The 230,686-nt window shown below is 58.8% G+C and carries 175 protein-coding genes and 13 pseudogenes (2 of these 188 cut by a window edge); 117 read left to right on the forward strand and 71 right to left on the reverse strand.

The genetic code is table 11. The annotated features are described in order from the left end of the window. Positions 1-167: pseudogene (locus P6U28_RS38225) on the reverse strand (hypothetical protein) (it extends 203 nt beyond the left edge of the window). A gap of 218 nt (positions 168-385) precedes the next feature. Here P6U28_RS38225 and P6U28_RS38230 point away from each other — a divergent pair. The 6 genes from P6U28_RS38230 (at position 386) to P6U28_RS38255 (ending at position 4,959) form a co-directional block, all read left to right on the forward strand. Next, on the forward strand, positions 386-688 hold the full coding sequence (locus tag P6U28_RS38230) for a hypothetical protein (RefSeq protein WP_407120953.1): 303 nt from the start codon (positions 386-388) through the stop codon (positions 686-688). 179 nt (positions 689-867) lie between these two features. Then, positions 868-1,374 carry a hypothetical protein gene (locus P6U28_RS38235; RefSeq protein ID WP_407120954.1) on the forward strand — a complete coding sequence of 169 codons (507 nt, stop codon included), beginning with the start codon at positions 868-870 and terminating at the stop codon, positions 1,372-1,374. Between the two features lie 167 nt (positions 1,375-1,541). Next, positions 1,542-2,036: a hypothetical protein gene (locus P6U28_RS38240; RefSeq protein ID WP_407120955.1), complete on the forward strand. Its 495-nt coding sequence runs from the start codon at positions 1,542-1,544 to the stop codon at positions 2,034-2,036. Between the two features lie 528 nt (positions 2,037-2,564). Then, positions 2,565-2,957 carry a hypothetical protein gene (locus tag P6U28_RS38245; RefSeq protein ID WP_407120957.1) on the forward strand — a complete coding sequence of 131 codons (393 nt, stop codon included), beginning with the start codon at positions 2,565-2,567 and terminating at the stop codon, positions 2,955-2,957. Between the two features lie 13 nt (positions 2,958-2,970). Further along, positions 2,971-4,206: a hypothetical protein gene (locus tag P6U28_RS38250; RefSeq protein WP_407120959.1), complete on the forward strand. Its 1,236-nt coding sequence runs from the start codon at positions 2,971-2,973 to the stop codon at positions 4,204-4,206. A gap of 363 nt (positions 4,207-4,569) precedes the next feature. Continuing rightward, positions 4,570-4,959 (forward strand): hypothetical protein, encoded by a 390-nt coding sequence (locus tag P6U28_RS38255; RefSeq protein WP_407120961.1) that lies wholly within the window; start codon positions 4,570-4,572, stop codon positions 4,957-4,959. Here the strand turns inward: P6U28_RS38255 and tnpC (P6U28_RS38260) are convergent, their stop codons facing one another. From tnpC (P6U28_RS38260) to tnpA (P6U28_RS38270), 3 genes are read right to left on the reverse strand one after another with little or no spacing between them, the layout of a single operon-like run. Further along, positions 4,960-6,588, reverse strand: a complete 1,629-nt coding sequence (gene tnpC / locus P6U28_RS38260) for an IS66 family transposase (protein WP_164937306.1) — start codon at positions 6,586-6,588, stop codon at positions 4,960-4,962. A 54-nt stretch (positions 6,589-6,642) separates the two neighbouring features. Then, positions 6,643-6,993, reverse strand: a complete 351-nt coding sequence (gene tnpB / locus P6U28_RS38265; RefSeq protein WP_407120963.1) for an IS66 family insertion sequence element accessory protein TnpB — start codon at positions 6,991-6,993, stop codon at positions 6,643-6,645. Continuing rightward, positions 6,990-7,451: an IS66-like element accessory protein TnpA gene (gene tnpA, locus P6U28_RS38270; RefSeq protein ID WP_407120965.1), complete on the reverse strand. Its 462-nt coding sequence runs from the start codon at positions 7,449-7,451 to the stop codon at positions 6,990-6,992. Before tnpA (P6U28_RS38270) ends, tnpB (P6U28_RS38265) begins: the two co-directional genes overlap by 4 nt. On the opposite strand from tnpA (P6U28_RS38270), the gene P6U28_RS38275 reads away from it, so the two are divergent. Both P6U28_RS38275 and P6U28_RS38280 read left to right on the forward strand, forming a co-directional pair. Next, positions 7,444-7,716: a hypothetical protein gene (locus P6U28_RS38275; protein WP_407120967.1), complete on the forward strand. Its 273-nt coding sequence runs from the start codon at positions 7,444-7,446 to the stop codon at positions 7,714-7,716. The two genes, tnpA (P6U28_RS38270) and P6U28_RS38275, sit on opposite strands and share 8 nt — an antisense overlap. A 274-nt stretch (positions 7,717-7,990) precedes the next feature. Then, a complete protein-coding gene (locus tag P6U28_RS38280) occupies positions 7,991-8,302 on the forward strand; it encodes a helix-turn-helix domain-containing protein (RefSeq protein WP_407120969.1) in 312 nt (103 codons plus the stop codon). Between the two features lie 206 nt (positions 8,303-8,508). Here P6U28_RS38280 and P6U28_RS38285 read toward each other — a convergent pair whose 3' ends face one another. Next, complete coding sequence (locus P6U28_RS38285) at positions 8,509-8,919, reverse strand: hypothetical protein (protein WP_407120971.1); 411 nt, start codon at positions 8,917-8,919, stop codon at positions 8,509-8,511. Between the two features lie 88 nt (positions 8,920-9,007). On the opposite strand from P6U28_RS38285, the gene P6U28_RS38290 reads away from it, so the two are divergent. Beyond that, positions 9,008-9,307: a tyrosine-type recombinase/integrase gene (locus tag P6U28_RS38290; protein ID WP_407123158.1), complete on the forward strand. Its 300-nt coding sequence runs from the start codon at positions 9,008-9,010 to the stop codon at positions 9,305-9,307. A gap of 117 nt (positions 9,308-9,424) precedes the next feature. Here P6U28_RS38290 and P6U28_RS38295 read toward each other — a convergent pair whose 3' ends face one another. Both P6U28_RS38295 and P6U28_RS38300 read right to left on the reverse strand, forming a co-directional pair. Beyond that, complete coding sequence (locus P6U28_RS38295) at positions 9,425-9,976, reverse strand: MarR family transcriptional regulator (RefSeq protein ID WP_407120973.1); 552 nt, start codon at positions 9,974-9,976, stop codon at positions 9,425-9,427. Positions 9,977-11,272: 1,296 nt separating this feature from the next. Next, positions 11,273-12,391: a hypothetical protein gene (locus P6U28_RS38300; RefSeq protein ID WP_407120975.1), complete on the reverse strand. Its 1,119-nt coding sequence runs from the start codon at positions 12,389-12,391 to the stop codon at positions 11,273-11,275. Between the two features lie 559 nt (positions 12,392-12,950). Between P6U28_RS38300 and P6U28_RS38305 the strand changes: the two genes are divergently transcribed. The 4 genes from P6U28_RS38305 to P6U28_RS38320 all read left to right on the forward strand — a co-directional run bounded on the left by P6U28_RS38305 (position 12,951) and on the right by P6U28_RS38320 (position 16,380). Next, positions 12,951-13,475 carry a type IV secretory system conjugative DNA transfer family protein gene (locus tag P6U28_RS38305; RefSeq protein WP_407120977.1) on the forward strand — a complete coding sequence of 175 codons (525 nt, stop codon included), beginning with the start codon at positions 12,951-12,953 and terminating at the stop codon, positions 13,473-13,475. A gap of 519 nt (positions 13,476-13,994) precedes the next feature. Next, complete coding sequence (locus P6U28_RS38310; protein ID WP_407120979.1) at positions 13,995-14,714, forward strand: hypothetical protein; 720 nt, start codon at positions 13,995-13,997, stop codon at positions 14,712-14,714. A gap of 375 nt (positions 14,715-15,089) precedes the next feature. Next, positions 15,090-15,281, forward strand: a complete 192-nt coding sequence (locus P6U28_RS38315) for a hypothetical protein (RefSeq protein ID WP_129143691.1) — start codon at positions 15,090-15,092, stop codon at positions 15,279-15,281. Between the two features lie 397 nt (positions 15,282-15,678). Continuing rightward, the gene (locus P6U28_RS38320; protein WP_407120981.1) at positions 15,679-16,380 is read left to right on the forward strand and encodes a hypothetical protein; all 702 of its coding nucleotides are present in this window, start codon (positions 15,679-15,681) and stop codon (positions 16,378-16,380) included. Positions 16,381-16,583: 203 nt separating this feature from the next. On the opposite strand, the gene P6U28_RS38325 is transcribed toward P6U28_RS38320, so the two are convergent. Next, positions 16,584-16,829, reverse strand: coding sequence for a hypothetical protein (locus tag P6U28_RS38325; protein WP_407120983.1), 246 nt, complete (start codon positions 16,827-16,829; stop codon positions 16,584-16,586). 243 nt (positions 16,830-17,072) lie between these two features. Between P6U28_RS38325 and ald the strand changes: the two genes are divergently transcribed. Beyond that, positions 17,073-18,185, forward strand: coding sequence for an alanine dehydrogenase (gene ald / locus P6U28_RS38330; RefSeq protein WP_407120985.1), 1,113 nt, complete (start codon positions 17,073-17,075; stop codon positions 18,183-18,185). A gap of 643 nt (positions 18,186-18,828) precedes the next feature. Here ald and P6U28_RS38335 read toward each other — a convergent pair. The 5 genes from P6U28_RS38335 to P6U28_RS38355 are packed head-to-tail and all read right to left on the reverse strand — an operon-like array spanning position 18,829 to position 24,326. Then, positions 18,829-19,803, reverse strand: coding sequence for an ABC transporter ATP-binding protein (locus P6U28_RS38335; RefSeq protein WP_407120987.1), 975 nt, complete (start codon positions 19,801-19,803; stop codon positions 18,829-18,831). Further along, on the reverse strand, positions 19,790-20,764 hold the full coding sequence (locus tag P6U28_RS38340) for an ABC transporter ATP-binding protein (RefSeq protein WP_129146041.1): 975 nt from the start codon (positions 20,762-20,764) through the stop codon (positions 19,790-19,792). Before P6U28_RS38340 ends, P6U28_RS38335 begins: the two co-directional genes overlap by 14 nt. After that, positions 20,761-21,648: an ABC transporter permease gene (locus P6U28_RS38345; RefSeq protein ID WP_407120989.1), complete on the reverse strand. Its 888-nt coding sequence runs from the start codon at positions 21,646-21,648 to the stop codon at positions 20,761-20,763. The genes P6U28_RS38340 and P6U28_RS38345 overlap by 4 nt, the downstream gene beginning before the upstream one ends. Then, the gene (locus tag P6U28_RS38350; protein WP_407120991.1) at positions 21,648-22,664 is read right to left on the reverse strand and encodes an ABC transporter permease; all 1,017 of its coding nucleotides are present in this window, start codon (positions 22,662-22,664) and stop codon (positions 21,648-21,650) included. Before P6U28_RS38350 ends, P6U28_RS38345 begins: the two co-directional genes overlap by 1 nt. 36 nt (positions 22,665-22,700) lie before the next feature. Next, positions 22,701-24,326: an ABC transporter substrate-binding protein gene (locus P6U28_RS38355; RefSeq protein ID WP_407120993.1), complete on the reverse strand. Its 1,626-nt coding sequence runs from the start codon at positions 24,324-24,326 to the stop codon at positions 22,701-22,703. A 123-nt stretch (positions 24,327-24,449) separates the two neighbouring features. On the opposite strand from P6U28_RS38355, the gene P6U28_RS38360 reads away from it, so the two are divergent. From P6U28_RS38360 to P6U28_RS38470, 23 genes are all read left to right on the forward strand, one after another. After that, positions 24,450-25,250 carry an IclR family transcriptional regulator gene (locus tag P6U28_RS38360; RefSeq protein WP_407120995.1) on the forward strand — a complete coding sequence of 267 codons (801 nt, stop codon included), beginning with the start codon at positions 24,450-24,452 and terminating at the stop codon, positions 25,248-25,250. Positions 25,251-25,293: 43 nt separating this feature from the next. Next, positions 25,294-26,370 carry a DUF917 domain-containing protein gene (locus tag P6U28_RS38365; protein ID WP_407120997.1) on the forward strand — a complete coding sequence of 359 codons (1,077 nt, stop codon included), beginning with the start codon at positions 25,294-25,296 and terminating at the stop codon, positions 26,368-26,370. Beyond that, positions 26,367-27,950, forward strand: a complete 1,584-nt coding sequence (locus P6U28_RS38370) for a hydantoinase/oxoprolinase N-terminal domain-containing protein (protein WP_407120999.1) — start codon at positions 26,367-26,369, stop codon at positions 27,948-27,950. The genes P6U28_RS38365 and P6U28_RS38370 overlap by 4 nt, the downstream gene beginning before the upstream one ends. Next, entirely contained in the window at positions 27,932-28,252 is a 321-nt protein-coding gene (locus P6U28_RS38375) for a hypothetical protein (protein ID WP_407121001.1), read from the forward strand. Before P6U28_RS38370 ends, P6U28_RS38375 begins: the two co-directional genes overlap by 19 nt. 62 nt (positions 28,253-28,314) lie before the next feature. After that, complete coding sequence (locus P6U28_RS38380) at positions 28,315-29,349, forward strand: LLM class flavin-dependent oxidoreductase (protein ID WP_407121003.1); 1,035 nt, start codon at positions 28,315-28,317, stop codon at positions 29,347-29,349. Positions 29,350-29,355: 6 nt separating this feature from the next. After that, positions 29,356-30,231 carry a xanthine dehydrogenase family protein subunit M gene (locus tag P6U28_RS38385; protein WP_129146050.1) on the forward strand — a complete coding sequence of 292 codons (876 nt, stop codon included), beginning with the start codon at positions 29,356-29,358 and terminating at the stop codon, positions 30,229-30,231. Then, positions 30,228-30,722, forward strand: a complete 495-nt coding sequence (locus P6U28_RS38390) for a (2Fe-2S)-binding protein (RefSeq protein WP_407121005.1) — start codon at positions 30,228-30,230, stop codon at positions 30,720-30,722. The genes P6U28_RS38385 and P6U28_RS38390 overlap by 4 nt, the downstream gene beginning before the upstream one ends. Further along, positions 30,719-32,992 (forward strand): xanthine dehydrogenase family protein molybdopterin-binding subunit, encoded by a 2,274-nt coding sequence (locus P6U28_RS38395; protein WP_407123159.1) that lies wholly within the window; start codon positions 30,719-30,721, stop codon positions 32,990-32,992. The genes P6U28_RS38390 and P6U28_RS38395 overlap by 4 nt, the downstream gene beginning before the upstream one ends. Beyond that, positions 32,989-33,222: a MoaD/ThiS family protein gene (locus P6U28_RS38400; RefSeq protein ID WP_129146053.1), complete on the forward strand. Its 234-nt coding sequence runs from the start codon at positions 32,989-32,991 to the stop codon at positions 33,220-33,222. Before P6U28_RS38395 ends, P6U28_RS38400 begins: the two co-directional genes overlap by 4 nt. 203 nt (positions 33,223-33,425) lie before the next feature. After that, a complete protein-coding gene (gene npdG / locus P6U28_RS38405) occupies positions 33,426-34,088 on the forward strand; it encodes an NADPH-dependent F420 reductase (RefSeq protein WP_407123160.1) in 663 nt (220 codons plus the stop codon). 28 nt (positions 34,089-34,116) lie between these two features. After that, positions 34,117-34,593, forward strand: a complete 477-nt coding sequence (locus P6U28_RS38410; protein ID WP_129146054.1) for an Lrp/AsnC family transcriptional regulator — start codon at positions 34,117-34,119, stop codon at positions 34,591-34,593. A gap of 233 nt (positions 34,594-34,826) precedes the next feature. Further along, a complete protein-coding gene (gene cofE / locus P6U28_RS38415) occupies positions 34,827-35,591 on the forward strand; it encodes a coenzyme F420-0:L-glutamate ligase (RefSeq protein WP_129146055.1) in 765 nt (254 codons plus the stop codon). Further along, positions 35,588-36,607, forward strand: coding sequence for a 2-phospho-L-lactate transferase (gene cofD / locus P6U28_RS38420; RefSeq protein ID WP_407121008.1), 1,020 nt, complete (start codon positions 35,588-35,590; stop codon positions 36,605-36,607). Before cofE ends, cofD begins: the two co-directional genes overlap by 4 nt. Then, on the forward strand, positions 36,591-37,361 hold the full coding sequence (cofC, locus tag P6U28_RS38425; protein WP_407121010.1) for a 2-phospho-L-lactate guanylyltransferase: 771 nt from the start codon (positions 36,591-36,593) through the stop codon (positions 37,359-37,361). The genes cofD and cofC overlap by 17 nt, the downstream gene beginning before the upstream one ends. Positions 37,362-37,373: 12 nt before the next feature. Beyond that, positions 37,374-39,830: a 5-amino-6-(D-ribitylamino)uracil--L-tyrosine 4-hydroxyphenyl transferase CofH gene (cofH, locus tag P6U28_RS38430; protein ID WP_407121012.1), complete on the forward strand. Its 2,457-nt coding sequence runs from the start codon at positions 37,374-37,376 to the stop codon at positions 39,828-39,830. 463 nt (positions 39,831-40,293) lie between these two features. Next, positions 40,294-40,803 carry a nuclear transport factor 2 family protein gene (locus P6U28_RS38435; RefSeq protein ID WP_129146059.1) on the forward strand — a complete coding sequence of 170 codons (510 nt, stop codon included), beginning with the start codon at positions 40,294-40,296 and terminating at the stop codon, positions 40,801-40,803. 221 nt (positions 40,804-41,024) lie between these two features. Then, positions 41,025-41,816, forward strand: coding sequence for an alpha/beta fold hydrolase (locus P6U28_RS38440; protein WP_407121014.1), 792 nt, complete (start codon positions 41,025-41,027; stop codon positions 41,814-41,816). Continuing rightward, positions 41,813-42,724 (forward strand): DUF1028 domain-containing protein, encoded by a 912-nt coding sequence (locus P6U28_RS38445; protein WP_407121016.1) that lies wholly within the window; start codon positions 41,813-41,815, stop codon positions 42,722-42,724. The genes P6U28_RS38440 and P6U28_RS38445 overlap by 4 nt, the downstream gene beginning before the upstream one ends. Before the next feature lie 158 nt (positions 42,725-42,882). Continuing rightward, a complete protein-coding gene (locus P6U28_RS38450) occupies positions 42,883-43,614 on the forward strand; it encodes a GntR family transcriptional regulator (RefSeq protein WP_407121018.1) in 732 nt (243 codons plus the stop codon). Further along, on the forward strand, positions 43,611-44,399 hold the full coding sequence (locus P6U28_RS38455) for an SDR family oxidoreductase (RefSeq protein WP_407121021.1): 789 nt from the start codon (positions 43,611-43,613) through the stop codon (positions 44,397-44,399). The genes P6U28_RS38450 and P6U28_RS38455 overlap by 4 nt, the downstream gene beginning before the upstream one ends. Positions 44,400-44,421: 22 nt before the next feature. After that, positions 44,422-45,300 (forward strand): SMP-30/gluconolactonase/LRE family protein, encoded by an 879-nt coding sequence (locus P6U28_RS38460; protein WP_407121023.1) that lies wholly within the window; start codon positions 44,422-44,424, stop codon positions 45,298-45,300. Positions 45,301-45,450: 150 nt separating this feature from the next. Next, positions 45,451-46,383, forward strand: coding sequence for a 3-keto-5-aminohexanoate cleavage protein (locus P6U28_RS38465; protein ID WP_407121025.1), 933 nt, complete (start codon positions 45,451-45,453; stop codon positions 46,381-46,383). 423 nt (positions 46,384-46,806) lie between these two features. Beyond that, the gene (locus P6U28_RS38470; RefSeq protein WP_407121027.1) at positions 46,807-48,015 is read left to right on the forward strand and encodes a dienelactone hydrolase family protein; all 1,209 of its coding nucleotides are present in this window, start codon (positions 46,807-46,809) and stop codon (positions 48,013-48,015) included. A 98-nt stretch (positions 48,016-48,113) separates the two neighbouring features. On the opposite strand, the gene P6U28_RS38475 is transcribed toward P6U28_RS38470, so the two are convergent. After that, complete coding sequence (locus P6U28_RS38475; protein ID WP_407121029.1) at positions 48,114-48,665, reverse strand: MarR family winged helix-turn-helix transcriptional regulator; 552 nt, start codon at positions 48,663-48,665, stop codon at positions 48,114-48,116. 330 nt (positions 48,666-48,995) lie between these two features. On the opposite strand from P6U28_RS38475, the gene P6U28_RS38480 reads away from it, so the two are divergent. The 4 genes from P6U28_RS38480 to P6U28_RS38495 all read left to right on the forward strand — a co-directional run bounded on the left by P6U28_RS38480 (position 48,996) and on the right by P6U28_RS38495 (position 54,801). Then, positions 48,996-50,516, forward strand: a complete 1,521-nt coding sequence (locus tag P6U28_RS38480; RefSeq protein WP_407121031.1) for a porin — start codon at positions 48,996-48,998, stop codon at positions 50,514-50,516. Positions 50,517-50,820: 304 nt separating this feature from the next. Beyond that, the gene (locus P6U28_RS38485; RefSeq protein WP_407121033.1) at positions 50,821-51,555 is read left to right on the forward strand and encodes a GntR family transcriptional regulator; all 735 of its coding nucleotides are present in this window, start codon (positions 50,821-50,823) and stop codon (positions 51,553-51,555) included. A gap of 274 nt (positions 51,556-51,829) precedes the next feature. Continuing rightward, positions 51,830-53,398 carry an ABC transporter substrate-binding protein gene (locus P6U28_RS38490; protein ID WP_407121035.1) on the forward strand — a complete coding sequence of 523 codons (1,569 nt, stop codon included), beginning with the start codon at positions 51,830-51,832 and terminating at the stop codon, positions 53,396-53,398. 347 nt (positions 53,399-53,745) lie between these two features. Further along, positions 53,746-54,801 (forward strand): LLM class flavin-dependent oxidoreductase, encoded by a 1,056-nt coding sequence (locus P6U28_RS38495; protein WP_407121036.1) that lies wholly within the window; start codon positions 53,746-53,748, stop codon positions 54,799-54,801. A gap of 8 nt (positions 54,802-54,809) precedes the next feature. Here P6U28_RS38495 and P6U28_RS38500 read toward each other — a convergent pair whose 3' ends face one another. Further along, on the reverse strand, positions 54,810-55,037 hold the full coding sequence (locus tag P6U28_RS38500; protein ID WP_407121037.1) for a hypothetical protein: 228 nt from the start codon (positions 55,035-55,037) through the stop codon (positions 54,810-54,812). A gap of 43 nt (positions 55,038-55,080) precedes the next feature. Between P6U28_RS38500 and P6U28_RS38505 the strand changes: the two genes are divergently transcribed. The 8 genes from P6U28_RS38505 (at position 55,081) to P6U28_RS38540 (ending at position 64,535) form a co-directional block, all read left to right on the forward strand. Beyond that, complete coding sequence (locus P6U28_RS38505) at positions 55,081-55,401, forward strand: hypothetical protein (RefSeq protein WP_407121038.1); 321 nt, start codon at positions 55,081-55,083, stop codon at positions 55,399-55,401. Beyond that, positions 55,398-56,180: an SDR family NAD(P)-dependent oxidoreductase gene (locus tag P6U28_RS38510; protein WP_407121040.1), complete on the forward strand. Its 783-nt coding sequence runs from the start codon at positions 55,398-55,400 to the stop codon at positions 56,178-56,180. The genes P6U28_RS38505 and P6U28_RS38510 overlap by 4 nt, the downstream gene beginning before the upstream one ends. Before the next feature lie 644 nt (positions 56,181-56,824). Next, entirely contained in the window at positions 56,825-57,952 is a 1,128-nt protein-coding gene (locus P6U28_RS38515) for a Re/Si-specific NAD(P)(+) transhydrogenase subunit alpha (protein WP_407121042.1), read from the forward strand. Positions 57,953-57,963: 11 nt separating this feature from the next. Beyond that, complete coding sequence (locus tag P6U28_RS38520) at positions 57,964-58,281, forward strand: proton-translocating transhydrogenase family protein (protein ID WP_091888212.1); 318 nt, start codon at positions 57,964-57,966, stop codon at positions 58,279-58,281. 39 nt (positions 58,282-58,320) lie between these two features. Then, the gene (locus P6U28_RS38525; protein ID WP_164937303.1) at positions 58,321-59,718 is read left to right on the forward strand and encodes an NAD(P)(+) transhydrogenase (Re/Si-specific) subunit beta; all 1,398 of its coding nucleotides are present in this window, start codon (positions 58,321-58,323) and stop codon (positions 59,716-59,718) included. 416 nt (positions 59,719-60,134) lie between these two features. Continuing rightward, complete coding sequence (locus tag P6U28_RS38530; RefSeq protein ID WP_407121044.1) at positions 60,135-61,394, forward strand: Glu/Leu/Phe/Val family dehydrogenase; 1,260 nt, start codon at positions 60,135-60,137, stop codon at positions 61,392-61,394. Positions 61,395-61,692: 298 nt separating this feature from the next. Beyond that, positions 61,693-63,726 (forward strand): methyl-accepting chemotaxis protein, encoded by a 2,034-nt coding sequence (locus P6U28_RS38535; protein ID WP_407121047.1) that lies wholly within the window; start codon positions 61,693-61,695, stop codon positions 63,724-63,726. A 146-nt stretch (positions 63,727-63,872) separates the two neighbouring features. Next, positions 63,873-64,535: an aquaporin gene (locus tag P6U28_RS38540; protein ID WP_407123161.1), complete on the forward strand. Its 663-nt coding sequence runs from the start codon at positions 63,873-63,875 to the stop codon at positions 64,533-64,535. Positions 64,536-64,863: 328 nt separating this feature from the next. On the opposite strand, the pseudogene P6U28_RS38545 reads toward P6U28_RS38540, so the two are convergent. Further along, positions 64,864-65,239, reverse strand: a pseudogene (locus tag P6U28_RS38545) (fumarate reductase/succinate dehydrogenase flavoprotein subunit); the annotation flags it as partial. Between the two features lie 8 nt (positions 65,240-65,247). Here P6U28_RS38545 and P6U28_RS38550 point away from each other — a divergent pair. The 3 genes and pseudogenes from P6U28_RS38550 to P6U28_RS38560 form a co-directional block, all read left to right on the forward strand. Continuing rightward, positions 65,248-65,445: a hypothetical protein gene (locus P6U28_RS38550; RefSeq protein ID WP_407121049.1), complete on the forward strand. Its 198-nt coding sequence runs from the start codon at positions 65,248-65,250 to the stop codon at positions 65,443-65,445. A gap of 128 nt (positions 65,446-65,573) precedes the next feature. After that, positions 65,574-66,773 (forward strand): IS256 family transposase, encoded by a 1,200-nt coding sequence (locus P6U28_RS38555; protein WP_407121051.1) that lies wholly within the window; start codon positions 65,574-65,576, stop codon positions 66,771-66,773. 73 nt (positions 66,774-66,846) lie between these two features. Beyond that, a pseudogene (locus tag P6U28_RS38560) lies at positions 66,847-66,960 on the forward strand (DUF4147 domain-containing protein); the annotation flags it as partial. Positions 66,961-67,066: 106 nt separating this feature from the next. Here P6U28_RS38560 and P6U28_RS38565 read toward each other — a convergent pair. From P6U28_RS38565 to P6U28_RS38575, 3 genes are all read right to left on the reverse strand, one after another. Then, on the reverse strand, positions 67,067-67,468 hold the full coding sequence (locus P6U28_RS38565) for an LLM class flavin-dependent oxidoreductase (RefSeq protein WP_407121053.1): 402 nt from the start codon (positions 67,466-67,468) through the stop codon (positions 67,067-67,069). 134 nt (positions 67,469-67,602) lie between these two features. Further along, complete coding sequence (gene glmS, locus P6U28_RS38570; RefSeq protein ID WP_407123162.1) at positions 67,603-69,429, reverse strand: glutamine--fructose-6-phosphate transaminase (isomerizing); 1,827 nt, start codon at positions 69,427-69,429, stop codon at positions 67,603-67,605. 334 nt (positions 69,430-69,763) lie between these two features. After that, positions 69,764-70,000 carry a hypothetical protein gene (locus P6U28_RS38575; protein ID WP_407121056.1) on the reverse strand — a complete coding sequence of 79 codons (237 nt, stop codon included), beginning with the start codon at positions 69,998-70,000 and terminating at the stop codon, positions 69,764-69,766. Positions 70,001-70,944: 944 nt separating this feature from the next. Here P6U28_RS38575 and P6U28_RS38580 point away from each other — a divergent pair. From P6U28_RS38580 to P6U28_RS38590, 3 genes are all read left to right on the forward strand, one after another. Beyond that, on the forward strand, positions 70,945-71,268 hold the full coding sequence (locus tag P6U28_RS38580; RefSeq protein ID WP_407121058.1) for a hypothetical protein: 324 nt from the start codon (positions 70,945-70,947) through the stop codon (positions 71,266-71,268). A gap of 119 nt (positions 71,269-71,387) precedes the next feature. Continuing rightward, positions 71,388-72,161, forward strand: a complete 774-nt coding sequence (locus P6U28_RS38585; RefSeq protein WP_407121059.1) for a class I SAM-dependent methyltransferase — start codon at positions 71,388-71,390, stop codon at positions 72,159-72,161. Positions 72,162-72,184: 23 nt separating this feature from the next. Continuing rightward, positions 72,185-73,333: a hypothetical protein gene (locus P6U28_RS38590; RefSeq protein WP_407121061.1), complete on the forward strand. Its 1,149-nt coding sequence runs from the start codon at positions 72,185-72,187 to the stop codon at positions 73,331-73,333. A 662-nt stretch (positions 73,334-73,995) separates the two neighbouring features. Here the strand turns inward: P6U28_RS38590 and P6U28_RS38595 are convergent. From P6U28_RS38595 to P6U28_RS38645, 11 genes and pseudogenes are all read right to left on the reverse strand, one after another. Further along, on the reverse strand, positions 73,996-74,256 hold the full coding sequence (locus P6U28_RS38595) for a tetratricopeptide repeat protein (protein ID WP_407121063.1): 261 nt from the start codon (positions 74,254-74,256) through the stop codon (positions 73,996-73,998). A gap of 201 nt (positions 74,257-74,457) precedes the next feature. After that, positions 74,458-74,757 carry a hypothetical protein gene (locus P6U28_RS38600; protein WP_407123211.1) on the reverse strand — a complete coding sequence of 100 codons (300 nt, stop codon included), beginning with the start codon at positions 74,755-74,757 and terminating at the stop codon, positions 74,458-74,460. Beyond that, a complete protein-coding gene (locus P6U28_RS38605; protein ID WP_407121065.1) occupies positions 74,696-74,869 on the reverse strand; it encodes a hypothetical protein in 174 nt (57 codons plus the stop codon). Before P6U28_RS38605 ends, P6U28_RS38600 begins: the two co-directional genes overlap by 62 nt. A 277-nt stretch (positions 74,870-75,146) precedes the next feature. Next, positions 75,147-75,410, reverse strand: a complete 264-nt coding sequence (locus P6U28_RS38610; RefSeq protein WP_407121067.1) for a hypothetical protein — start codon at positions 75,408-75,410, stop codon at positions 75,147-75,149. 89 nt (positions 75,411-75,499) lie between these two features. Then, positions 75,500-76,096, reverse strand: coding sequence for a hypothetical protein (locus P6U28_RS38615; protein WP_407121069.1), 597 nt, complete (start codon positions 76,094-76,096; stop codon positions 75,500-75,502). Positions 76,097-76,198: 102 nt separating this feature from the next. Further along, positions 76,199-76,471: pseudogene (locus tag P6U28_RS38620) on the reverse strand (transposase domain-containing protein); the annotation flags it as partial. 169 nt (positions 76,472-76,640) lie between these two features. Beyond that, entirely contained in the window at positions 76,641-77,066 is a 426-nt protein-coding gene (locus P6U28_RS38625) for an SET domain-containing protein (RefSeq protein WP_407123163.1), read from the reverse strand. 2,013 nt (positions 77,067-79,079) lie between these two features. Next, positions 79,080-79,733, reverse strand: coding sequence for a hypothetical protein (locus P6U28_RS38630; RefSeq protein ID WP_407121071.1), 654 nt, complete (start codon positions 79,731-79,733; stop codon positions 79,080-79,082). Positions 79,734-79,756: 23 nt separating this feature from the next. Next, positions 79,757-81,448 carry a hypothetical protein gene (locus P6U28_RS38635; protein ID WP_407121072.1) on the reverse strand — a complete coding sequence of 564 codons (1,692 nt, stop codon included), beginning with the start codon at positions 81,446-81,448 and terminating at the stop codon, positions 79,757-79,759. Between the two features lie 233 nt (positions 81,449-81,681). After that, on the reverse strand, positions 81,682-88,344 hold the full coding sequence (locus tag P6U28_RS38640; protein ID WP_407121074.1) for a hypothetical protein: 6,663 nt from the start codon (positions 88,342-88,344) through the stop codon (positions 81,682-81,684). Positions 88,345-88,373: 29 nt separating this feature from the next. Further along, positions 88,374-95,486 carry a hypothetical protein gene (locus P6U28_RS38645; protein WP_407121076.1) on the reverse strand — a complete coding sequence of 2,371 codons (7,113 nt, stop codon included), beginning with the start codon at positions 95,484-95,486 and terminating at the stop codon, positions 88,374-88,376. A gap of 157 nt (positions 95,487-95,643) precedes the next feature. On the opposite strand from P6U28_RS38645, the gene P6U28_RS38650 reads away from it, so the two are divergent. Next, positions 95,644-97,449 carry a S8 family serine peptidase gene (locus tag P6U28_RS38650; protein ID WP_407121078.1) on the forward strand — a complete coding sequence of 602 codons (1,806 nt, stop codon included), beginning with the start codon at positions 95,644-95,646 and terminating at the stop codon, positions 97,447-97,449. A 490-nt stretch (positions 97,450-97,939) separates the two neighbouring features. On the opposite strand, the gene P6U28_RS38655 is transcribed toward P6U28_RS38650, so the two are convergent. The 7 genes from P6U28_RS38655 to P6U28_RS38685 all read right to left on the reverse strand — a co-directional run bounded on the left by P6U28_RS38655 (position 97,940) and on the right by P6U28_RS38685 (position 108,775). Further along, the gene (locus P6U28_RS38655; protein ID WP_407121080.1) at positions 97,940-100,072 is read right to left on the reverse strand and encodes a hypothetical protein; all 2,133 of its coding nucleotides are present in this window, start codon (positions 100,070-100,072) and stop codon (positions 97,940-97,942) included. A gap of 1,203 nt (positions 100,073-101,275) precedes the next feature. Further along, positions 101,276-101,464 carry a Fic family protein gene (locus P6U28_RS38660; protein WP_407123164.1) on the reverse strand — a complete coding sequence of 63 codons (189 nt, stop codon included), beginning with the start codon at positions 101,462-101,464 and terminating at the stop codon, positions 101,276-101,278. 1,005 nt (positions 101,465-102,469) lie between these two features. Next, positions 102,470-103,630, reverse strand: a complete 1,161-nt coding sequence (locus tag P6U28_RS38665) for a hypothetical protein (protein ID WP_407121081.1) — start codon at positions 103,628-103,630, stop codon at positions 102,470-102,472. Positions 103,631-104,207: 577 nt separating this feature from the next. Continuing rightward, entirely contained in the window at positions 104,208-104,474 is a 267-nt protein-coding gene (locus tag P6U28_RS38670) for a hypothetical protein (protein WP_407121082.1), read from the reverse strand. Positions 104,475-104,523: 49 nt separating this feature from the next. Further along, entirely contained in the window at positions 104,524-105,531 is a 1,008-nt protein-coding gene (locus tag P6U28_RS38675) for a M12 family metallopeptidase (RefSeq protein WP_407121083.1), read from the reverse strand. Between the two features lie 18 nt (positions 105,532-105,549). After that, positions 105,550-107,484, reverse strand: coding sequence for a hypothetical protein (locus P6U28_RS38680; RefSeq protein ID WP_407121085.1), 1,935 nt, complete (start codon positions 107,482-107,484; stop codon positions 105,550-105,552). Positions 107,485-108,457: 973 nt separating this feature from the next. Then, positions 108,458-108,775 carry a hypothetical protein gene (locus P6U28_RS38685; protein WP_407121087.1) on the reverse strand — a complete coding sequence of 106 codons (318 nt, stop codon included), beginning with the start codon at positions 108,773-108,775 and terminating at the stop codon, positions 108,458-108,460. Positions 108,776-109,697: 922 nt separating this feature from the next. On the opposite strand from P6U28_RS38685, the gene istA (P6U28_RS38690) reads away from it, so the two are divergent. The 11 genes from istA (P6U28_RS38690) to P6U28_RS38740 all read left to right on the forward strand — a co-directional run bounded on the left by istA (P6U28_RS38690) (position 109,698) and on the right by P6U28_RS38740 (position 125,715). Continuing rightward, the gene (istA, locus tag P6U28_RS38690; protein ID WP_407121089.1) at positions 109,698-111,236 is read left to right on the forward strand and encodes an IS21 family transposase; all 1,539 of its coding nucleotides are present in this window, start codon (positions 109,698-109,700) and stop codon (positions 111,234-111,236) included. Between the two features lie 15 nt (positions 111,237-111,251). Next, positions 111,252-111,995, forward strand: coding sequence for an IS21-like element helper ATPase IstB (gene istB, locus P6U28_RS38695; RefSeq protein WP_249758007.1), 744 nt, complete (start codon positions 111,252-111,254; stop codon positions 111,993-111,995). Between the two features lie 295 nt (positions 111,996-112,290). Continuing rightward, positions 112,291-112,842, forward strand: a complete 552-nt coding sequence (locus P6U28_RS38700; protein WP_407121091.1) for a hypothetical protein — start codon at positions 112,291-112,293, stop codon at positions 112,840-112,842. A 736-nt stretch (positions 112,843-113,578) separates the two neighbouring features. Continuing rightward, on the forward strand, positions 113,579-113,851 hold the full coding sequence (locus P6U28_RS38705; RefSeq protein ID WP_407121093.1) for a hypothetical protein: 273 nt from the start codon (positions 113,579-113,581) through the stop codon (positions 113,849-113,851). Between the two features lie 97 nt (positions 113,852-113,948). Beyond that, positions 113,949-114,521 (forward strand): hypothetical protein, encoded by a 573-nt coding sequence (locus tag P6U28_RS38710; protein WP_249757520.1) that lies wholly within the window; start codon positions 113,949-113,951, stop codon positions 114,519-114,521. Between the two features lie 175 nt (positions 114,522-114,696). Further along, on the forward strand, positions 114,697-115,179 hold the full coding sequence (locus tag P6U28_RS38715; protein WP_407121095.1) for a hypothetical protein: 483 nt from the start codon (positions 114,697-114,699) through the stop codon (positions 115,177-115,179). Between the two features lie 708 nt (positions 115,180-115,887). Further along, complete coding sequence (locus tag P6U28_RS38720; protein ID WP_407121097.1) at positions 115,888-119,085, forward strand: hypothetical protein; 3,198 nt, start codon at positions 115,888-115,890, stop codon at positions 119,083-119,085. A 95-nt stretch (positions 119,086-119,180) separates the two neighbouring features. Next, positions 119,181-120,551 (forward strand): hypothetical protein, encoded by a 1,371-nt coding sequence (locus P6U28_RS38725; RefSeq protein WP_407121099.1) that lies wholly within the window; start codon positions 119,181-119,183, stop codon positions 120,549-120,551. A 71-nt stretch (positions 120,552-120,622) separates the two neighbouring features. After that, positions 120,623-122,869 carry a di-heme-cytochrome C peroxidase gene (locus tag P6U28_RS38730; RefSeq protein WP_407121101.1) on the forward strand — a complete coding sequence of 749 codons (2,247 nt, stop codon included), beginning with the start codon at positions 120,623-120,625 and terminating at the stop codon, positions 122,867-122,869. A gap of 1,705 nt (positions 122,870-124,574) precedes the next feature. Then, positions 124,575-125,219 (forward strand): hypothetical protein, encoded by a 645-nt coding sequence (locus P6U28_RS38735; protein ID WP_407121103.1) that lies wholly within the window; start codon positions 124,575-124,577, stop codon positions 125,217-125,219. Between the two features lies 1 nt (position 125,220). Beyond that, complete coding sequence (locus P6U28_RS38740; protein ID WP_407121105.1) at positions 125,221-125,715, forward strand: hypothetical protein; 495 nt, start codon at positions 125,221-125,223, stop codon at positions 125,713-125,715. Between the two features lie 469 nt (positions 125,716-126,184). Here the strand turns inward: P6U28_RS38740 and P6U28_RS38745 are convergent, their stop codons facing one another. After that, positions 126,185-126,964 carry a hypothetical protein gene (locus tag P6U28_RS38745; RefSeq protein WP_407121107.1) on the reverse strand — a complete coding sequence of 260 codons (780 nt, stop codon included), beginning with the start codon at positions 126,962-126,964 and terminating at the stop codon, positions 126,185-126,187. Positions 126,965-126,975: 11 nt separating this feature from the next. Between P6U28_RS38745 and P6U28_RS38750 the strand changes: the two genes are divergently transcribed. Further along, complete coding sequence (locus P6U28_RS38750; RefSeq protein WP_407121109.1) at positions 126,976-127,134, forward strand: hypothetical protein; 159 nt, start codon at positions 126,976-126,978, stop codon at positions 127,132-127,134. A gap of 66 nt (positions 127,135-127,200) precedes the next feature. Here P6U28_RS38750 and P6U28_RS38755 read toward each other — a convergent pair whose 3' ends face one another. Further along, positions 127,201-127,425 carry a hypothetical protein gene (locus P6U28_RS38755; protein ID WP_407121111.1) on the reverse strand — a complete coding sequence of 75 codons (225 nt, stop codon included), beginning with the start codon at positions 127,423-127,425 and terminating at the stop codon, positions 127,201-127,203. A gap of 955 nt (positions 127,426-128,380) precedes the next feature. On the opposite strand from P6U28_RS38755, the pseudogene P6U28_RS38760 reads away from it, so the two are divergent. Then, positions 128,381-129,579, forward strand: a pseudogene (locus P6U28_RS38760) (IS256 family transposase). Positions 129,580-132,446: 2,867 nt separating this feature from the next. Here the strand turns inward: P6U28_RS38760 and speD are convergent. Continuing rightward, positions 132,447-132,785, reverse strand: coding sequence for an adenosylmethionine decarboxylase (speD, locus tag P6U28_RS38765; RefSeq protein WP_407121113.1), 339 nt, complete (start codon positions 132,783-132,785; stop codon positions 132,447-132,449). Positions 132,786-133,424: 639 nt separating this feature from the next. On the opposite strand from speD, the gene P6U28_RS38770 reads away from it, so the two are divergent. Then, positions 133,425-139,898, forward strand: coding sequence for an amino acid adenylation domain-containing protein (locus tag P6U28_RS38770; RefSeq protein WP_407121115.1), 6,474 nt, complete (start codon positions 133,425-133,427; stop codon positions 139,896-139,898). Further along, the gene (locus tag P6U28_RS38775) at positions 139,891-141,288 is read left to right on the forward strand and encodes an MATE family efflux transporter (protein ID WP_407121117.1); all 1,398 of its coding nucleotides are present in this window, start codon (positions 139,891-139,893) and stop codon (positions 141,286-141,288) included. Before P6U28_RS38770 ends, P6U28_RS38775 begins: the two co-directional genes overlap by 8 nt. 208 nt (positions 141,289-141,496) lie before the next feature. On the opposite strand, the gene P6U28_RS38780 is transcribed toward P6U28_RS38775, so the two are convergent. Further along, positions 141,497-141,712: a helix-turn-helix domain-containing protein gene (locus tag P6U28_RS38780; RefSeq protein WP_407121119.1), complete on the reverse strand. Its 216-nt coding sequence runs from the start codon at positions 141,710-141,712 to the stop codon at positions 141,497-141,499. Between the two features lie 186 nt (positions 141,713-141,898). Here P6U28_RS38780 and P6U28_RS38785 point away from each other — a divergent pair, with 186 nt between their 5' ends. Beyond that, complete coding sequence (locus P6U28_RS38785; RefSeq protein WP_407121121.1) at positions 141,899-142,093, forward strand: DUF6998 domain-containing protein; 195 nt, start codon at positions 141,899-141,901, stop codon at positions 142,091-142,093. 270 nt (positions 142,094-142,363) lie between these two features. On the opposite strand, the gene P6U28_RS38790 is transcribed toward P6U28_RS38785, so the two are convergent. From P6U28_RS38790 to P6U28_RS38820, 7 genes and pseudogenes are all read right to left on the reverse strand, one after another. Further along, positions 142,364-143,320, reverse strand: a complete 957-nt coding sequence (locus P6U28_RS38790; protein ID WP_407121123.1) for a tetratricopeptide repeat protein — start codon at positions 143,318-143,320, stop codon at positions 142,364-142,366. Positions 143,321-143,384: 64 nt separating this feature from the next. Continuing rightward, positions 143,385-147,983 carry a hypothetical protein gene (locus P6U28_RS38795; RefSeq protein ID WP_407121125.1) on the reverse strand — a complete coding sequence of 1,533 codons (4,599 nt, stop codon included), beginning with the start codon at positions 147,981-147,983 and terminating at the stop codon, positions 143,385-143,387. 47 nt (positions 147,984-148,030) lie between these two features. After that, the gene (locus tag P6U28_RS38800) at positions 148,031-148,582 is read right to left on the reverse strand and encodes a Pycsar system effector family protein (protein ID WP_407121127.1); all 552 of its coding nucleotides are present in this window, start codon (positions 148,580-148,582) and stop codon (positions 148,031-148,033) included. Between the two features lie 9 nt (positions 148,583-148,591). Continuing rightward, positions 148,592-149,704 (reverse strand): Fic family protein, encoded by a 1,113-nt coding sequence (locus tag P6U28_RS38805; RefSeq protein ID WP_407121129.1) that lies wholly within the window; start codon positions 149,702-149,704, stop codon positions 148,592-148,594. A gap of 232 nt (positions 149,705-149,936) precedes the next feature. Beyond that, a complete protein-coding gene (locus tag P6U28_RS38810) occupies positions 149,937-150,188 on the reverse strand; it encodes a hypothetical protein (protein WP_407121131.1) in 252 nt (83 codons plus the stop codon). 250 nt (positions 150,189-150,438) lie between these two features. Continuing rightward, positions 150,439-151,155, reverse strand: coding sequence for a hypothetical protein (locus tag P6U28_RS38815; protein WP_407121133.1), 717 nt, complete (start codon positions 151,153-151,155; stop codon positions 150,439-150,441). Positions 151,156-151,406: 251 nt separating this feature from the next. Beyond that, positions 151,407-151,622, reverse strand: a pseudogene (locus tag P6U28_RS38820) (transposase); the annotation flags it as partial. Positions 151,623-151,885: 263 nt separating this feature from the next. Between P6U28_RS38820 and P6U28_RS38825 the strand changes: the two are divergent. Further along, on the forward strand, positions 151,886-153,103 hold the full coding sequence (locus P6U28_RS38825) for an IS110 family transposase (RefSeq protein ID WP_407123165.1): 1,218 nt from the start codon (positions 151,886-151,888) through the stop codon (positions 153,101-153,103). A 334-nt stretch (positions 153,104-153,437) separates the two neighbouring features. Here P6U28_RS38825 and P6U28_RS38830 read toward each other — a convergent pair. The 4 genes and pseudogenes from P6U28_RS38830 to P6U28_RS38845 all read right to left on the reverse strand — a co-directional run. Next, positions 153,438-154,438: pseudogene (locus P6U28_RS38830) on the reverse strand (IS256 family transposase); the annotation flags it as partial. A 128-nt stretch (positions 154,439-154,566) separates the two neighbouring features. After that, positions 154,567-154,941 carry a patatin-like phospholipase family protein gene (locus tag P6U28_RS38835; RefSeq protein ID WP_407121135.1) on the reverse strand — a complete coding sequence of 125 codons (375 nt, stop codon included), beginning with the start codon at positions 154,939-154,941 and terminating at the stop codon, positions 154,567-154,569. After that, complete coding sequence (locus P6U28_RS38840) at positions 154,880-157,123, reverse strand: ThiF family adenylyltransferase (protein WP_407121137.1); 2,244 nt, start codon at positions 157,121-157,123, stop codon at positions 154,880-154,882. The genes P6U28_RS38835 and P6U28_RS38840 overlap by 62 nt, the downstream gene beginning before the upstream one ends. Further along, the gene (locus tag P6U28_RS38845) at positions 157,120-158,280 is read right to left on the reverse strand and encodes a hypothetical protein (RefSeq protein ID WP_407121139.1); all 1,161 of its coding nucleotides are present in this window, start codon (positions 158,278-158,280) and stop codon (positions 157,120-157,122) included. Before P6U28_RS38845 ends, P6U28_RS38840 begins: the two co-directional genes overlap by 4 nt. Before the next feature lie 907 nt (positions 158,281-159,187). Between P6U28_RS38845 and P6U28_RS38850 the strand changes: the two genes are divergently transcribed. After that, positions 159,188-159,436, forward strand: a complete 249-nt coding sequence (locus P6U28_RS38850; RefSeq protein ID WP_407121141.1) for a hypothetical protein — start codon at positions 159,188-159,190, stop codon at positions 159,434-159,436. Positions 159,437-159,563: 127 nt separating this feature from the next. On the opposite strand, the gene P6U28_RS38855 is transcribed toward P6U28_RS38850, so the two are convergent. Further along, positions 159,564-159,800: a hypothetical protein gene (locus P6U28_RS38855; protein ID WP_407121143.1), complete on the reverse strand. Its 237-nt coding sequence runs from the start codon at positions 159,798-159,800 to the stop codon at positions 159,564-159,566. 195 nt (positions 159,801-159,995) lie between these two features. On the opposite strand from P6U28_RS38855, the pseudogene P6U28_RS38860 reads away from it, so the two are divergent. From P6U28_RS38860 to P6U28_RS38870, 3 genes and pseudogenes are all read left to right on the forward strand, one after another. After that, positions 159,996-160,142: pseudogene (locus P6U28_RS38860) on the forward strand (Flp family type IVb pilin); the annotation flags it as partial. Between the two features lie 141 nt (positions 160,143-160,283). Next, positions 160,284-160,970: a GTP cyclohydrolase I gene (gene folE / locus P6U28_RS38865; RefSeq protein ID WP_407121145.1), complete on the forward strand. Its 687-nt coding sequence runs from the start codon at positions 160,284-160,286 to the stop codon at positions 160,968-160,970. Next, positions 160,967-161,515 (forward strand): 6-pyruvoyl trahydropterin synthase family protein, encoded by a 549-nt coding sequence (locus P6U28_RS38870; protein ID WP_407121147.1) that lies wholly within the window; start codon positions 160,967-160,969, stop codon positions 161,513-161,515. The genes folE and P6U28_RS38870 overlap by 4 nt, the downstream gene beginning before the upstream one ends. 367 nt (positions 161,516-161,882) lie before the next feature. On the opposite strand, the gene P6U28_RS38875 is transcribed toward P6U28_RS38870, so the two are convergent. The 3 genes from P6U28_RS38875 to P6U28_RS38885 all read right to left on the reverse strand — a co-directional run bounded on the left by P6U28_RS38875 (position 161,883) and on the right by P6U28_RS38885 (position 165,325). Continuing rightward, positions 161,883-162,233, reverse strand: coding sequence for a hypothetical protein (locus P6U28_RS38875; protein WP_407121149.1), 351 nt, complete (start codon positions 162,231-162,233; stop codon positions 161,883-161,885). 119 nt (positions 162,234-162,352) lie between these two features. Then, complete coding sequence (locus P6U28_RS38880; protein ID WP_407121151.1) at positions 162,353-164,770, reverse strand: putative bifunctional diguanylate cyclase/phosphodiesterase; 2,418 nt, start codon at positions 164,768-164,770, stop codon at positions 162,353-162,355. Positions 164,771-164,806: 36 nt separating this feature from the next. Beyond that, entirely contained in the window at positions 164,807-165,325 is a 519-nt protein-coding gene (locus P6U28_RS38885; protein ID WP_407121153.1) for a molybdopterin-dependent oxidoreductase, read from the reverse strand. 1,035 nt (positions 165,326-166,360) lie between these two features. Here P6U28_RS38885 and P6U28_RS38890 point away from each other — a divergent pair. The 6 genes from P6U28_RS38890 (at position 166,361) to P6U28_RS38915 (ending at position 174,393) form a co-directional block, all read left to right on the forward strand. After that, positions 166,361-167,653, forward strand: coding sequence for a TIR domain-containing protein (locus tag P6U28_RS38890; protein WP_407121155.1), 1,293 nt, complete (start codon positions 166,361-166,363; stop codon positions 167,651-167,653). 29 nt (positions 167,654-167,682) lie between these two features. After that, a complete protein-coding gene (locus P6U28_RS38895; protein ID WP_407121157.1) occupies positions 167,683-168,621 on the forward strand; it encodes a hypothetical protein in 939 nt (312 codons plus the stop codon). A 1,860-nt stretch (positions 168,622-170,481) separates the two neighbouring features. Beyond that, positions 170,482-171,369, forward strand: coding sequence for a TauD/TfdA dioxygenase family protein (locus tag P6U28_RS38900; RefSeq protein ID WP_407121159.1), 888 nt, complete (start codon positions 170,482-170,484; stop codon positions 171,367-171,369). A 1,809-nt stretch (positions 171,370-173,178) separates the two neighbouring features. Beyond that, positions 173,179-173,451, forward strand: coding sequence for a DNA -binding domain-containing protein (locus P6U28_RS38905; RefSeq protein ID WP_407121161.1), 273 nt, complete (start codon positions 173,179-173,181; stop codon positions 173,449-173,451). A gap of 164 nt (positions 173,452-173,615) precedes the next feature. Continuing rightward, entirely contained in the window at positions 173,616-173,810 is a 195-nt protein-coding gene (locus P6U28_RS38910; RefSeq protein WP_407121163.1) for a transcriptional regulator domain-containing protein, read from the forward strand. Between the two features lie 46 nt (positions 173,811-173,856). Further along, positions 173,857-174,393 (forward strand): DUF2285 domain-containing protein, encoded by a 537-nt coding sequence (locus P6U28_RS38915; RefSeq protein WP_407121165.1) that lies wholly within the window; start codon positions 173,857-173,859, stop codon positions 174,391-174,393. A 249-nt stretch (positions 174,394-174,642) separates the two neighbouring features. On the opposite strand, the gene P6U28_RS38920 is transcribed toward P6U28_RS38915, so the two are convergent. From P6U28_RS38920 to P6U28_RS38930, 3 genes and pseudogenes are all read right to left on the reverse strand, one after another. After that, positions 174,643-175,578 (reverse strand): LysR family transcriptional regulator, encoded by a 936-nt coding sequence (locus P6U28_RS38920; RefSeq protein ID WP_407121167.1) that lies wholly within the window; start codon positions 175,576-175,578, stop codon positions 174,643-174,645. Between the two features lie 136 nt (positions 175,579-175,714). Next, positions 175,715-175,996 (reverse strand): helix-turn-helix domain-containing protein, encoded by a 282-nt coding sequence (locus P6U28_RS38925; RefSeq protein ID WP_407121169.1) that lies wholly within the window; start codon positions 175,994-175,996, stop codon positions 175,715-175,717. Positions 175,997-176,186: 190 nt separating this feature from the next. Next, positions 176,187-176,404 (reverse strand): annotated as a pseudogene (locus P6U28_RS38930) (transposase); the annotation flags it as partial. A gap of 659 nt (positions 176,405-177,063) precedes the next feature. Here P6U28_RS38930 and P6U28_RS38935 point away from each other — a divergent pair. Beyond that, a complete protein-coding gene (locus tag P6U28_RS38935) occupies positions 177,064-177,282 on the forward strand; it encodes a hypothetical protein (RefSeq protein ID WP_407121171.1) in 219 nt (72 codons plus the stop codon). Between the two features lie 420 nt (positions 177,283-177,702). Here P6U28_RS38935 and P6U28_RS38940 read toward each other — a convergent pair. Beyond that, positions 177,703-178,888, reverse strand: a protein-coding gene (locus tag P6U28_RS38940; protein WP_407121173.1) for an IS3 family transposase whose coding sequence is annotated in 2 segments (ribosomal slippage) — positions 177,703-178,636 and positions 178,635-178,888 — 1,188 coding nt in all. Because the reading frame shifts where the segments join, the coding sequence is not laid out codon by codon here. A 100-nt stretch (positions 178,889-178,988) separates the two neighbouring features. On the opposite strand from P6U28_RS38940, the gene P6U28_RS38945 reads away from it, so the two are divergent. After that, positions 178,989-180,083 carry a KamA family radical SAM protein gene (locus tag P6U28_RS38945; protein WP_407123166.1) on the forward strand — a complete coding sequence of 365 codons (1,095 nt, stop codon included), beginning with the start codon at positions 178,989-178,991 and terminating at the stop codon, positions 180,081-180,083. A 388-nt stretch (positions 180,084-180,471) separates the two neighbouring features. On the opposite strand, the gene istB (P6U28_RS38950) is transcribed toward P6U28_RS38945, so the two are convergent. Both istB (P6U28_RS38950) and istA (P6U28_RS38955) read right to left on the reverse strand, forming a co-directional pair. After that, positions 180,472-181,335, reverse strand: coding sequence for an IS21-like element helper ATPase IstB (gene istB / locus P6U28_RS38950; RefSeq protein WP_407121175.1), 864 nt, complete (start codon positions 181,333-181,335; stop codon positions 180,472-180,474). Then, positions 181,335-182,834, reverse strand: coding sequence for an IS21 family transposase (gene istA, locus P6U28_RS38955; RefSeq protein WP_407121177.1), 1,500 nt, complete (start codon positions 182,832-182,834; stop codon positions 181,335-181,337). Before istA (P6U28_RS38955) ends, istB (P6U28_RS38950) begins: the two co-directional genes overlap by 1 nt. Before the next feature lie 245 nt (positions 182,835-183,079). Here istA (P6U28_RS38955) and P6U28_RS38960 point away from each other — a divergent pair, with 245 nt between their 5' ends. Further along, on the forward strand, positions 183,080-184,534 hold the full coding sequence (locus P6U28_RS38960; protein WP_407121179.1) for an IS4 family transposase: 1,455 nt from the start codon (positions 183,080-183,082) through the stop codon (positions 184,532-184,534). A gap of 193 nt (positions 184,535-184,727) precedes the next feature. On the opposite strand, the gene P6U28_RS38965 is transcribed toward P6U28_RS38960, so the two are convergent. Together P6U28_RS38965 and P6U28_RS38970 are read right to left on the reverse strand one after the other, a co-directional pair. Next, positions 184,728-185,039: a GNAT family N-acetyltransferase gene (locus tag P6U28_RS38965; protein ID WP_407123167.1), complete on the reverse strand. Its 312-nt coding sequence runs from the start codon at positions 185,037-185,039 to the stop codon at positions 184,728-184,730. Beyond that, positions 184,987-185,151, reverse strand: coding sequence for a hypothetical protein (locus tag P6U28_RS38970; protein ID WP_407123212.1), 165 nt, complete (start codon positions 185,149-185,151; stop codon positions 184,987-184,989). The genes P6U28_RS38965 and P6U28_RS38970 overlap by 53 nt, the downstream gene beginning before the upstream one ends. Positions 185,152-187,094: 1,943 nt before the next feature. Here P6U28_RS38970 and P6U28_RS38975 point away from each other — a divergent pair. The 7 genes from P6U28_RS38975 (at position 187,095) to P6U28_RS39005 (ending at position 195,346) form a co-directional block, all read left to right on the forward strand. Next, a complete protein-coding gene (locus P6U28_RS38975) occupies positions 187,095-187,832 on the forward strand; it encodes an iron-containing redox enzyme family protein (RefSeq protein WP_407121181.1) in 738 nt (245 codons plus the stop codon). Positions 187,833-187,848: 16 nt separating this feature from the next. After that, positions 187,849-188,805 carry a 2-hydroxyacid dehydrogenase gene (locus P6U28_RS38980; protein WP_407121183.1) on the forward strand — a complete coding sequence of 319 codons (957 nt, stop codon included), beginning with the start codon at positions 187,849-187,851 and terminating at the stop codon, positions 188,803-188,805. A gap of 5 nt (positions 188,806-188,810) precedes the next feature. Beyond that, positions 188,811-189,425, forward strand: a complete 615-nt coding sequence (locus P6U28_RS38985; protein ID WP_407121185.1) for a hypothetical protein — start codon at positions 188,811-188,813, stop codon at positions 189,423-189,425. Between the two features lie 19 nt (positions 189,426-189,444). Beyond that, positions 189,445-192,123 carry an SUMF1/EgtB/PvdO family nonheme iron enzyme gene (locus tag P6U28_RS38990; protein WP_407121187.1) on the forward strand — a complete coding sequence of 893 codons (2,679 nt, stop codon included), beginning with the start codon at positions 189,445-189,447 and terminating at the stop codon, positions 192,121-192,123. A gap of 1 nt (position 192,124) precedes the next feature. Next, complete coding sequence (locus P6U28_RS38995) at positions 192,125-192,844, forward strand: class II aldolase/adducin family protein (RefSeq protein ID WP_407121189.1); 720 nt, start codon at positions 192,125-192,127, stop codon at positions 192,842-192,844. Next, positions 192,841-193,857, forward strand: a complete 1,017-nt coding sequence (locus P6U28_RS39000) for an FAD-dependent oxidoreductase (RefSeq protein WP_407121191.1) — start codon at positions 192,841-192,843, stop codon at positions 193,855-193,857. Before P6U28_RS38995 ends, P6U28_RS39000 begins: the two co-directional genes overlap by 4 nt. 1,114 nt (positions 193,858-194,971) lie before the next feature. Continuing rightward, positions 194,972-195,346, forward strand: a complete 375-nt coding sequence (locus P6U28_RS39005; protein WP_407123168.1) for a Crp/Fnr family transcriptional regulator — start codon at positions 194,972-194,974, stop codon at positions 195,344-195,346. Positions 195,347-195,354: 8 nt separating this feature from the next. On the opposite strand, the pseudogene P6U28_RS39010 reads toward P6U28_RS39005, so the two are convergent. Continuing rightward, positions 195,355-195,564: pseudogene (locus P6U28_RS39010) on the reverse strand (transposase domain-containing protein); the annotation flags it as partial. A gap of 237 nt (positions 195,565-195,801) precedes the next feature. Between P6U28_RS39010 and tnpA (P6U28_RS39015) the strand changes: the two are divergent. Genes tnpA (P6U28_RS39015) through P6U28_RS39035 form a run of 5 tightly spaced genes read left to right on the forward strand, consistent with a single transcriptional unit; the run spans position 195,802 to position 198,679 of the window. Then, positions 195,802-196,209 (forward strand): IS66-like element accessory protein TnpA, encoded by a 408-nt coding sequence (tnpA, locus tag P6U28_RS39015; protein WP_209296671.1) that lies wholly within the window; start codon positions 195,802-195,804, stop codon positions 196,207-196,209. Further along, positions 196,206-196,553 carry an IS66 family insertion sequence element accessory protein TnpB gene (gene tnpB / locus P6U28_RS39020; protein WP_209296670.1) on the forward strand — a complete coding sequence of 116 codons (348 nt, stop codon included), beginning with the start codon at positions 196,206-196,208 and terminating at the stop codon, positions 196,551-196,553. Before tnpA (P6U28_RS39015) ends, tnpB (P6U28_RS39020) begins: the two co-directional genes overlap by 4 nt. A 45-nt stretch (positions 196,554-196,598) precedes the next feature. Continuing rightward, complete coding sequence (gene tnpC / locus P6U28_RS39025) at positions 196,599-198,248, forward strand: IS66 family transposase (protein ID WP_407121193.1); 1,650 nt, start codon at positions 196,599-196,601, stop codon at positions 198,246-198,248. 2 nt (positions 198,249-198,250) lie between these two features. Then, positions 198,251-198,493 carry a hypothetical protein gene (locus P6U28_RS39030; protein ID WP_209296668.1) on the forward strand — a complete coding sequence of 81 codons (243 nt, stop codon included), beginning with the start codon at positions 198,251-198,253 and terminating at the stop codon, positions 198,491-198,493. A 48-nt stretch (positions 198,494-198,541) separates the two neighbouring features. Beyond that, positions 198,542-198,679 carry a hypothetical protein gene (locus P6U28_RS39035; protein WP_407121195.1) on the forward strand — a complete coding sequence of 46 codons (138 nt, stop codon included), beginning with the start codon at positions 198,542-198,544 and terminating at the stop codon, positions 198,677-198,679. A 399-nt stretch (positions 198,680-199,078) separates the two neighbouring features. On the opposite strand, the gene P6U28_RS39040 is transcribed toward P6U28_RS39035, so the two are convergent. The 3 genes from P6U28_RS39040 to P6U28_RS39050 all read right to left on the reverse strand — a co-directional run bounded on the left by P6U28_RS39040 (position 199,079) and on the right by P6U28_RS39050 (position 202,076). Next, positions 199,079-200,692, reverse strand: a complete 1,614-nt coding sequence (locus P6U28_RS39040) for an MFS transporter (RefSeq protein WP_407121197.1) — start codon at positions 200,690-200,692, stop codon at positions 199,079-199,081. Positions 200,693-201,253: 561 nt separating this feature from the next. Next, positions 201,254-201,730 (reverse strand): Lrp/AsnC family transcriptional regulator, encoded by a 477-nt coding sequence (locus tag P6U28_RS39045; RefSeq protein WP_407121199.1) that lies wholly within the window; start codon positions 201,728-201,730, stop codon positions 201,254-201,256. A 16-nt stretch (positions 201,731-201,746) separates the two neighbouring features. Further along, a complete protein-coding gene (locus P6U28_RS39050; RefSeq protein WP_407123213.1) occupies positions 201,747-202,076 on the reverse strand; it encodes a hypothetical protein in 330 nt (109 codons plus the stop codon). On the opposite strand from P6U28_RS39050, the pseudogene P6U28_RS39055 reads away from it, so the two are divergent. From P6U28_RS39055 to purU, 5 genes and pseudogenes are all read left to right on the forward strand, one after another. Then, positions 201,990-203,401 (forward strand): annotated as a pseudogene (locus P6U28_RS39055) (NAD-dependent succinate-semialdehyde dehydrogenase). The gene P6U28_RS39050 and the pseudogene P6U28_RS39055 overlap by 87 nt on opposite strands. Positions 203,402-203,411: 10 nt before the next feature. Beyond that, positions 203,412-204,812 (forward strand): aminotransferase, encoded by a 1,401-nt coding sequence (locus tag P6U28_RS39060; RefSeq protein ID WP_407121200.1) that lies wholly within the window; start codon positions 203,412-203,414, stop codon positions 204,810-204,812. A gap of 165 nt (positions 204,813-204,977) precedes the next feature. Continuing rightward, positions 204,978-205,934 (forward strand): bifunctional methylenetetrahydrofolate dehydrogenase/methenyltetrahydrofolate cyclohydrolase FolD, encoded by a 957-nt coding sequence (gene folD / locus P6U28_RS39065; protein WP_407121201.1) that lies wholly within the window; start codon positions 204,978-204,980, stop codon positions 205,932-205,934. 599 nt (positions 205,935-206,533) lie between these two features. Beyond that, positions 206,534-209,041 (forward strand): FAD-dependent oxidoreductase, encoded by a 2,508-nt coding sequence (locus tag P6U28_RS39070; protein ID WP_407121203.1) that lies wholly within the window; start codon positions 206,534-206,536, stop codon positions 209,039-209,041. Between the two features lie 60 nt (positions 209,042-209,101). After that, entirely contained in the window at positions 209,102-209,965 is an 864-nt protein-coding gene (purU, locus tag P6U28_RS39075; RefSeq protein ID WP_407121205.1) for a formyltetrahydrofolate deformylase, read from the forward strand. 181 nt (positions 209,966-210,146) lie between these two features. Here purU and P6U28_RS39080 read toward each other — a convergent pair whose 3' ends face one another. Beyond that, positions 210,147-210,623: an Lrp/AsnC family transcriptional regulator gene (locus P6U28_RS39080; protein WP_407121207.1), complete on the reverse strand. Its 477-nt coding sequence runs from the start codon at positions 210,621-210,623 to the stop codon at positions 210,147-210,149. 771 nt (positions 210,624-211,394) lie between these two features. Here P6U28_RS39080 and P6U28_RS39085 point away from each other — a divergent pair. The 5 genes from P6U28_RS39085 (at position 211,395) to P6U28_RS39105 (ending at position 215,321) form a co-directional block, all read left to right on the forward strand. After that, positions 211,395-211,580, forward strand: coding sequence for a twin-arginine translocation signal domain-containing protein (locus P6U28_RS39085; RefSeq protein ID WP_407121209.1), 186 nt, complete (start codon positions 211,395-211,397; stop codon positions 211,578-211,580). After that, on the forward strand, positions 211,550-212,446 hold the full coding sequence (locus P6U28_RS39090) for a PotD/PotF family extracellular solute-binding protein (protein ID WP_407121211.1): 897 nt from the start codon (positions 211,550-211,552) through the stop codon (positions 212,444-212,446). The genes P6U28_RS39085 and P6U28_RS39090 overlap by 31 nt, the downstream gene beginning before the upstream one ends. Before the next feature lie 159 nt (positions 212,447-212,605). Beyond that, positions 212,606-213,430 (forward strand): ABC transporter permease, encoded by an 825-nt coding sequence (locus tag P6U28_RS39095; RefSeq protein WP_407121213.1) that lies wholly within the window; start codon positions 212,606-212,608, stop codon positions 213,428-213,430. After that, a complete protein-coding gene (locus P6U28_RS39100; protein ID WP_407121215.1) occupies positions 213,420-214,220 on the forward strand; it encodes an ABC transporter permease in 801 nt (266 codons plus the stop codon). Before P6U28_RS39095 ends, P6U28_RS39100 begins: the two co-directional genes overlap by 11 nt. Positions 214,221-214,232: 12 nt before the next feature. Further along, a complete protein-coding gene (locus P6U28_RS39105) occupies positions 214,233-215,321 on the forward strand; it encodes an ABC transporter ATP-binding protein (protein ID WP_407121217.1) in 1,089 nt (362 codons plus the stop codon). A gap of 580 nt (positions 215,322-215,901) precedes the next feature. Here P6U28_RS39105 and P6U28_RS39110 read toward each other — a convergent pair. Next, a complete protein-coding gene (locus tag P6U28_RS39110) occupies positions 215,902-217,296 on the reverse strand; it encodes a M20/M25/M40 family metallo-hydrolase (RefSeq protein ID WP_407121219.1) in 1,395 nt (464 codons plus the stop codon). 1,167 nt (positions 217,297-218,463) lie between these two features. Here P6U28_RS39110 and P6U28_RS39115 point away from each other — a divergent pair. Both P6U28_RS39115 and P6U28_RS39120 read left to right on the forward strand, forming a co-directional pair. Then, positions 218,464-219,657 carry a M24 family metallopeptidase gene (locus tag P6U28_RS39115; protein ID WP_407121221.1) on the forward strand — a complete coding sequence of 398 codons (1,194 nt, stop codon included), beginning with the start codon at positions 218,464-218,466 and terminating at the stop codon, positions 219,655-219,657. 144 nt (positions 219,658-219,801) lie between these two features. Continuing rightward, positions 219,802-220,854: an extracellular solute-binding protein gene (locus P6U28_RS39120; protein ID WP_407121223.1), complete on the forward strand. Its 1,053-nt coding sequence runs from the start codon at positions 219,802-219,804 to the stop codon at positions 220,852-220,854. Positions 220,855-221,172: 318 nt separating this feature from the next. On the opposite strand, the gene P6U28_RS39125 is transcribed toward P6U28_RS39120, so the two are convergent. Continuing rightward, a complete protein-coding gene (locus P6U28_RS39125; RefSeq protein ID WP_407121224.1) occupies positions 221,173-221,727 on the reverse strand; it encodes a hypothetical protein in 555 nt (184 codons plus the stop codon). Between the two features lie 798 nt (positions 221,728-222,525). On the opposite strand from P6U28_RS39125, the gene P6U28_RS39130 reads away from it, so the two are divergent. From P6U28_RS39130 to P6U28_RS39160, 7 genes and pseudogenes are all read left to right on the forward strand, one after another. Beyond that, positions 222,526-223,917: an FAD-dependent oxidoreductase gene (locus P6U28_RS39130; protein ID WP_407121226.1), complete on the forward strand. Its 1,392-nt coding sequence runs from the start codon at positions 222,526-222,528 to the stop codon at positions 223,915-223,917. Between the two features lie 27 nt (positions 223,918-223,944). Beyond that, positions 223,945-224,319 carry a cupin domain-containing protein gene (locus P6U28_RS39135; RefSeq protein ID WP_407121228.1) on the forward strand — a complete coding sequence of 125 codons (375 nt, stop codon included), beginning with the start codon at positions 223,945-223,947 and terminating at the stop codon, positions 224,317-224,319. Between the two features lie 656 nt (positions 224,320-224,975). Further along, positions 224,976-225,323: pseudogene (locus P6U28_RS39140) on the forward strand (aminopeptidase P family N-terminal domain-containing protein); the annotation flags it as partial. A 239-nt stretch (positions 225,324-225,562) separates the two neighbouring features. After that, positions 225,563-226,141, forward strand: a complete 579-nt coding sequence (locus tag P6U28_RS39145; RefSeq protein ID WP_407123169.1) for a M24 family metallopeptidase — start codon at positions 225,563-225,565, stop codon at positions 226,139-226,141. 1,037 nt (positions 226,142-227,178) lie between these two features. Then, complete coding sequence (locus P6U28_RS39150) at positions 227,179-227,712, forward strand: aspartate/glutamate racemase family protein (RefSeq protein WP_407123170.1); 534 nt, start codon at positions 227,179-227,181, stop codon at positions 227,710-227,712. Positions 227,713-228,268: 556 nt separating this feature from the next. Next, on the forward strand, positions 228,269-229,450 hold the full coding sequence (locus P6U28_RS39155; RefSeq protein WP_407121230.1) for a M20 family metallopeptidase: 1,182 nt from the start codon (positions 228,269-228,271) through the stop codon (positions 229,448-229,450). A 118-nt stretch (positions 229,451-229,568) separates the two neighbouring features. After that, positions 229,569-230,686, forward strand: a pseudogene (locus P6U28_RS39160) (thiamine pyrophosphate-binding protein) (its annotated part continues 503 nt past the right edge of the window); the annotation flags it as partial.

A 230,686-nucleotide genomic window follows, 5' to 3' on the forward strand; every position in this document is an offset into this window, starting at 1 on the left:
AGAGCATCCCCGAGCGCTGGCGACGGCTGGGCCGGTCCTTGGAAGGCAAGCATACGCTTATTCCAGGCTTCGCAGGCAAGCCGGTCGGCGACCTTGCGCGCCTCCGTAGCCCGCTCTGCCGATGCGCATCTGTTGGGGAGGAGGCGCCCTTTGTTCCTTTCGCCCACCTAAAAGCGACTATCCGGTCGTGCGGTGGTGTTACTCCTCTAGCTGCTAGCTGATACACCGCACCGACGCTTAGGCCGCCCTAATGCCATGCTGCACTGCGAACCTAAAGCGAGCTAGATCGTCCGTAATTCTGCGGTCGTTGCGCATCCGGGATCGTCGGCATCTACTTCATTGACGATCGAGAACGCATGAGCGGGGCGTTCCAAGGAGGTGAGGGATGAAATTGCAACTAATTGCACTGAGCCTTCTGATCGCGACGCCGGTCGCGGCCGAGACCTACAAGGACTACGAGTGCCAGTATCACGGCAAGTTGTTCGACAATTGCGCGGTGCCTGCGAACAAGTGCGATCCTCTTCCACCGGAGCAGCGCGGGGGCGGCATGAGCCGGGCATGGTCCCAGCTTGCAGACGCACACCCGAAATTTAACTGGGAAAGGCTGAACGCGCTGTGCAAGCGGGTGTGTGACGGGCAAGCTCACACCGGACGAGGCGCTTCATGGCTACTGCGCGGTGCGGCCTAAACTGTAATCCAGCGTGCCTTCTCAACTGGACGTCCCCGCGTAGAATGTCTCCCGGAGAGCGCCAAAGACTGCACATGTGCAACGCACCAAACCTTAGCCTCGCAGCTCGTCCAAGCCGTTGCAGCACCGCGCTACGCAGATCACGATCAATCACCCTACAACTTCGGGATTGGCAAAGAATGATGGACGTTGAGTTTATCCGGGCGAGTTATCGTCCAGACCGAATTACCACGCTGTTTGTGGGTGAGAGCGCGCCAGCCAGTGGCGATTTTTTCTATTTTGGCAACAACGCCATGCTACGGCACATGCAGCGTGCCACAGAGGCAGCGCTCGGCCCCGCCGACGGGGAGTTTTTAGATCGCTTCAAGGCGTACGGCTGGTTCCTTGATGACCTAGTACTCACGCCCGTGGACAAATTGTCTCCTGCCGGACGTAAGGCGAAGTGTCTCGCTGCCATGGACAGCCTAAGAGATCGAATTGCTGCCTATCAACCTCTCGCGATCGTTTCTATGCTTATCAGTATCGAGAGCATTGTCGAGGCGGCCGCAAAGGCGGCTGGGAGCAATGCTCCACGATATGGCGTGCCATTTCCCGGCATGGGACAGCAAACACGCTTTCACAATGCTATGCTCGAAATACTTCCTTCACTTCCACGGAATGGGATGATCACGAACAGCGCTAGGTAAACTCGTGCTCAAGCGATCCTCTTGGCGAGCCTCGGGCAATCTCGAATTGGTCCCTCCCACCATGGAGCCTACGAAGTGATCCGGCTTGAAAGCAACTGGAAGGAGCGCCTGCACACTACGCAGCCGTACGGGCTAATGATAACTCAGCGTGACCGGAGCCATGCCATATGAACTCTGACAAAAGCGCGCGAGGCAACGCCAGTCAATTCTTTGTTGCGGGTGAACTATGTCGTCGCGGCTACTGTGCTGTTGTCACCCTCGGCAATACTCCCAATACCGACATCTTGTGCAGCAACCTTGCTGGCACTCGGTTTGTCCATATTCAGGTAAAGACATTCGTCCCCGGCCGACGTACTTGTAGCGTGGGACAGAAGGCCGAGCGAAACTTCGGCGACAATTTCTTTTGGGTGCTTGGCGGAATTCCCGAGCCGGGCTCAGCACGACCGTTCGAGTATTACGTCATTCCCGACAGTGTTATGGCGGAGAACGTTACCCGAGCGCACCAGCAGTGGCTCGCTACAGCGGGAGCGAAAGGCCAAGCTCGCAACGAAACTACGGTGCGGACGGTGCACTTGCCACCGTTCACATCGGTAAGCGGATGGGATGTTACTGAGTTTCGTGATCGCTGGGAGCTGATCGAAGCCAAGCTGAACGCGTCATGAACCGTGGGCCATTCACCCCATGGAAGCGGTCGTGCTCGGCGTCGATGGTGTCTCCGATTTCATTGGCCGAAGGCGGTGACGACCTCCGCATGCTCCCTCTGTCGACGCAGAAGGCGAGCTTGGAGCGCCTGCTGGCGCGACGTCCTGAGGGCGTCTTCATCAACCCCTTTGAGCGGGGCGAGCTTGGGCCTGATCTGTTTCGAGCGGCATGTCACATCGGTCTGGAGGGGCTGGTGTCAAAGCGGCGCGACCGGCAGTATCAGGCCGTAGTCGCGCTCCCCTGTCGAATTCAACCGCCCGATCCCCTCCTAGGAATTGACTCCGGCGATCACGTTTGTCACGCTATTGTTCTAGGCAGCAGCATTGCACCACGGCCCCGCACTGCTATCGAATGCTGATTTGGCAATGGACACAGCCTGTTTGGTTGGGTGTCAGATCGCGTAATCTGTACCAGACTGCTCTTCGCGGCTTCGTATTTCGCGGTTGGACCCCAATGATTTTCAGCGAAAACAAATGGTGGAGGTAGACATGGATTCTTCGCAGCGCGATCGGCTTGCTGAGGTTGTTGCGACTGTATGGCCGGCGCACGTACAAGCAATCAAGGGGTCTATGACCCTCGAAACCTTGATCGAGGCAGAGTCCACTGGCCAGGAAAAGACGCTGTTCAAGCAAACGAAGCATGGAGATAGCTTTGACTGGATTGCGTCAGCAGAGATCTTGCTTGTCGGAATAAAGGTGAGCAGGTCTCTAATAGAGTTATACTATTTCATAAAAGAAAAGCAGGGGGCGGCGCCGTCACCTGAGGCACTTAAGGAAGAATATTCGAAAACCTCCCCTGGTGAACTCGAAAACAAGGTTATCCAACGTGACCTTGGCCAAGTGGTAAAGGCAATCTCTGATTCGATCGGGCTCTTGAATTGAGGGCTTAACTACAATGCGCTTTATCGCGAAAGCCTGTGGACTAGTTGTTCATTTGGTTAGTGCGATAAAGTTCAATCCACTAGCCTTGATCGTTACTTTTGGCCTTATTCAGTCGCCGAACTGGTCGTCGGGATTGGTATTCCTTTTAGCATTCGTAGCAATTAGCTCCTCATGGATCAGCATTTCATTTCGAAAATCAGCAGCCAATACTTATCAATTCATCCATGATTTCACCACCGATCGCAAAGCGGCTGACTTGGTTGAACAAGACATTCGGAATTTTGTTCCGGACATAGAATTCTTCCAAAGCCACAAATTCAAACGAGATCCCCACCTTCAAGCCGTGGCCTCGGCCTACTGGAGACCGCTAGCAAGGTGCTTTGTTTATATGGGCAATGAGAGATTGGGTGCATGCAAGGCATACCCAACGTTTGTTGGCCCTGCGTTCGTCGTTTTGGACGGGCGGTTCGATAGGAGCAACCCCTTCGATCTATTTAGCCTGAACCACGAGTTGGCCCATCTCTATGACATTAGCTTTAGGCAGCAAGTAATGTACCTGTATTCTCGTGCGCCGTTGATTGTCAACGCGGTGGGGCTAGCACTTCTGCTCGTGAGCACAGTTCAGTGGGTTGTTGCAATTTTGGTGATCGGGTACTTGTTCGTCATCTCGCGACCCACGCTTTTGCTCGCGGAACGCGAGGGGTTCGCAGACACCATTGGCATCGTGCGCCTAGACAGTCGTGAGGCGCAGCTTGAAGTTCTAAGCAGTTTGATTGCTCGCTACACCGACTACTGTGAGTTGACTAATTTCCCCAGGTTTGAGTGGTCCTACAGGCTTCGCAACGCGCGATGGTTGCTAGCGGAGCTGGAACGTGAGAAGTCGCCGTTAAGACGCCCTATCTGGACCGCTCCAGGGTTCGTTTTGATCGACGCGGCAATTGTGATTGCAGCGTGGTATGGTGGTTCGCTGACATCTTCTGCGAGCCTATGGTTTTTTGCAGCGATGTTCTTGGTGGCTGTGTGGTCGATATTGAAGTGTAGAAAGTGGGCATGGAGGGCTCGTTTGGCGACTGAGGAGGCTGCCATGCTAACGGCAGGCGATAGCTTGATGACGATGCCTATGAAAGCGCTCTATCGAAAGACATCTCCTGAGAACGCCGAAGAAAGTATTAGAGTATTCAATAAGCAGCTTGCTGAGCGAATTGCGGAAGATAGTGCTCGATCACCAAACAAACCGTCAGGCCAGTGAGTCTTGTATGGCCCGATTTGGGTCAAAGGCTGCCTTTCGAAGCCAGCGTCATTTTGGTCAGCTTACCGCTCGGAGGCGGACATGACGGCGCTTTGGGTGGAGGTCAGCCAAGGGCCATAAACCGACTTCACTTCCGCTCTCTCCTCTCAGGGGACGGCGGCGTCCTGCCCCAAACAACCGTGAGCGTCACGATAGTATCACCGGTGCCCGGGCTTGACTTGCGCGGAATGCTTTGGATAGCGCGGTCGGGATGATTGACGCCGCCGGCGCGCGGTGATGGGGTGCCCCTGGTTCGGAGCGGGTAACGAGATCAGAATGACCAGCGAGTCGCAGCTGCGCGAGAAGCTTCGGAAGATCGAGGCCTTGTTCGCAGGTGCCGGAACTGCTGGTGAGCGCCTTGCGGCGGAAGCCGCGCTGCAGCGGGTGCGAGCTAGGGTCGAGGAACTCGCTCGCCATGATCCACCGATCGAACAGCAATTCTCGCTTCCCGACCAATGGTCTCGGCATCTTTTTCTGGCGCTTTGCCGCCGATATGGGCTGCGGCCGTTTCGTTATCACCGGCAGCGACGCAACACGGTGATGGTCCGTGCATCACGAGGCTTCGTCGATCGAGTCCTGCTGCCGGAGTTCACCGAGCTGGAGGGTGCGCTGCAAGTGTATCTGCACGAGGTGACGCTGCGCGTGATCCGCGAAGAGATCTACGACGACGCCAGCGATGCGCAGGAAGTTCCTGACGCCTTGCCGTCGAACTGATCAAGCGGCGAGCTTTGCCTCCGAACCGTCGCGTTCGGCCTTCCAATTCCACGGCAGCAGCGTGTTCAGCTGATTGATCTTGGTGCGTCCAGAGACGATGCGCTCGAGAACATCGGTCAGATAGTGCCGCGGGTCGATGTCTTGCAGCTTTGCCGAGTTGATGAGCGAGGCGAGAATGGCCCATGTCTCGGCGCCGCCTTCATTGCCGGCGAACAAGTAGTTCTTCTTTCCCAGGCCTATCGGCTTGATGCTGCGCTCGACCGTATTGCTGTCTATTTCGATGCGTCCGTCATCGATGAAGCGCGTCAGGCCGTCCCAATGGTTGAGGGTGTAGCGGATGGCTTTGCCCAGACCGGACTTCTTCGAGACTTCCAGCAGTCGCGCTTCGAGCCAGGGTTTGAAGTCCTCGATCAGCGGCTTGGTGTTGGTTTGCCGCACCGCAGCCCGATGCGCCGCTGGCAGACCGCGGATGCGATCCTCAATGGCGTAGAACATCGCGATCCGTTGCAGCGCTTCCGCGGCAATCGGCGACTTCGTCGCGACGTGAACGTCCCAGAACTTCCGCCGCGCATGCGCAAAGCAGAACGCGAGCTGCACCAGATGGCCGCCGTTCTTGATCAGGCCCTTGTAGGCGGCATAGCCGTCGACCTGCAGGATGCCGTGGTAGTCCCCGAACAGCTGCTTGGCGCGGATCGCCTTGCGATCCTCGGCAAACATGTAGACCACCGCCGGCGGCGCCGGGCCACCCCACGGACGGTCATCGGTGGCGATCGCCCAGAACTGGCAGACTTTGGTCCGGCCACGGCCGGGATCGAGAACTGGCAGCGGCGTCTCGTCGGCAAACAGCCGCGGGTAGGACATCACTGTGTCGCGCAACAACGTGTGAAGCGGCTTCAGCCACCAGGCGGCGCGGCCCATCCACGAGGCCAGCGTTTGCCGGTCGAGCGTGATGCCTTGGGCGGCAAACATCTGTTCCTGGCGATACAGCGGCAGCTGGTACCCGTATTTCATCACCGCGATGTGGGCCAGCAACGCTTCCGTCACCATCCCACCGTCGATCGCCTGGGCCGGCGCGGGTGCCTGCAGGACACCCTGGCGGCATCCCCGGCAGCCGTACCGCGGGCGCACAATGCGCTTGACCCGGTACTGCATCGGAATGACGTCGAAGGCTTCCTTGACGGTCTCCCCGATCTTGTGCAGCTGCTCGCCGCAGCAGGGGCAGATCTGGCTCTCCATATCGATCACGACATCGATGCGCGGCAAATGCTCCGGAAGCTTCCCACGGTTGCGTCGCGCCGGTCGCTTTCCACGGTCCTCCGCTCCGTCGGGCAGCCTGCCTCCGGTCACGTCGTCGTTGGCGGCGGCACGAACCGCCTGTGCCGTGATGGTGAAGAGAGACAGCTGTCCGAGATCCAGTGTCTCGGAGCGGGGACCGAAGATCGTGCGCTTGTACTGGGACAGGATCATCAGGAGCTTGTCGTTCTCCTGGATCGCAGCGTCGCGTTGGGCGATTGCCGCATCACGCTCGGCCGAAAGCGAGCTGCATTCCGCCGACAACGCCGCAAGCCGTGACGATAGCACTATCACGGTTTGACGGAGCAATGCTGGATCGAAAGGCAAATCACTCATGCAGAGTGATTCTACAACAACTCCGCATGAGTGACGAACGACTCTTAATAAGGATCAACCAGCTCGTAGTAGCTGATCCACAACTCGCATCGGCAGACGCTTCCAGTCCGAGCCATCGAGCAGCACCGAGAGCTGAGCATGAGATAGCGGCATGACGCCTCCCTTGATCGGCGGCCAGGTGAACTGTCCCTCGATTCTTTTGTAGTAAAGGACAAGGCCGCTCCCATCCCAGGTCAGGATCTTCACGCGATCTCGGCGCTTGGAGCGGAAGACATAAAGTCCGCCGTCGAACGGATCGGCTCCAAAGGCCTCGCTCACCAGCATCGCCAATGAGTCCATGCCGCGGCGGAAATCGACCGGCTGCGTCGCAATCCAGATCGACAACCCAGATCGAAGCCCGATCATCGACCAATCGCCCCGACTGCCGCCAGCACCTCGCACAGTGCCCGCCGGTCGATTGTCCCCCTGACACGGATCCGAACCGCGCCGACCTCGATCTCGATCGCCGCCTGCTCCCCACTCGGCAATTTGCTCCCGCAGCCGATGATCGCGGCCGGCACAAAGCCAGGTAGCATGCCTCTGTCCCCGCGCTCCGCGACTTGCGCCTGCGTTGCCTGGCGACGCCAGAGAAACAACAGGCTTGGACTGATATCGTGCCGCCGCGCCACCGCGGACACGCTCGCCCCCGGCGCAAAACTCTCCGCAACAATCGCCGCCTTCGCGTCGGTCGACCAGCGCCGACGCCGGCCCGTCCCCGTGATGATCTCGATGCGCTGCAGCGTGTCGGCGCCGTCTTCAAGGATAGACGTATGCCTATCCTTATCGCTATCCTTACGACTATCCTTACGACTATCCTTGGACATTGTGACCCCGCGACAAACCATTCCGCGAGATATTCTTAGCCGACCAGATCAGCCCTCAGTGCGTGGTCCCTGGATGACGCTCACAAACAACCGGCATCTCATTGCCTGCATCGAACTGCTCGCTTGCGATCTGCTCGATCTCCGCTCGATGCTTCTAAAACGTGCCCGCTATGTCCTCTGGGTCGGTGCCATCGGCGACCGCGCGATGGCGCCTTTGATCACGCCAAGCTGGCATTCTTCTGCGTGCGGCTTCGGAAGCCTATGACACCACGCGCAATCGCGCCAAGAAGCACAAGATCAGTTATCCCGAACGCGTCTGGCCCACGCCGGAGGAGCTGAAAGCTGGCTCCAAACTGCTCGAAGCGGTGATTGGCCCCCGCACGTCACCCATCATCAACAAATGGAGTGCCCACCTGTGCACCGCTAACGTTGTCTTAACGATTCGAACCGGTCGGAAGGGGAGCAAGGGCTAGATTGCCTGCATCGCGACGGGACTTACCGGACAAATTGAAACGACCTAATTTTGGAAGTTTAAGTCGATGAACCGGTTATTGACCGGCAAGGAAGCCGCCGCAAGGCTCGGCATCACCGCCGATCAGCTTGCGGCGCTGGTTCACGATGGCGAGATTTCTTTCATCAACATGGGGCGCGGATCGAAACGGCCTCGGAGACGATACACTGAAGCGGACCTTGACGATTTGATCGAGCGGCGACGGAGGCGGGAAGCATGTCCATCTGGAAGCCCAAAAACTCGACCTTCTATCGATACGACTTCTGGCTTGGGGGTCATCGGTTTCACGGCCCTACGGAATGCACAACTCGCAAAGAAGCGAAAGCCGTCGAAGCCCTGAAGCGAGAGGACGCCAAGAAGCTCGCGAAGGCGATGAAGCGCTCGCGCACGTCGCTGCTGATCGACGACGTTGCCGCGCGACTATGGACTGATCGCGCCCAGTACGATGCCGATCCCGATGCAACCTCGACCAACCTCGCACGGCTTGTGAGCTATTTCGGCAAGGTGACGCCGCTCACCGACATCGACCACACTAAGGCTAAGCAACTAGTGGCATGGCGGCGCAGTCATCGCGTCACGCGGCGCGGCAAGCTGACCAAGGAGCAAAAGGACGCCTTGCCGCTGGTCACGAATTCGACGGTCAACCGCTCGACCATCGCGGTCCTGCGGCGGCTGTTCTCGTTCGCTAAGGACGAAGGCGCGCAGTTCGAGAACGAGCCGAAGTGGGCGGAGCTGTTCCTGCCTGAGCCGGAGGAGCGGGTGCGGGAGCTGCAGGACGGCGAGGCGGCGGCATTCGATGAAGCCATGCGCGCCGACTATGGCCCGTTCTTCGAACTTGTCCGGGCAAGCGGCCTGCGCTTCAAGGAATGCGTGACGCTGCGCTGGTCCGAGGTGAACTTCGGCACCAAGCAGATTGTGCGTACCGGCAAGGGGGGCAGGCGCGGTGTTCCCAATCACCGACACTATCCGGGACATCCTGCTCCCGCTGGAGGGCCAGCACCCCGAGTTCGTGTTCACCTACGTCGCGAAGTACGGCCACAAGCGGCTGGAGCGGGTGAGGGGTCAACGCTACCCGATGACCTACAACGGCACCAAGGCGGCCTGGCAGCTACGGGCGCGGGCGGGAGTGCAGGATTTCCGCTTCCACGATTTCCGTCATGACTTCGGCACCAAGGTGCTGCGCGAGACCGGCAACCTCAAGCTCGCGCAAAAGGCATTGAACCATCGCGACATCAAGAGCACGCTGCGCTATGCCCATGTGCTTGACGAGGATGTGGCTGACGCTGTCGAACGCGTAGCAAAGTCCCAAAAAAAGTCCCAATCCAAGCTCCGCGAAGTGGGATAACGCGCTGACCTAACAATCGAAATCGGAAACAGCGTCAAACCTTCCAGATCCAGGATGGGCTGTGCTCGTTGTGATCGCCGCGGCGAGTAGGTTCCTGGGGCTCAAGTTGTTGACCGGCTAGGCGTCCCGCAGCTGCTGCTCTCTTGAAGGTTCTTGCATCTTCAACGCGGCGTGCAGGCGAGCCTTTTCCAGCCGTTGCCTGACTCCGCTAAGGCAACTAGCCAGCTTTGCAAAGTTCGTAATGTCTAGATAACCAGAAACAAACTCATCGAGTTCTTCCTGCTGCGCCGCGATGCTCGCAAGTTGTCTGCGAGCGCTGTCGGTTAGCGACAGATTGACAATTCGTGCATCGCTCGCGCAGCGCTTACGTCGCACAAATCGCTTATCCTCAAGCTGTTTCGAATGCCTCGTAATGAAGGCCGACTCAACTTTCATCAACTTTGCAACCACGTTGACCGGAACTCCGCCGTCCTGTTCCAAGTCGATCAGCGCCATCAAGATCATCATTTGTGGTGCAGCGATGCCCAGCGCATGGGCCTGGAAATAGCGAAGGTCGTCCAGACACAGGTTAATGGCTCTGATCTCCCACGTGAATCGCCTGAGTACATCCTGACTCGCGACAGGGCTCTTCTCGAGCCGTCTTTTCAATCCTGGCAGCTTGGACGGCATCAGATTTCAGGGCGCCTCTATCTTAAAACTATTCCGGGCCGAGCAGAGCGCAGTTGCCGGGGACAACATATGCGCCGAGTTCGAAGCGTCGAATCTCGGGTCAATAAGCAATCCCACCAACTCGCTTCCGTGCCAACCCTCTTTGCAGACACGTCCGGTGCCGAAGCTGCCTAGGTGCAAAGCAGCTTCACACACTCATCCCGGTGAAATCACTCAAAAAACCATTTCCATATGCAGAATTCTGGCTTCATGAACCGCTTTTGTACCCGATTACAGCGTGTAACGCCCTGAACATCGCGCGTCCGCTCCAAAAGCCACACTGCTCCGCCGCGCGATTGGACGGCGAGAATTTTTAGGGTGTCGAGAGCTGCTCACTGAATCACTAGAACAACGCGTACAGCGCAGGATCAACCTGTCGGAGCCGGCTCCACGCTGCTTCGAAAGCAGGGCCGGAGGTCGACAATGGCTCCTTATTCCACGATAAGTCACACCCTGAATCGAAAGACAAGTAATCGCAAGTAAGTTCTTCACCAGGTTGTACGTCACGGGCTGTGAAATAACGCGCCTTTAGCCAAACAAGTCGCGGAGAAAAGTCCAACACCGCCAAACTGGTCTGGCTTCAAAATGGTTTCAAAATCAACACCGAAGAAATCTCCCAAAGTAACCAACACCCAGCAAGCTAACTGACGTGAGCTGCGAAATCTCCTGCACGAACTGGTAGGGGATCCGCGCCTTCACCACAATTTGGAGTTCCTCGCGTTTCGTTTCGGCTGCATGCTCCGGGTCGCCTTCCGCGGCACCGCGATCGTGGTGATGCTGGAAAGGGGCTGCAGGTCGGTGGGATTCCGGGTAAAGATCCGCGCCGATTAAAGAGGCGAGCGGTCGTGTCCTGTAGACTCTCAGCGCGGCGCTGGGCTTTCTCGCGGTAAGAGCATCGGCCGAATGCGTCAACGCCCATTCCTCCCTGTGCCTCGCCAGAAAGACACACATTATAGCGACGACGGCCCCCTGAGGGGGGCGGCAGTCACCTCCGAGTTTTCTGCACTATCACCTCGCCGCAAGCAGCCCGCAGCGTGATCCCCCCTCTTCGCAAACAAAAGGGGCCATCGCTGTTCGGCTCAACAAGGAGCCGCTAAACGATGGCGCCCGCAAGTTCATGGGGCCGGCTGCGCTCATCCGCACCGCACAGAACCTCACTAAGCTCGCAAGTGTCGCTGAAGCAAGCTAGCGTCCATCAACGAATCCGCTACCTGAGCTATCTGGACTGGCCACTCACGTAGCGACTGTCCCTGGTGTCTACATCTGTGGATGGTGGATGAGCCGAACGTCGTTCGGTCCGCCCGGCCCCAAGAGAGCCGTGTAACGCTCGCCGCGAATGTCGTATTGCTTCATCGGCTCCGCTGCGTCCGGCAAGAGGCCCCAGCGGGCGAGCTTTGAGATCATTGTGATTGGGGCGGCTTGGGTCCCGTGCGAAAAGCCCTCAGGAACGGCGAATGATGCGGCGTAAATCTCGCGGGCCGCGAGCGGCGTCGTCTCAGCTCTGGCGGACGCCGGAGCGGCTTGCTCCACCGTCTGCGCAAGCAGTGCTGGCGAGAGCCGATTCGCCGGCTGTGCGCTCGGCTGCGAAACGCTTTCCGGTCGAGATCCGAAATGAATGGTTGCGCCTGATAGATTGAGTGGAGAGCCGCCCCTCATTGCCGCCGCGGGTACGAACAGCGCCGTGAAGCGATCGTTATGAACTATGAAAGGAGCCGGTGGGCTGTCCTGGCTCGGCGGGATGCTGCTACCCTCATGCGCAGCTGACGTGCGCTGGTCTTCCTGCCGCGCGTTGACGGAACGAACGGCCGCTTCTGAATCCAAGGCGTGGTCATGAGGGGCGGTTGCCTCGAGAGACGACGATGAGCCGGCGTTTCCCAGCATCGCCCACAGCAGATCCTGATCGTACTCTTCCGCAGGAAGGATCAACGGCCCGCTGGCCCGAAACGGTGTGCCGGCGTCTTCAATCAGCTCGCGAGCGGCTGAATTGCTAGGGTCGCGGGGCTGGCGCTCAATGGCATCGCCTTCCGTCTGGCTTACTGTCCTCTGCCTCTTCGTAGGCCTCAACTGGCCGGTGTAGTCCTCGTCCATTAGGGCAGCGGCGTCCTCGCGTCCGGTGACCGCGTGTTCGGAATGAGAACCGTCGGCCCTCTGGTGCTCAAGTCCGAAGGCCTCGGCGAGCCTAAGGCCTTCTTCAGACAGATGAGGATAGTAGGGATCAGGAGAAGCCGGATCCTCTGCGACGGCAGAGGTACCAAGCTGAGGCACTTCATCCAAGTACGGCTCAAACTCCGCTTGCTGCTGTTGCGCTTGCGGCATCGCGGCGTTGTAAGCAGAGAACTCTGGGTCGAATGGGTTGATGCTGTTAAATGGGTCCATGTCCCCCTCGCTTCGAATGTGTCGCTCTCTAGTTCTCGCTCTATTAGGACCAGCTGTCGACAAGCTGACGTACTCAGAGAATTCGGTGGGCCTGCCCGATCTCCACACTTTGCTCGAGAGACGCGGCAAGATGCCGGATTGCGCTTCAATTAGCGCGCCTTGCGGCCTTCGCGGGGGCCGGCTGGATCGTGGGCGACCTAAGCCAACACCAGTTCAGACCTTTGCCGGCATAGCAGTTCAGGTTAAGATGGACCGATACGGCTATCTTTTCAAATCGGACGACCACGACACTGCGATGGATATGGAAGCCATAGATTCAAAAAGCAGTGGCGTCAGAGCATTTGGTCAAGATTGTCTCTTTCTACGATGGCACCACTTATTGCGTTCCGGATGAGATTGCCCTTGCTGCGCACACCGATCCGCAATGCAGACCCAAATGAGCGCCGACGTGTTCTTGTAAGCGGGGCCATCGGTGCCAATGCCAAGTCCCCTTACGACGGGTATCCCACGTAATACCAAACCGGACCGTTGGGACGCTACGATCAGGCTGGAAGCGGAAATGGCTTCCGCATTGGTCTTCAGGGCTGGCCAACATCATTCTGTCACGGTCAAGCTGAGGCATGTGGTGGTGCCTCCGCAAAACCCTGCTGACCCTTCTCCTGCTTGTGCATGCGGGATTGTTCTTTGGCAAAATCATTATTGTGGTGTTGGGCAGCGGAGGCTGCGCCCGTGCTCTCGGCACAGCCACCAACTGGGAAATGTTCTATCCGGCGTACGGAGGGAGAATGGACCAATAGTAGGCCGGATCGGCCGTTCTTTTTTGCGGTTCAACCAAGGACGGCATGGTCCCTGTCTTCGGGCCGATGGGCGCAGGCAAAGGAACAGGCATGGTTATAATCAACCTCTGTCCTACAAGGGCTCGGTCGTCTGCACGGACATCAAGGGCGAAAACCGCGCTTTCACGGAGCGCCAGCGACAGAAGATGGGTAGGGTGCGTGCGCTCGACACCCTGAAACCCCGCTGCTCGGACAAATTCAATCCGCTCGGACATGGTGCGAACCGGCACCTGGCATGGGCGGCATGACGCCGAAGCGCCGGCGAAGCTGATGGCTGCTCGACCCACGGAAATCCTGAGGCTTCCGGGCAAGCGCTCCATCGTGCTGTACCGCTCCGACATACTGCGATTTGCGTTGCTGGCCAGGAAGGTCAACCGCCTAACGTTTCGCACCGTACGCGGGTGATCAAATCGGACTCAAGGCGCGATCAGGCTGTGGCTTCTCAGATTGTGCGAGGGATGCTGGTTGGCTGCAGGCCACGATAAAAGGATCGCCTGATCCTCTGTCTTACCGGCAGAAGCGATTTCGCGTTTTGGCGGCGTCGCAAGTGCAAGCTGAGCGGTGCTCAACCCAAGGTTTGCGAAAGCACAACTGAAGATTCTCTGATTCGGTCCGATCGGGAGCCGTTGCGACCAAGCCGAGAGTGTGTCGACATGCAGTGGTTTAGTTTTCGTTGAGCGGTTTTCATCATGCGAATTTGTGGGCTTCTGCTTTGCGCGGCAGCTATTGCCCTTTTCGTCGGGGGCTGCGGGGCTTACGTCCCGAAGATGCAGGAGTGGCACGAGCCTCCTGAAACCCAGAAAATTACAGAGAATCGTATCATCAACCACATCAAGTGCGAGCTGCACAAGGGAGTGGATGATGCGATCCGGAAATACTATGGGGCGGGTCAACGGAGCGGCAACAAGGCTGATTGGATCAAACACTGGCTGGCAACAGTTACTCTAAAGTTGACTGTTGATGAGAAGGGCAGCGCGAACCCAGGCCTGTCGCGGGTGCGAACTCTTTCCGATACGAGGTCATTCACGCTCGGCGCTGGAGGGAATGCCTCTTCAGAAGCGACAAGAATAGAAACGATCTCCTTCACTTACCCGCTCAGGGAGCTGCGCTCAGCTCGGCCGGTTGTAAATCCGTGCGAGAAGGCAGGAGAGTTACTGATCGAGGGAGATCTCAAGATTGGCCAGTTCCTGGATAAGAAGATCTTCTTATCGACCGTGCCAGGAACAATCATTGGTCCTTACCGCGCATTCAGCTACGAGGTGACCTTCGTGGTTGTTTATGGTAGTTCGGTTACGCCAACGTGGAAGCTGGTGGAGTTTAAGGCCAACCCGGACTCTCCATTCTTGAACGCTACGCGCACACGTACTCACGAGGTGACCATCACCATCGCGCCGCCTGGGGACGCCGCCGCCGAAGCCGCCGCAATCCACAACGCCGCACTGATCGGACAAGCCGCCGCGGCAGCCATTCGCAAAGGAGGGCCGTAAATGGCAGACGCCGTAGGGATTCCGCAGACGGTCGAGGAAGCGCATCAGCTGGGTTACGCAACGGAGCGGAAGACGCCTGAAGAGGCGCAAGCAATAATGAGGGCGAGAGCCATCGCCGGTATCCTGCGCGAGGGCCCGCACCGGGATTGCAGCACCCTTCCTCCGGACCATAAATGCTGGGAGGGAGACTGTGACCCCTCCGGATGGAAAGAGGTTTTGTTCTGCGACGGGACGCAGGGCTGCACAATTTATGCGAAGGTGCGCTGCCGTTAGATGGCCCCGCGGCTAGCAAACATACGGGGGAAAGATTGACTGCGAAGCACTTCTTCAATTTGGCGAGCCGCTCTAGCGATCCTGGCCGCCGGTTTGTGGTTCTTGTCTGCGAAGGTGAATTCAGGAAACAAGTTTGCCGGAGTCAAAGGGACGATTGGGATGAGGGAAGAGGCTGAAAAGCTCAACGCGCTGGGAGCTGCCTATAACCTGCAGAGCACCTTCAATGCCTTGGCTGCTAGTGCAGCTGGTGCTTCGGCTCTTTGTCAGACGGTTGTTGTATTTTTGGACTGGTAGGAGCGCGGAGGTCGTGGCGAAACGCCTGAAATTCTCCAACTCGAGTTGCCCGAGATTCGGTGTTTTCGAATGGCAGATGGCGTAGGGCGCGCCTGTAATGTCGCGGAAAGCATAAGACTATAGTAGTTGTTTGCGATGCGGTAGGTGGTGGGAAGCAAATAATATCCGGCACTTAGATGGAAAGCTCTGGTTTTTTTATCGACTCTCTTGAACCGCTTCTTTCGCCTTCCAACATGATGAGAGCGAGCAACTCTACTGCTCGCATGGAGGATCTGATGCGCAGCTCTCGTCCGTCGGCACCGGTCATCGTCAGGGCAAACTCGACGCTCTGCGGCGGTTAAGGATGCAAAAGGCTTCTCGGGCGTTTTGCGCCCGAGAAGTTCTTTGGGGTGGGAGCATGGGTAAGTCGCGCAAGGCACGAGCTGGCAAAGAGCTTGTATTACCTCCGAGATTTCTGCTCGCAAAAAGCTATTGGAAGCGGGCTCGCGACGCGGTGCGGCCGCTGGCGCCTGATCTGGCGCGTCAGGGCCTGAAAGCAGCGCTAGGCTTTGTCGTGGCAGCTGTCGTCGTCGGCTTTATTCGTGACCCGTTCGAGCAAAACGTCATCCCTTGGCTCATACGGCTGATGAGTCTTGAGCAGGCGCTGTACATCTACACTGATCCTTCTGATGGTCCTGCTGATCAATACGAATTCCTAGTGCCCCGGCACGTTCTGGCCTCTGGAAGGATGATCCAGGATCGAGACGTTGCCGAGCGTACCAACAGAAAAGGGAATCCCCGGAACTTCAAAGTGAAGGGCTCCCGTTCCGGAGATCTTTTGATGTTCACGTACATTTCGAGTACTGACAAGCTAGGGATGGGCGCATTTGTTGGGCAGCGGCTCGAAACGGATAACGACGACATCTTCATTGGAAACCTTACTGGGTGGGGCCACGGCAAGAATGGGCACTGCACGATCGTCTCGTACTGGGCGGTAATCGGCCCTGCCGAGGAGAAACAAAGGTTTGGCGATCTGCTCAAAAACTCCGTAGGAGGTGCTTCACCAGCAAAGGCAACCACTTCTGATGCATCTCTGAAATGCAGCGAACCTAAAGGATGATCCCGAAATTAGTCCAACAAAAGTGCCCCGCATCGTTTCCAATGCGGGCAAGTAGCTCTGCACCTTGCGGGTCATCAGCTCTCAACGGACTTCAACCATTCCAAGGCTTGAGGATGGTCTCCCTTGCCACGCCAGCGCGCCTCGCCGCTGCTCCGGGAAGAATCGCACAGAGCCACGTCGGTGTCCTCAGGCTCCTGACATGATCAGCCGCTGGCTTCCTTACGCACGCGGATGACGCGCCGTCCGCCGCCGGGTAGGCCGATCAGATCGACGTTGAAGCTCTTGCCGTCGTCATGCGCGCGCTCGATACCACTGCACGACTGCAACGAGCCCGTGGTGCAGGAACAGCTGGCGTCGCTGCGCTGGCGCTGCTGCCGTTGAGCCGGCTCTGGGCGGGAAAACGCCACGGGCAGGCGCACCTTCGCCTTTGGCTGGATCATCAGCAGCAATCGGACGCTTGTGGCGCATGCCTCAAGAACTGAGCTGCCCAGCCCGAGCGGCCACTCGCCAGAATCGGATTCTGGCCGCGCGCAGCGACCCTGAGAAACGACAGGGCAGCGACTGTTTGGAATTCTGCAAGATGCCCTCGTAGAGCGAAGATTCTCGCCGTTATGCCGCCCGTTCTTCCCGATTTTGCAGAGAAACAACTTGGCCTTTCGACTAGAAGGGGGCGTCCAACGAGGAGATTGCATATGAAGGTCGGGGTGCCTAAGGAAATCAAGACGCACGAATACCGCGTGGGTCTAACCCCTGGCGCCGTCCGAGAATATGTAGCTGCCGGTCACAGTGTACTGGTCGAGACCAATGCGGGTGCCGGCATTGGCGCGAGCGATGACAATTATCGCAACGCCGGCGCATCGATTGTCGGCTCAGCTCGTGAGGTCTTCGCATCCAGCGAGATGATCGTAAAGGTGAAGGAGCCGCAACCCTCCGAATGGACTGAGCTGCGAGAGGAGCAGATCCTTTTCACCTACCTGCATCTGGCGCCAGACCCGGAACAGGCGAAGGGACTCCTCGAATCTGGATGCACCGCCATCGCCTATGAGACGGTGACGGATGCGCAGGGCGGGCTTCCGCTGCTTGCGCCGATGAGCGAAGTTGCGGGAAGGCTTGCGGTCGAAGCGGCAGGCAGTGCCCTGATGCGCTATACCGGCGGGCGGGGGCTGTTGATTGGCGGCGTTCCTGGCGTGCAGCCGGCTCGCATCGTCGTGATCGGAGGCGGCGTCGTTGGGACCCATGCAGCCCGAATAGCCGCCGGCCTGGGTGCCGAGGTCACGATCCTCGACCGCTCGATCCCGCGCCTTCGCGAGCTGGATGAACTGTTCGAAGGCCGCGTCCGTACCAGATTCTCGACCATAGACGCCGTCGAAGAGGAAGTCTTTGCAGCAGACGTTGTCATCGGCGCGGTCCTCGTTCCCGGTGCAAGCGCGCCGAAACTCGTCAGCCGCAGCATGCTGACCTCAATGCGCAAGGGCTCCGTCATCGTTGACGTCGCCATCGATCAAGGGGGCTGCTTCGAAACATCGCGCCCCACCACGCACGCGGATCCAACTTACGAGGTTGATGGCGTAATTCACTATTGCGTCGCCAATATGCCCGGAGCCGTCCCGCTCACGTCGAGCCAAGCACTGAACAATGCCACACTGCCGTTCGGGTTGGCGCTGGCCAATAAGGGTTTCGCGGCGGTCCTCGAAAATCCGCATCTGCGCGCTGGCCTCAATATCTATCGCGGCCGGCTCACTTACAAGACTGTAGCCGAGAGCCTTGGCCTGCCATTCTCCCCGATCGAACAGGCTGCGGCCTGATCCCAGAAGTCCCTATGGGACGTTTCCTCCCTCACTTAAGGGCCGCTCCTTGGAGTGGCCCTTTTTTTGAGGACGCGAAGAATATGCGGCTTGCAACCTTGCTCAGCCGAAGCCGAGAATTCGTGTTTGTTGGCTTGGCCCCTTTTAAAGCGTGATTGAATCTACGTGAAGCATCCCCCGGGCTCTTCCTCAGAACCTGCGCAGATGATCAGGGCGTAGGTGCATCAGAACGAGAAGATCCGAAGCAGACGCATCCAGACCAAGCGCCTCGTCGCGGGTGTCACGGCTCGATACGTTCCGACCAGACCGATACCGTCTTCGATTTATCCAGATACTTCTCGTAATTGTCGTCGATCCGTTCCTTGCCGGCGACGGCGAGTTCAGCCTCGCAGACCGCACGATCGGTCTACGCTCAATATAGTCCCGCGGGCCACAGGAGAGGTCGTTTCGGTGATTCGATGCGTGCGATAGCTCACGATCGACTTCAACTTCGAAGCAAACACATATTCCACGTCGCGTTCGAATCGTTCATAGTCAACTGCGCTGACCTCAAGGCTTCAATGTCGCAAAAACAAACCGGACAACAGCCATCTTGAACTCGAGCTCCTCAGCACCGCGGCTCTAACATTTATAGACGTCCTTATCAGACCAGGTGACAGGCCACGAACCGGCCGGGCGCAACCTCCTTCAAAGGCGGTCTTTCCGCGCATACAGGTTTGGCCAACGGACAGCGACCTCTCAGCCTGCATCCAGGCGCGATATCGATAGGGCTTGGAATTTCGCCCGACAAAGCGAAATCGTCACGCTTTGCGTCGGGATCCGGAACTGGAACGGCCGCTAGCAAAGCGCGCGAGTAGGGATGCAAGGGCTTTGCAAACAGATCCTTGGTGCCCGACATCTCCACTATGCTGCCGAGATACATCACCGCAACGCGGCTCGCCAGGTACTTCACAGTGGCCAGATCGTGTGAAATGAACAGGTAAGACAACCCGAGTTGCTCGCGCAGTTTCTCCAACAGGAGAATTGCCCGCGAGCGTAGCGATACGTCCAGTGCGGAGGTTGGCTCGTCAAGAACAACGAAGCGGGGATTCGTTGCAATCGCCCTGGCTATATTGACGCGCTGGCGTTGACCGCCCGAAAGCTCGTGCGGATACCGGTCCAACAGATCGCGGCCGAGCCCCACCTCCTGCATGAGCTCCTCGACGCGGTCGCGCCGCTCCTTCGCCGGAAGCTTGGTATGCAGCGTGAGCGCCTCCTCCACCATCCGTCTCACCGATAGTCTAGGATTGAGCGAGGCAGTAGGATCCTGAAACACCATCTGGATATCGCGGCGCAAAGGCTTCATGGCATGGGCATCAAGCCTCGCTATGTCCGTGCCATCATAGCGGACGGATCCCGCCGTCGGCTCGACTAGCCGAACCAAGCAACGCGCGACGGTCGATTTTCCGCAGCCGGATTCGCCAACCAATCCAACCGTCTCGCCGGCTTCTATATCGAAGGAGACTGAATCGACCGCCCGCACGACAGGCTGTTCCTGACCGCGCAGGCGCGCGAGAGTGCCGGCCACCCCGCCGAGCGGAAAATGCATCTGCAGATCACGTATCTCAACAAGTGCCACGGCGTTCCTCGAATCCATAACATGCTACAACATGGCCGGGGCCGGCCTCGATCATCGTAGGGCGTGCGACACGACAGCGATCCATCACCCACTCACAGCGTCCTGCGTAACGGCACCCGCTCGGCGGGTTGACCAGGGACGGAACCGACCCTGGTATGGGCTCTAGAACGACGTCTCGATCGACCCTCGGTATCGATCGGACGAGCGCCTTCGTGTAGGGATGGGCCGGATTATGAAACAGCTCCCGCACGGGCGCGCATTCAACCACCTGGCCGGCATGCATAACGGCGACGCGATCGCAGATCTCAGCAACGACGCCAAGATCGTGCGTGACGAGCATGATCGCCGCACCTGTTTTCGCGCTCAATTCGCGCAGCAGATCAAGAATCTTGGCCGCGATCGAAACGTCGAGCCCGGTCGTTGGCTCGTCCGCGAGCAGGAGCTGAGGGGAGGTTGCAAGCGCCATAGCGATCATGATCCGCTGACACATTCCTCCCGAGAGCTGATGCGGGTATTGCTTGGCTCTCTTTTCGGGCGCCGGAATGCGGACAAGGCGCAGCATCTCCAGCATTTTCTTGTCGGCCTCTCGTGGCGACAAGCCGGCGTGGACCATCAGCAAGCGTGAAATCTGCTTTCCAACAGTCAGGAGCGGGTTGAGCGCGGTTCGCGGCGTCTGCGATACCATCGCGATCTTTGCGCCGCGCATGCGCCGCATCTCTTCCTCAGAAAGCCTGCCAAGGTCTACGCCGTCAAAGTGAACGCTGCCGGAGACACGCCCTGGCGGACGGATCAGGCGCAGAATGGCAAAAGACGTGACCGACTTTCCCGACCCGGACTCGCCAACCAGCCCGAGAACCTCGCCCCGACGGATCGTCAGGTTGATGTGGTCGACTGCTTCGATAGCGCCCTGGTTGATCTCAAAATGCACGGTCAAATCAGAGATCTCAAGCAGCTCGGTCATCTCAAACCCCTCATGCGCGGGTCCAGCAAATCACGCAATCCGTCGCCGATAAGGTTGAATGCGAGAACGGAGGTCATGATCGCAAGGCCAGGAAACAGGAACAGCCACCATTCTCCGGTAACGATCTGTGAGGCACCTTCCGCGGTCATCACGCCCCATTCGCTCTGTGGCGGCTGAATTCCAAGTCCAATGAAGGATAGCGAGGCCATCGTCAGAAGGGCAAAACCCGTCGAAAGCGTGGCCTGCACAATCAGCGGCGGAAGACAGTTCGGCAGCAGGTGAATCAACACGATCCTCCAGGTCGGATTGCCGAGCGTGCGAGCAGCATCGGCATATTCCATCTCGCGGAGCCGAAGCATCTCTCCACGGGTCAGCCGTAGGTAGGCCGGGATTTGCGTGATCGAGATAGCAATTGCGACATTGGTGGTGGAATTGCCAAGCCCCGCCGTAATGCCCATAGCCAGTACAAAGGCCGGGAAGGCCATCAGAGCATCGACGATGCGCATCGCGATCGTATCAGTCCACCCCCGGCTGTAGCCGACGACCGCTCCAAGCAACCCTCCGATCGAAACGGCAACAAACGTTGCCGCAAAGGCAACCAGGAGGTCGACACGTGCGGCAAAAATGATCCGCGAGAGTTGATCGCGGCCGAACTCGTCAGTGCCGAGCGCATGATGCCAGGAAGGCGGCTGCAAAGAGGCTGCGGGGTCGGTGGCGTCGGGCGCGTAGGGCGCCACGATCGGCGCCGATATCGCCGCCGCCGCGATCAGCACGATCACGCACAGTGCGGCAAAGGAGACGGGATTGCGCTGAAGCCGCTGCCACACCAGTGATGAAGCCGCTGGTTGCGAAATCGAAGAGGAGATAGACAATGATGAGGACATCAGCTGAACCTAATCCGGGGATCAACGAGACCGTACGCAATATCGACCGCCAAATTGACCGTGACACACGTCACTGCGACGAAGAGGATGAAAGACTGGATCGGAGCCGAGTCCTTCGTAAGCAATGCGGTCACCGCGTAATTGCCGATACCAGGCCATGAGAACACGCTTTCGACGACCGCATTCCCGGCCATTAGAAATCCAAAAACAATTCCGGAAATCGTGATGACGGGTATCAGCGCATTTCGCAGCGCGTCCCGATAGATCACCGTTCTTCGCGGCAATCCGGCCGCCCACGCCGCCTTGATGTAATCGGACTCGAGGATCTCAAGCATGGTGGATCGCACCATGCGCGCAACTGGCGCGATTGCGCTAAGCCCGAGGGTCGCTGTAGGCAGCATGAGCTGATTCAGACTTGATCGTAAGGTGGTCCAGTTGCCGGTAAGCAGGGAGTCGATCACATAAAGCCCTGTTATATGTGCGGGAGGTTCTATGCCGGATCCCAGGCGACCCAGCGGTGAGGGGGCCAGGTTGAGCATGTAGAAGAAGACGTAAACGAACAGGAGCCCGGTCAGAAAACTCGGCATTGCGACACCCATGATGCCGACCACGCGTCCGATATGGTCGATCAATGTGTCGCGATGCACCGCAGAAAGGACCCCAAGCGGCAGTCCGATCACGATCGCGATGAGAAGGCTCGCAAGATTGAGCTCGAGAGTGGCGGGCAGGCGCTGAAGAAAGTCCTGCGAAACCGGCCGTCCCGTCGAGGCACTCTCACCAAGATCACCTTTGAAGATGCCGGATACGTAGCGGTAGTATTGCTCCGGGAACGGGCGATCCAGGCCCATTTGGTGCTCCATTTCAGCGAGATGTTCGGGCGTGGCGAACGGGCCCGCCTTGACCATGGCCGGATTGCCAGGGAGCAGGTAGGTGAGAGTGAAGCAGATCACGCTAACGCCGAACAAGGTCGGCAGAGCCAGCGCAAACCGTCGCATGACATAATTGAAGAAACCCATTGAAGCGCTCTCTCTATTGAGACGAAGACGACGTGCTCAGGCGAGCTTCATGCTGAAAAAGCGCTCATAACTATCCCAACGCTTCTCAATACCAATGAGGTCGGATCGCATGACGCGGGTCCAGTTCTCGTACCAGAGATGCCCCCAGACGGCGTCGCCGATAATGATCTCCTGCAGGCGTTTTGCCGCGGCAAGACGCTTGCTGGTGTCGGTTTCATGCATGTTCTCATCGATCAGCTTGTCGACTTCCGGATTGGAATAGAATGAGGTGTTGGTGCCTTTCGCTGTGCTGTGGAAGTTGAAGAACAGGTGATAGAAGGGATCGTTGATCCACGACTGCCAAGACTCGATCGAAAGCTGGTGATCGCCCTTGGTTGCGATCTGGCGGAAGGTGGCTTCGGTTTCCTTGACGATGTTCACCTTGAAGCCGATCTTCTCCAGCTCAGTCTGAAGCCAGACCGAGGCCTGCTCGTGCGGCTGCCATCCAGCGCGTACCGCAAGATCGATCGGAATAGGCTCATTGCCGAAGCCCGCTTCGCGCATCAACTCCTTGGCCTTTGCGATGTTGTACTTGTAGGGGCTGATCGTGCTGTCGTAACCGGGTGTCAAACTCGGCACAGGGCTCTTCATCTCGGTGCCAAAACCATACAGCACGCTCGGTATGATGGCTTGCACCGGGATGGCGTAGTTGATGGCCTGGCGCACTTTGACATTGTTAAGCGGCGCCTTCTGCGTGTTCATGCAAAGCCAGTGACACAGGGTGTCCGGCACGGAGACGGTCTTCAAACCTGGCTCCGCCTCGAGACTCTTCACATTGCGCGGAGATAGCGTTGATCTGCCGACCACCATGTCGATGGCCTTGCGCTTGAGCAGCAGCACGCGGTCAGCTTCGTTCGGCACATATTTGAGGACGACCCGATCGAAATAGGGGCGACCACGCCAGTGATCGGCCTGCGCTTCCAACACGACCTCGACGCCTGGCTGGTTCTTCACCAGCTGGTACGGCCCGAGACCGGCTGTGTTTCGCTTCAACCAGTTGGCGGCCCAGGGATCATCGGCGGTCGCATTCGCCTTGACCTCTTCCGGATCAAGCAGCGCGTTGTTCATAAGCGCCATCATGTCCAGCGCCATCGGGCTTGGCGAGGGCATGTTGATTTCGATCGTGAAGTTGTCGCGCACCTTGAATTGCTCGGGCTTGGTTACCCCGAGAAGGCGCGGAAACAGGAGGCGCATATAACCGGGCGACTGCAGCCCGCGGTCGAGGAGATACTTCAGGGTCGTGGCGTTGACGTCGCGGCCGCTCGGTAATTTCAAGCCTTTGCGGATGTTCAGCACCAGCGTGGCGTCGCCATTTTCAAAGGACCAGGACTGGGCGATGCCACCCTCGATCTCGCCAGGCTTTGCTTGCGACACCCCCGGCTTTCCTTCGACCGGCTGCACCTTCCACATCAGCGGGCTGTCGTAAACGTTGGCCTGCACGGTGTAGCCGGCCGACGTCTTGAAGGATGCCGGATCGAGCGTGTCGATATCGGCATCCCAGGCGACTGTCAGGGTTCGCTTTTCCTGAGCGGCAGCCAAGCGAGCTGTGCTCGTGAATGTAAGGGCCGCGACGCTCGTTGCGGCAAACTTCAAGAAATCCCGACGGCGTGTATCGCTTGTCATCTCATTCCCCTCCTGACCTTACGCGAAGATTTGCCGGTCATCCGGTGCGCGATGGCTTGCATTATTGTCATCGTTCTGTTATTGTCAACTCAGTTTCAATATACGAAACTAGGTGATTAAAAAGTGGGCTCGATAGAAAACGCAGCGCAAATCCTTAGACTTTTCGGGCCGGGCAGGCTCGAAGTCTCGGTGACAGATGTCTCGCAGCTTTTGAATATGCCTAAAAGTTCGGCATCTCGGCTGCTGAAGACGATGCTGCTTGAGGGGCTGCTGTCGCGCTCGGAAAATCCGCCGCGCTATAAGGTTGGAAATCTGCTTTTCGAGATTTCGCGCCTCTACAAGCTGAACTCTTCCCTGATTGACGCCGTCGATGAGGCCGTAAAGGAGATCACTCGAGAGACCGGGCACACCGGTTATGTCTCGATCCTTGATGGTGCGGATGTTCTGGTCATCCGCATGCATCAGGGCTCCCACGCCTTGCGTGTCTTCACGCCGCTGGGTCAGCGTGCTCCTGCCTTTGCGACTGCGATTGGACGCAGTCTGCTCTCGCGCTTTCCGGATAGTGTGGTGCGCTCGCTTCATGCTGAAGGTGTCACTCCGCCTTCGCCGCGCGCGCCTCAAAATGTCGACGAGCTGGTGGCGGCGCTGGATCGGCCGCGCCGGTTCGGCTGGGCCGAGGCCCTCGATGAGGCGATCCCCGGGGTCGGCTCAATCTCAGTGAGCGTCTCCGATCCAGAAATCCGCGAGACCGTGGGGTTCTGTATTTCTTATCCAGCCTCGCACATGAGCGATGAGGAGAGGAATCGCGCGATCACGCTGCTTACAACTGCCGCTCAGCGCATAGCGCACCGCTTCGGCGATCAGTTTCTCTTGCAGCGGGCGCAGCGCGCGCTTGACGGAGGCGGCGGTCCGGTTGCTGCTTGATCGGTTTTTTATCGCCGCAATCGATGCGGCTTGGAGGATATAGATGAGGCAATTGAGTCCAGAGGATATCGAGGCGCTCTCGGTCGGTGCCTGGATTCTCGGAACAGGCGGGGGCGGGAGTCCGTATCACGCGCTCTTGAATTTGCGACGTTTCTACGATGCGGGCGTTCGCGTCGATCTGATCGATCCCGACGAGCTGGACGATGATGATGCGATCGCGGTTGTCTCCATCATGGGCGCGCCGCTTGTCTTCCAGGAACGTCTGGTCGACAGCACGCTAATCGCTCGCGCCGTTTCGGCCATGGAGGAGCATCTTGGCCGCAAGTTCAGGGCGGTGATGGCGGTCGAGATCGGCGGCGGCAATGGCATGCAGTCCTTGCTTGCTGCCGTTCACCTGAAAATTCCAGTTGTCGACGCCGATGCGATGGGCCGGGCCTATCCCGAAGCGCAAATGACAAGCTTTGCAGTGGGCAATCTCGCTCCTTATCCGCTGACCTCAGTAGACCCGCGCGGTAATGAGGCCATCGTTGGCAAAACCTCCTCCTGGAAATGGATGGAGCGCGTGAGCCGAAAGCTTTGCACTGAGTTCGGATCCATCGTTGCGACCTGCAAGGCGCCGCGCACCGGTGCTGAGGTGAAAAAGTGGGCCATTCCCCATACCACATCCAAGGCCATTAATCTCGGACGGGCGGTTGCTGAGGCCAACCGGCAACACGCCGACCCGATTGCGGCCATTCTGAAGGCGGAATCCGGCAAGTTCCTGTTCTCCGGCAAGGTCGTTGAAGTCGAGCGGCGGACAACGGAGGGCTTCCTGCGCGGCCGCACATTCGTGGAGGGGCTTGGCGATGACCACGGCAGCCGGATCCGGATCGACTTCCAGAATGAGTGGATCGTCGTGTGGCGTGATGGGCAGGCGCTCGTCTCGACGCCGGACCTTATTTGCGTTCTCGACAGCGAATCCGGGGAAGCGATCGGAACGGAAACCATTCGTTACGGGCAGCGGACGACGGTGATCGCGCTGCCGGCGGCTCCAGTCTTCCTCTCGCCGCGCGGACTCGACCATGTCGGCCCCCGCGCCTTTGGTTATGACATCGATTTCAAGTCGGTATTCTGCTCATGAGACGCATTGGGATTGACGTAGGTGGCACCAATACGGATGCCGTGCTGATCGACGGCGGAAAGGTCGTGCAGGGCGTGAAGGTCGCGACCACGGCCGACGTCACCAGTGGTGTGGCTGCGGCCATCGAGGCACTCGATCTGAGTGCCGAGCATGGGAGCGGTCTCGACGCGCTGATGATCGGCACGACCCACTTCATCAATGCGGTCGTTCAGCGCCGTGATCTGACAAAAGTGGCGGTGATCCGGGTCGCGCTCCCCGCCACGAGCTCCTTGCCGCCCTTCACCGATTGGCCGGCTGGCCTCGCTGAGCTCGCCAATGGCGGGGTCTTTCAAATCGAAGGCGGCCATGACTACGACGGGCGCAGGTTCGCCCCTCTGGATACTGCCGGAGCCAGAAGAATTGCGCGCGAAATACGCAATCTCGGCCTCAAATACGTCGTGGTCAACGCACTGTTCTCTCCGCTTGATCCGTCCGACGAAGAAGCGGTCGCCGCCATCCTGCGCGAAGAAATCCCCGATGTGTCGGTGACCTGCGCACATTTGCTCGGCGGGATCGGATTGCTCGAACGTGAGAACGCGGCAATTCTCAATGCATCTCTCATTGCGCTTGCGCGGGAGACCATCACGGCCTTTGAGCATGCCAAGTCAAAAGTCGGGCTGAACGCGCCGCTTTTTGTCACGCAAAACGACGGCACGGTCGCGGAGGCCTCGCGTGCCGCTACCTACCCGGTGTTCAGCTTTGCTTCCGGTGCGACCAACTCAATGCGCGGTGCGGCCTATCTTTCGGGGCTCAAGGATGCGGTGGTGGTCGACGTCGGCGGCACGACGGCGGACTTTGGCTACTTGAGAAATGGCTTTCCCCGTGAAGCCAACGCGGTCGTTCATATTGGAGGCGTCAGGACCCTGTTCCGTATGCCGGATCTCGTTTCGATCGGACTAGGTGGCGGCAGCCATATCGACCTTGAAGCGGCAACCATCGGGCCGCTTAGCGTTGGGTATCGCCTGTCCACGGAAGCGCTGGTGTTTGGCGGCAATAGCGTGACGGCGACGGACATCGGCGTTGCCGCCGGGCTGATCGAACTCGGCGATCGCAAGCGTGTGGCACACATCGCTGCCGATGACGTGAAAAGGATTCTGCGCCGCTGCAAGCAGATGCTGGAAGAGAACGTCGACCGGATGAAGACAAGCGCTTCAGACATCACGCTGATTGCTGTCGGTGGCGGCGCGTTTCTTGTTCCGGAAGAATTGCAGGGCGTCGGGCGTGTCGTTCGGGTTCAGCATGGTGGTTGCGCGAATGCTGTTGGCGCAGCCATTGCCCAGGTCAGTGGTGAAGTCGACCAGGTGTTTCAGGGCCTGACGCGAGACGAGGCGGTTACTTCAGCACGCAAGCTTGCCGAATCCCGGGCAGTGGAGGCCGGCGCGGATTCAGAATCGCTCGCGCTGGTCGAGGCGGAGGATACGCCGATCGCCTATCTGCCCGGAAATGCCATGCGCGTGCGTGTCAAAGTGGTCGGCAATATTCGATCAACCCGAATGGGGCAAACAGCCAAGGAGAAAGTCACATGCCAGTCCGTTTCCTGATTAGCACGCTCAAGGAAGGGGTCGACCCGGCGGAATATGAGGCTTGGGTGCGCGAGCGCGACTACGCTCTCGTGCGTAGCCTCGACAATTACTTGAGCTACAAGGTTCATCGCATTCGCCGCCCCATCCAGGGCGCCGAAAACTCAACGTGGCAATATATCGAAAGGATCGAAGTCAAGAGCCTGGAGCAACACGACAAGGACCTTGCCTCACCGGCTGGTGTTGCACTGCGAGAAGAGCTTTATGGCAAGTTTCTCGATCGCTCGAAGAACATCTATTTCGTCAGCGACGAGATAGAATGATCCCTTCTTCGCGTTGAGCTCTGCCTGATCCAAGACGTAAGCGCAAACAGGACACCAACAAGATGACCCTCGACCTGCTGATTCTCGGCAACGCGCCCATGGTCAAGATGCTTGATCGCGTCAAGCTCGCCGAAGCGAGCGGATACGACACGGTCTGGCTTGCCGATGAACGGTTCTATCGGGAGGTCTATTCGTGCCTGGGATATTTCGCGCAAAATACGTCTCGGGTCAGGCTCGGACCTTGCGTGACAGATCCCTACGCCAGACATCCTGCACTGACGGCCATGGCGATTGCGACACTCGACGAGATTTCCAACAAGCGCGCAATTCTCGGCCTCGGCGCCGGTATTTCCGGCTTCGCTGAGCTTGGCATCGATCGGAAGAAGCCGGCGCGCGCTATCAGCGAAGCGATCGAGGTGATCCGGATGCTCCTGCGTGGCGAGACCGTCACCTACGAGGGAGAGGTCATTCAGTTCAAGGAGGGCAAGCTGAACTTCACTCCTGTTCGCGCTGATATCCCAATCTATGTGGCCAGCAACGGTCCGCTCGGCCAACGGACGGCAGGCGCTTGCGCCGACGCTGCGTTCATGGAGGCAGGCGGCAATGCTCCGGAAGTCAAGGCGTTCCGTGCGAGACTGGATGATGGAGCGAAGAAGGCAGGTCGCGATGCCAAGTCCGTCAGGCTGATCGTCCGCCTCAACGCCTGTGTTGCCCCAGACGGTCAGGCCGCCCGCGACGCGCTGCGGCCGACGGTTGCAAGATTGCTCGGTGCGGGGCGTCTCAAATTCGAAACGGCCGAAGAGCAGGGGCTGACCTTGCGGGAGGATATACTCGCCTCGGTTCAGGGCGCCCATTACGCCGCTGGCGTGACGCCTTATCTTCCTCTGCTGCCATATGTGACCGATCGCCATATCAATGCCTTCACTCTGGCCGGCAATGTCGAGGAGGTGACCGCGCGCGTGATCGAGCTGCGCCAGGCCGGCGTCGACGGGATCATCATCATGCCCTTCGCGCCTGAAGGAGGTACGATCGAGGAGACGATCGCGACGATGGGCTCCCAAGTCTGGCCTGCTGTTGCCCAGGCGAAGGGAGGGTAGCAAGTCATGAGCTTTGATCTGCATCGTCCAGCCAGCGTCACCGAAGCTATCGACCTTGCTCAACGGTTTGCGCCCACGGCACGCTATGTTGCCGGCGGAACCGATACAGTCATCCAGATCAATCGGAAGAAGATCGATCCGGTCCATCTGATCGATGTCGCGTGCCTGCCCGGCATGAGCGAAATCACCGAGACTGCCGACGCGTTCACTCTTGGGGCGCTGACGAGGTACCGCGCGATCGAAACGCATCCTGCGTTTCGGGTTAACCTGCGGGCGCTGCAAGAGGCCGCCAGCGTGGTCGGTGGCCATCAGGTACGAAACATCGCGACCATCGGCGGCAACATCGTCAATGCGTCGCCTGCCGCCGATTTTGTGCCGCCGCTGCTCGCGCTCGATGCCAGTGTCGACATGGCAGGTCCCAATGGACAACGCTCTTCCCCGTTGCTCAACTTCATCGTCGGTCCGGGAAAGACAGCTCTCTTGCCCGCCGAGATCGTGACCAATATCCGGTTTGCCAAGCTTCCAGCCAGATCCGCAACCGCCTTCCTGAAGGAAGGTCGCCGGCGCGCCATGGAAATATCGGTGGTTTGTGTTGCTGCTTGTTTGACGCTGGAGGCTTCCACCTCGCGCTGCGCTTCCGTGCGCCTCGCCATCGGGGCCGCAAGTCCAAAGGCATTCCGTCCCGAACAGGCGGAGAGCTATCTCCTTGGCCAGTCCGCCAGCAAGGAAAATTTTGCGGAGGCAGGCAGGCTCGCTGCGGAGGCGTCCAGTCCGATCTCCGATGTCCGCGCCTCGGCCGGCTACCGCCGTGCCCTTGTCGCGGTGATGGTCGAGCGCGCGCTTGAGACGTGTTTGCAACGAATTCGGGAACAGGATCAATGAACCGGAAAATTCTCAATATCGTTGTCAATGGCGAGAGCCATCAGCTGCTCATCGAGCCCCATTGGACGCTGCTGCAGGTCCTGCGCAACGAGATCGGCATGATGGGCACCAAGGAGAACTGCCTGGAAGCAGAGTGCGGCGTCTGCACGGTGCTGCTTGATGGAGGGGCCGTCAATTCCTGCATCCTGCTTGCGGGCCAGGCTGAGGGATGCTCGATCACCACGATCGAGGGGATCGGCGATCCCGAGAATCTGCATCCCCTTCAGGAAGCGTTCATCGAATGCGGCGCCGTTCAGTGCGGCTACTGCATCCCGGGAATGATCCTGACGGCAAAGTCATTCCTGGACGAACATCCGGGCTGCCGCCCCTCGCGCGAGGAGATCAGGGAAGCCATCGCAGGAACCCTGTGCCGCTGCACCGGCTATCGCAAGATCATCGATGCCGTGGAAACCGCGGCAGACCGCATCGCACTTTCGGGAGCCAAGCAATGAACGCTCAAACCCATCGCGTTGCCGGTCACCGCCTGCCCCGGCGGGATGGCGTCGGCAAAGTTACCGGAAAGCACGTTTATGCTGCGGATTTCAAGCTGCCCGGTATGCTCTACGGCAAGATCCTACGCAGTGCTCGCGCGCACGCTCTGATCAAGAACATCGACGTCTCTCGCGCGGCTGCGATCGCCGGCGTGCGCGGGATCATCACCGCCGCTGATATCCCGCAGGTCCGCTATGGAACTGCGGTGCGCGACACGACCGTGTTCGCAACCGATCGTGTCCTGTTCATGGGACATGCAGTCGCCGCGGTCGCTGCCACCTCCTCCGAGATCGCCGAGCGCGCGATTGAAGCCATCAAGGTTGAATACCAGGATCTGCCGGCACTGTACGATCCGGAGGAGGCGCTCACAAGCGATATCCGCATCCATCCTGATTGGGAAACCTACAAGGCGCTTCCGATCATTTCGCGCAAGGACAACATCGCAGGCCAAGCCCGTATTCACGTCGGCGATGTCGAGGCAGCCTTCGCAAAAGCTCATAAGATCTACGAGCATCGTTTCACGACCTCGCTGCAGCATCCAGGCTACACCGAGCCGCGCGTTGCGACCGCGGATTGGGACGCGAACGGAATCGTGACGGTCTGGTGCAACACCCAATTGCCGTTCGACACGCAAACGACACTCGCCGAAATTCTCGATTTGCCGGCCGCGCGCGTGCGCGTGACCGTGCCAGGAATTGGTGGTGGCTTCGGCGGCAAGCTGAGGATTGGTGTCGAGCACTTCGCAGCTCTCTTAGCGCGCAAGACCGCCCGCCCGGTCAAGGTGATGTCGACGAGTGAAGAGGAGCTCACAGCCGCGCTTCCGCGTCAGGCCTCCGTCGTTCTGCTCAAAACTGCCGTCGACAAGGAAGGGCATCTTCTTGCCCGAAGCGGGCGCGTCATCGTGGATTGTGGCGCTTATGCAGGCTCAGGTCCCGGCACGGCTGCAATCGCACTTCAGGTCATGGCCGGTCCCTATAAGACCGGAGCGCTCGCGTTCGAAAGCATCGCTGTCTACACGAACAAAGTCCATTCGGGCTCCTTCCGTGCTCCGGCGGGGCCGATGGCGAATTTCGCGATGGAAAGCCAGATCGACATGATCGCAAAGGATCTCGGCCTGGATCCTCTCGAAATGCGCCTGCGCAACGTCGTCAAGGAGGGGGATCCCGGTCCTTCGGGCGAGACGCACACCTCCGTGAGCATCGAGGAATGTCTGCGCAAGGCAGCCGATGCGATCGGCTGGCACGATCGTAATCCCGAGCCAGGACGCGGCAAGGGGATCGCCTGCAGCTGGTGGATGACGACGGGTGGCTCGTCTGGGGTCTATGTCAAAATCAATCCCGATGGGAGTGCGACGCTCGTCAGCGGCGCCGTCGAAATCGGCACCGGCGCGATCACGGGAGCTGCTCAAGTGCTGGCCGAGGAGCTGTCTCTCGACTTGACGGACATCAACGTCACCGGGGTGGACACTCAGGCCGCGCCGTTCGACTACGGCGCTCAAGGCAGCCGCACGACCTTCTCTGTCGGCAACGCGTGCCTTGCGGCGGCTAAAGAGCTGCGACGGCAGATGTTCGAGCTCGCAGCCAAGCAGCTAGAAGCACCGATTGAGAACATGAAGCTGCAGGACAAGCACGTGGTCGCAGGCAACAAGTCCATTTCGATCGCGGAGCTGGCCCGCATCTCGCGTTTGGCCGGCGGTGGCCTTATCGCGCATGGCACGGCCATTTCGCCGGCGCCACCCTATGATCCGGCACGCGTCAAGAACCATCCGCTCCCCGTCTGGAATACGCCGAGCTACCATGCCCACGCCGTCGATCTTTCAGTCGATCAAGCCACGGGCAAGGTTACGATCAATCGTTATGTCGTGGCCCAGGACGTCGGATATGCGATCAATCCGACCTATATCGAGGGCCAGATCGAGGGTGGCGTGGCGCAAGGTATAGGCCAGGCGCTGTCGGAAGAGATCGTCTATCAGGATGGCCGCGTCATGAATGCGAACCTGACCGATTACAAGATGCCGACGGCGATGGATGTCCCGGAGATCGAGAGCATTATCGTCGAATGCCGCTCCGCTGCCGGTCCTTACGGTGCCAAGGGCGTCGGCGAGCCACCGTGCATCGAGCCACCGGCTGCTATCGGCAATGCGATCGCGGCGGCGACCGGCTGCTGGCCGAACTCGCTGCCGATGACCGCTGAAAAAATTGCCGCCGCAATGCGAGCCCGGCACCCATGATCCGCGTCGAGGTCAATATGCATGGAAATCTCCGCCGGTTCTTGCCCGGCGGAGTTGGATCCATTCAGCTTGACCTCCCCGACGGAGCGACGATTCTCAACGTGATCGGCTCCTTGAGCGCCGAGCATGAGGTCTGGCTGGCTTCGATCGGTGACATGGTCGTACCGCTATCGGCCGAAGTCAAAGACGGAGCTGAACTTAATTTCTTTCCCTATCTTGAAGGCGGCTAGCATGAACTCCTTTGGTCGGGCAGGAACGGAGAATTGTTGACCCCCCACCGAGCCGTCTTTGAATTATTTCGTTCACGTGAAGTGGCGGTGTACGACTGACCTGTTGAGTGTTCGGCCTGGTGTAAATACCGTCCGACATGGCTCAAGCCAAGCAGAGTGTTCACCGTCAGACGTCATGCCGCAAGCAAAGGAGTGTAAGCCAAATGTCGAACGCGCCCCTTCCGACTTTGTCAATCGTCGGCGGCACTGGAGATCTCGGATCCGGCCTTGCCCGCAGCTGGAGTCGCGCCGGATACTCCGTCATTCTTGGATCGCGCTCGATTGAGCGTGCTCAAGATGCAGTCGCGCTCTTAAAATCCGACGGGTTCGCCAATGTGAGTGGCGACACCAACGTTGCCGCCGCGGCAAAGAGCGATATTGTCGTCGTTGCCGTGCCTTTCGCCAGCTATGAGACAAGCTTGGCCGAGATCAAGGACGCGGCCAAGGGCAAGATCGTTGTCACCGCGGTCGTGCCGCTCGTGCCGCCGAAGGTCTCCGTTGTTCAACTCCCGAGCGCCGGGTCGGCCGCGCTGATCGCTCAGTCGCAGCTTGATCCGAGCTCGCGGGTGGTCGGGGCGTTTCACAATGTTGGCTCACAGAAGCTCCATGACGGAGGCAAGGCGGACTGCGACGTCCTCGTGTTCAGCGATGATCCTGAGGCCCGCAAGGAGGTGATGCTGCTGGCGGATGCGGTGAGCAATCGCGGGATCGATGGCGGTGCGCTCGCGAACTCGGCCGCAGCCGAGGCTCTTACCTCCGTCCTGATCGCGATCAACCGCAAATACAAAGTGAAGGGTGCCGGCATCACGATTTCCGGCCTGACGTGAATGGAAAACCTCCCGGGCGTTCGCAACGATGCTCACAGCCCTCGATCCTCTGGACCGTAAAATCCTAAGCGAGCTCATTCGGGATGCCCGAATAAGTCAGCTGGCGTTGGCCGAACGGGTCGGCCTCTCGGCAACGTCTTGCGCAAGGCGCGTGCTGCAAATGGAGAAAGCCGGGGTCATTAAAGGCTACTCAGCCGAGATCGATGCAAACTCGCTTGGGTTTCCTCTGACCGTGATCGTCCACATCACGCTCGACCGCCAAAGCGAGGACGCGCTCAGGGTTTTCGAGGCCGAAATTCAGAAATGCCCCGACGTTGTCGCCTGCCATTTGATGTCCGGTACGGACGATTATCGGCTTTCGGTGCTGGCGCGCGACATGGAGGATTACGAACGCATTCATAAACAGCATCTCTCACGCCTGCCAGGCGTGGCAAGACTGCAATCGAGCTTCGCAATGCGCACTGTCGTAAAGCGGTCAATTTCTCCGGCTGCGCTCCATGGCTAGCGTTGCCGGTTGCGAAGCGGGGTCCGGAATAAGGCAGGACGTGGCGCTCGTCAGCACGCCTACAGGATCCCAACGAAGACTTATCCAGGAGGTATGCCAGCTAGTCTGCTTAAGGAGAAGCGTTAGGATACCGAACTGATTTCGGGTACGGCTCTAGATCGTATTCGAGGAGAGATGCCCACGCGCCAGAGACAACAAGACATAGGGCAGCGGCCAAGGAGGAAGAAGTTGCGATGACGAGGAGCATCACTTACACCGCGCTCCCCGGGATTCCTCTGGTGGGACCGGGCGACGATCTGGTTGACGTCATCGTGGATGGCGTGAGGGCCGGAGGGATCGCCGTCGCATCCGGCGATATTTTTGTCATTGCGCAAAAGATCGTGTCGAAGGCGGAAAACAGGTACGTCTATCTCGATGATGTGAGCCCTTCCGACCGCGCTCTGGAGCTTGCAGAAACGGTCGGCAAGGATCCGCGGCACATCGAGGTGGTGCTCTCAGAATCGACCGAGGTTCTTCGCGCAAGACAGAATATAATCATCGTCGCTCACCGTCTCGGCTTCGTGATGGCGAACGCCGGCATAGATGAATCCAATATCGAGCAGGATCGCGGCCATCGCGTGTTGTTGCTGCCCGAAGATCCAGATACCAGTTGCCAGCGCCTCAAGACTGGCCTCGATCGACAATTCGGTGTCGATGTCGGCGTCATTATAAACGACAGCTTCGGCCGCCCGTGGCGCAACGGCGTCGTTGGCGTGGCGCTCGGAAGTGCTGGAATTCCTGCCCTTCAGAGCATGATCGGCAAGCCCGATCTGTTCGGGCGGCCCATGCAGGTGACAGAGATCGCGCTAGCGGATGAGCTGGCAGCCGCCGCCTCGCTCTTGATGGGACAGGCAGCCGAAGGACAGCCCGTCATCCATGTCCGTGGATTCTCCTCTCGCGCGCCAATCAATTCGGCGTCCGCGCTCATGCGTGCGAAAGAACGGGATATGTTCAGATGAACGGGCGGTCACAGTATTTGTCGGGACAAGGACGTGTTGTGGCGCTCTGCGGCGGCGTCGGAGGAGCAAAGCTCGCTGTTGGATTACAGCACGTTCTCGGAGAACGATTGAGCGTGGTCGTCAATGTGGCCGACGATTTCGAGCATCTCGGACTCCATATCTCGCCGGACCTGGACACAGTCCTTTATACGCTCGCAGGTCTCAGCGACCCGGTGCGCGGTTGGGGTCGATCTGATGAGACCTGGAATTTCATGGAGGCTTTGAAGCAGATCGGCGGCGAGACCTGGTTCTTGCTCGGCGATCGCGATATGGCCATGCATATCGAGCGGACCCGCCGTCGCCTAAGCGGCGAAAGTCTCACAATCATTACGAGCGACTTTGCACGCCGGCTCGGTATTTCTTCAGCTGTGCTGCCCGTCACCAACGACAGGCTTTCCACCATCGTCGACACCACGGAAGGCGAGCTCGAATTCCAGCGCTATTTCGTCGAACGTCGGTGCGAACCGCTTGTCAAGCAGATCCGGTTCAGGTGGGCCCAAAGCGCTCGCCTGAGCGAGCAGGTGCTTGCGTTATTTGACGCCGAGGATCTTCGTCTCATCATCATATGTCCTTCCAATCCCTATCTCAGCATCGATCCGATCTTGGCTGTTCCGGGAATGGCTGAACAACTGCGTGCGACCAGCGTTCCCGTTGTGGCCATTTCGCCAATTATCGGTGGTCAGGCAATCAAAGGGCCCACGCGCAAGATCATGGACGAACTCGGCCTCGAACCGTCAAATGCAGAGATTTCCAGACATTATGCCGGGCTGCTCGATGGCCTCGTTATAGATACCGCCGATGCGGCAGGGGCGGACGACCTGGGGATCGATGTACACCCGGTACCTACGCTCATGACAGACATGCAGTCGAAGATCACGCTCGCCGAGCATGCGCTTGCCTTCGGCGACAGCCTTCGCGCAAGGCACGAGCGGGGGCCCAGGCCACTTCGAAGGGAGACGCATGATGACGACACGTGATGCATGGGTAGTCATCCCGGCAAAATCGTTCTCGCGCGCGAAGCAGCGGCTCTCTCCATTGCTGACGTCATCCGAGCGCATCCTGTTGGCCCGGTCGATGCTGGCCGACGTTCTGAGTGCGGCATGCGGGGTGATAAAATTGAACCATGTCGCCGTGGTAACCAATGCGGAGGATGTCGCTCAAGAGGCGGCTCGTCTGGGGACTGTCGTGATTGATGACGGCGGTGCGGACGGAACCAACTCTGCAGTGGTGGCCGGACTCGCTGACATCGAAAACCGTGGAGGCGAACTCATCCTTGTTCTGCCCAGCGATGTGCCGGCAATCTTGAGCGAGGACGTTTCGACGCTCCTCCAAGCCGCGCAAGGCAACGCCGCAGTGATCGTGCCGGCACCGCGCGATGGCGGCACCAACGCGGTTGCATTCACCTTGGCGCGGCCGTTGCAGCCGTGTTTCGGCCCCGATAGCTTCGCCCGCCACATCGCCGCAGCCGATCGGCTCGGCATTGAACCTATCGTGTGGCGGAATGCAAGAATTGGGCTGGATCTCGATGCTCCCGCCGATCTCTTTGATTTTCTTGACCTGAACACGTCCACAGCCACCGATCGTTATTTGCGTTCGATTGATCTGGGCCAAAGGCGGCTGGGCATGGGAGCCGGAAAGACGGGGCGCGCAAGCGTCGATGCGGCGGCCGAACTGAGCTCGGGGTTGGTTGCTCAAAATGGAGAGACCTCCGCCGTTTTTCGCGGAGCGTGAGGAGTTCTGAGAATGGTGGATCGGATGCTTCTGGAATCGTTAAGGCGAAGCGACATTTCCGCTTCGGAGGCCCTGTCTCTCGTCAGCGACGTGTCCCTTCCCGATCTCATGCGGATGGCGGCGTCAAAGCGGGATGAGGCTCACGGCAGAAAGATCTCCTACTCGCGAAAAGTCTTCATTCCGCTGACCCAGTTATGCCGTGATGTCTGCCACTACTGCACATTCGCCCATCCGCCCCAAAAAGGACAGCGTGCCTACCTCAGCATCGATGAGGTGCTGGCGATCGCGCGTGCCGGTCGTGAGGCCGGCTGCAAGGAGGCGCTATTTACGCTGGGCGACAAGCCTGAGCTGCGCTACCGCCAGGCCGAGCGAGAGCTGCACGAGATGGGCTTTGTATCGACGCTGGCGTACCTCCAGGAAGCCGCGCGCGTGGTTTTCCGCGAGACCGGCTTGTTGCCGCACCTCAATCCAGGTTTGATGGAGGCCGACGATATCGCAGCCTTGCGCAAGGTCTCCATCTCGCAAGGGATCATGCTCGAGAGCGCATCGGCACGGCTGTGCGAGCCCGGGGGGCCACATTTCGGCTCTCCTGACAAGGAGCCCACAAGTCGGCTGCGAACAATTGAACTCGCAGGCCAGCTCTCGGTCCCGTTCACGAGCGGATTGCTGATCGGCATCGGCGAGACGCCGCTTGAGCGCATCTCCTCGCTGCTTGCATTGCGCAATCTCGACGAACGCTACGGGCACATTCAGGAAGTCATTATCCAGAACTTCAGGCCGAAGCCGGAAACCCGCATGAGGGACGCGCCGGCGCCGACTATGGAAGAGCATCTGTGGACCCTTGCGCTCACGCGATTGCTGTTCCGACCCGACATGAACATCCAGGCGCCCCCCAATCTCAGCCCGGGCGTACTGCACATGATCCTGGCCGCTGGCATTAATGATTGGGGCGGCGTATCCCCGGTTACACCGGACCACGTCAATCCGGAGGCGCCTTGGCCGCATGTGACACGCCTGTCCGAGGCCACCGCTGAATGCGGCAAGACGCTCGTCGAACGCCTCGCAGTTTACCCGGCCTATGCGCGTCAATATGCTCGCTGGACTGACGCGTCCCTGCAGAAAAACCTGCTCGGTCTTGTCGACGGAAACGGCTGGCCGCGTTTGGACGAATGGTGCCCTGGAGCGAGGTGCGATCCGCCTGCCGGCGAGCTCGCGATGCTGCGTGAAGATGCCAGCTCGCCCGCCGTCTCAACCGGCAGTTTTCGGGGAATTGTCGCAAAGGCTCATTCTGGGGCACGACTCGACGAGGCAGAGATCGTGTCGCTGTTCGAGGCCGAGGGTCGCGATTTCACGACCGTGTGCCGCGCTGCTGACGAGCTGCGCCGCTCCGTCAATGGGGATTCCGTTAGTTATGTCGTCAACCGCAACATCAACTACACCAATATCTGCTACTTCAGGTGTCAGTTCTGCGCTTTCTCGAAAGGAAAGCTCGCCGAGAACTTGCGCGGGCGGCCGTACGATATCTCCATGGATGAGATCGGGCGGCGCGCGTGCGAAGCCTGGGAGCGCGGAGCGACCGAAGTCTGCATGCAGGGCGGCATCCATCCCGCCTACACCGGCGCCAAGTATCTTGAGATTTGTCGGACCGTAAAGCAGTTCACCCCCGAAATGCATATCCATGCTTTCTCGCCCCTCGAGGTGTTTCAGGGGGCCAAGACGCTCGGAATTTCAGTTGATGAGTTTCTGCGCGAGTTGAAGGACGCTGGTCTTAGTACATTGCCCGGGACGGCTGCAGAAATCCTGGACGACGAGGTTCGCGCAATCCTATGTCCCGACAAGATCAACACCGCGCAATGGCTGCAGGTCATGGCAGCGGCCCATAGAGCGGGATTGCGCAGCACCGCGACGATCATGTTCGGTCATGTCGACCGTTACGAGCATTGGGCAAAGCATCTGTTGCGTATCCGGGATCTTCAGACCGAGACCGGTGGCTTCACTGAATTTGTCCCATTGCCGTTCGTGCACATGGAAGCCCCGATCTACTTGAAAGGGCGCTCGCGCAAGGGGCCGACCTTCCGCGAAGTCGTTCTCATGCATGCGATCGGACGTCTCGTCTTCCACTCGAAAATCTCCAACATCCAGACCTCTTGGGTGAAGCTCGGCGAAAAAGGCGTTCGCGCCTGCCTTGAGGCTGGTGTGAACGATCTCGGCGGCACGCTGATGGACGAAACGATCTCGCGTTCAGCCGGCGCCCAACATGGCCACGAGATGGCTCCAAAACAAATGGAAGAGCTCATCCGGGCCATGGCACGCCTGCCGCGCCAACGTACGACGCTCTATGGCGAAGTTGCTGATGATCGTTATCTCGCCTCGCTGAACCCTCCGCCGCTCACTCCGATTGTTACGGGACTGGACAACCATCGCGATGGAGGAGACATCCCTCGGCCCCGCGCTCTTGAAATGACTTAGCCGGAGCGCGTCGCGCGCGAGCCTCAGACGATGCCGGTGCGTGTGGGGCCGGTCTTGACGCATCATTTGATTTGTGATCACATATCTGAAACGGAGGGTCCTTAGAGTGAGCCGCATTATCATGCCCGCAGCACGCTTTCGGCTGGGCGTTGATCGCCCAAGCAAGGTTCACTCTGCCAGCGTTTCGCGCATTTGTGAGCGGTCCCAGTGCATCCTAATCGCCCGCGACATTAGTCGATCACGAGGAACGATGGCGTCGTCCCGCTTTAGCTCTCGCGATTTTGCGTCTTCTTGGCGCGCCCTCAGCTGAGCCGCTCAGAGCTGCTGTCCAGAAGCGACTGCCGGCGGCCGAGGCTCAAGCACGAGAATCTGCCTTGGTCTTTGCACCCGAGGCCGATGAGTCGCCGATACGCGGGGGATTTCCCGGCGGCCAATTTTAGGATCACACCATCCAGGAGCATCCATGCCGACTTTAGATGAGGACCGAGCAGCCATTTTGAAAGTGCATCGCGACTGGTGGATTGCCAATCACAAGTGGGATATCCCCTTGATGCGAACCTGCTTCCCGAGTGGCACCGCGTTCTTAAATTTCAACCTTAGCGGCGATCCGTACTTCGGGCGGGAGGAACTGACCGCCTTTTGGGAGTCGTTCAAGGACAGGCCGCGATCGAAGCCTGCAGTCATGCACATCTGGCGTTTGGATGTCCATGGCGACATGGCCTACCTGCTTTGCGAGGGCAATTTCGAAGAAGCCGACAAACCGGACCAGTACCTGCGCAGCACCGAAATCTACGTGCGCAACGACGGAGAGGGGAAGCCGGAGTGGAAGATCTGGCACTTCCACTGCTCGGAGATGGCGCCCAAAGACAAGATCCGGCAGCCGTTCGGCGATAGCTATGCCAGCCGCGGCGTGGGCTATCTGCCGCCCAGCTTCGGCAAGAGCTTTTCGGTTACGGACGACCAAAGGCCGTAATCAAAGCGAGCGCCCTGCCGGGCTGGCCGCGCATCCTGCACCCGGCGGACGGACTGACCCCGCCGGGGCGAAGAACATCCAGAGAAGATTTTCCAGCTGAAGTTGCCGCCCAATGTGGCCGCCGAGAAGCGGATGGACCGTAGTGAGCGAGCGTCACTGGAAAGGAAAAGCGACACGCAATCGAGCGTCCCTTCGTTCGGAGCGTCGTCCGTGGAGGACTCATGAGGCGGCTCACTATCAAGCGACCAGTCGGTCCGATTGCGGTTTCTTACCATGGGGAAGCCGACGCGAGCAGGCCGCCAATCCTGTTCGTGCATCCCATCAATCTCAAGGGCGCGGCCTGGGCCGAGATCGTGCCGGCATTCGCCGACCGGTTCACGATTGTCCCCGACATGCGTGGATTCGGTGACTCGCCGCCGGCCGAACAGTACGACCTTGCCCGGTGGGCGCAGGACTGCATCGATGCCGTCGACCGGGCGGGCATCGATCGCTTCCACGCCATCGGCGGTTCGCTTGGTGGAGCGATTTCGGTCTATCTCGCCGCTGCCGAGCCCAAACGGGTCCTCTCGGTTGTCGCGGTAGGCAGTCAGCTCTACTCGCAAGATCCTGACAATGCGGCTGTTCTAGCCACCCTCGAGCATCACACCGTCAAGGAGATGTTTGAGCTCATCCTGCCGAAATATGCACTCGGTCCAAACGCGTCTGCCGAAGTGGTGGCCAAGACCATTGCGCTGCGTAATCCAAACGAAAAGGACGACATCCGTCGCGTGTGGAGAGCCGCCTGCGCGGCCGATATCCGGGCCCATGTGGCCAGCGTCAGTTGTCCTGTGACGGTTCTGACCGGCGAGTTCGACCTGACCTGCCCTCCCGCAGCCGGCGCAGAAATGGCAGCCGCGCTGCATGCTCCGCACGTTCTCCTGCCAGGCATTGGTCACTTGCCGATGCTGGAGGATCCGCCAGCTTTGATCGCCGCAATCAAGGCACACCTTGCGCATGCGGAGTCCAGAAGATGACATACTCGATTATCGCCCGAGACCCGATCACCGGTGAATTGGGTGTTGCCAGCCAATCGCATTATTTCGCGCTCGGGCGCGTTGTGACGTTTGCGCGAGCCGGTGTTGGCGTTGTTGCGACCCAGTCGTTCGTTAACCCAGCTTACGGGCCGAACGGGCTGGATCTCATGGCCTCCGGCGCATCGGCGGCGCCAGCGCTCACGAGCCTTCTTGCAAAGGACGAAGACCGAGAGTTGCGCCAAGTCGCCTTTCTCGATGCCGGCGGCGGCAAAGCCATGTTCACTGGCGATCGCTGCGTTCCCCACCGCGCTCAGCTCGAGGCCAGCAACGTTGTCGTGCTGGGAAATATGCTCGCCAGCGACGCTGTGGTTCCCGCCATGCTAGCAGCGTACGAGGATACTGGCGGCCCACTTCTCGACCGAATGCTCGCGGCAATGGATGCAGGTGAAGCCGCTGGAGGTGACGCCCGTGGCCGGATGTCCGCCGCGCTCCTTTTGGTGCCCGCCGCCATCACTCCAGCGCCCTGGGCTAACCGGCTCATCGATGTGCGAGTTGATGAACATCCGGAGCCGCTCGCCGAATTGCGCAGACTCGCCAAGCTCTCTCAGGCACACACGATCTTCGGCGCATCTGTCTTCACACCTGGGCTGCTCTCGGGCGAGGCAGCGACAGGTCCGCAGCTTGCAGAGGCGCTGCGCATGCTCACGGAGGCCCAGGCATTGATCGGCGCTGACCCAGAGCCAACCTTCTGGAAGGGCGTGCTGCTGATCCGCGCCGGCGAAATTGCCCCAGGGAGGAGGCTCGTTGCCGCCATCGCCGCGGCGCGACCGCAGTACCGGACCTTCGTGGATGGACTCTACGCAGTCGGCATCCTTCAGCTGTCATCGAACGAACTCCTCGGTGCGTGAAAAGCTCAACACTCTTTGCCTCTGCGAGGCGTTTTACTGGCGCTGGAGCCGGGGCCGCGACTGCCTCACCGCGCGATTCGGACTACCGAGAGGCTCGCCGATCGATGCTTGACGGAATTTTCACAATGTGATCACATATCTCAAACGTGGAGGGGACGTTGGAATCGCGCAATCTCATCGCCTTGCTGCCGTTGCCGCCCCTTGTCCGCCACTCGATGGAGGATCAGGTCTATCGGCATTTGCGACATGGTCTGATGGCCGGACGCTTTGCGCCGGGTCAGAGGCTGACGGTCCGGGGTCTTGCCGAGGTGCTGGGTTCAAGCCCGACGCCGGTACGCGAGGCGCTGCGCCGTCTGCAAGCCGAGGGCGTCTTCGAATTCAGCGGTTCGGCGCGGCTGAGCGTTGGGAGGCTATCCGAGGCACAGCTGCGGGATGTGCGCGATGCGCGCGTAGCCCTCGAGGGGCTGCTGGCCGAGCGCGCAGCTTCGCGTATGACGCGCGCCGATGATGCCGAGGTGACCCAACTCTACGGCCGGCTGCAGAGCGCCGCTGATGCAGTCGATGGCCGAACTTATCTTTGGACCAATTTCGCCTTCCACCGGCGGATCTACCAAATCGCACAGGCGTCGGCGATTCTCGGCGCCGTCGAACATTTTTGGCTGCTCGTCGGTCCGTGCTTCGTGCTCGTTGCTCTCGATGCTGCCCACCTGCAGCGTTCCATGGACGCGCACCGCCAGATACTCGATGCGCTCTTGAACCGCGATGCGCCCGCCGCACGCGCTGCAGTGACAGACGACATCATGCAGGCCGCCAATAGTCTGTCCCGCATTCTCGATAATGCGGGCAGCGAGCGCGCCGCGGCCGTTCCGAGACGGGGGCGACCGGCATGAGCGTGCTGCAGCGTCTTGTGCCTCATCCCGAGCTGCGCGTCCTGATCTCGGCCGGCGCGTCCGGCATTGGCGCCGCACTTGCCGGTGCCTTCGTCGAGGCTGGTGCGCATGTGCATATCTGCGACATCAACGACGATGCGCTTGCAACCTTCCGCAATCAACATCCGCAGGTGCTTGCCACCAAGGCCGACGTATCGGACCGCGACGCGGTCGCCGACGTTTTTCGCGCGCAGGTTGCGCGTTGGCGTGGGCTCGACGTGCTCATCAACAATGCAGGTATTGCCGGACCGACCGGCGGAATCGATGCCATTGCAGAGTCCGACTGGCGGCGAACGATCGATATCAATCTTAATGCACAGTACCGCTTAGCCCATCATGCTATCCCGATGCTTCGCCAATCTCGCTATGGGCAAATCCTCTGCATGGCCTCCGTTGCCGGCCGCCTCGGTTATGCCTGGCGTACCCCATACGCCGCAACAAAATGGGCCATCATTGGGCTCGTCAAATCGCTTGCCGCCGAGCTCGGCCCCGACGACATCCGCGTCAATGCGCTCTTGCCGGGTATCGTCGAGGGCCCGCGCATTGAGGGCGTGATCCGCGCGCGCGCCGAGCAGCTCCAGACCAGCTACGAGGCGATGCGCCAGGAATACCTCAAGAAGATCTCGCTGCGTCGCATGGTAACGGCCGAGGACGTTGCGGCCATGGCCTTATTCCTTTGCTCGCCAGGTGGACGCAACGTGACTGGCCAGGCGATCAGCATTGACGGGAATGTGGAATACCTGTGAACCGTAAGATTGGGGGGATCGCTTGCAGATCGAGATCATAGCGGATCTGAAGACGACGCTTGGCGAAGGCCCGCTTTGGGACACCGAGCAGCAGCGTCTGTACTGGATAGACAGTATCGACGGCCGCATTTTTCGTGCGACCGCAGATGGACGAGAGCTTCGCGCTTGGGATGTCGGGGCGAAAATCGGCTCGATGGCGCTTCGTCGTGACGGTACGCATGCGCTCGTCGCGCTGCAATCCGGCGTACATGATCTCGATCTGGAGAGCGGGGAGCTGAAGCTGATCGCGGCACCCGAGGCGCATTTGCCGCGCAATCGGTTGAATGACGGCAAAGTCGATCGCCGCGGGCGTTTCGTCTTCGGTTCCATGGATACGCTGGAGGATGAGGCCTCCGGCCGCCTTTATCGGCTCGATCCCGATCTCTCGCTGCACGTCCTGGACGAGAAGATCATCGTGTCCAATGGCCCGTGCTGGAGCCCGGACGACCGGACCTTCTATTTCGCTGACACCTGGACTGGGGAAATCTGGGCCTACGACTATGACATCGAGACCGGCGCTGCCACCAAGCGGCGCCGTTTCGCGCCAGTTGATCGCTCAAACGGCGGTGCTGCCGATGGCGCCACGGTCGATGCAGAAGGATTTCTTTGGCAAGCGCTCGTCTATGATGGAAAGCTCGTGCGCTACGCGCCCGACGGTAGCGTTGAGCGCGTTATCGAGATGCCGGTGCGCAAGGTCACGAGCGTGATGTTCGGTGGTCCCGACCTCGACATTCTCTACGTGACCTCCATGGCGAAGCCGCCCTTGCCGCGATTTCCCGATGACGGACCGCAGCGCGGGGCCCTATTTGCAATCAAAGGGCTTGGCGTCCAGGGCATTCCGGAGCCGCGGTTCGCCAGCTGACCTGCGAAAAGCTGCTTCATCAATCAGCGGCGAGGACATCCATCGTGCGCAAGCGCGGTGGCACTCCTGATCCTGGCGGCTGTCCTGCCATCAAAGCCGAAAATGCCGCGGCCGCCGCTTACCATCACCGCTTTACTCTGGAGGTTTCACATGGCCAGGACTGGCAAGGTCATTCTCACATCTGCCCTGACCGGCGCGATCCACACGCCCTCAATGTCCGCGCACCTCCCGGTGACACCGGAGGAGATCATCGAAGAGGGCGTGCGAGCTGCGGAAGCGGGAGCTGCGATTCTGCATGTGCATGCACGCGACCCGAAAACCGGTCAGCCGGACCAATCGGTCGAAGGATTTGCGAAGATTCTGCCGGAGTTGAGCCGCAGGTCGGGGGCCGTGATCAACATTACGACCGGTGGCAGCCCATTCATGACAGTTGCCGAACGCGTGGAGCCCGCCCGGCATTTCAGGCCCGAGCTGGCTTCCCTCAACATGGGCTCCTTCAATTTCGGCCTATTTCCCATGCTCAAGCGCTATCACGAGTTCACCCACCAGTGGGAACGCGAGCATCTGGAGTCCTCACGCAACCTCGTTTTCCGCAACACCTTCGCCGATATCGAGCAGGTCCTCACACTGTGCGCGCCCGGTGGTACACGATTTGAATTCGAGTGCTACGATGTTGGCCACCTCTATAATCTTAAGCACTTTGTCGACCGCGGGCTCGTGCGGCCGCCATTCTTCATCCAGTCCGTCTTCGGGTTGCTCGGCGGGATCGGCGCGCATCATGAGGACATCGCTACCATGCGCCGCACGGCCGAGCGGCTGTTCGGCAATGACTATGTCTGGTCGGTACTCGGCGCGGGCGCGGCGCAGATGCGCATAGGCGCGATGGCCGTAGCGATGGGCGGCCATATCCGCGTGGGACTCGAGGACAGTCTTTGGGCAGGGCCCGGTAAGCTCGCCACCTCCAGCGCGGAGCAAGTAAGGCTAGCCCGCTCGATCCTGAAAGGACTCGGCTTAGAGGCGGCAACGCCGGAGGAGGCTCGGGCCATGCTGAAGCTGAAAGGGACGAGCGATGTCGGCTTCTGACCGTCCGATCTGTGTGGCGCCCTTTGGGCGAATGAGACCGGCGCCAGCTCTGACGACACCCGCCGGCGGCTCCCGATCAGCGCCCGGAGGCGACGACCGGAGAGCTCGGTGTAGCGACATCGCTGTAAATCGCGCCTGGCTCTCTGCAGTAAGCGCGTACGGCGTCATCAGCTAGATTCCGCCGGGCGTAGTCGAACACGAAATGGTCTCACGTCGCACGCGCCGAGCCCACGGCGATCCAATCTGACCAACCGGCATAAATCGGCGCGTCTTCTGATTCGAGCATGAGTTCAAATAGCATCGCAAGCGCGCGCCGTACCATATGACATGTCGCCACGTGTCAATTCAGCGCTCGGATGAACAAAAATGATCGACCGCCAAGAACAAAGGCGTTCTACGCGGCCTAACAGGGAGGGCAGGGTGATGCAAGAACAGGCGAAAAGTGTCCACTGCTCGCCCAGATATGACGCTGACGGCTGGACCCACTGGCCGGATCATGAGGTCGAGAGCACGCAGCTGAGACGCCTGCTGGGAGATGCCCAAGAGGGCGCAAGCTTCGTGTCCGAGTGCCTCATGATTGCGGGCAAGATCGTTGTCGGCGACGACGAGAGCTGGCTCGGTGAGTGGCGTGGCTTAGCCGACCGGATCGCAAGGCGCGCGCGCCTGTCAAGCGCAGAAGGTCACTTTACAACTGCAAGGAACGAATGGCTGCGCGCCTTGAACTATTATCGCACGGCTTCCGCCTTTCTTATTCACAGCGATCCCAGAATCGCCGAACTGTCTCGCATCGCGCGGTCATGTGCCGAAGGGTTCCTGGAGCTGCTGTCTCCGCGCGGAGAGGTGCTGGAGATCCGCTTCGGCACCGATTTGCTTCAAGGCTATCTCATTCGTTCATCCGCCGCGCCACTCAAATCCCCGGTGGTCGTGGCGTTCGGAGAGGAAAGAGATACCAAAGAGGACCTATTGGTGAGATTTCAATCTCATGCCATTGCGAGCGGCCTGTCATTGCTCGTTATCGATCTGCCGCAAGAGATCGAGTGCTTTCAGGATTCCCCGGTTCACCATTATCAAGACATGGCTCTACGCCGCTGGTTAGACTATCTACTTAGCCGCGATGATATCGATCAGAGGCGAATCGCGTTGATAGGCGATGGTCTTGGAGGAGCCCTTGCCACGCGCGTGGCAGCAACTGAAATGAGGTGGGCTGCCGCCGTTTGCGACGGCGGAATTTGGGAAGATCTCGAGCAAAGATATGTCACGGCCAGCCTGTTCGGTGCAGGTATAAAACGATCCCCGTCCTGTAAGCTTGCCCGTCAGATCAAATGTCCATCCCTGATCGTTGTGGGAGAGCACGACTACGTCAGCCTGGAGGATATCACTGCCTTGCATGAGCACTGCCGCGCCGCGGGCGTACCCATGGATCTCAAGATCTTCAGAGGCGAGGAGACCGGTTCATCGCACCGGCAACTGGACAATCCGAGCATTGGGCGGCAGTTTATCTTCGATTGGCTAAGGGACAAGCTGCGCCTCGATCGAAAGGACCAGGCGCCTACCATTCCAACGCGAAAGAATTGCATAAAGAACGCTCCGCAGCGGGCGGTCAATGATACTCGCACTGCGTCGAGCGCCTAGAGTGCGAATTCAATTGGGATCAATCGCTCTCGCGCTTGAGCCTGCACAATCTGCTCATAAATTCTTCGGAGCCGAATTGGCGCCTGTAAGATAGCCACTCACACGTCAGGCTTGCTTGCATCCAGCTCGAGCTGAAGGGCCACTTTCTCCATTCTGCGCTTGATGGTGGAAAGCACTTCTCTGAAATCTTCCAGCCTTTCGTGCCCAAGGTCTGCAAAGATCGTCTCATCCAGTTTTCTGCGCTTGGCTGCAAGGCTTGTAATCGCCTTACGCGCCTTTTCGGTCAGCGACATCAAGACGACCCTGCCATCCGCGGGGGAGGCGGTGCGAGTTACGAAGCCTCCCTTTTCCAGCATCTTGGTTTCCGCGGTCACGAACGGTGAGCGGACGTTGATCTTCGCGGACACATCTCCGACGGAAACGCCCGCTCCTTGGTCCAGATCCCCAATCGCCATCAGGATCAGCCATTGAGGGCCGCTGACGCCAAGCGCCTTTGCCCACGTACGCCGGATGTCCTCCAGATGCACATTGATTGCCGCGATGTCCCAACCGACTTCTCCGATAATTCGGTCTGACGGCGCGGTCTGTTTGCTTGTCCTGTGACCTTTCGCGCTGGGCGAGGGCTGCTGCCGGGTCGTATCTCGGGGCATATCCGAGACCTCCTCTTCATTATTTCGCTTACTTACCTAACCCGCTTTGCGAGACACAGCAACAGTGCAGGCGCAACCGGTGTTGCTTGAATGTCACGGCGCTCTCCTGATCGAATTGTTTGTTAGCTTATATCAGTGACGTATATAAGTAACTTATATAATGTCCACGCGGTGACGAGGGCGGACCCTTGGTCGCACGTCAAGCAGATCGATCCATTCGCGAATGGCGAAGACGTCGAGGCGCGAGACGAAAAGCAACAGTCGTGAACTTGGGTTCATTCCCCGGCAACCGCCCATGGCGGGGCGCCGCCGAAAATTTTGGAGGGCTTTATGAAGACGTTTATCCGAATGCTCTGCGGTTCGGCCGCTGCGCTCAGTTTGATGGGGGGTGCGCAGGGCGCCGACCTGCCGACCAAGGCAAGGTCGGTTGAATACGTGAAGGTCTGCTCTCTTTATGGCGCCGGGTTCTACTACATCCCCGGCACCGACACCTGCATCAAGCTCGGAGGTTATCTGCGCGTTGATGCGGCGTTGAACACCAACTCGATCTACACGCAGGGCGCGGTGAATGGTGCGCCCGGAGCGGGCAATCGCCTGCGCAACTACTACTCCACCAATGCTCGGGAAGATCTGACGATCGATACGCGCACCGCGACACAATACGGTACGCTTCGCACCTTTTTCGATGGCGTGTTCGACTGGGGCTCGGGCGGCTATACCGGTGTCGGCACAGGCGGTGTTAATGGCTCGACCGTTTACGGCGGAACCGGCATCGCCAGTGGATCAGTTGGTGTCTATCTGGCCTTCATCCAGTTCGCCGGGTTCACGATGGGCAAGACCATCTCCCAGTTCTCAACGCCCTGGATCAATTACCCCGCGAATAACTTTGACGGTCTGCCAGGGGGCGGCGGTGCGGTTACAGGTGTGAATCAGTTCACGTACACGGCTGACTTCGGCCAGGGTATCACTGCATCATTCTCGGCGCAGGATCGGGTCCAATACTACACGACCAATATCTGGAACATCGGCGGCGCGACAGTGGCTGGTCTTGCAACAGGCGCGTACGGCGCGAACGACATTGCCGGTGCAAGCTCTCCTGACCTTGTCGCCATGCTTCGCGTCGATCAGGCTTGGGGCCTGTTTCAAGCCTCAGTTGCAGCACATGACAATCACGCCGCCTACTACGGCGCCGATGAGACGACCGGTCATCCCCGCGACAAATGGGGCTGGGCGGGTCAACTGGCGTTATCAATCAAGAATCTCCCGACAGGTCCGGGTGACACAATCAACGTGCAAGGCGTTTATACGTATGGCGCAAGCCGCTACAATTTCCAGGACCTCGTGCCCACCACCTACGCGATGTACGGCGGCTCGAGCCTTGCGGGGGCTTACCAGAGCGTCGGCCTTGCCGGTCTCGCCGACTCAGTGTTCGTGACCGGCTCCGGTCAGGAACTGACCACCACCTATGGCTTCCGCGGCGGCTATACCCATAACTGGGATCCTTACTGGAACACTGGCATCTACGGTGCGTGGGCTGCAGCACGATACAATGGCGCAGCGAAAAGCTATATCTGCGGTGCATTCGTCGCCGGCCTTGCGCTCTCGAGCGGCGCCGCCGGCTGCAACCCCGACTTCAACTATGCGGTCGCAGGCGTAATCACACGCTGGAGTCCGGTCAAGAACCTGACCTTCTCAGCCGATCTGGCATACAGCATCCTCGACCAGAAGTACGCCGCTGGCAGCACTGTGGTGTTACCGACGCAGGCGGGTATCGCCAAACCCGGCGCTACCTACGAGTTGAAGGACCAGAGCACGGTGAGTTTGCTCCTGCGAGCTCAGCGCAATTGGTGATCCGTTTTGGCAACTAGCTTGAAGGAGAAAGGAAGAAGCTTTTAGAACCGACTTTGACCTCCAATAAGACCTCCGGCATGCCCGCCGGAGGTCTTTCTAAACCGGCTTTGAAATGGGCCCGCGATCCGCGCGACGAACGATGCTTTGCCACTCGCCGTCCTGCTCGAAGTCTCTCGTTGGCCGATCACCCGCCAACTCTCGGACTTCACGCTCGAAAAAGACGAAGCGGTCAGTATGCAAACTTGACGCAAACGCGGGTTTGTGATCACATATCCGAAAGGAAAGATTGGGGGGACCCGCGAAGGTGAAGAACAACAATCCGCTGCCGCCACTGCCGTCCGTTGCCCGGGATTCGATGGCAGATCAGGTTTACCGACATTTGCGTGATGGCGTGATGGCCGGCCGCTTCGCGCCGGGCCAGAGGCTGACAATTCGCGGACTCGCCGAGGCGCTGGGGTCGAGCCCGATGCCGGTGCGCGAAGCGCTGCGCCGTCTGCAGGCTGAAGGTGCATTCGAGTTCAGCGACACTGCGCGCCTGAGCGTAGTTCATCTGTCAGGGGCGCAATTACGTGACGTGCGCGATGCACGAGTGGCGCTTGAGGGGCTGCTGGCCGAGCGCGCAGCAGTGCGCATGACAGGCGTTGATGATAGCGAGATCGCTCAGCTCTATGATCGTCTCCAGGCAGCGGCCGATGCGGTCGATGTGCCCGCTTATTTATCAGCGAACTTCGCCTTTCATAGGCGAATCTATGAGATCGCTCAAGCACCCATCATCCTTGGTGCGGTCGAGAATTTCTGGGTTTTGATTGGCCCGTGCTTCGTGCTCGTTGCGCCCGACGCTGCGCATCTGCGCCGCTCCATGGATGCTCATCGGCGCATCCTTGATGCGCTGACGCATCGCGACGGCCCCGCCGCCCGCGCGGCTGTAACCGATGACATCATGCAGGCGGCCAATTGCCTCTCGCGCGTTATCGACAAACCTGAAAAGAAACGATCGGCTGCCACTCCGAAAGGCAGGCGCGGAAGCGCCTCTGGCTGAGGACCCTGCAGCGGTTCGTGCTTTATGCCGAGCTGTGCGTCTGAGCACGTCAGTCGCATCTTTTATCTCCGCGATCGTCGATTGTACGGACGCAAACGGAACCTTCTGGGTCGCTCCTTTGCTGGAGCGCCTTCGAAGACTCGTGCGCACGAGACAGAACTATCCACGTCATTCGAGCTTGTTCACGCAAATCCAGAATCTACGCAGGGGGACTTGAATGTTTGGACACCAATCACGCCGCAACTTTCTCAGGCTGGCGGCAAGCGGAACTGCGATGTTCACGCCGGGCCTTTGTACCGGGACTGCAAATGCACAGGATGTTCCGACGCTCACGGTCGCCTGGGGCACGGATATCGATTCCTTCGATCCGGCGCAGTTCAAGTCCGACGGCGCCTATATCGTTCAGGCAAACATCTACGACACGCTGCTGGGCTGGGGTGCAGAGTCAGTCGTCGGATCGCCCAACCTTGCGATTTCCAAGCCCGGTGTTTTCACAGGCGGCATCGGCGAAAGCTGGACATATGAGAACGACAACAAAACCCTTGTCGTCAAGATCCGTCGCGGCCTGAAGTTTCCGAGTGGCCGGCCGGTGAATGCGAACGCGGTGAAATATCTCTTTGACCGTGGATTGCAATCCTCTGGCTACATGCGCCTCATCTTTCCGACCATGATCGGCGTCACGGAGGCAGATCAATTCGAGGTGCGCGACGATAGCACCTTTGCGATCAACCTGCCGGCGCCAAGTGCCATGTTGCTGGATGTGCTGGCCTTGTCGAACAACGCACTTCTCGATCCCGAAGAGATCAAGCTGCACGCGACCGCCGACGATCCTTGGGCCTCTCAATGGCTCAAGCGAAACACGGCTGGGCTTGGGCCCTACAAACCCGTCAGAAACGAGCCGGGTGTCGAGGTGGTCCTGGAAGCCACGCAAGGCTATTGGGGTGCGCCCCCCTATTTCAGACGCATCGTCATCAAATCCACGGCGAATGAAGCGGACCGGATTCTCCTGCTTAAACGCAAGGCCATCGACATGGTCATCGGACCCAACTCGATGTCGCCGAAGAATCTCAAGAGCCTTGAGGGCGAGCCCGGCCTCAATGTCGTGTCGCTGCCCGACACCAATTGCAATTTCCTCTGCATGAATCTGAAGAAAAAACCGTTCGATAACGTGAAGGTCCGTCAGGCGATCAACTACGCGATGCCGATCCACGCGATCATCCCGAACGTGCTCTACGGCTATGGCGAACAGATGAAAAGCCCGATTGCAGCTCAAACGCCCGGCTATGATGGTTCGCTCTCGCCGTACAATTATGATGTCGCCAAAGCAAAATCACTGATGGCAGAAGCGGGGTTCGGCTCTGCGCCGATCCCGGTCAAGCTCGCGGTGCGTGTCGGCTATGCGCCGCAAGAGCAAGCAGCGATATGGATTCAGCGCGAACTCGAGACGATCGGATTCCGGGTCAGCATCGAGAAGGAGACTGACGCGACCTTCCGCCAACTGTCATCGAGCGGCGGGCACGAGCTGTCGATCGAATCGTGGCAGTCCTGGATCAACGACCCATTCTATCACCTCTATTGGAACTTCCACAGCAAGGCTAACGCGACCAACAAGGGGGGGTACGCCAATCCTGCCCTCGACAAGATCATCGACGAGAATATCCGAGAGGCTGATCCAGCGAGGCGCATGGCCGCAGTCAGGGCGGCGCAGAAGATTCTTCTGGATGACGCGACCTGGGGTCTGCTTTGGTATGACAATTGGGCGAGGGTGACGCGTTCCGAGCTCGCGGGCGTTGCGAAGTACTGGGATTCCTTCGAGCGCTTCAACAAAATGAAACTGAGTTGAGAGCGGCCTGGACGCGCTGGCAAAGTCATGTCGTTCTTCGCTTTTCGTGCTTCGCCGGGCAGCTCTTTGCTGGCGCCGACCCGGTTTGGCGTCGGCGTGATCGGCTTTCTCCTCGACTATCTGTTGCGTGGTAATGCCGCCGTCGTGAAGGCCGGGGCCGGCGCCATGGCGAGGCCCGAATACGTCGCTCGGCGTCATTGCGCATTCGTCCGCAAGGGTCGGATGCGTCGTCTGGTTAGGGACCTAGCCGCGAGATCGGCGAGGCGGCAAGTCAAGCCATTTTCTTCATCACCTCTCGGCCGGATCAGCTGCTTGAGCGCGGACGGAGGCAATTCTCGGAGACGTTCATGTCGATAGAACTGTTGATGCTCGGCGACCAACCGGTGTCCCGCCTTGCCGCTCGTACCAGGCTTGCCGAAGAGAGCGGATTTGAAACCGTCTGGCTTGCGGATGAGCGCTTCTACCGGGAAACTTACTCGTGTCTGTCGTATCTGGCCGGGCAAACCTCACGCGTCAAGCTTGGTCCCTGCGTGACCGATCCGTTCGCGCGCCACCCGGCTTTGACTGCCATGGCCCTGGGAACCCTCGATGAAATTTCCGAGGGCCGCGCCATTCTCGGCATCGGGGCGGGCGTCTCCGGCTTCGCTGAGCTCGGGATCCAATCCCGCAAGCCGCCTCTCGCCATTCGCGAAGCCGTCGATCTGATCCGTCAGCTCATGGCTGGGCAGGAGGTCGACTACCGGGGCGAGATCATTCAATTTCACCGCGGCCGATTGAATTTCACGCCGCCGCGCGCGCGCGTCCCTGTTCGCGTCGCAAGCAATGGGCCGCTCGGTCAGAAAATGGGCGGCGCAGTCGCCGAGGGCGTGATGATGGAAGGGTGCGGCTCTGTCGAAGAAGCACAGGCCTTCGCGTCGGCCGTCGCCGAGGGAGCGACGAAGGCCGGCCGTTCTCCGGGCGAGATCAAGCTTATCGCGCGGCTTGATTGCTGTATCGCCGATGACGGTAAGCAGGCGCGCGATATATTGCGCCCTTCAGTGACGCGGATCATTGCGCAAGCCACTTCGCGGTTCTACACGCTTCAGACACAGGGACTTACATTGCCAAAAGAGGTCGTCGAAGCCATTGGTCCGGTCCCTTATGCTGCCGGCGTCGCCCCGTTCGCCGCATTATTTCCTCTCGTCACCGACCGCCATGTCGACGCTCTCACCCTCTGCGGGACTGTCGAAGAGGTCACGCAGCACGTCATTGACCTTCGCCGCGCCGGCGTCACCGGCTTCAACATCTTTCCGGTTCCGGCTCCTGGCGTCAGTTACGAAGACGTGATCATGCGCTTCGGAACGCAAGTCTGGCCGGCGGTCGAGGCGGCTTTCGCGAAAGCGTCGAGCGATCGACAGACATAAGCCTCGAGCTAACCTTTTTCACAAAGAGCATTGGCAGCCTCCTCGCGGGACTCTTTGCGCCGCGCTAATCGAAGCACGGCCAGGGATGTGACGGATGACGCGTGGAGCTTGGCGCCGGAGACCAGCGGGATGGTGAAGATGAATGGCTCGCTCTTGACGCTCAGAGGTACTTTATCGGCGCCCGCTGATCCAAACATTGAAATGTCCTGGCGGATGGTTAGCTTCGAGGCTGTCAAAGCTCGCTCGTCCTCTTTGAGCAATATTCATGAGGAGTAAATGATGACGACGGTCGTCTATGTCTTGACCGCCTTGAAACCCGGTGTCGACCCAGACGAATACGAACGCTTCGAGCGCGAGGTTGACTATCCGTTTACAGCAAAGCTGAAGACGATCATCAGCTATCGGATCCATCGCCTCACGGAGCCGGTGCCGTTCGACGGCGGCCCCTGGGATTACATCGAGCGCATCGAGGTGACCGATCGCGCCGCCTATGAGGCGGAGCTGGCCACATCCGCCAAGGATCTGATCGACCTGATACACGACAGGTATCTGGACGAGTCGAAGCTGAAGTTCATCTGGTCTAGGAGAATCGATCCATGAGTGCGGGCGAATGCGATCTCAACGGCAAGGTCGCCCTTGTCACGGGCTCCTCGTCAGGCGCCGGCGCTGCAATCGCACTCGAGCTCGCCCGCCGTGGGGCGCGTGTCGCGGTGCATTGCCGGCGTGCTTTGAGCGAAGGCGAAAGCATTGTCGCTCACATCGCCGCGATCGGGGGAAAAGCGACGTTGTTTCCGGTTGACCTGAGAGATCCAGAAGCGGCGGCAGCGCTTGTATGCCAGGTCACAGAGCGATTGGGAGCCTTAGGCATCCTGGTCAACAATGCGGGCCCCTATTCGGATACGCCGTTTCGGTCACTACCCCTGTCGGAGTGGGAGACGGTCATGGCGGTGAATCTGAGGACTCCGTACCAGCTTGCTCAAAGCGCGATCACAGGCATGGAGCGAATGGGCTGGGGCCGGATCATTAATGTGAGCGCAACCTCGGCCTATGCGAGGTCGCATTCGGTATACGGGCTTGCCAAAGAGGCTTTGATCCATTTGACACAGTGCCTCGCGCTGGAATTTGCGCCGCTCGTCACGGTCAATGCGATCGTGCCCGGCCAGATCGCCAGCGAGCGTACCGATACGATGGGCGACTACAAGGCCAGCGTCGTCAAGGAAACACCGATGGCGCGACTGGTCACAGAACAGGAGGTCGCCCGGATGGTGGCATTTCTCTGTACATCGGAGTTTTCCGCGGTGACGGGACAATCAATCGTCATGGACGGCGGGCGATCGCTGCCGCGCACGCTGAAACTCAACCTCACGACGACGGGTTAGGTCTGCGGCTGCGCCAGGAGCGCGCGACATTCGGTGCAGGTGCTTTCCGACCCTGATTCGATCGCGCGGTCTAAATTCATCGTATCTAGCAGAAATCGTTCGCTTACCTCCAATCTTTCGTGGAATTTCACCGTTAGTTTCCAACGAAGGCCGTCAGATCGCCGAGAAACGACGCCTTCCCGATGCTAGCTTGCCCGTGGACGCGAGGGGAAGTGCAATGGGACCGGGGGGAATGTGATGCACAATCGGCGGCTGCGCGCAGCACTGGCGCCTGATTGTGAGCTAGCTTTCGTTGCACGCGTGACGCGAAGGGACGGTATCCCGGCTTGGCGCAAGGCAGGATGATCCTGTCATGAAATGACGCGCCGGTAACATTGTCTCTTCATTCGGACGAGCAGATAGACTGAGAGTGTGGTCGGCAGATCGCGCCGACTGGGAGGGCGGCATAAAGTCGATCTCGGTCGAGAGAGCTTGAAATGCTCGGCGCCCCCAAGGGGCGGCGCAGGGCACCCGATAGAGTCTGCCAAACGAGCCTTATATTCAGTGCGAACAAGTCATCACTACGAATCAATTCGGGCGTTCTGCAGGCCGGCGCGCTCGGAATACTGCTGTACGAAGACAGACGGCGCTCGCCGGGAGGTTGCATGAAGATCGCCGTTGCCAAGGAAATCGATCCGCTCGAGCCGCGGGTCGCTGCTTCGCCCGATACGGTGAAGAAGTTCAAGGCGCTGGGCGCCGAGGTTGCTGTCGAGCCGGGTGCCGGTATCAAGTCGGGCCTGCCGGATTCCGAGTTCACCGCCGCCGGTGCCACCGTCAGCGCCGATGCGCTCAAGGACGCGGATATCATCATCAAGGTGAAGCGCCCGGAGGCGTCCGACCTTTCGCAGTACAAGCGCGGCGCGCTCGTCATCGCCATCATGGATCCCTATGGCAACGAGGCTGCGCTGAGGGCTATGGCCGATGCCGGCGTTGCTGCCTTCGCGATGGAATTGATGCCGCGCATCACCCGCGCGCAGGTGATGGACGTGCTGTCCTCGCAGGCCAATCTTGCGGGCTACCGCGCAGTGATCGAGGGCGCCGAGGCGTTCGGCCGCGCCTTCCCGATGATGATGACCGCGGCCGGCACCGTGCCCGCGGCGAAGGTGTTCGTGATGGGCGTCGGCGTCGCCGGCCTCCAGGCGATCGCGACCGCGCGCCGCCTCGGCGCGGTGGTCACCGCAACCGACGTCCGGCCCGCGACCAAGGAGCAGGTGGAATCGCTCGGTGCGAAATTCCTCGCTGTCGAGGACGAGGAGTTCAAGAACGCGCAGACGGCCGGCGGCTACGCCAAGGAAATGTCCAGGGAATACCAGGCCAAGCAGGCCGCGCTCACCGCCGAGCACATCAAGAAGCAGGACATCGTGATCACCACCGCGCTGATCCCGGGCCGCCCGGCGCCGAAGCTCGTCAGTGCCGACATGGTCAGGTCGATGAAGCCGGGCTCGGTGCTGGTCGATCTCGCCGTCGAGCGCGGCGGCAATGTCGAAGGCGCCAAGGCCGGCGAGGTCGTCGATCTCGATGGCATCAAGATCGTCGGCTACACCAACGTCGCCGGCCGCGTCGCGGCCTCGGCTTCCAGCCTCTATGCCCGCAATCTGTTCTCCTTCATCGAGACCATGGTCGACAAGAAGGAGAAGCAGCTCGCCGTGAACTGGGACGACGAGCTCGTCAAGGCGACCGCGCTGACGAAAGACGGTGCCGTGATCCACCCGAACTTCCAGCCGAAGGTTTAAGGAGACCCGTCATGGAGCATGTTGCACAGGTCGTCGACCCCTTCATCTTCCGGCTGTCGATCTTCGTCCTCGCCGTCTTCGTCGGCTATTTCGTGGTGTGGTCGGTGACGCCGGCGCTGCACACGCCGCTGATGAGCGTGACCAACGCGATCTCCTCCGTGATTGTGGTCGGCGCGCTGCTCGCGGTCGGCGTCGGCATGGTTTCGAGCGGCTCGGGCTGGGCGCGCGGCTTCGGCTTCGTCGCGCTCATCTTCGCCTGCGTGAACATTTTTGGCGGCTTCCTTGTCACCCAGCGCATGCTGGCGATGTACAAGAAGAAGTCGAAGTAAGCGGCCACCTCGGGCTGAAGGGATCAATGGGGACCTGAGATGAGCGCCAATCTCTCTGCATTCTTGTATCTCGTGGCGGGGGTGCTGTTCATCCTGTCGCTGCGCGGGCTGTCGAGCCCGGCATCGTCGCGCCAGGGCAATCTGTTCGGCATGATCGGCATGGCGATCGCGGTCGCCACCACGCTGGCCAATCATCCGCCGGCGGATGGCCTCGCCTGGGTGCTGGTCATCCTCGCCGTCGCGATCGGCGGGGGCATCGGCGCGGTGATCGCGCGGCGCGTGCCGATGACCTCGATGCCGGAGCTGGTCGCCGCCTTCCACTCGCTGGTCGGCATGGCCGCGGTGCTGGTCGCGGCGGGAGCATATTATGCGCCCGAAGCCTTCGATATCGGTACGCCCGGGCACATCCACACCCAGAGCCTGGTCGAGATGTCGCTCGGCGTCGCCATCGGCGCGCTGACCTTCACCGGCTCGGTGATCGCCTTCCTGAAGCTGTCTGCCCGCATGAGCGGCGCGCCGATCATCCTGCCGGCGCGGCACCTCATCAACATCGCGCTCGCGATTGCGCTCGTCGTGTGCATCGTCGGCCTCGTGATGACCGGCAGCCCGGTGTTCTTCTGGCTGAACGTCATCCTGGCACTCTTGCTCGGCGTGCTCATGATCATCCCGATCGGCGGCGCCGACATGCCGGTCGTGATCTCGATGCTGAACTCCTACTCCGGCTGGGCCGCGGCCGGCATCGGCTTCACGCTCGGCAACTCCGCGCTGATCATCACCGGCGCGCTGGTCGGCTCGTCGGGCGCGATCCTGTCCTACATCATGTGCCACGCGATGAACCGGTCGTTCATCTCGGTCATCCTCGGCGGCTTCGGCGGCGAGACCGCTGCCGCCGGCGGCGGTACGGGCGAGCAGAAGCCGGCCAAGCTCGGTTCGGCGGACGACGCCGCCTTCATCATGAAGAACGCCTCCAAGGTCATCATCGTGCCCGGCTACGGCATGGCGGTGGCGCAGGCTCAGCACGCGCTGCGCGAAATGGCCGATGTCTTGAAGAAGGAAGGCGTCGAGGTGAAATACGCCATTCACCCGGTCGCCGGCCGCATGCCGGGCCACATGAACGTGCTGCTCGCCGAAGCCAACGTGCCCTATGACGAGGTGTTCGAGCTCGAGGACATCAACTCCGAGTTCGCGCAGGCCGACATCGCCTTCGTGATCGGCGCCAACGATGTCACCAATCCGGCTGCGGAAGAGGATAAGTCCTCTCCGATCTACGGCATGCCGGTGCTCCAGGTCTGGAAGGCCGGTACGGTGATGTTCATCAAGCGCTCGCTGGCCTCGGGCTATGCCGGCATCGACAACCCGCTATTCTATCGCGACAACACCATGATGCTGCTCGGCGACGCCAAGAAGGTCACCGAGAACATCGTCAAGGCGATGTAAACGACAGGAGCTAAGCATGGTTCGGAGCCTATCGACTCTTGATCAAGATCAGCGCGGTAGCGCCATAGATTTGAGCAACTGGCTCGCCTCATGGCCATGAGGCAATTTATCTTGCTTGCTCGATCTGCTGCAATGCGAGCTTTCGGAGACATTGAGATGCCGCCGCCGCCCCTTTGGATACCAGATTCGCAAGATGCTCCAGACCTTTCGCCTGCGACCACTTGGTTGCTGGCGATCGTGGCCGCTCTCATTAATCTCGCTGTCGCTGCATTGGTCCTCTACTGGGCGTGAGCGCAAGCTGCGCTCTTGCGGTAACGGCGATTATCTCCACCTCCCGAAACCACATCACCGTTCAGGGTCAAAAGCGCCCGGACGCATGAGCATCAACTTTTTCATCTTCAGCTTGAGGAGCTAGCGTGACTTCATATCGTGGGCCAGTGTTCGAGATGGCCGTAAAGCAATTCGAGGTGATCGCGAATTATCTGAGCATACCGGATGATGCCAGACCGCGCCTGTTGCTGCCGAAGCGATCTGTCACAGTATCGTGTCCAATTCACCGGGATGATGGCACGACCGCGGTGTTCGAGGGCTATCGGGTACAGCATCATTTGACGCTTGGCCCGACAAAAGGGGGCACCAGGTTCGCGCCCACAGTCGACCTCGGCGAAGTTGCAGCGCTCGCCATTTGGATGAGCTGGAAATGTGCCCTGGTCGGATTGCCGTATGGCGGGGCCAAGGGCGGAATCAATGTCGACCCCTCGACCTTGTCGAAGCGCGAGCTTGAGGCGCTGTCGCGCCGTTATATGCAGGAAATGATCCCGTTTGTTGGGCCGCACACCGATGTTATGGCTCCTGACCTCGGTACGAACGAGCAGATCATGGCCTGGTTCATGGACACATATTCGATGTACCAGGGCCAAACCGTCACCGAGATCGTGACGGGCAAGCCCGTCAGCGCCGGTGGAACGCTTGGCCGCCGTGAAGCGACAGGACGGGGTGTGGCTCATCTGGTCAGGCGCGCTGCGGACGAGCTCAAAATCCGTCTCAATGGCTCAACGGCCGTGGTTCAAGGATTTGGCAACGTCGGTTCGATCGCCGCGCTTGAGCTGCATAACATGGGAGTGAAAGTGATCGCGGTCAGCGATCACACCGGCGCGCTCTACCGCCGTCAAGGGCTCGACATACCACAACTTGTCCGGCACGCTTCCTCGCAAGGAAGCCTTGATGGCTACTCCAACGAGCTCGCTCTCGATCCTGCGGAGATCCTGACCGTGCCGTGCGACGTGCTTGTTCCGGCTGCCGTCGAACGGGTCATCGACGCTGGAACGGCCGCTAAGCTGCGCTGCCGGATCCTTGCCGAAGGCGCCAACGGACCGACTACGCCGGAAGCTGACCGAATCCTGGAAGCACGCCAGGACGAGGTGTTCGTCATTCCCGATATTCTCTGCAATTCGGGAGGTGTTGTCGTCAGTTACTTTGAATGGGTGCAAGACCTTCAGCGATTGTTCTGGGAGGAGGAGGAAGTCATGCGCAGGGAGTATCAGCTCCTGGATCGAGCCTTCGATCGCGTCCTGGCGCGAAGCAAAGGCGAAAATCTGTTCAATCGCACAGCGGCCATGGCAATAGGCGTCGAGCGTGTTCGCGGTGCCAAGGAAACACGCGGACTGTTTCCGTAACAACCTAGTGTTTCCCTCGCGTGCAACCGCCGTGGGCCCCGATATGTTGCCGCAAACCAAGCCACTTGAATGACGAAGTCCAACTGGCCTGTGCTCTCGTCCTGACGGTTTTCTTTGCGAGCACCGATACACCCAATCCACTGGCAGGCCGATCTGTCTGCCACTTCGCCTAGACTTGGCTGGGCCGCTGCCGACATCGGCAGCAGCATTCTTCAGTGTTGAGTGACTGTCTCGCGTCTTACAGTGTTTCATCGTCCGCAGGATTGGCAAGGCACGCCATTTAGAAGGAAAGAAAGCATTGTTCTCAGCTCTCACACTTCGCGCACTTTCGCTTAAACCCACGTCATTGTGGCGCTTGCTCAAGCTGCCTAGTCTGGCCAACCGAACATTTAGTGCCTCCTTGCGATTAAAGATCGGCCTGCTTGGTATTATCGCGGTCATTGCGACTGGCTCGATCTGTCTGGTCGGGCTGAATCGCGCAGCGCAGGTCCAGGGCGATGCGGACGAGGCCGCTCGCGTCCGTGACCGGTTTGCGGCGCTCTCCCAGAGCTTTCTGGAATCGCAACATGTGACGACCGAATTCCTGCGTCGCCGCGACGATGCAATGATTGAGCGCCATGCGGAGCTGCTCAAGCAAGAAATGGCGATGCTCGGCGACATCGAAGCCTTTGCGGCGCGTTTGGCTGAGGGCGACCCTCTCAAGAGCTCCTCCGGACTGCGGAGCGGGATCGACCTCTACGCCGCTCGGTTTCAGAATATCGTCTCGGCCGAGCGCGCGCTTGGTTTTAACGGCGAGGAGGGGCTGCAGGGCGGACTGCGCATAGCCGAGCTTCAGCTGAAAGGGCGGCTTGCCGAGCTCGACCAGCCAAGGTTGACCGCGCTCATGGAGACGATGCGCGGGTACGAGAAGGATTTCATGCTGCACGGCGAAGAAAACTACAGCCAGGATCTTGACAAGTCTGGCACCGAGTTCGCCGGGCTGCTGGCCGCCTCAGATCTCTCACCGAGTATTCGCGCCGAACTAGAGGGTCTTCTCAAGTCCTATCAAGCCGCATTCTCGGCCTTCATGTTGGTCCAGCAGTCGCTGAACGATGAGATGGAGGATATTGCCAAGGTTTATGGCAGCCATCGACCGGCATTGGCACAGGCGATCGCAGAAGCTGATCGCCGAAGCGCCGCGGCTGGCTTACGCGCGGCAAATGCCCGCGATCTCCTGTTTTGGCTGGTGGTTGGGGCGATGGGCCTGGTCGCGACCTTTGCGATGCTGTTCGGCCATCGCATTGGCAGTGCCATTTCACGGATGACGGCGGCGATGCGTCAGCTTGGTGCCGGTCAGTTCGAGATTGTTCTGCCGGGTCTTGATCGTAAAGATGAGATCGGAGACATGGGACGTGCGGTCGAGGACTTCAAGCACGGCATACGCCAGAAGGCCGAGCGCGACCTTGCCGAACGGTTGGAGCGCGACCGCGTGCAGGGCGAGCGAAGCCGCGCGGAGCTCGTGCGGCTTGCTGATGGCTTCGAGGCAGCCGTCGGTAACGTTATTGAGACGGTGGCTAACGCCTCCTGCCAGCTTGAAAGCGCGGCACTTGGCCTTACTCAATCGGCCAAACACACGACCGGCGTTTCGAGCCACGTCTCGACAGCATCCGACAGCGCCTCTTCCAACATCCAGCTCATTGCTGCCGCGACGGAACAGATGATGACCTCCGCCTCCGAAATTGGGCGACAAGTGCAGGAATCCTCGAAAATTGCGCTGGAGGCGGTCCGCCAGGCGACGCAGACTGACAGCCAGATGTCCGAGCTCACTGAAGCGGCCGAACGAATCGGCGACGTCGTTCGGCTCATTGCGAAAGTGGCGCGCCAGACAAACCTGCTTGCCCTCAACGCCACGATTGAAGCCGCACGTGCGGGTGAATACGGGACCGGCTTTGCGGTGGTCGCGCAGGAAGTCAAGGCTCTGGCCGATCAGACTTCTGATGCCACCTCGGAGATTGCTGCGCAAATCGGCTCGATGCAGTCGGTCGCTCGCAAATCGGTGATTGAAATCGCTTCCATTGGCGCAACGATCGACCGCATCTCGCAGATTTCCGGTGCTGTGTCGGAGTCTGTTGAACAGCAGCTCTTGGCAACGCGCGAGATCGCGCAGAACATTCAGCAGACCGTCGCGCGAACCTCGGAGGTTGCGAGCGGAATGAGCCAGGTTGCCCATGCCGCCGGAAGCACGGATACAGCGGCAAGCGGCGTCCTGCAGTCGGCGCAGGCGCTGTCCAAAAGCAGTTCTAAGTTGAAGATTGAATTGAGCCGCTTCACTGCGTCCTTGCGACGAGCGTGAAAGGCCTACAGCGCAGCAATCGACGAGCCAAAATGTCTCTTGTGCAGGAACAGTCAATGCAGGCCGATGATCAGCGAGATGAAATGGCGCGAAAGAGCGGAGTAAAGGAGATCGGTCCTGCGAAAGGCGCCGTTCGGGCAATTCTGATGCCATCCATGGGACGACGCATTGTGTCGGAGTGGCTCGGAACGGCGTTCCTTGTCGCTGCCGTGGTCGGGTCCGGGATCATGGCGCAGCGGCTCGCCGGGGGCAACGTCGCGCTCGCGCTTCTCTGCAACACCATCTCCACTGGTGCGATCCTGGTGGTCCTGATCCTAGTCTTCGGTCCGCTCTCCGGAGCCCACTTCAATCCGGCAGTCAGTTTGGCTTTGACTTTGCGTGGCGAACTGACGTGGCGAGCCATGTGGGTCTATATTCTTGCGCAGATTGCCGGCTCGCTCGTGGGGGTCTTTGCGGCGCACTTGATGTTCGATATTCCGCTCTGGCAAGTCTCGCTCACACAACGAACCGGAGCCGGACAGTGGATCGCAGAAGCCGCCGCAACGTTCGGATTGCTCGTCACGATCTTCGGCTGCGCGAGCCGAACTCCCGCTGTGGTCCCTTACGGCGTTGGTTTGTATATAACTTCCGCTTATTGGTTCACCGCATCCACTTCGTTCGCCAATCCCGCGGTGACGATCGCACGATCGCTGTCGGACACCTTTGCCGGTATCGCTCCGAGTAGCGTTGTTCCATTCATCATAGCGCAACTGATTGGAGCCGTGGCGGCCACAACGCTCGCTGCATGGTTGTTTAGAAACACCGCCTGAAGGGCGATGAGATTAGGAGGAATCGTCATTGCGCTTTAGGTTTTTGTTTGAGCACAATCGTTTCGGAAAACACTGCTCACTTCCCCGATCACGCTCTCGAGCAGGTGTCAGACGGCCTCTAGGTCGGCGAGGACGCTGCAAATCACGACAGAAGCATCAGAAACGAGCGAGGGGGACTCCCGCTGCTGCGCGCCCTCTACGCCGCTTTGGCGGCCCCGACATCGTGCTGGCACCGCATGTGAAGCACCGATGTCTGATAGGAAGCGAGCGGGATCGTTATCTCCTGTTGTGCTTCGGGTGAGACCGAAGCGCGGATGCGCTGCTTGTCCTAAAGATCTTTCTCGTCGTCGGCGCTTGGGATGACATACGACTCGACGGCCCGTTTCTCGCTGGTCATCTTGCTGTCCAGCTTGGACTGCTGTGTCGCAGAACCTGTTGACATTATCCTTGTTTGGAAAATCCGTCCGCCAGTGATAGAGACCTTCAGCGGCTTTCCTCCCGGTAGAGTGAGGCGTGCGGGGCCATGTCGGCACGGTCCATGATCGATTGCACCCTCGAGGGCGTGGATCAGTTCGTGCGCGTTGCGCGCGATTATGCGCTCCTGCATCCTCCCGCGGCTCGGCGAGGCGGCGCATGCCGAGCTCATATTTGCGCGTGACCTCCGGTGGCTGGAGATAGTCGTTGACCAGGCGGCGCCCGCGCCAAAGGCCGGGTGATCTGCCTCTCCGCCGGCAACCCTGCAGGCACGACGGCCACGGCCGCCGAGCGACACTATCTCGATGCGCTCAAGCTCGCTCCGGAACGGCTCGTCGGCATCGCGGCCAGCGTCCGAAAACAACTGTCGCAGATCAAGGGTGGGCGGCTCGCGCGTGCCGGCCAGAGGTCGTGTCCCGAGGAGTGGTGTAGCTGATTAGCAAAGCCGCTCGCGAAGCGCGCCCTCAATAGCGCCGTAGCGAGCGAGCGGCTTTGCGGGTGGTCACCGATGATTCGTCGGTAAGGTTTGGATTGCGACAGCCAACCTGATTCGAGGAACCACCGATGACCGACGACATGATGAACCTGCGCACGCTCGTAGAGAAGACCCCCGATGCAGATCTCTTGCGCGAGATGATCGGCTTTGCCGCCCACCGGCTGATGGAGCTGGAGGTCGAGGGCCTGACCGGGGCCGCGTACGGCGAGAAGAGCCAGGAACGGCAGGTCCAGCGCAACGGCTACCGCGACCGGAGCTGGGAGACCCGCGCCGGCACCGTCGAGCTGCGCATTCCCAAGCTGCGCAAAGGCTCCTACTTCCCGGGCTTCCTCGAGCCGCGGCGGATGGCCGAGAAGGCGCTCACCGCCGTGGTGCAGGAGGCCTACGTGCAGGGCGTCTCCACCCGCTCGGTCGACGATCTGGTGCAGGCGATGGGCATGAGCGGGATCTCCAAGAGCCAGGTGTCGCGGCTGTGCGGCGAGATCGACGACAAGGTGAAGGCCTTCCTCAACCGCCCGATCGAGGGCGACTGGCCCTATCTGTGGATCGACGCGACCTACGTGAAGGTGCGCCAGAACGGGCGCATCGTCTCGGTCGCGGTGATCATCGCGGTGGGAGTCAACAGCGATGGCCGCCGCGAGGTGCTCGGCATGGATATCGGTCCGTCAGAGGCCGAGACGTTCTGGACGGCGTTCCTGCGCAAGCTGGCGCGGCGGGGCCTGCGCGGCGTCAAGCTCGTCGTCTCCGACGCCCATGAGGGCATCAAGGCGACCGTCAGCAAGGTGCTCAACGCCTCTTGGCAACGCTGCCGCGTGCACTTCATGCGCAACGCGCTGGCGCATGCCGGCAAGAGCGGCCGGCGCGTCGTCTCCGCCTTCATCGCCACCGCCTTTGCCCAGGACGACGCCGAGGCAGCACGGGCGCAATGGCGGCGCATCGCCGACCAGCTCCGCCCCAAGCTGCCGAAGCTCGCCGCCTTCCTCGACGAGGCCGAGACCGACGTGCTGGCCTATATGAGCTTCCCGGCCGCGCACCGCGCCAAGCTGCACTCGACCAATCCGCTCGAACGGGTCAACGGCGAGATCAAGCGCCGAACCGAAGTGGTTGGCATCTTCCCGAATGAGGACGCCATCACTCGCCTGATCGGTGCCATCCTGCTCGAACAGAACGACGAGTGGACGGTTCAACGCGGCCGCTACATGACACTGGAAACCATCGCCCCGTTGGGCGATGATCCCGCCGTCAGCTTCCCGGCAATCGCCAGCTGACCGATCCGGCCCATGCCGGCGAACGTGGTGACCCGCACTCAGCTACACCACGCCACGGGACACGATCCGGCCAGATGTTGCGGCAATCGTGACGCTCGCGATCTCCGGACGTGCCGGGTGATTACCGTCCGCGATCGCCTCCGGCCGCACGCTACCCGATCCGACGACATTGGCGGACGCCCGCGCCAGTGGATCGGCGTTGCGCGGGCGCATGATTCTGCACAACATCATCGGATACCAGCCTTTTGACCGCGCCCCAATCCTCTGTGCATATGCTGCTGCCAAGGGCCGCTTCATCGAGAGGCAGTGCTGACCTCGCAGAATGAAGCCAAGGGTCCGCCGCAGCTGACGTGGCCGACAATCTCCTGGTCGTCAGTTGACACGTATACCGAAGCGGTCTTTTTAAACTTTCGCTCTTGGTGCTGCTCACCCTTACGAACCAGGTCGATCGTCCAGCGAATGAATGATGGGTGAGGTCGCCGCGCAGATGACCACGCCTCAACGGTCGCGCCGGCAAGTTCCAGCACGGGGGGACCGGATGCGGCCAAGAAAAGCGGAATGTTTTGAGCGCTGTTGGAAAGACAGCGTCCCGATGACACGAAGCCTTGACCGTTATGCTGGATGGTCGCGCCCCGGGGGGAGGGCTGGCGCGATGCTGATTGACGGGATGTAAGAGCTGAGCGGCTACCGCCCAAGTCCGGCGCCTTGCAGTTCAGCTTAGGTTCAAAGGCGAGAGCCTAGCTGCGGCGCGCTGGACGCAACTTACCGATGCCACCAAGCCGCTCGAAGTACGCCAGATATTCTGGTGGTGAGCGTCGGATCGGCGAACCTATTCGACAGTGACCGACTTAGCGAGATTGCGTGGCTGGTCGACGTCTGTGCCCATCACCAACCCAGTATGATACGCCAACAGCTGCATCGGAATGTCATAAACTATCGGAGTAAAGGTGGTCCCCATGTCAGGCAATACGATGGTCGCGAGCGGGTTCACAGAGGCTGCCTCGGCGCCCTTTGCATCGGTTATTAGGATGATGTTGCCGTCTCTTGCTGCAACTTCCTGCATGTTTGCGACCGTCTTTTGGAACAGCGGGTCGGGAGGGGCGATCACCACGACTGGCACACCATCGCTGATCAACGCAAGCGGACCGTGCTTAAGCTCGCCGGCAGCATAGCCGTCGGCGTGGATATATGCGATTTCTTTCAGCTTCAGCGCGCCTTCCAGCGCCAGCGGAAAGGAGCTGCCGCGACCGATATATAGCACGCCACGCGACTTGGCGACCTGCCGCGCGAGCTTCTCGATTTGTGATTCGGTTGCAAGTGCGGCTGTCATCAGGCGAGGAACCTCAAGCAACTCTTGCACGAGCCTGGTCTCGCTGGCCGTGGACAATTCGCCACGCGATCTCCCGGTGGCGATCGCAACAGCCGCGAGCACGATCAATTGGCACGAGAAGGCTTTGGTCGAGGGGACGCCGATTTCGGGTCCGGCCAGCGTCTGCAGCACAGTCTCGCTCTCCCGCGCAATCGTCGACGTCGGCACGTTGACCACGGAGAGCGTGCGCAGTCCTTTCGATTTGGCAAAACGCAGCGCAGCCAGCGTATCAGCCGTCTCGCCGGATTGCGAAATAAGGATGGCGAGATCGCGCTCGCGCAAGGGCGGTTCCCGGTAGCGAAATTCGGAGGCGACATCGACCTCGACGGGGATGCGGGCCAGCCGCTCGAACCAGTATTTGGCGATGTGGCCGGCGTGGCTTGCGGAGCCGCAACCGGTGATCAGTATTCGACCAATGTCATTGAAGTCGAATGGGAGCGTCTGAGGCAATGCGACGCGATCGGCCGCCGGGTCGACATAGCGCGCCAGCGTATGGCCGGCAACTTCCGGCTGCTCGTGGATCTCCTTGATCATGAAATGACGGTGCTTTGCCTTTTCGATGAGGACCGGCGACGCTCTACATCTCAGCACCTCGCGATGGACGATGACGCCTTGCAGGTCGTAGATCGCGAAGGAGTTGCGGGTCAGAACGGCCCAGTCGCCGTCTTCCAAATGGGTGATGGTGTCCGTGAAAGGCGCAAGTGCAATCTCATCCGATGCCAGATACATTTCGCCGTCGCCGTGGCCGATAGCAAGCGGCGATCCGTTGCGAACGCCGATCAATAAATCGTCGTAGCCCTTAAACAGAAAAACCAGCGCGAACGCGCCCTGTAATTTGGGCAGCGAAGCCTTCACCGCGTCCTGAGGCGAATAGCCCTTAATCAGATGGGATTCGACCATGTGAGCGACTACCTCTGTGTCGGTCTCGGAGGCGAATTGTGCACCCTTTCGTTCCAATTCGGCGCGCAGCTCAAGATAATTCTCGATAATGCCGTTATGAACGACCGACACATTGTCGCTCGCATGCGGATGGGCGTTCTTCTCGCTCGGCTTTCCGTGGGTGGCCCAGCGGGTATGCCCGATGCCGATATGCCCAGACACCGGCTCGGCGCGCAGTCGGTTCTCTAACGCTTTGAGCTTGCCCTCGGCGCGCCGTCGGTAGAAATGACCGCCTTCCAGCGTTGCGACGCCTGCAGAGTCATAGCCCCGATACTCTAGCCGCTTCAGGGAAATGACTAATTGTTCAGAGACTGGACCGCGTCCCAAAATGCCGACAATTCCGCACATGTAGGTCAATAGGCTCCGCAGCTGGCGTTGAACCACATCGTCTTTCGAGGCGCAGGCGGCAAGCTAAGGGCGTTGGCAGGTCGATGATTCCGCCCCCATTTGCCTGACGCAGGCAGCAATTTGCATGCCAGTACCGAGCGACTTTACAAGCTATCAGGGCCTCGTCCCGGACGCGCTGCTCTGCGGATGTCATAATGCTGGCCAAGCATTCCGCACTCAGCAGAAAGCAATCGAAACAGCGCTGGCTCGCTGGCCCATCATCCGGTGCCTACCATCAATCGAGTAACACGGCTTGCATAGCCGGACAGGGACCCTGCTGACGATCGCTCGGCACCTAAATGGAGCAGGGCCGGCGCAAGCGCCCAGACGCTTCGGTCAGCGCGGCCAGATACCGACATCCGCCGTCGAGATCGCTGCCCCGATCCAACATCGATCGGTAATCGTGAGTAGCCGAGAAGAATTCACGTTCACCGGCGTGGTACATTCGGTCTACCCATTTTGCCTTCTTTATCGCCATGGCGGAAGTCGGCGAACGTGCCGAAATCTGCAGCACGGCAAAACCCTCGTCCACAACTCTCCCTCATGCGCACAAGAGCTCTGAGCCGCCCTCGGCCCAACGCGATTTTCCTTCCTCAGCGCCATCGACAGGGTGCAGAGCAGGCGCTTGCCGCCTCGAACTGTTTTCTCCTCGCCATCTTCACAGCTGTCTCTCTATGCAGACGAGTCTCGTCGATCCGATGTGTTTTGAGGCGGTACACAGCTATCCGCACTTTCGACGACTGTTTGCGTTTCCTTCCTACATTGCACTGGACAAAGAGGTGGGCAATCAGGCTGACCATGACCTTGCCTCGCGATCTTAATAGCAGTGCGACTGCCATCCAGTCGCCGTGGTCATATTCAGCCGTGTCTGGATCAAGACGTGCACGTGCGAAATGCGACAAGACCGGCCAAGTATTCCGCCGTGCGGCGGAAGTGGTTGTTGTGTCCGCCTGCTACGTAAGTTGCATAAGCCGTTCGTGGCACGCCCTTTGCTGAGGTCCTGCGCAAACTCGCTTCGATGTGACCGTCTGGTAGATAGCCGAGCCCGGAGTTCATATGGCGCTTAGTCAGTTAAACCCATCAAGGCGATCGACAAGCCGTCAATTGAAAACCGGTCGGGTTCGCCGCGATTGCCTCTGTCGTTCGTGCTGTACAGGAGTTCGCCCTTACTCACGCCCTGGAGAGCGGCAGCGGCGCGTAGGAATGCGCCGAGCATCACAGGCGACGATCGGCAGTCATCGAGCGCGTGCCAACTATCGCTCATGTTGCCAGGGGCAACATCATCGGTTTGTTCCTTTAGGGGACGAGGCGCTCTGCGCATTTTGCGCGAGCGCTTTCGCCGCGCAATGTCCATCGGCTAAAGCGAGCAGCGCAAGAGCGTCGCCCTGGAATGCAGCGAGGCGATCATCGCCTAGTCTCTTGGCTCAGAGCTGGCCCCTTGCATTTTGATATGCCACGAAACGAGAAGGATCGAAAATGGCTGTTGTCCGATTTGTATTTGCCGCACTGAAGCCGGGTGTCAGCGCAGCGGAGTATGAACGCTTCGAACGTGAGGTCGACTATGTCGTCGCCGGTAAATTGAAGACCATTCTCAGCTATTCGACGCACCGCATCACGGAAGCCGGCGCCGGCATATCAGGCGGGCCGTGGGACTATATCGAGCGCATTGAGGTGACCGATCGCAAAGCCTATCAAGCTGAGCTCGCCGTCGTCGGCAAGAAAATGCTCGAAGAACTCTACGAAAAGTATCTCGACAGATCTAAGACAGTGTCGGTCTGGTCAGAACGGATCGAAGCATGAGTCTCGCATCCTCACCGCTCGCAGCTAAAGTTGCGTTATCCGGCGGTTCTTGCCCGTCCCCCGAAGAAGAAACACTGGGTTCGTGCCAACATGAGTATGGCGAATGGAGAGGTGCGTCTGTGTCCGACAGCGCGGCCCAATTCGATGAATTTGCAAGCCTGCACGAGAATATGACTGAATGGCCCCTTCAAAAATACATCGAAGTGCCGAGCGTACTAGAGGTGATCGGCGATGTTGATGGCCTGTCCATCCTCGATTTTGGGTGCGGCGCGGGGGCATATTCGCGAATACTTAAGCAACGCGGAGCAGCCTATGTTGTAGGATATGATCCGGCGCCAGGCATGCTAAACTACGCGCGGCGTCGCGCAGAGAAAGAGGGGATCAATCTCTCCTTCGTGGCCCATCTCCATGCCAACATGGCAGCCCAATTCGACTTGGTACTTGCATCCTATGTGCTGCCCTATGCCACCACCAAAACTGAGCTGGACAGCATGTGCGCTGAAATGGCCGGCCTGTTGCGTCCTGGCGGGCGCTTGATATCGTTATCGACCCATCCAGCTTACAATCCACATCCAAACTGGTACGAACCCTGTGGCTTCAGGCTCGTCGTGGACGATCCTGAGAACCCATATTTAGAAGGTGGGCGTATCAAGGTCGAGTTCTGCAAAAATGGAGAACAAGGTGGGGTATTCGCATGGCATTGGCCCGCTCCTTCTTTGGAGAGTTCATTAGCACACGCCGGGTTCCGATCGTTAAAATGGCGAGAACTGTTTGTGCCAACAAACGCCCGTATAGATCAGCTTCCCAAGGAGCTGCATGCATATCTCCAAAGCCCGCACGCGATCATCATTGAAGGCATCCGTGCCCCACGCCATGCGGAACGACACCCATGACGTTTGTACCATTCAGGAGCACGTTGTCAGCCCCGTTCTCCTCAGCGGTCGCGGAAGGTCTATGCGGCTTTGACGAGCATGAATGGGATGCCCTCGTCGGTGACAACAATTTCTATAACAGCTACCGGTGGCTGCGAGCGCTCGAACATTCGTTCGGCGCAACAGACGTGCTTGCGGTCCGCGGGCCGGCCGGAGTCGTGGCTGCGTGCACGCTTTGGGAGGGAGACCAATCACCTGGTTTGTTCTTCCTACCAGATTGCATGGCGGGAATTCCCGGCCCTTGGCGACAAAGCTTTCTCTGGCTAGGTGGTCGGCGCAACACCCACAACGAGATACCCTGCATTCAGGGCAGGCGAAGGTACGAGGCTTTAGGCGAGTTTGGACGCAGCGCTCTAAAGTATGCGCAGGAGCGGGAATATACCGGCGTTGTAATGCCGTACATGCCCTACCCGGCGGCGGTGGAATTCGCGGAGCATATTGGGGGTACAGTCGTTTTGCATTCCGCCGAAGCCTATCTAGAAGTACCGGATACGGGGGTGACCGGGATGATGGCGCGCTCGTGCGCGCATGATCGTAATCAAAGCAAGTCTGAAGTCGCTGCGTTCCGGCGAGCCGGGGGGAAGATCGGATGGGCCTCAGCCGAAGAACTCGATGATTCCATAGTCGCGGATCTCATAACTCAAAACAGATCTCGACACGGAAGCACGCAGGGTCGCGACTGGATGGAAAGGATACTCGCCGGGCAGAGAAAGGCGGGGGTGTCGCAGTTCGGTGCCGCAGCAATTTCCGAGTTCAACAACGAGATAACCGGGCTGGCCGTTTTCTATCGTTTTGGAACGGCACTTCACTTGCGCTACTTCGGGGCAGACTACAGCCGCGATCTGAAGGATTATAGATATTTCGTGTTGTGCTATTACGAGCCCCTCGATTACGCTGCGGCGCGCGGTCTCACGACATTGCGGCTTTCTACTTCTTCGTTACGTGCGAAAGTGAACCGAGGGGCAAAGATCGAGCCGCAAGCGATCGTCGTCAAGTGCGTTGGTGAACCGCACATCCGCGACTCTGATGTCAAGGAGCACAATCTGCGTATGATCCGACAATATCAGGATCAGTTCGCGGGCCATCTTTGCAGGGACTGGGAGTTGGTCGAACATTACCAAGTTGGTGGGTGAGTAGCTGCGGGTAAGGGACTACAGTGCCCCTCGGCCCGACGCCAGGACTGGAGATGCCGCGCTGGTTCTTCAAGCCGGAGCATGACCAAGGGACAGTCAAGGAGAAACCGCTGCGCACATTCTGGAACACGGTGCCCGATGATGTCATGAAACTGCTGACTTGGGTCTCGAGGGTCGGCAGCGAGCCCTTTTGTGGTGCGAGATTTTGCGTCATTTCCGGCGCGGAGGGGGCAAGGCCGCAGCGGACACGCGAACAGGTTCGAAAGGCCGGTCGGGGAGCGATGCTTGCTTTGTGCAAGCGAGAGATCACACCTGACGTTGATAGGCGTTCGCGTGATCAGGTGCTCCCGGGAGGTGGCGGCAAGGCTGCCAACCATCGTTCAGATGAACGGATTAAGTCAGGTTATGATGCGATCCGGCGGATCCGAACTCAAGTGAGGCATCCGCGGTTCTCGTTAGGCGCCATCGAGGTCCTAGGGCGCGACGCCTTCGCTGCGGTTCAGCTAGGGCTTCCCGGCTGTACCACCGCGAGCGCCTCTTGATCGAATAGCCCGGCGCGCCGCTTCGTCCTTGGAGAACTGCAAGGGGGAGCTGCGCGTCCGGCCTGAGACCATGGACCTGGTGTCCACGCCGCGCGCATGCCTGCCCCTGCGCGATCTGATTTATCGACATTTTCGAAGCAATCGCGTTGCGCAAGCGGAGAAAATAATCCCTTTGAGCGCTGCGGGCCTGAGCTGCCGCATATTCATCCATTTGTAGGCGAGAACGACATCCTGCGGAACGCCATGACCTTTGTCATACATCAGGCCGAGCATCGCCTGGGCAAGTGGAATTCCGGCGTCTACGGCGTGAACATATAGACCGACTGCAGCATCGTAGGCCTCTGGTGCGCCGAAGCCTTTTTCGTACATGAAACCAAGCATCGCCTGTGCTTGCGCGTTCCCGCGTAAAGCAAGTGGGGTGAGCTGGCGACTGCGTTCTGATAGTCCCCATGCGCATAGGCGCTCCGTGCTGATGCAATGGGGTCTGCGCGTGCCGGCGCTAGCGCGACAAGCAGAGTCATTATCTGCGCCAGCACGAGCCAGATAAGGTTGCGTTGAGCCAACGGCGGGATATGACAATGATCAGCGGACGTTGCGGACACGCAGGTCATCTGTAATGCTCGCGCCGACTGCACCGCGAAACTTCGAACGTAGCTCCTCTGCCAGCTGATGCGCATCGCTGCCGGTCTGGATGATCTGGGGCCGAATGAAGATGATCAATTCCGTCCGCTTTCCCTCTTTACTCTGGTGTGAAAACAAATCATCAAGACCGGGAATCTCGTCAAGTAGCGGAATGCCGCTGCGATCCCCCTTCTGGTCTTCACTGATCAATCCGGCCAGGACCACGGCTTGGCCGTTTGCTACAGAGACCGCGCTCTTCACACTTGCGTTGGGACACCGTCGGCGTAAGCCCGGATGAACCGGCCGAGGATACGTGGCTGATCTCCTGTTCGATTTCGAGACTGACTTGTCCGCTTGTGGTGATACGGGGCACAACGCGAAGAATAATGCCCGTGTTGCGGTAGTCGTAGTACTAACCGTGGCGTCGGTTCGCGATAGATAATTCGTTTTGCTAGTCTCGACCGGAACGACATCACCGACCTGAAGGTTGCGGGCTGGTTGTTGGTGACAACGAGTGACGGATTGGACAACACATTGACGCTGGTTACCCCGTGCAGCGCATCGAGGATAATGGCGGGCTGGGACTCCGATCCGATCAGGAAGTTGAAGCCCGGAATTTGTGTGATTTAGCAGCGCGTTCGCCGCCTTACTCACTGCACCGCCGGTCGAGGTTGATTTAAGGACAGAACCCTGTCGGCCTTCAATCCAAGCTGCTTGCTGGTCAGATAGCTCTGGACACTGTAACTTAGCTCGTTGGTGAGCTTTACCTCCGCGATCGTGGCCTCGATGCCGACCTGCAGCACGGGTTGATCGAGCTGCTTCAATGTGGAACTGATGATCCGATTGTTTTCGCGACTGGCATAGATCAAGACAGAGTTATTCACCGTATCGGGGGCGATCCGTACGTTGGGCATGACCGGCGGTCCAGCACCGGTTGGTGCGTCAAGTCCACCGCTGGCATCCGTTCCGTTCGACGAATTCGAGTCTGATGGGGATGGGGTACTTACGCCGTTGCCGCCGACGCGGCGCTGGACGGGCCGACGGATGAGGCGGACGTATTGGCAGACAGCCGTTCGGCAACCGAGGTCGTGCGAGCGACCTCCTCATCGGCAATGTCGATCGACGTCGAGGCGCTGCCACCGAACATCTGGGTCAGCACCTTGGCCAAGTGGCGGGCGTCACCACAGCGGACACGATACACGCGAACGCCGGTTTGAGCTAAGTCTGCGTGATCGAGTCGATGGATCCAAGTCGCTACCGTCTGGAGCAAGGGCGGCTTGCGCGTTACAACCATGATGGCGTTCAACCTAGAGATGACCCGGAGCTTCACAAGGTCATGATTGAGCCCGTTGTCGCCGGAATCGATGATAGTCTCGAGCTCTGCGATCAGGGGCTCGGGCGCGGAATTGTTAATGGGATAGATGCCCGCGGATTGGCCTTTCATCCGCGCGAGACCATCGATCTTGCGTGCAATGCCGAACAGAACATTCATGTGCTTGACCGCCTCGGCCGCGATCGGCGCCCTGGCAAGCATGCTTCTCGTAGCCAGCAAGCTTGTCCACTTCTTCAGCTTTGTCAGCTTCTGGGCAAGCCTTGTCACCTTCGGCCAGCGCCTCCACCGGCTCCTGGCGCTCGGTCGTGTCGAGTTGGCTCAGACAGCGCGCGACGCTCTCCTCCAACGTAAGCGAGAAGCTGAGGCCGCTCAGGCTTTGAAGTGCCAGGGCATGAGAGCATCGATCTGAGAGATCGGCCAGCCCCGCGCGATCCGTTCGAGAGTTTGCGTGAGCCAGGCGTGCGGATCGACATCGTTCATCTTCGCGGTCTGCAGAAGCGTGGGGATGGTCGCCCAGGTCCGGCCGCCGCCAAGGCTGCCCGCAAAGAGCTCATTTTTTCTTGTGATGGTTTGCGGCCGGATTGCCCGCGCGACGGTGTTGGAGTCGATCTCGCTACGGCCGTTGCTTAGAAAGCGCTCGTATCGTGCAAGGGATGTCTGTCGAACAAGACTCGCTGCAATCCTCAAACTGGCCGAGGTCTCCGAGAAAAAGCTGGCGTCGCGTCGATGGCCACAACCAGTTGCCGAAACTCTCCGTGCGTAAATTCGCCAACGGAATCGAAGTCGCAGACCCAACTCAGTCCACCGCCGCCTAGTGCGCTCCGCCACCAACATTCGGCGATAGCACTTTAACCCACGATAAGTCGCACCTTGGATCGAAAGACAAGTAATCGCAAGTAAGTTCTTCATCCGGTTGCACGTCAAGGACTGTGAAAATTCGGCAATAATCGTCTTGGCACGTGTTTGGTTTGCTGCTGTGATTCATGAAACGGGCGTTGTCAGCATTGTACTCTAGAACACCATCATCTACGTCGAGGTCTCTTGGATAGGCATGCTTGTCAAGTAAAGCTTGAAAGGTTCGAGGTAAGGTTTCGTACTGTTCAGGTGTCACGGCAATGTCAACGATTGGATTATGAATCCAAATTAATGCACCTTTAGGCAAAAAAGTAGCAGAGAAAAGTCCAATACCGCCAAACTGGTCTGGCTTCAAAATAGTTTCAACAATCAACACGGACATATCTCCCAAAGTCTCTAACATCAGCAAGCTAGCCAACCTAAGCCGTGCAATCTTCTGCAAAAATTGGTAGGGTCGTTTAATTCGCGTCCCCGTCACAATCTCGAGTTTTCTTCGATCTCTCCATTCGTTTTCCGCAGCGGCTGCTACCGATCGGGATCTCGGCTGTCGCTCGACGAGGAGATGCTGCAGGACTGGCGCCATCGGTTCGCCTTCCGCGGTGGAAGTTCTGGAGAGGACCTGCAAGAAAGTCCCGGTAACGTTCCGCGTCGATCACGGCAGCGAATGGTGTCGCGCGATCTTGACCCGTGGGCATATGAGCGCTAGTGACGCGTGACCGATTTGCCGCAGGCCGTGCGGGTCGTAGAGCTCCTGGTGATCGCCCACCGCTTCCGCCGCAGCGCGCGTCCTGTGCGGAGGCCAGATCTTCACTGAGCGTTTCGCCGGCGGGATGGGCGTCATCCGCGCGACGCACGGCGGGGCTGGACTCTATGATCCAGCATCTCGGTCTGGTGCTTAGCGGTTGACGGACGGGGGTTTGCAAAACGGCTGGTGCTGCCAGTAAGCAAGGACAGGACTATGCGCTTTGTCCGACGCCCCAGCCGTTCGCAGGCCGATTGTCTGAAGGTCATCGGCAAACTCACCAGCCCCGGCTGGGGCGGCGCATGAACGAATGGCTATCTTCTCAGCGTCGAGACCCCAGAGCGGAGCCTGAACACAGGATAGACTTTCATTTCCCTGAATCGAAGGATCACCTCAAGAGATCATAGCCAACAGTTAATCGAACCATCAACCAGTGCCTGCCTTACTTGTTCGGCCCGTTCCCTGGACAGCTTCTCGGCCAAGCTGTGATCATTTAACAGCGCCGGCCCCTTGCGTTCTCGATCATAAACCATCCAGCCGGTGGTCCCCCTTCGAACGAGGAACCTGGACCGTTGCGGAGGTGATTCCTGGCTCAATAGTTTCTCCTACATTGACCTGTTACGAAATCGCGCCGAGTGTCCCAAGCAAAGACGGCACTCGTGTCACGAAAATACGCCGCGCCCTTTATTCCTGAGCCGGGACACGGAAATTCCCACGCAACAAATGCACTGCACGCCCTGTGCCACTGGTCGAGGCATCTTTCGATGCCGCGTTCGTCTATCCCACCGCCGCAGAACGGACATGCAAACGCCTCCTGGAATTGATCACCTCGCCGGAGGCCAGACGCGTCCATGAGCTTCCAATTTTTCGCGCTGGGCCGCGCTTCCCACATATGAGCGCGCTTTTCAAAGAGCATCATGATCAGGGGCGATGAGCAGGTCGAGACCGCTTACATGCCAGACTGAGGCGGGTCGTTCTCCCAACTCGCCCAGGCCACGACTCCGGCAAGTTCGGATGAATTGGAGGCGTGTACCTGCCTTCGACAGTCCAGCTCTTCGTGCGTCGCGTCGAGCTGCGAACGCAGTTCGTGCGCAACCCGACTTGAAAACAACCAGCCGAGCGGTACGGGGCCTCCTCAATCGTACATCTGAATCCAGGCGTGAAAATCGAAACGGTCCAGACGATGGACACATGCGGATACGACTCGGTGCTTAAGCTTCAGCGGCAAGCGCCTGGGCGGAAGGTCAGCCTCGGCCGTCGAGACGCCGGCGCGACGGAGCTACAGGCTAACCACGTGCCAAGAGATCGCACGGGCTATTTCATAGGCGTGCCCCTGACCCCGATCTCCCACCTCCACCGTCGACGCGTCGAGGTTGCGAAAGAAACATGACCTTGCCGGCTGTGTCGTTTGCATACACGCCCTTGTCGGGGATTGGCTTGTATAGCCACTTGCCCTGTTTCGTCGTCGATACGTTGGTCGCATTCCCGGGTTCGCCGGACTGCCAGGCGCTATCTGCGGTGAATAAATTAATCCAGTAAGTATCTGGATCGCCATCAATGGCTTTCCCGGTCAGGCTTATGTTTGGCATTGTTGCTGCGTCTCCTCTAGGTAAATCGTTCTAGGCAATGACGGGAGTGGACGGCGTGGCGTATTCAGACCCTCTCTTTCGAGGTCGTTTTGCGGGGAAGGAATCCATCTCTTCCGACGGGGCCGGCGCGACCGTAGCGCGCGAAAAGGCGAACGACAGAATTGAACTCATAGGCTCGAATGTACTCCCAAAGCGCGGCACGCCCCTCATTGGAGAGATGATTGATCCTGTCACCGGGTTGCGGGATTTCGCCGAGCAGGACCAGCCAATACGAGAAGAGCTCGCCGAAGCCGATGGCCCCGATGACGTCGTAGCGAATGAGATGTTCGATCCGCTCCAGCCAGAGTAAAAAGTTGTCGAAAGCGGAGCGGACGGCCAGATTTTGGTCCGTGAATGTTTCCTTTTCGGTTTGTCCAGTTGGGTCCAGCTTCCAGTGGACGGCGAGCGCGATGGGCAGGTCACGGACGTAGAAGGTCTGGCCCTTCAGCGTGTCTTCCTTCCAAAACTGGGCATTGCCGTAGTCCAAAAGGCGCATGACGAAACGCACGTCCGCATCTTCGAAGAATTCCTTTGTTTGGTCGGATGCCGCCAGCGCGCGCTCGCGCTGACGGGTCAAGTTCGATTGCTCGCTATTTATCCGATACTGATAGAGGCCGAAGGCAAAACCGGCTGCGGTCAAAGCCAGACCTATCAGTGCTGCTGCATTCGAGTCAGGCATAGCAGGGTCCTCAATCGTGAACGCTAGTGAGCGGTGTCGCCTTTCCCGCTCCCCTTGTAGGCTTTCGTCCCTAGGTAAGTCGCGTGGCTGATCAGCAGCACCGACGTGAAGGCACCTCCGGGGTCGGGCAGGCTCTGGATTCCAGTCAGCAGCACGTCTGGTGCGATTCCGCGGAGTTGCTCGACGAGCATCGCGAAATAGCCCAGGACCAGGGTGACGGTGAGCACGACATTTTGCAGCCGGGAAATATCGACGTCGCCAGAGTCGGCCACGTGTTCACCCACGAAGACGTCGGCAAGAGACGCCATCGTCGGGTCCGAACGGACTTCGACGGCTGAAGAGTCGCTCGACACCGTCAGCAGGCCACGATCGGCCTGGTCGTTACTGGCCTTTGGCCTGCCACCGATCGTCGTGATCTGATCCGACGGAGAGCCGGCCATTCCGAATGCCTTCGTATTGAGGATTAACGCGGAGATCATCGGTGAGGCAAAGGCGATCCCGAGTGCCGCGGCGATGGATGCCGGGATTTGTGGGAACGTACCTGGTCCGCCAAGGCCAACATTGAAAAGCGCCGCGGTGGCGAAGCCGCCAAGTGCGACGATGGTCCAGAGCGTCACTTGCGCCCGTGCCAGGGATACCCGGTTACGCTCGTCGACCCAGATGCCGACCATGCGCCCCTTGGTGCCCAGGCCGAGCGCGATGGCGAGTCCGCCAATACCGAGGGCCATCGCCAGAAATTGCACGATGATCGACCGCGTGCCGGGAGTGTCTCGCAGTCCGAGAAGCGCATTCGCGATGCCGGACCAAATGGACGTATTCGGCGTGATCGCGATAATGCCGGCATCGACTGCGCTACGCACCACAAGTTCGCACGACAGCGTCGCGTCCGTTGCGGCCGCGCCATCTGTTTCTGGCGGCTTCTTCGACGGAGCAGCCGCATTTGTGTCCGCCGCGGAAGGCCCATGGTCGAGGCAGCTCCGGATCGTAGCGAGAGCCACTCCTACCTTCGGTCCGTACGGAACGATCGGCTGGGCGGGAGCGGCCGGCGCAGGCGATGCGGCGGCCGGAGGCATCTGCGCGGCCGGTGGGACGGCCGGCGGAGGCGCGGCAGGGGCAACTGCGGCTGGCTTCACGTACTTGCCGCCGGCATCAAGGAAGCTGCAAACGCTCCGCTTCCAGTTGGGAAGCAGAGCTGCATCCGAAACGCAATTGTCGGCCAGCTTGTCGAGCACACGATACTGGATGTCGAGATTTCGGAGTTGGCTCCGTGCATTGCCGTCGCTCTGTCCCGACCATATGGCCGAGATGCCACCGAAAACGAAGATCAAGGCCGCGATCGATCCGAGGCCCCATGCCGCTATCCTCACCGGCTTGCGAACGCTCCATGATCGCGGCGCCAGGCCGGTTTGGCTATACGACGAGGTGAAGCCAAGTTTGCCGGGAGCCTCTTCGCTCGTTCCATAGAGGCGGTACGTCAGGCCTGATTTGTCCTGGAATTCGAGGCCCTCGGTCGCGCCGGTCTTGTAGATCCAGTCGGGCGGCGTGCCGACGTCCTTCGAGGGCGCGCCATTTCGATCGATCTGCCAGAGCGTTGCTTGCTTGGGCAATGCGACGGCACCGTCGTAGCGGTTCTGCGAGATCTTTTCGGCAACGGCCTTCATGATCGTGTAGTTCGCCGCTTCGTCGGCAGGCAGCATGTTGCCGGCGATTTTCATTTGATCCTGAAGCCCGTTCCAGCGCGCAGTTACTGCAATGCCTGCGACGACCGACCAGAGGCGTTCCAACGATTTTGCTGAATCCGTTCCCTTTGCGGTCAATCCGCTTGTTTCTCCCAAAATAATTTTGGCGAGTCTTTCCACGTCCCCGTCAGCCATTTGGTCCCCCGATGATGAGCGTTCCGCCGCTAGTCTCGCGATCGTAAGTCACGATTGACGAATGCCTGGACACGTCACACGTGTTTCCACGGGATCGGCATCGACATTCCGAGCACCATTCCTTTGGCGTCCGGAGGATTCATGTCGAGGTCCCCTTCGATCGTTTCGTACTGAAAGAAATCCAATGGAAACGACGGCGCGGTCTCGAGATAGCCGCCCCTCGCGCGCGTCTTTGGACGCAGAATGCGGAGGAAGCGGATCTGCCCGCCATCGCCGAGCTTTGGCCCCTCGTTCGGATCCTCGAATGTTGGCCAGTCGGGTTTGGCGAGGTCCAGCGATGTGGACGTGCCGTCCCAGAGCTTGACCGCAACAGGACGCTCCCGAACGCGATCGAGCGCATCGTGAATGTTGCGTGTCAGCACAAGCACGAGGACTTCCTCGAGCTGTCCCGCCTGCTGATCCGCCGCTGGCGCGAGCGATTGCAGTTTCTGCAACCGTCCTTGCGCGGTGGGCTTGCGCTCGATTGAGACTATGGTCCCCGTTACCGAGGCGGTGAGATCATCCGTCGATACCGTCGACGCAACTCCGTCGATCACGGCGTCGAACAGAGACATGGGCTCGGCAAACTGCCACCACAGCGATGGTGTAAACGTAGAAAGCCTTGCCGGCGAAACGGCTGCCTGAGCTCCCGTCGCCTTCATGACCATCGTGAGGGGCTGATTGATGGGAACCTCGATTGCACTGGTCAGCGGCAGGCACGCCACCGATAGCCAGCGATTTTCGGTCGGTAACAGAATCTCATCCGTCGTATCGCGTGCGATTCGCGCGCGCACCGCGATGTCACCGGCCGGCTTGTACGTTTCGCCTTTCTCCGGTTTGTCCCGGGCCGACACGATCAGACGTAACCGCACGTCGCCGCCGGCCGGGACGTCCAGTGTCCAGGTGCCGGCATCGCCTAACTGCGTGAAGAATTGGAAAGCGATGCTCCGCTTTGCGCCGTCGCCCTTCACGCTGAATGTGATACGAACGAACTCGCTGTCGCTGTCGTCAGTGAATTGAAAGCGGATCGCCGAGCCGTCTAGGTTTTCCGTGCTGGCGATGTCGATCGCGAGCCCTTCATGCTCGGCGGGGAAGATGCCCTTGCCGACGACGTCCTTGAGGTCTTTGAAGTCTTCCGGCGCAAAGTCCCGCATAATCTTGCGGCTGTTGGACAGCCGGAAGCGGTTGGATGCATCGTTCATCGCCAGAAGGCGCGGTTCGCAATAGAATTTATTGTACGATGCTGGAGCGAGGCCCTGGCCAGTGAGGGCAGTCGCAGGGTCGATGCTCTCCGGAGCCTCAAAACGACGAAACTTCAGTTTCACGAACGACCAGGGAACAACGTCGGGTTTGACGGGCGTTATCATCAAACCGGCATGATCGAAACGCCCGGCCTCTGTTGCAAGGTCGAAGGTGTAGCCGATGGGACCGTCGATCCGCAGCGGTATGATCGCGCCGCCGGACCCGATTCCGCTCCGGATCGAGTCCGGGCCGTGCTCCTGCCAGTATTTGAGGGCATCTGTCGGCCCGTCGGTGCCGCCGTCGATATTGCGTTGAAGCGCGGCTCGTTCCGCAACCAATCTGTCGAGCGCTTCGCCCGTCGGCGGTGCGGTGCCGTCCGATGGATTCAAAAGCTTATCGATCGTCGCGACACGCGTTTTTCGTTCGGCTCGTGTCATCGGATGCCGGGCCATTTCGACCATGACGTCGATGCCATCTCCGACATGGAAATTCGGATAGAGCGGTTCGTTAAACAAGGCCAGGAGCGGAGGAACGGTTCCCCACGCCATGGCGCGTTCGGTCAGTGGCAGAACGATCGCCAGACCCGGACGTTTGGGACGACGGTCATTGGAGCGATCGGCCAGCACCTTGTTCTGCCAGATCGCGCTGCCGTTCGGCCCCCGATGACTGGAGCGCATGAATTCCGGCCGTCCAGGGCGCATCGCCTTGTAGCGGCTCACGATGCGAAGACCGAAGCGCCACAAATTCATGCCGCCACGCCAGTCGAGGCTCTTGTCGAACAGGCGCGGAATGGGGTTGCTTGGGCCAGGATCGCTGCGCCGCCTCAATCCGCCATAGACATGGGCACGCTCGATGCGACGTTCGAAGACTTCGCCAACATCATCGTTGCGACGATCCGAGAACGATGTGTCGAACAGCTCCCGATACCGGGGTTGGTCGATTGCCTCGGCTCCGGTCGTGGCCAGCCGGTACCATTGGTCGTCCTGCGGTCTACCGCGCCAGCTCCAGCGTTGCGATTCGAGCGCAGCGAGATGGCAATAGCGCAAGGCCGGATAAGTCGACGTTCTTCCTGTGAACGCCGCCGTCAATGAAATCCATGCCTGCTCGGCATATTCGGGGGCGCGGCGCAGGTCGATGTTCAGCGGCTGTGTTCCCAAGATCTCGGGCACGTTTTCGGTCGCGACTTCGAGCGTCAGCACCAGGGGGCCCGCCAGCCGCATCTTCGCGTCGATCGGACAGTGTCTGAGCGTGGCCTTAACGGCAGGTGAAAGCCGCTGGTCGCGCGTGCAAGGGCAAAGCTTGTCTTGCTTGTCCGGCAATCCTGCATAGACGCGCAACTCGTAGATGCGACCCGGTAAGAGTGTGGCAGTATCGCCGGTCAGACCTTCCTGTCCGTTTGGATCGACCTTGATAGTCATGGACGGCATCGGCGCGACATGGCGACGGCCAGAGCCATCGAAGCCGAGCACGTCCTCGAGGGAGGTCCAGGCAGCTCCGACTGCTGCCATCTTGAACTTCTGAAAAGTTGGAAAGATGCATACCAGTTCACCGTACAATTGTGTCACGGCCGGATCATCGAGGGACCGATCGTCCTTGGTCTTGTTTGGGCTCGTTGCTACGCCGAGCGCGCCGTCGAGCGCCTTGGCAACGACCGGTCGACTGGCGACAACTCGATCGTCGAACAGGGGAGGGTTGATCCATCGCCCGTAAGTACCAAATTCCACCGTCGGTCGTTGCAATCGGATCGTCATCTGGCGAGCGCCCGTCGCGGCGCCGACCTGGATGCCGTCGAGCACGTAGGTCGCGCGCATTTGATGGCCCGATTCTGGCGCAATTCGCGGCTTACCGACAGCGACGCTTGCGAAGTTTCCCGCGCTGTCGAGCTGCCTGACGATCGGTGTGACGATCGGCGGTTCGATGTCGACGTCCTTGTCCGTCGCGATAATGATCAGGACGTCTCGCCATTGCGCGATGTCGCTGGCGGGCTGCTGCAAGTCTTGCGTTGCCGCCGGAAAATCAAACTCATCCTCGGCCCATTCGGGCTCGTCAACTCCCGCGGCGATCGTCGTTATGGCCGTGAACGCTTCGACCCGAATCGCTCCGCTTCTGCCAACGTCGTGCGTCAATGTCAGCAGGTCGGTGATGGCTTCGCTCGGCCCCGAGCGACCCCGGAACGTGATGGACAGTTTGCGCGCTTCGTTTGTTTCAGGCCACTCCATGCGGCCGATGTCGATCCGCAAACCCGGGTCGGGACCAGCGCGGACTTCGAGAACGCCGGCACGTCCTTCCCGATTGAGGAAGAAACGTCCTTGCACATCGCCTCCGATGGTCACGGGAGCTGGCCGTATCGGTAATTCACCGGCGAGCGGCACGACGCCGTCGGGAATCGCTTTGGATCGGTCGCCCGCAAGCCTTGGCGCGCCGATTGGACGTGTTCGTCGGTAGAGCGCTGACCGACGCACCGCATCCGTGTTTGTTGCGATCTTGACCTGTCCCTTGAGCGGCCCGGTCGTTTCAATCGGCCGAATCGTCAATGGATCATTCGGATCATTCCGCAAGATCGGAGGTAGGGTCCCGCCGTGACCGATGACGTATGGGACGACGTGGAAGGCATAGCCGAATGATAGCGCGAACAGGCGATAGTCGGTGGCGCCATCACCCGTGGTCGGCGGAAACCGATAGGCTTCGATGCGGCGCGCGAACGAGGATGGGACGTTATCTAGCGCGGCATCGGTGACCATCTCGGCCACCGGCGAGCGATTGTCGTATGAAATCAAGGCAGCCCTTATGCCGCCGATCTCTCCGACCTGCAGTGGGACCGGATCAACGATGGCTCCGCTGGCCCAGGCAAGATTACGGACCATCACCGCGTTGGCTTCACTGAGCGCAGCTCGCGCCGGACCTTGCGACGAAGTATCGGGTGCATGCAGCGTGGCAACGTTGAGGCTACGCCACGCTTGGATCGGATCGCTCAAGGTGTCGGTACGGGCCATCAGGGCTCCGACACCAGACAGCCGGGTCCAAAGGTCGGCGGCACCGGCAATGCTCTGGAGCTGGTCGAAGCGGAAAACCAGTGGAGGCGAATCGACGGTGAGGCGGCGGCTGGAATCATCGCCGCCTCCTGACTCGTCTGTGGTTGATGGCACGAGGCTGCCGGCGTGACGAACGGCATCGCGGCGAGCGGCCTCGACGACGGCTTTCAGCAAATTGGCAAGTTTCTCCTCATCACTCCCGGGACTGGCAGCCGCGAGGCCCGCATCGGTGAGCGCTGCACTGATGATCAGATCATACAATGACGCGGCGGGACGGCTGCCGTCGGCACGCTCGGCGCCGACGAGGGCGGCAACGCTGGCTACCAGCCGCTCGTCGAGGGGAAGCTGCGCAGCCGCATCTTGCTCGTTCTGGGGTTGGGGCGCGTCCCATGTCAATCGTCCGGCCGTCAGTCCAGGAATGTACGGCCCGATCACCGCCAATGCGAGATCGGCGCGAAGGCCGGGTCCGGTCGTGATGCGGTCCAACGCGGTACGCAGCGGCGTTGCGGTCGCGTCGGGCATGACGATGGCAACGTCCGGAATGTCTGAAACATCTGCCTTCATCGACAGATAGAAGGCTGCCCCGAGCAGGCGGTCGGCCGGCACAGGCGCGGAACCGCCGGCCGATAACGTGACGGTGACGGCCGCATTTGCGTCGGGTCGGATGATCGCAATCTCGACGCGGATCGCCGCTCCACGCGCGAGCGTCGTTGAGATGACGGAGGCGCCATCCTGAAAGATGGCAACGTCCAACGTGGCAGACGCCGCCGTCCCGGCGATACGAATTTCGGGTGGGATGGGGCGACCTGGCGTCGTCACGAACGCGACGACCAGCTTGAAATCGCCTGCAGGTGGCGTGAGAGCGAGATCGAACGCCACTTTCGTCGGTGCCGCCGGCGCGATGGGGGCCGCGGATACGGCCGGCCCGAGATCCAGCACGGCGCCCCATACTGGTTGGCTGGCTCCAGGGCCGAACGCTTGAGCGTCGGGGGGAATAGTCAATGTCCGTGCGGCGATCGCGCGAGGCGCAGCGATCAGCAGCGGATGAGGACCGGCGGACGAAAGATCCGGTCCGCCGAGCCAATTGCGTGCCACGAACTTCCGCAGGCCATCGTCTGACTCGATGCTCTCGATTTCGGGGGCGATGGCCGCGGCCGGCGGATCGAGCGGCAAGCCGAGCTGCCCCTTCAACCTGCGTGAATTGATGGAAGCAAAGCGGGTGCGAAGCGGATTGTTGCTGACGCTTCCGGGGTCGCGTTCAGCGGCGCCCAGGATCAGGGCCGCTGTGAGATTCCAGAAGTCGGCTTGGCGGAGGGAGAGGCCTTCCAGTATCGAGAAGCCGGGTGGCAGCGCAATCGCGGAAGCGGCGCTGCGCCTGCCCACGACCCACCATGAAATCGAATCAAGGGCCATGAGAAACTTTGGCGTCGGTTCTGATGCGAGATCCCGGGCAAGCGCCCGCCGCAGCTCGTCGCCGCCCGCCCCCTTGGCGATTTCGCTCGTCACGGTCGCATCCAGCACGCCGAACACACGGGCCCACGGATCAACGACTTCAGCGATCCGTCGTGAGAGGGAGGCGGCCCAGTCCTCATCAGTCAAGCCGTGACCGACGGCTGGCCTCTTGATCAGCATGGTCTCCATGTCGATGAGCCGCTGGGGATCGCCGGACGGACTGAGATCATCCCATGACAAGCTCGGTCGCATGTCGACGGACCCGTTCGCGAACATGGGCGCGGGACCAGGACCAGGCGTCGGTACAAGGTCGACGCGACAGAAGTCGCCGTTTTGATCCGACATCACGGTGGGACCGGCCGGATCGAGCGTGTAGGTACCGCCGCCGGTCGGACCGAACAGCGGTGCCGCGATGAAAGTGGTGCTCTTGTCAGGCGCCGGGTCGATCGTGAAGACGGTGAACACCTTGTTGGCAACCGGAACCGGGTTCGGCAATCCTGTCAGGCTTTCGACAAGCCCAAACACAGTGCGCCCAGTCACCTCTGTCGTACCCGCCGGCATGCACAGGGCAGCTTCGAGGCCACTCGTGTTGACGATAGAGGCGATTTCCTCCTCGAGCCGGCGGTGAAAGCGCCTGCTTCCGTCGGCGCCCGGAAGATCGAAATCCGCCGGCGCGTTGGCGGCCGCAGTAACGGTGGTTCGGGCATCCAGATCCTGGACGGTGGGAACTCCGGCCATGTCGACGATGCGCCAGAATCGCCAGGCGGTGACGTCGTGCGGATTCCAGGCTCCGCTGCCGTCCGCCAGGCGCCACTTCCAGGGCAGGATCTCACCGAGCGCGTCCGTCAGAAGCGCTCCGCCGGAACCATCGATCACCGCGCTTACCCGTAGCGAGATCTGAGCCTTGTTGCTCACGTCCGGCAGACGATCCGCCTGGACCTTTATTCTGAGATTGCGCGGATCGGGAGCCATCGACGATCGGTCCTTGGGGTACGACAAAATCAAGCGTAAGAATCGGAATAGCCTTCAGACTGCTTTTTCTCGCCAGCGAACTGATACTCGACGTGCTGAGAGACGCGCAGCGTGTAGAAGACGCTGATCTTGAAACTCAGCCGGAGCGTTCCGGACCCGATCATCAGCGAGCCGTCATAGGTGACCTCCAGCAGCAGTGAAATGGCAGCCGTGATCAGGCCTGCGACGTCGACGTTGCCGCGCGCGAGTATGAAAACTGAAATTGCAGTGGTGTTGCCACCCGGGCCGGTCGACCACGTCATCGTTATCGAGCAGCCGACCTGAAGCCAGACGCCGCCCGATACCACGCCAAAGTTGAAGCCTAGTCCAACGCCGGCAACGATACCCACCTCGAGCGAATATGTCAGGATCGGGTGAGGTTTGGCGATTGGGAGAAACGATAGCCGCTGCGTCAGGAATCCGCCGCCGTTGAGGATCCAGACGCTCAGCGTGAATGGCATCGTCTTGGTGGCGACCGACAGTTCACACATCAACTCGAACTGAGGAACTGCGGCGATGCCGAACAGAATGTGCAACGAAAGGTTTGAGATTCCGAAAACGCCGAGCTGCAGGTCCGGCAGATCGATGTCGAGCGTGGCTGCGATGCCGGCGGGCACTCCGCCACGCATCAGCGGTTCAATGACCAGCCCGTCCCCCTCGCCGGAAGCGGCAAGAAAATCAGTCAGGAACGCGAGCGCGTCGGCGAGTTCGACACGTTCCGGGTCGATCTTGAAGTCGATTTTGCCGGAGTCGTCGAAATACAAGCCGGTCTGACGGAATGTGAGGATGTCCTGTCCGCTGGTCACGACTCGCCAATCGCCGAAAATGCGGCCCTTGAATATCTTTTGGGTCCCGTCGCGGCCAACCGACATCCGCGCCTTGGCATTGAACTTGGCTTCGTCGACGACGATCTGAACGGGGCCGAACGACAGGAGGGGCGCGGGCTCGGTGAAGGGGACGTCGATGTCGGTCTGAAGCCAGGCGCGCATCTGGACGTTGTCGAAACCGTGCTGAACCTTGATGGCCTTGGAGTCGTCAAGATCCGGGAAGGCAAATCTTTGAAGCAGTCCGCGGAAATCGATACCGCCCATATTCGGTATGAGATCCGCCACGGACAATTGCTTCAGCTTGTCGGGAATGAACTGCTCGGCGACGCCGCTCGAGGGCAGTCGCACGCCGAACGACTGAAGCATGTCGCCGACCGCCTTGCCGGCCTTATCGGCCGCCGCAAGCGTATCCGAAACCCGGTTGACCAGCGCAATCGCCGGGGTCATGTCGACGACCTTGTTGGCCTCGGCGAGCACGTAGGCGACTTCTGGTCGATTGAAGCCGAGCCGATCCGTTTTTGGAGGGTCACCGACCGCACGAAGGAGCCGTAAGGTATCGCTGCCTTCCTGATAGAGCCGATTGGCCTGGTCGGCCAATTCCACTGGATCTGTTCCCAGCGCATCGCGCAAAGTCTCCTGGACCGCGCCGGAGATCTGTCGTGCACGATTTTCGACCTCGCGCGTGACGCGTTCGGCTTCTTCCGCGGCACGCCGCTTCAGGTCTTCGACGGACCCCTGTGCATCGTTGATGGCTTGCTTTACCGCATCGTCCAACCGTCTCTTGTAACCGTCGACGTCGAGGGCATTCTGCAGCCAATCGGCGACCTTCTGCGCGTCCTTCCGTATCTCTCCTATAAAGTTGTCGAATACCGCGCAGGCATCCTTGAGTTCCTTCCCCACGTCATCGATCGCGGCGGTGATGCCGGTAGCGAGCGCGTCGAGTGTCTTCCGTAGAGCGGTTGCGACAATTTCGCCCTGCGCAACCACGGCCTTCTCTATCAACCCGCTGGCGTCAGCTATTGCCGTCAGCGCCCGATGGATAGCGCCGGTGGAATCGGCATCGTCGTCGGGATCTTCGGGAGCCGAGAGGGCAATGATCGCATCGGCTATCCGATCGAAGATGCTGGTTGCCTCGTCAAGGCCCGCGTCGATCGTGTCTTCGAGAAACACGACGAGGCCGCGCGCGGCATTCTGCGCCTCGGCGATGATTTGATCGAGTTTGGTGCCGAGCGCTTGGAGTGATCCGCCGGCGGTACCGAGACGGGCTTTCAATGCGTCCTCGAACTGCTTGAGTGACGCCTCGTAGGAGGCGAGAGCCGCCCTCACGTCGTCACTGATCGCAGCACCGACGTGAGTAAGACCATCGGCGAGGGTGATTGCCTGTCCCAACGTGTCGTGAATGGCCGGCAGGATGCGGCGCGCTGCCATGAGCGCTGCCGTATCGTCGATATGCGAAAGTTCGGTGTCGATTTGCTGCGCTTGCTTGCGAAGCTCGTCAAGCGTCGCGCGTGCGGACGCCGCGATCGAATCGTTGACCACCGTCGCCGTGCCAACGTCGTCCTTCAGCGTCTTGAACGCATCGTGGATCTTGCCGAGTGCGGCCGGAATTGCCACGTCTTGCGCTTCACCGAGTGAGGCGCCGGCGACTGCCTTGACGGCCTCGAGATCCGCCGTCACCCGCTTTGACAGCAGCTCGATGTCCGCTCGCACTTCGTCCGCCACGGTGGCAATCCGGTTCTGCAGTCCCGACAGCTTGTCGATCAGGTCGGCGCGTTCGTCCGGCGATAGCCATGCATCCTCGCTGTCGAGGAACACGCTCACGTCGCGAACGATGCCGGCGATGTTGCGGATCGGCCTCAGGCCACCGTCGAGTGTGGAATCGATCGCTTCGCCGGCGATCTTGCGCAGACGGTCGACCTGTCCCTCGGCAGCATCCTTCAGGCGGTTGACCAGCGAGGCGCAGGGCGATTTTGGGTCAACCTTGCTCAGATCGATCGACTTGAGCGAGTTCTTGACGTCGGAAGTCGCGGACCTGAGATCGCCGACGAAACTCGGATGGTCGAGCGCGGCGCCGATGGCTGCGACGGCGTCGTTTTTGACATCTGTGAGAGGCTTCTCGGGATCCAGTTTCTCGAGGACACCGAGCGCTTGGCCGACTTTGGCATCGATGGCCGCCCGTAGGTCTGAACTGTGTTGCGTCAGTGACTGCCCGAAAGTCGTCACTGGGCTTGGGGCGCCGACGGCGGTTAGTGGTGCGGCGCGAGCAATTGTTATGTTCTTGAGTATCGTGCCGGGGCCGCTGGGAGCCCGGCCGTGGGTGAGGACAGCCGGCTCCTTCGCACGGACCAGGCCGACGGTCATCCGCTCGAAACCAGGTGCGTGCGCCGGCTCTGACGGAATCATGGCGTCGGTGAGATTGGCGCTATTGGGCTTCATACGGCCGGCGGCCGGTGGCGGTAGATCGATGAAATCGATATCGCGCACCGATCGCCATGCATCGGTGTCGTCGCCGCTTTCGCCGTCGACCACAGAAGTGTAGAAGACAAGCTTTTCCGGCTCGTCGACCTCGACGGAAATTTCGCCGGCGCCTTCTCCCGCCAGCAGGAAACGAATCTGCGGCTTCGGATAGATCAGCGAGGGATCGTCCGGATTAATCGGGGGATCGCCTGGCCTCGTGGGGGCCAACACCGGAGGGAGGCTCGCGAAGGCCTTGTTCCACAGAGGCACTTGCCAGCCTTCACGGCGCACATCGCCGCCCCAGCGGCTATCGACACGGATTTTGCCCGACTTGAACTCCACGCCGACGAGAAATCCGGCGGCTGCGATCGACTTGCCGTCCTCGGGATAGCGGCGCACCGGCTGCAGCAGCTCGACGTACTCCTCGACCTTGCGAAGGATCGGGCGTCCGACGTGTTCGTCCTGTAACAGGCCGATCGGGTCGAAATTGAAGAATTGCGCGGAAGGTACGACGGACCGCTCATAGATGATGACGTGTTTGGCTCGATTCCAGAGGCCGCCGATGCGCCCGATGCGCTCGAGCTTGTAACGGTGGACGCGGCCCTGGCCGGTCTCGGTCTCGACAACGGTCTTCTTCTCGTCGAACAGCGCCCGCTGGCCGCCATAGCCGCCGTGGGCGGAGAGGTGGACGCCTTTCGCCGAACCCCCGTCCGCGTCCGGTCGGCTGTAGACCTTCATCAGGATATTAGCGCTCTCGAAAGCCCAGGCGACCCCGCCGGGAAAACTCTCCCGGTCGTCTTGGCTGGTCGAAAACGTCTGCGCGAGCTTCTTGGATTCGATTAGACCACCGGTATCTGCCGGGATTTCGCCTTGTACGGGCCAGCGAAGAGGGGTCGCGGGTCCATGCGCCGGGTCCAATCCTCCAGTGCGTAGCCTGAAACTTACGCCGTCCTCGATCTTCAGCTCGGCATCGGGGTGACCGCTCCAGAGCTTGTCGACGGCAAGTCGCCTGCGCTGGGCTCGCAGCACGAGGCTCGCGAGTTGCAGGTGGCTCTTCAGTGTCGCGCGAGACGCGCTCGCCGTATCGGACACGGGAGATACGGGCGCGCCGATCGTCGCGCCGATCTCGGTGACGAAGGCGTCGGTGCTCTTGTCGTTAGTGCTGATCCTCGTTGTCAAACCGTAGAGCAGCTCGAGCCGAAGCTCCTTCAAGCGGGAGCCCGGCGTTCGCATGGTCGGATAGCCCATGTTACGACGGAGATTCCAACCTGGCTCGCGGAAGTTGGTGTCCGCAAAGGTGGGGTCGACCTCGAGGCGTGCGTGCGCGCCAAACCGCGCGGCCGCCGGGCGGCCTGGTTCGATATCTTTCGGTGCGCCGGCGATTGCGGTTGCGTTCTTCTCCATCGCCTCGCCGATGACCTGAGGCGGCAGGACCATCCGTACCGCCTCGGAAGGATCAAGCACACGCCAGGACACGTCACCTTCGTCGCTCCATATCGCGACTTCGTTGCTCTGATCGGTTGCGGCCCGAGCGGGCTCGACATACTCCACGGCGGCGACCCGGAACGGGGTCGGGTCGATCACCAAGGCGAGCCGCCTTGGAGCGGCGCTGGTCGTCGTGGTCGATCTGATCGCGCGCAGCGAAAGTGAGACCGACTGATTTTCACCGGGCGCGAGTGATTCCGTGGCGACCAAGGCCTGAATGAGCTTTTCGTCATCGGGTTGCTCGGAGCCGCCGCGGTAGTCCAGTTCGAGCAGGAGCGGCTCGTCAGGGTCATCCGAAATGGGCGTCGGGCGACCGAGCAACTGCCTGCGGATCTGAGGAGGCAGGTCGTCCTGGCCGATTGGCTTCACGCGCTCGATGGGGAACTTAACGACCGCCTGCAATTGCGCATCTGGCAGATCGTCACCACCGGATCGGGCAAGAAGCCCGGTCAGATCGGCCTTGGTGACCATTGTGAGGTCGGGGGCCTTTAGAAGCGAGAAGCCCAGCGCGCCGAGTGCTATCTCGGAGCCATCGGTGCTTTCGAGCGAGAAGCCAAACTTGATCGTCGGCACAGTACCGAGATCGTCGGTCTGCGTGATAGCGGGCTGCCATGCCGGCCCGTCCGTGCACGCGCCGGGCTGGACATCGGTGCTCGCGGCGACGAACGGGGCGGAGATGCGCGCCTTGCAGACCGGCGCCGTGCCCTCCGTTGCGATCATACGAGCGAACGTCGCCGTACAGGGCGAGGCGAAGCGCGGATCCTGGTCCGACTTGCCTTTCTCGACGAGCTCGAACGCGGTGACCCCCTGCCACATATCGGGGATGAAGCGCGGCTCGAAGGACAGGAAAGCCGTTTGGCGCCGCTTATCGGCCGCATCCTTGACGGTGGCGGTGGTCGGCACGATCACACGGCGCCAGGCCGAATTCTCGCGCAGCAAGCCGACTGCGTGCCACGGCGTTCCGCGTTCCGACTTGCGTTTGGCCAGCGCGGGCATGACGCTCAGTGGCGTCCCGTCACGGACCTTGCGCAGACTGTCATGCTCATCCTCGATGACGGCATCGAACGCGTCGATGACGAAGTCGGTTATCTGATCGGGTCGCTGAAGTTTTGGGTTCGCTTTAGGGTCGACGTTGAGTGGATCGAGGCGGGCGGCGACGATCCATTGCACCGGTACGAACGGCTTGAGGCCGCGGGCGCCGATGTCACCGACGCGTTGCTCTTGGGAGAAGCGGACCCGGCCTTTGACCGGCAGGAGCTCGGGTTTGGAAAAGAACCGCTTGAGGATACTGCCGATCTTGCCGCTATAGTTCCAAAGGGTTAACTCGAAGCGCAGAGCGACACGGATGATGTCGTGGGAGCCCGTGTCCTTGTTGAATTGGTGCTCGACCGCACGAAGCCCGAATTCGCGGCGCGGACGGTTGGGCGGTTGACTGGGAATGCCCTGATCGACGAACAGGGGTATTACGTCGACCTGATCGGTGGATAGATTGCCGTCATCGGGTTTGACGATCGCGTCGATGAAATCGCTATCTGCATAGCGTAGTGGAACGATGCTGAGCGCGGGTTCTCCACGATCCCATGGACCAATCGTGAGCGCGATCTGGATAAGCCGGCAAAGCGCGCCTCTCGGCGCGGCGGCGGTTTTCCACAAGGATTGTGTCGTTGTCGCCTGGACCACGTCGAGGCCCACGTGAAAGCGGGTGTCATAGCGGTCGCCTGAGGTGGCGACTTTCCGTCTGATCCAGTGGCCGTTCAACGCGAGGCGAACTTGAAGCCTGATCGCGAGCGCTTTGAAGTTGCCTGATTTTCCGCTCGCCGGCGTAATGACGAGCTTCGAAACCTGCCATCGCGGCGCCGGCTTGTCGGCCAGCGTGCGGGCCAAGGCGATCGTATCGAAGCGGGCGAGGGGACCTTCGTCGAAGACATCCCAGGCCTTCTGCTGCCGCTTGACCGGATCCTTCTCCGCCGCATAGTTGGTCGGCGCGCGATATGCTGTGAACAGAGCGATGCCGCGAAGTTCGATCGCAGATGCTGGCGGGGTTGGGTCTTGATCGTCATCGACGGCGGCGTGACCCAGATGCGGGTCGTTCGCGTCGCTGCCGTCGTGATAACGGGCATTCGCCGCGTAGAGCGGGTTCTTCGGAGCGAACGGGTTGTCACGATCCCTGAGAAGGTTTTTGAAGACCGCAAGATCGTAGCAAACGTAGCGCCAGTCGGTTCCGTCCAGATCGTTGGTGCCGATGACGACGGCCTCAAGCGGCCCATCCGACCTGTCTTCCATCGCGCGAATGGCGATAAAGGAAATTCTAGCCGGCCCAGCGACGCCCGCCATGGTCCAATCCCCTAAGGAAAAACGTCGTGTCCGAAAATAGGAAGTCTAGAAATGCGGTCGGACGAAATGGTCCGAGATGCCCCTTGCAACTTGCCGTAGAACGCTTCATCGGTCAATATCGAACGTGTCTTACCCTCCACCGATTGCGAGAAGCGACATGACGGTCATCGATCCGCATCTGCAATGGATGTACGACGACACGCCCGCACACGAGCGGGCGACGACACGGGTGCCGGTCACGTTCGAATGGCATGGCGATCTTAAGGAACTTGTGGCCTTGGGAATGCGGCTGCACGCGACGGCCGGTGGCATCATCTCTGCCGAGATGCCCCTGTCGAGCCTGCCCGAGGTCCACCGCCTGGGCATCGAATATATAGAGCTCGCGCGCACGCTATACTCGCCATTCGACGTTAGCCGATCCGACATCAAGGCTGACGTGCTGCAGCCCGTGATCGGAAGCGAAGTGGGAAAGGGGGTGATCATCGGCATCGTCGATACTGGCATCGATTACACGCATGCGAGCTTTCGCAAACCCGATGGCAAGACCCGAATCCTCTCGATCTGGGACCAGCGCCTCGAACCCGTGCCGGCACGACCGGGTCGCCCTCCCCGCTTTCCCTCGGAAGGTTCTCCCGGAAACAATGTTGACGGTACGGCTCGCAGTGGTGTGGAATTCACCGAAACCGCCATAAATGACGCGTTGAGAACGGGTGGACGGCCGCTGCGCACCAAGGACGTGCCAGACGATCCACACGGAAGCCATGTCATGGGAATTGCCGCTGGCAATGGCGCCGCTTCGCCCGGCGGCCCGGCGACAGCTTTCGTCGGAATGGCTCCGGCCGCGGATCTGATCGTTGTCGCGACCAAGTTCAACTTCGCGCTGATACGGCAGGGGATCGAATACATCCAAGAACGAGCGAGAGCGCGCAACTGTCCCTGCGTTATCAATCTCAGTTTGGGCCAACCGTTGGGCGCGCGCGACGGTCGCAGCCTGGATGAAAAGGCGATTGATGCTGCGCTCGGGGCTGAGGGGCGCGCCATCGTCGTCTCAGCCGGCAACGATGGAAACAAGAACAAGCACGTTCGGGGCAGGGTCGCGCGCGGCGCCACGGATCGAATCACTTTCCGCATCGATGCCAGGCAGATGGCCAAGGAGCTCGACATCGAAATCTGGTACGGCCTAAAGTCGACTGCGGAAAGGTTCGATGTAGTTGTCACCGATCCTTCGGGCGTTTCAATGTCGCTCGCGGCAAGCGGGGGCTCGGTGCGGCGCACGCTGGGCCGCTCGACCGTTAGTCTCGCATCCGCCATTGCCGTTCCTCGCCACGACAAGAACCGGATCAGCATCGCCATTCGTCGGGACGGCCTGCGGATTGCTCCTGGGACATGGTCGATTACCTTGTCGGGTGTCACCGTGGGGACCAGTGCCGACGCTGGCGTTTATCATGGTTATCTGCGTGCCCCGAAAGGACGCAAGGGGATTCCCGCAACCGCGTTCACCTCGTCGCAAACGAGCGCCGCGAGTACCGGTACGATTCCGGCGACCGCGCTCAAGGCCATCTCGGTTGGAGCATACGTTACGAAACCGTCCGCCGATCTGCACAAGCCCGCGGCGTTCTCGAGCCAGGGACCGACGTTGGACGATCGTCAATTTCCGACCCTGTGCGCGCCCGGTCAGTTGATCATTTCGGCGAAGGCCATCAACGCCGAGCCGCACCCGGAGCTCGATGTTGCTGGCAAGCCATTTACGGTCAAGCAGGGTACCAGTATGGCGGCTCCACATGTTGCCGGCGTGGTTGCGGCAATGCTGCAGGTGAAGCCCACGCTCAAGCAAGATCAGATGGCCAAGCTGCTCGGTGACCACGCCGACGCCCCGCCGGCGCCATTGCCGAACATTTGGGGGCGCGGACGCGTCAATGCGCTAAATTCCGTGACAGCAGCGAAAGCACCAGTAGGAAGCTGATCGCAGCACGAGTTTGGCGCGACGGAGCGAATTCGACCTTGCGGCACGCTCGAACCTGCGGCGTCGAACACAGCTACAAAAAGCTATAGACGACCGCCATAGTGGGCCTTCTCCCATTTGAGCGCGATATCGTCAGCGGCCAAGTCTCGGCGCGTGCGGCGTGATCTGATCGAAGTAATACTTGAAGTCGACGTGTACGCTCATGTTGTCGGGACGATAGTTTCCCGTCGGCGTACAGCAGGACCGGCCCTGCCGCCACACGTCCATTGACGGTTTTGTGCAGCGGAGGTGGACTCGACCGCGTTTGGATCCACGGTTAGGCAGCGCATGCCGGCCTTGAGCAATCCGCCGGCCTGCTTGTTGTGCTGGGAGCCGGCCGGGTCCGGCGAAAGCTGCAGGAGCTTTGTCATGCTTGAGTCCGTCCGGGATAAGCGATCGAGCGGGGAGGCGAAATAAAGGTCCTCTTGAGGTGAGAAGAACTCTGAAACAGCTACCGGAAACAGGGCAGCGTCATCGGAGTTCGCGTGACCGAGACGAGCACATTGTTCACGTAATGCTCCGTCACAAGCTCCCCGCGAATGCTGCAAGAAGTCGCTCCTATCGCCGCCATGAATCCGCTTCGAGCACGCGAGGGAGAAGCCTTGCGACTTTCAGCAATGAAGCGAGCGGCTGCACCGGGAGTGCCGACCGCGTTTGATCGGGCGCTTCGCAAGGCTGCCACTAGCTGATTCCGATCTGTTTCCTTGATCTTGGTATCGCCGACCATTGACGGAACCATGTCAAGAAGATCCTTATCGGCAATTTCGCTAGCGAGTAGTCCGGGAAGCGCCTTGCGGAGAGACTGCTGAAAGGAAGCGGTGGTGCGCCCGGCGAGCTCCTCGCACCGGAGCATCGCCGAGATGTAGCTGAGGCGGGTTGTGTCCGCCGAGTCGAGCCAGACCTGCTCGCAATTGTAGAGCAGGGTCATTCGATCGACAGGTCCAAGATTCTCGATTGCTTCACGAATTTCGCGAAGCACCTCTGCGGCCGGCTTGCGCAACTCGTCGGGAAGACGATTGGTCGCCTGACCCCAGACGGCTGCGAGACCGCCCCACCGAGGCTCGAACTGCTGGATCGATAACGCCTGCATGTCGTTCGGAATCTTCGATTGAGCGTCAGCTATGCCTTTTTCCATGGCGTCGATCATGGTGACGACCGCTTCAGTGCGGGCGCGGAGCTTGCTCCCAAACCCCTTGGCTACAGCGGCGGCCACGTCGTCCGTGAATCCTGATACCGCTGCTGCGAGCTTGCTCGCGCCGGTCGCAAGCCGTGCGCTCTGCTTCTCGATGGCTCGTTCGATAGCGGACTTTACTGAATCATTCAGAAAGGCTTCCACAAAGCCGGCCAGGAAACCTACCGGCAGGCCGAGGTCCTCGTTGTTCTTCAGAACATCCATCATGGCGTCGACGCTTCCCTCGTAGGCGGCGCCAATTGCGCGCGCTCCCGTGGAAGCGAGAAGTTCTTCCGGAACAGTTCGCTTTTCTGCCGAGGACGCCTTCAGCTCCTTTTCAATCGCTTCCGCCGTTTCGAGCGACCATTGCGGCCGCGTTGCCCGCGCATCCGGGAATGTTACGGCGACCGAGGTCGGTTTGAGGGGAAGAGCCTGGTCAAATGGCTGGATCCGCCCACGATACGCGTGCGCGACCGACTGGAGAGCGAGCGGTGTAGCGGTGGGAGCATCCGATTTCGCGGGCGCAACACGGCGCTCGCTCAGCGGCTGGGATGCCCGTTTCTCTTGCAGCTTCTCCAGAGGCTGAAGGGGCCTGACGATCGGCGGTTCGTCGACGTTCAACAGTGACAAAGCGACCGAAGCGCTCGCCGGCGGAGGTCCCGGCGGACGTACAGGTGATGGTGTTGGTCCGTTCGGGGGGCCGTCGGGCCCGTTCAGCAGAGAGGGATATTGTCCTGGCAGATCGCCAAGCGCCTTTCGGAGCTTGTCGGCCAGGAGAACGATGTGTGGCCATTGCTGGTCATCATCATCCTTCTTTTTCGTCTCGTAGGTCTTCACGAGACGAGGCATCAGCTCGGCGAAAAGGACGGCTTTCGTTTCCAGAAGTACCTTTGCATATCGTTCATCAATCCGTTCGATGTGGTGCTCGATTGTCGCTATTCGTTGGGCGAGCAGGCCATCAGGACCTGCAACGATGCCGCCGAAGAAGGTAAGAGCGGTCAGCAGCGTCAGCCAGACGTAGGCGAAGCTTACCGATCGAAGATAGCCGCTGAAGACTCTAATTACCGTCCGATGGCTGGCCCAGACGGGTGCCACAAACAGAAAAATCAAGGCCAGATAAATAGAGAATTCCAACGCCGGAGAGGGTTTCAGAAAGGTGGCCAAAGTCCGCAAACGGGCCAGTTCCGTCTCCAATTCCCGGATGGTCCGGCTGGCTCCTTCGAGGTCGTCGGCAAGCGAGAGCCATATCTGAAGGCCGGAAAAGATTATGCCGGCAATAGCGAACGGTAGGAAGAAACGATTAAGGTTGCGCAATACTGCGCGCCAGAGTGACCCTTCCCTGGTCTTCGCGGCAACGTACCTTGTCAGGAGAAACCCGAACACGCCGCCTGCGGCTATCAAATAAGTAATCATGCTTGTCTCCTTAATGGGCCTCGAAGGAGCCCACCGGATCGAGCAGTAGAATGAATGGGGAAAACCTAGGGTCGTATCGATGCTAACGTCAATGCCCAAGATGGGACTTTTGGGCTAGCTCGCGGGCGACCGGCGACCAGTCGTGAAAGGGTCGATGGGCTGTCGTTGTCGCTCCTTGCGTTGATCTGCCGCGGCTCTGCCGCGCCGCCGGGCCACGGTGGTCTCGCGGCGGTCCGCCCTTGGCATCGCTCAACGAGCGGCCTGATCGGCCGCGTACGCTCTGAGCGGCTGCCCTTGCTACGGCACGCTGACCTTGACGCTGCAGAACTTCTCCTGAAACTCCGCCACCTTCGAGAGGAAGGCGTCTATCTGTCCCGGTGCCCGGTCGTTGAATCGCACCTTGTTGCTGGTCTGGTCGCCGTATCCAGTGTGTACGGAGACAGTTTGGCGCCGCTGCGGGCCAGGTAGACGATGCCGAAGTTGCCCGACATCGTCGGTGCCACCTCCAGCCGGTTGAGCTTGCTGAGGTCGGCGGTGGTGGTCTGGGCATCGCGCGTGGGCGTCGACCGTGAACCTGAACTGGCAGTGCTCTGGCTCCTGCAGCTCCTACGGTTTCGGCCCGCAAGAGACGCGAGGATATTGGTTTGCAGAAGCTGTCGATGAGCGGTTGCAGCATCTTCGCGGATTTATGCGTCGGATGCAGACGATTGCCGGTGCAGACCCGGTCGATGACATCGGCCGGAGCATTTTCCGGCAGGGGCACGTCACCCTTGGCAAGGAGGAAGGCCTGTTCCTGATGGTATTTCACGAACCCGCAGGACGAGGCCTACCGGTTCGGACAGATGAGATGGCCGACAGGCCGGAATCCTGCAGCCTGCCAGCAGTCAAGGAAGACATCGGCTCGACCCCACCCGTAGAAGGTCAGGCACAAAACCAGGGTTCTTCAGGACGCGCTGCATCTCGCGAAACGCTGGTCGGATCCACCACGTATTGTCGTCATTGCGGATGGTCTGCCCGCTACTCGATTGTATCGGCAGACACCCGTGAGCGAGATGTTGTAGTCCTCGCCGTCCTCGTGCGCCCCAGGCGGCGCCGACCTTGGTCCTGAGTCAGCTTCGCCTTACAGGTGTCGATAGGGGCCTAGTAGTGACAGGTCGCTGATAACCGCGGCGAGAGGTCCTTCGTCCCGTCAAAACTGGGCAATCATCGCATCCAGAAAGTATCCGGCTCAAGATCTTCGAGGTCGATGGGATGACCGGCATGATCGGCCAGAAGGAGGAAGAACGAAAGCTGCGTGCGACCATTGCGTTCGCGGAATGCCAGGATGACGTTGAGTTCGGAGAGGAAGTGGGCCGCCTTTTCTGCGAACTCCTCCGGCTCCAGGCCGGTCAGAAATTAGTCCTTCTTCAATTGCGCGAACTGCCTATTCCCCTGGTTCTCGATGCTTCTCGGGAAAGCAGAACATGTTGCCACCTTTTGACATGCGGACCGTCCGAATCTTCCCGGCCCAGTCGTAAACATCCTGGAAGAGGTGTCCGTGCACTGCTTTGAAGTGCGTGAAATCCACCTTGCCAGCGGGGAGTTCCTGGTCGGCTCTGACGTCGCTTGCTTCCGCCTCGAAAGCTGAAGTTCGTCTCTGTCCGTTAGATCGAGCTTATTCTTCAGGACCGTCGTGCCGGGATAACAGTAGTCATCAGCGACAGCATTATACATGCCGAATTAAGCCTTGCGATAGGCCTGAATAATCACCTTCAGCCGCTCTTCGGGGGGGGCGCGCCTTACCTCTTGCGACCGCGCTGCTGCCCTTCATCTTCGGCGAGTAGCGTTAGGAACTTGCGGAAGTCCCCACGTGCTCATCGTCCTCCTTTAAAGCGGCGTCTAGATGCTGTATCGGCCAGGCACATTCACGCGTCTTGGCCGGAAAGCCTTCCGGCTCTACGCTGGCACCATGGAAGGCATACCAATTCACATTGGCTGAGAATGTTTCATTGGGCTCTTGAGCGCCCTTATAGCAATGGCCTGGTATTCAAATGGGCGGTTCACGGCGTTCGAACGTCAATGGACTGGGTCAAGAATATGCTGCTTGATTTGAAGAAGTCGATCGATGACGCAAGCGCAAAAGAGGGCGGAGAGACATCGAGATGGTTGCGAGCAGGTAAGGCGCTCAAGCAATAGACGCTTTGGTAAAGCAACCCAATTGCATGGGGGTCGAGCGCCGATTCGGGACGCCCAAAGAGAACCAATGCGACTCGTCGGTCGCCTTTTTGGCGGTGTCCGGTTTGCTAAATGTTGGCACCGGGACATGGATTGTATTCGTCGCACACGCTCTAAGCAGAAGATTTGCGACAGGCGAAAGCGCACCGGAATTCTTACAAGTCGGTCTGCTGGAGGGCTCAATTATGGGTGAGCGCCTGCTTGGTCGTGGAGCGATGTTTTCGGTTTCATTTTCGGCTTCGGGCCTGCGAAGCTCTCATGCTGACGCTGCCGTGCCCATCGCCAGACATCATCGCTAAATACCGCAGCGACAAGACACGCAAAATATACGGCATATGGATTGGGAACTGATTCGCGAGTGAACACTGCTAGGCCACCAACAACTACTAAGTAGACCAAAATTGCCGCAGCCATTCCACGAATAAAAACCGTAATCGTAGCTCGATCGTTCGCTAGCGGCGGTCGGATAAATGTGGCAGAAACAGCACCAAAGAGTCCAAAACCGAGAAGGCCTGTCATTAAGGCAATGTCCCGCGATTCGGTTCTTAGAAGCCAGTCAGAGATTCTACCAATTGGGCCCAGTGTTTCGTCTGTTGGTTTCCTCTTCGGCACATCTGAGTTCGACAAAGCGGTGTTGAAGTCGCAGCCGCTCGTCATGCCAACCCCCATTAGTGGATTTGGCCAGGGTGGGAAATCCCCGTTTCCCTGCGGAGCACTTGCCGCGATCTTGATCCTATCGGTGAAGTCAGTGAACAGAGATAACTCTGAGCCAATCGCGTCACGGCATCTCTTGGCCGATAGCCCCCAATCGGAGATCCATTTTTGGAAGAAGCGAATAAGCTCATCTACGTGCGCTTGTGCTTGATGTGTTCCAAAGTGATCGTGGTTCTCAATTTCGAACTGTTGCGTCAAAAAGTCGATTTCCTCTTTGGTTCTTGGCCCAAATGCCTTTGGTTGATCTCCGAGCACGGAGGCGTAGAAATGGAGCTGATCTGCCAGCCGCTTGACATACTCACCTAATCCAGAGTTTTGCCGAACTGATTCCAGGAGAGGATCCAAATTGCCGAATTCCATCGTAATCGTGGTCGAGAATTGCTTTAACGTTTCGGGTACACCTCTGTTTGCGATTTTGGATAACCCTTGATCGAGGCGCGCTCTAGGGGCCGAAAGGTCGGAGAGCTTTGGATCAAAGATCTGCGTGGCCAGAATCGAGATCAACATCAGGTAAGTGGCAAAAGCCAATGCAGAAAGTAGTATGAGGCCATCTTTTGCCTGCTTGAGGCTAATGAAGCTAAACGTGTCGTCGTTTGTTTGCGATTGACCAAGGTGTGTTGTTCTAGACATGGCTGCCTCTTACAAACTTCAGCTTCGTAGCCAACCTTCAAAAATCAATTGACGCAGATCACCTTCCACAGGCCATAACCGCACTTATTCCCGGGGCGGTCCTGCAATTTGATCAAGCGATACTTCGGTAGTTCACGTGAATTTTGAATCTTGCAAGCCTGCTCTGCCCAGCCATTTATGGTGCCACAATAGGTAAAGGCCTCATGATCAGGACAACTCCGCTCATACTCTCCTTCGCAAACCGAGAAAGTAGTTGGCTGAGAAGAGGGTGGTGGTGTTTGAGCCGAAGCCGGCGAAACAAGAAATGAGGCAATGATACAGATTGAGGGGATAAGCTTTCCGAACATAACGTCTGGCTCCTTTCCTAGAGACGCCGCGATCGCTGCCAGATAGCACCAACAGTAGAATATCAGGTTGCTGTTCACAAATCAGCGACGTGCCCGGATCTAAACGTAGAAACGACCGAGCAGGCGTGGGCGGAGCAGGCGTCAGGCCGGAAAAGCCTCCGCCGCGTATTTCCCCGCCGTCAAGATGTTCCGCTCAGACTTTCTCGAAGGGGCGGTCTTCGATGCGTCTGTCAGACGGCGACAACAATCGCGATCTCGTGCCGGTGCGGGATAGCTTGCCATGGATCTCCCCTTATCACCTCGATGCGGGCCTGGCCGGATTGAAGGGCACGAAACAAGATGTTGGTTGGCGGTCCGAGCGGGCTCAGCACCCGGCTGTCGTCCGAGAGTATGCCGGTCGTGAAGACACCTAGCAGCTCGACTGCCGTCTCGCCTTCCAGAAGATGACCGCCGCTTGCTCCAAACATCAGTACGTCTCCCACCCGCACGTGCAGCACGGGTGGGAGGTCCTGGCCGGCCTGGATATCGACAAGGTGCGGCAAAGCGTTACGGCACCAGTTCCTCGTCCACCTCCACATCTTCCGACGGTGACCATTCGTCGGCGAGGCCCATTTGAGCTTGGATCGACGGTGCATCCTCTGATGAAAGTTTCGGGTAGATCTGTCCCGCGAAGGCATAGTCGGTGGCGTTGATGTCCGAACCTCCCCGGATCGGCTGACCGTCTTTGGTAATCGATCCCGGAAGTTGATAGCACATAATCGAATCTTGATCCGGTGGGGTGGCCATGATCGAGTCCTCGCTGAGCGGTGTCAGTACCTGCTGATCCACCATCTCACGAGACCACCCCTGTGTGCGCAGGAAGAAGTCATAGGCTTTTTGTGGGTCTATGAGGTCAACCAGCTCCTCACGCATGTGCTCGTGCGGGAAGCCGAGCGTGTGCCCAGCTTCATGACGCACCACACGATGGAATTCGCTGTCCGCCGTGTTCATGGTGAAACCCTGGAGGTTCAGCGTCGGCCGATTACTGGGAATGTGCAAGATGTCGGTCCCGAGATAGGACCAGTATCCGGCTTGATTCCGCGAGATGCGCACCTTTCCCACACCGCGGGTCTCCACGAATGAGATCCCCGCGCTTTGGTTCCAGGCATTCATGTGCTGAATGATCCGGCGGCGAAGATCACTTGGTCCGCCATCCAGGAAGCTGACGGTGAGCCGGCGCTGTTGCGGGCCCCAATACTTCCCAACAAGAACTGCAATCGCGGCCGGCGAGAGTACTAGACCGCGTGCCACAGAGCCGATGGCGCCGAAGTTAACTCGGTTCATCGGATTGATGGATGTTGCAGTCTTCGCCGCCTTTTCTGCTAGACGGCCGGGCAGCTGCTTGATTGAACAATGTGCGTTTTTTCCACCCGCGTGGTTATGCGGACGTCGCGCCGCTTCGCCGCCATTCGGCTTATCGTCCTCCTCCACATACCGTCCGGTATCCGCAGCTGCCTGAGCCACCTCTGCGATCCTCATTAATGCTTGGCGGAGTTTCTGTTCGCTATCGCTCATGTCATTCTCCTCCTGTTGCTAGTTGCTGGGCACCGACTGTCCACCAAAGAGATGGCATATACTGGATCGCGACAGTTGGTGGCGGCCGCCGCGCTTCGTCCATCTCTTCGAACCGCCTTTACCGTCAAGCTGGTCTGCTTGCGCTCGTATTCGGCGTTGATCCGTCACGGACTTGCGGATTGCGTAGCGAACGCGGCCGTCCGGGCCGAGGATGACGGTTGAGCCGCCGAAGACTTCACTGAACGTTCCCGACATCTGCTTGCACCAGTGCCGTTGGGTGATCTCGGCGACCGTATCGAAGGCGACCTGCCGATCCGGGCCGATGCGGCGAAGGGAGCGAATAGAACCAACAACTGCAGGATCGACGTGATCGCCGTTCAGTTTCACGTCGCCCGGCAAAGCGCAGCCGAACGCGCGTGCGTACCCTGGCCGCATGACGTAAGACCCGAGAGCTTCGGCCTGACGGCGCAGTTCGGTCTCGTCGGCTGCTCTTCCCGGGTCGCCCGCGAAGCGTAATCTCTTGAAGTGAAGGTCTTCGATCGGCTCCATTTCCTTGTCAGGTGGTCGCCATAACAGAGTGTCCTCCGCGAGATCGGGCACGTCATCCGGGTAGATGCGCCGACGGGCGAAGGAATCGATGATGGCCTCGCGATAGCCGAAGGAGTCGTCCTGAACGAGATCGAAATCCGCAGTGATAACTGCTCGCAGATACTCGCCAAAACACAGGTCGAACGGCGGGCAGTAGTCGATGGCACGTATGCAAACCGAAAGGAACTGTGATGCCAGTGTGCTTGCTTGGTCGGCGAGAATCTCGCAAAGCTCCGAAGCTGGAGCTTCACCGGGAGTCAGACGTGCCAGGCGAATGAATCGCTTTGTCTTCCGGCGAAGTATCGTCGCGAATGCTTCGAAAATGGCCGTTACTAGAAGCGAGCCACGCTCGTGCGGTTCGTCGCCAGCTTGATCATATCGTCGGACGCCGCGCTCCTCGTCTTGTCCAAGCCCCGCTGCATCGATGGCCGATCGCAACGGCCCGCCCGAACCCGTGGTATGTCCGAATTGGTTAGCGAGTGACAGAAGCAGCGCATCGGTCTCGAGTTTGCCCCCTGACCTCTCAATTGCGGCACGAACGACATCCGAATACGAGAAGTGCATGAGCATCGCCACGAGGTCGGCAAAACCCTCGTGAAAGGCCGCGACATCCGGGTGGGTCGGCAGCCGAAAGCGCGGCCGAAGACCGTCCAGCAACGCATGGGTCATCTCATGCACGATGATGTCGTGCGAGAGACTCGTGAACACCCGACCGCCGGGTCGATTTCGCCCCTGAACGCTATCATCGGCAGTGTAGTAGCCGAACTTGAGTTCCCCTGCTGATGAATCGTAATAGGCATTGCGGCCGCAGAAGGCCTGTGGCCGAATTCTGAGCTTTGCATAAGCTTGGCCAGGCCGAGAGTGAAAGCCCCAGCACGGATCGCGTCCGAGCGCGCGTCTGAAGACATCGTACGTGGCCGCGCAGACCGCGTAGACCATCTGCTGCCGGAACATAGGGTCGGACGGCGAAGGGGTCCGTCCATTTTCTATCAGGATGCGAGGATCATCCAACTCGACCGGCTTGTTGAGCCGCCCCGTCGTCTCGTCCCAATCGACCACCTCCAGGATGCTGCCCGCGGGCCCCGAGCGCAATCGCTCGAATGGGACATTTAACACGGCCACAGCGCCATCCTGCCGACTCGCCGCTGGATCAAGCGTGTAGATCCTGAGCGGCCGATGGATGGGGTCCTGATGCGTTCGTTGATACGGTTGCAAAGAGGCGGTAGCTAGAAAGACCGGGTCCACTACAAAATAGTTGGCGGGTGCAATCAGCTCACGCTGTACCTTGCCGATCTTCGGGAAAGGTACACTCGATGCCCTTTCAGGCTTCACGTAAGGAAGGGGCGGGTGCGCCTGAATATCCATAAAACGACTCCCCAGCACAATTCAGCCAGCAGAGCGCGATCCTTTTGGCGTAGATTTCAACCGGGTCACCGAAACACTTTTTGTACGAATGGCGACCCAAGTTTATCGAAATCGCACGTCAAAAGCGGCACGCAGATATTGCAACTTCATTGGCCGCCGTTGTGTGAGCCGGTTCACTCTACAAGCTCGAAAAAGCCACCCTACGCATTTAGCAGCCTAACTACGTTCAATTCTTGCCAAGAATGGCGGGTCCGCCAATGTGCCCGCGAAGAGTATTGCTAAAGGTAAAGTAACTCGCGCAGTCGACACTGCCGCGGCCACGGTTGTCGCGTTGCCTGCTCGGGTCGAAGGTCATGTATGCTGCCCTACGACAGATTTCGTAGTTTAGTCCAAATCTCAACCGCCAGGTAGTTTTTGTCTCTGGGACAACTTGTCGCGCAACCGTCGTCGCACTCATGAGACGTTCGCGGCTTCGAATCTGGAAAGTTCGATGCTGATGTCATCTTGTCTCGCGCCAGGGCCGTTTCGCATCGGGCATTGGCTTTCGGGAATTCGCATCGCACGGACGGTGGTTCGAACAGCCGATTCCTTCAAGCATACCGCGAGCTTTGTGGATCTTATTAGACATTTCGTCGTTCGGTGATGATGCGGCAGTCGATGGACTCGTGCACCAGGCGACCTGCGCATAATCGGCTCTGGCGTTCTAAAGTTATGTCCCGCACATCTCGTATTACGAGCAGCATGCAGGCATCGGAAACCCGTTTGTGGGGTTGGTTCCCAGTTTTCCCGAGGATCGTTTTGAACGCGTTCGCGTCACGCATGATCTGAATATCAGCCTCAATCTCTTCAGATCTCTGACCATTAATGTCTTGCAGGACGATGAAATGCGACAATACGCATCACAGCAAGTCACCTTCCTTGTGTGAAATTCGTGCACCACTTGGTGAAGGTACCGTCAGAATATTCAATTTCTTCAAGAATTCGTTTCCTTCGTTTCATCGAAGAGATCGCGTCGGGTCCGGATGGCATTACGGATCTGTTCGAGCTTTAGCTGGGTGTTACTCAGCTCTTCCGTCCGCGCAGCGAAGAACTTGGCGACGATTTGATACCCGTCGTCACGTTGCTCGAGACGCGAGCGGATCATTCGTTTTGTCTGCTTGGTGGCGCGATACAGGTCGTCAACTTGCATAATCAGATCGCGCAACGAGGCAAAATTAAATTCATTCGGCACTTTGGAATCACGTAAAGTAGACAAAACGAACGCGAAGAAGCCGCCGAAAAAGAACTGCAAGAATGAATTGCAGGCGCATCTCTTCTATCTTGGCTTTGGACAAATCAGGCGCCTCGATCGGCGTTGACTGGCCGAGAGATTTTGTGCCTGCCGCAGCAGCGTCAAGCGGCTGAGAAAAGCAGGTCGTTGGCGTCGCCATCAGACTGAAGCCCGATCCCGCGACAAGCACCAGGACGCTCTCAGCTACGACGGGGAGGAAAATCAGATCCTGATCACATGACCCCAAGTGGCGCGGTCGTGACATGGGGAGGACGAATTATTCTCGGCCCGACATCTGTCTCAATACCGGCTCGATCCCAACCCCGAGTGCGTAGGAAGCGTAAACGTGAGACGCTCACCGCGCAGGAGCGGGTGTAGACCGGCTCGCGCCGCGGGAGTGTTCGAGATTACCAAGCTCGCCGTCCGGCTGCTTCGCGATCAACTCCGCCATGATCGCACACACGGCGCTCTTGTTGTTGAAGAAGCGATGCTTCGGCAGAGCGGTCTCAGCTTGCGCACACGCTCTCTGCCGCCAACCAGGCGGTTCAGTGAGAAAGCGAACATCAGGAGCGCCGCGGCAAGATAAGTCGCGGCCTTTACTCTAACTTCATTTGAAAAAGTCTATTCTGAGTTACTTCAGGTCGGTCAGGCCCGGCTAATTTGTTTCGAATCCCAAAATTGGTGGAGGCGACTTGGACGAGAAAGCTTCCGCCAAAGAAGGCGATGATCCGCCCGATATCGCCAAGCTCCTCATCAAGACGATTGCTGCGCGTTCCAGCCGATCGTGATCACCGATTCCAGGCCATCGTGATCACGCGTTCCAGAGCATCGTGATCACCATTTCCAGCCGATCGTGATCGATCGGGGGCAACCAGGAGGCGTCCACCGCTGACAGTCTGCAACCTGGCTACCTTGGTCTTTTGCCTAACCGCAGAGGATCGAGATGCCGACCGAGAGACTGTCCATGCGCCACATTCGTGAAGTTCTACGCCTGCACTACAGCGTCGGCATGTCGCAACGCGCCGTTGCCCGCAGCCTCGGCCTGGCCCAAGGCACGGTCAGCAAGTACCTGAACCGAACCCGCCGCGCCGGCCTGACCTGGCCGTTGCCGCCGGAGCTGGATGACGATGTCCGGCTCGAGAACCGCCTATATCCGCCACCATCCGATCGGCCCAGCGACGAGCGTCCGCAGCCGGATTGGGCGCTGGTGCATCGCGAGCTGCGGCGCTCAAACGTCACGCTGATGCTGTTGTGGGAGGAGTATTGCGACGCAAACTCCGACAGCTTCAGCTACTCGTGGTTCTGTGAACGCTACAAGGAATGGGCCGGCCGCCTCAAGCCGACCCTGCGCCAGGTTCATGTCGCCGGCGAGAAGCTGTTCGTTGATTATTCCGGCCACACCATGGAGGTGGTTGACGGGCTCAGCGGTGAGGTGCGGAGCGCGCAGATCTTCGTCGCCGTGCTCGGCGCCTCGAACTACACCTACGCCGAGGCCAGCCTCAGCCAGAGCCTGCCGGACTGGATCGCCTCGCACGTTCGGGCGTTTGCCTATTTCGGCGGCGTGGCCCGGCAGACGGTGAGCGACAACCTGAAGGCCGGCATCACCCGGGCCTGCTTTCATGAGCCGATGGTCAACCGGACCTATGCCGATCTCGCCCGCCATTACCGCACCGCCATCGTCCCGGCGCGGCCGTATCGGCCGCGCGACAAGGCCAAGGTCGAAGTCGGCGTCCAAATCGTCGGACGATGGATTCTGGCGCGCCTGCGCAACCACCGCTTCTTCTCGCTTGCCGCCCTCAACGAGGCGATCCGTGTGCTTCTCGCCGATCTCAACAATCGACCGCTGCGCAGCTGGGGACGAAGTCGGCGCGACCTGTTCGAGGAGCTCGATCGTCCGGCGCTCACCCCCTTGCCGGATGAACCGTACGAGTATGCCGAGTGGAAGCGCTGCCGGGTCAATCTCGACTATCATGTCGAGATCGCCAAACATTACTACAGCGTTCCTCACAACCTCGTGCATCAGGAGGTCGAGGCTCGGATCACCGCGCGAACGGTCGAGATTTTCCTGCGCGGCAAGCGCATCGCCTCGCACCTGCGCAGCACGCTGCCGCATCGCCCAACGACGATTTCCGAGCATATGCCGAGCTCGCATCGCCGCTATCGTGACTGGACCCATGAGCGTATTCGTTCCGAAGCCGCCAAGGTCGGCCCCGACGTCGACACTCTGATCGACGTCATCCTGCGGTCGCGGCCGCACCCGGAACAGGGCTTCCGCTCCGCCATCGGCATTCTCGGGCTGGTCAAGCGCTACGGCCAGGAACGCGTCGACGCCGCCTGCGCCCGTGCCCTCCTGATCAACGCCCGTTCGTACAAATCGGTCGCCGCCATCCTCAAGAACGGCACTGACAGAACCGCTCCGCCCGCCGAGGAGGCGCCCATCCTCTTCCACGCCAACATCCGTGGCCGCAGTTACTACAATTGATCAGGAGAGATCAGCATGCTCATTCACCCTACCGTCGATCGCTTGCGCGCCCTCGGCCTCGCCGCCATGGCCGATACCCTCGTCGAACTGCAGAACAATCCCGAGGCGGCCGGGATGCCGCATCCCGATTGGCTCGGCCTCCTCGTCGATCGCGAGGTCACCGCCCGTGACAACCGCCGCCTCACGCGCCGCTTGACCAGTGCCAAGCTCCGCCAGGCGGCCGCCATCGAGAATGTCGATTATCGCACCGCCCGCGGCCTTGACCGTTCGCTCTTCCAGACCCTCGCCACCTGCCAATGGATCCGTGATGCCAACCACCTGGTCATCGTCGGCCCAACCGGCACCGGCAAGTCCTGGCTTGCCTGCGCGCTCGGCAACAAGGCTTGCCGCGACGGCTTCTCCGTCCTCTACAAGAGGGCATCTCGCCTGTTCGCCGATCTCGCCCAGGCGCGCGGCGAAGGCCGTCTGGCGCGCCTGATCGCCGCTCTGGAGCGCGTCAATCTCCTCATTCTCGACGACTGGGGACCCGAACCGCTCACCGCCGACCAGCGGCGCGATCTGCTCGAGATTGTCGATGATCGCTACGACAAGGGGTCGTTGTTGATCACAAGTCAGGTCCCCGTGTCGCAATGGCACGACGTCATTGCCGACCCCACTCTTGGCGATGCGATATTGGACCGCATCATTCACAATGCGCATCGCCTTGAGCTCAAGGGCGACAGCCTGCGCCGTCAGGCCGGCGAAAAGAAAAAACCGTGAGCGCCTCGCGCACGATCGCCCCGCCGGCCCACAGGCCCCTCCCGCGCGCGTCGCTACGTCGCTCGTGGGGCACTCCGCGCCGCGCACGGGGCCCTCCCATGGACCGCCGGGACGATCTCCAAGCCAGCCCAACCATCCTTGACGAGGAGACTATTTCCAGCACACTTAAACCCGTCAGTCGTGTTCGTCTCCTGTGATCACGATCATCTGGAATCCGTGATCGCCATCGTCTGGAACACCTGATCACCATTCCTGGAATGCGCAGATTGCTTCGAAGTTCGTTCGGAAAGTTGGTATGCGCCTCAATCCACGTGAAAGGCGTGCCATCGTGCCAATTCTTGGACTCACAGATCCAACCGTTCAGTCCCTGAAGCCCGGTCTGTACATGAACGGGGGCGCCAGGGTTTGGCTTGCCGGTCGGCAAGCGTCGAAAGCCTGGATCGTTCTCAAAGAGCCCAACCGCACTAAAATTCGGCTGGGTCACTATCCAGATCTCAAGCTTGCAGAAGCGCGCCGCCGCGCCTTCCTAGCGCTCGGCACTCCCGTAGGAGAAAAGGAGATCAGCATTGTGTTCGAGCAAGTGAAGCTCGTCTTCATTGAGCAGAACTACAAGGACAAAGCAGCACGCATCAAATCTGAGACGCTTCATCTTCCCAATCGATTGAATTTCAGACGCACTCTCGCTGCCCTTGACGACGCAATGATTGAGCGCGAACTCGGGAAGCTAGCTGATGTACCAATGAGCATCCGTCGTATAGCGGTATCTTGTGCTCGCGCGCGCCACTCAGGCGACAGCAAGTGTCACGATTGCACTGCGAACGAACCGCTGCGCACGGGAGAACAGTAGATAGAGCTGACCCAATTTACCACGCGAACATGCCTTCACCGGTGCTCGCGAGAGCTTGCAGTCTTCTGATTGCTTGCGAACTAATCCGGGCGATCGATAAGATTGTTTCATTGTGAACCTCACCTCGGTTACTCATTACTGCCCAAACCAGGATTGTTAAAGCAATAGGCGGTCGACAGCGGGAACTGACAATGGCATCGATAGGCGCCACGAAAACGTCCTATGCTTTGTCTTTCGGGTTGGTGTTGCTTCGAAGATTCGGAGCTGCAGGCTTAATACCGGGGCACTCTCGCGCGCTGCGATCTCTCAGGCGTCGTAGTCCCCTTCAGCCTTACCGGCCCAACGTGTTCTGGGCTCCGCGGCGCATGCGGCTTGTCTCGAAGGATCGCGACAGGCCGTTCCGCGGCGGAAGACAGAAGCACTGGATCAAGGTGAAAAACGCCACCCGCGATGGAGCGAGAGCTGTGACCATCCATCTCCAGCCGGCATTGGAGCCGAGCAGGCCAACGCCGCCGGGCAGCGCGCGGAACGCTCATGTGCATCAGTGAACTGAAGCTTTCCTGGCCCAGCAATCACAAGTTCATTCCCGATTTACCATCGTCGAATACGATCCGGGCTGTTGCGGGAAAGCTGCAGGCGTCATACTTACGATTTGCCGGACATTCAAAAGTTGCAGCCTTCGCCCGACGCAACGACTATAAGTCGCTGAAAACGCGAAGAATTTTCGATTTGAACCATGCAGCTGATCTGGCGTTACCTCCTCAAGTTGCGTTTGACAAGCGGCCAGCGCTCTGTCACTGAAAACCCTGTCAAGTCGAATTCTAGGGAATCGGACATGTCGGCCTCCATGAATAGCGCATCATCGAGCGGTGACCGCTCGCTTGACCGCGACGAATCCCGCTTTAGATTTTTTTCCCCGAACGGCAAAGCCGTGATTCGGATTGATTACGAACGCTTTCTGACTGTGAAGACTAGTTTCGAGCGCGCCCAAGAGGCTGCGGGCAATTGAGCCGACGGGCTTCAACAGAATTGTATCCCTAGCGCTTTTGTTCTTTCAGAACTTCTGGTAGCACGACCGGCCCGCCTTTCGCGGACCGCGAGTCGCTATGATTAGCTTTGAACCGGATACGCTTTATGATTGGCTGTCGGACTATGACAGCTTCGCCTATGCCTTTAAGCGCTACTGCTTTCAGATCACACGGGCGTTGAGCCTCGCCATTGATTTCGACAGCAACACGCTGAAGCTCGTCCATGAAAAATGGTCAGCGGACTGCGAAATCTGGCGGACACAACATTTCCCTCAGGACACCGAGGCGCTCTCTCATGCGAAGGTTGGAGCGCTCCTTCTCTATAACCTTGCGCTGAACCCCTACATTTCGACAGTTCGGCTTCACGACTTCAATGAAGAGTTGCAATATCGCTTCACGGGCAATGCGGCGCAGTTAGAAGCAGCCCGCGCCGATCTAATCGCGGCTCGCGAAGTAGTTCTTGCCTTCGACTTCTGCTTGGCTGTGATTTGTTGGTACGAAGAAAATCGGGTCGACCGTAAAGAGCTGTTCGTGCTTCGTCTCACGCCCGAGCTGCGACACGATATCCTGTCATATCTCGTCTCGCGGCAGACTGATCCGAAGGCAATCTATCTTATCCTCGAATGCCTCTTTATCCGCAGCTCAAATTAAGCTGCTGCAGGCAAGGCAGAAATTGGTACTACCGGCCATGTTGCCGGCCGATGGGAGCATGGACCTCGTTTGATCCCGGCTGATTGAGCAGAAAGACAGCGGATAAGAGCCACTCTACGCCGATTATCACCGCGGCTGAGTTGCTAGTATCGGCCCCCTATTTGTCCGGCTCAACATGTCGTCGCATAAAATTTCCACCCAGTCGATCGCTGCAGCCGATCGGGATCTGATCTTCGTCGTGATCGAGCGTCATCGCGAGCTGTCGGCGTACTACGATGCGGCCTTGTCGGTATCGGCGAGGCTCGAGGATGAAGCCGAATTCAATGCCGCCGACGAAATCAGCGTTCAAACGAATCAGGTTCTCGCGGAGCACGCGAATGTACTCATCCGCTCAACGCCAACCACGATCGCGGGCGTTATTGCTTTGACCCGTTACGTCGGCAGCCTACGTGACTGGGAGCTTCCCGACGATGATGCGTGGTATCGGGTTTTTTTAGAAGGTCTGGCAGACGCGATCGATGGAATTCACCATGGCGCAGCGGCTTGGGCGAGACGGCGATTAACATGGCGCTCCCTTTCATTGTCCGCGGCACACTTTTTTGGGGAGCCATTGCTGGGCTTTTCTATTTCCTGTGGAAGTTGCCATTCTGAAGCCTGAGGATCAGGGACTCGGCCGGGCCGCTGTCGAGGAAATGAGGAGAGGCAGCTTCTCAACCCCGGTAATCCCCGATTATTGTGGGCCAGCGGGCGCGCTGAAAGGCCTTCTCGCTGCCCTTCCGAGTGACCATTTGCCGTCCGGCAAACTAGTTGGCGTACGATGATCGGCCTAAAGCGCAAACAGGAACAGTTCTGCGATCTCTATCCCGGGCAGACGCCGCGGCCGCACTCGGTATCGCGATCGCGGAGACGATGCGCGAACGCTACCATCGGGGGCCCGGGAACAGCAACCCGACGAGCCAACGGGCTTACCAGGATCAGCCGCGTCCAGTGACGACTATCTGTGATGCACCGATCACAAGAGTGAGGTGTGGTCATGCGGCGTTATTGCGCTCTAAGCGAATGAGTGAAGAAAAAGTGCGCAAGCTGGCGGATCGATAGCGAAAAACATCGACATCACGGGTCTTGATCCTCAGCATCGAAAATCTCTTGACGATTCAAGAGAATGTTCGATAAATCGCGCCACTACTGTAGGTTACGTTCTCAATTTTCAGAGCGGTGCCCGATAGGAGATCTCCGGTCAATTTGTTCCGGGCCGCCCGCTATCTACCACGCAGGCCTTCCGACGAGGGCTGGTACGAATTTCTAGAATCCAGACCTGTTTGCTCGCTCAGGACTATCTCCGATAACAGTATGGGAAATTGACGCGATGACTGTGCGCGAGCAGCTTTTTACATTATTGCGCAACCTCCGATGGATTGCTGTTCTTTCGGTCGTCATTTCAATTTTGCTGTACTTGCCAGATCAGATTCAGGAGCTCTACCGGATAGCCGCTGACGACATTGGATGGGTAACGCTCAAGGAGTTCGTCGCCGTGGGCGTGATTGCGCTAGCGATCTGGGCGGCCGCTTTTCAGCTTACTGCCGCAACCCTACCTCATATCCCGCCCGCTACGGGGCGCTTGGTCTTCTATATCAAAGCTGCACCCGTTGTGCTCGGAGCTCTGCCGATCGTCGCCGCGACGGCAGGTCAACTCGCCTCGCGCCCGGCTGAAAAGATCGGTGAGGTCGAAGAAGTCGGAAGTATTTTCCGCATTCAGGACCAAGCGCTCGCCTTCGAGCGGAACATGCTGCTCATCCTTGCGCTTGCCATGTTGATCCTGCTTGCCTCGTTTGTTGTATTCACTTGGCAGATGGGGTCAAAACATCGCTCGGCCGCACTCGCGAACCGGGCCAACATCGCCTATTTCATCCGCTATAGATTTCTCGCGCTCACGATCGGCGGCATCGCCCTGTTGACGACCGGGTTCGTTTTGTTTCCGGACAGGCTTGCACAATTCGTCGGATCGTTCGGTGTAATCGCTCTCTTTGCGATGTGCGTGGCCGGTCTCACCACCCACTTTGCGCTACTGACGATCAGGTTCAATTTTCCTTTTATACCGGTTGTGTTTGGCGGCTTGTTCCTGGTTGCGTCATTGTTCGGAGGCGATGACCACGGGCTGCGCGGCGTAGCCGCAGCAACCGGCCCATCAGAAGAGATGCGCATTTCTGCAGTCGAAGCATTTCGGGATTGGCTTCGGCAAAAACCGCGCCTAGCCGAGGCCGAGAGGCTCGGAGAATATCCGGTATTCATTGTGGCTGCCCAGGGCGGCGGCATCTACGCAGCCAACAATGCGGCGCGCTTTCTTGCCAGGATGCAGGATCTCTGTCCGGCATTTCGGCAGCATCTGTTTGCGATAAGCGGCGTCTCCGGAGGGAGCGTCGGCTCGGCAATTTTCGCAGCTGCGCTTCATGCCGATAGTGCGCCACTTGATACGATCGCTCCCGACGCAAAGACATGCCCGAAGATCGCCGACTTTCTGGCCGGCGTCGGCCGGGCTGAGGATATCGATGCCCCAGGGCAGGTAGAACAGCGTGTTGCAAGTGTCTTGGAGACGGATTTTCTCTCGCCCTTGGTTGCCGGTTTTCTATTTACTGACTTCACCCAGCTGTTTTCTCCACTCGCTATCCCAAGTTTTGATCGCGCGCGCTTTCTGGAGTACACACTGGAGAATGCTGCAGACAGAATGCTCAAGAACCAAAAGGGCGCTGGCGACCAATCCAATCTGCTAAAGGCCGATTTTCAGTCACATTGGACACCTTCCAACAATATGCCGGCGCTGTTGTTGAACACCACAGATGCCGGTAGCGGCAAACGCGTTGTCGTCTCTCCCTTTGATATCGACCCGCTTCACGCCAAAGACAAAGACCTCTGTATTCTCTCGATGCTTGATCGTGCCGGCACCGGAGCCGATCAAACTGTCAAGAGCCACTCGCTGCGGATCCCGCTTAGCGCTGCGGCCTTTACCAGCGCGCGGTTTCCATGGGTGACGCCGGCAGCGACGGTCTCCTTGCGGAATGATTGTATTACCGCCAATCCGCAGGCGCGCCTCGTGGACGGAGGATATGTCGAGAATTCCGGAATAGAGACCGCGCTCGATTTGATTGAGCGGCTCAACAGCATCAAGGGCACCTCTGACGCGCCAAAATTCCGGATTTATCTGCTGTCGCTTGTGAGCGGTCAGTTCGGAGATCACGGCTCTTTCATGTTCGGTGAGCTCATGGAGCCGGTGCGCGCGCTCTTGAGCACGCGAAGCTCTCGGACTTATGTTGCACTCAACCACGCGAACAATATCGATCGCCGGCCGACGAGCGATGTGACGCCCAGCGTGCAACGCTTTCCAACGTTCGGTCGAATAGACATAACAGGCTCGTTTTACAACCTGCCGCTTGGTTGGACGCTATCTCAGAAAACCGAAGACATCATCTCGCTAAGCAGCGGCCGCTTTTGGGATTGTGTGCCGAACGATGACTTCGATCAATCCCGCAAGAAGCAGAGCAATGCCGATTGCCTGCAAGTGAAGTTGTTTCATATCTTGAACGGCTCCGTCGCATCCGCCTTTGAAACGCTCAAAGAAGCCAAGCTTGCTCAGGCGGCTTACGCTGACGAGTTAGACAAAGAATACAGGCCCAATCCAAAGATCAAACCGCAGCCGTTACTTGCCTGCTATGAGAGCAAGTGGTTGCAGGAGCGCGGCTATCAGAAATACCAGGATAAAGTTTCTGCGTACGAGCACCAGCTGGCGCAGTCGATCAAGGACCATTCGCCGGCTCCTGCGCCAGTGCCGCCATATCGAAGGAGCTATATGGCGTATTTCCAGGCCGAGCAGGTCAAAGCCTTGCTGCAGGAATGGGACCGCATCGAAGAGACGGATCCGCGGATCCTGGCCTATATCCTGGGGGCAATCTCCTACGACAGCGCCGACTTTACCCGCAGCAGCGAAGACTTCTCTTACAGCGCGGTCTCGCAACTGCCGCGCAAATGGCGCGATCGGATAGAAAAGAACAACGCCGAACTAGCGGCAGCGAACAAATCGCCCGTCAGCTTGGACGCATTGCTCAACCATCCCAAGGAGTTGGCCAACTTTGTTCTTGGTTATGAGGGCAACCCGTTCGGAAATCAGGTGGGAACGGACGACGGTTGGCTGTTTCGCCCACGAGGAATGTATCAACTAGTGGGACGCGAGCAATATCAGGAAGCACAGAATCAAATGCAAAAGATCGGAGAACTGGCCGGGCTTGATCTCCTCACACTCCCCGACGCACTGCGCGATGCGAAGATCTCAGCCAAAGTCGCTTTCGCTCACTTTCGGCTTCATCCCTATCAGAATCGAACGCTGTTTGAGTTGCTCAAGGATCCCTCAAAGGACTGGATCGCCGTGCGCGCCTTGCAAACAGACATGGAGCATGGCCCTCTCGATAGGGAGCGTGTCAATGCAAGAAGCCAGATGTTTCTCGGCTGCATTGAAGAGGCGTTACATCCGACGCAACTCAAGACATTGCAGAGCAAATTTTACGGCAGCGAGTAAGCATCCTGATCCCCGGCCGCGGACGGGAATTATGTGACTGAAAGCAGTCTAGATCGGACTTTCGACTTTTCAATCTTACAGGGGAATTGCCGACGATGGCAAAAGATGAAATCCGCCGGTCAAAGCTTGGTCGGCTGTTTACAGCTCTGTCTGCAGCGGGACTGATCGTCGCCATTGCCTCGGGAGCAGGAATAGCCCGGGCCGAGACGCCATCGAAGCCGCTTTCGGCCAACGATGTGTCCATCCTGTTTCCTCCACCGAAAGCGCCAGCAGACCTCGTCAATCTGATCGCGCTGTCCGATCTCGCCGGCCCCACTGGGGCTCCGCAGCGGCTTTTGTCCGATGAGGATTTCACGCGTTTTATCGCAAACGCCGAAAATCCAGAACGCGACGGCGTGCCGGACTCGGGCGCGCGTCGCATTCAGCTGCCTGATGTCGTGAAAAAGGTCGATGCCTGGTTCGTTGCGGGTATCCGAATCGATCCCGGAGCCCCGGGATTATCTGCCGATGTCATCGCTCAGTTTGGCCGGCAACCGCAAATCCGTCTCATCATTCAGCCGGTGACCAATGGTCCGCAAGGATTCAAGGTCCATGACACTGCCGGTCATCTTATCTTCAGTTTCAACCGAGAACCGGAGTCGCCTCTTGATGGTTGTGCGCCATTCCCGCGATTTAAACCTGACGATCAAGCCTTTAAGGCAATCGTTCGTGACGTTGCATCTTTGCGTGATGAACTCGCGGCGGGAAAGTTCGGCAATGTCAAGGTCTCGACGGCCGGTGACATGAACGTGCACCCCGGCCTTGTCGGTGCATCCGCAAAACCATTTCGTGATGCCGTCAAAGCTCTGCTGGAAAAGCATCTCTCGCCGCAGCGTCTCAACACCATGGCTGTCATGGGGATTTCACCGCCCGAGCCCTGGGTGTTCGTCTCGATGCTGAGGGTCCCGCAGGCCGGGTTGATACCAGTGCCTGGCCCGACGCTCGATGGTCTTCATGCCGCGCAGATGTTCAGCATCGTCGGCGGGACGCACGTGGTCCCGCGGCCTGTCACGAATAACCAGAATCCGACGACGTGTCGCCACGCAGCGCTGCAGAAGCCTCCGCTGCCGCTTGCCAATCGTAAGGGCGTTTCGACAGCCGATTTCATCGATGCCAACGTGCCAAATAGCCGCGTACTCGAGATCGTCAATGTCATTGCTGATACGAAGAAGAGTCATTTTTTCAATACGGACTGCGTGAGCTGTCACACCGAAACCGCGCAGCCACTCGCCAGGAAAGTGCAAGGCTTCGCGGTGTCCGGCGTGAACCGGGCCGTTCTACCAAAAGAAGACTGGAATGTTCGTAATTTCGGTTGGTTCCCCTCGTTCTTGCATGGTGGCCCAGCGTCCGCGACCATAACGCGACGCGCGGCAGCCGAGACCGCTGACGTCGTCACCTTCATCAACAGCCAATTGCTGAACAAGTAATCAGCGCCATGTCGGAACTGGGCAGGCGCTCGCGAGGCGGCAGGCGCCTTTAAGATTAGGGAGAGGTTGCTATGGGGTCGCGTTCGTTCAGCGCATGGATCGGTGGACTGGTGAGGCGGTGGCCTCATGTCGTCGCTCTCTTGTTCGCCATTGTGTTCGTCGTGGTGGCGTCAATAGGGATGGCGTACTTCGCACCCGAGAAGCTTCGCGACGCGGCGCTCAAGGTCAAGAATGACGCAAATCTGGTTGCCCAATTGCTGCCCGCGACACTGCCTGCGCCATCGAAGATCGAGAGCGCATACTGGCTGCCACAGAACTGGAGTGCGCGGCAGCGTTACTGGTTCCACCACACGTCCCAAGGCACGGCGACTATTCCTGTGCCCTATAGATGGTTCCTGGCTTTAGAACGTCCTGAGTTGTCGGTCGGTTACACGAGCCTGGCGGACAGCGAGTACCTGCGACGCCTTGGTTTCATCCCAAGTCCGAGCTCAAAGGACTTTGACACTAGCTCACCTGCGTACGGCTACCAGGAGGATGCCAAGGGCGTTAGCTCCACTTGGACAGCGAGCACGCCTGACAATGCAAATGGTTTGCCTGTAGGTTTCGCGGTCCTGAAGGGGGGCGTCGACCCGACAACGGGGGGCTTCTACGAAGATCAGATCGGACTAACCTGCGCCGCCTGTCATACGGGTCATTTGGAGTACAAAAATGTCAGCATTCGCTACGATGGTGGGCCAGCGATGGTCAATCTTGGCGAGGTTGAACGGGTTATTGGTCTATCAATCGGCTATACGCTGATCTTGCCGTGGCGGTTTGAACGCTTCGCCGACCGGTTGGAAAGCATTGAAGGTCGAAGCCTCGACCGCGGGAAGCTTCGACGTGATCTCGAGCTCGCATTTCAAAAGATCAAGAAGCAAAAGGCCGCAAACGATAGCCTTTTGACGAGGCAGGGCGTGACGAATCTCGACGAGGGTTTCGGTCGACTTGATGCCTTGAACCGGATCGGCAACCAGGTCTTTTACACCAATTTTCTCGACCCTGTGACCGGAGAACTCCCAGATCCGCTCCTCAAGGGCAACTTCGCGCGCAACGACGCTCCTGTGAGTTTTCCGCCAATCTGGGACACGCCGTACTTCCTTTGGGCGCAGTACGACGCCTCTGTTCTCAACGAGCTTGTTCGCAATTCTGGCGAAGCGCTCGGCGTCAGCGCGAAAATCAACATGAGGGCACCCGCGCCGGGACGGCCGCTTTTTGAATCATCCATCCATCTATCGAATATTGTGGGTTTCGAGGAGCTTTTGCGCGGTACGGATCCCTTTTCGTCGGCGGAAGCAAGCGGCAGGAAATTCAACGGGCTTGTCGCGCCACGATGGAAGGATGCGCAGGACAGGTTTCGAGGCGACCCGGCCTGGACCATCGACGAAAACCTCGTTGAGAAAGGTCGCGATCTTTATCGCTCGCACTGCTTTGAATGCCACCGAGGGCCCGTCAACGATCCCGCATTCGATGCAAAGTGGCCGGAAGATTCGTTCTGGAAGCCGGATAACCCAGATCGCTCTGCCAAGGGCGAGAAAAATTGGGTGGAGATCGGCGGACGCCACTATTTCAACGTCGCTCAGCTACCGGTGAACATCATTGGCACCGATCGTCAACAATCCAATGTCCTGATGACGCGGCGTGTTCACTTACCCGAGGCACTCGGTCTCAATCCGATCGATGACTTGAACAAAGCCTGGGGGTGCGGCCTTCCGGCCGATAAGGCGGCAAATCCCTTGTTTGTGCTCGCCCTGATGGATGTCGTGGGTAAGACGATCGATCAATGGAACCTCGCCAACAACTCTTCCGAAAAAACCAAGCAGCAGATGTGGGGGCCGAGGAAGAACTGCCAAAACCCGCGAGCATACATTGGAGCGCAAGTGCGCCGTAACGGGAAGGACGAAGATGTCCTTGCTCTTGAACCTCAGTACCGGGCGCGTCCGCTGGACGGAGTTTGGGCAACAGCTCCGTATCTGCACAACGGATCGGTGCCGACGCTGAAGGACATGTTATTGCCGCAGGGCCGGCGGCCGAGTTCTTTTTGCGTTGGTAGCCGCAAATTCGATCCCGTTAATGTCGGGCTCGTTGCGAAGGTGCGAGCAAACGACGCCTGCGCGGCCGGTCTGACGGACTTCAACGTATCGCTGCTTGGCAACAGCAATCGCGGGCATTCCTTTGAAGGGCGAGAAACCGATTTAACGAAGCTGCCTCCCGGAGTCATCGGGCCAGAATTGACCGATACCGAACGGCGGGCGCTTCTTGAGTATTTGAAAACGCTGTGAGGAGGCCGTCACGTCGGATGCCCGGCGCTCCTCCCGGGCGCTAGGTGAGGTCGATTTTTGGCAAGAACATTATCCACGTAAACTAAGTGCGCACTCAGGACGCGTCACTCACTATCCTGAACGGGCGTAGCCGGACTTCGACTTTCCTCCGAGGATCAGATAGCGGCGCCGCTTCTTCAGTCGATTGCCAGTCATGCGAAGCCACGCCGGGCTTGGCTGATGAATTCAGACAGAGCAAGGCTGGCCGGAACTAGAGCCTTGATCAGGAGTAGAGCCGTGATGTTTTTTCGGTGCTGCTACAGGAGTTGCTCACGCGCTGGAGCTGGGAATGCAGGTTGCGCGGACACTTTCGGAACGTGAACTGGATCGCGCACGCGGTCATCCGCGTCGCCAACGGAGGTTGTTGGGTTCACGATATCGAATAAATCGCCGATCATTGGTGAGCGCCGCGAGCGGATCTCTTCAGCCGCGCGGCCCTGCTTGGCATCGAGAAGATCAAATTAGCCGAAACACTTTTCCGAAAGCGTCGGCGATCTTGCTGAGAGATCAGGGAGAAGACACGCAACCAAGTTTATTGTATGAGTTAGCAACCATAAGTAGGGGAGTGCAGAAAGCCATTTCCTTCCGTCGGCGCCGCCCATTCTAATATCTATGTCGTGAAGTTCGCGCCTGCAGTGGGGTCATTGCACCCCTCCATTGGAGAAGACCTTCTATGCTCGACTCCGAAACAACTGCCTGCCTTCGTCGAGTTCTGGACGAGGTTTGCCAAGGACTGTCCCCTAACGAGACCGGCACCCGGACGCATGTCGCTTCCAAAATTCTAGAAGCCGCCTGGCGAGGCGAGAGGTCCGTCGAAGTTCTACGGCAAGTCGGACAGAAAGCGCTAACCAGCGCTCCTTCGATGTGGCTTCAGCAACCTCGTCGTCGATCACCCGCAAGTAGCGATGCTGGCGAACCGGCCGACAGCTCAACCAAACAGGAGTAAGCACGCCGGTCTCGATCCATGACCAAGATATCCAAACATTCAAGGAGCACGCCATCCGCTAAGCGCACGAGACGGCATGAGCCGCGCTAAACCGACTAGTTCATGGACTGGCCAACAGCTCTTGCGGAGCGGGATCACAATCGGGTCCGCCGACCGACAAGCAGCCCGCAACGTACCTAGGCGGGCTTGGTTAGCATAGAACGCGACGAGCGCGAGTAAACTATTCTGCTGAATAAGACGGAATGGAAGCGCGCGCCTATATTCTGTTTGGCTTGTAGAGAGAGCAGGCCTGAATCGTGCAGACGACGCAAATTAACAATCGTGCGCTGGTGCAAGTGCTGTAAGATTGTTGCTCGAATGCTCCGGTGTTGCACCGTCAAACGCTGGACAAGAGCGTGAGTTAAGACGTGGGGTCGTTCGCGGCTGAAGCGAGTTAAGTACCTCTTGCCCAAAGCGTTGAATCACGGCAGTCCGGCCAAACGCAACGCTCCTGGCCCGACCGCTTACGGAAAGGAGCGGACATCAACCTCTCAATCTTTGCCAAATCCGTCAATATGACCCGAGTCGGAAGTCGATCGACCAAATTTGCTGTGATGCACAACCGGTCGCGACACGAACAAGCGCAAAAGCATAGGATTGCTAGCGTCTTGTGCTATTATATCTTCGGAAGCTGCTGTGGAATTGATCTGGAATCTCCAGGGTTGAGCGGGTGTGCTGGCCATGTCCATCGATGGGGACGCTCCAGAGGAAGAGGAATTCGGCGAGCCAGAGATGGGGGCCATGCGTGCGTTTCTTCAGCGCGCTGAAGTCCGCCTATCCACCATGCATCGCATCGGCGGAGCATTTCTCAGCGGTGCTGGATTGCTTTTCTTGTTACCGGTGTTTGCCAAAGATGCTTTCGTTGCGATTAGTGAAGCAGTTGTGCACGTCTGGCCGTTTATTCAAGCAACGAAGTCGCCAGACCTCTGGCTCGTGATTTATGGGATTCCTGTCGCCACAGCGTTCGTGATTCCAGTGGTCGCTCTTTGGGCTCTACTACGCGACCTTAGTCTCTTCTATTTCAGCGCAAACATTCCAAGCCACGCCAGCAGGTTCCATCCACGTTTTGCGCTCACGGCAATTCCGTTTTGTGATGAGCAGCCCAGGGTTAAGCGAAGGCTTCGCGAACTGCAGTTCAATGGCCAGCTCCGGTTCTTTTTGATCCCACGAAGCGAGACGAGAAAATATTGGCTGACCAAGCAAGTCAAAACAGAGGACGGTCAGACTGTGGCACTCCCAGATTCGTGCTGGCTGCCGAAGCAAAGGGGGCAGGATTTCAATGAGCTTCGGATGGCCTTTGGGTTGGCCGGCGCCTACGACCGTTAGCTTGGTGGAAGAAGTCGCGAAAAGCGAACTCTCCCTCATCCGACACAATCTGCTTCTGCGCCGGCTGGTTATGCGTTACATGAAGGCGCTACTATCCCTCATTTGGACCGCCATAGTCTGTTTCGCGCTCGTCGCGCTGCTACGAAACAAGCTGTTAATTCCAGAAACCGGATCACCTGAGAACACGCTCTTGGTTGTCACGCTTAGCTTTTTCCTCTGGGCTACGCTGACGCCTGCGATCATTCGATCGCCGGTACGCTGGACGTACTCAGAATATGATCAAAATACGAGCGATAGCACGCGCGATCCACACCTCGTTCATTTCGAGCGGGGGGTAACCGTGGTTTGTATCATCGCCTGTGTTCTGGGAATAGTGGGCCTGTTCCCCTTCTGGGAATATCGGAGCCTGTATCTTCTGGTTGGGCCCTTGTTTGCCGCGCTCGTACTTGCAAAGAGCTTTGGCCGTCTAGCGACGGGGCCACTTCGCTGGTTGTGAGCTTCCTCAGGAAAACTCGGGGGCGTTGCTCGCGCTGCAGCCCGCTAAGTGTGCGTCTCCACCTCGAAAGGTTCGCTGCCCGAGGCCGGCGTGCCGAGTACCGGTCTGCCCCTCCGGCTCCCGTGCGCTGCGCGGGCGCGGGAAATACAGCGCGCTCGCGATTTCGCGCGACGTTCGTCGCCAACGCCTCGGTCGACGGTTAAGTGATTTGGGATTTTGTTGCACCGCCCTTCGTCTTTTCCTGGCCCATCGCGACATAGTGCGCTGCCGCACGAAGTCGGTCGCTGTAGGGGCAAAGCAGACATTGATTTAGTCGCATCACGCCGCCGGTACCGAATGTCTATCAATTTGCGACGCATGTTTTCCGGGCGCTGGCCGGAGCTCAGCCGGAGATTATATACTTGACACGCAGAATCTAGTTCTGGCGCTGTGGACGGTGCTTCGGCGCCGTCCGCTGGCGCGCCCGCGGTTATGTCTTTCCCTTTTTATCTTCGAGATAGGGAAGTAGTCCTGAAAACAATCCGTAGGGAGTTGGATTGCTGGGATCGGACTCTGTTTTCTTCATCTGAAGTGGCGGAGTAGGTGTTAGAAGCGATGGAGGAGGCGGCGGCGCAGGAAAGCTTCCGCTAGGTGCTAAGGAGGCAAAAATTCCTCCCAATAGTCCGAAGGACTGCTTGTTTCTTTTTTCCTGCCTTTTCGACCACGCCTTAAATGCCGCCGATCTGTTGCCGTGTCGCTTCTTGCTCATCAGCCGTAAGGCATGGAGGCAGAGCGATACATAGCGCCATTGTGGCGGGTATTTGCTGGATTTTGCGAAATTTCGCTTTTGTCCCTTCGGCGCCGAAAGTTTGATTAGTTCATCTGCGATAAATGGATGATCAAAGTCCATGAGGCGTTTGGTGTGAGCGAATTTGTTTCGTATGTTCCTGATGACATCCAGGTTCGCGCGCATGCTGCTGTCTAGAATGCCGAGGTAGTTGGCGAACTTGATCTTGCGATCAAACGTGCCGAGCGGGCCGTCTTTATCGGTAAGGATGGCTTCCCATTCGTTTTGGGAAATGCGGCGAAGTCTGGCTTTGATTGAAAGCTCTAGTTCGTGCTCGACTGCTAGCGCGCCGATTAGGGCGTACGAGATGGCCACCGGCGGTGTTAGGATGGCGTCTAGCATGGCGTTACGCTCTTCGAGCGTAAGTTCCTTGGTGACGAAATCGCGCTTATCGCGCGCCTTTTTTCCGCGATTGCGAGGCATGTAAGGGCCTTATGAGCAAAGATAAGAACGGCACATACGACGAGAAGGACTCTCAAGAGCGTTTCGAGGCTGCGCTACGTGGCGCACTCAAGACGCCTCATGAGCCGCTGAAGGAAAAGCCCCGGAAGGTTGCGAAGAAAGCAGCATCAAAAAAGAAGGAAGCAGAGTGATGGGCAATCTCGAAAGGACCCGGCTTTCCTTTTTGGAAAGCCGGGTTTTGTTACTTCAAAGACAGCTTAGATTTCGTTCAGCGCCTGCTGAAGAACCTTCTTCGCTTCCGCAATCGCCAGATCCTTCTCTTTGCCTTCTCGCGCAGGTGGATCAAACGGAAAGGTGACTTGGAGCATTTTTGGCATATGGGGTGGATTGCCCGGAGTGGGCGGTGGCGGATTGTCGAAGGCAACCAGTGTTGCTTGTTCGTTCATCAAATCGACGTTGATGTTCTGCACTTTGAAGGCCATTCTGGCCCCTTTCTGAATGCGGGGCCGACCTTGACTGCATAGGAGAATCTGGAGTCTATTCCAGATGTGAATTCCCTATCGGACCGCGATCGACCCCTAATGTTGATTGCGGTATCGGAAGCCCGCCCCCGCGAAGGGCGGGCTTTTCGACTCAACGGAGAAGTGGAACCGATTCTCCGCTGCGAGTCTAGGTGATGGCAGACCACTTCCGCAGCTTCTTTGGCGGATACTTCTTCGCTCGGTCCCGCAGTGGCGACTTCAGAACGCCCGAGGCGAGAGCACGAGCGCAAGAGGGCAGACGTCGCGGATTGGATCCGGCAGTATCAAAACGAGCAGATAGCGACGCGTATCCTTGCTCCCATGACGTCTGAGCCTGAATAAATTGCGATTCAGCGCAGGGTTGAGACCAGGGCGAAGCGATTTCGCCTTTGGCCGGGTCCGTACCAATCGAGCGGGGCGGAGCCGGCATACGCCAAGCTCGGTCAGCCGAGAAACTCCGATTTAAAGCGCCCATGTGCCAATAGCGATGAGGGTGTCAGGAAAGAGTTGTTGCAGGAGACGGGGAGCCGCGCGAGGAAACTGGCCATGTGAGAGAATCCGATGCTGGTCCTGCTAGCCCACTATGCCAGCGCAACCAGTGATAGTAGCCTCGGCGCTCGCGTTGTGATCCCGCTGTAAGCGCTGGTCCTGGAAGCGCGGTTCCTAACAGATGCCGCAAGCCTCTGTGGTCAGCCAATGCCCGCCACCTTTGCTCCCGTGAGGGGGCAATCCCAATAGTGCTACCAATTGATCGCTGAGGGTCGTGTCCCGAGGAGTGGTGTAGCTGATTAGCAAAGCCGCTCGCGAAGCGCGCCCTCAATAGCGCCGTAGCGAGCGAGCGGCTTTGCGGGTGGTCACCGATGATTCGTCGGTAAGGTTTGGATTGCGACAGCCAACCTGATTCGAGGAACCACCGATGACCGACGACATGATGAACCTGCGCACGCTCGTAGAGAAGACCCCCGATGCAGATCTCTTGCGCGAGATGATCGGCTTTGCCGCCCACCGGCTGATGGAGCTGGAGGTCGAGGGCCTGACCGGGGCCGCGTACGGCGAGAAGAGCCAGGAACGGCAGGTCCAGCGCAACGGCTACCGCGACCGGAGCTGGGAGACCCGCGCCGGCACCGTCGAGCTGCGCATTCCCAAGCTGCGCAAAGGCTCCTACTTCCCGGGCTTCCTCGAGCCGCGGCGGATGGCCGAGAAGGCGCTCACCGCCGTGGTGCAGGAGGCCTACGTGCAGGGCGTCTCCACCCGCTCGGTCGACGATCTGGTGCAGGCGATGGGCATGAGCGGGATCTCCAAGAGCCAGGTGTCGCGGCTGTGCGGCGAGATCGACGACAAGGTGAAGGCCTTCCTCAACCGCCCGATCGAGGGCGACTGGCCCTATCTGTGGATCGACGCGACCTACGTGAAGGTGCGCCAGAACGGGCGCATCGTCTCGGTCGCGGTGATCATCGCGGTGGAGTCAACAGCGATGGCCGCCGCGAGGTGCTCGGCATGGATATCGGTCCGTCAGAGGCCGAGACGTTCTGGACGGCGTTCCTGCGCAAGCTGGCGCGGCGGGGCCTGCGCGGCGTCAAGCTCGTCGTCTCCGACGCCCATGAGGGCATCAAGGCGACCGTCAGCAAGGTGCTCAACGCCTCTTGGCAACGCTGCCGCGTGCACTTCATGCGCAACGCGCTGGCGCATGCTGGCAAGAGCGGCCGGCGCGTCGTCTCCGCCTTCATCGCCACCGCCTTTGCCCAGGACGATGCCGAGGCAGCACGGGCGCAATGGCGGCGCATCGCCGACCAGCTCCGCCCCAAGCTGCCGAAGCTCGCCGCCTTCCTCGACGAGGCCGAGACCGACGTGCTGGCCTATATGAGCTTCCCGGCCGCGCACCGCGCCAAGCTGCACTCGACCAATCCGCTCGAACGGGTCAACGGCGAGATCAAGCGCCGAACCGAAGTGGTTGGCATCTTCCCGAATGAGGACGCCATCACTCGCCTGATCGGTGCCATCCTGCTCGAACAGAACGACGAGTGGACGGTTCAACGCGGCCGCTACATGACACTGGAAACCATCGCCCCGTTGGGCGATGATCCCGCCGTCAGCTTCCCGGCAATCGCCAGCTGACCGATCCGGCCCATGCCGGCGAACGTGGTGACCCGCACTCAGCTACACCACGCCACGGGACACGATCATCGCTGAGAGCTACCGCAAGCGCACCTACCTGGAGTGGTGGGCAAGCCGTCAAAGACGACGCTGTCCCTACCGGACCAGCGACGTCAAAGGTTAGCGGCGACATGACTCGGCGCTCAAGGCTCTGAAAAGCGCTGTCCCTGCCACGCGCCGCTAACTTTGGTGCCAGCGTTGCCCCATTCGGTATCAACGCTGACACTTCGCCCCCCTGGGGTGCCCCAAGTTGTAGGCTTAGCACGACTGCCAATCACCTACCTGAATTGGTCGGATCGTCTGCTACTTTTAAGCTGGTCCGCTGCCTCGTGAAGAAATTGGAGATGCCCGGCATACTAAACCGCTCGGCTGCATGAAAAGGGCTTACGCGCCGCCGCTCATGACAGAGTTGAGAATGCTGGCGGGTAAGACGGGAGGCATGGAAGCAATCGCTTGAAAGACCACAAGCGCCTCAAACTTTAACATCGTCAGCCTCCCTCGGCACAAGCTGACCGGCTGTCCATGCCGGAAAGAAGCATGACGGTGGTGCCAGCAGGAGACGTTTCTCGGTGACCGGTAGCAGCGCGGGCGCGACTCGGCGCCGGTCGGTTGGCTAGATCGGCGCGTCCCTGCCGCGCCTGCGCTGCAGATTGAGGTTTAGCAGGAACGTGACTCGGCGCTGTCCCATTCTGGTAAGGCGCTGTCTCTACCACGTCGCTAACCCTAGCGCGTCTGTACTCAGGCTAGCTTTCCAAAAGCTGACGAATCCCCTGCGGCAATTCACAAACGAGCACAGCAGCTGTTCTGGCCGCTTACGGACCATGCTCACCGGCGGCCGCCACTTGTGAAGGCCGTATCAAGCTGCGCAACTTGCTGTCGACCGTGCCGGACCAGTGTTATGGGCGGGCAGCTTTGCCCTATACCGCGTGTCCATTCGGTTAGCTACTCGGCCGGCGAGTTGTTTAAATGGCGAATGCACATCGGTGCCGCCATCCCCCACAGCGGCAGGAAGTCGCAGTGGATCACCGCCTCCAAATAACGGCCAGTCGCGAGGAGCGGGTTCATCAGGCGCGAATAAGGCTCAGGGTCGTCAACCGGCCATCGATGAGTCGAGGCGATATCGCATGGCTCCGGGCCCGCGCCGCCAGAGCCCTACTCCGTTTTCCGAGCTGCGGCCAACGCCATCGACTCCGAACCATTCGATGCGCCAGCATCCGGTCTGCGAGCTGATGCGCGCCACCGCGTACTTATCGCATAAGAGCGCTGTCAATTGTCACTACCAGATCTGGGCGTTTGGAAAGCAGTACTTGCATCGTAAGGTTACGGAAAGGTCGGATGCACCTAAGCGTGTTCCCATCCAGCTACGAGACGCGCAAAGCAGTGCCATGGCAAACATGAATCTCAACTCTCAATCTTTTGCCGATGCACGCGCGCGACAGCGGGCCGTCACCGACCAAAAACTCACGAAACTTAGAGCACTGGTCCCGAGACGTTCAGGTCTCCAGATGAGACGTGGCATGAAGCCGATAGCGCGGATGGCCGCAGCAATAAAGCGCACTCGGGCCATCTCCGATCTCGACCGGTGCTGCGCAATCTGGTGGCTCTATCGCCTCCATTTCGGCATCAACCGCGACGTGATGTTGGGCCTCCCCGCGGTCGCCCGGGAGAGATCCCGCTGCGGCATTTAGGCCTCGTGACATCGACCACCTTCCATGCGAGCAGCTGGCGCTGCCCCACCGAATCTGCCACCAGGTTGCGCGTTTGGCTGGCGGACAAAGTCTCAGCCCAACGCCAAACGTGTCAAGTCTCCCCCAGCCGACCAAGGTCGCAATCACATCTAGTACCGGTGGACTGGCCGGGCGGCTGCATAATGGCGCCTGAAAATGCGGTGTGCAGACCGCAAAGGCCGAACTAGTGCGCCGTTCGCAGCATCAGCAGGCTGAGATTTGTGGTGCAGATGATGCTGCTCATTGAGTCCAGCAGCGTTGAAACGGCGGCCTAGTTGAGAGCGGCGGACGCCAAAATCAGACCGCTTGATTGGTAAATTCTGCCGATCGGGAGCAAGGACCGACGCTCGCATTTCACCAGGTGATCTTAAGCGATTACATGAAAAAAATATGCCGGGCCCGAGTCCGCAACGCCAAAAGTGGTCGAGCAGCTCATCAAGCAAGTCTGGCGAGCGTATTGCGGTGGATTGATCCTCTCACGCAAAGCCCAGGGGCAGGTTGCGTCTCTGTCGATCGAAGTCTCGGTGAGCCATTCGACCCTGCAGACGGCCAGCCGTTCAACCGTGCGCCGCCCGGGAATTATGCCCTGGTCGCCTATCGGGTTTGTGCTCGCCTCCGGGCTCTACGTGATGACACGACATCTCAGTTTCCAGCTCGTTCAAACGTGCTCGGATGAAAAGCAGCTGGGCCGCCGTATCTTCCGGCGTCGCGTGCGATCTGGGCGGTCTAGATCGGCGGATGGACGCAATTGTCGAGCTGTCCTTGTCGAAACCGCTCAAATTGTGAGGCTGGAGAGATGCCCGAGCTGACCGCGATTGGGTTGACGAGAACGAACATCAAGGAAGGGGGAAGGCTTTTCCAACTTCGGCATGCAACCAAGCTGTTTTAGAGGGGACTGCTGCGACATAGTATCAGTGCGGCCGCGAACGAGAAATCAGTTGAGACGATGATCGCTTTGGCCGGTCCGACTTGCGCACTCTTCATACAGGTCGTCGCGGGGTGATTATACAATATGCCGCCTTTTCTGGCCGTCGTCCACGTTCGGAGATGGCCTACAGTCGGAAAAAAAGGAGCGGCTATACCAAGTGACCGACCACTCCTTCATCCCGTTGGCTTGCTTGACACACCTCTCCGGAAACGACGAACGTCAGACTGACCGCTCGGGCTGAACGCGCCCACCAAAACTGGCGCGGCGTTCGCAGGATCACTGTCGCCACATACGAACACATCGGCGGCCCGTAGGACGCTCTCAGGCCAAGTATGTAGGGTCATGTGCGATTCAGCCAACAAGGTTATTGCGGAGACGCCGTGACCGGGACAAAACTTATGAACATGAAGGTGGAGGAGTGTCGCCCTCGCTGCACGATTGGCTTTTGGGATTGCGCTTTCCGCCAGCTCCGGATCATCGAGATGCTTCGCTCCCCATAGCTCGGTGAGCATATGGAGGCGCGCCTGTGATAGGTGGGGCGTCCTTCTCGTTATCCATAGTCATAAAGAAATCTCAGTTGAATAACGGCCAAATAGGCTGAGCTATGCGGATTTAGGTGAGGAGGTGATCAGGCGTTTTGTTCGCCGGTGCCAGCCCTTGGATGACCTCCATGCCGTCCGCGGGACTGGCAGCTCAAGCTTCGATAATTCATTCTAGGTTGAGCGCTGCCGGGTGCTTGATGCGACGATCACGGGCGCTTGAACACCATCGGTCTGGCGGTGGTTGCGAAAGGAGCCTTTCGCCCGGACAAACTGTATACCCGGTGGCGAACACGCTTTTGACGGGATAGGTGGTGCCGGCTCAAGTGCCGCGAAATCGGACAATTACGCTAATGACAAGCCGTAATGAGCCTGTGGGCGCGTTGAGGGCGGGTGCCATTCAGACGATGGCAGGTCCAGTACAAGAGTAGGTAGGTGCCAAAGTGGACTCAGGCTCGTAGCGTCATCCTGTCCCTCTGCTGATCATTGAGGCAGAAGCAAACACCGACAAGGTCATACGGACAAAACCTTGCGACGTGCGAAAGTCAGGGTGGCTGCGCATGCACAAGACGAGCTCCGGCGTTCCGATTTGGGCGCCGCAGAAGGCGACGAATGGCGGGGCGCGTGCCTACGGAAACTCAATCAGGCAAGAAGCAGTCTATGGAACGTCAACCGGTCGACGCAATCTCGGCGATCGATCGGCTTGCAAGTTCGGATCCGGAGAGAGTCGCGCTGAGGCACGGCGCAGACGAACTCACATATGAGGCGCTACGATCCAGATCGGATGCCCTTGCGAGGACCTTAAGAGAGCAGGGTGCTCGGGACACGGTTGTCGGCTATTGGGGGGAACGGGACCTCGACTGGGCGACAGCGGTCATCGCAATTTTGAAAGCTGGATCAACGTACCTACCGCTCGATCCATCGCTGCCGGCTTGCCGTACATCATTCATGATCGAGCAGAGCCGCTGCGCTTTGTTGATGGGCCGAGACCGGCCGGGGCCGCTCAGCCTGTTCCAGGAGAACAAAGGCACCCCACAATTCCTGGCTATCGAGGCGGCACTGCGCCGGGTCCAGACTTCGTCTTTGGTGCCACCGCCCGGCAGGGATGGGCTTGCCTACATCCTGTTTACGTCTGGTTCGACGGGACAGCCTAAGGGCGCAATGATCGAGCGCGCCGGCCTAAACAATCATTTGGCGGCAAAGATCGATGCTCTAAGTCTCACTCGGACGGATTGCGTCGCGCAAACCGCATCGCACTGCTTTGACATCTCACTGTGGCAGCTTCTGGCTGGGCTTTGCGTCGGAGCCCCTATAGCAATTATCGATGATGCGACACTGAGGTCGCCGTCATCCCTCCTTCAAGCAATTCAACGGTGCGGCGCCACGGTTGTGCAATTCGTTCCTTCCATGCTGGCAGCGTTTGTTGAATACCTGCAGTCGCTTGCTGCGGCCGAGCGAGCCATGGACGGTTTGCGGATTATTTCGACGGTCGGAGAACCTCTAACACCCGGATTGGCGCGCGCGTGGCTTGCCTTGTATCCCCGCGTTTCCATTCTCAACCACTACGGGCCGACCGAGTGCGCGGACGGCGTGACGCATCATCTGGTTTCCGTGCCGCCTGCGCTGGCTGAGCCTTATGTACCGATCGGCAGGCCAATTGAAAACGTTCAGGTTTATATCGCGGACGGATCACGGCTCTGCAACGTAGGAGAGGTCGGCGAAATCTGTGTTAGCGGCGTTGGCGTCGCTGCCGGTTACGTCAATGACCATGTCCGGACTACGGACGCCTTTGGGCCAAACCCTTTCTCAAACGACCTGTCTTTTGGGCGCCTATATCGTACAGGCGATCTCGGCCGCCTTCGCTCCGACGGCCTTTTGGAATGTCTCGGTCGACGGGATCGTCAGGTCAAAATTCGCGGGCACAGAATCGAGCTGGGAGAAATCGAAGCTCGTTTGTCCGCTCATCCCTTGGTGCATGGCGCCGTCGCAGTCGCCTCTGTCTGCGCAGGCGTAAAGCTTACCGCGCGAGATATAGGTGGGGCCGAGGCGCAAGCTGGATCGCGGCGACTAGTTGCGTATGTTTCAGCTCCAGCTGAACTGACAGAAAGCGAACTTCAGAAGTTTCTCGCCGAAGCACTCCCCAGCTACATGCTTCCGGAAAGAGTCATCCGTGTCAGCAGTATTCCACTGACCAGGAACGGAAAGGTCGATTTTGCAGCGTTGCCTGACCCGGCCACTGTTCGCCCTCCATTGTCAACGCCATTCGAGGAGCCGCAAACGGACCTCGAAGTCCGGCTGCGTCAAATCTGGTCCGGTATTTTGCGGATCGACAAGATAGGCGTGAATGACCAATTCATAAGCCTCGGTGGAGATTCGCTCCGTGCAATGCTCATATTGGGACAGTTGCAGACCTCGCTCGGAGTGAGAGCTGATTTCAGGCTAGTCCTGAACGGGACCATTCGATCTCTTGCCGCTTCGATCGCGCCCAGCGCCAAGCCCAATTCCCGCGCAGCCTTTACATACCGAAAGCTCAACCGATCGCCTCTGACGCGACTCCAGGAGCACCTATGGTTCCTCTCGCAGCTCGATCCATCTGCAAGGAACTACATCATTCAGGGAGGCCTGCGAATTAGGGGAAACATCGATTTAGCTCGCTTCACTCGCGCCTGGGCCGAGGTCATTCAATCCCACCAGGCACTTTCGGCGCGCTTCATCGACGAAGACGGTCCGGTTCAATGCTTCGATGCTCCGCCATGTACTAGCCTTGGATTGACCGATGTATCTCATCTCACCTCGTCGGAAGCTGAGGAGCTCATCGCGCAGTTTCGACGAACAGAGGTGAAAGACGGTTTTGACCTCCGAGAAGGCCGCTTGTTTCGCGCGCGTATGGTCCGGTCTGGGCCCGACAACCATCTCATATTGATCACCGCTCATGAAATCATCCTCGATGCCTGGTCGATTTCTGTTCTCCTCAGAGATCTTCAGCGAAGATATTTAGATGCTGCGCCGCCTTGGCCAGAAAACCGTGCATCACTCTCGGGCTACGCGGCGTGGGAAACACAACACGCTTCTCTAGAAGCGCTGGAGGGCCAACGTCACTATTGGCGTCGTCAGATTGGTGATGATCCGCCGGTGCTTTCGCTTGGAATGGGACGAGCGCGCCCGCAGACAAATTCATACCGCGGCGCCTCGCATCCAGTGCTGCTTGGCAGCGATCTCTCCAGTCGCGTAAGAGAATTTGCGCGCCAAAACAGCTGCACCACGTCGACAACACTGCTGGCGTGCTTCAAACTGCTGCTACGAATGTATAGCGGTCAGAACGATATTGTCGTCGGCATACCACACGCTGTACGCGATCAACCCGGCAGCGCCGACATCGTCGGCTTTTTCCTGAATATGCTGCCAATTCGTGCCACGGTCGATGGCGGTGAATGCTTTGCTGCTCATGCCACGCGCATCCAGGGCCTGGTCAGCGATGCCATCGCGAATTCGGCCTATCCATTCGGATGGATGGTCAGGGATAGTAGGTTATGTCGCGAACCGGGGCGATCACCGATCTTCCAGGTCATGTTCAACATGTACTCCGAAGCCGCCGAGCCACTTGGTCAAGACGAGTTGGCTCTAACATTCCGCGAGTACGACACAGGCTATGTCAAATTCGACCTAACACTTTACGCGCAAGATCTGGGCGATGAAATTGCACTCCAGCTAGCATATGCGGAAGACATCATCTCGAGTGACCTGGCTATTCGCATGGCCAACAATCTGCGCTCTCTGATTGCTGCCTGCGTTGATAAGCCGCTCGTGCCCATTGAGGAACTAAGCTGCCTCAGCGCCTCAGACCGCACCATACTGGATTCGCTGGAGGGGTCTACCCAGCGATATGAATCTGAATGTCCGCTTGTTGAAGCCTTCGAGCAAATCAGCCTCTCCAATCAGAGCAATTTAGCATATTTTGGCGAGTTCGGGGAGGTCACATTCGGCCAGCTGCGTGAGCGCGTAGCCGCTATCCGCTCGTCACTGCGGAATATGGACGTGGGGGCCGGCGATCTGGTCGCGATGCTTGTTGACCGGTCGCCCGACGTTGCCGCTATCATGCTTGCGGCGCGAGGCTTGGATGCTGTCGTTGTGCCGATAGCGCCGGATTATCCGCGTGATCGGATCCAACACATCCTGCGAGATAGTCAGTCAAAGCTCTTGGTTCACGCGAATATAACGGAGCCTGGCTTTGAGATACCTTCGATTTGTCTGTTGGCCTTAGAAACGTGCAGTGTGTCGAGGGATGATTTCGCGCCCAGCAACACACCGTCAGATCATCCAATTGCGAACCTCATATACACGTCCTCCTCAACAGGCCGGGCGAAGGGGGTTCTTATACCGGAATCGGCCATTCTTAATCGACTGAACTGGATGTGGCGACGCTTTCCCTTTGACAGCACCGACGTCATGGTTGTCCAGAAGTCCGCCTGCCTTGTTGCGTCCGCTTGGGAGTATTTTGGTGGACTTCTGAGAGGTGTGCCCACGCTGATCCTGACCCAAGGGCAGGTGCTAGCTCCGGATTTGTTGTTGTGCAGTTTGGCAATACATCGCGTGACCCGCTTTTTTGCCTCTCCACCACTCCTGTCCGGTCTCATCGAGTCTCAGGAACGGCAACCGCAAAGGATCGCCTTGAGATTGGTCACAAGCAGCGCCGAACCGATGCCTTCCTCGCTGCCCGCTCGCTGGCGTAGGTCTTTTCCGGGCGTGCCGTTGTGGAACTTCTATGGCGCGACGGAATGTGCGTCCAATGCAGCCGTGCACGAAACATCGGATACGGATGACAACTCGGCGCTTGTCCCAGTGGGGCGGCCAATCGACAACGTCAAACTCTATGTGCTCGATGCACGATTGAAGAGAGTGCCTGTGGGAGGCCCCGGCGAACTGTGCATCGCGGGCCGCTGTCTGAGCGCTGGGTACTGGCAGGATCAAGATCGAACTGACCGCTGTTTCGTGCCGAATCCGTATGATGGCGGACAATACAACGTGCTTTATCGAAGTGGGGACATCGCACGCATCTCAACCAGCGGCCTTCTCGAGATTTGCGGCCGATCGGACAACCAGATCAAGGTGAGGGGCTTTCGCATCGAACCGGAGGAGGTCGAAGTTGCCCTTGAGTCTCATCCGGCAATCGCAAAGGCCGCGGTCTTCACAGAAGGCACCGATGACGATCGCCGCTTGACGGCGAGCGTGGTGCCCGCTCGGGAGAATCTAAGCTCCGGAGAGATTCTCGCCCACCTGCGCAAAAAATTGCCATCTTACATGATTCCCGCAGCGTTCCGGTTGGTCGACAGTATTCCCCTGACGACGAGCGGAAAGATAGAGCGAGCTCGCCTATCCTCCGTTCCTTACCGCGAAATCGAGACCAATCCATCTGCTGAGCCCCGCACCAGGAACGAGCAAGTTCTTGCTCGGATCTGGGAGGATCTATTAGGCGCCAAGGGGGTAGGAATCGACAGCAGTTTTTTTGATATCGGAGGCGATTCTCTTCTGAGCGTACGTTGCGTCACGCTGGCGCGCAAAGCCGGGCTGAATCTCACCGTCAACCAACTTTATCGAACACCGACCATCAGGGATTTGGCGGCCGGGGAAGCGGAGGCGGCACCCCACAACGTCGCTTCCGAGGACGGCTTACTGCCTGTGCCTCCCGTAATATCGTATTGGAATTCTCTTGTCGGCTTTGACGAGCATTTTAACATCGGGGATCTGTTCTTCTTGCCCGGTGGCATCCTGAACATCAAGATCCTGGACCGCGCGCTCGCCCATATCATCAAGCGGCACGAAGGCCTCAGGCTGCGCGTTGCCCGAACCCAAGATGGACTCCGGCTGGGAATTGGGCCTTGTCCGGCCGAGCGCATCGTGGAGGAGATCGATCTCGCCCGAATGACCGGCCCAGACCAGCGCAGGACAATCGAGAGTGTCTCGGCAAAACGTCAGCACATGTTTCGGTTTGACGGGCACACGCCTCTTGTTCACGTTACGGCCTTCCGTACTTCGGAAAGCGGCGATTACTATCTGCTGCTGCTGATACATCATTTCGTGGTGGATGGAATAGGCTATCGGCTATTCCTGGAAGCATTGGAGGACGCATACAACGCTCTTGCTGCAGGCCATGATGTGAATGGTCCCGAGACCGTACAAAGGCTCTCTCCCTGGTTGAAGCGCCTCGAGCACTACGCGAACAGCGAAGCACTACACGAGCTCAAGCACTGGGAGGGCATTGACTACGATCAGTTCAACTTGCGTGTCAGCGACGCGTCATGGCGCGGTACGAGTGTCGCCGAAGAAAGCGCGAGAGAACTTCACGATCCAAGTCTCGGAGATCGGCGGGAGGATTCGAACGGCCGTTCGCTTCGGGTAGATCAGGCAAAGTACCATCTTGAGATCGATGGGGAGGCGACAGCGGGTCTCCTCAGTATTGGAGCCAGATCAGCGCATTGTCAGGACTTTGATGTGTTTCTTGCTGCCCTGTCCGGTGCGTTTGGCGCCTTGTTCGGCAACTATTCGCTCTGGATTGATAGCCTGACCTCGACACGAGGTCGGCTGTTTGACGATTTCGATTCATCTCAGATCATTGGCCTTATCAGCGAGCTCGTACCGCTTCCATTGAATTTCACCGGAAGGGAGGCGCGTTCCGACCGTGCTCGTTCAATATACCGGCAGCGCAATGCGCTGCCGCGTGGAGGAATAGGCTTTCGGGCCCTGAAATTCCTAAACCGAGATCCAGCCGTGCGGTGTCGGCTCGATCGTCTGCCACTGCCCAGGATTGGGGTGAATTATCGCGCCGGTCTGCAGCGCCATTTCGCGCGCCGTTTTCTAGATGCAGACCCTTCTCCACTTTGGATCGGCGAACACATGGCTCAAGCGGCGGCGATCCACCTCTTCTGGTTCGATGTCGGATATCAATCCGGCCGTCTACAGATCGAAATGAGGTATGATCCGAGCCATGTCGGTTATGAGGTGACCCGCCATCTTTGCACGGTCTTGCAACAGGAGCTGTTGCAGACGATCAATGAATTCGCAGCGCTCACGAGAGTCAACCATGAATGAGCGCGCGACGCGAAAGAAAAGCCGGCACGTAGATCTATCGGACCAAAGACTCCCAAGCCTTCTTCTGCGGCTTGCCATTCCATCTGTTATCGGGTTGTCGATCAACGCCCTACAGCAGCTCCTCAACGCTATCTTTGTTGGCTCACTTGGTGCGCAGGCGATCGCGGCCGTGAGCATGACTATGCCGGTCATTATCCTGCTTGCGGCGGTGGGCGAGGGGATCGGTGTGGGTACTGCCTCCTTCATATCCCGTCATCTTGGTGCTGGTAATGAGTTAGAGGCGAGTCGAGGTGCTAGTACGGCGCTCGCGCTCGCCGCTCCGATCGGCGTGATCATGACCGTCGCCCTGCTTCTGAGCCTACGAGGCATCTTCGTCGCACTCGGGGCGACCCCAACCATCCTGCCCATCGCGCTCGACTACGCTACGATCCTCTTGCCGGGGTCTACTTTGATGCTCCTAAACATCGTCAGCGGCTTCATCGCAAGAGCTGAAGGCAACACACGATTCAGTATGTGGACCATGCTTAGCGCTTTCATACTGAACGCCTTGCTTGATCCCCTTTTTATATTCTTACTAGACTTAGGTGTGCGAGGCGCAGCCCTGGCGACGTTGCTATCTCAGATCGCTGCCATAAGCCTCTACATCGGATATTTTACCAAGCGACGCGGCACTGCCTTCGTCAGAATGTCTCAGGTCTCGTTCCGGGTGGATCGCATCAGAGAACTCGCGTTCATTGGGGCGCCGGCGACGATGACGAGTATCTTATCGGCTCTTGCCGGTATGTTCTTGTTCGGAGCCGCTGCCCGGTTCGGTGATGAGTTCGTTGCGGCCGTGGGAATAGCTGTAAGAATTTTGACAATCGGGGCGCTGCCGATCAGCGGCTTTTGTATCGGCTCTCAAGCTGTCCTGGGGTTCGGTTGGGGCGCTCGCGACTTTGCCCGTGTGCTGAAGGTTGCGAAGTTCATGCTCTCTATTACGGTTGCGCTTTCCTTTGCGTATTCGGCAGCCGTCATGCTTTTTGTCCGGCCTTTGGTCAGGTTGTTCAGCGATAACGACAAGGTCACCGACATTGCCGTCTTGACCTGCATCGTCTTTCACCTGTTTTTTGGACTTTACGGTATTCAAAGTTTCGTGACGACAATGCTTCAGTCGCTTGGCAGAGCACGACTCAGCGCGGTCGTATCTTTCGCAAGGCAGGGATATCTCTTCATACCGGCGGTACTTCTGTTCCCTGTCATATCGGGCTTCAGTGGATTGCTGGCCAGCCAAGCCATCGCTGAGCTCGGCGCTGGAATGATCGCGCTATTCGTCATGTTGCGCCAGTTCGCTGAGCTCAGGCGAGGAGGACCAGCACATTCAGCCAGGAATAGAGAGTGCTCCTTGACTTAATCAGGCATCATTCTGACTCGCGGGCGAAACAGCCAGCCCTCATCCGTTCCGGGCTGGTGGTTGCCGAAGTCGTTGCCGTCTGAGGCGAGAACGAAGTTGGTTGGTTCGTTGAATGATTAAGCGAAGAGTTCAGGTCGACTGCGGGCTTGGGCTCATGCACAACATGCGCGGCCGTTGCTTTCAAGTTCATGAGCCCCCTTGTCTGTCTCTATGCTGCCGGAATGAAGGTGATCCGGCCAGCTTCGCCGCGCTTACGATGCGGCTTTACTGTGATTTCCACATCCTGGCCGAACGCGGTAAGCATCCGCAGCAGCTTTTCCACCGAAACCAGCTTGAGCTGGCCTCGGAGGAGCTTGGAGAGGTCTGGCTGTTTCATCTCCACGAGCTTGGTCGCGGCGACCTGGGACAGTTCCCTGGAGAGCACCTGGCATTCAAGTAAACGAGCGGTTCAGCGGGAAACGCCCCGATTGGAGAACGAGCACTACAGGCTGGCGATGTGACAGGCAGAACTGATGATAGCGGAAAGACCAGAGAATAGAGGCGATCAAAGGGGTGCTGGCTTCTTTATTCGCTTCGCAACGTACGCCGAAGTCGCTCGCTCCTCTTTCAGATGGGCGGGCTTGGCAACCTGCTGGGTGACTATGGCGAGTTTATTGCCACCGAGGTGTACGGCCTGACGCAAGCCCCTCGTGGAGCAAACGGCTACGACGCTGTCAGGGCGGATGGGAGGACAGTTCAAGTCAAGACCAGCTTCGCCGCGTCCCAGATCGGTTTCAGGGGGAAGCCGACCTGCTTCTTTGTTTGAAAATTGGTCTCACGGGCGACTGGACAGAGGTGTACTATGGCGACTTTGTGCTGGTGAAACAGGCGGCGCGCTACTCTTCGCCGGGTAAGAGACACATGGCGCCTCTCGTGGCTTTGCAGCGCATCGCGGAATCTGGTTATGTTCCGATAACGCTACCAGAAACCCAAAATACAAAGTGCAGATACCGCAGAGCCAATCTGAGACGTAGCTCGGTCACGAGTCATGCCGGTGACCACCGCCACGAAGACCTTTGTCACGGGCCCAGTTCGCTCATCCCTTTTTCCCTGCTTGACCCCTCAGCGCGCGAGCCTGGTCCTTCTTGTCAAGGATCTCCAGACACCTCGCCCAATCGTCATAAAGCGTCGTCAATTTGTGCGATCTCTCGGCCTGGGTGAGTTGCTCGTCGGCTTTGGTGCAGTTCTGTTTAGCTTCTGCCGAAGTTGGATTGCCCTGCTGCGTCAGTGTTAAGTACACATTTCCCAGGTTCGCCCGAGCTGGCCAGTTTGAGGGATCTATCGCGATTGCCTGTTCGCACTCCTTTTGCGCGTCTGCGATTTTATAAAGGCGAAGGTAAGCGGCGCATTTTAGGTTGTGCGCGTAATAAGGGTCCGTACCATTCTTTATCATGTAATTCAGAACAGTCATCGTCCGGTCGAACGCCGTAGGCGCAACCGCTTTCTCATCGTTGTACAGGCTGGCTGCGAGCACATATGGATAAGCCAATTGCATTGCTAGCTCGGAGCTAGCTTTCACAATTGCCTCGGCATCAGCGGTATCGCCGGTTGATGAGATCTTTGCGTCGAGGTGCTCGCCACCGATTACCCTGAAGGAAATGTCGAAATCTTTTTCAGTTTTAGTCACGCTGCCAGTAAGCTGATTGCTTGGGAGAGCAAAAACATCAGAAACAAACTGAGCGGCTGATCTCGTTGTAAAATCCGAACCCGGTATCTTCGCTTCAATGACTTGAGTACCGATCCACTTCCGAGGGTAAGCTTCATCGAAATCACGCTTCGCGTTCTCGGCGATGGCCTGCGTTCTATCCGATACCTTTTGGGCGAAGGTCTCTGGTGTATAGCCCCACTGCTGTACAGAGGTTGGGATGGAAACACTCTCGATTGTGGGTCTTGGCCATATCACTTGCTTCGCCACGACCAAAATGAGCGTCAGGACGAGCAGAAACGAGGCTATGGTCGCAATGTTCTTTATCGCACCAACAATCCGCTTCATGTGAGCCTCTCTCTGGGTGCAGCCTGAAGATGATAATCTAGAATACTACATGTCAGCAGGATGGTCAGTGCGGCAGAAAAATTGAGTTCGGTGCCCGCATGCCGAACAGTTTGGAGTCGCGCTGGTTCTTCCGGCGCTTGATGCGGTCTGCGAGGCCACTCTCGAAGGTTGGCGCAAACCTCTCTAAGAGCGGATTCGGAGCTTGGGTTGCCAGATCGGACGGCTTGAACCGGCCATCCACGATTTTGCAGAGAAGAACGCTATAGCGCCAAAGATCCTCCAGGTTTGTCGCCGCGGCCATCTGATGTGACCAATGCTTTGACCATCTGTGACGATCCATTGCGTAGGTGGCACCCTTGTATGCTTCATGCAGGAAGCCCTTGCTGTTCTTGAGCATCTCTATCGTTTCGAGCGCCCAGGGTTCGGCTGGGGATAGCCCAGCTAGCATCGCGGCGCGTGCTCGATGGGCAGGTTCGACTCGGTTGCGACGGTCGAGGACGTAGGCTCGAAGGTCTTCCTCCCGGCTTGCGCGAATGGCCGCAAGCACCTCGTTGGCCAGATCATAGTCGTTTCCGATGCGATCGAGCCTCGCAAACCGAAGTGCTGTGGTCTCAACGTCGGTCGCGGCCGACCAGACTGTCACCGCGTCAATGCTAAGGTGATTTCTGCCGAAAGTGGCGCGGACGGGAGGTGCTCCCCGGGAGAGGCGTTCCATCAACGTGCGCGCGCCCGTTGAATCCCGATACGAAACCGCTTCCGCCACCGCTGATGCGGTGTTGTGCAAGTTGTTCAGCGCTTCCTGGTCGATGGTCAGGAACAGCTTGAGCCATTTGTCGACGGTCTGCGGGCTCGCCTTGTCGATGTCCCGGATGAGGCCGGATGTAACGGATCGGATGATAAGTTGCGCTCCAGCTTCAGAAAGCTCGCGCTCAAACTGTTCAGCGGCATCGTAGTTGCGCTTTTGCCTCTCGTACCAAGCGTCGCCAGCGTCGGACAGCTCACTGAGCTGTTCAGGCGAGAAGTTTTTATTGGAAGTGGGCCGGTCTGAAACATTGAGAAGAGACGACCAGTGCCGGTCTTCAACGCGCTGCTCGATATCCGGAAGATTGCGCCGGATCTTGAAGCCTGCAGCCTTCTCAATCGCAATGTCCAGCCGACCTGCAATTGCCGATGCTGCGGGTGGACCGAGAAGCTCCACCAATTTGCGGTAAGCCGAGAAGTCAATGCGTTCCAGACAGGTTTCGATCGAGATAAGGCCGATTTTCGACGCCAAGACCAACGCCTCCGACCCGTGTGTGATCTCGACCCTGTCTGAGGCACTGTCGAGTGCAGTGGCGGTCCAGCCGCTGCCGACCACAGCTGCCAGGAGACCGGCATCCTGCGAGGTCCGGATGAGACCCAAACACGACAAGCGGACGTGCCTATGCGTTGACGTCAAGAGGCCGCCCGCCAGCTCCCTGGTACGCGGGGTGAGAGGTGTCCGGGAATGCTCCGCGAAGGCGAGCGCGCGGAATTGTGCGACTTCGTTGCCCTCGGCAATCGCTTTTGTAAGATCGGCTTCCAGTCGCATTGGATCGCAAGGCTGAAACAGGTCTGCCAGTCCCCGCAGGAAGGTGACATCTTTGGGATGCGCAAGAAGAGCGTCGAGCTGTTCATCCCCGCTCATGTGGGGAAATGCAATGAGGAGCGCATACTGGGCAGCGACCTGCATCTGATCGTTCTTGTCATGCTCCAATGCTTCGGTCGCAAGTGCTGCAGCTTTCTCGATGAATCGCCGTGCGAGGGAAGCATCGAGAGCGGCGGTGTGCTTTTCAAGTGTGAGCGCCGCAATGCGGAAATCTTCCGATGACCTGGATAGCGCCTGGTCGGCGAAGCGGCGCATCACCGCGACGGCGACGTGCGGCTCGAAGCGAGCCAGGCCAGCGCGCGCCATTTCAAAGAAATGATCCTCCTGGCGATTCCCCATGCACAAGCGAAGCTTGGAGACGTCGATCGTCCCGTATTTCCGAGCGGTCTTCTCGATGTTGACAGGACATGAGGTTGAGGGATCGCAGGGGTCGGTGGCGCAGTAATCTTCGACAAGACGCCCTCCGCCAAAGCGCTCTCGGTCTTTTGTCAGCGCTTGGACGATTTTATCCGCAACCGCAGCGTCGTCGCTGTCTGCGGTCGCGTAGAGCAAGTATGCCAGGGCCCATCGGCCGGTATCGGATGTACCTGGGCTCTGCAAGACTTTGGCGGACTCAAGAATCGCTGTACGGGTTTCGCTCCAATCTGTGACGTTCAACTGGATCAGATCATTGAAATCCTGATGGTGATCGCGGAATCCGCCGTTGAAAGCCGCCGCAAAGGCCCAGTTGCGAAAACTGTCCGCATATTCGGCCAGTGGGTAGCCGCCCAAAAACTGGAAGGCCAGAGCACTAAGTCGGCTGTAGTCGCCGCGTTTCTGGAGAATGAGGCCGTCCAAAACCGCTCGTTCTGAATCGCACAGATTCTTTAGCTTGTCGGCGATCTCGGCTTCGCGTTTCGCGCGTTCCTCCTTACGCTTCTCGTCCGGCGTCCCCTCGTGAGTTGGCGCCATCATCCGTTCCGGCTGATCGGAGTACATGCTCAGCCAACGGCGGATTGCGTCCTTCAGCGCGGCTGAACACGCTGGCGTTGCCCGTCCGTCCTGTACCGCTTGAATGAGCCATGATTGGTTGGCTGTAACACCTTCCGTGAGTGCTGAGTTTTCAAGCGCAGCAAGGAAAGAGACTGGATCTTGCCGCAGCAATGCCTGGAATTCGGGGTAAAGCGTCTGATCGAGATTCTGGAGGGCGATGAAGGACTGTACTAGAGCCGCCGTGACTTCCTTCGGAGCTTCATCCAGAACGGAAGCTACGATGGCGGCGATAAGAACGTCGCTGGTTCTATCCAGTGCGGCTATAGGATCGAGTACGTTCCCAAGAGCCTCAAGGACGTTTTTACCTTGTCGAAATGCGGTTCGCGCAGAACTCACGAGCGACAGTCCCAGAGCGAGCGAAAGCCCGTCCTCTTTCAGAATGTACTTGGCCGGATCGTCCTCAAGGATTTCAAAGAAGCGTCCGGCGGAGATAAGGGCAAATTGCTCGGCCACCGTTTGAGGAGAGTGACCGGTAACCGGGCTGGGGCGGTCGAAGACGGTCAGGTCGGCCTGTTGGTGGTCCTTCAGTCGCTTGATGATCTGATCGGCATGCAGGCGGATGTCTTGAACAAATTGACGCGGCGCGATCGAATTGTTGTCGGAAACCGCACCGAGCCGGATGTGCTCGAAGAGCAGACGGTTGACGCTGAGCTCTCCGAATTCATCGATCTTTCGATCTTTGAGGAGGGCCGCTGCAATCCCGAACAGTCGGGGATTACGCAGGCTGCGGACAACGTTGGCATTGAGCTGTGAAATTGAGGTACCAAGCGGCGTCAACAGCGATTCCAGCTCGGAGTCGCTCCATTCAGGCACATCAAACTTCCTGATATTGCTGACGAGGCGTCCTTCCAGATTGTCCCTGTAGAAGAGCGTTCTGCAGCTGATGACAAGCTTGCCGCCGATTTCCGCGACCAGTTCACTCAGGATATCGATCAGGTGAGGCCAGTTGCCGATTTCCCGCTGGTTCAGGCCATCGACGAAAACGACCAGTCGGGGCTTCTCGGTGTTCTTGTGCCGCTGCCATCTTTTCAGATGATCGCGCCAACGGTTTTCCGCGATTGCGGTGCGGTTGTCGCCGCTTTGTCCAATCAGCTTCGCAATGAGAAGATCACGCATAGATTCAAGCGAAGACGGCAACTTGAAATCGTCAGGTAGCAGGATGATCGTCAGCGGCTTGACCTGTTGATGCATCCAAGCATGCGCGAAGATCCACGATTTACCGTTGCCATCTGCCCCAAGGATTGCGGCCACCGAGCCGTCCGGTTTGGCGAAGATGGCATCCGCAAGCTTCGCCCGCAGATGAGGACGGTCCAGCACTCCCGCTGTCGATGCATCGTCCGGAGACAGCGCCTGCCCAAACACCACGCGCGCCCGCTTCTTGTTTGCGAATGCTGCCGATAACCAGGAAATGTTGTCCTGGAGAGCGAACGCAGGTGCCAGGCTCGGCTGCTGGAGGTCCGCCTTGAGTTCGGCGGATCTTGCGGAAAACTGGGGATGGAAGGTGACCGCCTGCAACTGGGCGTCGGCATCGGCATGGGATGTCGAGGTGTTGCGAGCAAGGAAGTCGGCCGACGCGGCGGGTGCCATAGCAAGCAGCGCCGCCAGTTCGGACAAGCCGGTTGCTGGCCAGGAGAGCACCTTGACAGCGATACCGAGTTTTCTGCCAGCCTTTTGCGCCGTATTAATATGCTGCACCGAGATGGGGCCTGTTGATGCCAATATCCAGAGTTCGGTTTGGCCTTCCTCATCAGCAGCTATTTCCGCAATCTTTGAGAGGATTTGGTCTTTCGCCACGGCGTCCTCGTAGAGCTTGCCCTCAAAAGAGATCGCGCCATCGTCCAGAGACGACTGACCATCCTTCCCACGTTGGGACCCGGAGCTGGCAAGCGCAAAGGTGCGACCTGTAAGCTCTGTCAGAACGGCCGCCATCAAGCCTTCGAATCCATTTGGGCCGGTGGCGTCGAGCTTGCGGACAGTCTCGCGGAGGTCGTCAATGGTCTGCATGTTTGGCTCTATGAATGCTTATGTGCTTTCCGTCGGCTCCACGGACTTTATCTTTGCAGCAATCGCAAGCCCCACCACAGGGGCGGTGAATCGAGGACCAGAATGGCTGCGAATACGCAACCGGCGGCAATGTTGAACATCGTGAATTTGCGCGTGGCGACGCGGGCATTGACGGATATCTGAACGCATAGGTCATCGAGATAGCGCTCGGTGACACTGTGGTTCTCGCCTGGCTTGTAGCGTTCCGTGACGCGCTTATGGTATCGGCCCACGGGGATGTCGGCGATATGCTCCCAGTAAAGAAGGCTCTTTGCATTATCCGCAGGCTGATAGAAGCGCTCCAGTACTTGCGGAGTAAAAGACAGAATGCTGACGAGTCCGGCGAGTGCAAAAAGCGGCAGAGCTACGCAGAAGGCAACGTTATAGCCAAGAGGGAGTGTGCTTTGGCCGGTCAGCAGATTGATGGAGCCGATAATCCAGGCTGAAGAAAACGTAAGCAGCACGGCATTCTTGGTCTCCGCAAACTTAACGAAGTCGATGTTACGGCTGAGTAGCCTTGAGAGAATCTTCTCAAATGCCTCTTCTTGATCGTCTTTCATGGTCAACTATCAGGTTTTCAAATCTATGAGCGAGTAGCTCGTGCTCCGGCCTCCGGCTGCGTCCTTCTTGAGAATACCGTGGCCCACAAGTTCATCGATGTCTCTCGCGGCGGTCGCCTGGGACACTTTCGTGAGTTTCGCCCATTTCGACGACGTGAGCTTTCCTTCGAATCCATCGAAGAGGCGGTTGAGTACCAGCCGTTGACGCTCATTAAGTTGCCGCGCCGCGTGAAGGTCCCAGAAGTCCGCCTTGCGGAGAATGCTGCCGAGAATGGTGTCGGCGCCGTCGAAGGCGCGATCCAGGCAGTCGAGAGACCACGTCAGCCAGTCGGTGACGTCGAGACTACCTCTCTGGGTCCTCTCAAGGATGGTGTAATACTCATTCCTCTCACGGCGGATTTGAGCGGACATGCTGTAGAATCTCTGGGCGCTCTGCTCAGATCTGGCGAGAGCGAGATCAGCGATGGCGCGCGCGATGCGGCCATTGCCATCCTCAAAGGGATGGATGGTTACGAACCAGAGGTGCGCAAGCGCAGCTTTCAAAACAGGGTCGATGCGGCTGGCGTTGCCGTTGAACCAGTCAAGGAATGTCTGCATCTCCTTGTCGAGGCGATCGGCGGGTGGCGCTTCATAGTGGACACGCTCTCGCCCGATGGCGCCCGAGATCACCTGCATCGGTCCGGTTTCGGCAGTACGCCAGGCTCCGACAACAATTTTCGTCATGCCGCTCCGCCCGGTGGGGAAGAGCGCAGCGTGCCAGCCGAAGAGACGCTCGGCCGTAAGTTCGGCAGCGTAGTGTTCGGTGGCATCAAGGATCATTTCCACCACGCCCTCCACGTGGCGATCCGTCGGAGGCAGGGCGCCGATGTCCAGGCCAAGTCGGCGGGCAATGGATGACCGGACCTGGTCGCGATCCAGGACCTCTCCCTCAATTTCGCTGGACTTCACCACCTCTTCGGTGAGGGTCTGGAGAGTTGCTTCGGCTTTGAGCGGGAATCCGAGACGTTCCATCCGCCCGAGCAGGCGACCCTGCTTGTGACGCACGGAAGCCAAGCGGGCAGCAATTCGCTCCAAATTCCAGTGGAAGGTCGGCCACTCCCCGAGTTCATGAATGTAGACCATAATCTCATCATCCTTTGCAGAGATTATGGGTCCCAATCTCATCAGCGACAAGCCTATTCTTGTCAATTTTTGCAGAGAAAAGGTAGCTAAATCTCTGCAGCCCAGAAGTACGGGGAAAACTGCCTATATTTCTTCCATGCACATTCCGAAGGTTCCTTTTATGTTCTAAATATACCCGCTCCGCGTGCAAGGGCAATGAATACCTTCGCAGCGCGGACATCAAACAGCGCTGCTACTGCCGGTTGTGCCTCATTTCGGGTCCCCGCTCGTGCCGCGCAACAACGGAGCACAGCAATGGCAGGCCGGAATTGGAATAAGGAGCGGCTACAAAGCGGATCGACGCCACCTCCATTTGCTGCCACGCACGAGACATCGGAAATCTGCTCGACCCTACAGCTTGCGCCACTTCATTGGCGCTCAGCTCATTGCAGCCGGCGAGCATCGCCAGAAACGGCAATGCAACAATCAAACGAAGATTCTTCATTTTGTCCTCAGCATCGACAGCGTTCATCGCCGGAGAAAAGACGCAGTTCCGCCAGTAGATTGATGAGCTGGACAAGGCGGCGCCGCAAACACGCCGATAGGTCAGCGGCCTGCTAGCCACCGATACATGCGCAAAAATCCTGATTTACGCATGAGCTTGAAAAGTGCACGCTACGGGCCAAGAGGACGCCTAGCTCAAAGGCTTCAAAAATGAAAAACCGCACTGTCACGGCGACCGCCTCCAGTGCCTTTCAGAGATGAGGCATATAGCGATCGATGATGATGTGGGTGAGCTGCTCGCCTCGTTTGGTCAAAAGATGCAGATCTTTGGCCGGGATAGGCGCAAAGTCTGTCGGATACTGGCGCACTTCGTCGCGGCTCACCAAGTCAGCCGGACGATGGGGCAACCGTTGGTCCTGCTGGCCGAGATAGACCATTCCAAAAACCTCTAGGTCGCCCGTCTCAACATGGCGGTGAAGCCGGGAGTAGACGTGGTCTTGGGACTTCCGATGCACAGCCTCAAAAGACTTTGAGACACGGCTGGCCCACCAGAACGGGTGGTCGCCTCCGTCGAGCTGGCCGGGCCCTGCGTTCAGGCTGATGATGTGCGTGACGGGGTATGTGTCAGTAATGTCGCTATCCCGACCAGGTTCCAGTACAGCCACGCCCAAGTTATCGAACACCCCGCCATCGGTCAGGACGACGGTCTGCGTTTGTGTGCGACCAGCCTTGGTGAACGGGAAGGTTTCAATCAACGGCGGCAGAATGATCGGGAAGGCTGCTGAAGCGGCGACCGCCTTCGCGACTGTCGGAGCCACACCGTCGATCTGGCCATATCGCCAACCTCCAGACCTTTGCGAGCCAAATCGGAACGCCGTGCCCGTCTTCAGGTCACAGGCATTTATGACTACATGCAATCCTGGGCGCGCAACATCGCGGACGGTCTTCGATCCGAAGAGCCTGCTCAAAGCCTGCTCGAACGCCGTCGTGAGACTGCCCCAAACGGGGAGGGATTGCCGAAACGTTGCCAGGCGACGCTCAATGCTTCTCGTCGGAATTCTGGTGAAAATTCGCAGTAACGCGAAGAGTGATGATAGGCACCACAGCGCAAGGGTCGGCAGTCCGGTTATGATCAACGTCAGGAGGATTTTCGATCGTGTCCCGTGGCGTGGTGTAGCTGAGTGCGGGTCACCACGTTCGCCGGCATGGGCCGGATCGGTCAGCTGGCGATTGCCGGGAAGCTGACGGCGGGATCATCGCCCAACGGGGCGATGGTTTCCAGTGTCATGTAGCGGCCGCGTTGAACCGTCCACTCGTCGTTCTGTTCGAGCAGGATGGCACCGATCAGGCGAGTGATGGCGTCCTCATTCGGGAAGATGCCAACCACTTCGGTTCGGCGCTTGATCTCGCCGTTGACCCGTTCGAGCGGATTGGTAACCGGTATGAGATGTCTCGGTGCCAACGTTCCCGCTGCGGTGTTCTACATCGTGGCGTATGGTGCGACCATCGGGACAGAGGCACCGGGAGCACGAAGTGCGGGCAGGCCGATGTTATTCGATGAGCCGAGAGCTCGAGTTAGTAGCTGGCCGCCTCTGCGACTCGCCCGGTTGCGCTGGGAGCGCGAATCCGTAGTTGTCGTGTCGCCCGCAGCTCCCGTCATATGTCTGGCAGGAGGTGCGAATGCGACGGGTGATTGGCATCGACGTCCACCGAACTTTCGGCGAGGTGGTGTTTTGGGAGGACGGCAGGCTCCGACATGCGGGCCGCATCGATATGACGCGGACTGCGCTGGAGGGATTCGGCAAGACCCTGCTGGCCAGTGATGAGGTGGTGGTCGAAGCGACTGCCAACAGCATGGCGGTGTCGCGGGTTCTGGCGCCGTTCGTGGCACGGGTGATTATCGCCAATCCGCTGCAGGTGAAGGCGATCGCCCAGGCTCACGTTAAGACCGACAAGATCGATGCCGGCACGCTCGCCAGTCTGCAGGCGGCCGGGTACCTGCCGCAGATCTGGACGCCTGACGCGGAGACCGAACGCAAGCGTCGGCTGGTGGCGCGGCGCTACCAGGTCGTGCGGCATCGCACGCGGCTCAAGAACGAGGTGCATTCGATCCTGCACGCGCACCTAATCCCGAAGTGTCCGCATGCCGATCTTTTCAACGCCCGCGGCCGGGCGTGGTTGGGGGCCCAACAGCTGCCGCACGATGAGCGCGCGGCCATCGATCGGCATGTCCGTGAGCTTGACCGGCTGGCGGAAGACCTGGCTCTGCTCGACCGTGAGATCGCGCAGGACGCCATCGACGATCTCGCGGTCAACAGATTGATGACGATCACCGGCGTCAATCTGGCGGTCGCCGCCGGCATCGTGGCGGCGATCGGCGACATCAGCCGGTTCAACAGCCCGCAGAAGCTGGTGAGCTATTTCGGGCTGAACCCGCGGGTGCGGCAGTCGGGACTGGGAGCCGCCCATCACGGTCGCATCAGCAAGACCGGCCGCAGTCACGCGCGCGCCATGCTGGTCGAGGCCGCCTGGGCCGCGGCCAAGGCGCCCGGTCCACTGCATGCTTTTTTCGTGCGGATTCGCGCCCGGCGTGGCCATCAGGTCGCCGCGGTGGCCGTGGCTCGCAAGCTCACGGTGCTCTGCTGGCATTTGTTGACGAAGGGCGAGGATTACCTGTGGGCGCGTCCGGCGCTGGTCGCCAACAAGACCCGCGCAATGCAACTTCAAGCTGGACATCCGCAACAGAAGGGCAGCCGGCGCGGACCAGCCTATGCCTACAACATCGCGGCGCTGCGCAACCGTGAGATGTTGATTGCCGCCCAGGCGGAGCGAAACTACGAACGAATGGTGTCGCAATGGAAACCGCGGCGGCCAAAACCCGGCGCGCGGGCGCCTCAGCTCGGCAGGACAAAATAGGCAGTCCGGTGACGCTTTCAGCCGACGCGTCACGCTTCGCCACGAGGTCGCCCGCGCCCGACAACCATAACCGCCGCTGACGGCAAGTGCCAGCCAGGAATGCAGTCCCGTTCCACGCCAGCATGCCGCCGTGCTCGGGCCGGTCAAGGCCAAGCCGTGCGGTGGCCGCAAACGCGGCCAGCCTTGACCGACCCTGCGCGCGGCGGCTGCGAGATCGGTGGCCGGGACGGAAGAATGGCCCCGCCGCGGCCGAACAAAAGAATGGACGCGATTTCCCCAATCGTCATCGGGGCGATCATTAAAAATCGCTTGTCCATCTCATCCGTAAAAATCGCTTGTCCATCTCATCCGTCGAGTGCAGCTTGGCGCGGTGCGCGGCCGGGAAGCTCATATAGGCCAGCACGTCGGTCTCGGCCTCGTCGAGGAAGGCGGCGAGCTTCGGCAGCTTGGGCGGAGCTGGTCGGCGATGCGCCGCCATTGCGCCCGTGCTGCCTCGGCATCGTCCTGGGCAAAGGCGGTGGCGATGAAGGCGGAGACGACGCGCCGGCCGCTCTTGCCAGCATGCGCCAGCGCGTTGCGCATGAAGTGCACGCGGCAGCGTTGCCAAGAGGCGTTGAGCACCTTGCTGACGGTCGCCTTGATGCCCTCATGGGCGTCGGAGACGACGAGCTTGACGCCGCGCAGGCCCCGCCGCGCCAGCTTGCGCAGGAACGCCGTCCAGAACGTCTCGGCCTCTGACGGACCGATATCCATGCCGAGCACCTCGCGGCGGCCATCGCTGTTGACTCCCACCGCGATGATCACCGCGACCGAGACGATGCGCCCGTTCTGGCGCACCTTCACGTAGGTCGCGTCGATCCACAGATAGGGCCAGTCGCCCTCGATCGGGCGGTTGAGGAAGGCCTTCACCTTGTCGTCGATCTCGCCGCACAGCCGCGACACCTGGCTCTTGGAGATCCCGCTCATGCCCATCGCCTGCACCAGATCGTCGACCGAGCGGGTGGAGACGCCCTGCACGTAGGCCTCCTGCACCACGGCGGTGAGCGCCTTCTCGGCCATCCGCCGCGGCTCGAGGAAGCCCGGGAAGTAGGAGCCTTTGCGCAGCTTGGGAATGCGCAGCTCGACGGTGCCGGCGCGGGTCTCCCAGCTCCGGTCGCGGTAGCCGTTGCGCTGGACCTGCCGTTCCTGGCTCTTCTCGCCGTACGCGGCCCCGGTCAGGCCCTCGACCTCCAGCTCCATCAGCCGGTGGGCGGCAAAGCCGATCATCTCGCGCAAGAGATCTGCATCGGGGGTCTTCTCTACGAGCGTGCGCAGGTTCATCATGTCGTCGGTCATCGGTGGTTCCTCGAATCAGGTTGGCTGTCGCAATCCAAACCTTACCGACGAATCATCGGTGACCACCCGCAAAGCCGCTCGCTCGCTACGGCGCTATTGAGGGCGCGCTTCGCGAGCGGCTTTGCTAATCAGCTACACCACTCCTCGGGACACGACCGGATTTTCGCAATCTGAGAGCTTAGCAGCACCTCTTTCACGATCATCCGCTGGATGCCCTTTTGCAGCAGCTCGACCAGCTTCTTGTCGAATGTAGTGAAATCATCCGAACTGTAGGCATAGCATGCCCCGATCACGCTGCCTCCCGAGACGGTGGAGACCACTCTCACTTTGTCGAGAAGGCCCCGGTCGTGAAGTGCGCGCAAACATCCCAAGTGGAACGCCATTGCGCGCGCGCCCCCTCCGGATAAGGCGAGTCCGATAAACAGCCGCTTTGGCTGCGGACTAGGACTGGTAGTCGGCGCGCTCAAAGACCGCCCCCGAAATGAGGGGCCGCGACGAGTCACCCCCGATGATCATCATTAGAAATCGCTTGGCCTGGAATTCATCCCCGGTGAGGAGATTTGCCATCGCGCTATAATCCGTTCGGCTTGGAAGCGGCATTCCCCCCGGATGTGTGTGCCACATTCCGACAAAGGCGACAGATTTCCTGGTCCTCTTGATCTTTTCCGCATTCATTTCAGAAACGCCCGCTGTGCCGCAGATGAAGGCGGCGGCAGACTGAATGCTGTCCGGTGGCGGCCCACTGATCTCGTCGACCCAGATAATCTTCAAGAATTCATCGGTGTGGCCAAACAGGATACCGCCTGTCTCAACCTGCCGACCATTAACCCGCTCCGATCTTCGCATCCATGAGCGCATTCCGGAAAGGGCGGCTTGACTTACTCGGATTTGGTAATCGTTACGGCCGTCGGGAAGAATGACGTCGCTCGGCCAGCCAAACTCGAACTCACGGAGAGCGCCGGTGCGTTGTCCTGTCAGATCAAACGACCGAGCGCGCGAGGCGACGGCCGATGGATCTGCCAACCATCGGCTCGCAACATTTGTCATTTGCGCCGTAAGCGCCATAACGTCAGCAGCGGAACCGCGGAATGTCGGACTGGAGCATCCAGGTTCCGGCTGAAACAAGCGCGTTCGATCGGGACTTATGGGCCAGAATTCGTCAAGGACGTGCCTTGCTTTGGGGAGACTGGACAAGGCGATCTTTGTACGGCGGTCAATGTCCAGCGTAATGCCGGGGGCGTCTTGTACCGCCATCGTCATTAGCGCCTGATCGGCGTTGTGCCCAAGAGCCATGGAGATGATTGGCGGGTGTGTTTTGGGCCAGCCTCGAAATTGCTTCTCGAGTGAGGCCGCGACCATCGTCGATGCCGTTGCATTGATGATTACGTCAGCGACCAGGACGTCTGCCAGTCTCTCGGCGTTTTCAAGCAATCTAACGACATCCGCGCTCGACCGGAGAGCCTCGACAGAAGGATTCGCGAAGCGGACGTTTTCAGCAGTCGCTTTCGCTTTGTTGACGCCGATCTGATATCGGTCGAACAACTGCCTGACCAAGATGCCCGGCTTGACCGAGTCCTTGTCATACAGCTGCAGCTTGCCGACGCCTGCTCGAGCAAGCAGCATGGCGACAGCGCTCCCGATCGCTCCGCAACCAAACAGAACAACATGGCGTCCAGCCCACCATGCCGAAGCGCTTTCGGCATCCCTTCTCGTAACGATCTCGGGCCGGTCCTCAAGGACGCTGCACCACTCGATTTTGGCCTTTTCGGCCCAAATATAGAAATAGGCAATATCAACCGGACTATCGTCCGTAGAAGCCCTAATAGCCTCGCGGATTTCATCGACGCGCTTCGCGTCGATCTGCCAGCAGGCTAGGTGCTGCAGACGTTGTCCACCAGCAATGCCTCGCATGGCGGCGCCCAAAACGAAGATTAGTGGCTTGCCGCTTTCACTTCTCAGCACGCCGAGCTGGATCATCAACCGAATAACCTCGACGGGCACATCACGAGCTTTAAGCTCCTTCAGGAGGCCCGAGAGCGTGTCTGGATATTCGTGCGGCATCCCTGTTGGCAAAAGCACGACGGCAGCCAACCGGCCCTCAGGGATAGTTCCGGAGTGTTCAATCCATTGGCCGAGTTCGATGCGGTTCTCGTTCTCGCGCGTGATCTTGGCATAGCCTGCCCAGAAGGGCGGTTCCGGCGTGGGTGTATTCTGTGTGGGGACGACCTTTACGCCGCTGACTCCATAGGTGACGGGAGGATGGAGCGGCATCCCGGCCGGATCTAACTCGTTCGCGGCGGCGGCTCGAAGCCAATCATCGACCCGCTGCATAAAGCCGAAGAGCCCGTCTTCTGGCTGCCATTCACTATCCGTCGCTTGATAGAGGCAAATATAGTTGCCCCACTGTACGTGCGAGAAGTCGCGATAGCGCGTGTGCGCGAAGTGCAAGCGCGGCAATTCTAATGGAAAATTGGCGGGAAGCTTGAGAAGCAAGCGTTCCCGCGCCTTAAGGGGAATGCCGCCCACTTTGCGCGGATATCCTGAGCAATCCACCGACAGCGAGATGGAAACCATCTCGCCTTGGGCGGTCGGCTCGACGATTTCGATAATCTCGAGCGATCCGGAGGAGGCTTGAGCAATTTCAGCTAATTGGCCGAGGGCCCAAGCCTGTCCTTCTGATTTCATTCGCGGCCGAAACCAACTTTGGCGGTTGGAGGTGCTGCACGCCCGCGAGCTGCTGCCACGGCCGCTGCCAAAGTTTCTCGCGCGCTATCAGAGACCTCGTATTCATCGTCGTCGAGGAAAACGCCGTTCTCATTCACGGTGAAGATAATCGGCCGCAGATTTTCAGGCGTGCTGTATTCGCCAGTGCACAGGAAAGCGGTATTGACGATCTCCTCATAGCGGTTTCTCGCCTTTACGTGTGGCGGGTTGTCGCCAGAGGAGTTCGACGCCGGGAATTCCGGCGAGCTGGCGACGATGTAACCGATGTCGAGCTGAGGCGTTTGCAACTCATCCATCGCGTCCTGCTGAAGCACATCGTCTTCATACATGACTTTCTTCGAGCAATGATGCGGGGCAAGCAGCACGTTCCAATTCAACATTTGATCATTGTTGTGATCGTGCGTCTGCTGAAAGGTTTGCATCAAGGTCGGGTAGGAGACGTCGCCCAGGAACAGTCCGTACATCGGGTGGTCCTGAGACCCGATGATCACGCGCATCGTGACGCTGGTCTCGTTGCGGGCATCGGCTTCCCCCTCTTTGAAGGGGCCGTGGATGAAGGCGTGGAATCGGTCGCTGACGTCCGCGCCATCAAGCACCGTGATTGAAGAGCCGGGGCGAGTATAGAACTGCTTCGGCAGATCATGGTATTTTTCGCCAGGCTCGAACAGTGAGTTGTAACCGATGACCCTCACGCGATTCCCGGCACCGGGATCGCCGCCGACCTTAATCGTCTTTGCCGAACGACGATGAGCTTCCTTACGGAATACTTCCGCATCCTCGCACAGGACCTTCTCGTCTTCATACTCCCGGAAGATGTGCGGGCTATGCCATAGCTCCCCGATGACAACCCTCTTGAGCAGATCGGCGAAGCCACGACAGTGGTCCTGATCCGGATGCGTGAGCACGAAGCAAGACAAGTAGGGCTTCCCGTCGCGCTGGGGGAGCTTCGCGACCAGTTCATCAACTAGCGGGATGTGCTCGTTATCGTCGTCCTCCGCCATGACCTTGTCGTTCAAATCAATCTGGAGCACTTCGGATTCACTGATGACAATGGTCGTGCTGTCTCCGCAGCCAACAGGCCAAAAAATGAAGGATGGTCCTTTCACGTCTGAAAACATCACGTCTCCTCGGCCGAGCTGGCACTAATTTGATTTTCAAGCAATCCGGCAGCGCGAAAGGGGGCCATGGGACGGTCGGCTGCGGCTAGCCAAAAAATATACATCGATTTCGTAGATACAAGCCACGCGAGTGCGCAGAAAGTGGCAGATATCCAGTGGAAACATGGTGCGGCCGGCCGGACTCGGCACAGGCCTTGCGGCCCCACGGGGGCGAGATCAAACCGGTACAGGCGAGATCATCGGAATCCGCATTTCGGAAGAAATCCTGAAACTCGGGGTAATAGCGATTGACCTTGCCCCCAAGCGTTGTCCGGTTCTGAGTTTGCCCCGGTCGTTGGAGGCGATGGGATCGACGGGAGCTGGCGCAGAGCCTTCGGCATAGCGCAGCGCCAGCGTTTGCGGGGGCGCGCTGTTCTACACAACAGCCATCTGCCTCAGCGTCGAGGGCATCCGCTGACCTGCCAAGGCGTGTGCATCCAGGTTTCTCCAGACAATATCGCCGCTGGCATCAAGCTATCGGCGAAACCGTAAAGCTTATCGACGATTTCTGTCCGCGGATCGGCAAGTCTGTCAAGTCAACCGGTGGGCGCTCGAATGCGCCCTACTCGCCCCGGACAAGAACAGCTGCACAGATCACGCCGGCGAACACGAGGACCGGAAGCGAGGCCCGGCAACGGAGGCTAACCCAGCCGGACCTCGCCGCCGCCAATCCCGGAGGGGATCGAGGTGAAGTATCGCATAGAAAGAGTGCCGTTTTCCGTCTTAGTTGCGGATCGTTCGGCCGGAAAGCACCGCTTGGCGTCGGCTAGGCTTCGGCGGTGTCCACCTCAACACGGGCACCACACATCGGAAGCCCCAGCCGCGCCAGCCCCGGCTGGGGCTCGAGCGCACACGGCGGCAGAGCTAGGTGGCCAAGGGTGCGGCTATGATCGGCAAGTCCACTGCGAGCGGATCGCTTGCGCCGATCTGGAATCTTGTGGCCGAAGAGCTGCGGCCGAGCATGGCCCGGGAGTACGTTGCAACCGCGCAAAAGGTCATGGTGGTCAACGGCCAAGCCGAGGCGCGGCGGATCGTGCTAACCTACGCATTCAAGCACATCGCATTGCGCAGGCGAAGGAGAGCCTCACCGAAATCTATGGAATCGAGGAAGCGGTGAGAAAGCGCATCGATCTTGATGGTTCGGATTGGGGGAAGCGGCTGCATAATTTGATGGTGGCGGTGGAGACCGCGGTCGATACTGAAATCAAAAGTATCCCCACCGCCACCAGCATCTCATGCACATCTTAGAATCCGCCAAGCCGCGCCCAGACCTTTCCTTGAGCAGACGTCTGGGCCGCATGATCAAAAAGGGCCGCGGCGCATTGCAGAGGCTTGCTGTCGAACAGCCCTGGCGCAGCATTTGACCAAAAGAGCCCGCGCAGCTGATGCAGGGTGGCAAGATTAGCATCCGTGTCGGTCAGGAAGACGGACTCAGTAATCTCGAGCTCGAGCCGCTGGGGCGACAAGCCCGAATTGGCCATCGGCCGAAATTACCACATGCACCAGATTGCAGCGACGGCTGCGCCGGTAAGAGGTTGACCGCGCCGCTTACTGAGCGCGCGCAATATCTTGGTCCGTTCCGTACAAAGTTTGCGCGCCGATAAAGAGCGAGATTTTGCTGATCTTAACAAATTGCCGGCAAAATCCTGAGGCTTGAGTTTGGAAGGGCGCGCACCATGAAAACGCTGGTTCGCTTTTTGCGCGAGGAGTCTGGAGCGACCGCCATAGAATATGGGTTGATAGCGGCGGGTATCTCACTTGCTATCATTGCAGCTATGAATGAACTGGGCATGAAACTCAGTACAAAGTTGGCTTCGAATAACTTTCTGACCGGTGGCGCCCGCCGGCTCGCTCGCGCCGAATCGACCGATGCCTCGTAAACTGAACCGTAAGGGCCTCGGCCAGATTACGCGAGTGACATTCCTCGCCAGCCGGGGATGATACGGAACGCAGTAGGGGATAGCATGGATAACAGTGTCAAGAAATTGCGGCCGCCGCCGCACGGCGCCGCACTTTGCAACGAGGCTATCGAGGGATTTGCCGATCGAGCGGCGAAAGCCGCGATGATCGCGGAAGCGTCGCAGAAACTGGAGGAGTTATTCGACGTTCTGCGTATCGACCATGTCAACGATCATAACACCCGCGATACGCCGCGACGGGTCGCCAAGATGTTCGTTGAGGAAGTGCTGCGCGGGCGTTACGATGCGCCGCCGAAAATCACCGAATTCGAAAACGTCGAACGCTATGATCGTCTGATTGTCACCGGCCCCATCGACGTGCGCTCGACGTGTGCGCATCACCTCATGCCGATCCACGGACAAGCCTTCGTCGGCGTGCTTCCATCGCCCGAGGGCAAGATCATCGGCCTGTCGAAATACGACCGCATCGTCGAGTACTTCTGCGCGCGACTGCAGATCCAGGAGGAGCTCGTCTCCCAGATTGGCAACTACATCGTCGACGCGACTGCGCCGAAGGGGCTCGCCATCCGGATCAGCGCAGTTCACATGTGTAGAACCCACCGCGGGGTCCGCGCGAGCGAGCAGAGCCGGATGATCAACAGCGCCTTCTTCGGTGAGATGCTGCACAATCAAGATCTGAAGAACGAATTCCTGCACGAGGCGCTGGCGCTGGAGCGGCGCATCATCGCATGAGCGTTCGCCAAGACAAGGAACTGCGCATGGTAACTGGCCTGCTGCCTCAACCTTCCTCGCCGCCGCTTGCACCCGCCGCTGCCGGTCCGATCTACCGTTCGACCAAGACGTACGGTCACAGCGAAGGCTTGTCATGCTGCTTCCGGCAGTGGCGCGCGACGCACTCGCATTGCAGCCTGCTGCATGGGTACGCCCTGTCCTTCGCTTTTGTCTTCGCCACGCGCGAACTCGACGAATGCAACTGGTGCTTCGATTTCGGCGGCCTGAAGGAGGTCAAGGCGTGGCTACACCACATGTTCGATCACACGACGCTGGCCGCGGCGGACGATCCGTACCTGACCGTCTTTGAATCATTGCAGCGAGCGGGGCTGGCAGAGCTTCGCGTGTTGCCGGCGGTGGGGTGCGAAGCGATTGCAAGGCACGCTTTCGATCACGTATCGGACTATGTCGTGAAGAAGACCGCGGCCAGGGTGTGGCTTGAAAGCGTGGAAGTCCGCGAACATAGCGGCAACTCCGCGATTTACTGCAATCCGGCCGGAGCCTGACGCCCACAGCGACGCAAACGTTCAGGACGGTACGACATCTTCCCGTGAATCCGTGGGCGGCGCTTCGCGCCGACTCATGTCCCGAGAGGGCGCACGACTTCCGTCGCGAGCGGACGAAGACAGTGACGAAAACGAGGGACTATCCTCTTAGAATTCGTCTCCGCACGCCGCCTAGTCCTTCCTCGAGACGCCCTTCACGCGAGAGGATCACATTTCGATCGAACTTGCATTCCGAGTCGAGACTGTCGACTTCGCGGGGCTGGACAGTCGTTGACTTCACAAGAGGCCGCGATCGCAAGCCCGTTGATGCCCAGGAGTCCGTCCACTCCCATCCGCATGCTGCCACGCAATGGCTCACGACCTCGCGTCAGAGTTCATGATAATTGGCGAACTGCTTCATCGAGAGTTTATAGCGTAGCGGACCGAGCAACGGCAGGACGAGCCGGAGCACAGCGCTCAAGGCCCGTCCCGTGTGCCGGACGTAAAGATCGAGGCGCTCAAGTCTTGATAGCCAATGGAATTTCGGATCGTAGTTGAGGCCACTGCTCTTGTATTGCTTGTAACCTTCGGCCATTCGCGAAAGGTATTGGTAGAGATGCAGCTTCAACGCGACGGAATAGTCGAGCCGAGATACTCGTCCAAAATGCTGTCGCCATGAGCCATTCAAATGCTGAATGCTACTGCGCGCGCCCATCGACGCGCGAAATAAAGGAGGCATCGTTGCGCCAGCGCGCAGATATGTTCCGACGTCAGCTTCGTAAAATGCTGTCTCGATCGCGAGTAGACTTGAGTAACCGTGCAACGCGGCGGGGCAAAGCGCCGCCCGACAACTTCGGCCTAGGCCGCCGCCCCCCGGTTCGCACCGGGCGCCAGTAAATCTGCAATCTGTTTGCCTGGCATAGGCCGGAAGAAGTGAAAACCCTGCGCGTCGGTGCACCCGGCCGCTTGCAGGCTGTCTTTCTGTTGCACCGTTTCCACTCCCTCACCAGTCGTCTTCATGCGGAGCGTGTGCGCGAGATCGATTACGGACTGAATGATCGACATACAATCGGCATCGGTGGTCATCTCGCGGACGAATGTCTGGTCGATCTTGATCTTGTCGAACGGGAAGCGCCGAAGATAGCTGAGCGATGAGTATCCGGTGCCAAAGTCATCAAGCGCGATTCCGACCCCGAGTTCGCGCATCCGATGCAAGGTAGCCATCGTGGTGTCATTATCCTGCAGTAGGAGCGATTCAGTGATCTCGAGCTCTAGCCGTTCGGCTGGGAGACCTGAGGCCGCCAGCGCCATCACGACGTTGTGTGGAAGGTTCGGGTTCTTGAACTGCGCAGGTGACATGTTGACCGCGATCTTGACATCGGATGGCCACCCAGCCGCTTCATGGCAGGCCTGACGCAGCGTCCAATCACCGATCGCAGGAATAAAGCCCGCCTCTTCAGCGATGGGAATGAATTCGGACGGTGGCACAGGTCCCCGCACCGGGTGGTTCCAGCGAAGCAACGCCTCGCACCCGGTTATCCGGCCCGAGGCCAGATTGACCTGCGGCTGGTACACGAGGTGAAATTCACCTTCCGCCAGCGCAACCCGCAAGTCCAATTCGATCTGCCGCCGCGCCTGCAGCTCCAGATCCATTTCTGCCTCAAAAAAGCAGAAGGTCGCCCGGCCCGCTGCCTTCGCCTGATACAGGGCGAGGTCTGCATTCTTGAGCAGCTCATCAGGAGCATCGCCGTCGGCGAGTGCGAGCGCGATGCCGATGCTCGTTCCGATGTTGATGTGGTGTCCACCGGTCTCGAATGGTTCGGCGATCGCCCGAAGTATTCGGTCGGCACACTGGGAAATGTCATGATTGGATGCATCGATCGCCAGCACGGCGAATTCGTCTCCGCCGAGCCGGGCAACCAGATCGCCGGGCCGCACAGTCTCGCTCAGGCGTTCTGCGACAGATTTCAGCAGCGCATCTCCGACCGGATGGCCAAGCGTATCATTCACCGTCTTGAAACGGTCGAGGTCAAGCAGCATGACTGCAAACGCTCCGCCATCTTCGGCACGCTCAAGCGCCGCAATCATGCGCTCGTGAAACAACGTGCGGTTTGGCAGACCGGTCAAAGCATCATGGTGCGCCATGTGCGCGATCCGCGCCTCGGCACGCCTCCGTTCTGTGAGGTCCTCATATGTTGCCACCCAGCCTCCCTCGCTGAGCGGCTGATGTGATACGCCCACGGTCCGCCCATCGCTCAATTCCTCGAAGTAGGTCCGGGCCCTGTTCTCACGGATCAGGGTCTGTTGATTGGCATAAACCTGGTACAGGCTGGCGCCCTTGTCGCTGCTCGCGGAAAGGAACTCAGCGAGATGACGCATCGGCGTACCGGCCTTGAGGAGGTTTTTGTCGAAACCGAACATCGCCTGATAGCGCTGGTTGCAGATGACGAGTCGCTGCTGTGCATCCACCAGGCAAAGTGCCTGCGACATGTTGCCGAGTGCAGCCTCGAATCTTTCGTTTTGCGTGCGCAGGTCACGATCGCGCCGGACAAGCGTCTCGTTCTGCCGCTCCAGTTCGGCATTGGCGAACTGCACCTCCTGATGAGCTTCTGCCAGGTTTTCCGATGTGACCCGGAGGTCGTTGGTGAGCGCTTGCATCTCGTTATGGGCTCTCTGTAGCAGGCGATTGTGCCAGGCAAGCAAGATGATCAGTGCGATTCCACACACGATCAGCCCCGCCGCCATTGCCGAGAAGCTCCAGTGCAGGCGGATCAGCTCGCGCTGATCGTCCGCGACGCGGTCGCCGCCGACGCGATTGGCAGCGGCAGCAAGCTGGGCGAGACGGGCATCCACCGGCAGCAAGATCTGCAGCAGTCTCGGAACATGTGCCGGCTTCAGATCGTCGAGGTACGGCTGGACGGTATCAAGGGCTCGCGCGAGCGCATCGATGGTCGCGGCGTATTCCGCATCTCCTTTCACGAACTGCTCGACCTCGCCGGTGCGCAGGAGCGAAAGTCGATTGACGATGATGTCAAAGCGCAGGCGCACCTCGTCCACGCTGACCTTGCTGTCCGGGAGGCCGAACGCGCTTACCCGTTGCTGGAGACGCGTGTACTCCGATGTCGCCTGACCGACCAACCAAGCGACATTGTAACGCGAGACGCGCTCGAGCGCGCTTTGGCGCTCTATCACCAATGCGGAGATGTAGACGGTGGCGGCAACGAACACGCCGATGACTAGCGCGAGCAAGATCTTGATCGTGCGAAGGTTCGACATGGCTGTCATCGGTCGAGCGACACGTGAGTTTGCATGTTACTTCACGATCAGGCGGTTCACCTGCCACGCCGAGCGGCTGTAGAACTTCTGGCTTCGCAGCTCTGGGTCCGAATCGTATGGGTAGACGATGAACAGCGGCCCCTTGTCGCGGATCGGCATATATTCGCCGTCGCGCTTGATCGCGAGGATAGCATTGTATTTCGCGAAGTCCTCGACGGGAATCTCGGTGCTGTAGTCATTCAGCGCCATAGCGATCACACGCTGACCAGTAGCGCCGACGTTCTGCATCAACTTGTCGAGCCGAATGCCTTCGAACTTGACGGGCTGCTTGTACCAGGGCGTGCTGGTTTCGAAGCTCACCATTCCCATCGCTTCGAGGTCGGAGCGGCGGAAGGTGAGGCCCGCTTCGGCGTCGGAAGCATTGATCTTGCCGCTGATGGTCAGGATCGGCTGTTCCTGCGCCATGCCGGCCTTGGGCAAGCAGGTGAACGCGAACGCCACGCAGGCGGTAACAACGAACGTTTTAACTGCGACGCGGCGCGTCTGAATCGGCATGCGGGATCTCCCGGAGCGGCTGGTTAAACGTAGCGATGAACTAACATTGCGCCTCTGCTGGAATTGCTAAAGGCGCCACTGGTGTGCCGGCTTTTTTGTACTTGAGAGTGACTCGTTTCCTAAGGCGAAATCGACAAAGCCGCATCACCTCTGTGTGGCGCGCGAAAGCGGCTACTTGATTGAGAGCGTGCGTATATATTGGTCCGTTCCGTACAAAGTTCGCGCGCCGATAACGAAGGAGAGTTTGCTGACTTTAACAAATTACCAGAAAGGTCCTGAGGGCACGAGCTTGACGGTGTGCTGCCCTGGCCGGGCCGCTCCAAACGCAAGTAGAGCGAAGAACCCGGTGTCGCGGGGCGTGTCCGATAGGCGATACCGCATAGCCGAGGCAGTTACTGGTCCCCGGAAAGCGTGGATAGGGGATTCTCGAACCGACGCGAAAACCGCCTGACGACTTCGGTCCGGACCGAGCAAGACGACGCCCGCGCTGACTCGACGCCGTCTTCCGGCGGTATTCCAATTGGCCTCGAGACGTCATCCATGAGCCTCGGGGAAGTCCGGGTCATGCATTGTTGCGGGGAAGCTTGCCGATCGGTTCGATCTCGCCAGCGTGCATCGCATGGCCAAGTGCAACGAACGAGGTGCACCCCGATCCGCCGCGTGATGCCTTGGCCGAACAGATACGGCAGCGTCCGCGCGAGGCAGCGAGCTCGGCCAGTCTGGCCGGGTTCGAGCGCTAGGCGTCGCTCTCGATGTAACGGCGGTACCGCAACCGAAGATTTCCCGGACAATGTGATAAATCACATTGGCCGGAGCCTACATAGCACGGACTATTTTGCGCTGTAGGCCGATTCCGATGAAGATTGTTGGATTTCGAGTATGCGGTCGCGGGGACCGAAGCTCCGCGTCCGAGGCGGGGACGGACCGAAGCGATCATACAGCCGGCCAGGTTCGGACCGTTGATTCCGGCGCCAATTGCCGGGCCAGGACGCGCCGTGGTAACAACGACCGAAATATCGCTATTCCGGAGATTCGGTGCCAACCAGGGATCATCACTCCGCGCTGCGCTCGGACGTCGTCGAGCGCGTGAACGCCGGGCGCGTCGCCGTCGCTCTCGTCAAGCTGCAGTCGGGCAAGGACGACGTGGTCTTCACGCTGCACGTCAATACCGCCGGCATCCAGACGCGCGAATGGCTGCAACTGCTCGGGTTCAGGGAGAACGCCGGCTGCGGGTTCATCGGCGGACTCCAGTGCTTCAGCAGGGAGGTGCCGGAAGGATACGACCTCCAGAACTTCGCGACGGCATTCAACGATGGATTCGCGCGTTTGGCAAAGGCGACCGGAGATTTCGAGGCCTGCGGGTTCTGGCTGCCGTTTCGCCGGGAGCTGTCTTCGCGGGCTCAACTCTACCGCGAGCCGCTGTCCGGCGACGGACACATGGTGTTCGACCGCAAGGACATGAAGACGAGCGAGGACGATAGCTTCCGTTACGTCTTCACCTTCGTGAACACCGGCCGGGACAAGGGATTCGTCACCCATTATATCCCGCGCCATCCGCCCCTATCGTCGGAGGTGTCCGCGGTGTTCGCCTATCTCGGCCTCAAGACATATCGCGAGTGTCCGGAGGCGGAATTCGAGCCGTGCCACTACCGGACCCTCAGGCTCTTTGAGGGCGACAATCCCTTTGACGGCAACGTTAATTTCGCGCATCAATCCTTCGACGCGCACGCCACGCGTTTCTCGCAGGCCGTTGAGGGGCTGCTGGCGGCCAACGCCGCGGCGGAGCGCGCCGGTCTCACGTTCCTGCCGATCGCAAAGCCCACCGAGCGGCTGCGAAACGACATCGTTCGGCAGATCGGAACGCCGATCGAGAAGAAGCGGAAGCGTCCGAATCCGGAGATGGCGTTCGACGCGGTGATGCCGTCGAACTTCGACGTCGCGATCTCCTTTGCCGGCACCGAGCGCAACTTGGCGGAGCAGCTTGCCGAGAAGCTCCGCGCCGCGGGCATCGCAGTCTTCTACGACAACTTCTACGCGGAGCATCTCTGGGGCAAGAACCTCACCGCCTTTCTCGACGAGATCTACGGAAAGAAGGCGAAGTTCTGCGTCGTGTTCGTCTCAAAGGAATACAGGGACCGCAAGTGGACGATCCACGAATTGCGGAGTGCGCAGGCAAAGGCGCTGGAACAGAAGGGAGACGAGTACATCTTGCCGGTGAGGGTGGACGACACCCCACTGGACGGTCTGCCCTCCAACGTCGGATACGTCGACGTCGCGATCGGCATCGACCGGATCGCCGAGATGCTGATAGCGAAGCTGAACGACTGAGCAACGGCATCGGATCGGTCGGCCCCCGCATGATCGTCAATCTTCCCACGCCGCAGAGCCTTAGCGAAACGGCGCTCAGGCTTTATTTTTCGGCTTGGTCCTCCCTGATCACGATCCGGACGGATTTCGACGCCGTATTCGAGCACGGCATCGATTGGTCGCAGGAGTGGTCGGAATACCTTGAAGGATACCAGCCCGAGCTGCAGGCGGTGTGCTCCGTAATCCAGCAGTCGAACGAGCTCGCGCTGAAGGCTAGGATCTGCGCCGTCAGCCCCTATCTGCTCCTGCTCGGGAGCGAGCCGAGATTCAGCGCGAAGGTACGCGACATCGACTTCTCCGAATTCGGTACGCTCGATGCGGTCGATCTTCCCGCCGCAGTGAACTCGCTGTGTCCGCACCCTTTGAGCGACAGCTACGTCGGCGACTACAACGAACTCCGGGTCCTCAGAAACAAGTTCACCCATCTCGGACAGGCCGGCCAGACATTCAAGCCCGAAGATCTGCTGGGTCTGCTGATCCGCCAATACACCGAGCTCTGGAGCGATCGGTCGTGGTTGGCCGACCGGGCGAATTTCGCTTCCCGGACGGGAGCTGCCTTTCTGCACGACGGAAAGTACAACTCCGCCGCGTCCGAGGTCATCGACCAGTTACCGCTGACGTTCGCGCAGATCGGGAAGAGCGCCTTCAATAAGCTGTTTGGCATCGCCAAGACGAAGAGAAGATACCTCTGCCACAAATGCATCCGCGAAGCGTCGACGCGCTTCTACGAAGTCGATCCGGACCTGAGCAAGACGGCCTATCTGAAGGATCCCGGCACGCTGCACTGCCTGATGTGCGACGAGGACCACGGAGTGGTCCGGCGCTCTTGCGTCAGCGACGGCTGTAAGGGCGACGTCATCAGCCTCGACGGGTACCGCCAGGCCGAGGTCTGCAACACCTGCGGGCAGCCTCAGCTGGAGGACGAGTGAGCGAGGTCGAGCGGCAAGTCCGCGCGTCCGCCGCCACGGGCGGGGTCCGACCTCGGCGCCGTCGGCACGTATCAAGCGCGCGGACGTGCCGATCGGAAGGCCGGCGATCGGGCGCTCGTCCGACCGGCATGTTCGAACGACGGCTCCGGTCGCCGGCGCCGCCGACCTACTTTCGTTGTTTCAAAGAGCCAGTGAGGATCCACGCCAGATGGCTGGCGAGCGATTGATCTGATACTCACACCCATTTGCGACAAAGATATCGTGCGCCTCGTTGCCGAAATTTGGACGAGTGCCAACGTAGCCTACGTATTGAGGATAAGTCATCTAATGCTGCTCTTACAGCACTGAGATCATACGCCCGGATGGAATTGGGCGGCGCGATTGTGGAAAAGCTCTTTTTAGTGCGAGGGCCCTAGTCTGGAGCCGCTGGCAACCTGACATCCATGCCTCGCGCCGGCGTGATCGAGTTTGTCCAGTCTAAATTTCCTCATCGTCGCACTGACGTGTCACCGGTTTCGTCGAGCTATCGGCGGTTTCACCGGGCCTTTTGCGTCGGCGCTATGCAGAGCCTCCAGCGAATGCTCTAAATATGGGACTGACAAGCAATACTAGTCAGTTCGCTCGTATGCACCGCGCGGATCGTTATGTCCCCGCTTGGCTCCTGTGAACATAGGTGACTGCCTGCTTCAGTATCGAAACCAACCTGATCGAGCTTGAAGTGACTTTGAGCTGGCTTCGTGTTCGACAGCGTCTCGCCTGCGATGCTCTCGTTACTGCGCCGCCACTGAAAAGAAAATGGACTTGTCCGCCTTTAATGTGAAGGCCTCGGCGCCGGCGCTGATGCGTCAGAGCAGCGGGCGCTGTAAGAGCGACGCCGAATTGAGCTGCCTCGTCCAACGCTCGTCGAGCCGCGTCCGGCAAAGTTCAAGCTGGAACACATGGGAGGGGCTTGATCATGTGTCATCATTTACGTGCTTCACAATTGTGGAGGTGAGTAAGAGAGCGATCATGAGGAAGATGAAAGCCCGGCTTGTGATCTGAAATCTGGCGTGGCGTTCAGTGTCGTGTCGCTCATAGGGAGGCAAAAATAGCCAGCAGGAATTTGCGGCTTGCAGTCTGAGAGCGCAAAGACGCCTTGCAGAACCAAAGGCGGGTCACCGCCAGGACACCTGCATTCGTGCCAAGTGCAAATTTCGGAGAAAATGGAGGGATTGAGTCCATTGTTAAGCTACATCGGAAGTTGCAGCCTTCTCGCTTTGCGCGGCTCTCCCGCTAGTCCAAGTGGATGACAGCAAAATCGGCTGATCAAACAGCCGCTCAATGAACAACTCGAAGTCGCAAAAAAATGATCATGAACCCGTTGAAGTGGTTACAGTAGTGATATACATCTATAGATAGAATTACTTTCGTATCCGCTTCGCAAGCGCAGGCCGCGAACCAGTTCCAATCTTCATCGTGCGCATGAGGCAGTCCAGCGGAGTCGTGTTCGAGGATTTTCCAAGCACGAGTTCTGAGACGAGGCGAACGTTGCGCGAGCTCAAAAAGAAAGCTGGTTTCGTTTCATGGACTAGACATGGATTGCGTCTATGATCTGCACTGTTGATCAGGCTGCAAATCGATCTGGGGGCCTCCTATGCGAGTCTCCTTGGATGAGAACGGCACTAGCCGTCTCGACACGCAGAGGGAGTCGGATTCTAAAATGCTGGTGGTGTGTATCAGAATTCTGCCGCCTAATTGAGCGGGGCGGTGATCCACGCTCAGTGAATTCTGGTGTGTAGCATCAAAGCTGGTTTCGCAGATTTGTCTCCAGACGCGATCACCACTGAGCTTGTTTAGACATGCACAGAAAGAGGCGCCGTCATGAGTGAAACAATGGCTGTTGAAAATGTCATTCCGCGAGCGGACATCGTCAAGCACGCGGAGCGGCTTGGTGCCGAAATCAAGAACATTGCGCTGTCGGACGATTTGCCTGACGATGTCATCGTAGCGTTCAACCGGCTTCTGCTAGAGCATAAGGTCATCTTCTTCCGTGATCAGGGACATCTCGACGATGCACAGCAGCAGCGCTTTGTGCGCCGGCTCGGCTCGCTGATACCGAATCCCACAATGGCGGACACAATGGGCGGTTCAACGATCCGGCAGGAGCTGTCTGATCGCGCCTGCGGTCATCTCAACCAGTTGAACGACGAGCGGGTCCGCACAGCCATTTCGGTGCTGCGGCTCGCCGCGGACCCGCCTTTTGGTGGCGACATTGCTTGGTCGAGCAGGGCGGCCGCTTATCTTGATCTTCCCGATCCCCTGCGGATGCTCGCAGATAACCTCTGGGCTGTGAGCTTCGTCGCATCTGATCTCACTGCGACAGAGAGGACCACCGAAGCCAACAAGCGGCGTTGGTGCGGCGTATCCACCGGAACGATCTACGAAACGACATATCCGATTGTTCGTGTTCATCCCGAGACGGGCGAACGCATGCTATCGCTCGGTCGTTCCGTGAACAACTTCGTCGGCCTGCAGCGCGATCCCAGCCAAAGACTGTTTGAACGGCTGCAATCCTATCTCATTGCGCCAAGGAACACCCTGTGCTGGAACTGGAAATCAGGCGACGTCGTAATCTGGGACAATCGCGCGACTGAGCCGTATCCTGTCAACAATACCGGTAGTCCTCACTCGGCCATGGACCAGCTTGCGATTGACGCCCGCGTACTGCACGTGAAGAGGCCAAAATCAAGGGCCGCAAAGGCTGCCTGACATTGTCCGCATCTCCCGGATTTCACAAGACGCCGGGAGACCTAACGCTAAGTTGCGGCCCTGCAATGTGGAGCGGAGCCGGGTTTCTTATGCGCCAGACCGGCTAACGGGCGCAGCTGGCACCTGCTCAACTTCTTCACGGCCCAATAGCATTAATCTTCAGGCATAGTCTCTGTTCGCCGGTCAAACCGGTGACGCTGGGTTTTTGATGATCTGATGCAACCGTTGGCTCTCGCTCGCCGAGCAGCATCCCCTTCATCGTATCGGGATAGTCAGGCCCGGCGTAGCTCACACCCAATTCAGAACATATTCGCACGATCCCGCGACGCGTCGGATGGCCTTGATTCACAGCGTCCGGCGCCGGCTGAAACTATCCCGCTCGCGATCGCGCCGGCGTCTTACGTGTCCCATAAACAAACCACCACTCCAGCCTTTCCAGGAGCGCCTAAATTGCGCCCCTGCAAGGGCGCCACACCTTCCCGATATTCGGCCAGCGAGAGATCCCATCCTCAAGCCGCACACCAGCTTGATCCTCGGACCGACAGCTCTAGACGAGGGATCTGCTCTCATGCTCTTGCGCACCAGGGTAGCAAGTCCCTCCATGCCCTTGCGGAAGTCTCTTTGTTGGGCGTTGCGATCACCCGAACCCCACAAACCGACCACAGCTCCAAACAGACTCTTCGAAAACCGCTGTTTCAAGCGACCGTCGATAGGTTTCCGGCGAGCGGGGCAAGCCCTCGTTTGAAGATGCTCGGCCTTATGACGGGTGCCCGGGTTCGCTAGGCGGGACCCTGCCGGGACGACATCGGCTGGAGCAGGAGATCGGAAGCGTCGGCTGTAGATCGATGAAGCATGTGGGCCGCTCCGGCTCCTCCTTCCCGTCGCTAGCTGAAACATCGCTCCCGCAATAATTACCTCCTGTTCCGACAGGGGGCGCGCCGGTTTGCGTCCAGCTTGGGGCATCGCATCCTTGGCCGGCTCAGCGAACAATTCGGACAAGTGAATACCCAAGGGCACGGCGATACGGTCCAGGAGATCAATGGTCGGGTTCTCTTTCTTTCTACTTAGTGCCGCCCATGTATGAGCCGTCAATCCCGGCATCATTGGCCAATTGCTCTTGCGGAATGCCGCTCTCTACGCGGATCCGGCGCACATTCCTGGCCAAAAGCGCACAAGCGTTCATGCGCAGGGGCAGCCATTCTGCTGATTATGAAACCACTGGTTATAGCCAGACTGTTACGATAAACTCGCAGCAGCAGTGGCTGTGCTCCCCAATTGCTTCGAGGAATCAGGCAACGGTGAGATGCAGACGCAGCTAGCGTGCCCGTCTTCTCGTTGACCATCACAAGCGTTCTCGCGGGGCAATAGCTTGCCACTAGTGGCAGAGAAGAAATAACGCTCAGAGGTATCTGCGGCGTTTTCCCGGGACCGCGACTAGATAGGACGAACGTTCAACTGTGGCTCGAAAGGGAAACGAATATTCTTCAGTTGGCCGGTTCTGGTTATTGCCTTTCACGAGTGCGACCGAGCCGGTCCACCGGGGACCACCGTGCCTTCGGCCGTAGGAACACAACAGCAAGGACAACCTTGTTACCTAGCACATCTGCAATCGCTTCCAGTATGGACTGCGGTGAAAACGTGAAAGCGCAGGATGGAGGCCACCAGGTCAGTGTGAGCCGATATGCGATTGCCGTCTTGGCGCGAAAAGGAGGTTGGCGTGCGACCATTGGGCAGGTACCAAACGACCTCAAACTAGTTATCGTTGCTCTGATTTCGGTAGATTTTTGAGCTGGGTAGGAGTTTCAGGCAGTGCCAGCCGAGCCGAAGATCGCAGAATTGGCGCCCAGCGTCGACGAGCTCACGTCATATGATAAGGAGCACGCTGTTGCCTACATCCGACTTCTTGATGCGGACGCGGCCAAGGCAGACTGGCGCGAAGTCGCGCGAATTGTGCTTGGGCTTGACCCCGCCGTTGAACCGGATCGTGCGCGACGCACATACGAAAGTCATCTGACGCGGGCCAAGTGGCTAGCGGGCCACGGCTATCGCGATCTGCTACGTAGCGGTTGGCCAAAACAATGATCAGCGCGGATGTCAGGATCGCCGGAATGCGTCGCGATCGCAAAAGTTGATCATTCCATCGATTTAGTGAGTGCAAGGCGCGCACACGGTAAGCAAGCAGCCGGAAAGAGCCACAATCATCGGATGCATTTCGCCGCGTCTGAAGATTGTGCGGGAAAAGTGCGATGCCGAATAGTGACTGGAGATCTGAGGAAGCGTACAGCGGCCTGAAGAAGGCGGATGCTGCCGACCTGGCCTGGGAGTGGCTGCGCCGGGATCGCGACTACCAAGAGGATTATAAGCGGCTGTCTCGCCGCGAACGTTCAAGCGCAGCGGCGGGCCAGTTCCGACGCAAGTGGGGGCTCTCGTTTTCCTGCTGACCCGCAAAGGACTTTCGACGAGCATTCAGTCTTTTGGGCACCCGAGGTGCTGCCGACCGTACTGGCTGTGCGGCCGGCCAACTGCATTGCGCCCAAAAGCTATCAGCTCGATTTCGACAATCTGCCGGGCGGCGAGCTTCGCCGTGCGCGGGACGGATGGCATGCGATCGTGCCGCTCGGGGGTACGAAGCATCGCCTTTGGCTGAAGGAGCTTCCAGTGAGCGGATATGCTGTCGTCGTTGATCTTCCGCTCGACGCCGATTTCGAGCTTCGGTTGGGGGCCGCACGTCGATTTTGGCTCGCCCTCGAGCGTCGGCCGCTCGGACAGCCTCCTCTTGCTATGCCTGCTTTGAAGCAGCGTCGGCTGATCCTTGCGCTGCGCGCAGTGGATGGATGGCAGGAAGGAAATAGCTATCGCCAAATTGCGCAAGGCCTGTTTGGAAGTCATCGTGTGGCCGAGCGCGCCTGGAAAACAGACGATTTGCGCAGCCGAACCATTCGGCTTGTTAAGCTGGGGCGGCGCCTCATGCGCCTTCGCTGGCGAGCATTGCTCGGCAAACGCAGGGGCAGGCATGACAAGTAAAGGGTTGCGGCGCCCATAAACGGCCTACCTTCCGTTCTGCCTGCCCATTCTTCTGCTGCGATGGCACGATGTCGGATAGGATGAAGTCTTTGCGCTCCGATCTCTCATTGTTGGCGTCTTGATTGCTGCACCAGAGCGGCGCCATCTCCGTAGGCTTCGACGACTGTGCTCGAATAGTTTCTTAACTCGAGCGCTCTCGACTTGAACATTTATCTCCTGCTGTACCGGATTGAGGAAGACCGCTAGACGTCAGGCAGCCTGCGCAAGTGCGACCTTCTTGCAAAGACGAGCCAGCCATCGGCAGAAAGAACGTGCAATCTCGGGGTGCGCGCTGCGATCCACAGCATAGGCGCGATATTGCATGCCACTTGGAGCGCGGGAGCCGGGGACGATTTGCAAAGCGCCCCCTCGCACCAGATCACTGACGATGATTTCTGGTGCGACAAGAAGGCATTTTCCTGTCATGACGGCCGGCAAAGCAAGATAGTTGTGATCATACCGTGCGCCCGCTCGTATGTCACTTGAAGACAGGTTCATGGCTCTCAGCCATGTCGGCAGAATGTCGGGACGGGACGTGATGTTCAGTATAGGGGTTGAGCGAACAATCGAGAGCTCTTTGCCCCCGACGAGCTTTGGCGGGCCGACGCACACCAGCTCTTCTTTGTAGATCTCCCAACTGTCGGCGGGTTCGATGACGGAAAGATCCCGTGTAATCAAAATATCGAAATCATCTGAAGATGTCGGCGGCGCCAGCGAGCTGACGATGTCCACAATCACGCCACCGGCTTCAGAAGAGAACGCCTGCAGATTTGGAATAAGAAGAGAGAAAGCAAAGGTCGATAATGATGTGCGGACCACAATCCGATTGCCTCCTGCGCCTGCACGGCGTCGCATTCTCTTCGCGGTGAAGCCGACCGTTTCGATCGGTTCAGAGACTGCGTTTGCGAATAGCCTCCCAAACTCCGTTAAATCACTGCGCCGTCCACGCCGCTCGATCAGGTCAGCGCCCAGATAGTCCCGCAGTACAGACAAATAGCGGCTGACTGAACTCTGTGTTGTTCCCAAAGTGGTGGCGGCGCGTGTGACGCTGCCTTCGCGGGCGACCGTCACAAAGGCGCGGATGGCGTTTAAAGGAACTTCGTCGTCTTGAGCCGCCACTGTCTGCTCCGGCGCCAGAATGAACATTCATCACATTACTCGATGTCCATAGGGGGATTGCAGCTTATAAAGGGTCGGTTGCGCTTAAACTCCACGCCGAGCCACTGAAACTGTTCCGGGACTGCAGAAGATCTGCGTCAACAGCTCGGTGCTGTAACGGGGGCTATATCCTTTTGCGGCGTGCCGACTTCGGCTTGCGACCTTTAGGTAAGGTAGCGGGCGGCGGCGCACCCTTGGACGGCCGAACAAATAGCTCCGAGACAGCAACGCCGAGTGTCTCGGCCAGGCGATCGAGAAGATCGATTGTCGGGTTTGCCTGTTGGCGCTCAAGTCCGCTCATGTAGGAGCGGTCAACACCTGCATCGTAGGCCAATTGCTCTTGCGGAATACCGCGTTCGACGCGGATCCGCCGCACATTGTAAGCCACAAGCGCACGAGCTCTCATGCGCGAAAGCAGCCATTTTGATGGTCATCAAACCACTGGCTATAACCGACCTAAAAACCCAGCAAATTTAAAGTTTTGATCGAATTATTCGATGGGTGTCACCGAATGGCTGTTCCCCGACGCTACTGGGGCGGGCCGCACAAGGGCTGGGTATATCGACCATCCATCAATGTGCGGCGGCGCAGATTTTGAGCACGGCGTCTGCTCGCCGCCGCTTCGGCCCCGTGTTCTCGTCCTCGAGCGTCTTCAGCCGCTTGGCCTCGGAGACCTCCGTCCCGCCGAACTTGGCCTTCCATTTGTAGCGTCGCTGACGCCATGCTTGCGGCACAAATCGGCGACCGAAACGCCGGCCTCATGCTCCTTTCAAATCCCGATGATCTGCTCTTCCGAGAAGCGGCTGCGCTCTATGCTCTGATCCTTGTCGTGGGGCCAAAACGAACTCCAAACTGGATTAGCCCCCTGGGGCAAGGTCAAATTCGGCAGCGCTGGCAGTCGTTTGAACCATGAATGAGCGCGATGGCGAGTTCGCCGTCGAGAGCGATCGCAATACGATGCTCAAGAGGAGGCAGCACATCGGTCTATCGGACCCATGCTCTGTGCTCACAAAAACCACGATCCACGCGCAGATAGCGTCAGCTGGTAGTGACCGCGATCAGTATGCTGGCGCCGAGAACACTGTACGGCGAACGGAAGGAGAGAAAGGTGGTTCTACAGTAAACCTCCAAGAAAGGCCTCCGACATGCCCATCGGGGCCTTTTTGGCGCCAATTGTCGCGCCACGCGGGATGTTCGCTTGGAGGATGATCGCGCGCTATTCGCCCCATGACCTGCCCCTGAAGCTTCGGTCCAGCGGCGCTAGCTGAGACCGGCACATTGGACCATTTTTGGCTAAAGTTTTCGCTGCCGAATCCTCTCGGCTGGGAGGAGCGGCAGACTATGAAGGCCTCGCGATCTTCCGGCATCGCGTCTGCAAGAGCTGCTGCCTTGGGAATGGAAGCTCCTGCGCCAAGCGGACAAGCCCGCCGATCCGCCGCCTGACCTTCAAGCAATGCCATCATAGAGCTCGCCGTGCGCGCGCATACGTCGATCGGGCGGTCTTCGTCGTATGCGTCGGTGGTCTTCCTCAAGGTCGCGGATATCGACAGCCGGTGGATGGTAATCTGGGTCGAGCAGGGCAAGGGCGGCAGGGACCGGTACGTCATGCTCTTGCAGCTTCTGAAGAGTCTAGAGGGCCTATTGGTGGCCAACCCGACCGACACGCTGGCTGTTTCCCGGCCGCGACGGTGAGCGGCTGCTTGATGCGACCGTGCTGCAATCAGCGTGCCGCTCGGCCCACATCGCAGCCCACTTTCGTTGAGGACATGCCTTGCGTCGAACAGCGCGCCAGAAAGTTGGTGGGGCAGGTCCGCAGCAGGCGCGCATTCGAACCTGCCCATCCGCTCGTCGTGAAACTTCTTGCACATGACGATGAGCGGCGGAAGGAATAATCTATCATGACTTGCGCGGCCGCCCTTGCTCGCGCACGACGCCTTGGACTGCCTTGAACGCCGGCGACCGGGCGCTTGCAAATGTGCGGCCGAGCTGGACAGAGTGCCTCTCTCAACTCTCGAGGCTGGTAGCCCTCACCACAGCAGGTAGGTATCGATCCACTATTGTTGCTGTAGAGTAGACGAGCAGATCGTATCGCATTGACCTGCCACTGAATTTTCATCCGGCAGCGGTTAGAGTCTCGGAGCTTTGTACGCCAAGTGGCGCGGTTGGAGCAACGGACGATCGGCGGAGCTGGTCGGGGTTGCGTAGCCGATCGTCCGTTGCGGTGAGGTGGGCGGCATAAGCCGCGGGGGTCATGTATTTCAGCGACGAGTGAGGCCGCTGAAGATTGTAGTCGGCAACCCAATTGGCGATCTTGGCGCGGGCATGGTCGAGATCGAAGAAGAGAGTCTCGTTGAGCAGCTCGTCACGCATCCGGCTGTTGAAACTCTCGACGAAGCCGTTCTGCATCGGCTTTCCCGGTGCAATGAAGTGCCAGTCGATAGCTGCGTCCCTGCACCAGGCGAGCATGGCATTGCAGGTGAACTCGGTGCCGTGGTCGGACACGATCATTCCTGGCTTGCCGCGTCGTTGGACGACGGCCGTCAGTTCGCGAGCGACGCGTCGTCCTGAGATCGACGTATCCGGAATGGCGCCCAGACATTCCTTGGTGACGTCGTCGACGATGTTGAGGATGCGGAAGCGCCGACCGTTGGCGAATTGGTCGTGGACGAAATCCAGCGACCAGCGCGCGTTGGGCATCGCCTCGACTAGGATCGGGGCACGGGTCCCCACGGCCTTGCGGCGAGCCCGCCGCTTGCGGACGGTGAGCCCTTCTTCCCGATAAAGCCGGTAGATCCGGTTGATCCCCGATGGCTCACCCTCCCGCCGCAGCAGCACGAACAGCCGGCGGTAGCCGAAACGCCGCCGCTCGTTGGCAAGGTCACGCAGCCGGCCACGGAGAGTCGCGTCCGGAGGACGGCTGGAGCGATAGCGGATCATCTTCCGATCCGCTCCGACAATCGAACAGGCCCGCCGCTCCGACAGGCTCATGACGGCCTGCAGATGCGCGACCGCAGCGCGCTTGGCGGCGGGCCCTACCATTTTTTGAAAGAAGCTCGCGAAGGGCGGCGGCGTCGAGCATCTGCTCGGCTAGAAGCTTCTTCAGCTTCGCGTTCTCGTCCTCCAGCGCCCTCAGCCGCTTCGCCTCTGAAACGTCCATGCCGCCGAATTTGGCCTTCCAATTGTAGATCGTTGCTTCCGAGACCCCGTGCTTGCGAGCCAGGTCGGCCGTCTTTGCCCCAGCCTCATGCTCCTTCAACACTGCGATAATCTGCTCTTCCGTGAACCTTGCTCGCTTCATCTGTCCGTCCTTCTTCGGGCCGGACTCTAACTCCATCTGGAGAAATACGCAGGGGCAGGTCACCATCAAACGCGCTGATCAGGACAGACGAGGTGTCGCAATGGAAACCATAGCTGATCCGCAGGATTGCAAAGCGCGCGTACTGAAGTTCATCGAAGAAACGCGCGTAGTTAGCGACAGCGAACTGCAAATCAACAACATCACGCCTTATCATGTCACAAAGTTCTATCGCGAGCAGATTGCCAAAGACAGGTACTACGATCAGCTGAAGCGCATTGTGGAGCCCTCACTGGACGAGTTCGAGAGCCCAGGCACCTTGGATACGAGCGGCGAACACGACAACACCGTCGTTCCGGGACTGCAGCACAAGTACCCGCAGACCGGCCTGTTGCTGGTGACGGAACGCTGCGGTTCATATTGCCGTTATTGTTTTCGCAAGCGAATCGTGGGCAAGGCTTCCGATGAAATCGCACCGGACTTCGATCAGGTCGCGCAGTATATTGCGCGCCATCCTGAGATGACCAACGTATTGCTATCGGGAGGCGACCCGTTCGTGCTTAGTACGGCCAAGCTGAATAGGATCCTTGACCACCTGCTGCCTATCAATCATTTGAGTTCGATCAGATTTGGCACAAAAATGCTGGCCTATGAACCAAGGCGGTTTGAAGATTCCGCTCTGCCGACACTGTTCGAGCGGATTCACAAGGCAGGCAAAACTCCAATAATCGTTACGCATTTCGATCACCTGGGTGAGATCTCGTCCGATGCGGAGCACAAACTTCGCTCGCTGCGAGCACAAGGCGTGCAGTTCCTCAACCAGGCCGTACTTCTCGCGAAGGTCAACGATGATCCCAAAATCCTCGCAGAAACCTTCGCCAAATGCCACGACATCGGAGTGCGCCCTTACTACCTCTTTCAAGCGAGGCCGGTGAAGGGCGCATCCCATTTTCAGGTTGCGCTCCGACGGGGGATAGAGATTGCTCGCAGCGTCAACCAGCGCCTTAGTGGGATCGAGAAGACGTTCAAATACATCATGTCTCATTACACAGGAAAGATCGAAATACTGGATTTGGGAGACGATGGCCGCGTGTACATGCGATATCACCAAAACAAAGTTCCCGAGAAGATCGGGCAGATCTTTTCCCGGCCTCACGTCGAGGCTGCCTGCTGGTTGGACGATCTGCCAGAAGAATGAGATCTAACGGCGCTCAATGCTGATTACGAACTCGAGCGAGTGCAGCGCGCCGGCGACGCTCATCGGAGCCGGCCAAGCCCGGCTGAATCTCCGTCGGGCAGTGCAGGGCAAGCCACCTCACTACTGCAGGAGTCTCGACATGTGGCCTGGGTTGGCCTCTGGCCGAGCTGGAGAACTTTGCTCCCGATACGGGTCCTTGCCGAGGAAACATGATTTCGGCCTTTGATGGTTGGGGCACGGGTCAGATTTCCCGGTGCCACGCTGGGATGCGTTCCGGTGAGAGTACGGCGTAGTGACGACCCTGCTCAGTAGGTCGCGGTCGTAGCTTTGGAAGTGCATTTCCTGTTCGGTTTGATCCGATTTCACGCCTGCATGCGGCGTAGGCCTGTCAATCGGCTTGCAAATTTGACCCCTCATCGGCGTCCAATTTTGACCCCTTCGGGCGGCGGGGTTTGGCGGTAGCGCTCGTCTCGTCGGAGCTGGCCGGGATAGCGGAGGCGAGACGAGCGCGGGTGGCGTGATCGTCGTCTCGGCTCTTGAACCGCCAGCTATCGTTTCCGGTCTCGACAATGTCGCAGTGATGGGTCAACCGGTCGAGCAGCGCGGTGGTCATCTTGGCGTCGCCGAACACGCTCGGCCATTCGCCAAAGGCTAGATTGGTGGTCACGATGACAGAGGCGCGCTCATAGAGCCGGCTGACGAGGTGGAAGAGAAGCTGACCACCAGACTGGGCGAAGGGCAAATAGCCGAGTTCATCTAACACGATGAAGTCCATCCGGGTCAGATGCTCGGCGAGCCGTCCTTGCCGTCCGTTGCGGGTCTCGGTCTCGAGGCGATTGACGAGGTCGACTACATTGAAGAAGCGACCGCGAGCCCCGGATCGGATGCAGCTTCGGGCGATGGCAATGGCCAGGTGGGTCTTGCCTGTGCCGGTGCCGCCAACCAGCACGAGGTTGCGTTGTTGGGCGATGAAGCCGCCGCCGGCAAGATCATTGACGAGCGTCTGGTTGATCGGCGTTCCGTCGAACTGGAAGTCGGCGATGTCTTTGGCGAGCGGCAGCTTGGCAATGGTGAGCTGGTATTTGATCGACCTGGCTTGCTTCTCGTTGATCTCGGCGTTGAGCAGATCGCCGACAATGCGTTGAGGCTCGTGCTGGCGCTTGACGGCAGTTGCCATGATCTCGTCGAAGGCAGCCTTCATGCCGTAGAGCTTAAGTTCGCCCATGAGGTCGAAGATTTGGGTTCGTTCCATCAGTTGGTCCTCCGGAGGTTGTCGTAGCGGGCACAATCGGCGATCGGCGCATGACGGAGCGTCAGTGCCGCCGGCGTCATGATGTTGGCCGGTGGAGCGGGTTCACGTTGACGGGCCAGGATATTGAGAACGACATCGCCGGAATGGACGCTGTGACTGAGCGCTTCGGCACAGGCCGCTTCAACCGCCGGCAGACCGTCAGTCAGCACGCCGTTGAGGATGTCGACCATCTGCCGATCGCCATCGTCGGTGCTGGCAAGCTTGCGCCGAATCCGCTCAATCGCGGCTGGCAGCACCCAGTCTTTGAAGGGAGCACCGTTGCGCAAGGCGCCGGGTTTGCGGGCGAGCACCGGCACATAATGCCAGGGGTCGTAGACGGTCTCGCCGCGGCCAAAGGATCGCGGGTGCTCGGCAACGATGCGTCCGTCCTGACGGATCACGATGCGATCGGCATAGGCTTGAACCTCGACCGGTCGTCCGACTGCGCTGGCTGCGACCGAGTACTTGTTGTTGTCGAAGCGCACCAGGCAGGTCTTCGAGACCGACGCCGTTACCGCATGGAAGCCGTCGAAGCGCCCGGCATAGGGAACGAGTTTGGGACGTTCGGCTTCGAACACCTCCCAGATCGTCTGATCGACCAGCTCCGGGTGGCGATGCGCCTTGGCGTAGGCGATGCATTTGTCGAGCAGCCAGGCGTTTAACTCGTCGAGGTTCTTGAACCGCAGCCGCGGGGTGAAGAAGCGCTCCCGGACCAGCCCGACCTGGTTCTCGACCTGCCCCTTCTCCCAGCCCGACGCTGGCGTACAGGCGACCGGATCGATCAGATAGTGGCTGCACATCTGCAGGAAGCGGCGATTGTAGAGACGCCCTTTACCGACGAAGATCGTCTCTACGGCGGTCTTCATGTTGTCGTAGATGCCGCGGCTGCAGGTGCCCTTGAACAGAGCGAACGCCCTGTCGTGGGCGTCGAACACCATCTCCTGTGTCTCCCGCGGATAGGCTCGCACGAACAGCATGCGGCTGTGACAGAGCCGGACATGGGCGGCCTTCACCATCACCGTGGTGCCGCTCAACAGGACGACCTCGTGGCTCCAATCGAACTGGTAGGCTTCGCCGGGTGCAAAGCTCAGCGGGACATAAGCGGCCGCGGTCGATTGCCCGCGTTCTTTGCTCCACCGCCTGGCATAACGCCGCACCGCATCGTAACCTCCGTCATAGCCGCGGCCGCGCAGCTCTTCGAAGATCCGGATCAACGTCAGCTGTTCACGAGCCGACTTAGCCGCGTTCGCCGCCAGCAGCCTATCGAGCTCCGATGCCCACCGGCCCAGCTTTGGTCGTGGCTGCACCTGCCGCTCGTACTCGAAGGAGGTCTCTCCCGACCTAAGCACCTTCCGGACCGTGTTCCGCGACACCTTCAGGTCACGGGCGATCTCCTTGATCGTCTTGCCCTTGATGAAGTGCTCGCGCCGAATCCGCGCAATCGTCTCCACGATCAGCATCCCCGACCACCTGCTTCGTTCCAAAGCAGGCAGCGCAACAGACCAATCTGTAGGGGGTCAATTTTGGACGCCGATCCCCCGGCTTAGGGGGTCAATATTGCAAGCCGAATGACAGTAGGCCTTCGTCGGCTTTCAATTACCCATAACTTTGACGACTCGGGCTGATCCGCTGATCGGCGAAATCTTGAATCGAAAGAATCACTTGTGATTCCTTGCTGAGCACCTGATTCGCGAGGGGGTGCTCTATGGGGCTGACATTAAGGGATCGATCGGCAAAAGGCTGTTTGCGGTCCTTGGAAGATGAATGTTGGATTGATCGAGAGAGTAGCGGATGCGAGTTTAGGGACGCGCGGCTCGGCGACAGATTCCGCAAACTGCTCACGCAGATTGGAAGCGCCATGGGACAAAGCATTCCGCTCGTCTGCCAGGATTGGGCGAATACCAAGGCAGCCTACCGCTTCTTCTCTAATGACCGGGTCAGCGAAGCGGACATTCTGGCCGGCCATTTCCAATCGACACGTAATCGTGCCGCCACTGAAGGTCTCGTTCTTGTGCTGCACGACACGACCGAATTTAGCTATCAACGCGAGAAGTCAGAAGCGATCGGCATCACGAAGAGCATAAACAGTGGACGGGATAAGGCGGGTCGCCTCAGATCGCACACGGTTTGCGGCATCCTGATGCATTCGAGCCTCGCGGTTACAATCGAAGGTGTGCCGCTGGGGTTGGCGGCCGTCAAGTTCTGGACCCGGAAGAAATTCAAGGGAACAGCAGCGCTTAAAAAGAAGATCAATCCGACCCGGATTCCCATCGAGAAAAAGGAAAGCGTCCGGTGGTTGGAAAATCTCAAGCAGTCTACGCAACTCTTGGATCATCCGGGACGATGCATCCATATCGGTGATCGCGAGAGTGACATCTACGAGCTTTTCTGCGCAGCGCAGGAGACCGGAACTCATTTCCTGATCAGGACCTGCGTCGACCGCTTAGCTGGAGACGGGGATCACACGATCGCCGACGAAATGGACGAGGTCGCCGTCAAAGGGCTCCATCGCATCGAAGTCAGAGACAGCAACGGCGATTCCGACCAGGCCGTTCTTGAGATCAGGTATCGCAAGATTCGAGTCCTGCCGCCGATTGGAAAGCAGAAGCGCTATCCCGCTCTGACCCTGACGGTGATCCATGCCGAAGAGCGCGGGACGCCGAAAAACAGAAAGAAGATCGATTGGAAGCTGATCACCGACCTGCCTGTTGGTTCCCGCGCCGACGCCATTGAGAAGCTCGAATGGTATGCTTTGAGATGGAAGATCGAGGTGTTCCACAAGATCCTCAAATCGGGCTGCAAAGCTGAGGAGTCGAAGCTCAGGACCGCCCAGCGTCTGACCAATCTGATCTCGCTGTTTTGCATCCTGACTTGGCGGGTCTTCTGGATGACGATGCTCAACCGCTCCGTCCCAGACGCGCCGCCAACCCTCGCGTTGACTGCGACTGAAATCGGCGTGCTCGATCGCCTCGTCAACGACAAACCAAAAGGAAGCCAGAAAACGCTCTCGCACTATCTGATCAAGATCGCCCGGCTCGGCGGTTATCTCGCCCGCGCCAGCGATCCGCCGCCCGGTAATACCGTCATGTGGCGCGGGCTGTCACGCCTCACCGACATCGCGCTGGGCGCCATGGTCGGAGCAGAATTTGTGGGTAATTGAAAGCTTCGTCGGACGCATACAGTTCTTTTTTGAGTTCGGTCCCGAGACGCCATCCGTCTGTTTTCGCTCTTCTTACGCCAGTCCACGCAGCTGTGAGTGGCGACAGCGAACCATAGCCATCCGAATTTGCGATGTGGGCGCTCTTTTGGGCAAAATATCTGGTTTATCCATCTGTTCTCGGGCCCGAAGCAGGCTATGAGCGCGCTTCCAGGCTCTTGGTCATGAAAACGCGGAATGCTCCGGGCGGGTCGCAAGGCGTTCGGCCGAAGGCCTTCCATCCGTTCCGAGTGTAGAAGTCCGGAAGATTGACGGTGTAAAGGAAGGCCGATCGACAGCCGCGCTGTCGGCCCTCTTCTTCAAATGTCTTCAATATCGCGTTTCCCAAACCCCTTCCACGCAATTGCCTTGGCAGAAAGAACGAGTCCAGAACAGCAGTCGTGCCGATAAAAGTCCTATCGCACCGCCGAGAGCCGCTTGGTCTGGGAATCCTGTAATACCACAGCAATGGGTCGGCTATTGCCGACGCCGGTGATGACACCACCGAAATCCTCATTACGCCGCTTGATCGCCTGTACCATGGAAGAAGCGATTACATCCGTTACGACGATGTCCGGCATGACTTCTCCATACGTTCAGACTGTTGTAGCTAGCAGCGTAGCCTCAGCCTCAGACGAGGCGACAATTCGAGATAACGCCAGCCGATCGAACTGACGGGCGCGAACCTATGCATAGGGGCTGTTGGCAGCACTCTCGTTGTACACTCACTTGTTGATCCTCGGCCAGTCGCCTTGCCAGCATGCTGGCTGCGACAGCATCCCCAGAGCGAAGCGAATCTCCGCGCTGCGTCGCGTTGCCGCGTCTTAACGGCCTCTCGACGTGGACGTCAGGTTCAGCGAAGTCGAACGGCTAGCAGAGTAACTATTGCGAATGCTTCTTCCACCTGACTGTTCTCTCATGAGGCTGAATCGGCGCGTGACTGAGACTATGTCGCGGGTTGCGCTTCGAAAACTATCGAGGTCCATAGTGGATGTTTCATGGTTGTTGCCCCGCAAAGCACGTTAGGGGCAGCGAGCGCTGCGCCGGCCCGCCTGGGCCTAGTCTAGAGCACTACCCTGCTCCTGGTTTTCGGAAGGCTTATACGTGGTCATGGCGGTTGGCACGGATGTGCCGGTTGAGGAACTCGCGCAACGCGGTGGCGAGGCGAGGAGGCAGCCTCGACAACGCGTAAGGCGGGCCGCGACGCAGGCTCGACAGATCAGGCCGATGGCGGGCCCACACAGCCGCACATCGCTGCGCATCTGCAAGTATCTCGATTTAGAGGCAGGGAAGGTGTTAGGGCACCGTGCAGACGCGCCCACTTTGCTGTCGTCCCCACCACCCCGGTTCGCGTGCCCCCTTTTTAAGCCCCGGTCTTTGCTACCCCGAGCCGAGACCAAGCATGCTCGTCCAAGCATGATCCTCTCCCGCCTTGCCCAGCCGTTTGGTAGAACGTAGGCTTCTCGCTACAGCCCGGATCGGCACCATAGATCCAGGGCCGTTTGAGATACCCGTGGTCTGATCGATCTCTTGACGCTCCCGCGTGCCGTCCGCGATCCTGTTGCAATTCATCAATGCGTTCTCAAAGATCGATAAGCAGAGAACGCAGGTCATTCCCTGTCTTTACGTCCTCGCACAGGTCATCTGCCGGTCTTTCAGTCGGCTATCATGTCACTTTCTCCATCTTTAGCGTCGGATGCTCGCGTTGCGCCTTCTTGGGGCGGGCCATTACGCACCCATTCCTTGCGAAAATCGAGATAGCGGAGATGATGAGGCGGCTCCAGCATTGTACTGAACGATGAAAAGCTGGGCTGTTGCCAGAAGCCCCGATCGAAACCTTGTCCTTGGTCCGACCTGGACCAGGTGTCTCACCCGCCATTCGTACGCGCTAGCCCTCGAGAAGCGCCCGAGGCGAACGCGGCGGAGTCGCCCTGGAGCCTGGTCTCAGCGCTGCCCGCCGCTTATCAGCAGCTAGTTCGACTCTCGATATCCCTATGGACCCCCCGACGGACTGCGGTCTCGCGAGCTCGCGACGTTCTCCAGACGATGGTGTTGGCCTCGATGCTGCGCAGAGGCCTAAGAAATCGGTGAAATCCTGCGCCGTTTGGCCGTTTGTCTCGCAACTTCTCGTCGCTGTTCCAATTAAAAAGGCTCAGTCGAACAGCGAACTGGAAATAGGGCTTCGATCCGGTGACCAAAATCAAAGCTGCGCAACGTCTTGCAAGCAGCCATCTGCGAACATTTCCCCGTTTGGCTCGTCGGGATGGGCAAGGCCGGGACCAGGAAGGCGGTATTGGAGGAACAGGCGGCATTTGTTGTAAGGACGCGCAGCCGCTCGCCATTGCGTTAATGCATCTTAAATGAAGAGCGCCATGCGGCCCAAACCTTACGACCTATCATGACGGGCGTGCTTCTGGGTCTTGAGCGATTGCAGTACTGCGGAAGACGATGAAATCGCGGTGAATACGTACTTTTGATCCTGTTATGAACTCGCACGGAGGGGGCCGGAATGCTGAGGGACGCTATGAATAGCGATGCTTTGCCAAGGACCGCGTTTCCGGTGGACAAATATTTCCAGCCAATTGTCCATTGGCCGATTGCCCCATTCATTGCTGAAGCGGAAGCGATTGAGCGGCGCGCTCGAATAGAGGTACATCCCTTTTTCGAGTACGCAAAGAATCACCCAGATGCTCTAGCGCTTTGGGCGAGCCAGGAGGCTGTCGTCACCAACCCGTTTTCGCAGATACTGCTTCGAGTGATTGCCAGGATTGCGAATGTTCATGTTCGCTCACTTCTGATGCCGGTCGTCGATGGCGAGCACAGCTCAGTCCGTGGCGGCATTGCAGATCGTTCTCACCCGTGGCTCATTTGGAAGTTGTGCAGGTCCATTGGGCTATCAGATCGACCGGTCAAAGTAACCGAAGCGGTAGCATCGTTCATCGAGGCTTTGCAGCAAACTGAGGCTGACCCGATGCGAGCGCTTGGAGCTCTTGGTGTCGGAAATGAGCAAATGCTTCTCGCCGAATATCGAGCGGTGGAGGCTTGTTTCGATGCCGCTTTGCCATCAGCAGACTACAAGAGCTTCCTTCACGCGAACATTGGAGAAGACGAGGCGCACACCCGCCTCATCGCTGAAGCGGCGACCGCGCTTGAAAAGCTCGGTTATGACGCGGGGCAGTATCTGGCCGGCGCGTCGCACGGCGTCAGCGCCAGAGTGCGCTACTATGACGAGCTGCTGCGCGAGGCGCAGCTGGGCGTTTAACAAAAAGGAAGTGACCATGTCAGACAAGATCTTGGTAACTGGCACCAGCGTCCGCAAGGAATTGCTAAAGCCGCTGGTTGAAGCGGGATTTGTGGTCGAGAATCCGACAAATCTGTTATCTGAGGATGAACTCGCGGCAGCCCTGGCCGACAAGGCGGGATACCTCTTGGGCGGAGACGAGTTTGCAACAGCAAAGGCACTTCAAGGCGCAAAGAAACTCAAGATAATCGCCTTTCTTGGAATGGGGTATCAATCATTTATCGATGCCGATGCGGCTGATAGGTGTGGGATCGCAGTCACTACCACGCCCGGTACTCTCAGCAATGCCGTTGCCGAATTCACAATTGGCCTGCTTTTGAACTCGACCCGCCGCATCCATCAATACGCGCTGGCGTACTCTGAGGGAAATTCCGGAAAAGAAGAAAAACAAAGAGACTTGGCGAATCTGCATGTCGGAATCGTGGGCCTCGGCGGCATTGGCACCCGTATTGCTGAAATTCTGAGATGGGGCATTAATTGTCCCGTCTCTTACTTCTCAAGAACCCGAAAGCCATCCGAGGAGGCGCGGCTTGGGTTGACTTACCGACCGCTTGACGAGCTTTCGGAGAGTGTCGACGTCCTGATTGTCATGACACCAGGCAATACCGAAACGCGCGGTTTGATCGGGCGAAAACAGTTTGACAGGTTCAGGCCCGGGCTCATTCTGATCAACAGCGCGCGCGCCGAGGTCGTAGACCCAACAGCTTTGTTGGACGCCCTTTTGTCAGGAAAGCTCGGCTATGCAGCCTTCGATGGGTTCTACGAGCAGGCCGACATCGTCGCTGCTGCCAAGTTGCTCATACCGACGCGACTGATGATAACCGGTCATATTGCTTCGCTTACCAGCGATGCGCGGGATGCGATGGCCAATCGGGCGGTCTCATCGATCATCAACATGATCAAGTCTGGCAAGGACCCCTATAGGGTCAGGTGACCGAAATGCGCGGCCCTGAACTGCGGCGCAATACGACTGACCAGATCGTGTTCGCGTTACTTTGGGTAGCTGTTCTGCTGCTGCTCTTCTTCTGTTTGATGCTCCTTACGCTCAATTACTGGGGCATTCGGCTCGGGGCAATTGATTATCAAAAATTCGGCTCATGGGGCCAGGTTGTATCCGGTAGCGCGACGTTTCTTGGCGTAATGACTGCGTTGGTGTCGCTCATCTGGCAGTTTGGAAAAAATCGAAAGGAACAAGAACAGAAGTCGATTGATGAACAGACGGCAGTCTATCTCTGGCTCACGTCGCAGCTTGTGAAAGAGGATGTCACAGATCTGGTGAGGGGCCGGCAATGGGATCTCGAAATACAGAACCTAACAAAGGCGCCGATCTATGTTTGGTGGGTCGAAGCTGAGGGCCGGCCCTTGGTGGATACGCAAAGGCCGATTTTGCCCAACCAGAACACATTCAATGTGCCGCTGCTGGACGATCGGGAGCCGAGCCAGATCCCAGAACCGGTCCTGTATTTTGTGTCTCGGGAAGGGGGGTATTGGAGACGCTCCGCGACCGGGACTCTGACGGCGCTGAGCCAATTTCCGCGTATGCGAGATTCGTAAAGGATATTGCGAGGAACAGATGGATGGCGATGGCCCGAAAAGGCAGCGAACTCCTGAAGAGAAAGTGATCAGAGTAGCACCATCATCGTCTTCCGTTCGAAGATCACTCGCCGACGGCGAAGCACAGTATTTGGCTGCAGCGATCGCCAAGCTGGATAGCCTGGAGTACGGAGACCCCGCCGAATTCGTCTTCGATCGGTCCGGTCGAGCTGCTGCCCGGCGTAGCAATCTCCGCGAGCTATGGGTGCCGCCGACGTTCCGAACTGCCGATGAACGAAATGTCGAGCGGGATATAAATGCTCTTTGGACGACCACAGAGCAATGTGCGGTCGTGATTGGCCATCCGGGATATGGCAAATCGACCCTTGCTCGGTTCCTGACCACCAGATTTGCTCAAGAATTTCTTGCAGGCAAGCTGGACCGCTTTGCGTTCTACGTGCCACTCGCGTCTTTGAAGCTAAAAGACAGGACCAATCAGCGGGCGATCGTAGAATGTGCACTGCGAGCAGTTGAACTCGAGCTGGACGAAGCGGCGCTCCTCGAATTGGAAAGATCCCTGAAGACCGCCACGTTGATCTTCGACGGCTTGGACGAGCTTCCAATGACGCACGGAACCGGCGACCAGATACCTACACGGATTGAGGCTGCCGCTTTGATACGAAGCGTCAACATCCCAAACAACGAAAGCTTCCGGACAGGTGGCCTCAGCACAATTGTGACCAGCCGCGTGGCCGACTGGCACGAGGACGATCGAACCAAGATAAGGCCAGCGACCCTGTTTGAAATCTCTAATTTCTCGCCAGAACAGGCAAGGGAAGCAGTGGTTCGCTGGCACGACGTTGCGATTGGACTTCGCGCAGAAGAAGGGCTTGACACAGCAGATCTGGAGAAGCGCAAACTCGATGTAGCCAGTGCAATTTCGACGAACTCCGAGCTCGGTGCTGTTTGCTTGACGCCGTTGATGCTTAACATCCTGCAAACGATCTATTCGGACGAGAGCCGGGATATCCCGTCGTCTGTGAGTCAATTGTGCCTCAGAGCTGTTGACCGGCTATTCATCAAGAAGCACTTGTTCGGCGAACAGAAGCTTCTCGTTACCGATCATGCCAGCTGGATACTGGACGCGCTTGCCGAAGCCGCCTTCACGGCGCAAGAGCGGCTCGTGCAGGGCGGGACAAAGATCCTGACTGACGAAGACCTTCGGCGCGTCTCAAAGAACACGTGCCGGCTCTCGGAAGCGACGCTCTTCGAGACCCGAGAGAACCTCATTACGAGCATTGCGGCTCATATTCGGCGCGGACATGGCATCTTGCCGCCGCTGCGGCGAAATGAATACGACTTCGCGCACAACGTGTTTCGAGAGGTGCTAGCCGGTTATGCGTTAGCGAAGCGGCCGGTCACTCAGCGACGCGGTTACGCATTGCTCGAGAAGTGGCATCCACCGATCCGGTATTGGGCCGGACTGCGGGCGGCAAGCGAAGAAGGAAAGAACGAAATAAACGCCTTCGTTGGTGAATTGAGAGGGGGGCCTGGAAGCCGCACGATCGAAGCTGCTCTGGCCCGAGCGGAAATGCTCAGCGAAGTAGTATCCGTCACGCATGGTCAGAACTTGATGCGGGACCTCAAACAGAGGATCCTGGCGACCCAATCCGAGTTGCTGAAGTGGCTGAGCAGGCGTTCGCTGCCGTTCTCGAAGAGAATGCGGATCGGCGATCTTCTGGGCACGTTAGGCGACCCGAGGCTCGAGGACGAGTTCAGTTCGAGGCTATTCTGGCTAGAGACCGGACCCAGGCAGATTGGGCGATCGACCAACCATATCACGAGAATAACGAAATATTCGAGCGTTCCTGCCTCACCACCGATCAAGGGAATGCTAAGCCGCTTTGCGTTATCGGCGTTCTTGGTGAGCAACGCCGAATACAAGCAGTTCCTGGATGATGGAGGCTACAAGCAGCGGGAGCACTGGCAGAGTGCCGAAGGATGGGCGTGGGCAAGCGGTGATGATGACTTCCGCAATGCCGTCCTGAACCGTGCTCGGGACGTCGCACCGACGCACCTCACGAGTGAAGTGCTTGGGCAGCGCCTGATTGCTGAAGACTTCCCCGATCAATGCGAGCGAATGATAAAGCGATCTTCCCCAATGTACTGGTCCGCCCCTTCACACAACAGGCCCAATCAACCGGTTGTCGGGGTGAATTGGTGGGAGGCGCTGGCGTATGCGAGCTGGATCGACGCCCGGCTTTGCAAGGAAGGAAAACTGGACAAAGGTCAACAGGTACGTCTGCCGACAGAAGCCGAGTGGGAGAGCGTGGCCCGGGAACTGAGTGGAGACAATCCCTATCCCTGGAGCGAGGGGGCTCCTTACGAGAACGCTCATTTGCGGGCGGCAGAAAGTAGCGAGGAGGCGAGAGCCCTTCGGCCCTGCGCTGTAGGGCTCTTTCCGTTCAATTCGAATGGTCTTCATGATATCGTCGGCAATGTCTGGGAATGGACGCTTTCAAAAGCAAAGCCATACTCTGAAGAGGCGTTCCGGCAAGAAGCAGACGTCTGTGGCCTGGATGATCGGGTTGCGCGCGGGTCCTCGTGGCTATCGTCCGAGATCGAAGCGGCCGAAATAACGTTCAGAAGCTTTGATCCTCCATACAATGCATATGAAGATCTTGGAATAAGGCTTTGCGTCGCTGAGCGAGGGAAGTGATATGCACCTTGTCAACGCCAAGATGACAGATGCATGGCGAATACTTGGACAGCTGAATTACGTCGACGCAATATTTAATCACATTTCAACCGCATGGGTCGACGGTCGAGGACGCATCTTTGTTTCCATGAATCCCGATGGTGTTCTTGCCGTTGAAATGACGCCATCGGACTGGATCACGGTTCCTCTCGATGAAATTGACAAGCTGAATCCAGAAAAGCTGGGTGTGAATGCCGACGGATACAAGCTTCATCGGCTGATCCATAAGGTACGGGCGCGACCAGGTAGCGCGTTGCACACGCATTCCGAAAATGCGTTGGCTGTCGGCACAACCTCCGCAGGGCTTCTTCCAGTCTCGCAGACAGCCATCGAACTCATTCCTGAAACGATTTGTGTCGAGTATCAGGGACTGTTCCGTGAGGCAGAGATTGACCCTGCCCTCATGCGACTGTTTGAGACAGGAGGAGTTAGCCTGCTGCGCAACCATGGGCTCCTCGTCGTGGCCCCAAACATCGAGGAAGCGGTCTATTTGCAGCATTATATGGAAGTTGCATGTAGAGTGCAGATTCTGGCTCTCTCGCTGGGAGGATCTCCATTGACGCCGCCGGATCATGTTGTGACGCAGACAGCAACGGAGTTGCGCAAAGATCGTGCCGCGGCCGCAGAAAAATTGTTCAAGGCGTTTCAGCGTGTGCTCTTAAATACGAGGGCTTCCCGATGACAAAGTCGATCTGCGTCGTGGGAGCTGGTGTCGTAGGTCTTACCACTGCAATCGTACTAGCCAGCCGGTATGAAGTGCAAATCATCGCTGACAAGTTCGGAGCCGATACTGATTCGGTCAAAGCCACAGCTGTGTGGCACGTGTATCTCGTCCCTGAAACCGCGGAAGTACTTGAGTGGTCTTCGGTGACGCTGCAACGATTGCTTGACATATCCCGTCTTTATCCGGAATCCGGCGTCGAAATCATTCGTGGCGTTGAGCTCTTTAGATCCCAGCGGAGGCATGTGCCCGCTTGGTCGCATATTCCACCCGAGTTCGCGTTTTTAACAGATGACGAGCTGCGGAGATTTAACGAGCCCGAACGGGCGCTCCATGGCTCCATTAGCTCACTTTCGAATGCCCCTGTGAAGTGGGGCTACCGATTGAAGGCGCCGGCGGCGAAAATGTCCTCTTATCTGAACTGGCTGGTCGAGCAGGCCGAGAAGAGGAACGTGCAGTTCAGGCGACAGCACGTCGAGCGCTTGGCTGATCTCAGCTGTCAACACGAGATTGTCGTAAATTGCACCGGATTGGGAGCCGCAACCCTCGTCAACGACGAAGCTTTTGAACCTTACAAAGGGCAATACTTTGTGGTCGCATCCAATGACGGATCGCCCATCGAATATATTGGAGACGACGACCATCCAGACGGCATGGCCTACGTGATACCCAGGGGGGGAGAGGTCATGATTGGCGGTAGTGCGGAGGCTGGCCTGAATGACCTCGTCGAAACCATCAAGTGGTCGGACGTGGTAGCCCGGGCCGGCCGTTACGTTCCTTGGGTTCGGCATAGTGCAAGCGAACGGCCTCGGCAACTCGTCGTCGGGGTACGGCCAGTAAGGCCGTCTGGCATCAGGCTTGAACGAGAGATGTTAGAGACGGGTACATGCGTAGTCCATAATTACGGACACGGTGGGTCCGGATTTAGTCTCTCTTGGGGATGCGCAAACGCCGTGTCGGCCCTTATCGGTTGATCAATCCAGTAGCTTGGACGGGAACAACTTCGGATGCATGAAGCTCGACGGTTGCTCAGATCTTCACGCAATCAGGCGGTGTGGCGGGTCGCGATCCATCGGCGGGACCGCATCGGGAGTATCGCTCCGGGCTTGCTAATGTCGCGACTGCAGCCTTAGTGGTGCGGCGTCTACATCGCTGGGGATCCGCATCAAGCCTCGCCTGAATAGTCAATTTCGTCGCCTTGCTGTGGGCTGTCGGAGCACTGAGACGCGGCGAGCGCTCGCCACTCTCTCTGGTAGGAGACCCATTCGTCGCCAGGTGGCATCCTTCCGCGCAGGTGGCGGCGACCCTCGTTGTCGAAGTGGAGGCGGTGGTGGAAGGTGGAAGCCCCGATCGTCGCGCAATAATCTGGCACGGCGTCCAGGATGCTCCTGAGCTCCCGTTCTCAACGAGGTCGACATCGGCCGGCTTCTATCGCTAATCGGACCGATCCGTATCCATAGAGGCGCTCCTCCGCGCGTCGCCTCAAGGCCGCCGCCCACGTTCGACGCGATGAATCCGCCGAAAAGGACGATTTGATGCGGGATTTTGGCGTGGTCAGGACGCTCATTGCGCAAAACAAGTTAGCAGAATCGCTAGATTCAGCTGCTCGGCTAGATCAATTGCCAAGAGACAGACCACACTATGAGCGACTGCGTGCCCGATGTCTTGGAAGGGCTCGACCGCCCCGGGGATGCCGTCCTGAAACAGGCGTCCCATACACAGCAAATGCTTCGCGGGCCTGGAAAGGCATGTTGTGGCGCTCGGTCCTTTGTCAGAAACGCAATTCTAGCGAAATGTTCTCCTGAAGACCTAGCGGCCCTAGGATCGTTCCTTGAGCCGATTGTGCTGAAAGAACGGGCGGTGCTACAGGAGCCGAAAAGGCCCCTTGATCATGTCTATTTTGTCGAGTCGGGGCTCGTCTCTCTCAGGATTGTCGCGACAGGTAGCCTCCTGGAGGTGGCGGTAATAGGGTATCGTGGCGCGATTGGTGCTTCGCATTTAATGGGCAGACAAATCTCGACGCATCAAGCTGTTGTGCTCTTTCCGGGAAGTGCGCACAGGATTCGTTTGGAGGATTTGCGCCGCGTGATGAACGATCGTCCTGAAATCCGGAAACATCTTTCCAGGTACGATCAAGCACTCGCCGTGCATTGCGCTCAGACAGGATTGTGCGGGGTTCGGCACGGCCTCGAAAGACGGCTCGCGACTTGGCTCTGTCTGGCTAGCGACGCCGCGGACGCTCGTGTGCTTCCAGTTACTCATGAGTATCTTTCGTCTGTCCTGGGATTGCGCCGGGCCGGGGTTACTGAGACTCTAAGCCAATTCCAAGAACAGAGGTTGATTCGCAAGAGGCGCGGTCTCTTAGAGATTGATGAACGCAAGTGCCTCGAGCAAAGGGCATGTGGTTGTTATAGTCTTGTTTCAGACGCTTATGCTTCGTGCGAATCGTACGCATCCAGCTAAGGCCCTGGCTAGGGTCGTTCTTGGGCGGAAGGCTGATGGTGCTTAAGCGGCGTGGGGACGCTTTGAGGCTGCCAATTCCAAGGCAGCAGTTCGTTGATGCGCTTGGCAGGGTGATCCGTTAGGCGCGCCAGCACGTCGGCAAGCCAAGCCTGCGGGTCGATATCATTGAGCTTGGCGGTGGCGATAAGGCTGTAGATGGCGGCCACACGTCGGCCGCCCGTAGCTCACGCTCGGCAGCATTGTTATAGGGCATGATGCTGTCGACGCCTCGTTTCCCGGTTAGCTTGCCAAGGCCGGGATAGGTCTGGAGCAGGAAACGGTGGCAGGCCGTCCTGTCCATGAGCCGCGGAAGCCGTCGCGGATTGGAAAGAAGCGGCTCAGATCGTATTGCATATGTAAGCCTCCGAGGAGAGACGCCTTGCGGCGGGCTGGCCTGATGGTTGAGAACTGTACGTATGGACAGCCATACGATCAGTACGTTGAATCGACTGGAAGTGGTTGATACGGGCCGGCGGCGGCGTTGGTCTGAGGAAGAGAAGGCGCGGATTGTTTTGGAGAGCCTATCCGAGCCGCGCCTGGTTGCGGCGACAGCCCGGCGGTACGGCTTGTCGCGTTCTCTATTGGTGACCTGGCGAAGAGCCTTCGCGGCGACGGGGACCAAATCCGAGGCTGGCTTTGTCAGGGCAGTTGTGGCCGAGGGGGTGCCCGCGGCGTCGGTGGCGGCGTCATCGGAGAGCGCGACCGTACATTCGACGGAGCGTCGGATCGAGATCGAGCTAACCGGCAGGCGGCGGGTCATTGTTGATGCGGGCGTTGACGTTGAGGCGCTTCGCCGGATCATCGAGGTTTTGGATCCGCGATGATTCCGGTTCCTACGGGAGTTCGGGTGTGGCTGGCGACGGGCCACACCGACATGCGTAAAGGCTTCGCCTCATTGTCACTGCAGGTGCAAGAGGTGCTGCGCCGCGATCCGCTGAGTGGTCATTTGTTCTGCTTCCGCGGACGCAGAGGCGATCTATTGAAAGTGATCTGGCATGACGGCCAGGGAGCATGCCTGTTTACGAAAAAACTCGAGAGAGGTCGTTTTGTCTGGCCGTCGCTGGCGGACGGCGTAGTGTCGATCTCGCAGGCGCAGATGAGCTATCTGTTGTCCGGCATCGACTGGCGCAATCCCCAGGAGTCCTGGCGTCCGACCAGTGTGGGCTGAGACTTTGTTATTTGAGTTTGGCCGCGAATGTGATTCCATCTGGCTATGGACTCCAGCGCCGACCTGCCGCCCGATCTTGTCGCCGCGCATGCAATGATCCTGGCCGAGCGCGCTGCCAGGCTTGCGGCGGAAGCCAGGCTTGCTGAAGCGGCCAATGCCCAGGCGAAGCAATCGAGCACCGAAGCGCTGATTGCCCACCTCAAGCTCGAGATCGAGAAGCTACGACGCACGATATATGGCGCACGCTCCGAGCGGTCGGCGCGGCTGCTCGATCAGCTGGAGCTAGAGCTTGAGGAACTCGAGGCGGGGGCGACCGAGGATGAGCTGGCCGCCGAGAAGGCGGCCGAGAAGACGCAGACGGTGCGTTCGTTTGAGCGCAAGCGGCCGGTGCGTCAGCCCTTCCCCGACGACATCGAGCGAGAACGCGTCATCCTGCCGGCTCCGACGCAATGCCCCTGCTGCGGGTCGACGCGGCTGTCGAAGCTCGGCGAAAGCGTGACCTCGACACTGGAGGAGATCCCACGCCGGTTCAAGGTGATCGACACAGTCCGGGAGAAGTTCAGTTGTCGGGATTGCGAGGCGATCACGCAGCCGCCGGCGCCGTTCCATGCCACAGCCCGGGGCTATATCGGACCGCAGCTTCTGGCGACGATCCTGTACGACAAATTTGGTCAGCATCAGCCGTTGAACCGACAGAGCCAGCGCTTCAAATGCGAGGGGATCGACCTGTCGGTCTCGACGCTGGCGGACCAGGTGGGCGCAGGAGCCTTTGCGGTCAGGCCGCTCTTTGAACTGATCGAAGCCTATGTGCTCTCCGCCGACAGGCTCCACGGTGACGACACCAAGATACCGATCCTGGCGAAAGGGAAAGCAGATACCGGCCGGATTTGGACCTATGTTCGCGACGATCGGCCATTCGGCGGGCGAGATCCACCGGCGGCGCTGTTCTACGCCTCACGTGATCGGCGCGGCGAGCATCCCGCGCGGCATCTTCAGAACTTCGCTGGCATCCTGCAGGCCGATGCCTATAGCGGGTTCAACGCTCTCTTCGATCCCGGACGCAAGGCGTTGCCGGCCACGCCCGCCTTCTGTTGGGCACATGGACGGAGGGCGTTCTTCGAACTTGCCGACATCGCCCAGAACGCTCGCCGCGGAAGATCGGCGACCGCGATCTCGCCCATTGCGCTGGAAGCGGTTCGTCGGATTGACCAATTGTTCGAGATCGAGCGCGACATCTATGGGCTGAGCGCTGAGGAGCGGCTGCAGATCCGCCGGGAGAGAAGCGCGCCACTGCTGACCGACCTTGAGGCTTGGCTCCGAGCGGAATCTGCCCGGCTCTCACGCTCGTCCAACGTGATTAAGCCGATCAACTATCTGCTCAACCGCTGGGAGGGCTTTGCCCGCCTTGTCCACGACGGACGGATCTGCATGACGAACAATGCAGCGGAGCGAGCGTTGCGCGGTTTTGCTCTGGGAAGAAAGGCATGGCTGTTCGCCGGTTCTGATCGCGGCGCCGAGCGGGCTGCCGTGATGGCCACGCTTCTCATGACGGCGCGTCTCAACGACATCGACCCGAAAGCCTGGCTTGCCGACGTCTTCGCGCGCATCGCCGACATGCCGCAGAACCGCCTGCGCGAGTTGCTGCCCTGGAACTGGACGCCTCCTGCGCCGAGGTCCTCCGCCCCGGCGGCGTAGCCATGCACGTCAACAAGGTTCACGCCGTCTTCACCATCGCTCGCGTCGCAAAAGACCTCGGCGAAGACGAGGACTGGCTCTGGGACGTGGCCAACGGAATGGACACTGAGGATGGCGTCATCTGGGTTTACGGCATAGGTGACGACCAGGTCATGGCGTTCACCGACTTCGGCATCGAGAACCTGACCGAGCTCATCAGGATGCACAAGGACGACCCCGAGCTCCTCAAGCGCTGGGATCGGTGAGCTCCTGTCCGCGGTCTAGCCCGGATGGATACTTGCATATCGATCCGCATGGCGAACCGGCGCGTGCTCGCACTGCGGATGACCGTCACCTGGCGCGAGCAAAATGGATGGCAGATCACGGGTACCGAGACCTGCTCGGCGGCGGAGTTGCGAAATAGCAAGAATCTGCCATCGCGCATCGTGTAACCGAGAACGAAGTTCTCCAGCCGAAACCCGTGCTCATCGCTTGATGCACAATTCGTCTCACCCCTGCGCGTACCCGTTTGACGCGGAAGGGGATCACAAATAAGGCGATCCTAATCCGCACGCCGGTACCCACGGACTTTTGCGGATTTGGCAATCACCGCGGCGAAGTCGCTTCCGTCAAATTCTCCTACCAGGCCAAGTCGGCACGCAAGTAGGTCCGAGTTCGCGAAGGGGGCGCACCGATCTTCCATCGGGCAGCATCCGACGGGCAACTAAGTGGCTGGCGTGGCGTACTGCCTAGCGGTCCTACGGCGACCCGCGTGATAGGCGATCGCGTGTAGTATCCAGACATAGCCACGGCGTGATCACCGGGCAAGACCTCGCCGCGGATTCGTGCTTTCAGCGTACCGAGCCGAACGGGCGCTCTAGCATGCGTCGGACGCGTACGGGCTCAGGACCTATATGGAACGCACTGGCTCGCCGGTCCAGCGCACGTTCCGATTGCGTCGCGCGGTTTCGTTGGCGCAAGTAATCGAGCCATGTTGGGCAATGATATCGCTCTGTCCACAGTTCAGGATCTGCAATGTCGCGAGCAATGGACCAGCCATAGGCTCCGTTGCGCTGCCGAAATAGCTGGACCTCTTGCATCACATTATGGAAGGCGCGTGCATTCTCCTGCAGGACGCGATATTCGATTTCCACGACAAGCGGTCCGCTGCGTCCGGTCAGCGGCAGGCGAACCTTAGGATCGTCGAGCATCTCGGGCTCTTCGTCTCGCGCGTCGATGCGCGGCATGGGCAGCCAAAGCCCAAGCAGCGGCGAACAAAGTAAGAGGGCGGCTGATATTAGGAGAGCCACGTCGACCCCGGCCGCATCTGTCACGTGTCCCCAAGTCCAACTGCCGATAGCAATCCCGCCGGAGCTCGCGGCCTGATAGGCTGCTAACGAGCGCCCCGCTACCCAGCGGGGCGCCGAGAGCTGCACGCCAACACTAAAGAGCAACCATGTCATCATCCACATGGCGCCCGCCAACACCAGCGCGATAGCAGTCAAAACTGGCTCGCGGCTGAGCGCCATTCCAGCTATCGCCCCGCCCATCGACACAGCGCAAGCACGGATCGCTGCCTCGCCGCTCATGCGCTTGCGGACCTCGGTGAGGTTGAGCGCCCCGATCACCGCGCCCAGCCCAAAGGCGCTGGCCATCATACCGTATATTTCTGCGCCTCCATGCAAGAGATCACGAGCCACTAATGGCAGCAGGGCGATGATCGCGCCTCCGATCAGCCCGATGACCATGGAGCGGATCAGAACGATCTTGATCGGCGGCGAATTCATAATGTAGCGCAGGCCAGAAACCATTGCGCGATTAAGCGTTTCCGGCGGAAGAGTCGGCGGTTCAGTGATGCGCTTCCAAAGAAACAGCGCGGCTATCAAGGGTAAATAGAGCAGAGCGTTGAGCGCGAACGCAGCCACCGCGCCCGCGGCAGCAACGACGATGCCGCCAATCGCAGGGCCCACGCTGCGTGCGATATTATAACTAATACCGTTGAGCGCGACGGCCGCAGGCACGGCTTCAGAGGGCACCTGTTCGCTTACCGAGGCTTGCCAAGCGGGTCCCATCAGAGCCATGCCGGTCCCGACGGTAAAGCAGAGTGCAAGCAGAATATTCGGCGTGACCATGCTCAACCAGGCGAGCATCGCTAGCGTAGTCGCGGCGGCGAGCGTGATACCCAGCGACACGAGTGCCACTATGCGCCGGTCATGCATGTCGGCGACCGCACCGGCCGGCATTGAAATCAACATGACCGGCAGCATCAGCGCGGTCTGCACCAGCGCGACCTTATCGGCCGATGATGTCATCTGTATCATCGCCCAGGCCGCGCCTACGCCCTGAATCAAAATACCAAGATTTGACAGCAGGCTCGCAAGCCAGATGCGGCGAAATGTTGGAAATCGTAACGGAGCAGTGATCCGATCCGTGGCCAATTCCTGGGCATTGGACAGATCGTTCATCACAGCTCCAATCTGGTTTCCGACCTATCAATCCTGACGGGGGTTCGCAGCGGCCGACGAGTGCTCGCGGCTCGCTGCTGCCTTAGCGCGTTTCCAACCTTGTCTACTTTGTACAGTTTGCCTCTGGAGCGCCCATGAGGCCGATACGCTTGTCGACACATCCCTCGCAATCGGGGATTCCCATCTCGACCGCCAGACGCTGTCTTTCGGCATGAGAAGCTGAGCGGCAGAAAGCCACTGTGATGCCTCACCATTTGGGTGAAAACATCGGCCCCAGTGCGTAGATGCGGCGCAAATTTTAAGCGTCCCAGCCAGTTAATGCCGCTCACGTTCTGGATGGACATCGTAGACAATATCTCAGTCCTTTAAGACCAGGTCGCGTTTGGGTCGCGCAACAAGGCAATATACAATACCCGACCTCTTGATCTTCTTTGATACTTTTCATCTAAATTCGTACATCACACCACAGTGAGCGCATGAGAGCGTGCTGGTTTTGCGGTGTTACGCGCAAGTGAGCGATAAAAAGTGTGCAAACGCAGAGTTCGCTCGTGAGTAACGCACTCACTCCTCGGCAGGGGCCTCAATCGGAATCGCAAAACCCGACTTCACACGGTCCATAATGACCATTGTCTTGACGCCCTTAATGTCCGCATTCTCATAAAAGAATCGCCGCGTGAACTGTTCATACTCTTCCATGCTGTGTGCGGTAACGTAGAGGACGAAATCTGAATCGCCCGTCACGTAAAATCCATTGACGACCTCGACTGACGATTTGATCGCCTTCTTGAACCTGTCGATGATATCTGAGCGCTCCCGTTCCAGGCTCACCAGCACAAGCATTTGAATAGGTCTTCCTACGGCCTTCGGAGAGACAATTGAGACATCGGCTTCGATGATGCCTTCCGAGCGGAGCCTCTTCAGCCGTCGTTGACACGCCGTCGCAGAAAGCCCGGCCAGTTCACCGATCACCTCTGAAGTTAGGCGGTTGTTTTTTTGCACGATCTCCAAGATCCGGGCATCTATTCGATCGTAGTTCATGATCTCTCTCCAGCCTTCAGGTGTGCTTCGCCGCAAAGTGCCTGTGCCATGCAGGAAATCCTCCCGACGGCAGGAAAATGCGATGCAAATCAGTTCGCGACATCAGTATCCTGATTGCCGAGGCAATTTCAACAAATGACGCGTTTGGACCCCGCCAATGGCCCATCAAATCGTTCGGCATCAAAGTTCGCATTTGGCTGGCCTTGCTACCAAGCACCTGCAGCGTCTGCACCGCCGCGATTTCTTGGCGGGGGCGGCGTTGGTCGACGGCCGATGGATCTCTGGCGATCAGCGAGATGTTGTGGCCGATCCGGCGACGGCCGAAGATATCGCGGATGTTGCTCATTGCTCTGCCGCGGACATGAACCAGGCGATCGCGGCAGCTGAGCGATCGTTTCCCGCGTGGCGAGAGCTCCTGCCAGCAAGGCGTGGCGCGATTCTTAGGTCTTGGGCGTCGTTGATGCTCGAGTATTCGGAAGAGTTGGCCATCCTGGTGACGAGCGAGCAGGGCAAGCCGCTCGCCGAAGCGCGCCATGAAGTCGCGTACGGTGCAGGATTTCTCGAGTGGTTCGCCGCAGAGGGTGAGCGCGCTTACGGAGAGACTATCCCCAGTCATAAGCCCGAAAGTCTGCTTCACGTCCGAATGCAGCCGATTGGTGTCGCCGCGGCCATCACTCCATGGAATTTTCCTGTCGCCATGATCACGCGAAAAGCTGGAGCTGCTCTTGCAGCCGGATGTCCGATGATCGTGAAGCCTGCTCCTGAGACGCCGCTCTCCGCTCTCGCAGTCGCTCGGTTGGCTGAACAAGCCGGGGTTCCGCCTGGCGTTCTTCAAGTGCTTACCGGCAATCCGATCGAGCTTTCGACGCCGCTGTTGCGTGACAAAAGAATACGGGCTCTGTCGTTTACAGGTTCTACGGAGGTGGGGCGTCGACTACTGGAGGGGGCGTCCGACACCGTCAAAAAGGTGTCGCTAGAACTGGGCGGCCACGCCCCTTCCTGATTTTTGATGATGTCGACCTTAAGAAGGCGGTCAGGGGTGCAGTGGCGGCGAAATTTGCGACCTCGGGTCAGGATTGCTTAGCCGCCAACCGCATCTACGTCCAAAGAGGCGTCTACCCTGCTTTTGTCGAGGAGTTTGCCGCCGTAATCGCCCAGTTCAAAGTCGGTCACGGTCTAGACCCACCAACTGAGATAGGCCCAATGACCAAGTTAACGGTCGCAAATAAATGTAGGGTCCAAATCGATGATGCGGTAAAGAAGGGCGCGCGGGTTCTCTTCACTCATCACGGCGCGGCGCTGGGGCCCAACTTTGTACCTCCGACGTTGCTAGCCGATGTCACGGAAGAGATGCTCATCGCGCAAGACGAAACATTTGGGCCGGTAGCTGCTGTACTTCCGTTCGATTCCGAAGAGGAAGTTATCGCCCGTGCCAACGCTAACGAAATGGGGCTGGCGGGATATGTCTACACAGACAGCCTACGTCGAGGGCTGCGACTTTCCGAGCAACTCGAGTGCGGCATGATCGGCGTCAATACGGCGTCGTTCACAGGCCCTCCCATTCCCTTCGGCGGTTGGAAGCAATCTGGGCTTGGTCGCGAAGGATCGCGGCACGGTTTGGCGGAGTACATGGAGCTGAAATACGTGTGTTTTGGCGATTTGGCGGCTTAGGAGAAACGGTATGATTGACATCAAGACAATCGCTGAGCTCGATCGCTCCAGTGTTCTGCATCCTTTCACTCAGCTCAAGGACTTTGCGCAAGGAAAACTCGGTGATCCTACGATCGTCACAGGCGGCCAAGGGATTCGCATTCAAGACGCCCAGGGACGTAGCTACATCGATGGTTTTGCCGGACTCTATTGTGTAAATATCGGCTACGGTCGCACCGAGGTGGCGCAGGCGATCGCCCGGCAGGCTTACAAGCTCGCCTACTACCACACGTATGCGGCCCACACGAGCGAAGAGCTGGCGATCCTCTCGGGTCGTCTCCTAGAAATGGCGCCAGGCAAGCCAAGCAAGGTATTCTTCGGGCTATCTGGATCAGACGCTAACGAAACGCAGGCAAAGCTCGTCTGGTATTACAATAATCTACGCGGGCAGCCGAAGAAGAAGAAGATTATCTCTCGCGAGCGAGGATACCATGGCTGCTCAGTCATTTCGGGTTCAATGACCGGCATGCCCTTTTACCATGACCACATGGACCTTCCCTTTCCGGGCATTTTGCATGCCGGCACGCCGCACCATTATTGGGGTGCCGAGCCAGGCGAGACAGAGGAATCCTTTTCCCGCAGGCGTGCCGCCGAGCTTGAACAACTGATCGTGCGAGAGGGGCCGGAAACGGTCGGTGCTTTCATTGCCGAGCCGGTGCTGGGTACTGGCGGGATTACACCGCCTCCCACCGGCTACTGGCGTGAAATTCAAGCTGTCCTCAAGCGTTACGACATTCTTCTGATCGCCGACGAGGTGATCTGTGGCTTTGGTCGAACCGGCGCAGACTTCGGAAGTATGCTCTATGGGATTGAGCCAGACCTGGTGACGGTCGCCAAAGGTCTGACATCCGGCTACGTCCCGCTCTCGGCAGCTATCGTCGGTGAAAAAGTCTACGCGGTTATGGAGGAGGCTGCGGATCGTGTCGGCGCGTTTTCACACGGATATACCTATTCCGGCCATCCGATTGCAGCCGCTGCTGCCAACGTAGTTCTCGACATTGTCAAAAAAGACCGATTAACCGACCGCGCGAGGATCGTCGGATCCCACTTCCATCGTCGACTCAAGGAGCGCTTTGCTCAGATGGAGATCGTTGGGGAGGTCCGAGGCGTCGGCTTACTCGGCGCAATAGAGTTCGTTGCGGATCGTCAGACCAAACGGCGCTTTGCCCCTGCGCTCAAGGTGGGGGCTCGCATTTCCAAGGCTGCTCGTGATCGTGGACTCATCGTACGAGCAATGCCGCATGGAGACATTCTGGGATTTGCTCCGCCTCTTGTTGTAACGGAGTCTGAGATAGACGAGATCGTTGATCTGGCCTATCAAGCGACCAAGGAAGTCATGGACGAACTTGCGAAAGAGTCAGCAATCGCTTGAATGTGCAGACCAGTGTGGCGCAGCCAACGCCAAACACGCAAGATATAGACGCCTTTCCGCTGCTGATGAGTTGCGCGCGGGTCGATCGAAAGAATGCGGCCCGCGTGTCCTTTGGCGTGCTGTTGCAGCGGCAAGCTCCGTCGCATCACATCTCTAGATATAATCATGAGTGCTATCCGAATCGACGGAAAAGCCATCGCTGAGATCCTTCGCGCTCGCATTACGCGAGAGGTGGCGTTGCTCCAGGCCGAGCACAACGTCACACCGGCATTGGCCGTGGTGCTGGTCGGCAAAGACCCGGCAAGTTCGGTTTACGTGAAGACCAAAGCCAAACAGGCTCAAACCGTAGGCATCAAGTCGCAACAATTCCTGCTGCCAAGCAATGTCGATGAAGCCGTATTGCTGGATTTGATCGGCCGGCTCAATGATGACGATTCCATTGATGGCATCCTCGTTCAGCTTCCTCTGCCCGGACACATCGATCGCTGGCGCGTGCTGGAGGCCATCGATCCGGCCAAGGACGTAGACGGCTTCCATCCCTACAACGTGGGACGATTGTCCGCGGGTCGACCAGCGCTCGCTCCTTGCACTCCACTGGGAGTGACCCATCTGATTAAGACAGTCGTGAGCGACCTAAATGGGCTTGACGTTGTCGTCATAGGTCGCTCGAATATCGTCGGAAAACCTTTGGCAGTTTTGCTCGGCGATGCCGGATGTACCGTCACAGGTGCGCAGCTGCAGACGCGAAACCTGCCGGGCCTCTGTAGGAAGGCTGATATTGTCGTTGCTGCGGCCGGTTGTGCAGGACTGGTTCGCGGCGATTGGCTTAAACCAGGTGTGGTTGTCATTGATGTCGGGATCAATCGATCGATCGATACGACTGGAACGGTCAGGCTTGTGGGGGATGTTGCTTTCGCCGAGGCGAGCACGCGCGCGAGCTACATAACTCCGGTACCTGGAGGTGTTGGGCCCATGACCGTCGCTTATTTGCTCGCAAACACAGTTAATGCGGCAGTTTCTCGGCGAGGCTTGGCGTTGGTGCTCAATCCCGAGGCCCGGCACGTTTTGCCATCATCCACGGGAGTGGCGCTCGAGCACGTCGATCTGCAGCGGGCAACTTAGGTCGCGTACGGCCGTTCGATTCAAGCGTCCTTGCGAGAGCACCGGGCAAGTCGGACAAAGATGCATGCGGCTCAGCATCCGCCGCTTATCGTGTCGAGCTCCCTGTCAGCAATTTCCCTTCCTGTGCACTTAACAATTTTCCGCGTGTCTCGCCGACGAGAAGCTTGTGGCGTTGCGCGCGTCAACCGCCGGCGTGAAGACGCAAAACCTCCGCTTTTTCCTATCCGACGCAGAATTTCTCTTTCATGGACGGCTACAATAGCGAAATTCTGATCGACGGCCCGATACTATTCGGCGAGACGACGCTTCCAGCTGACCAATCCGCGATCATGTGCGCGGAGGAGATCAAGTTTTGCATAGTTCAGTACAGCCTGCGCGCTCCAATGGGCACGCCTCGTTCGTAAGCGGCCGGAATCACCAGGCGCGACCATTGCGGAAAGGGGTTCGGCTTGGGTCCGATGGCTCATGAGGTTCACAGCGGAACCAACAACCCAACCGCATATCACGACCCGCCAGGTCGCCACCCTTAGAGCACCATCCTCTCGTTCATCCTTGGGATACGCTCAGACCTGCTTGAAACCATTTTTTTGAGTCACGGAATGCAAAGCAAGCTGCCCACCCACGCGGAATTCGTCGTCATCGGCGGTGGCATTATTGGCCTGTCCACTGCCTATCACCTCACGCGGCTTGGGCATCGCGATGTGCTGCTGCTCGAACGCGATCAGCTGACCTGCGGTACGACGTGGCATGCCGCGGGGCTCGTCACCCAGCTTCGAGCCAGCGAGAATATGGCGAAGCTGGCCCAGTACACCGCGGGATTGTTCCGCGAGCTCGAAGAGCTGACGGGTCAGCATACTGGCTTCCGGCAATGTGGGTCGATCACAGTCGCGGCGACACCCGCTCGGCTTGAGGAGTTGCGGCGAGGTGCCTCGATGGGGCGCTCTTTTGGCCTCGATGTCGAGATCATCGACGCCGCCGAAGCCAAGAAGCGTGTGCCGTTGCTCGATGTGGCCGATGTGCTGGGCGCGGCATGGATCGCGTCCGATGGTAAGACTAATCCGGTGGACACGGCGCGCGCGTTCGCGACCGGCGCGCGGCAGGGTGGCGCGAAGATACTGGAACGCACGCCAGTGACGCGCATCGTGGTCGAGAAAGGGCGGATCGTCGGTGTCGAGACGGCAGAAGGGATCGTTGGTACTGAAAAGGTCGTCATCTGCGCCGGGATGTGGAGTCGGACGTTAGCGGCCGATGTCAATTGGACAGTGCCGCTGCACGCGGCGGAGCATTTTTACGTCGTGACAGAGGCCATGGGGGGCTTGTCACCCGATACTCCCACTGTGCGAGATCTTGATGCGTGCTTCTACGCAAAAGAAGACGCGGGTAAATTGCTGGTCGGCTTTTTCGAACCGAAGGGCAAGCCCTGGGGGATGGCGGGGATCCCAGTTGAGTTCAGTTTCGATTCGCTTCCCGACGACTTCGAACACATCGAGCCTCACCTCGCCAATGCCATGCGGCGCATGCCGGCCCTGGAAAATGTGGGGTTGCAACTCAGTTTCAATGGCCCCGAGAGCTTCACGCCGGACAATCGGTTCTTGTTAGGACCCGCTCCCGACATCGCCGGCCTCTACGTGGCCTCGGGATTCAATTCATGCGGTATCGAGTCGTCCGGCGGGGCCGGCAAAGTGGTGGCCGAGTGGATGTCTACCGGCATGCCCGCAAATGACTATTGGGAAATGGACGTCCGCCGAGCGATGCCATTCCAGCGCAATCGGCGATATCTGCGCGACCGAACGGGTGAAGCGGTTGGACTCCTTTACGCGCTGCATTGGCCTCACAAGTCACCTGAGACGGCTCGTAATGTGCGGGTCTCGCCGCTGCACGATCGTTTAGCGGCCGCAGGCGCGAAGTTCGGCGAGGCCGCCGGCTGGGAGCGGGCGCAATGGTTCGGCACTCCCGAGGGGCCGGCCTATGCCCATGCTACATTTGGTCGCGACGACTGGTTCAAGTCGAGTGGGGCTGAACACGACGCGACGCGGTCCGGTGTCACGCTTTTCGATCAAACCTCCTTCGCGCACCTACTGGTGCAGGGGCGTGATGCGCTCTCTTTTCTTCAGCGCCTCTCCACTAACGACGTTGACGTGCCAGTGGGCCGCATCGTGTACACTCCGTGGCTCAATGAGCGGGGTGGCATGGAGTCCGATGTCACAATCGCGCGAACGGGAGATGAGGAATTCCTCGTTGTTACAGCCGCTGTGCAGCGCATCCGGGATCTCGCCTGGCTACGAATGCATGCCAAAGGCGCCGGCCACGTATTCGTCACGGACGTGTCGTCCGGATACACCTGCCTCTCTGTCATGGGGCCACATTCGCGAGAGCTCCTCACGCGCGTAAGCCCGGCGGATTTTTCTGAAGCCGCGTTTCCGTTCGCGACGGCGCGAGAAATCGAGATTGGCCATGGTACGGCCCTTGCGTTCCGCATGACCTTCGTCGGAGAACTCGGATGGGAGCTCCACATCCCGACTGACCAGACGCTGGGTATCTACGATGCGCTGGTCGCTGCGGGACGCGATCTCGATCTGCGCCACGCAGGTTACGTGGCACTCAATACGTTGCGCCTTGAAGCCGGTTACCGCGACTGGGGCGCGGACGTCAGCGATGAGGACACGCCGCTCGAAGCTGGATTGGGATTCACAATCGCCTGGAACAAGGGTGAAGATTTCATTGGGCGGGCGGTTCTCGAAACACAGCGCGGACAGACTCCGCGCCGGCGCCTCGTCCAGCTTGCTGCTCCCCTCGCGGTGCCGCTCCTGTTCGGAACAGAGCCTGTCTGGCGCAACGGATCACTCGTCGGATACTTGCGCTCCGCCGGGTTCGGTCACACCCTCGGATGCGGCGTAGGCATGGGGTACCTCCACTCCGAAAGCGGTGTGAACGCCGCATGGCTGTCCGAAGGAACTTTTGAAATCGAGATCGCCGGCGAACGGCACTCGGCCATCGCCTCCCTTCGTGCCTTCTACGATTCGAATCGTACGCGAGTGAAAGGCGAATGGCGGAAGCTCGAGGACCTCATCGCCCCAGAGCTCCTCAGAGCACGCTCTAAGGAATGATGGTCATCTTTTTGCTTGCCACAACGCAGTTACGAGGGACCCCGTAGGGCAATGACTGCTATGTTCGACCGTTCCATGATCCTCGCCTTGTCCTGCCCTGATCGTCCAGGCATCGTATCCGCGGTCTCGAGCCTTCTGTTTGAGTCGGGCTGCAACATTCTCGATGCTCAGCAGTTCGAGGATACCAGGACCACCCACTTTTTCATGCGCGTTGTCTTCGACCGTCTCGAGCAAGCCAAACCTGAAACAGATATTGCCGCCTCGATCGAGGAGCTCGCCAAACGTTTCGCCATGACGTTCACTTTGCGGAAAAGTTCCACAAAGAAGCGGGTGATGCTCCTGGTTTCAAAATTGGACCATTGTCTGGCCGATCTGCTTTATCGATGGCGCATCGGCGAACTGCCGATGGAGGTGACAGCGATCGTCTCCAACCACGGCCGCGAGCATTTGGCCTCCAGCGATTTGGCCGAGCTTCCGTTCCACCATTTGCCGGTCACCAAACAGACGAAGATGGAGCAAGAAGCGCGAATCTGGGAGCTCGTTCAGGAGACCAATACGGATCTTGTTGTTCTCGCGCGCTACATGCAAATTCTATCGGACGGCTTCTCGGCCAAGTTGTCGGGACGCTGCATCAACATTCACCACTCCTTTTTGCCAGGCTTCAAGGGCGCAAAGCCTTATCACCAGGCTCACGAGCGAGGCGTCAAGCTGATCGGCGCGACAGCGCATTACGTCACTTCCGATCTCGACGAGGGACCAATCATCGAGCAAGATGCCGAGCGTATCTCTCACCGTGACACGCCAGACGATCTCGTCCGTAGGGGCCGCGACATTGAACGACGTGTACTCGCCCGCGCCGTACGCCATCACCTGGAGGATCGCGTTGTGCTGAATGGCAAGAAGACTGTCGTCTTCACCGGCTGATCTGCACCGATTTTATAAGCCGATTGGCCCCGTTCGAGCGCGCGCTGGGCCAGGACTCCAGCTCACTCCCGGTACCAGCTGTAGTTTAGATTAGATTTCGCAATGCTGCTTCTTCGCGCGCGCCAGAGGAGCATGATGAGAGAGCGCAAAAAAGCGCAGATGCGTGGCCAACGTCAACGCATTACTCCTCTGCGGGAATCTCGATTGGAATAGCAAAGCCGGATTTTACGCGGTCCATTATGACCATCGTTTTGACGGCCTTTATGTCCGGATTCTCATAGAAGAACCGTCGTGTGAACTGTTCGTAGTCTTCCATCGTACGCGCGGTAATATAAAGGACGAAGTCCGCGTCGCCGGTGACATAGAAGCCATTGACGACTTCAGCTGACGATTTGATGGCCTTCTTGAACCTGTCGATGATGTCTGAACGCTCCCGCTCTAGAGTTACCAGCACGAGCATTTGAATTGGATTTCCGACCGCCTTCGGCGAGAGGATGGAGACATCGGCCTCGATGATTCCTTCCGAACGGAGCCTCTTCAGTCGCCGTTGACACGCGGTAGCAGAAAGACCGGCGAGTTCGCCGATCACCTCGGAAGTTAGACGGTTGTTTTTCTGCACTATCTCAAGGATACGGGCGTCTGTTCGATCATACTGCATATTCGGCTCAACCCTGAGTGAATGCGCCGAAGAATGCCTGTCGGATGCAGAAAATCATCCGAACGGCGGGAAAGTCCGGCGGAAATGCGTCAAACGTGACATATCCCGAACGCGTAGGCAATTTTCGGCGGGTCAACTCTGCCTAGACAGGCCTCCAGTCCCCTCCGATTGCTCCACTCGATGTCGGCCTGCATCCTCCCGGCAAACTACCGCCAAAAGAGCGCTCTCGGCTTCGTTGCAACTGGCGCACAAAACTGACAGGGTGCGGCTATAATGCGCAGAATTTCCGCCGCATCGCGCCGTATATTAGTGAAAAACAATTTTGGGGGAGGGGTAATATTTACGTGAGGGATGGAACTTCCGACTCGCTAGGCTGGCGGACGCAACGCGCGAGAGAGGTAGAACTTGTGAGATCGCTATAGGAGAACGCGGTCACGTCCGAGCACGTTGCGCAATCGGTGCTGCTGCTCCGTGCCTCGGCCTTGCGCCGTGGTTCCAACGATCGTCAGCTTGGGCAACGCGACGAAATCGTTTTTTCTCGTAGGAATCGGGCTGCCTGGCGAGGGTCACTTTCGGTTTGCGGACAGCCTTGCCTCCGCCACACCATCTTACCGGCTCAAAGAGCGGCTAGTCAGCTGACGCGTTCGGGATCTCGGAGCCCAAAACGCCAGGAGGGCGGTAAGTAGCCAGCATGCGCCGCATGGCGCGTGCTTCCGCTGACGCTAACTGGCTCGTTCGACTTCACTAAGGGGCAAGAGAGGAGATCGTGAAATGAAACGGCGAGCATTCTTAAAGTTCGCAACGACGGCTGCGGCCGGCGCCCTGGTCGCGCCCTATGTCCGTGCCCAATCGAAAAAATTCGCCGGCATTACGTTGCGCGTCAATGGATATGGTGGCCTTTACGACGAGGCTCTAAAAAGAGCGTCGTGGCTCCGCTCGATGAGAAGTACGGACTGAAGGTCCAATTCATCGCCGGCAGCACGGGAACGGACCTTGTCAAATTGGTCGCCAACAAGGACAAACCTCCGTACGACATGTTCATGGCCGATAGCTCTTTCATGGTCGAGCTCGTCAAGGCCGGTGTCGTTGACGAAATCAAGCCATCAGACGTTCCAAACCTCAAGCGGATTCTGCCGGGCTTCCGCGAATTCGGTGACTACGGGGTGCCTTTCGACATCGCGTCCATTGTCCCTGTCTACAACTCAAAATATGTCAATCAGCCGCTTACCTCTTACTCCGACATCGCCCGGCCCGATCTTGCAGGCCGCGTCGTCATTGCGGCGCCGGGACAAATCGCCAGCAACTTACATCTTCTTGCAATCGCCGAGGAAAACGGTGGCTCGGTTTCAAACATGGAGCCCGCGTTCAAGGTGCTCGAAGCCGCGAAGCCAAACATCGCTGCCTTCGCGCAACAAACGGTCGCACTCGTGCAGATGTACCAGAACGAAGAGGTTTACGCAGGCATTTGTTGGGACGGCCGCGCTCATGAATTGCGCACAAAGGGCGCTCCCATCGTGACCGTTGTGCCACCTAAAGGCATTTACTCGACGACAGATTACATCAACATCGTCAAGGGCACGAAGTATCCGGAAGCTGCGCACGCCTATGCTGAGCAGTTGCTTTCTGACCAGGGGATTCTCGCGACGCCGCAGGCATTTCGGTACAGCCCAACAACCGATGTCAAATTGCCTGATGAGCTCAGCAAGGAGCTTCTGTTCAATTCACCTGAACGCAGCGATCTGAAAAAGAAGATCGATTGGGATACCCTGTGGGCGAACCGGAGCGCCATGATCGAGCGGGTAAACCGAATCGTTCGAAGCTAGCTCAGAGATTGGTTCGACCCCTTGTGTTGCGCCGAGCCTCTGGCTTGCGTGCCCCCACTGCTTCGCCCACCGGCGTCATATCAACTATGAAAGGTCCATCGTGTGAAGGAACCTCTCCTTAATAGGCGCATCACAACCGCAGCCCTTTTGCTGGCCCCAATGGTCTTGCTTCTCATCGGCTTCCTGGTGGTCCCGGTGCTGGGATTGTTGCGATCAAGTTTTCTGCCGACTAGTCATCTTCTCGATGGTGGCGGCTTCAGCTTGACGCACTACGTACGGTTCTTTTCGGACTCCTATTACTCGTCAGTGCTATTGGAAACATTTGTGGATGGACTTTTTGTCAGCCTCATCTGCCTGGCACTTGGCTTTCCGGTCGGATATTCGCTTGCCCGCCAGCCACCTCTGGCGCGGCGCTGGCGAACAATCATCATTATCATGCCGCTGACGCTGAGCCTTGTGGTTGTCGTATTCGGGTGGCTGATCGTTCTTGGCCGTAACGGGCTCCTCAATGCACTGCTCGTGAACATCGGTATTCTTTCTTCGCCGAAAATATTCCTGTTTTCTCGAGCTGCCGTGATCATCGTTTTAGTGCAGCAGTTTCTTCCCCTCATGATTCTGTCCGTCATGAGCGTCGTGACGCAGATAAATCCGGTGCTCGAACAGGCAGCTGCCAATCTCCGCGCCAATCGTTTCGTTACGTTCCGAAAGGTTATCATTCCGCTCGCGCTTCCCGGCATTCTCGTTGGCTTCAATCTTGTCTTCGTGTTGTCGATTTCAGCATTCGTCACGCCCCGCCTCATTGGCGGAAGTCGGGTGAGCATGCTTGGAAGTCTTATCTACGAGCGCATTATGGCGGAACTGAACTGGCCGTCGGGCGCAGCCATGGCCTTTATCCTCTTCGTTAGCGGACTTGGCTTCACGGCGGCATTCAACGCGTTGGCTGCATCACGTTTGATCATGAAAGGACGCGGCTATGCGATCTGATCCCATCGACTATGTGATGGTCGTATCCGGCGCAGTCATTCGGGTTATCGTCTACACGATGCTTGCCTTACCGGCGATTCTGGTGGTTGTGTCATCGTTCACCAGCGGTGAGACAATGCAATTCCCGCCGAAAGGGTTTTCGCTGCGCTGGTATCAAAAGGTATGGGAAAATGAGCCGTTTATGACGGCGCTTTGGACGAGCACATACATCGCCGTTCTCGTTGCCATCATGGCCCTTGCGATTGGCTTCGCCGCGGCTTTCGCGATCAACCGCTTTTCCTTCCGAGGGAAATCACTCCTGCAGGGCTTGGCCTTTTCGCCATTGATCGTTCCAGCCGTCGTACTGGGGATAGGCTTGTTGCAGCTCTTCTCGTGGTTGCGGCTTACCCAGACGATCTATCCGTTGCTCTTTGGGCATCTTGTTCTCGCCATTCCGTACGTCGTTCGTACGATCCTTGCGAGCCTCGCGCTGCACGACCAACAGCTCGAACATGCGGCGATGAATCTCCGGGCCAGGCCATTGCAAGTCATCCGGCGTATTACGTTGCCACTCATTCTGCCCGGCTTGCTGTCCGCTTCGATTTTTGCCTTTGTGACATCGTTCGGAAACGCGACCGTTTCAGCGTTTCTCACCTACGGCGGCAATGTAACCCTGCCCGTACAGATCTTCACATATATCGACACCAGCTATGATCCGATGGTTGCGGCGATATCGAGCATTATGATCTTGGTGACATTGGCCGTCATTTTGACGATCGAGCGCTTAATTGGCGCGGAACGACTAACGTAGGAGTAGGAGAGGATGCTGGCTTTATCGAAAGAGGAGCAAACCACGGTGCAGGAAGCCGGTGATGTTGTTGTCGAGCTACGCTCTGTTTCCAAGCACTATGGTGATACGGTTGCTGTCGCGAACGCGTCCTTGAGTGCGCGTCGTGGCGAACTGGTTTGCCTGCTGGGTCCATCAGGCTGCGGCAAGACAACGACACTACGGATGGTTGCCGGATTTGTAGAGCCGACCTCGGGCACCGTGAGCATCAACGGCGTCGACATGACGCGTCAGCCGCCCTATCGGCGCGATACTGGAATGGTGTTCCAGAGCTACGCTCTCTTTCCGCATATGACCGTAGCCGAGAATATCGCATTCGGTCTGGAAAACTTGAAATGGGCCCGCGCTGACCGTGAAAAGCGCGTCAGCGAAATGCTCAAATTGGTCGAGCTGCCACATCTAGCGCAGCGACTGCCGAGCCAGCTTTCCGGAGGTCAGCAGCAACGTATTGCACTCGCGCGCGCATTGGCTATGCGGCCGGCCGTACTCCTTCTCGACGAGCCGTTCTCAAATCTGGACGCTCAGCTTCGAGTTCGCATGCGCGAAGAGCTTCGCGAGGTCATTCGCGGCGTTGACGTCACGACCCTGTTCGTTACACACGACCAGGAAGAGGCGCTGACCATGTCGGACCGCATTGTCGTCATGAATGCCGGTCAGATCGAACAGGTGGGTACACCGGGCGAAATTTATGAAGCGCCGTCGACGTCGTTCGTCGCAAAGTTCATCGGCTGGTGCTCATTGCTGAACGGAATTGTGGACGCGGACGGCGTCTTCACGTCAGGCGGAGGGCTTCGCTTGAAAGGTCACTGGAGTCCCGGCGCGGGCACGGCAGTCATCCGGCCGGAGCAAATCAAGCTTTCCAGCGACGGAGCGAGAGGGACGGCACTGACGGCCCTCGTGTTGCAGTCACACTATTATGGCGGCGCGACGCGACTCCTGCTGGAAGTCAATGGGGAGCAATTGACAATGGAGGATCGCTTTGCGTTCGGACGGCAACCGAAGGTGGGAGATGTTCTCGCCATCGTGATCTCTGCCGCCGATATTCGTGTCATCCAGTCAAAGTAGCGCGCGTTGTCGCAGCAACGCGTGGGCCGGATTTGCATCAATGCCCTCGATCTCCGTGGCGAGGTCGCCAATGCAGAGCGGCGGCAGTCAAGCCCTCGGAGTGTTCCACGCCGGGGTATCGGTGGGGCAGTGGAGAGATCCGCGGAGCTGATCGGGGGCTAGCCGTCCAACGCGAGGTGGACGGCTCAGCCTAAAGGGTTAGCTATCGCTGTGGTCGCCGACGGTTGCAGTAGGCGATCCAGTTTATCATCTTACGTGCGCCTCGCCGTTCAATTGAGCAACTCATCGCGTATCCAATTTGTCTCGGCGGATCGCGGTGAGCTCGAGAGGCAATCAAACCGCGAAGTTTCCGACGTGGCCCGCTGACCGTTCCTCGGTTATTTCCTCGACAGCATTGATAACTTAGAGAAGCGGCTCCCGCCACACGTTCAGTATTGCTTCTTCGCCATCTCCTGCAAAACAGGCGGGATGCCATCCGTTGAGTACGCCAGCTCGACTCTTTAGTTCAAGAAGATCCCGCGGTTGGAACTTAGTAGTGGCGTGATCGGGTTTAGACTCGTTCCGTGTGCGACGGGGCTTTTCAGCTTGAATGGACAACTCCGCCCACCGCATCCAAGAGAGCCGCTCCAGTACGTATTCCTTTCAGAAAGCAGTCAATTTTGATGTTCTCGTTCGGTGCGTGATTGGCTTCATCGGCATTGGCATAGGGCACGACGAATGATGGTACACCCAGGATCTTCGTGAATACGTAGTCCGGCAGGGTCGCTCCGAGAGAGGGATAGATGAGGGGCTCTATGCCATGCGCAATTCGCACGGCTGACTGAACAACATTCGAAAACGGCGCATCAAGCGGCGTTCTCGATGGCGGCGTCGACTCGACGCGGACGAACTCGACGTCCGGAGCATGTCTTCTTACATGAGCCTTTATCTTGCGTAGGATGTCATCTGGATCTTGTCGCTCGACCAGACGGGCATCGCATTTAACGAACGCCTCGTGTGGTACAATCGTCTTCGATCCAGGTCCGCCATAGCCTCCGTGGAGTCCGTTGATCGTCATGGTTGGATAGAACATGAGTCTGTCTGCAAGCGGCCTGTCTGCTGGATAGTCGAGCCCCGCAAGTGCGAGGTCCCGCTTGATCTCTTCAGTATCTTGAGGCAACTGCGCTGCAGCGGCGCGCTCAATCTCTGTTGGTGCCATGACATCGTCATGAAACCCCTTGATCGTAATCTCCCCATCTGCATTCTTCATTGTCGCCAGCAACTGCACCAGCGTCCAGATAGGGTTTGGGACGATCCCACCAAAATTGCCTGAATGAACATCGCAGTTCGCAGCGCGAGCGCGTAGTTCGAATGCGGCTATGCCACGGACCCCGTATGTAATGATCGGCCGACCCGACTCGTGCAGCGGGCCGTCGGCTGTTACGACTAAGTCAGTCCTAAGTAGGTCGCGGTGCGTGCGCACGAAGTGCGCGATGTGGGGACTTCCGGTCTCCTCTTCTCCTTCCAGCACAATCAGGACGTTGCATGGTAAGCGGCCATGGACCGCCAGATGGGACTCCAGGGCTAGGAGCTGAGCGAAATGTTGGCCCTTGTTGTCACCGGCGCCGCGCGCGTACACGCGCCCATCGCGGACCGTTGGTTCGAATGGTGGACTAATCCAGGCGTCCAACGGGTCCGGCGGCTGGACGTCATAATGACCATACAGCAGGATCGTCGGCGCTCCAGGTGCGCGTTCCCAACGTCCCATCACCACCGGGTAGCCTGACGTTAGGATCATCTGTGATTGGAGCCCCAACCGGTTCAGCATGCTCACAAGGAGTTCGGCGACCTCACCCATGCCGATCTTCTGCGCGCTAATGCTAGGGTGTCTCAGATAGTCAAGCAAGCGGTTGACGAACTGATCTCGGTTCGCATCGATATGCTCAAAGACTCTGGATAATTCAGGACGCTCGCTCTGGATAGTATTCACATTCATGGGCGGCGCTTCCGATCTGAGTCAACCAAATCAAAACTAGCCAACAATCATAGCTTTGATGATGTAGCAAATACACCTATCCGGATGACATGTTCGCAGGGACGCTGCGTTTTGGAGCTGTCAAGGATGTTCTTCCGCGCGTGGATGCGCGCGCGGAAACGTATAGCAGTTGTTGGCTGGTCATACTCGATTGCCTTTGCGTCGGCCCCGTGGCCCCCGTGTTGCGAGCGACGGCTCCGGCCCGGAGTAGTCGATATAAGTGCGCGGCGACGTTTGTTCAAAGAGCCGCGGTCGCCGAGCTCGGTGCGCACGGCTCCAGGGAGCTCATCGGGCGATCATGGATGTCCCAGCGCGGGCGCGCGCCGATCGACGCGAGCCAGAAATGAGATAAGCGACATCCATGAGAGCCAAAGCGGTCAGCGCCTTAGATCTGGCTTCTGTCCTTGAGCTTCGAGGTCGAGGTGCCCTGAATGACCCGCCGGCATCCGCCTCATTTCTCGAACGTCAATGACTACCTTCATCTTGGCATAAATCTCCAGAGTGTTTCCATCTGGCGCCTATTTTAGGCGCTAGGGTCGTCAAAAGCGGAGAAAGCGGCATCAATCTCAGCTATGGTTCCAGATATGATGCCGCAACACCCTTGCTCTCAGCTGGAATCCTCCGTCTCGAGCGGGAGGCTTCCTGCAGCATGCTGCCAAAGCCTGGGCAGGGCGCGATGTTACGTCGATACGCATTCGATCTCCTGATTGAGAGCATAATCCATGGTCGGTCGGCGCTGCAAAATACTTACTGTCCAGCTCGCATCGTTGCGCGGACAGGGTGCGGTCGGCATCTGTCGTGCGAGGTCGCTTCTTTCTTGTAACTCATGGGCTCATGACCATCGCGGTGGCTATGGCGCCGTTGAGCCTGGCTCTGCCTCCATCTCGCTTCGGGACCTGCATGCGACGGCTGTGATGGCGATCGAGGCGCGCGACGAGGTACCTCACTGCCGACCTGTTCGGGAGCCGCGATCAGCGGGCGGGTTCGTGATCGTGATGCTCGAGCGCCCATGCACGCCAGGAATCGTCCCGCTGATCCGATTCATAGAGAGCGTCTCAGCTCGGCTAGTGCATTCTTTTCGCATCGAGAGAATGACCCGGTGCGAACAAGCAGAAAGGAATTGAAAGAATGGCATCCGCGTTTCCCAAGGTGGAGTATGAACAGCGGCTGACACGCTTGCGTCGGCAAATGAATGACAAGGGTCTCTCTCTGCTGGTGGTGGTGAATCCAGCGAACCTCAACTACCTCTCTGGATACGACGCTTGGAGTTATCAAAATACCCAAGCTCTGCTCGTGCCGAGCAGTGAGCTGGAGCCCGTCTGGATCGGCCGCAGTCTCGATGTTGCAGCTGCGCACAACACAAGTTGGCTCTCAGCTGACAATATTGTCGGCTATGCCGAGTCCTATGCGGACAATAGTCCGAAACACGCGATGGAAGCGGTCGCGGGCGAGATCAATCGTCGCGGCTGGAACACCGGGCGGATCGGGTACGAGGGCGATACGTTCTTTTTCAGTCTGCGCGGATTCTTCACTCTTCAGAAGGGTATTCCCGAGGCCGAATTGGTAGACGTCGGTGTTCTGATCAATTGGCTGAGAACGATCAAGACTCCCAGCGAGATCGAGTTCATGCGCAGGGCTGGCAAGGTTGTCGACAAAGTCATGCGGGTTGCGATCGATTCGCTTCGGCCAGGAATTCGCGAAAACGATTATGCCGCGCGGATTGTCCAAGCGCAGATCGAAGGTGACGCTGACTTCGGCGCTAGTTACCCGTGTATGATTCCGTTCATTCAGACCGGAACGCATGCGGGTATAAGCCATGCTCCATGGACAACGGACGTCATTCCAGACGGCAGCATTACAGTCTTGGAATTGTCAGGGTGCTACCTCAGGTACAATGCCACGCTCGCCCGTACCATTAGCCTCGGCAAACCGAGCGACCGTCTGGTCCGCCTGGCCAACACCGTGCAGGAAGGACATGCGGCTGCGATGGCGGCGATGAAGCCCGGAGTGACGTGTCACGATGTTTGGGCTGCATGGCAAGCCGTTTTGTCACCGAGTGGCTTTAAGAAGCACTCCCGAATTGGGTACACTCTTGGTCTGAATTATACGCCGACTTGGCGCGAATATACGGCTAGTTTAGAGCCAGGAAAGGAAGATGAACTCCGGGAAGGCATGTGCTTCCACCTCCTATGCGGAATGTGGACCGGAGACGGTACAAACAAAGGCGATCCAAACTATGGGCTCAGCGAAACTGTTCTAGTGACAAAGAACGGCTGCGAGACCCTGACGAACTTTGAACGAAAGCTGTTTGCGAAGCACTGAGCCAGGGATGGCGGCGAGAAATAGCTGCTGCCATCGTACGCTTTCTGCGATCGACTGAGTTCTAACGCGTGGCGTGATTTCGTCGGGAGCGAGAGGCACGAAATCGTCATTGTTCGCTGAGGGGATAAACGAAAGGAGACCGGAATGAAGAGGCGGACTTTCTTGAAAGTCGCGACAGCGGCAGCGGCCAGTGCTCTGGCCTCACCCTACGTGCACGCTCAATCCAGGAAGTTCGCTGGTATTACGCTGCGTGTGAACGGATACGGCGGTCTTTACGATGACGCCCTCAAGAAGAGCGTAGTCGCACCGTTGGAGGAGAAGTACGGCCTAAAGGTTCAATTCAACGCCGGGATGACGGCGTCGGATCTCGTCAAACTGATCGCGAACAAGAACAATCCACCGTACGATCTGTTTCAGGCCGACAGCTCCTATATGATCGAGCTACTTAAGGCCAACATCATCGAAGAAATCAAGGTGACGGAGGTCGCAAACATCAAGCGGATCCTTCCTGGATTCCGCGAATTTGGCGAATATGGTGTGCCGTATAGCGTCGCCTCTGTCGTTCCGGTCTACAACTCAAAATACATCAAGCAGCCACTCACGTCGTACTCAGACATCGCCCGGCCCGATCTGGCCGGTCGTGCCGTCATTCCAACGGCAGACACAATCGCCAGCAGTCTTTATATACTGGGCATAGCGGAAGAAAATGGTGGCTCGATCTCGGACTTGGAGCCTGCATTCAAGATACTTGCGGCTGCGAAGCCCAACATCGTCGCGCTCGCGCAGTCGAACGTAGCCGAGGTGCAGATGTTCCAAGGCGAAGAGGCGTATGCGGGGATCTTTTGGGATGGCCGCGCCCACGAGTTGCGCACCAAGGGCGTTCCAATCGTGACCGTGGTCCCGCCCAAGGGCGTTTACGCGACGACAAGCTACTTCAATATCATCAAGGGGATGAAGTATCCGGAAGCGGCACATGCGTTCGCCGAGCAGTTGCTCTCGGACCAAGGCATGCTCGGACTACCTGACGCGCTTCGGTATGGAGTAACCACCGACGTCAAGTTGCCGGAAGATCTTAGCAATGATCTTCTGTTCAACTCAGCCGAGCGCAACAAGCTGAAAAAGACGATTGATTGGGAAAAGCTCGACGAAACGCGCAGCGCTCGGATCGAACGGATCAACAAAATTGTGAGAAGTTAAATCGGCAGGGTGCTCAATGGACTGACGGTGTTACGCCAATTCAATAAGATCGGAGTAACGTCGCTGCATAGTCAATACGTCCATATAGGTTATGAAACGACATATTGACCCAGCGGCCGTACCGGGACTTTGCTGAGGTGGGCTCAAGGTGATGGGCGCCCATGATGCGGGACGCCACAGCAACGATCTGCCCCGTTACGAACGCGAGGAAACGTCGGCGATGATTCGGCCCTTGAAGACGAAGGGCGAGGTTGCAATTCGGCCCGACACCTGATGCCTAGATCTGCCTGAAGCCTTTCCGCAAATATGATCGTGCCCTCAGGCGACAGACGCTACCGTCAACCGGCAGAGGGTCGTGATATCGTAGACGGGCAAGTTGGTCGTGCGTCGGATTGCCGGCGCGACCAGCGGGAAGGCTGTGCATTCGAACAGTATAGCCGCGATCCCTTGATGGGCCGCGCGCAGGCGCGCAACGCAGGCGGTGACATCCGCCTCAACAGCAGCCACGTCGGCCGGTGGCAATGGGCGCTTGAGGCCGTCATGCCAGTACTTGCCGCCTTCAATGCCGCCGATCACAATTCGGGCTCGCTCAGTCTCGTCGTTCACTCCGAGCAGATCCTCACTGCAATGGGTGGAGTCGTAGGTCGCGACGGCAATCTTGGCAGATTTCGGCAGCTGACGAAGCAAGGTCGGCAACAGGAGCAGGCTGGACATCGCGACGGGCACATTTACCGAGGCGGCCACCGCCTCCTGATGCCGGATAGAGAAGCCACAATCCGAGCTGATTGCAACGGCTCCACGCTCGACCAAGCGGCGAGCGGCTGCGACGTAGGCCGGCTCCAGCGTTGGATCGCCGCGGACGACGTTCTCCACCCAAGCTCCTGGGACGATTTCCGAGATGATGGGAAAGTTAAGCATGGCCGAATCCCGCATTGAGCCAGACACCGCCGGTGGGGGCGGGGCCCCGGGCGGCAGCCCTCGTTCGAGAAGCAGGACTCCGAGCGAGCGCGGGATCTGCGATGTCATTGCGTGATTTTCCAGCAGAAATGAAGGGCTTCGTCTTTCCTGCAACTATTATCGCATTCCCTAAGCAGGTTTTCGCTAACGTGGGCGTCTCGTAGACTGCAATTATGCGTGAGGTCGGCAGAAAGCGAACGCCGAAGCCGATTTTGGCCGGACACGCGCGACACGAGCGCGCTTCTAATAAGCTTGGGCAAGCCCACCCTCGAAGGGGCATGGCCGAGCTTCCTGGCTGCCGTTCGCCTTGCTGCTATCTATATTGCTGTCTACTAAGCCAACGCGCCTCGTGCACGGTTTTGCGGCTCCAAGCGATCCGCTCCAATAGCGACCGCCATCGTCACCTACGGCATCGCTTTCGGCACGTGCGCAAACACATAGCTGCCGGGTTGCTAAGGCTCTGCATATCGCGCCCGAAGCGCTCAGAAACAGCCGCCCCAACACAGCCAACATAAACAGGCCGCGACATTTTGGTTGTACGATCGTTCACTAACCAAATTGCGAGTCTCGCTGTCGTTCGCCCGCCTTGTGATCGAAATCTTTGTCGTTCTAGAAAGAGGTGCTGGATTTCGGCATTGAATGTCGCAGGATCGGAGAAAACCGGCCGAGAGCTTGCAGTAGTATTGGCGCAAAGATGAAAGCTGCAGGCGTGGAATGGATAATTTCTGGCTGAAACAAGCGTTCGATCGTCTCGGAAAGCCCCGGGTGCAATCATTGTCGATGCACGTCACGGCCGATGTGACGATCGTGGGCGGTGGTTATTTGGGCTTATGGACAGCAATCCGAATCAAGGAAAGCTCGCCCTCGCTCAACGTCGCCATCGTTGAGAGAAATGTGTGCGGGTCGGGCGCAAGCGGCCGCAACGGCGGATTCGTCACGAGCTACTGGGCCAAATATCTCTCGTTGCACAAGCTATGCGGTACTGAAGAAGCGGCCAGGATAGCCAAAGCGTCGGCGGAGGCGGTGCTGGAAATCGGCGCCTTTTGCCGGGAGAATGGCATCGACGCGGAGTTTCGAGCGGATGGGTGGCTATGGACCGCGACTTCGCCGCCGCAAATCGGCTGCTGGAATATCCTCATCGACGAGTTGGATAAGCACAATGTTCGGCCCTTTCAGGCTCTCGACGGTGCAGATGTTGCCCGCTTGGGGGGGACTGACCGCAACCTGGCTGGGGTGTTCGAACCGAACGCTGCCACGGTTCAGCCGGCCATTCTTGCGCTCGGTTTGCGAGATCACGCCCAAAAGCTGGGTGTGGCGATCTACGAGCACTCGCCTATGATCCGTCTAGAGCGGACCAGAACGCCAAAGGTGATAACGCCTAAAGGTTCGGTCACGAGCAAGGCCGTCGTTCTGGCCATGAACGCCTGGGGAGCCCAGTTCACCTATCTGCGACGCAAGGTCGCCATCGTGTCTAGCGACATGATCGCAACGACGGCCAGACCAGAAAAGCTAAACGAGATCGGCTTTCAAAAAGGCGTCGCGATCTGTGATTCCCGGATGTTCCTGAATTACTACCGGAATACACCGGATGGCCGTATCGTCTTCGGCAAATCGCTTGGGCATTTCGCATTCGCCGGGCGGGTCGATGATCACTACGACGGGGCCTCACCCAGAGCCGCCGAAGTTGAAGAGAGCTTCCGCAAGCTTTACCCGGCGCTCGGTGACATGGAGATCGAATCATCATGGACCGGTCCAATCGACAGATCTGTAAATGGTCTCCCGTTCTTCGGCCGCTTAGACAATCACCCGGGCATAGTGTTCGGCATCGGCTTTTCCGGTCAGGGTGTCGCGCCAACCGTTCTTGGAGGAAAGATACTGGCGTCACTTGCTCTTGACGAAGCGAACCAGTGGTCCAACTGCGGACTGGTGCGCGAGAATGTCGAGAGATTCCCGATTGAGCCTTTTCGTTATGCCGGCTCAATCGTTGTGCGCGAAGCCTTGCGTCGTAAGGAAGGTTTGGAAGATCGGGCCAGGAGACCCGACCCCCTTACGCTTGCGATCGCAAACCTTGCTCCCGTCGGCTACGTGCCTTCGAGGCGAAACTGATATTGCACAAAATAACAGGAACAGATCATGACTCCGCTTGTCCTCAAGGCTTCTGTCCACCTGACTACAGACGAACTCGACAGTATCAGCCCGGTTTCTCGCCCGATCGGTGAGCCGATCTCCATCATGCGCAGCAAGGTCGCCTTCAAGTCCTCGACGGACGCGACCAGCGCCGGCGTTTGGGAGTGTTCACCTGGAAGATGGCGCCGTCAGGTCGCCGAAGCGGAATTCTCCACTTTCATATCAGGGCGTTGCACGTTTACACCCGACGACGGCCCGACAATCTCTCTCGAAGCCGGCGACTCGATATATTTTCATCCGAACACGAATGGCGAGTGGAATATTACTGAGCCGGTTAGGAAGGTTTACGTCATTTTTCCAGCAATACACCGGCCTCTGTGATCTGCGGCCGGAATAGAGCGGTGTCACGCCAAGTCTGATGGGCTCCGACCTCTGTCGGCGACCTATCTCCGTGGCTTGCCAGGTAGAGCCCGGCATGGCTGCCGTGATCCGCAATGGAAAACGCCCACAATCACCAGACGTTTGCACTGGGCGGCCACATACATTTGCTTTGTCACTTTGGGAGAACGCTATTGCATGCCGTCGTTCGATTTAACTGCCACCAAAGAGCTTAATGTTCGTCGCTCGCAATGGCCGGTTTGGCTGCGATACATCGTGCGAGCGCGCTTATTTCTGAAGCCGCGACGGCCTCTCATGCCCGTTCGACTCGATGTCCGCACGAATGGCTCCCGTTCTGCCAAGCAGGCGCAGGGTTTCGTCCATCAGCCCCTCTACATTGACGAAATCGGGCATTCGGGGGCGATAATAATATTACCGAGACGATATCGTCGCCCGCCGAGCTGCCCCGAACTCGACAAGTGTCAGGTGTTTTGCGTTTAGCGAAGCAGGCTCTGCAATAGAGCTTTCGATGTCCTCTTCTGCCGCCCTCGCCAATCTCGACGCATCTCAATGGAGCTAAGACAATGACGATCAGCAAAGCACCGCAGGCCTTCCCTCGCACAGAGTACATGCGCCGGCTTGCCGTGGTGAAATCAGAGATGGCGCGGCGAAAAGTCGAGGCGCTCGTTGTCAGCAACAGCTCAAATCAAAACTATCTCACGGGCTATACGGCTCGGTCGGGTTATGTCCCGCAGGCCCTCGTTGTTTCGATGGACCAGGAGGAGCCGACGTTCTTGATGCGAGAAATGGACGCGCCGGCCGCACTTCATCAGACGTTCCTGGAGCACGGCAAGGTCATCGGCTATCCAGAGTCGCTTGTCGGCAACCCGAACAAGGACGGCTACGACGCGATCATCGATTTCTTGCACGAATCGGGCCTCGCAAACCGCGCTGTGGGGCTCGAGAGGGGTGTACTGTCGGCACCTGCGGTAGAGAAATTCAACACGCGCCTGCTCGACGCGACACTCGTGGATTGCACCAGTGCCGTGAACTGGATCCGAATGGTTAAATCGGAACTTGAGATATCGGTCCTGAAAGAGGCGGCCGCCATTACCGACGCCGCTGTCGCGCGCGCGGCGGAGATCTTTCGTGCGGGAGTGCGGGAGGCTGATGCGATCGCAGAAATTGTGTCGACGTTGGCGCGCGGTGCCAATGGCAAGCCCGGGACCTGGATTGCAACTCCCTATTGTGCTCCTCGCCACGAACGGGAACGAGCCACATCACGTGGAGCGATGATGTCTTCCGCCCGGGCTCGCAGATCAATCTGGAAATCGCCGGTGTCCGTCATGGCTATACTGCCCCGATCAGCCGGACGTTCTCCATCGGCCAACCTTCCGACCGGTTACGCCGCGTACATGAGGCTCAGGCCGCGGGGCTGGAAGCTGCGCTGGCTACAATCTGCGCGGGACGCACCTGTGGTGAGGTCGCCGAGGCAGCCAATCGAGCGGTCGAGAAGTTCGGGGTCAAGAAAGAGTCCCGTTTTGGCTATCCTATCGGGATCGATTGGCAGGAGCAGACCGCCAGCATCAAGGTTGGCGACCAGACTATTCTGAAACCGAACATGACCTTTCATGTGCACCTTGGCAACTGGGCTATCGCGGAGGACTTTGGCTACGTGATCAGCGAGTGCGTGCGGGTAACTGAGTCCGGCGTCGAAGTATTGACGAATGTGCCACGAAAGCTTTCGACCTTATCTAGTCTATGCGGGTCTTTCGGAGGCCCAGTCATCGGCTACTTGCGTCTCAACTTGCGAGTTGCGCGCTGAGCGACTGGGCGCCCCCGTTAGATCCGCTATTGTGTTTCGATCCGGCGGAAGGCCGGACAGCAAGAGATTATTGCGCGCGGTGCTGTCTTGTTCTTGACGTCATGCTACACATTGCCGCCAGCAGGTCGCCGCACCAATCGAATACCGCGGCTCAGCATCGTGTTGCGCGCGGCCATCAATCGCCGCGTTATGCGTCAGCTCGATCAATCCGGTGCACATGCGACGGATGTACGCGTGCGCCCGGCCAGCCAAAAGGAAGGAGGTTCTAAGGCGCTCTTAATCCGATTGACCTCCGATCGACTACCGACGTCTGCCGGATCAGAGCGCAGACGACAGCGACCGTATGAACTGTAGGGCATAGACTTCCAAAACCGATCTGTATGGCTCTTTCACAGGTATTCGCATTCCTCAACGGCACGCCGGGTGCGGCCATCATTCAGCTGTGTCGGCTTTGCGGACGATTTCGGTTTCGGAAGACGGCGGTAAACACGTTGCTTCTCTTGCAACGGGGAACACGCGCCGATCTCCATTTTGATCTTTTGCGTGCCTGGTCCGGTTGGGCTCTCGCTCATCGCGTCATCGAACATAATTGCGACCCAACATCTCGTGTCATCTCTGGTCGTTTAAACCGCCGGCCCGACGCCACCAGCGGGAAAACGTCATTTCTTGCCGGCAAGACGCAGGAATCCTGCCGTATGAGACCGACATCAGTTTAATTTTAGTTCGTGGGACCGTGTAGTTCTAAGACCGCCATTCTTGATCTCCCAATGTGGCGAGATCTCATGGGAGCCACCGATCGGTGGCGATACCGAGATATATTCTGCCAAACGGCAATGAGCTCATAGTTTTCACGGGAGGAAGATCGGATATGACCCAGAGCGGCGGTGCACTCGGAATATTGCAGCTACAGAATACTCCGCAGACCATGTACGGGTCGCTCAGCCATCCAGCCACTTTCCCATTTCCAACCATTTCCCCGACCTGTTCTTGGCGCTTGGAGCAAGAATGTCGTCTTTGGCCATGAAGATAGCAAATTGGTGGCCGCGTACATAAGCACGGCAAAGGATTTGGTGCGTGAGGGCGCAGTCGCGATTACAAGCAACTGTGGATTTACGCTCAAATTCCAGAGTGCAATGACCGAGGCTCTGCCGGTGCCAGTGTCGATGTCTTCCCTATTGCTCCTGCCTTATCTCATTGCGACCATCAAAGGGCGTATCGGCATCTTGACGTTCGATTCGAGGCCATTGATCGCCGATCTGCTTAAGCTCGCCGGCGTCAGGTCGAATGAGCGCGTAGCCGTCGCCGGCATTGAAAACTCAGAGACATGGAGGGTTATGTCAGAACCTGAAAACAATTGCACGGTTGAACAGCTGACAAATGATGTGCTGTCCGCTATCGCGGTGATGCGCAAACGATACGATGACATCGAGGCCATCCTCTTCGAATGCGCGGGATTTCCCATAGCGGCTCAGCAGGTTCGCGAGCAGACGAACCTGCCGGTGTTCGACGCGGTTGCCAATGCGAGGTTATTGATGAGCGGGCGCAGCATGGCAGCTCCCAAGTCGATCTAGCAGGACTGCTGCGCGCCTCCCAGCGAAGAGGGGAGAACGACAAGCCAATCCTGGCGCGAGGCATCCGGCGCCATCCCGCGTAAGGCCGACGGCTCGCTTAGTGGTTCTTAGGCTTGGCCACGAGTTGAGGGGGCTCCTGCTGGCTGCCAAGGACGTAAACCAGTCGTCGCTGGCTCAGGCACTACCGTCCACGGGCAAGGCCGGTGAGGGGGGCAACTGCTCAATCCTGGGCATGGTCGCGAAGACCGCTGGGATGGGGCAGGGGCCGTGCTGTCGTCTGTTGCCAACTGCAGTCACAAGCTTCATTCACTACGGCCGGTGAGCCAAAAGACGCAACGGACGTTTGCGGCAGTGTCGCGCTTGGCTGAAGGTGAGCTGTTCGCATCAATTGGAAGGGATCGAGCCATGGCCGATTTCCACGATGGACTTCGGCGTCAGAGTTGAGAAAACGCCTCACAAATGCGCCCTTGCCAGGCAGTTAGCCGATCTTCTTCCTTGAGCCGGTGTAATCTTCGGCTGAAAGGAGCCCTGGTCGAAGGGCGGGGAGTCAAGCCGAATGAACAGCCGCAGCAACACGTTCCTATCCGATGCCGAGCGCGACGCGGTGATCGAGCTGCGTCATGCCATGCATCGCGAGCCTGAGCTTTCCAATGCGGAATGGAAGACGCAAGAACGGATACGCAGCGTGCTGGAGCGCTTCGGCCTCAGGGGCATCAAGGTCTTCCACAATACAGGCCTCTATGTCGACATCGAGGGCACTGCCTCGGGTCCAAAGCGATGGATCGCGGTACGTGGCGACATCGATGCGCTGCCAATCAAGGAGGCGCGAGGCGATCTGCCCTATCAATCCCAGATCGATGGGGTCATGCATGCCTGCGGCCACGACATGCACAGCTCGATCGCGCTCGGCATCGCGCTCGCATTCCACCGAATGCGGGACAACTTCGCGGGTCGGGTCCGCGTCTTCTTCCAGCCAGCCGAAGAGACTGAGCCTCTCGGTGGTCAAACGGTGGCAGACGAGAGGCTGCTCGAAGGCTTCGACCGAGCCGTCGGCTTTCACGTCAGTCCGGAAATTCCGGCTGGCAAATTCGGTGCCCGTGAAGGTGCGGTAAGCAAATCTGCCGACCAGTTCACCGTCACCATCTCTGGCAAAATGGCCCATGGTGCCGCACCACATAAGGGCATCGACGCGATCTCCATCGCTGCCGCCTTTGTCAATGAGGTACAGAAGTTAGTTTCGCGCGAAATGCCTGCCGATGACGGCGCAGTTGTGACGGTGGGTACTATTCATGGCGGAACCGCCGCCAACATCATCTGCCCTTCCGTTGTCATGAAGGGAACTATTAGGACCCGCAGCCCGGACCGCCGTGCGCTGCTATCGCAACGTTTGCGCGAAGTAGCCGACGGGGTCGCCGCCATGCACCGCGGCCAGGCCGACTGCGTCATCCGCTCCGGCGAGCCTCCCGTGATCAATGATTCCGACATGGTCAAGCGCTTTCGGCAACTCGTTCATGAGAGTGTTGGTCGCGACGCCTTCAATGATAGGAAAGAGATCGCGGGCAGTGACGATTTCGGCTTCTACTCGGCATGCGTGCCGTCGATCTATTTCTGGTTTGGCAGTCGCGCGCCCGGCAACGAGTCGCATGTTCACACGCCGACATTTGGAGCGTCGGACGACCTCATCATTCCAACGACTGAGCTTACGGTCCGCTACCTCCTCGATTTCCTGAACTCGTAGGTCGATCGCAGCCGTCGCCGATTCTGACCAATGCCCGCCATCGCGCCGCTCAACTTGATCAACCTGTCGCCATCCTGTGTGAGAGGAGCTCGTCTCCCACAATCCTCCGAATTCGTTCGACCAGCTCGTTGCCCAAGGCGTCGAGCGCGTCACCTGCGTGCCGGGCGAGAGCTATCTGGCGGCGCTCGATGCGCTGCATGACAGCCCGATCGACGTCGTGATCTGCCGCGCCGAAGGCGGCGCTGCGATGATGGCGGAGGCCTATGGCAAGCTCACCGGACGCCCCGGTGTCTGCTTCGTCACCCGCGGCCCGGGAGCGACCAATGCCAGCCACGGCGTCCACATCGCGATGCAGGATTCGACGCCGATGATCCTGTTCGTCGGCCAGGTCGACACCGGCATGCGCGAGCGCGAGGCGTTCCAGGAGCTCGACTACAAGGCGGTGTTCGGCTCCATGGCGAAATGGGCCGTCGAGATCGATCGTCCCGACCGCATTCCGGAGCGGGTCGCGCGCGCCTTCCGCGTTGCGGTGCAGGGTCGCCCCGGCCCCGTCGTGATCGCGCTGCCGGAGAACATGCTGACCGAGACCGCTGCCGTCGCCGATGCGATGCGCATCGAGCCGGTGGTGAGCTGGCCGGCGCCTGATGATATCGAGCGAGTCGGTGCGATGCTGGCGAGCGCCAAGGCGCCGCTCGTCATCCTCGGCGGCTCGCGCTGGACTGATGAAGCCACCAAGAGCATCGCGCGCTTCGCCGAACGGTTCGACCTGCCGGTCGCGACCTCGTCCCGCCGCGCCTCGCTGATCGACGCCGATCATTCGCACTATGCCGGCGATCTCGGCATCGGGCCGAGCCCGGGCCTGAAGGACCGCATCACCAAGGCCGACGTCATCCTGCTGATTGGCGGCCGCATGTCGGAGATGCCGTCCTCATCCTACACGCTGCTCGATATTCCGACCCCGCAGCAGAAGCTGATCCACGTCCATCCGGGCTCGGAAGAGCTCGGCCGCGTCTATCAGCCGGCGCTGGCGATCCAGGCGACGCCTGCCGCATTCGCCGCTGCCGTCGAGACGTTGAAGCCTTCTGGCGCGGTCGCCTGGAAGGGCGAGGCCGGCAAGGTGCATGCCGACTATCTCGCCTGGACCGAGAAGGCGCGCGAGCTGCCGGGCACCTTCCAATACGGCCAGGTCATGACCTGGCTGCGCGACCGCCTGCCGAAGGACGCGATCGTCTGCAA

Source organism: Bradyrhizobium sp. STM 3561 (assembly GCF_045571455.1).
In the GTDB taxonomy this organism is placed as follows: Bacteria; Pseudomonadota; Alphaproteobacteria; order Rhizobiales; family Xanthobacteraceae; genus Bradyrhizobium; species Bradyrhizobium vignae.

Bases quoted from the DNA above. Each gene is read 5' to 3' on its own strand.
- P6U28_RS39005 (WP_407123168.1), top strand. From the start codon at position 194,972: ATGAACGATCGTCCTGAAATCCGGAAACATCTTTCCAGGTACGATCAA.
- P6U28_RS38705 (WP_407121093.1), top strand. From the start codon at position 113,579: ATGCAGCTGATCTGGCGTTACCTCCTCAAGTTGCGTTTGACAAGCGGC.
- P6U28_RS38365 (WP_407120997.1), top strand. From the start codon at position 25,294: ATGAGGCAATTGAGTCCAGAGGATATCGAGGCGCTCTCGGTCGGTGCC.
- P6U28_RS38795 (WP_407121125.1), bottom strand. From the start codon at position 147,983: ATGCAGACCATTGACGACCTCCGCGAGACTGTCCGCAAGCTCGACGCC.
- P6U28_RS38245 (WP_407120957.1), top strand. From the start codon at position 2,565: ATGGATTCTTCGCAGCGCGATCGGCTTGCTGAGGTTGTTGCGACTGTA.
- P6U28_RS38410 (WP_129146054.1), top strand. From the start codon at position 34,117: ATGCTCACAGCCCTCGATCCTCTGGACCGTAAAATCCTAAGCGAGCTC.
- P6U28_RS38480 (WP_407121031.1), top strand. From the start codon at position 48,996: ATGAAGACGTTTATCCGAATGCTCTGCGGTTCGGCCGCTGCGCTCAGT.
- P6U28_RS39115 (WP_407121221.1), top strand. From the start codon at position 218,464: ATGGCATCCGCGTTTCCCAAGGTGGAGTATGAACAGCGGCTGACACGC.
- istA (WP_407121177.1), bottom strand. From the start codon at position 182,834: ATGCTGATCGTGGAGACGATTGCGCGGATTCGGCGCGAGCACTTCATC.
- P6U28_RS38445 (WP_407121016.1), top strand. From the start codon at position 41,813: ATGACATACTCGATTATCGCCCGAGACCCGATCACCGGTGAATTGGGT.
- P6U28_RS39060 (WP_407121200.1), top strand. From the start codon at position 203,412: ATGATTGACATCAAGACAATCGCTGAGCTCGATCGCTCCAGTGTTCTG.
- folE (WP_407121145.1), top strand. From the start codon at position 160,284: ATGGATAACAGTGTCAAGAAATTGCGGCCGCCGCCGCACGGCGCCGCA.
- tnpB (WP_209296670.1), top strand. From the start codon at position 196,206: ATGATTCCGGTTCCTACGGGAGTTCGGGTGTGGCTGGCGACGGGCCAC.
- P6U28_RS38665 (WP_407121081.1), bottom strand. From the start codon at position 103,630: ATGTCTAGAACAACACACCTTGGTCAATCGCAAACAAACGACGACACG.
- P6U28_RS39030 (WP_209296668.1), top strand. From the start codon at position 198,251: ATGCACGTCAACAAGGTTCACGCCGTCTTCACCATCGCTCGCGTCGCA.
- P6U28_RS38995 (WP_407121189.1), top strand. From the start codon at position 192,125: ATGCACCTTGTCAACGCCAAGATGACAGATGCATGGCGAATACTTGGA.
- P6U28_RS38920 (WP_407121167.1), bottom strand. From the start codon at position 175,578: ATGTTCATTCTGGCGCCGGAGCAGACAGTGGCGGCTCAAGACGACGAA.
- P6U28_RS39120 (WP_407121223.1), top strand. From the start codon at position 219,802: ATGAAGAGGCGGACTTTCTTGAAAGTCGCGACAGCGGCAGCGGCCAGT.
- P6U28_RS38720 (WP_407121097.1), top strand. From the start codon at position 115,888: ATGACTGTGCGCGAGCAGCTTTTTACATTATTGCGCAACCTCCGATGG.
- P6U28_RS39100 (WP_407121215.1), top strand. From the start codon at position 213,420: ATGCGATCTGATCCCATCGACTATGTGATGGTCGTATCCGGCGCAGTC.
- P6U28_RS38910 (WP_407121163.1), top strand. From the start codon at position 173,616: ATGCCGAATAGTGACTGGAGATCTGAGGAAGCGTACAGCGGCCTGAAG.
- P6U28_RS38700 (WP_407121091.1), top strand. From the start codon at position 112,291: ATGCGCCTCAATCCACGTGAAAGGCGTGCCATCGTGCCAATTCTTGGA.
- P6U28_RS38380 (WP_407121003.1), top strand. From the start codon at position 28,315: ATGACCCTCGACCTGCTGATTCTCGGCAACGCGCCCATGGTCAAGATG.
- P6U28_RS39045 (WP_407121199.1), bottom strand. From the start codon at position 201,730: ATGAACTACGATCGAATAGATGCCCGGATCTTGGAGATCGTGCAAAAA.
- P6U28_RS38895 (WP_407121157.1), top strand. From the start codon at position 167,683: ATGATCGTCAATCTTCCCACGCCGCAGAGCCTTAGCGAAACGGCGCTC.
- istA (WP_407121089.1), top strand. From the start codon at position 109,698: ATGCCGACCGAGAGACTGTCCATGCGCCACATTCGTGAAGTTCTACGC.
- P6U28_RS38495 (WP_407121036.1), top strand. From the start codon at position 53,746: ATGTCGATAGAACTGTTGATGCTCGGCGACCAACCGGTGTCCCGCCTT.
- P6U28_RS38520 (WP_091888212.1), top strand. From the start codon at position 57,964: ATGGAGCATGTTGCACAGGTCGTCGACCCCTTCATCTTCCGGCTGTCG.
- P6U28_RS38345 (WP_407120989.1), bottom strand. From the start codon at position 21,648: ATGTCCTCATCATTGTCTATCTCCTCTTCGATTTCGCAACCAGCGGCT.
- folD (WP_407121201.1), top strand. From the start codon at position 204,978: ATGAGTGCTATCCGAATCGACGGAAAAGCCATCGCTGAGATCCTTCGC.
- cofC (WP_407121010.1), top strand. From the start codon at position 36,591: ATGATGACGACACGTGATGCATGGGTAGTCATCCCGGCAAAATCGTTC.
- tnpA (WP_407120965.1), bottom strand. From the start codon at position 7,451: ATGTCCAAGGATAGTCGTAAGGATAGTCGTAAGGATAGCGATAAGGAT.
- P6U28_RS38970 (WP_407123212.1), bottom strand. From the start codon at position 185,151: ATGCCGGACATCGTCGTAACGGATGTAATCGCTTCTTCCATGGTACAG.
- P6U28_RS38805 (WP_407121129.1), bottom strand. From the start codon at position 149,704: ATGGTCTACATTCATGAACTCGGGGAGTGGCCGACCTTCCACTGGAAT.
- P6U28_RS38235 (WP_407120954.1), top strand. From the start codon at position 868: ATGATGGACGTTGAGTTTATCCGGGCGAGTTATCGTCCAGACCGAATT.
- P6U28_RS38580 (WP_407121058.1), top strand. From the start codon at position 70,945: ATGGCTGTTGTCCGATTTGTATTTGCCGCACTGAAGCCGGGTGTCAGC.
- P6U28_RS38725 (WP_407121099.1), top strand. From the start codon at position 119,181: ATGGCAAAAGATGAAATCCGCCGGTCAAAGCTTGGTCGGCTGTTTACA.
- istB (WP_249758007.1), top strand. From the start codon at position 111,252: ATGCTCATTCACCCTACCGTCGATCGCTTGCGCGCCCTCGGCCTCGCC.
- cofH (WP_407121012.1), top strand. From the start codon at position 37,374: ATGGTGGATCGGATGCTTCTGGAATCGTTAAGGCGAAGCGACATTTCC.
- P6U28_RS38240 (WP_407120955.1), top strand. From the start codon at position 1,542: ATGAACTCTGACAAAAGCGCGCGAGGCAACGCCAGTCAATTCTTTGTT.
- P6U28_RS38540 (WP_407123161.1), top strand. From the start codon at position 63,873: ATGCCATCCATGGGACGACGCATTGTGTCGGAGTGGCTCGGAACGGCG.
- P6U28_RS38735 (WP_407121103.1), top strand. From the start codon at position 124,575: ATGTCCATCGATGGGGACGCTCCAGAGGAAGAGGAATTCGGCGAGCCA.
- P6U28_RS38755 (WP_407121111.1), bottom strand. From the start codon at position 127,425: ATGGCCTTCAAAGTGCAGAACATCAACGTCGATTTGATGAACGAACAA.
- P6U28_RS38945 (WP_407123166.1), top strand. From the start codon at position 178,989: ATGGAAACCATAGCTGATCCGCAGGATTGCAAAGCGCGCGTACTGAAG.
- P6U28_RS38390 (WP_407121005.1), top strand. From the start codon at position 30,228: ATGAACCGGAAAATTCTCAATATCGTTGTCAATGGCGAGAGCCATCAG.
- P6U28_RS39135 (WP_407121228.1), top strand. From the start codon at position 223,945: ATGACTCCGCTTGTCCTCAAGGCTTCTGTCCACCTGACTACAGACGAA.
- P6U28_RS38310 (WP_407120979.1), top strand. From the start codon at position 13,995: ATGCAGGAGTGGCACGAGCCTCCTGAAACCCAGAAAATTACAGAGAAT.
- P6U28_RS38710 (WP_249757520.1), top strand. From the start codon at position 113,949: ATGATTAGCTTTGAACCGGATACGCTTTATGATTGGCTGTCGGACTAT.
- tnpA (WP_209296671.1), top strand. From the start codon at position 195,802: ATGGACAGCCATACGATCAGTACGTTGAATCGACTGGAAGTGGTTGAT.
- cofD (WP_407121008.1), top strand. From the start codon at position 35,588: ATGAACGGGCGGTCACAGTATTTGTCGGGACAAGGACGTGTTGTGGCG.
- P6U28_RS38715 (WP_407121095.1), top strand. From the start codon at position 114,697: ATGTCGTCGCATAAAATTTCCACCCAGTCGATCGCTGCAGCCGATCGG.
- P6U28_RS38730 (WP_407121101.1), top strand. From the start codon at position 120,623: ATGGGGTCGCGTTCGTTCAGCGCATGGATCGGTGGACTGGTGAGGCGG.
- P6U28_RS38385 (WP_129146050.1), top strand. From the start codon at position 29,356: ATGAGCTTTGATCTGCATCGTCCAGCCAGCGTCACCGAAGCTATCGAC.
- P6U28_RS38355 (WP_407120993.1), bottom strand. From the start codon at position 24,326: ATGACAAGCGATACACGCCGTCGGGATTTCTTGAAGTTTGCCGCAACG.
- P6U28_RS38515 (WP_407121042.1), top strand. From the start codon at position 56,825: ATGAAGATCGCCGTTGCCAAGGAAATCGATCCGCTCGAGCCGCGGGTC.
- P6U28_RS38855 (WP_407121143.1), bottom strand. From the start codon at position 159,800: ATGGCCAATTCGGGCTTGTCGCCCCAGCGGCTCGAGCTCGAGATTACT.
- P6U28_RS38845 (WP_407121139.1), bottom strand. From the start codon at position 158,280: ATGTTTTCAGACGTGAAAGGACCATCCTTCATTTTTTGGCCTGTTGGC.
- P6U28_RS38440 (WP_407121014.1), top strand. From the start codon at position 41,025: ATGAGGCGGCTCACTATCAAGCGACCAGTCGGTCCGATTGCGGTTTCT.
- P6U28_RS38400 (WP_129146053.1), top strand. From the start codon at position 32,989: ATGATCCGCGTCGAGGTCAATATGCATGGAAATCTCCGCCGGTTCTTG.
- ald (WP_407120985.1), top strand. From the start codon at position 17,073: ATGAAGGTCGGGGTGCCTAAGGAAATCAAGACGCACGAATACCGCGTG.
- speD (WP_407121113.1), bottom strand. From the start codon at position 132,785: ATGCTCACCGAGCTATGGGGAGCGAAGCATCTCGATGATCCGGAGCTG.
- P6U28_RS38610 (WP_407121067.1), bottom strand. From the start codon at position 75,410: ATGCCCAACGTACGGATCGCCCCCGATACGGTGAATAACTCTGTCTTG.
- P6U28_RS38785 (WP_407121121.1), top strand. From the start codon at position 141,899: ATGGGCGGGCTTGGCAACCTGCTGGGTGACTATGGCGAGTTTATTGCC.
- P6U28_RS38370 (WP_407120999.1), top strand. From the start codon at position 26,367: ATGAGACGCATTGGGATTGACGTAGGTGGCACCAATACGGATGCCGTG.
- P6U28_RS38990 (WP_407121187.1), top strand. From the start codon at position 189,445: ATGGATGGCGATGGCCCGAAAAGGCAGCGAACTCCTGAAGAGAAAGTG.
- cofE (WP_129146055.1), top strand. From the start codon at position 34,827: ATGACGAGGAGCATCACTTACACCGCGCTCCCCGGGATTCCTCTGGTG.
- P6U28_RS38595 (WP_407121063.1), bottom strand. From the start codon at position 74,256: ATGCTTGGTTTCATGTACGAAAAAGGCTTCGGCGCACCAGAGGCCTAC.
- P6U28_RS38630 (WP_407121071.1), bottom strand. From the start codon at position 79,733: ATGCCTGACTCGAATGCAGCAGCACTGATAGGTCTGGCTTTGACCGCA.
- P6U28_RS38775 (WP_407121117.1), top strand. From the start codon at position 139,891: ATGAATGAGCGCGCGACGCGAAAGAAAAGCCGGCACGTAGATCTATCG.
- P6U28_RS38475 (WP_407121029.1), bottom strand. From the start codon at position 48,665: ATGCCCCGAGATACGACCCGGCAGCAGCCCTCGCCCAGCGCGAAAGGT.
- P6U28_RS38975 (WP_407121181.1), top strand. From the start codon at position 187,095: ATGAATAGCGATGCTTTGCCAAGGACCGCGTTTCCGGTGGACAAATAT.
- P6U28_RS38320 (WP_407120981.1), top strand. From the start codon at position 15,679: ATGGGTAAGTCGCGCAAGGCACGAGCTGGCAAAGAGCTTGTATTACCT.
- P6U28_RS39000 (WP_407121191.1), top strand. From the start codon at position 192,841: ATGACAAAGTCGATCTGCGTCGTGGGAGCTGGTGTCGTAGGTCTTACC.
- tnpC (WP_407121193.1), top strand. From the start codon at position 196,599: ATGGACTCCAGCGCCGACCTGCCGCCCGATCTTGTCGCCGCGCATGCA.
- P6U28_RS38650 (WP_407121078.1), top strand. From the start codon at position 95,644: ATGACGGTCATCGATCCGCATCTGCAATGGATGTACGACGACACGCCC.
- P6U28_RS39085 (WP_407121209.1), top strand. From the start codon at position 211,395: ATGAAACGGCGAGCATTCTTAAAGTTCGCAACGACGGCTGCGGCCGGC.
- P6U28_RS38655 (WP_407121080.1), bottom strand. From the start codon at position 100,072: ATGATTACTTATTTGATAGCCGCAGGCGGCGTGTTCGGGTTTCTCCTG.
- P6U28_RS38675 (WP_407121083.1), bottom strand. From the start codon at position 105,531: ATGAGCGATAGCGAACAGAAACTCCGCCAAGCATTAATGAGGATCGCA.
- P6U28_RS39130 (WP_407121226.1), top strand. From the start codon at position 222,526: ATGGATAATTTCTGGCTGAAACAAGCGTTCGATCGTCTCGGAAAGCCC.
- P6U28_RS39110 (WP_407121219.1), bottom strand. From the start codon at position 217,296: ATGAATGTGAATACTATCCAGAGCGAGCGTCCTGAATTATCCAGAGTC.
- P6U28_RS38875 (WP_407121149.1), bottom strand. From the start codon at position 162,233: ATGCCTCCTTTATTTCGCGCGTCGATGGGCGCGCGCAGTAGCATTCAG.
- P6U28_RS38305 (WP_407120977.1), top strand. From the start codon at position 12,951: ATGGCTTCCGCATTGGTCTTCAGGGCTGGCCAACATCATTCTGTCACG.
- P6U28_RS38490 (WP_407121035.1), top strand. From the start codon at position 51,830: ATGTTCACGCCGGGCCTTTGTACCGGGACTGCAAATGCACAGGATGTT.
- istB (WP_407121175.1), bottom strand. From the start codon at position 181,335: ATGGAACGAACCCAAATCTTCGACCTCATGGGCGAACTTAAGCTCTAC.
- P6U28_RS39155 (WP_407121230.1), top strand. From the start codon at position 228,269: ATGAACAGCCGCAGCAACACGTTCCTATCCGATGCCGAGCGCGACGCG.
- P6U28_RS39050 (WP_407123213.1), bottom strand. From the start codon at position 202,076: ATGAGCAACATCCGCGATATCTTCGGCCGTCGCCGGATCGGCCACAAC.
- P6U28_RS38510 (WP_407121040.1), top strand. From the start codon at position 55,398: ATGAGTGCGGGCGAATGCGATCTCAACGGCAAGGTCGCCCTTGTCACG.
- P6U28_RS38800 (WP_407121127.1), bottom strand. From the start codon at position 148,582: ATGAAAGACGATCAAGAAGAGGCATTTGAGAAGATTCTCTCAAGGCTA.
- P6U28_RS39095 (WP_407121213.1), top strand. From the start codon at position 212,606: ATGGTCTTGCTTCTCATCGGCTTCCTGGTGGTCCCGGTGCTGGGATTG.
- P6U28_RS38985 (WP_407121185.1), top strand. From the start codon at position 188,811: ATGCGCGGCCCTGAACTGCGGCGCAATACGACTGACCAGATCGTGTTC.
- P6U28_RS38350 (WP_407120991.1), bottom strand. From the start codon at position 22,664: ATGGGTTTCTTCAATTATGTCATGCGACGGTTTGCGCTGGCTCTGCCG.
- P6U28_RS38745 (WP_407121107.1), bottom strand. From the start codon at position 126,964: ATGCCTCGCAATCGCGGAAAAAAGGCGCGCGATAAGCGCGATTTCGTC.
- P6U28_RS38555 (WP_407121051.1), top strand. From the start codon at position 65,574: ATGACCGACGACATGATGAACCTGCGCACGCTCGTAGAGAAGACCCCC.
- P6U28_RS38295 (WP_407120973.1), bottom strand. From the start codon at position 9,976: ATGCCGTCCAAGCTGCCAGGATTGAAAAGACGGCTCGAGAAGAGCCCT.
- P6U28_RS38625 (WP_407123163.1), bottom strand. From the start codon at position 77,066: ATGTCCGTGTTGATTGTTGAAACTATTTTGAAGCCAGACCAGTTTGGC.
- P6U28_RS38230 (WP_407120953.1), top strand. From the start codon at position 386: ATGAAATTGCAACTAATTGCACTGAGCCTTCTGATCGCGACGCCGGTC.
- P6U28_RS38680 (WP_407121085.1), bottom strand. From the start codon at position 107,484: ATGGATATTCAGGCGCACCCGCCCCTTCCTTACGTGAAGCCTGAAAGG.
- P6U28_RS38250 (WP_407120959.1), top strand. From the start codon at position 2,971: ATGCGCTTTATCGCGAAAGCCTGTGGACTAGTTGTTCATTTGGTTAGT.
- P6U28_RS38870 (WP_407121147.1), top strand. From the start codon at position 160,967: ATGAGCGTTCGCCAAGACAAGGAACTGCGCATGGTAACTGGCCTGCTG.
- purU (WP_407121205.1), top strand. From the start codon at position 209,102: ATGTTCGACCGTTCCATGATCCTCGCCTTGTCCTGCCCTGATCGTCCA.
- P6U28_RS39080 (WP_407121207.1), bottom strand. From the start codon at position 210,623: ATGCAGTATGATCGAACAGACGCCCGTATCCTTGAGATAGTGCAGAAA.
- P6U28_RS39040 (WP_407121197.1), bottom strand. From the start codon at position 200,692: ATGAACGATCTGTCCAATGCCCAGGAATTGGCCACGGATCGGATCACT.
- npdG (WP_407123160.1), top strand. From the start codon at position 33,426: ATGTCGAACGCGCCCCTTCCGACTTTGTCAATCGTCGGCGGCACTGGA.
- P6U28_RS38770 (WP_407121115.1), top strand. From the start codon at position 133,425: ATGGCGGGGCGCGTGCCTACGGAAACTCAATCAGGCAAGAAGCAGTCT.
- P6U28_RS38925 (WP_407121169.1), bottom strand. From the start codon at position 175,996: ATGAGAGCTCGTGCGCTTGTGGCTTACAATGTGCGGCGGATCCGCGTC.
- P6U28_RS38790 (WP_407121123.1), bottom strand. From the start codon at position 143,320: ATGAAGCGGATTGTTGGTGCGATAAAGAACATTGCGACCATAGCCTCG.
- glmS (WP_407123162.1), bottom strand. From the start codon at position 69,429: ATGTGCGGAATTGTCGGCATTTTGGGACGCGGTCCAGTCTCTGAACAA.
- tnpC (WP_164937306.1), bottom strand. From the start codon at position 6,588: ATGAGTGATTTGCCTTTCGATCCAGCATTGCTCCGTCAAACCGTGATA.
- P6U28_RS38840 (WP_407121137.1), bottom strand. From the start codon at position 157,123: ATGAAATCAGAAGGACAGGCTTGGGCCCTCGGCCAATTAGCTGAAATT.
- P6U28_RS38395 (WP_407123159.1), top strand. From the start codon at position 30,719: ATGAACGCTCAAACCCATCGCGTTGCCGGTCACCGCCTGCCCCGGCGG.
- P6U28_RS39105 (WP_407121217.1), top strand. From the start codon at position 214,233: ATGCTGGCTTTATCGAAAGAGGAGCAAACCACGGTGCAGGAAGCCGGT.
- P6U28_RS38280 (WP_407120969.1), top strand. From the start codon at position 7,991: ATGAACCGGTTATTGACCGGCAAGGAAGCCGCCGCAAGGCTCGGCATC.
- P6U28_RS38980 (WP_407121183.1), top strand. From the start codon at position 187,849: ATGTCAGACAAGATCTTGGTAACTGGCACCAGCGTCCGCAAGGAATTG.
- P6U28_RS38375 (WP_407121001.1), top strand. From the start codon at position 27,932: ATGCCAGTCCGTTTCCTGATTAGCACGCTCAAGGAAGGGGTCGACCCG.
- P6U28_RS38960 (WP_407121179.1), top strand. From the start codon at position 183,080: ATGGGGCTGACATTAAGGGATCGATCGGCAAAAGGCTGTTTGCGGTCC.
- P6U28_RS38300 (WP_407120975.1), bottom strand. From the start codon at position 12,391: ATGGACCCATTTAACAGCATCAACCCATTCGACCCAGAGTTCTCTGCT.
- P6U28_RS38435 (WP_129146059.1), top strand. From the start codon at position 40,294: ATGCCGACTTTAGATGAGGACCGAGCAGCCATTTTGAAAGTGCATCGC.
- P6U28_RS38455 (WP_407121021.1), top strand. From the start codon at position 43,611: ATGAGCGTGCTGCAGCGTCTTGTGCCTCATCCCGAGCTGCGCGTCCTG.
- P6U28_RS39070 (WP_407121203.1), top strand. From the start codon at position 206,534: ATGCAAAGCAAGCTGCCCACCCACGCGGAATTCGTCGTCATCGGCGGT.
- P6U28_RS38505 (WP_407121038.1), top strand. From the start codon at position 55,081: ATGACGACGGTCGTCTATGTCTTGACCGCCTTGAAACCCGGTGTCGAC.
- P6U28_RS38645 (WP_407121076.1), bottom strand. From the start codon at position 95,486: ATGGCGGGCGTCGCTGGGCCGGCTAGAATTTCCTTTATCGCCATTCGC.
- P6U28_RS38340 (WP_129146041.1), bottom strand. From the start codon at position 20,764: ATGACCGAGCTGCTTGAGATCTCTGATTTGACCGTGCATTTTGAGATC.
- P6U28_RS38900 (WP_407121159.1), top strand. From the start codon at position 170,482: ATGAGTGAAACAATGGCTGTTGAAAATGTCATTCCGCGAGCGGACATC.
- tnpB (WP_407120963.1), bottom strand. From the start codon at position 6,993: ATGATCGGGCTTCGATCTGGGTTGTCGATCTGGATTGCGACGCAGCCG.
- P6U28_RS38880 (WP_407121151.1), bottom strand. From the start codon at position 164,770: ATGTCGAACCTTCGCACGATCAAGATCTTGCTCGCGCTAGTCATCGGC.
- P6U28_RS38470 (WP_407121027.1), top strand. From the start codon at position 46,807: ATGCAAGAACAGGCGAAAAGTGTCCACTGCTCGCCCAGATATGACGCT.
- P6U28_RS38525 (WP_164937303.1), top strand. From the start codon at position 58,321: ATGAGCGCCAATCTCTCTGCATTCTTGTATCTCGTGGCGGGGGTGCTG.
- P6U28_RS38885 (WP_407121153.1), bottom strand. From the start codon at position 165,325: ATGCCGATTCAGACGCGCCGCGTCGCAGTTAAAACGTTCGTTGTTACC.
- P6U28_RS38635 (WP_407121072.1), bottom strand. From the start codon at position 81,448: ATGAAAATCGCCGGCAACATGCTGCCTGCCGACGAAGCGGCGAACTAC.
- P6U28_RS38465 (WP_407121025.1), top strand. From the start codon at position 45,451: ATGGCCAGGACTGGCAAGGTCATTCTCACATCTGCCCTGACCGGCGCG.
- P6U28_RS39035 (WP_407121195.1), top strand. From the start codon at position 198,542: ATGGCGAACCGGCGCGTGCTCGCACTGCGGATGACCGTCACCTGGCGC.
- P6U28_RS38750 (WP_407121109.1), top strand. From the start codon at position 126,976: ATGAGCAAAGATAAGAACGGCACATACGACGAGAAGGACTCTCAAGAG.
- P6U28_RS38810 (WP_407121131.1), bottom strand. From the start codon at position 150,188: ATGAAGAATCTTCGTTTGATTGTTGCATTGCCGTTTCTGGCGATGCTC.
- P6U28_RS38640 (WP_407121074.1), bottom strand. From the start codon at position 88,344: ATGGCTCCCGATCCGCGCAATCTCAGAATAAAGGTCCAGGCGGATCGT.